223 protein-coding genes, 2 tRNA genes and 3 pseudogenes (1 of these 228 cut by a window edge) are annotated in these 230,686 nt (G+C 45.2%); 122 read left to right on the forward strand and 106 right to left on the reverse strand.

The features are described 5' to 3' along the window. A partial coding sequence (locus KHS38_RS13350; RefSeq protein WP_213489085.1) for a DUF7149 domain-containing protein occupies nt 1–3,624 on the reverse strand: 3,624 nt, incomplete at its 3' end. 828 nt (nt 3,625–4,452) lie between these two features. Here KHS38_RS13350 and KHS38_RS13355 point away from each other — a divergent pair. Next, nucleotides 4,453–7,440: an HsdM family class I SAM-dependent methyltransferase gene (locus KHS38_RS13355; protein ID WP_213489086.1), complete on the forward strand. Its 2,988-nt coding sequence runs from the start codon at nt 4,453–4,455 to the stop codon at nt 7,438–7,440. Nucleotides 7,441–7,511: 71 nt separating this feature from the next. Beyond that, complete coding sequence (locus tag KHS38_RS13360; protein ID WP_213489087.1) at nt 7,512–8,144, forward strand: hypothetical protein; 633 nt, start codon at nt 7,512–7,514, stop codon at nt 8,142–8,144. On the opposite strand, the gene KHS38_RS13365 is transcribed toward KHS38_RS13360, so the two are convergent. Continuing rightward, complete coding sequence (locus KHS38_RS13365; RefSeq protein ID WP_213489088.1) at nt 8,141–8,947, reverse strand: nucleotidyltransferase family protein; 807 nt, start codon at nt 8,945–8,947, stop codon at nt 8,141–8,143. The genes KHS38_RS13360 and KHS38_RS13365 overlap by 4 nt on opposite strands. Next, the gene (gene dgt, locus KHS38_RS13370; RefSeq protein ID WP_213489089.1) at nt 8,947–10,335 is read right to left on the reverse strand and encodes a dGTP triphosphohydrolase; all 1,389 of its coding nucleotides are present in this window, start codon (nt 10,333–10,335) and stop codon (nt 8,947–8,949) included. The genes KHS38_RS13365 and dgt overlap by 1 nt, the downstream gene beginning before the upstream one ends. A 515-nt stretch (nt 10,336–10,850) precedes the next feature. Here dgt and KHS38_RS13375 point away from each other — a divergent pair. Next, nucleotides 10,851–12,503 carry an RNA-directed DNA polymerase gene (locus tag KHS38_RS13375; protein WP_213489090.1) on the forward strand — a complete coding sequence of 551 codons (1,653 nt, stop codon included), beginning with the start codon at nt 10,851–10,853 and terminating at the stop codon, nt 12,501–12,503. A gap of 269 nt (nt 12,504–12,772) precedes the next feature. Here KHS38_RS13375 and KHS38_RS13380 read toward each other — a convergent pair. Beyond that, nucleotides 12,773–12,845 (reverse strand) — tRNA-Met (locus KHS38_RS13380). A 79-nt stretch (nt 12,846–12,924) separates the two neighbouring features. On the opposite strand from KHS38_RS13380, the gene era reads away from it, so the two are divergent. The 5 genes from era (at nt 12,925) to KHS38_RS13405 (ending at nt 18,470) form a co-directional block, all read left to right on the forward strand. Then, nucleotides 12,925–13,803 carry a GTPase Era gene (era, locus tag KHS38_RS13385; RefSeq protein ID WP_213489092.1) on the forward strand — a complete coding sequence of 293 codons (879 nt, stop codon included), beginning with the start codon at nt 12,925–12,927 and terminating at the stop codon, nt 13,801–13,803. Nucleotides 13,804–13,887: 84 nt separating this feature from the next. Next, nucleotides 13,888–15,189, forward strand: coding sequence for a ribosome biogenesis GTPase Der (der, locus tag KHS38_RS13390; RefSeq protein ID WP_213489093.1), 1,302 nt, complete (start codon nt 13,888–13,890; stop codon nt 15,187–15,189). Between the two features lie 284 nt (nt 15,190–15,473). After that, a complete protein-coding gene (locus KHS38_RS13395) occupies nt 15,474–16,745 on the forward strand; it encodes a protoporphyrinogen/coproporphyrinogen oxidase (protein ID WP_213489094.1) in 1,272 nt (423 codons plus the stop codon). 4 nt (nt 16,746–16,749) lie between these two features. Next, entirely contained in the window at nt 16,750–17,688 is a 939-nt protein-coding gene (locus KHS38_RS13400) for a hypothetical protein (protein WP_213489095.1), read from the forward strand. Nucleotides 17,689–17,894: 206 nt separating this feature from the next. After that, nucleotides 17,895–18,470, forward strand: coding sequence for a 5-formyltetrahydrofolate cyclo-ligase (locus KHS38_RS13405; RefSeq protein ID WP_213489097.1), 576 nt, complete (start codon nt 17,895–17,897; stop codon nt 18,468–18,470). A 56-nt stretch (nt 18,471–18,526) separates the two neighbouring features. On the opposite strand, the gene KHS38_RS13410 is transcribed toward KHS38_RS13405, so the two are convergent. Genes KHS38_RS13410 through KHS38_RS13425 form a run of 4 tightly spaced genes read right to left on the reverse strand, consistent with a single transcriptional unit; the run spans nt 18,527 to nt 20,841 of the window. Continuing rightward, the gene (locus KHS38_RS13410) at nt 18,527–19,297 is read right to left on the reverse strand and encodes an exodeoxyribonuclease III (RefSeq protein WP_213489098.1); all 771 of its coding nucleotides are present in this window, start codon (nt 19,295–19,297) and stop codon (nt 18,527–18,529) included. Between the two features lie 5 nt (nt 19,298–19,302). After that, the gene (locus KHS38_RS13415; RefSeq protein WP_213489099.1) at nt 19,303–19,794 is read right to left on the reverse strand and encodes a GNAT family N-acetyltransferase; all 492 of its coding nucleotides are present in this window, start codon (nt 19,792–19,794) and stop codon (nt 19,303–19,305) included. Then, complete coding sequence (locus KHS38_RS13420) at nt 19,794–20,495, reverse strand: peptidylprolyl isomerase (RefSeq protein ID WP_349627932.1); 702 nt, start codon at nt 20,493–20,495, stop codon at nt 19,794–19,796. The genes KHS38_RS13415 and KHS38_RS13420 overlap by 1 nt, the downstream gene beginning before the upstream one ends. A 1-nt stretch (nt 20,496) precedes the next feature. Continuing rightward, on the reverse strand, nt 20,497–20,841 hold the full coding sequence (locus tag KHS38_RS13425) for a hypothetical protein (RefSeq protein ID WP_213489100.1): 345 nt from the start codon (nt 20,839–20,841) through the stop codon (nt 20,497–20,499). 101 nt (nt 20,842–20,942) lie between these two features. Between KHS38_RS13425 and KHS38_RS13430 the strand changes: the two genes are divergently transcribed. The 3 genes from KHS38_RS13430 (at nt 20,943) to KHS38_RS13440 (ending at nt 25,245) form a co-directional block, all read left to right on the forward strand. Then, nucleotides 20,943–21,923, forward strand: coding sequence for an alpha/beta fold hydrolase (locus tag KHS38_RS13430; protein WP_213489101.1), 981 nt, complete (start codon nt 20,943–20,945; stop codon nt 21,921–21,923). A gap of 21 nt (nt 21,924–21,944) precedes the next feature. Beyond that, the gene (locus KHS38_RS13435) at nt 21,945–23,507 is read left to right on the forward strand and encodes a glycosyl hydrolase family 28-related protein (protein ID WP_213489102.1); all 1,563 of its coding nucleotides are present in this window, start codon (nt 21,945–21,947) and stop codon (nt 23,505–23,507) included. Between the two features lie 145 nt (nt 23,508–23,652). Further along, entirely contained in the window at nt 23,653–25,245 is a 1,593-nt protein-coding gene (locus tag KHS38_RS13440; RefSeq protein WP_213489104.1) for a right-handed parallel beta-helix repeat-containing protein, read from the forward strand. Nucleotides 25,246–25,305: 60 nt separating this feature from the next. Here KHS38_RS13440 and hisS read toward each other — a convergent pair whose 3' ends face one another. Further along, on the reverse strand, nt 25,306–26,679 hold the full coding sequence (gene hisS / locus KHS38_RS13445) for a histidine--tRNA ligase (RefSeq protein ID WP_213489105.1): 1,374 nt from the start codon (nt 26,677–26,679) through the stop codon (nt 25,306–25,308). Nucleotides 26,680–26,743: 64 nt separating this feature from the next. Between hisS and KHS38_RS13450 the strand changes: the two genes are divergently transcribed. Next, nucleotides 26,744–27,250 (forward strand): GNAT family N-acetyltransferase, encoded by a 507-nt coding sequence (locus KHS38_RS13450; RefSeq protein WP_213489106.1) that lies wholly within the window; start codon nt 26,744–26,746, stop codon nt 27,248–27,250. Here the strand turns inward: KHS38_RS13450 and KHS38_RS13455 are convergent. From KHS38_RS13455 to KHS38_RS13495, 9 genes are all read right to left on the reverse strand, one after another. Beyond that, nucleotides 27,247–27,693, reverse strand: coding sequence for a low molecular weight protein-tyrosine-phosphatase (locus KHS38_RS13455; protein ID WP_213489108.1), 447 nt, complete (start codon nt 27,691–27,693; stop codon nt 27,247–27,249). The two genes, KHS38_RS13450 and KHS38_RS13455, sit on opposite strands and share 4 nt — an antisense overlap. Nucleotides 27,694–27,810: 117 nt before the next feature. Continuing rightward, nucleotides 27,811–28,608: a S1/P1 nuclease gene (locus KHS38_RS13460; RefSeq protein WP_213489109.1), complete on the reverse strand. Its 798-nt coding sequence runs from the start codon at nt 28,606–28,608 to the stop codon at nt 27,811–27,813. A gap of 6 nt (nt 28,609–28,614) precedes the next feature. Next, nucleotides 28,615–29,139, reverse strand: coding sequence for a fumarate hydratase (locus tag KHS38_RS13465; protein WP_213489111.1), 525 nt, complete (start codon nt 29,137–29,139; stop codon nt 28,615–28,617). Between the two features lie 55 nt (nt 29,140–29,194). Continuing rightward, nucleotides 29,195–30,592 carry a class II fumarate hydratase gene (gene fumC, locus KHS38_RS13470; protein WP_213489112.1) on the reverse strand — a complete coding sequence of 466 codons (1,398 nt, stop codon included), beginning with the start codon at nt 30,590–30,592 and terminating at the stop codon, nt 29,195–29,197. Nucleotides 30,593–30,733: 141 nt separating this feature from the next. Then, nucleotides 30,734–31,432 carry a DUF6090 family protein gene (locus KHS38_RS13475; protein ID WP_213489113.1) on the reverse strand — a complete coding sequence of 233 codons (699 nt, stop codon included), beginning with the start codon at nt 31,430–31,432 and terminating at the stop codon, nt 30,734–30,736. Between the two features lie 142 nt (nt 31,433–31,574). Next, on the reverse strand, nt 31,575–33,230 hold the full coding sequence (locus KHS38_RS13480; RefSeq protein ID WP_213489114.1) for a hypothetical protein: 1,656 nt from the start codon (nt 33,228–33,230) through the stop codon (nt 31,575–31,577). Nucleotides 33,231–33,276: 46 nt separating this feature from the next. Continuing rightward, a complete protein-coding gene (locus tag KHS38_RS13485) occupies nt 33,277–33,972 on the reverse strand; it encodes a hypothetical protein (protein WP_249665416.1) in 696 nt (231 codons plus the stop codon). A gap of 220 nt (nt 33,973–34,192) precedes the next feature. Then, entirely contained in the window at nt 34,193–34,999 is an 807-nt protein-coding gene (locus KHS38_RS13490; RefSeq protein WP_213489116.1) for a polysaccharide deacetylase family protein, read from the reverse strand. A gap of 11 nt (nt 35,000–35,010) precedes the next feature. Next, complete coding sequence (locus KHS38_RS13495; protein WP_213489117.1) at nt 35,011–36,960, reverse strand: sialate O-acetylesterase; 1,950 nt, start codon at nt 36,958–36,960, stop codon at nt 35,011–35,013. 408 nt (nt 36,961–37,368) lie between these two features. Between KHS38_RS13495 and KHS38_RS13500 the strand changes: the two genes are divergently transcribed. From KHS38_RS13500 to KHS38_RS13510, 3 genes are all read left to right on the forward strand, one after another. Then, nucleotides 37,369–38,568 (forward strand): serine hydrolase domain-containing protein, encoded by a 1,200-nt coding sequence (locus KHS38_RS13500; RefSeq protein WP_213489118.1) that lies wholly within the window; start codon nt 37,369–37,371, stop codon nt 38,566–38,568. A 119-nt stretch (nt 38,569–38,687) separates the two neighbouring features. Further along, nucleotides 38,688–39,002 (forward strand): YbaB/EbfC family nucleoid-associated protein, encoded by a 315-nt coding sequence (locus KHS38_RS13505; protein WP_213489120.1) that lies wholly within the window; start codon nt 38,688–38,690, stop codon nt 39,000–39,002. Between the two features lie 142 nt (nt 39,003–39,144). Beyond that, the gene (locus tag KHS38_RS13510) at nt 39,145–39,825 is read left to right on the forward strand and encodes a metal-dependent hydrolase (protein WP_213489121.1); all 681 of its coding nucleotides are present in this window, start codon (nt 39,145–39,147) and stop codon (nt 39,823–39,825) included. 112 nt (nt 39,826–39,937) lie between these two features. Here KHS38_RS13510 and KHS38_RS13515 read toward each other — a convergent pair whose 3' ends face one another. The 10 genes from KHS38_RS13515 to trmB all read right to left on the reverse strand — a co-directional run bounded on the left by KHS38_RS13515 (nt 39,938) and on the right by trmB (nt 50,232). Beyond that, a complete protein-coding gene (locus KHS38_RS13515) occupies nt 39,938–41,200 on the reverse strand; it encodes a glucose-1-phosphate adenylyltransferase (RefSeq protein WP_213489122.1) in 1,263 nt (420 codons plus the stop codon). Beyond that, complete coding sequence (locus tag KHS38_RS13520; protein ID WP_213489123.1) at nt 41,197–42,621, reverse strand: glycogen synthase; 1,425 nt, start codon at nt 42,619–42,621, stop codon at nt 41,197–41,199. Before KHS38_RS13520 ends, KHS38_RS13515 begins: the two co-directional genes overlap by 4 nt. 157 nt (nt 42,622–42,778) lie before the next feature. Further along, nucleotides 42,779–45,589 (reverse strand): DNA polymerase I, encoded by a 2,811-nt coding sequence (gene polA / locus KHS38_RS13525; protein WP_213489124.1) that lies wholly within the window; start codon nt 45,587–45,589, stop codon nt 42,779–42,781. 170 nt (nt 45,590–45,759) lie between these two features. Next, nucleotides 45,760–46,323, reverse strand: coding sequence for a DNA-3-methyladenine glycosylase I (locus KHS38_RS13530; RefSeq protein WP_213489125.1), 564 nt, complete (start codon nt 46,321–46,323; stop codon nt 45,760–45,762). Between the two features lie 12 nt (nt 46,324–46,335). Next, nucleotides 46,336–46,968: a biopolymer transporter ExbD gene (locus KHS38_RS13535; protein WP_283770013.1), complete on the reverse strand. Its 633-nt coding sequence runs from the start codon at nt 46,966–46,968 to the stop codon at nt 46,336–46,338. Between the two features lie 98 nt (nt 46,969–47,066). Continuing rightward, complete coding sequence (locus KHS38_RS13540) at nt 47,067–47,819, reverse strand: SDR family oxidoreductase (protein ID WP_502887936.1); 753 nt, start codon at nt 47,817–47,819, stop codon at nt 47,067–47,069. 52 nt (nt 47,820–47,871) lie between these two features. Further along, a complete protein-coding gene (locus KHS38_RS13545) occupies nt 47,872–48,777 on the reverse strand; it encodes a helix-turn-helix transcriptional regulator (RefSeq protein ID WP_213489130.1) in 906 nt (301 codons plus the stop codon). A gap of 69 nt (nt 48,778–48,846) precedes the next feature. After that, nucleotides 48,847–49,197 carry a carboxymuconolactone decarboxylase family protein gene (locus tag KHS38_RS13550; RefSeq protein WP_213489131.1) on the reverse strand — a complete coding sequence of 117 codons (351 nt, stop codon included), beginning with the start codon at nt 49,195–49,197 and terminating at the stop codon, nt 48,847–48,849. Nucleotides 49,198–49,249: 52 nt separating this feature from the next. Then, nucleotides 49,250–49,579: an MGMT family protein gene (locus KHS38_RS13555; RefSeq protein ID WP_213489133.1), complete on the reverse strand. Its 330-nt coding sequence runs from the start codon at nt 49,577–49,579 to the stop codon at nt 49,250–49,252. Between the two features lie 2 nt (nt 49,580–49,581). Further along, the gene (gene trmB, locus KHS38_RS13560; RefSeq protein ID WP_213489134.1) at nt 49,582–50,232 is read right to left on the reverse strand and encodes a tRNA (guanosine(46)-N7)-methyltransferase TrmB; all 651 of its coding nucleotides are present in this window, start codon (nt 50,230–50,232) and stop codon (nt 49,582–49,584) included. A 222-nt stretch (nt 50,233–50,454) separates the two neighbouring features. On the opposite strand from trmB, the gene KHS38_RS13565 reads away from it, so the two are divergent. The 7 genes from KHS38_RS13565 (at nt 50,455) to KHS38_RS13595 (ending at nt 56,312) form a co-directional block, all read left to right on the forward strand. After that, the gene (locus tag KHS38_RS13565; RefSeq protein WP_213489135.1) at nt 50,455–51,894 is read left to right on the forward strand and encodes a sigma-54-dependent transcriptional regulator; all 1,440 of its coding nucleotides are present in this window, start codon (nt 50,455–50,457) and stop codon (nt 51,892–51,894) included. Nucleotides 51,895–51,899: 5 nt separating this feature from the next. Next, complete coding sequence (locus tag KHS38_RS13570; RefSeq protein WP_213489136.1) at nt 51,900–52,115, forward strand: hypothetical protein; 216 nt, start codon at nt 51,900–51,902, stop codon at nt 52,113–52,115. Nucleotides 52,116–52,195: 80 nt separating this feature from the next. Beyond that, on the forward strand, nt 52,196–53,242 hold the full coding sequence (locus tag KHS38_RS13575) for an AI-2E family transporter (RefSeq protein WP_213489137.1): 1,047 nt from the start codon (nt 52,196–52,198) through the stop codon (nt 53,240–53,242). 140 nt (nt 53,243–53,382) lie between these two features. After that, entirely contained in the window at nt 53,383–53,649 is a 267-nt protein-coding gene (locus KHS38_RS13580; protein ID WP_213489842.1) for a YtxH domain-containing protein, read from the forward strand. A 16-nt stretch (nt 53,650–53,665) separates the two neighbouring features. Further along, entirely contained in the window at nt 53,666–54,067 is a 402-nt protein-coding gene (locus KHS38_RS13585; RefSeq protein WP_213489138.1) for a phage holin family protein, read from the forward strand. Nucleotides 54,068–54,069: 2 nt separating this feature from the next. Continuing rightward, entirely contained in the window at nt 54,070–54,504 is a 435-nt protein-coding gene (locus tag KHS38_RS13590; RefSeq protein WP_213489140.1) for a hypothetical protein, read from the forward strand. A gap of 140 nt (nt 54,505–54,644) precedes the next feature. Next, nucleotides 54,645–56,312, forward strand: a complete 1,668-nt coding sequence (locus KHS38_RS13595) for a glutamine--tRNA ligase/YqeY domain fusion protein (protein WP_213489142.1) — start codon at nt 54,645–54,647, stop codon at nt 56,310–56,312. Between the two features lie 142 nt (nt 56,313–56,454). Here KHS38_RS13595 and efp read toward each other — a convergent pair whose 3' ends face one another. The 6 genes from efp to KHS38_RS13625 all read right to left on the reverse strand — a co-directional run bounded on the left by efp (nt 56,455) and on the right by KHS38_RS13625 (nt 62,395). After that, nucleotides 56,455–57,018 carry an elongation factor P gene (gene efp, locus KHS38_RS13600; protein ID WP_213489143.1) on the reverse strand — a complete coding sequence of 188 codons (564 nt, stop codon included), beginning with the start codon at nt 57,016–57,018 and terminating at the stop codon, nt 56,455–56,457. 107 nt (nt 57,019–57,125) lie between these two features. Then, a complete protein-coding gene (locus tag KHS38_RS13605) occupies nt 57,126–57,755 on the reverse strand; it encodes an ABC transporter ATP-binding protein (protein ID WP_213489144.1) in 630 nt (209 codons plus the stop codon). A 96-nt stretch (nt 57,756–57,851) separates the two neighbouring features. Beyond that, a complete protein-coding gene (lpxA, locus tag KHS38_RS13610; protein ID WP_213489145.1) occupies nt 57,852–58,634 on the reverse strand; it encodes an acyl-ACP--UDP-N-acetylglucosamine O-acyltransferase in 783 nt (260 codons plus the stop codon). 3 nt (nt 58,635–58,637) lie between these two features. Then, nucleotides 58,638–60,035 carry a bifunctional UDP-3-O-[3-hydroxymyristoyl] N-acetylglucosamine deacetylase/3-hydroxyacyl-ACP dehydratase gene (locus tag KHS38_RS13615; protein ID WP_213489146.1) on the reverse strand — a complete coding sequence of 466 codons (1,398 nt, stop codon included), beginning with the start codon at nt 60,033–60,035 and terminating at the stop codon, nt 58,638–58,640. A 23-nt stretch (nt 60,036–60,058) separates the two neighbouring features. Then, nucleotides 60,059–61,108, reverse strand: coding sequence for a UDP-3-O-(3-hydroxymyristoyl)glucosamine N-acyltransferase (gene lpxD / locus KHS38_RS13620; RefSeq protein WP_213489148.1), 1,050 nt, complete (start codon nt 61,106–61,108; stop codon nt 60,059–60,061). Between the two features lie 60 nt (nt 61,109–61,168). Then, on the reverse strand, nt 61,169–62,395 hold the full coding sequence (locus KHS38_RS13625) for an HD domain-containing protein (RefSeq protein WP_213489150.1): 1,227 nt from the start codon (nt 62,393–62,395) through the stop codon (nt 61,169–61,171). A 136-nt stretch (nt 62,396–62,531) separates the two neighbouring features. Here KHS38_RS13625 and porX point away from each other — a divergent pair, with 136 nt between their 5' ends. The 4 genes from porX to KHS38_RS13645 all read left to right on the forward strand — a co-directional run bounded on the left by porX (nt 62,532) and on the right by KHS38_RS13645 (nt 67,100). Then, nucleotides 62,532–64,082 (forward strand): T9SS response regulator signal transducer PorX, encoded by a 1,551-nt coding sequence (gene porX, locus KHS38_RS13630; protein ID WP_213489152.1) that lies wholly within the window; start codon nt 62,532–62,534, stop codon nt 64,080–64,082. Nucleotides 64,083–64,186: 104 nt separating this feature from the next. After that, entirely contained in the window at nt 64,187–64,615 is a 429-nt protein-coding gene (tsaE, locus tag KHS38_RS13635; RefSeq protein WP_213489154.1) for a tRNA (adenosine(37)-N6)-threonylcarbamoyltransferase complex ATPase subunit type 1 TsaE, read from the forward strand. Between the two features lie 84 nt (nt 64,616–64,699). Next, a complete protein-coding gene (locus tag KHS38_RS13640; protein ID WP_213489155.1) occupies nt 64,700–65,926 on the forward strand; it encodes an alanine dehydrogenase in 1,227 nt (408 codons plus the stop codon). Between the two features lie 184 nt (nt 65,927–66,110). Beyond that, nucleotides 66,111–67,100: a YihY/virulence factor BrkB family protein gene (locus KHS38_RS13645; protein WP_213489156.1), complete on the forward strand. Its 990-nt coding sequence runs from the start codon at nt 66,111–66,113 to the stop codon at nt 67,098–67,100. A 64-nt stretch (nt 67,101–67,164) separates the two neighbouring features. Here the strand turns inward: KHS38_RS13645 and KHS38_RS13650 are convergent, their stop codons facing one another. Next, the gene (locus tag KHS38_RS13650; protein WP_213489157.1) at nt 67,165–67,437 is read right to left on the reverse strand and encodes a hypothetical protein; all 273 of its coding nucleotides are present in this window, start codon (nt 67,435–67,437) and stop codon (nt 67,165–67,167) included. A 572-nt stretch (nt 67,438–68,009) separates the two neighbouring features. Between KHS38_RS13650 and KHS38_RS13655 the strand changes: the two genes are divergently transcribed. After that, on the forward strand, nt 68,010–71,027 hold the full coding sequence (locus tag KHS38_RS13655) for an outer membrane beta-barrel protein (RefSeq protein ID WP_213489158.1): 3,018 nt from the start codon (nt 68,010–68,012) through the stop codon (nt 71,025–71,027). A 108-nt stretch (nt 71,028–71,135) separates the two neighbouring features. Here the strand turns inward: KHS38_RS13655 and KHS38_RS13660 are convergent, their stop codons facing one another. From KHS38_RS13660 to KHS38_RS13685, 6 genes and pseudogenes are all read right to left on the reverse strand, one after another. Further along, entirely contained in the window at nt 71,136–71,513 is a 378-nt protein-coding gene (locus tag KHS38_RS13660; RefSeq protein WP_213489159.1) for a response regulator, read from the reverse strand. Nucleotides 71,514–71,563: 50 nt separating this feature from the next. After that, nucleotides 71,564–76,429 (reverse strand): chemotaxis protein CheB, encoded by a 4,866-nt coding sequence (locus KHS38_RS13665; RefSeq protein ID WP_213489160.1) that lies wholly within the window; start codon nt 76,427–76,429, stop codon nt 71,564–71,566. A 34-nt stretch (nt 76,430–76,463) separates the two neighbouring features. Further along, nucleotides 76,464–77,972: a GAF domain-containing protein gene (locus KHS38_RS13670; protein ID WP_213489161.1), complete on the reverse strand. Its 1,509-nt coding sequence runs from the start codon at nt 77,970–77,972 to the stop codon at nt 76,464–76,466. Next, nucleotides 77,962–78,531: a biliverdin-producing heme oxygenase gene (locus KHS38_RS13675; RefSeq protein ID WP_213489162.1), complete on the reverse strand. Its 570-nt coding sequence runs from the start codon at nt 78,529–78,531 to the stop codon at nt 77,962–77,964. Before KHS38_RS13675 ends, KHS38_RS13670 begins: the two co-directional genes overlap by 11 nt. Nucleotides 78,532–78,696: 165 nt before the next feature. Further along, nucleotides 78,697–79,050 carry a hypothetical protein gene (locus KHS38_RS13680; RefSeq protein ID WP_213489163.1) on the reverse strand — a complete coding sequence of 118 codons (354 nt, stop codon included), beginning with the start codon at nt 79,048–79,050 and terminating at the stop codon, nt 78,697–78,699. A gap of 140 nt (nt 79,051–79,190) precedes the next feature. Further along, nucleotides 79,191–79,688 (reverse strand): annotated as a pseudogene (locus tag KHS38_RS13685) (magnesium chelatase subunit ChlI family protein); the annotation flags it as partial. 95 nt (nt 79,689–79,783) lie between these two features. Between KHS38_RS13685 and KHS38_RS13690 the strand changes: the two are divergent. Further along, nucleotides 79,784–80,155 carry a helix-turn-helix domain-containing protein gene (locus KHS38_RS13690; protein ID WP_213489164.1) on the forward strand — a complete coding sequence of 124 codons (372 nt, stop codon included), beginning with the start codon at nt 79,784–79,786 and terminating at the stop codon, nt 80,153–80,155. Between the two features lie 142 nt (nt 80,156–80,297). Here the strand turns inward: KHS38_RS13690 and KHS38_RS13695 are convergent, their stop codons facing one another. Beyond that, nucleotides 80,298–81,179, reverse strand: coding sequence for an SDR family oxidoreductase (locus tag KHS38_RS13695; protein ID WP_213489165.1), 882 nt, complete (start codon nt 81,177–81,179; stop codon nt 80,298–80,300). Nucleotides 81,180–81,298: 119 nt separating this feature from the next. Here KHS38_RS13695 and KHS38_RS13700 point away from each other — a divergent pair, with 119 nt between their 5' ends. Further along, nucleotides 81,299–81,613 carry a winged helix-turn-helix transcriptional regulator gene (locus KHS38_RS13700; protein ID WP_213489166.1) on the forward strand — a complete coding sequence of 105 codons (315 nt, stop codon included), beginning with the start codon at nt 81,299–81,301 and terminating at the stop codon, nt 81,611–81,613. 337 nt (nt 81,614–81,950) lie between these two features. On the opposite strand, the gene KHS38_RS13705 is transcribed toward KHS38_RS13700, so the two are convergent. Further along, nucleotides 81,951–82,709, reverse strand: coding sequence for an SDR family oxidoreductase (locus KHS38_RS13705; protein ID WP_213489167.1), 759 nt, complete (start codon nt 82,707–82,709; stop codon nt 81,951–81,953). A gap of 61 nt (nt 82,710–82,770) precedes the next feature. On the opposite strand from KHS38_RS13705, the gene KHS38_RS13710 reads away from it, so the two are divergent. The 3 genes from KHS38_RS13710 to KHS38_RS13720 all read left to right on the forward strand — a co-directional run bounded on the left by KHS38_RS13710 (nt 82,771) and on the right by KHS38_RS13720 (nt 85,233). Then, complete coding sequence (locus tag KHS38_RS13710) at nt 82,771–83,130, forward strand: winged helix-turn-helix transcriptional regulator (protein WP_213489168.1); 360 nt, start codon at nt 82,771–82,773, stop codon at nt 83,128–83,130. Between the two features lie 282 nt (nt 83,131–83,412). Next, a complete protein-coding gene (locus tag KHS38_RS13715) occupies nt 83,413–84,654 on the forward strand; it encodes an MFS transporter (RefSeq protein ID WP_213489169.1) in 1,242 nt (413 codons plus the stop codon). 9 nt (nt 84,655–84,663) lie between these two features. Further along, nucleotides 84,664–85,233 (forward strand): Crp/Fnr family transcriptional regulator, encoded by a 570-nt coding sequence (locus KHS38_RS13720; RefSeq protein WP_213489170.1) that lies wholly within the window; start codon nt 84,664–84,666, stop codon nt 85,231–85,233. A gap of 254 nt (nt 85,234–85,487) precedes the next feature. Here KHS38_RS13720 and hxlA read toward each other — a convergent pair whose 3' ends face one another. Then, nucleotides 85,488–86,120 carry a 3-hexulose-6-phosphate synthase gene (gene hxlA / locus KHS38_RS13725; RefSeq protein WP_213489171.1) on the reverse strand — a complete coding sequence of 211 codons (633 nt, stop codon included), beginning with the start codon at nt 86,118–86,120 and terminating at the stop codon, nt 85,488–85,490. Nucleotides 86,121–86,162: 42 nt separating this feature from the next. Continuing rightward, on the reverse strand, nt 86,163–86,753 hold the full coding sequence (hxlB, locus tag KHS38_RS13730) for a 6-phospho-3-hexuloisomerase (RefSeq protein ID WP_213489172.1): 591 nt from the start codon (nt 86,751–86,753) through the stop codon (nt 86,163–86,165). A 202-nt stretch (nt 86,754–86,955) separates the two neighbouring features. Here hxlB and KHS38_RS13735 point away from each other — a divergent pair, with 202 nt between their 5' ends. From KHS38_RS13735 to KHS38_RS13765, 7 genes are all read left to right on the forward strand, one after another. Next, complete coding sequence (locus KHS38_RS13735; protein WP_213489173.1) at nt 86,956–87,819, forward strand: AraC family transcriptional regulator; 864 nt, start codon at nt 86,956–86,958, stop codon at nt 87,817–87,819. Nucleotides 87,820–87,830: 11 nt separating this feature from the next. After that, nucleotides 87,831–88,424 (forward strand): Crp/Fnr family transcriptional regulator, encoded by a 594-nt coding sequence (locus KHS38_RS13740; RefSeq protein ID WP_213489174.1) that lies wholly within the window; start codon nt 87,831–87,833, stop codon nt 88,422–88,424. A 92-nt stretch (nt 88,425–88,516) separates the two neighbouring features. Next, nucleotides 88,517–89,110 carry a PPC domain-containing DNA-binding protein gene (locus tag KHS38_RS13745; protein ID WP_213489175.1) on the forward strand — a complete coding sequence of 198 codons (594 nt, stop codon included), beginning with the start codon at nt 88,517–88,519 and terminating at the stop codon, nt 89,108–89,110. A gap of 28 nt (nt 89,111–89,138) precedes the next feature. Next, a complete protein-coding gene (locus KHS38_RS13750) occupies nt 89,139–90,023 on the forward strand; it encodes an alpha/beta fold hydrolase (RefSeq protein WP_213489176.1) in 885 nt (294 codons plus the stop codon). Between the two features lie 31 nt (nt 90,024–90,054). After that, the gene (locus tag KHS38_RS13755; protein WP_213489177.1) at nt 90,055–90,441 is read left to right on the forward strand and encodes a YybH family protein; all 387 of its coding nucleotides are present in this window, start codon (nt 90,055–90,057) and stop codon (nt 90,439–90,441) included. 24 nt (nt 90,442–90,465) lie between these two features. Continuing rightward, nucleotides 90,466–91,434 carry a zinc-binding alcohol dehydrogenase family protein gene (locus KHS38_RS13760; protein ID WP_213489178.1) on the forward strand — a complete coding sequence of 323 codons (969 nt, stop codon included), beginning with the start codon at nt 90,466–90,468 and terminating at the stop codon, nt 91,432–91,434. Between the two features lie 66 nt (nt 91,435–91,500). Continuing rightward, nucleotides 91,501–92,175, forward strand: a complete 675-nt coding sequence (locus tag KHS38_RS13765; RefSeq protein WP_213489179.1) for an SDR family NAD(P)-dependent oxidoreductase — start codon at nt 91,501–91,503, stop codon at nt 92,173–92,175. Between the two features lie 69 nt (nt 92,176–92,244). Here KHS38_RS13765 and KHS38_RS13770 read toward each other — a convergent pair whose 3' ends face one another. Genes KHS38_RS13770 through panB form a run of 4 tightly spaced genes read right to left on the reverse strand, consistent with a single transcriptional unit; the run spans nt 92,245 to nt 95,574 of the window. Next, complete coding sequence (locus KHS38_RS13770; RefSeq protein WP_213489180.1) at nt 92,245–93,024, reverse strand: SDR family NAD(P)-dependent oxidoreductase; 780 nt, start codon at nt 93,022–93,024, stop codon at nt 92,245–92,247. 48 nt (nt 93,025–93,072) lie between these two features. Next, nucleotides 93,073–94,377, reverse strand: a complete 1,305-nt coding sequence (locus KHS38_RS13775; protein ID WP_213489181.1) for an NAD(P)/FAD-dependent oxidoreductase — start codon at nt 94,375–94,377, stop codon at nt 93,073–93,075. A gap of 13 nt (nt 94,378–94,390) precedes the next feature. Beyond that, the gene (locus tag KHS38_RS13780) at nt 94,391–94,741 is read right to left on the reverse strand and encodes an aspartate 1-decarboxylase (protein WP_213489182.1); all 351 of its coding nucleotides are present in this window, start codon (nt 94,739–94,741) and stop codon (nt 94,391–94,393) included. 17 nt (nt 94,742–94,758) lie between these two features. After that, nucleotides 94,759–95,574, reverse strand: a complete 816-nt coding sequence (panB, locus tag KHS38_RS13785) for a 3-methyl-2-oxobutanoate hydroxymethyltransferase (protein ID WP_213489844.1) — start codon at nt 95,572–95,574, stop codon at nt 94,759–94,761. Between the two features lie 190 nt (nt 95,575–95,764). On the opposite strand from panB, the gene KHS38_RS13790 reads away from it, so the two are divergent. The 8 genes and pseudogenes from KHS38_RS13790 to KHS38_RS13820 all read left to right on the forward strand — a co-directional run bounded on the left by KHS38_RS13790 (nt 95,765) and on the right by KHS38_RS13820 (nt 103,233). Beyond that, nucleotides 95,765–96,637 (forward strand): helix-turn-helix domain-containing protein, encoded by an 873-nt coding sequence (locus KHS38_RS13790; protein ID WP_213489183.1) that lies wholly within the window; start codon nt 95,765–95,767, stop codon nt 96,635–96,637. 135 nt (nt 96,638–96,772) lie between these two features. After that, nucleotides 96,773–97,411, forward strand: a complete 639-nt coding sequence (locus KHS38_RS13795; protein WP_213489184.1) for a TetR/AcrR family transcriptional regulator — start codon at nt 96,773–96,775, stop codon at nt 97,409–97,411. Between the two features lie 82 nt (nt 97,412–97,493). Further along, nucleotides 97,494–98,765: a TolC family protein gene (locus KHS38_RS13800; RefSeq protein ID WP_213489185.1), complete on the forward strand. Its 1,272-nt coding sequence runs from the start codon at nt 97,494–97,496 to the stop codon at nt 98,763–98,765. A gap of 13 nt (nt 98,766–98,778) precedes the next feature. After that, the gene (locus KHS38_RS13805; protein WP_213489186.1) at nt 98,779–99,663 is read left to right on the forward strand and encodes an HlyD family secretion protein; all 885 of its coding nucleotides are present in this window, start codon (nt 98,779–98,781) and stop codon (nt 99,661–99,663) included. Between the two features lie 33 nt (nt 99,664–99,696). Then, a pseudogene (locus KHS38_RS22535) lies at nt 99,697–99,825 on the forward strand (HlyD family secretion protein); the annotation flags it as partial. Continuing rightward, nucleotides 99,822–101,426, forward strand: a complete 1,605-nt coding sequence (locus KHS38_RS13810) for an MFS transporter (protein ID WP_213489187.1) — start codon at nt 99,822–99,824, stop codon at nt 101,424–101,426. The pseudogene KHS38_RS22535 and the gene KHS38_RS13810, both read left to right, overlap by 4 nt. A gap of 63 nt (nt 101,427–101,489) precedes the next feature. Then, nucleotides 101,490–102,602 (forward strand): NAD(P)-dependent alcohol dehydrogenase, encoded by a 1,113-nt coding sequence (locus KHS38_RS13815; protein ID WP_213489188.1) that lies wholly within the window; start codon nt 101,490–101,492, stop codon nt 102,600–102,602. 67 nt (nt 102,603–102,669) lie between these two features. Then, on the forward strand, nt 102,670–103,233 hold the full coding sequence (locus tag KHS38_RS13820) for an NADPH-dependent FMN reductase (protein ID WP_213489189.1): 564 nt from the start codon (nt 102,670–102,672) through the stop codon (nt 103,231–103,233). Between the two features lie 79 nt (nt 103,234–103,312). Here KHS38_RS13820 and KHS38_RS13825 read toward each other — a convergent pair whose 3' ends face one another. The 12 genes from KHS38_RS13825 to KHS38_RS13875 form a co-directional block, all read right to left on the reverse strand. Continuing rightward, nucleotides 103,313–103,891, reverse strand: a complete 579-nt coding sequence (locus tag KHS38_RS13825; RefSeq protein WP_213489190.1) for a Crp/Fnr family transcriptional regulator — start codon at nt 103,889–103,891, stop codon at nt 103,313–103,315. A 21-nt stretch (nt 103,892–103,912) separates the two neighbouring features. Then, a complete protein-coding gene (locus KHS38_RS13830; protein ID WP_213489191.1) occupies nt 103,913–104,593 on the reverse strand; it encodes an alpha/beta hydrolase in 681 nt (226 codons plus the stop codon). Nucleotides 104,594–104,613: 20 nt separating this feature from the next. Further along, entirely contained in the window at nt 104,614–105,465 is an 852-nt protein-coding gene (gene ygiD / locus KHS38_RS13835; RefSeq protein ID WP_213489192.1) for a 4,5-DOPA-extradiol-dioxygenase, read from the reverse strand. A 27-nt stretch (nt 105,466–105,492) separates the two neighbouring features. After that, nucleotides 105,493–106,056, reverse strand: a complete 564-nt coding sequence (locus KHS38_RS13840) for an ester cyclase (RefSeq protein ID WP_213489193.1) — start codon at nt 106,054–106,056, stop codon at nt 105,493–105,495. Between the two features lie 321 nt (nt 106,057–106,377). Then, the gene (locus KHS38_RS13845; RefSeq protein WP_213489194.1) at nt 106,378–108,411 is read right to left on the reverse strand and encodes a heavy metal translocating P-type ATPase; all 2,034 of its coding nucleotides are present in this window, start codon (nt 108,409–108,411) and stop codon (nt 106,378–106,380) included. Nucleotides 108,412–108,459: 48 nt separating this feature from the next. Continuing rightward, a complete protein-coding gene (rseP, locus tag KHS38_RS13850; RefSeq protein ID WP_213489195.1) occupies nt 108,460–109,773 on the reverse strand; it encodes an RIP metalloprotease RseP in 1,314 nt (437 codons plus the stop codon). Nucleotides 109,774–109,789: 16 nt separating this feature from the next. Further along, nucleotides 109,790–110,212, reverse strand: a complete 423-nt coding sequence (locus KHS38_RS13855; RefSeq protein ID WP_213489196.1) for an RNA polymerase sigma factor — start codon at nt 110,210–110,212, stop codon at nt 109,790–109,792. Between the two features lie 53 nt (nt 110,213–110,265). Beyond that, nucleotides 110,266–111,516, reverse strand: coding sequence for an efflux RND transporter periplasmic adaptor subunit (locus KHS38_RS13860; RefSeq protein ID WP_213489197.1), 1,251 nt, complete (start codon nt 111,514–111,516; stop codon nt 110,266–110,268). After that, nucleotides 111,513–115,910 carry a CusA/CzcA family heavy metal efflux RND transporter gene (locus KHS38_RS13865; RefSeq protein WP_213489198.1) on the reverse strand — a complete coding sequence of 1,466 codons (4,398 nt, stop codon included), beginning with the start codon at nt 115,908–115,910 and terminating at the stop codon, nt 111,513–111,515. Before KHS38_RS13865 ends, KHS38_RS13860 begins: the two co-directional genes overlap by 4 nt. A gap of 84 nt (nt 115,911–115,994) precedes the next feature. Then, nucleotides 115,995–116,315, reverse strand: coding sequence for a DUF6660 family protein (locus KHS38_RS22540; protein ID WP_502887934.1), 321 nt, complete (start codon nt 116,313–116,315; stop codon nt 115,995–115,997). Nucleotides 116,316–116,695: 380 nt separating this feature from the next. Then, nucleotides 116,696–117,175, reverse strand: a complete 480-nt coding sequence (locus tag KHS38_RS13870) for a hypothetical protein (RefSeq protein WP_213489199.1) — start codon at nt 117,173–117,175, stop codon at nt 116,696–116,698. Between the two features lie 11 nt (nt 117,176–117,186). Then, the gene (locus tag KHS38_RS13875) at nt 117,187–117,360 is read right to left on the reverse strand and encodes a hypothetical protein (RefSeq protein WP_213489200.1); all 174 of its coding nucleotides are present in this window, start codon (nt 117,358–117,360) and stop codon (nt 117,187–117,189) included. A 280-nt stretch (nt 117,361–117,640) separates the two neighbouring features. Between KHS38_RS13875 and KHS38_RS13880 the strand changes: the two genes are divergently transcribed. The 12 genes from KHS38_RS13880 (at nt 117,641) to KHS38_RS13935 (ending at nt 124,835) form a co-directional block, all read left to right on the forward strand. Then, nucleotides 117,641–118,036, forward strand: a complete 396-nt coding sequence (locus KHS38_RS13880; RefSeq protein ID WP_213489201.1) for a single-stranded DNA-binding protein — start codon at nt 117,641–117,643, stop codon at nt 118,034–118,036. Between the two features lie 41 nt (nt 118,037–118,077). After that, a complete protein-coding gene (locus KHS38_RS13885; RefSeq protein WP_213489202.1) occupies nt 118,078–119,142 on the forward strand; it encodes a DUF932 domain-containing protein in 1,065 nt (354 codons plus the stop codon). Nucleotides 119,143–119,185: 43 nt separating this feature from the next. Then, complete coding sequence (locus tag KHS38_RS13890; protein ID WP_213489203.1) at nt 119,186–119,713, forward strand: hypothetical protein; 528 nt, start codon at nt 119,186–119,188, stop codon at nt 119,711–119,713. A 24-nt stretch (nt 119,714–119,737) separates the two neighbouring features. After that, nucleotides 119,738–120,328: a hypothetical protein gene (locus tag KHS38_RS13895; protein ID WP_213489204.1), complete on the forward strand. Its 591-nt coding sequence runs from the start codon at nt 119,738–119,740 to the stop codon at nt 120,326–120,328. An 11-nt stretch (nt 120,329–120,339) separates the two neighbouring features. Further along, a complete protein-coding gene (locus KHS38_RS13900) occupies nt 120,340–120,558 on the forward strand; it encodes a PRTRC system protein C (RefSeq protein ID WP_213489205.1) in 219 nt (72 codons plus the stop codon). Nucleotides 120,559–120,560: 2 nt separating this feature from the next. Then, complete coding sequence (locus KHS38_RS13905; protein WP_213489206.1) at nt 120,561–120,734, forward strand: hypothetical protein; 174 nt, start codon at nt 120,561–120,563, stop codon at nt 120,732–120,734. 17 nt (nt 120,735–120,751) lie between these two features. Beyond that, entirely contained in the window at nt 120,752–121,711 is a 960-nt protein-coding gene (locus KHS38_RS13910; protein ID WP_213489207.1) for a hypothetical protein, read from the forward strand. Beyond that, nucleotides 121,708–122,427 (forward strand): PRTRC system protein B, encoded by a 720-nt coding sequence (locus KHS38_RS13915; RefSeq protein WP_213489208.1) that lies wholly within the window; start codon nt 121,708–121,710, stop codon nt 122,425–122,427. The genes KHS38_RS13910 and KHS38_RS13915 overlap by 4 nt, the downstream gene beginning before the upstream one ends. Next, a complete protein-coding gene (locus KHS38_RS13920) occupies nt 122,424–123,230 on the forward strand; it encodes a PRTRC system ThiF family protein (protein ID WP_213489209.1) in 807 nt (268 codons plus the stop codon). The genes KHS38_RS13915 and KHS38_RS13920 overlap by 4 nt, the downstream gene beginning before the upstream one ends. Before the next feature lie 10 nt (nt 123,231–123,240). Then, on the forward strand, nt 123,241–123,420 hold the full coding sequence (locus KHS38_RS13925) for a hypothetical protein (RefSeq protein WP_213489210.1): 180 nt from the start codon (nt 123,241–123,243) through the stop codon (nt 123,418–123,420). 237 nt (nt 123,421–123,657) lie between these two features. Beyond that, a complete protein-coding gene (locus tag KHS38_RS13930; protein WP_213489211.1) occupies nt 123,658–123,960 on the forward strand; it encodes a hypothetical protein in 303 nt (100 codons plus the stop codon). Continuing rightward, a complete protein-coding gene (locus tag KHS38_RS13935) occupies nt 123,909–124,835 on the forward strand; it encodes an SOS response-associated peptidase (RefSeq protein WP_213489212.1) in 927 nt (308 codons plus the stop codon). The genes KHS38_RS13930 and KHS38_RS13935 overlap by 52 nt, the downstream gene beginning before the upstream one ends. On the opposite strand, the gene KHS38_RS13940 is transcribed toward KHS38_RS13935, so the two are convergent. From KHS38_RS13940 to KHS38_RS13955, 4 genes are all read right to left on the reverse strand, one after another. Next, complete coding sequence (locus KHS38_RS13940; RefSeq protein ID WP_213489213.1) at nt 124,828–125,334, reverse strand: DinB family protein; 507 nt, start codon at nt 125,332–125,334, stop codon at nt 124,828–124,830. The genes KHS38_RS13935 and KHS38_RS13940 overlap by 8 nt on opposite strands. A gap of 11 nt (nt 125,335–125,345) precedes the next feature. Then, nucleotides 125,346–125,765 carry an ester cyclase gene (locus tag KHS38_RS13945; RefSeq protein WP_213489214.1) on the reverse strand — a complete coding sequence of 140 codons (420 nt, stop codon included), beginning with the start codon at nt 125,763–125,765 and terminating at the stop codon, nt 125,346–125,348. A gap of 71 nt (nt 125,766–125,836) precedes the next feature. Then, nucleotides 125,837–126,709 carry a helix-turn-helix domain-containing protein gene (locus KHS38_RS13950; protein ID WP_213489215.1) on the reverse strand — a complete coding sequence of 291 codons (873 nt, stop codon included), beginning with the start codon at nt 126,707–126,709 and terminating at the stop codon, nt 125,837–125,839. Beyond that, a complete protein-coding gene (locus KHS38_RS13955; RefSeq protein WP_213489216.1) occupies nt 126,706–127,089 on the reverse strand; it encodes a winged helix-turn-helix transcriptional regulator in 384 nt (127 codons plus the stop codon). The genes KHS38_RS13950 and KHS38_RS13955 overlap by 4 nt, the downstream gene beginning before the upstream one ends. Before the next feature lie 168 nt (nt 127,090–127,257). On the opposite strand from KHS38_RS13955, the gene KHS38_RS13960 reads away from it, so the two are divergent. After that, nucleotides 127,258–128,022 carry an SDR family NAD(P)-dependent oxidoreductase gene (locus KHS38_RS13960; RefSeq protein ID WP_213489217.1) on the forward strand — a complete coding sequence of 255 codons (765 nt, stop codon included), beginning with the start codon at nt 127,258–127,260 and terminating at the stop codon, nt 128,020–128,022. 295 nt (nt 128,023–128,317) lie between these two features. Here the strand turns inward: KHS38_RS13960 and KHS38_RS13965 are convergent, their stop codons facing one another. From KHS38_RS13965 to KHS38_RS13980, 4 genes are read right to left on the reverse strand one after another with little or no spacing between them, the layout of a single operon-like run. Then, nucleotides 128,318–131,524: an error-prone DNA polymerase gene (locus KHS38_RS13965; RefSeq protein WP_213489218.1), complete on the reverse strand. Its 3,207-nt coding sequence runs from the start codon at nt 131,522–131,524 to the stop codon at nt 128,318–128,320. After that, a complete protein-coding gene (locus tag KHS38_RS13970) occupies nt 131,521–133,020 on the reverse strand; it encodes a Y-family DNA polymerase (protein ID WP_213489219.1) in 1,500 nt (499 codons plus the stop codon). The genes KHS38_RS13965 and KHS38_RS13970 overlap by 4 nt, the downstream gene beginning before the upstream one ends. After that, nucleotides 133,013–133,738, reverse strand: a complete 726-nt coding sequence (locus KHS38_RS13975; RefSeq protein WP_213489220.1) for an ImuA family protein — start codon at nt 133,736–133,738, stop codon at nt 133,013–133,015. The genes KHS38_RS13970 and KHS38_RS13975 overlap by 8 nt, the downstream gene beginning before the upstream one ends. Nucleotides 133,739–133,747: 9 nt before the next feature. Further along, the gene (locus KHS38_RS13980; RefSeq protein WP_213489221.1) at nt 133,748–134,044 is read right to left on the reverse strand and encodes a hypothetical protein; all 297 of its coding nucleotides are present in this window, start codon (nt 134,042–134,044) and stop codon (nt 133,748–133,750) included. Between the two features lie 90 nt (nt 134,045–134,134). Here KHS38_RS13980 and KHS38_RS13985 point away from each other — a divergent pair, with 90 nt between their 5' ends. Genes KHS38_RS13985 through KHS38_RS14005 form a run of 5 tightly spaced genes read left to right on the forward strand, consistent with a single transcriptional unit; the run spans nt 134,135 to nt 136,889 of the window. Next, nucleotides 134,135–134,410, forward strand: coding sequence for a hypothetical protein (locus tag KHS38_RS13985; RefSeq protein WP_213489222.1), 276 nt, complete (start codon nt 134,135–134,137; stop codon nt 134,408–134,410). Next, nucleotides 134,394–134,888 carry a helix-hairpin-helix domain-containing protein gene (locus tag KHS38_RS13990; protein ID WP_213489223.1) on the forward strand — a complete coding sequence of 165 codons (495 nt, stop codon included), beginning with the start codon at nt 134,394–134,396 and terminating at the stop codon, nt 134,886–134,888. The genes KHS38_RS13985 and KHS38_RS13990 overlap by 17 nt, the downstream gene beginning before the upstream one ends. 4 nt (nt 134,889–134,892) lie before the next feature. Next, a complete protein-coding gene (locus tag KHS38_RS13995) occupies nt 134,893–135,480 on the forward strand; it encodes an alpha-ketoglutarate-dependent dioxygenase AlkB family protein (protein WP_213489224.1) in 588 nt (195 codons plus the stop codon). Between the two features lie 51 nt (nt 135,481–135,531). After that, entirely contained in the window at nt 135,532–135,768 is a 237-nt protein-coding gene (locus KHS38_RS14000; protein WP_213489225.1) for a hypothetical protein, read from the forward strand. Beyond that, the gene (locus KHS38_RS14005; protein WP_213489226.1) at nt 135,765–136,889 is read left to right on the forward strand and encodes a S1/P1 nuclease; all 1,125 of its coding nucleotides are present in this window, start codon (nt 135,765–135,767) and stop codon (nt 136,887–136,889) included. The genes KHS38_RS14000 and KHS38_RS14005 overlap by 4 nt, the downstream gene beginning before the upstream one ends. A 160-nt stretch (nt 136,890–137,049) precedes the next feature. On the opposite strand, the gene KHS38_RS14010 is transcribed toward KHS38_RS14005, so the two are convergent. The 6 genes from KHS38_RS14010 to KHS38_RS14035 form a co-directional block, all read right to left on the reverse strand. Then, a complete protein-coding gene (locus KHS38_RS14010; RefSeq protein WP_213489227.1) occupies nt 137,050–138,072 on the reverse strand; it encodes an LLM class flavin-dependent oxidoreductase in 1,023 nt (340 codons plus the stop codon). Between the two features lie 92 nt (nt 138,073–138,164). Beyond that, nucleotides 138,165–141,092: a hypothetical protein gene (locus KHS38_RS14015; RefSeq protein WP_213489228.1), complete on the reverse strand. Its 2,928-nt coding sequence runs from the start codon at nt 141,090–141,092 to the stop codon at nt 138,165–138,167. Between the two features lie 338 nt (nt 141,093–141,430). Then, nucleotides 141,431–142,519, reverse strand: coding sequence for a hypothetical protein (locus KHS38_RS14020; protein ID WP_213489229.1), 1,089 nt, complete (start codon nt 142,517–142,519; stop codon nt 141,431–141,433). 114 nt (nt 142,520–142,633) lie between these two features. Continuing rightward, the gene (locus KHS38_RS14025; protein ID WP_213489230.1) at nt 142,634–144,274 is read right to left on the reverse strand and encodes a hypothetical protein; all 1,641 of its coding nucleotides are present in this window, start codon (nt 144,272–144,274) and stop codon (nt 142,634–142,636) included. Between the two features lie 418 nt (nt 144,275–144,692). Next, entirely contained in the window at nt 144,693–145,583 is an 891-nt protein-coding gene (locus KHS38_RS14030; protein WP_213489231.1) for a hypothetical protein, read from the reverse strand. 160 nt (nt 145,584–145,743) lie between these two features. Then, complete coding sequence (locus tag KHS38_RS14035) at nt 145,744–145,923, reverse strand: hypothetical protein (RefSeq protein ID WP_213489232.1); 180 nt, start codon at nt 145,921–145,923, stop codon at nt 145,744–145,746. 87 nt (nt 145,924–146,010) lie between these two features. Here KHS38_RS14035 and KHS38_RS14040 point away from each other — a divergent pair, with 87 nt between their 5' ends. Continuing rightward, a complete protein-coding gene (locus KHS38_RS14040) occupies nt 146,011–147,183 on the forward strand; it encodes a hypothetical protein (RefSeq protein ID WP_213489233.1) in 1,173 nt (390 codons plus the stop codon). Between the two features lie 9 nt (nt 147,184–147,192). Here the strand turns inward: KHS38_RS14040 and KHS38_RS14045 are convergent, their stop codons facing one another. From KHS38_RS14045 to KHS38_RS14065, 5 genes are all read right to left on the reverse strand, one after another. Next, on the reverse strand, nt 147,193–147,750 hold the full coding sequence (locus KHS38_RS14045) for a hypothetical protein (RefSeq protein ID WP_213489234.1): 558 nt from the start codon (nt 147,748–147,750) through the stop codon (nt 147,193–147,195). Nucleotides 147,751–147,777: 27 nt separating this feature from the next. Then, nucleotides 147,778–149,766, reverse strand: a complete 1,989-nt coding sequence (locus KHS38_RS14050) for a hypothetical protein (protein WP_213489235.1) — start codon at nt 149,764–149,766, stop codon at nt 147,778–147,780. A 62-nt stretch (nt 149,767–149,828) separates the two neighbouring features. Beyond that, entirely contained in the window at nt 149,829–150,683 is an 855-nt protein-coding gene (locus KHS38_RS14055) for a DUF6615 family protein (protein WP_213489236.1), read from the reverse strand. Nucleotides 150,684–150,713: 30 nt separating this feature from the next. Next, nucleotides 150,714–152,279 (reverse strand): hypothetical protein, encoded by a 1,566-nt coding sequence (locus KHS38_RS14060; protein WP_213489237.1) that lies wholly within the window; start codon nt 152,277–152,279, stop codon nt 150,714–150,716. 94 nt (nt 152,280–152,373) lie between these two features. Next, the gene (locus KHS38_RS14065) at nt 152,374–153,078 is read right to left on the reverse strand and encodes a hypothetical protein (protein WP_213489238.1); all 705 of its coding nucleotides are present in this window, start codon (nt 153,076–153,078) and stop codon (nt 152,374–152,376) included. Between the two features lie 326 nt (nt 153,079–153,404). Between KHS38_RS14065 and KHS38_RS14070 the strand changes: the two genes are divergently transcribed. After that, nucleotides 153,405–154,193: a hypothetical protein gene (locus KHS38_RS14070; RefSeq protein WP_213489239.1), complete on the forward strand. Its 789-nt coding sequence runs from the start codon at nt 153,405–153,407 to the stop codon at nt 154,191–154,193. 102 nt (nt 154,194–154,295) lie between these two features. Here the strand turns inward: KHS38_RS14070 and KHS38_RS14075 are convergent, their stop codons facing one another. Beyond that, complete coding sequence (locus tag KHS38_RS14075) at nt 154,296–156,212, reverse strand: hypothetical protein (RefSeq protein WP_213489240.1); 1,917 nt, start codon at nt 156,210–156,212, stop codon at nt 154,296–154,298. Between the two features lie 611 nt (nt 156,213–156,823). Between KHS38_RS14075 and KHS38_RS14080 the strand changes: the two genes are divergently transcribed. Beyond that, nucleotides 156,824–157,936 (forward strand): DUF8808 domain-containing protein, encoded by a 1,113-nt coding sequence (locus KHS38_RS14080; RefSeq protein ID WP_213489241.1) that lies wholly within the window; start codon nt 156,824–156,826, stop codon nt 157,934–157,936. Nucleotides 157,937–158,074: 138 nt separating this feature from the next. On the opposite strand, the gene KHS38_RS14085 is transcribed toward KHS38_RS14080, so the two are convergent. Together KHS38_RS14085 and KHS38_RS14090 are read right to left on the reverse strand one after the other, a co-directional pair. Beyond that, on the reverse strand, nt 158,075–158,299 hold the full coding sequence (locus KHS38_RS14085; protein WP_213489242.1) for a helix-turn-helix domain-containing protein: 225 nt from the start codon (nt 158,297–158,299) through the stop codon (nt 158,075–158,077). Between the two features lie 371 nt (nt 158,300–158,670). Next, a complete protein-coding gene (locus KHS38_RS14090) occupies nt 158,671–158,901 on the reverse strand; it encodes a helix-turn-helix domain-containing protein (protein WP_213489243.1) in 231 nt (76 codons plus the stop codon). A gap of 350 nt (nt 158,902–159,251) precedes the next feature. Between KHS38_RS14090 and KHS38_RS14095 the strand changes: the two genes are divergently transcribed. The 4 genes from KHS38_RS14095 to KHS38_RS14110 all read left to right on the forward strand — a co-directional run bounded on the left by KHS38_RS14095 (nt 159,252) and on the right by KHS38_RS14110 (nt 165,407). After that, nucleotides 159,252–159,527: a hypothetical protein gene (locus KHS38_RS14095; protein WP_213489244.1), complete on the forward strand. Its 276-nt coding sequence runs from the start codon at nt 159,252–159,254 to the stop codon at nt 159,525–159,527. 100 nt (nt 159,528–159,627) lie between these two features. Further along, nucleotides 159,628–160,911, forward strand: a complete 1,284-nt coding sequence (locus tag KHS38_RS14100; protein WP_213489245.1) for a TlpA family protein disulfide reductase — start codon at nt 159,628–159,630, stop codon at nt 160,909–160,911. A gap of 33 nt (nt 160,912–160,944) precedes the next feature. After that, entirely contained in the window at nt 160,945–164,028 is a 3,084-nt protein-coding gene (locus KHS38_RS14105) for a SusC/RagA family TonB-linked outer membrane protein (RefSeq protein ID WP_213489246.1), read from the forward strand. Between the two features lie 8 nt (nt 164,029–164,036). Beyond that, nucleotides 164,037–165,407 carry a RagB/SusD family nutrient uptake outer membrane protein gene (locus KHS38_RS14110; protein ID WP_213489247.1) on the forward strand — a complete coding sequence of 457 codons (1,371 nt, stop codon included), beginning with the start codon at nt 164,037–164,039 and terminating at the stop codon, nt 165,405–165,407. A gap of 42 nt (nt 165,408–165,449) precedes the next feature. Here the strand turns inward: KHS38_RS14110 and KHS38_RS14115 are convergent, their stop codons facing one another. The 4 genes from KHS38_RS14115 to KHS38_RS14130 form a co-directional block, all read right to left on the reverse strand. Further along, the gene (locus tag KHS38_RS14115) at nt 165,450–165,734 is read right to left on the reverse strand and encodes a hypothetical protein (RefSeq protein WP_213489248.1); all 285 of its coding nucleotides are present in this window, start codon (nt 165,732–165,734) and stop codon (nt 165,450–165,452) included. A 182-nt stretch (nt 165,735–165,916) separates the two neighbouring features. After that, nucleotides 165,917–166,348, reverse strand: a complete 432-nt coding sequence (locus tag KHS38_RS14120; RefSeq protein WP_213489249.1) for a MauE/DoxX family redox-associated membrane protein — start codon at nt 166,346–166,348, stop codon at nt 165,917–165,919. 46 nt (nt 166,349–166,394) lie between these two features. Then, nucleotides 166,395–166,601, reverse strand: a complete 207-nt coding sequence (locus KHS38_RS14125) for a helix-turn-helix domain-containing protein (protein ID WP_213489250.1) — start codon at nt 166,599–166,601, stop codon at nt 166,395–166,397. Nucleotides 166,602–166,685: 84 nt separating this feature from the next. Continuing rightward, entirely contained in the window at nt 166,686–167,030 is a 345-nt protein-coding gene (locus KHS38_RS14130; RefSeq protein ID WP_213489251.1) for a helix-turn-helix domain-containing protein, read from the reverse strand. Nucleotides 167,031–167,160: 130 nt separating this feature from the next. Between KHS38_RS14130 and KHS38_RS14135 the strand changes: the two genes are divergently transcribed. After that, complete coding sequence (locus KHS38_RS14135) at nt 167,161–167,325, forward strand: hypothetical protein (RefSeq protein WP_213489252.1); 165 nt, start codon at nt 167,161–167,163, stop codon at nt 167,323–167,325. A gap of 28 nt (nt 167,326–167,353) precedes the next feature. Here KHS38_RS14135 and KHS38_RS14140 read toward each other — a convergent pair whose 3' ends face one another. Then, the gene (locus KHS38_RS14140) at nt 167,354–167,977 is read right to left on the reverse strand and encodes a rhomboid family intramembrane serine protease (protein WP_213489253.1); all 624 of its coding nucleotides are present in this window, start codon (nt 167,975–167,977) and stop codon (nt 167,354–167,356) included. A 105-nt stretch (nt 167,978–168,082) separates the two neighbouring features. Between KHS38_RS14140 and KHS38_RS14145 the strand changes: the two genes are divergently transcribed. The 36 genes from KHS38_RS14145 (at nt 168,083) to KHS38_RS14320 (ending at nt 201,545) form a co-directional block, all read left to right on the forward strand. Continuing rightward, a complete protein-coding gene (locus KHS38_RS14145; protein ID WP_213489254.1) occupies nt 168,083–168,724 on the forward strand; it encodes a hypothetical protein in 642 nt (213 codons plus the stop codon). 24 nt (nt 168,725–168,748) lie between these two features. Further along, nucleotides 168,749–170,164, forward strand: a complete 1,416-nt coding sequence (locus tag KHS38_RS14150; RefSeq protein WP_213489255.1) for a cysteine peptidase family C39 domain-containing protein — start codon at nt 168,749–168,751, stop codon at nt 170,162–170,164. Nucleotides 170,165–170,262: 98 nt separating this feature from the next. Beyond that, entirely contained in the window at nt 170,263–171,099 is an 837-nt protein-coding gene (locus KHS38_RS14155; protein ID WP_213489256.1) for an RteC domain-containing protein, read from the forward strand. A gap of 702 nt (nt 171,100–171,801) precedes the next feature. Further along, nucleotides 171,802–172,749: a DUF8464 domain-containing protein gene (locus KHS38_RS14160; protein WP_213489257.1), complete on the forward strand. Its 948-nt coding sequence runs from the start codon at nt 171,802–171,804 to the stop codon at nt 172,747–172,749. 170 nt (nt 172,750–172,919) lie between these two features. Further along, nucleotides 172,920–173,330, forward strand: coding sequence for a plasmid mobilization protein (locus tag KHS38_RS14165; RefSeq protein ID WP_213489258.1), 411 nt, complete (start codon nt 172,920–172,922; stop codon nt 173,328–173,330). 66 nt (nt 173,331–173,396) lie between these two features. Beyond that, nucleotides 173,397–173,792, forward strand: a complete 396-nt coding sequence (locus KHS38_RS14170; protein WP_213489259.1) for a hypothetical protein — start codon at nt 173,397–173,399, stop codon at nt 173,790–173,792. A gap of 487 nt (nt 173,793–174,279) precedes the next feature. Further along, nucleotides 174,280–175,269, forward strand: a complete 990-nt coding sequence (locus KHS38_RS14175; protein ID WP_213489260.1) for a relaxase/mobilization nuclease domain-containing protein — start codon at nt 174,280–174,282, stop codon at nt 175,267–175,269. Nucleotides 175,270–175,289: 20 nt separating this feature from the next. Further along, on the forward strand, nt 175,290–175,913 hold the full coding sequence (locus tag KHS38_RS14180) for a ParA family protein (RefSeq protein ID WP_213489261.1): 624 nt from the start codon (nt 175,290–175,292) through the stop codon (nt 175,911–175,913). Further along, on the forward strand, nt 175,901–176,260 hold the full coding sequence (locus KHS38_RS14185; RefSeq protein WP_213489262.1) for a hypothetical protein: 360 nt from the start codon (nt 175,901–175,903) through the stop codon (nt 176,258–176,260). The genes KHS38_RS14180 and KHS38_RS14185 overlap by 13 nt, the downstream gene beginning before the upstream one ends. Next, complete coding sequence (locus KHS38_RS14190; protein ID WP_213489263.1) at nt 176,257–176,541, forward strand: hypothetical protein; 285 nt, start codon at nt 176,257–176,259, stop codon at nt 176,539–176,541. Before KHS38_RS14185 ends, KHS38_RS14190 begins: the two co-directional genes overlap by 4 nt. Nucleotide 176,542: 1 nt before the next feature. Further along, nucleotides 176,543–176,833, forward strand: a complete 291-nt coding sequence (locus KHS38_RS14195) for a DUF4134 family protein (RefSeq protein WP_213489264.1) — start codon at nt 176,543–176,545, stop codon at nt 176,831–176,833. A 219-nt stretch (nt 176,834–177,052) separates the two neighbouring features. Then, nucleotides 177,053–177,358, forward strand: a complete 306-nt coding sequence (locus KHS38_RS14200) for a DUF4134 domain-containing protein (protein WP_213489265.1) — start codon at nt 177,053–177,055, stop codon at nt 177,356–177,358. Beyond that, nucleotides 177,358–177,645 carry a plasmid transfer protein gene (locus KHS38_RS14205; protein WP_249665418.1) on the forward strand — a complete coding sequence of 96 codons (288 nt, stop codon included), beginning with the start codon at nt 177,358–177,360 and terminating at the stop codon, nt 177,643–177,645. The genes KHS38_RS14200 and KHS38_RS14205 overlap by 1 nt, the downstream gene beginning before the upstream one ends. Further along, the gene (locus KHS38_RS14210) at nt 177,623–180,040 is read left to right on the forward strand and encodes a TraG family conjugative transposon ATPase (protein WP_213489266.1); all 2,418 of its coding nucleotides are present in this window, start codon (nt 177,623–177,625) and stop codon (nt 180,038–180,040) included. The genes KHS38_RS14205 and KHS38_RS14210 overlap by 23 nt, the downstream gene beginning before the upstream one ends. After that, complete coding sequence (locus KHS38_RS14215; protein WP_213489267.1) at nt 180,037–180,711, forward strand: hypothetical protein; 675 nt, start codon at nt 180,037–180,039, stop codon at nt 180,709–180,711. The genes KHS38_RS14210 and KHS38_RS14215 overlap by 4 nt, the downstream gene beginning before the upstream one ends. Continuing rightward, nucleotides 180,708–181,376 (forward strand): hypothetical protein, encoded by a 669-nt coding sequence (locus KHS38_RS14220; protein WP_213489268.1) that lies wholly within the window; start codon nt 180,708–180,710, stop codon nt 181,374–181,376. Before KHS38_RS14215 ends, KHS38_RS14220 begins: the two co-directional genes overlap by 4 nt. After that, nucleotides 181,373–182,038 carry a hypothetical protein gene (locus KHS38_RS14225; RefSeq protein WP_213489269.1) on the forward strand — a complete coding sequence of 222 codons (666 nt, stop codon included), beginning with the start codon at nt 181,373–181,375 and terminating at the stop codon, nt 182,036–182,038. Before KHS38_RS14220 ends, KHS38_RS14225 begins: the two co-directional genes overlap by 4 nt. Beyond that, nucleotides 182,035–182,814 carry a hypothetical protein gene (locus tag KHS38_RS14230; RefSeq protein WP_213489270.1) on the forward strand — a complete coding sequence of 260 codons (780 nt, stop codon included), beginning with the start codon at nt 182,035–182,037 and terminating at the stop codon, nt 182,812–182,814. Before KHS38_RS14225 ends, KHS38_RS14230 begins: the two co-directional genes overlap by 4 nt. Beyond that, nucleotides 182,811–183,971 (forward strand): TraJ family protein, encoded by a 1,161-nt coding sequence (locus KHS38_RS14235; RefSeq protein ID WP_213489271.1) that lies wholly within the window; start codon nt 182,811–182,813, stop codon nt 183,969–183,971. The genes KHS38_RS14230 and KHS38_RS14235 overlap by 4 nt, the downstream gene beginning before the upstream one ends. Before the next feature lie 76 nt (nt 183,972–184,047). Beyond that, a complete protein-coding gene (gene traK, locus KHS38_RS14240) occupies nt 184,048–184,662 on the forward strand; it encodes a conjugative transposon protein TraK (protein WP_213489272.1) in 615 nt (204 codons plus the stop codon). Then, nucleotides 184,640–185,053 (forward strand): hypothetical protein, encoded by a 414-nt coding sequence (locus KHS38_RS14245; protein WP_213489273.1) that lies wholly within the window; start codon nt 184,640–184,642, stop codon nt 185,051–185,053. The genes traK and KHS38_RS14245 overlap by 23 nt, the downstream gene beginning before the upstream one ends. A 6-nt stretch (nt 185,054–185,059) precedes the next feature. After that, the gene (traM, locus tag KHS38_RS14250; RefSeq protein ID WP_213489274.1) at nt 185,060–186,229 is read left to right on the forward strand and encodes a conjugative transposon protein TraM; all 1,170 of its coding nucleotides are present in this window, start codon (nt 185,060–185,062) and stop codon (nt 186,227–186,229) included. A gap of 1 nt (nt 186,230) precedes the next feature. After that, nucleotides 186,231–187,025 carry a DUF4138 domain-containing protein gene (locus KHS38_RS14255; protein ID WP_213489275.1) on the forward strand — a complete coding sequence of 265 codons (795 nt, stop codon included), beginning with the start codon at nt 186,231–186,233 and terminating at the stop codon, nt 187,023–187,025. A gap of 10 nt (nt 187,026–187,035) precedes the next feature. Beyond that, nucleotides 187,036–187,251, forward strand: coding sequence for a hypothetical protein (locus KHS38_RS14260; protein WP_213489276.1), 216 nt, complete (start codon nt 187,036–187,038; stop codon nt 187,249–187,251). Further along, nucleotides 187,252–192,714 carry a helicase-like domain-containing protein gene (locus KHS38_RS14265; protein WP_213489277.1) on the forward strand — a complete coding sequence of 1,821 codons (5,463 nt, stop codon included), beginning with the start codon at nt 187,252–187,254 and terminating at the stop codon, nt 192,712–192,714. Nucleotides 192,715–192,840: 126 nt separating this feature from the next. Then, nucleotides 192,841–194,841 carry a type IV secretion system DNA-binding domain-containing protein gene (locus tag KHS38_RS14270; RefSeq protein ID WP_213489278.1) on the forward strand — a complete coding sequence of 667 codons (2,001 nt, stop codon included), beginning with the start codon at nt 192,841–192,843 and terminating at the stop codon, nt 194,839–194,841. Beyond that, entirely contained in the window at nt 194,838–195,251 is a 414-nt protein-coding gene (locus tag KHS38_RS14275) for a hypothetical protein (protein ID WP_213489279.1), read from the forward strand. Before KHS38_RS14270 ends, KHS38_RS14275 begins: the two co-directional genes overlap by 4 nt. A 69-nt stretch (nt 195,252–195,320) precedes the next feature. Beyond that, nucleotides 195,321–195,728 (forward strand): hypothetical protein, encoded by a 408-nt coding sequence (locus KHS38_RS14280; RefSeq protein WP_213489280.1) that lies wholly within the window; start codon nt 195,321–195,323, stop codon nt 195,726–195,728. Then, nucleotides 195,725–196,207, forward strand: coding sequence for a M23 family metallopeptidase (locus tag KHS38_RS14285; protein ID WP_213489281.1), 483 nt, complete (start codon nt 195,725–195,727; stop codon nt 196,205–196,207). Before KHS38_RS14280 ends, KHS38_RS14285 begins: the two co-directional genes overlap by 4 nt. Then, nucleotides 196,146–197,315: an ArdC family protein gene (locus KHS38_RS14290; RefSeq protein ID WP_213489282.1), complete on the forward strand. Its 1,170-nt coding sequence runs from the start codon at nt 196,146–196,148 to the stop codon at nt 197,313–197,315. Before KHS38_RS14285 ends, KHS38_RS14290 begins: the two co-directional genes overlap by 62 nt. 1 nt (nt 197,316) lies before the next feature. Next, the gene (locus KHS38_RS14295) at nt 197,317–198,093 is read left to right on the forward strand and encodes a DUF4099 domain-containing protein (RefSeq protein WP_213489283.1); all 777 of its coding nucleotides are present in this window, start codon (nt 197,317–197,319) and stop codon (nt 198,091–198,093) included. Continuing rightward, nucleotides 198,093–198,686, forward strand: a complete 594-nt coding sequence (locus KHS38_RS14300) for a hypothetical protein (protein WP_213489284.1) — start codon at nt 198,093–198,095, stop codon at nt 198,684–198,686. The genes KHS38_RS14295 and KHS38_RS14300 overlap by 1 nt, the downstream gene beginning before the upstream one ends. Next, nucleotides 198,670–199,128 carry a PH domain-containing protein gene (locus KHS38_RS14305; RefSeq protein ID WP_213489285.1) on the forward strand — a complete coding sequence of 153 codons (459 nt, stop codon included), beginning with the start codon at nt 198,670–198,672 and terminating at the stop codon, nt 199,126–199,128. The genes KHS38_RS14300 and KHS38_RS14305 overlap by 17 nt, the downstream gene beginning before the upstream one ends. Before the next feature lie 54 nt (nt 199,129–199,182). Next, a complete protein-coding gene (locus tag KHS38_RS14310) occupies nt 199,183–199,482 on the forward strand; it encodes a hypothetical protein (protein ID WP_213489286.1) in 300 nt (99 codons plus the stop codon). Then, nucleotides 199,412–199,918, forward strand: a complete 507-nt coding sequence (locus KHS38_RS14315) for a hypothetical protein (protein WP_213489287.1) — start codon at nt 199,412–199,414, stop codon at nt 199,916–199,918. Before KHS38_RS14310 ends, KHS38_RS14315 begins: the two co-directional genes overlap by 71 nt. A gap of 136 nt (nt 199,919–200,054) precedes the next feature. After that, nucleotides 200,055–201,545: a recombinase family protein gene (locus KHS38_RS14320; protein ID WP_213489288.1), complete on the forward strand. Its 1,491-nt coding sequence runs from the start codon at nt 200,055–200,057 to the stop codon at nt 201,543–201,545. Here KHS38_RS14320 and KHS38_RS14325 read toward each other — a convergent pair. From KHS38_RS14325 to KHS38_RS14335, 3 genes and pseudogenes are all read right to left on the reverse strand, one after another. Next, nucleotides 201,520–202,572: pseudogene (locus tag KHS38_RS14325) on the reverse strand (YifB family Mg chelatase-like AAA ATPase); the annotation flags it as partial. The gene KHS38_RS14320 and the pseudogene KHS38_RS14325 overlap by 26 nt on opposite strands. 460 nt (nt 202,573–203,032) lie before the next feature. Then, nucleotides 203,033–203,449 (reverse strand): organic hydroperoxide resistance protein, encoded by a 417-nt coding sequence (locus KHS38_RS14330; RefSeq protein ID WP_213489289.1) that lies wholly within the window; start codon nt 203,447–203,449, stop codon nt 203,033–203,035. Between the two features lie 41 nt (nt 203,450–203,490). After that, entirely contained in the window at nt 203,491–203,913 is a 423-nt protein-coding gene (locus tag KHS38_RS14335) for a MarR family winged helix-turn-helix transcriptional regulator (protein WP_213489290.1), read from the reverse strand. Between the two features lie 196 nt (nt 203,914–204,109). Between KHS38_RS14335 and msrA the strand changes: the two genes are divergently transcribed. Next, nucleotides 204,110–204,700: a peptide-methionine (S)-S-oxide reductase MsrA gene (msrA, locus tag KHS38_RS14340; RefSeq protein ID WP_213489291.1), complete on the forward strand. Its 591-nt coding sequence runs from the start codon at nt 204,110–204,112 to the stop codon at nt 204,698–204,700. Further along, on the forward strand, nt 204,697–205,212 hold the full coding sequence (gene msrB, locus KHS38_RS14345; protein WP_213489292.1) for a peptide-methionine (R)-S-oxide reductase MsrB: 516 nt from the start codon (nt 204,697–204,699) through the stop codon (nt 205,210–205,212). Before msrA ends, msrB begins: the two co-directional genes overlap by 4 nt. Before the next feature lie 126 nt (nt 205,213–205,338). Here the strand turns inward: msrB and KHS38_RS14350 are convergent, their stop codons facing one another. Then, nucleotides 205,339–206,238, reverse strand: coding sequence for a hypothetical protein (locus KHS38_RS14350; RefSeq protein ID WP_213489293.1), 900 nt, complete (start codon nt 206,236–206,238; stop codon nt 205,339–205,341). 604 nt (nt 206,239–206,842) lie between these two features. Between KHS38_RS14350 and KHS38_RS14355 the strand changes: the two genes are divergently transcribed. Beyond that, nucleotides 206,843–207,778, forward strand: coding sequence for an AbiTii domain-containing protein (locus KHS38_RS14355; RefSeq protein ID WP_213489294.1), 936 nt, complete (start codon nt 206,843–206,845; stop codon nt 207,776–207,778). Nucleotides 207,779–207,950: 172 nt separating this feature from the next. Here the strand turns inward: KHS38_RS14355 and ffh are convergent, their stop codons facing one another. The 5 genes from ffh to KHS38_RS14380 form a co-directional block, all read right to left on the reverse strand. Further along, nucleotides 207,951–209,279 (reverse strand): signal recognition particle protein, encoded by a 1,329-nt coding sequence (gene ffh / locus KHS38_RS14360; protein ID WP_213489295.1) that lies wholly within the window; start codon nt 209,277–209,279, stop codon nt 207,951–207,953. A 114-nt stretch (nt 209,280–209,393) separates the two neighbouring features. Beyond that, a complete protein-coding gene (locus KHS38_RS14365; RefSeq protein ID WP_213489296.1) occupies nt 209,394–210,530 on the reverse strand; it encodes a DUF3078 domain-containing protein in 1,137 nt (378 codons plus the stop codon). 71 nt (nt 210,531–210,601) lie between these two features. Beyond that, a complete protein-coding gene (locus KHS38_RS14370; RefSeq protein WP_213489297.1) occupies nt 210,602–210,922 on the reverse strand; it encodes a hypothetical protein in 321 nt (106 codons plus the stop codon). Continuing rightward, nucleotides 210,919–211,671 (reverse strand): peptidase associated/transthyretin-like domain-containing protein, encoded by a 753-nt coding sequence (locus KHS38_RS14375; RefSeq protein ID WP_213489298.1) that lies wholly within the window; start codon nt 211,669–211,671, stop codon nt 210,919–210,921. Before KHS38_RS14375 ends, KHS38_RS14370 begins: the two co-directional genes overlap by 4 nt. Before the next feature lie 63 nt (nt 211,672–211,734). Beyond that, nucleotides 211,735–212,577 (reverse strand): glucosaminidase domain-containing protein, encoded by an 843-nt coding sequence (locus tag KHS38_RS14380; protein WP_213489299.1) that lies wholly within the window; start codon nt 212,575–212,577, stop codon nt 211,735–211,737. A gap of 179 nt (nt 212,578–212,756) precedes the next feature. On the opposite strand from KHS38_RS14380, the gene KHS38_RS14385 reads away from it, so the two are divergent. The 3 genes from KHS38_RS14385 (at nt 212,757) to KHS38_RS14395 (ending at nt 215,420) form a co-directional block, all read left to right on the forward strand. Next, on the forward strand, nt 212,757–213,014 hold the full coding sequence (locus tag KHS38_RS14385) for a hypothetical protein (RefSeq protein WP_213489300.1): 258 nt from the start codon (nt 212,757–212,759) through the stop codon (nt 213,012–213,014). Between the two features lie 137 nt (nt 213,015–213,151). Beyond that, complete coding sequence (gene rmuC / locus KHS38_RS14390; RefSeq protein ID WP_213489301.1) at nt 213,152–214,558, forward strand: DNA recombination protein RmuC; 1,407 nt, start codon at nt 213,152–213,154, stop codon at nt 214,556–214,558. 46 nt (nt 214,559–214,604) lie between these two features. Beyond that, nucleotides 214,605–215,420, forward strand: coding sequence for a hypothetical protein (locus KHS38_RS14395; protein WP_213489302.1), 816 nt, complete (start codon nt 214,605–214,607; stop codon nt 215,418–215,420). A gap of 52 nt (nt 215,421–215,472) precedes the next feature. Here KHS38_RS14395 and thiL read toward each other — a convergent pair whose 3' ends face one another. Continuing rightward, nucleotides 215,473–216,522 (reverse strand): thiamine-phosphate kinase, encoded by a 1,050-nt coding sequence (gene thiL, locus KHS38_RS14400; protein WP_213489303.1) that lies wholly within the window; start codon nt 216,520–216,522, stop codon nt 215,473–215,475. A 258-nt stretch (nt 216,523–216,780) separates the two neighbouring features. On the opposite strand from thiL, the gene KHS38_RS14405 reads away from it, so the two are divergent. Further along, nucleotides 216,781–218,310, forward strand: coding sequence for a DNA/RNA non-specific endonuclease (locus tag KHS38_RS14405; RefSeq protein ID WP_213489304.1), 1,530 nt, complete (start codon nt 216,781–216,783; stop codon nt 218,308–218,310). Nucleotides 218,311–218,388: 78 nt separating this feature from the next. Here the strand turns inward: KHS38_RS14405 and ruvX are convergent, their stop codons facing one another. Continuing rightward, complete coding sequence (gene ruvX, locus KHS38_RS14410; protein ID WP_213489305.1) at nt 218,389–218,808, reverse strand: Holliday junction resolvase RuvX; 420 nt, start codon at nt 218,806–218,808, stop codon at nt 218,389–218,391. 136 nt (nt 218,809–218,944) lie between these two features. Here ruvX and KHS38_RS14415 point away from each other — a divergent pair, with 136 nt between their 5' ends. Genes KHS38_RS14415 through KHS38_RS14425 form a run of 3 tightly spaced genes read left to right on the forward strand, consistent with a single transcriptional unit; the run spans nt 218,945 to nt 222,054 of the window. Beyond that, on the forward strand, nt 218,945–220,084 hold the full coding sequence (locus KHS38_RS14415) for a DNA polymerase III subunit (RefSeq protein ID WP_213489306.1): 1,140 nt from the start codon (nt 218,945–218,947) through the stop codon (nt 220,082–220,084). 6 nt (nt 220,085–220,090) lie between these two features. After that, a complete protein-coding gene (locus KHS38_RS14420; RefSeq protein WP_213489307.1) occupies nt 220,091–221,581 on the forward strand; it encodes a PSP1 domain-containing protein in 1,491 nt (496 codons plus the stop codon). Further along, nucleotides 221,578–222,054, forward strand: a complete 477-nt coding sequence (locus KHS38_RS14425) for a gliding motility lipoprotein GldH (protein WP_213489308.1) — start codon at nt 221,578–221,580, stop codon at nt 222,052–222,054. Before KHS38_RS14420 ends, KHS38_RS14425 begins: the two co-directional genes overlap by 4 nt. A 282-nt stretch (nt 222,055–222,336) precedes the next feature. On the opposite strand, the gene KHS38_RS14430 is transcribed toward KHS38_RS14425, so the two are convergent. The 5 genes from KHS38_RS14430 to nadA form a co-directional block, all read right to left on the reverse strand. After that, complete coding sequence (locus tag KHS38_RS14430; RefSeq protein ID WP_213489309.1) at nt 222,337–222,864, reverse strand: glucosaminidase domain-containing protein; 528 nt, start codon at nt 222,862–222,864, stop codon at nt 222,337–222,339. A 3-nt stretch (nt 222,865–222,867) separates the two neighbouring features. Continuing rightward, nucleotides 222,868–223,524 (reverse strand): O-methyltransferase, encoded by a 657-nt coding sequence (locus KHS38_RS14435; protein ID WP_349627933.1) that lies wholly within the window; start codon nt 223,522–223,524, stop codon nt 222,868–222,870. A gap of 67 nt (nt 223,525–223,591) precedes the next feature. Continuing rightward, a complete protein-coding gene (locus KHS38_RS14440) occupies nt 223,592–224,395 on the reverse strand; it encodes a helix-turn-helix domain-containing protein (RefSeq protein ID WP_213489310.1) in 804 nt (267 codons plus the stop codon). Between the two features lie 74 nt (nt 224,396–224,469). Beyond that, nucleotides 224,470–225,360 carry an oxidoreductase gene (locus KHS38_RS14445; RefSeq protein WP_213489311.1) on the reverse strand — a complete coding sequence of 297 codons (891 nt, stop codon included), beginning with the start codon at nt 225,358–225,360 and terminating at the stop codon, nt 224,470–224,472. A 165-nt stretch (nt 225,361–225,525) separates the two neighbouring features. Next, nucleotides 225,526–226,518 (reverse strand): quinolinate synthase NadA, encoded by a 993-nt coding sequence (gene nadA, locus KHS38_RS14450; protein ID WP_213489312.1) that lies wholly within the window; start codon nt 226,516–226,518, stop codon nt 225,526–225,528. A 409-nt stretch (nt 226,519–226,927) separates the two neighbouring features. Here nadA and nadB point away from each other — a divergent pair, with 409 nt between their 5' ends. Both nadB and ybiA read left to right on the forward strand, forming a co-directional pair. Beyond that, nucleotides 226,928–228,520 (forward strand): L-aspartate oxidase, encoded by a 1,593-nt coding sequence (nadB, locus tag KHS38_RS14455; RefSeq protein ID WP_213489313.1) that lies wholly within the window; start codon nt 226,928–226,930, stop codon nt 228,518–228,520. A gap of 4 nt (nt 228,521–228,524) precedes the next feature. Further along, nucleotides 228,525–229,283 (forward strand): riboflavin biosynthesis intermediates N-glycosidase, encoded by a 759-nt coding sequence (ybiA, locus tag KHS38_RS14460; RefSeq protein ID WP_213489314.1) that lies wholly within the window; start codon nt 228,525–228,527, stop codon nt 229,281–229,283. A 7-nt stretch (nt 229,284–229,290) separates the two neighbouring features. Here the strand turns inward: ybiA and KHS38_RS14465 are convergent. After that, nucleotides 229,291–229,363 (reverse strand) — tRNA-Gly (locus tag KHS38_RS14465). 67 nt (nt 229,364–229,430) lie between these two features. On the opposite strand from KHS38_RS14465, the gene KHS38_RS14470 reads away from it, so the two are divergent. Further along, nucleotides 229,431–229,943, forward strand: coding sequence for a gamma carbonic anhydrase family protein (locus tag KHS38_RS14470; RefSeq protein ID WP_213489315.1), 513 nt, complete (start codon nt 229,431–229,433; stop codon nt 229,941–229,943). Here the strand turns inward: KHS38_RS14470 and KHS38_RS14475 are convergent. Further along, nucleotides 229,933–230,686 carry the end of an Ig-like domain-containing protein gene (locus KHS38_RS14475; protein WP_213489316.1) on the reverse strand. Its footprint extends 797 nt past the window's final position, so only the last 754 of its 1,551 coding nucleotides appear in the window; the start codon falls outside the window, past its right edge; its stop codon occupies nt 229,933–229,935. The genes KHS38_RS14470 and KHS38_RS14475 overlap by 11 nt on opposite strands.

Raw genomic sequence — 230,686 nt, forward strand, 5'->3', positions numbered from 1 at the left:
AATCAATGAATCGCCTGTCAAAATGAACGCCGTAGCCTCTACCACAAACTCGCCGTTCAAATCGATACAAAATTTGGTTCGATCAGATATCTCACCCCACACGATTTTCTGCCTATTAAAATCGTCCCAATAGCTTATGCTATCTTGAGTTTCAAACCATGTGTTATTAGTACCCTTCCGAGCTCTTTCATTTTTAGGGATATTAATTTTCTTACCATCAATCACAATATCTTCGCCAGTTTGTTGTAATCGCTTGTAGCACCATTCTTCAAGATAAGCTTCTGCAACCCAACCATATCCGGCTTCAAGGAGAAGTGCTTTCCCAAATGTTAATAGGTAGCTTCTTATAGCGGGATATTTTTCAATGTCATAGTTTTTTGCCGGAAATAAAGCAATTATCCATTGGTCGGCATAATCATATCCATAACGCTTTATATCACGCCCCCTTAAAATGGGTCGTATTATTTCGGCTGATTTTGGATCTATGGCCACCAATTTCTCTTTTGTTTCACTATCAATGATAAATGCATCATTGAAGCCAGTTTTAACACCATAATTTATTCTAATATTCCAGTCTTTGAGTGGCATTCCAATGCGTTCAATTTTCTCTTTTAGTTGCTTTTCGACTGGATTTAACACCACCCAGCTATGAGCGTCAGAGAAATTTGATACACTTAAGCTCTGTCTAATAAAACCGCTCATTTTTTCTAGGCTACCTAAGTTCTTATCAAACAAGCAAGTTGCTGTTGCATTATTATAGGTCCCTTTTTGTGAAATAAGTATGTTCGTTTCGACAATTGCTGAATCAAATACCTGGTATCCATTGAAATCGATCAGCAATGATGGATTTGTTTTATCTAAGAAAAACTTGCGTATCGCTGCACCATAATTGGCCCGCATCCACTTGTTAGAGGTAATAAAACCAAAGAAATAATTAGGCTTCAACAAACGTATAGCTTGTTCATAGAATAAGCAGTAGATGTCACCGGTACGCTCAAAGGTTTGATAATTACCTTTCTGCAAGGCATCCGCATCTGCGCCCATTTTTTGGAGCTGTATGTACGGTGGATTGCCAATGATCACTTCAAATCCTTCAAAGTCGCCGTTTTCATTTAGTACTTCTGGGAACTCAAAACGCCATTCAAACGCATTCCGATAAATTACATTTTCTTCAACTTCTTTAATCTCCTGTTCAAGTTTTTCAATGCTCTGATTTATACGACGTACTTCAAGTTGCATTTCTTTCTCACTACGTTTTTTGCCAAACAAATCCATATTGCTTTGTGCCAAAATGGATTGTCCCCGTAGTTCAGATAATCGCTTTCGCTTGGGATCACGTCGACTGACTGTTTCATGGAACTGACTTTTGATATCTTTTATGAAGCGTTGCTGCTCAGCTTTTGCCTCTTTATTTGGTGCGTCCTTATAGTTTTTTACTGCGGAGCGATAATCTTTGACGCCGAATTTCTGTTTCTTAAAAACCTCGGTTAAATCCTCAGTAAGCGAGTATTTGCTGAGTAAGGAGTTGCCTGGCTTGATATTAATATCAATGTTTGGCAGTGTTTCTAATTGTGTATAGTTCTCCTCTGCACGATAAAACGCATACTTTAATAATTCTATCCATAGGCGCAGTTGGCAGATTTTAACTGAATTCGGATTAATGTCTACACCAAATAAGCAGCCTTCAATTATTTTCCTCTTCTCATTAAAAAGCGTTTGCTGTATACGTTGTACCTCCGGTGCAATCACATGACTTCCTGATACAGTGGTATTAACGGTATATTCAAAGAAAGTTTGGGTTCGGTGATACATTACAACCAACTCGTCATTGGCAATGCTGACATCAATATCATTTAACCGTTTTCCTTCAGCATCAGCCAATATGCCCAATTCAGCTTTTATAGCAATCAATTCGTTCAAGCTCGATACCAGAAAATGCCCTGACCCTACTGCTGGATCAACTATTCGGATAGATTCAATAACGCTATTAAATTCAATTATATCCTTCCGGGTCTTTCGGTCAGCCGTGTAATTAGTGACATCTGCAATGGACTCACATTGCCAGCCATAAACTTCATTAAATTTTTGTACAACGGCTCTTCGAATTGTCTCATTGCACATGTACATCGTAATTGCTCCTGGTGTATAGAAAGACCCATCACGATACCCATTAATCTTTTCGAAAACCAACCCGAGTACGGCTGCATTGATGATGGTTTTATTTTCCTCCTGCACCTCTTCCTTACCCATTGAAGCAAAATCGTAAGCTTCTAAAAAGTCAAGAATATAGTGCAAGGTGTTCATAGCAATCGCCTCCTTACTTTTTTTCTTTTTCCGCTTGAGCACTGAATCCGCGTAAAGCTCGATGTCTAAACTACTGTCTAATTCGCCTATTTTGATACTGACATCTTCCTGTGGCGAATGCTCAAATAAAGAGCTGTTCAGGTAAGGAATGTGGCTATACTTTTGCTGGACGTGTGAAGAGCGCCTGTCCACAGGCTGGGCCAAGACCTGAAAAAATAGCCGGTTGAGTTCCCCGAAATCTTTAATGGATTGAACATTTAAGAATTTAAACTGTGGATTGCCATTATGGTACTTAATGAGCTGGCCTTCCAACAACTTCAAGAACAATACGCGGTTTATCCAGGTGATACAAAGCTCCAAGGCTAAATTAAAAAGCTGCTCTTCTGAGGATTTACCTGTTAGTAGTCTGTTGTCTACCTTGTAAAGTACCCCATCGTATTCCAGTACGTTGATGGCATTTTCGATAAGGGAGCCAGGATTGCGCTTTGCCACAGACAAACGCTGAATAACTTTCTTGCCACTGGCTTTAACTTCTTCTAATCCAATAATGTGTAATAGTTCCTTGAAAAAGCCTTTATCCAATGCATTACTGTCATTAACAAATGGCAGCTTGAGTAAGTTAACCGGAGTAAAAAACTTGTATAACGGTATGAGCTTATTATCATTATTTTCCTTGTCAGCCTTCAGGTATTTTGTATAGTCTCTTATGTCAACATAGGTGAAAGTAAATTCATTGTCTAAAGCCTCCAGAAATGGCTTTACAATCTCTTTATAAAACAAGTCCGTTTTAGTACTTACCTTTTGCCCCGCTTCCCACTCTCGATACGCTTTTTGTAACTGACTATTCTGAGCAAATACACGTTCAAACAAAGAAGCATCAAATACATACCATTCATAAATGTTAGTGATGACGAGATGTGTAAGGGATATATTTTTGTGGTTGACGCGTTCACGCAAAAAGTACAGGATCAGTTCATGCATCGCTTTTGCATTTAGGTTATCCTTAGTAACCATGTCCGCCTTATTGGTTGGCTTCTTTACTTCAAATAATACACCGACCGGAGATTTGGCGTCTTTTTCAAGATGTATAACCAAATCAGCTCTTTCCTTAGTTGCAATCAATTGATTGTCGCCATAATAAGTCGATCTTAGAAAATCAGCTAAATGCCCTTTAACATTTTCCTCTGTCTCTCGTTCGTCTATACGACTCAGCAGCTTATTGAAGTTAACCTTGAAAATATCAAGGTCTTCGCGGCGAGGTTTAATCAGACGATAAGCTTTGTTAAGGCTTTGAATTAATGTGATAAAGGAAATAGTCATTTAGAACTTGGGCTATAAAAGTTCGATCAAATTAGCAATATTTTTTGTCTAACAAAATTTGTATTGCGATAGACCAAAAGACAGTAATAACATTCTAAATCTGCTAATAATATCTTTTTGTTTAATATCAAAACGCGTGAAGCAGTGATTTGATGCCGGAAATCGGCCTTGGCAAAGACGGTGCTAGATATTTTCTGTCGAAAAGTTGTAGATATATTGAAAACTTGGGAGAGTTTTCAATATATCTACAGGCACAACAACGATAGTTATATTTTTGAATCAATTAGTCTATAAGATACCAGTCCGAACTAAGGGAGGGTTACAATATAGTGTAATTGCGGAGTTTTTCTCGGATAAAGATATGTTTGAGGCCAAAGCTAGGTTGGAGTGGTGGCTGACATGTACACGACCAACAAAGGGCAGCATAGCAAAGAACAACAACGAAAGCTACTACAAAGTCTAACAAAATGATGAAGATGCTGGAAATCGTCTACATCATCGTATAGATACGTTTGCTTAGGCAGATTGATTCGACTTTTCCAATGTAAATTATCAAAGCAAGCATTGCCTTTTAAATAACTTAAAAAAAGCTTTAAATATAACAGATGTTTTTAAATAACATTTTTAAATCCACTTGTTGAATAATAGATCAATTTCGGAAAAAGTAGTTTCAGCTAATTGGCGACTATACTAAATCACGAGGCTTTTTATATAATTCACATGTTTAGAGGGAGCTATAAAGAATTATTGTTTTTAATTGTCGAAATAATGATTTTTATCATAGTTTTGCTATTTGTTTTTACTAATTTTATTAGTATTATTTAATCAATGCACGACCTCCTTAAATATGGCTTAGAGAAGTTTGAGATGCTAAATCTCGACGGCATTGACACAGGATTAATGAAAGTTCTACAGCCGGATTTAATAGACCATAGTTCCGTATCAATAGAAGAAATAATTGCTATTGAAGAGGCATACAAATACAAAGCAGATTATGTTTATTTCAGGCGGTTTACAGATAAGCCATCCGTTCCCCAAGTATATATTTATGATTTCACAGATGAACTTCTTGAAAACATAAATTTAATTAGGCTACATCAACGGCTGTATTGTTCCGGACGAGTGCCAATGTTCTTTGTTTTTACTAATAAAGATGTCATAATATTTAACTGCTTTGATAAACCCGCGAAAGGCAACCAACTAGTTTACAAACCGTTAACTACTATCGCGTTAGCAGCAAAGTTTACTACATTATTTCAAGAAGATCAGGCAACTCAAGACGCCAAGTTTAAAGCATTTTCAGGTAAGTCATTTGATAATGGCTCTTTTTGGGAGAATTCTCCATTTAGCAGCTCGTTTAAATTCAAAAATAGTGCTTATGAAAATTTATTATCTGAATTAAAGCAGTCGTTAAAGCACATCATTGAGCAGCAAATCTTGCCTGCAAAGATTGCAAGGAAAATGATGGTTATTTCAATCCTCATTAAATACTTAGAGGAACGTACTGACGAAAACAATAACTCTGTATTTCCCAAAGCTAATCAAGAAAGGATAATTTTTTACGAAGGCGTTAGAAAGCAGATAAAATTTGAAAACAGTTTTTTTAGTAGATTTTCGAAAGATGCAAAAGGGTTTACGGATGTTTTAAGTGAGACAGGAGCCGCTTTAAAATTAATAGATTATCTAGCAAAGCATTTTAATGGCGGTGTATTTGAACTTTCACAAGATGAAAGGGTCATTTTGTCGAAATCTGACCTTAAATATTTCGCTTTATTCTTAGAAGGCAAATTGCAAGGAAATCAATTTGTATTCTGGAGATTATACTCTTTCAACGACTTACCTGTCGAATTAATAAGCAATATATATGAAGAGTTTCTTGAAAAAAGACCTGGGGTTGTATATACCCCCCCTTACCTAGTTAACTTTTTACTAGATGAGGCATTGCCTTTAAAAGGGAAAGACATAGACTCAAGAATACTAGATCCTTCCTGTGGTTCTGGCGTATTCTTAGTTGGTGCATATAGAAGGTTAATTTATAGATGGCGACAGCAAAACAACTGGAAACGGCCCTCTTTGGATGTACTAAAAGCACTTTTAAAGAATAACATTTTTGGTTGTGATATAGATCCTGACGCGGTTAATCTATCTATTTTCAGTTTAAGTTTAGCACTTTGTGACGAACTCACCCCATTACAAATATGGGAGGATTTACAATTTGATAATTTGCTAAATAAAAATATTTATCCTAGTGACTTTTTTAAGTTGATTAATGAGAGGGTGTTTCCAAACGGGTTCTTTGATTTAATTATTGGCAACCCACCATTTGAGGCAAAAATCACTGAAAACGCCGCTATAGTCGAGGCAAATCAACTTTTTGATCGAACAATTAACAGCGCCGATGTTGAGTTAAAGTCTGTCAAGATAAAGCTACCAGATAATCAAATATCACTTCTATTTTTAGAACAATCTATTAAACTATGTAAAGCTGATAAAACAATTTGTTTAATACAGCCTTCTGGGCCATTTTTATACAATAACAACTCCACATTATTTAGAAAGTATTTATTTGATACCTACCGAATTGATCAGATTATAGACTTCACTTTACTAAGAAGTGTTTTATTTGGGAATGCTACAATAGCTACTTGCGCTGTCTTTTTTAAAAACACTCCTGCTACTATATCTGAAGGCACTTACCACATCATTGTTAACAGAACCAAGTCAAGCACTGAAAAGCAGTTTTTCGAGATCGATGGACATGACTTTTATTACATACCTCACAATTTGCTTTCATCCAGTATAAACGTTTGGAAAGCAAATCTTACTGGGTTAGGTAAAAGAGTTAATTTGCTTTTGGATAAGTTATCCGAATATAACAAGTTATCTGATTGCCTCATAAATAAGCTTGAGGCTGGATGGTTCTATGGTGAGGGATTTATGAGGGGTGGGGAAGATGACTATGTTGCCCCTTATTTAACTAATCAACCGGGATTACTAAGCAAGAATTTTTCTTCACGCAACGCATTGATTGAACCGATTACGGATGAATATTTTGTAAGGCCTAGAAAAGAACGCTTGTACAAAGGGCCTCTCTGCTTAATTAAGGAGGTTATTGAATCTGAAAGCGGAGAATTACCTGTATTTTGGTCAGATGAAGACTTAGCTTTCGACTCTAGAATACTAGGTATCAGTGCTCCGAAGAACGACCAAGAGGATTTATTTAGAATATATAAATATCTCAATAAGTATAAGAAATTAATTAGCTTCCATATTTCACTATCAAGTAGTCAATCATTAATAAATTATTCAAGCGCAATAAGAGCAGATGATATTTATAATTTGCCATACGATCATGAGTTGGAGATTGATGATATTGATGAAATTATAATAAACGATTTTTCTGATTATGTTCTCGACTTTCTCAAGAATGGCGAAAGCGCAGTGATGGCCCGTACAAACGCAGATGAGCAACAGTTGGAAATGTACAGCCAGATTTTCTGTGAAACATTAAACTTGATCTACAAGAATCTTAATCGTTTTAAATCATTCGAAACAGAGTCTTACTATTGCTTACCATTCTATTTTGGAAAGGAACCAACAATTGACTTTGATGATACACAAACAGCGGAGCATAACCTCTCAATACTTGTAAAGAAGTCTATTGGAACAAACCAACGGATTACAAGAACACTTCGTATTTACGAAGGCAATGTAATCTTCATAATCAAACCGAAAAAGTTAAGATATTGGTTAAAATCGATGGCTTTACGAGATGCAGATGAGACATTTTCAGATCTTAGGAGGCAGGGCTTTTAATGTTGTCTAATATTAAGCGAGAAGTTACCGGTTCTATAAGTTTCGGGCTCGAAAAGGAAACATCCTCGAAAGTGGTACTAGATTTCTTAAGTGCCTCATTTAAGAGTTTTGTCTCCGAATCTAAGAATATAGGCGTCTCCAATGAAAAAGGAATCAGTCATTTACTATGTATATTCTTAAATCGTAAAGCCAAAAAATATCCATTTTTCTTTCATTCTGAATATGTTGAAGACGTCAACTCTGGAATGAGCCCCCAAGTTGATATTGCTATGATCGCAGAAGCTAATGTAATCGACATTTTTGATAAGTCACATGGCGAAAACGACAGTTTTTTTTCGATTGAGGCTAAGAGACTTCCTACACCTGGCCAAAACCGACGTAAAGAATATGTAGTAGGCATAACAGCTCCGTGTGGAGGTATCGAAAGGTTTAAAAAAGGGATTCATGGTGCAGGTTTGAGATACGCTGCTATAGTAGCATATGTGCAAGAAAACGATAATGATTACTGGTTTAATGAAATCAATAAATGGATTAAAGAACTGGCCGATGAAACGCTTTGGTTTGAAGATGATCAATTAAAATGGTTAGATGAAGATGAAAAAGAAACATGTGGGCATTTGATATCAAGCCACGCACGCCAAATCAAGGGGAAGCAAGTTGAAAACATAAATTTATATCATTACTGGCTTAATTTACCAGCTTAAAATATTTGCCTGCCTAATATTGCGCCCTTTTCTTTTGAATAATGATTTAACTCTTCCTTTATATCATCTATCATTGAGTTATAATCTTTATCTGAAAATACGCTGGCATACTTCGGATATTTGGCCTTGAAGGCCAATAGTCTTTGCTCCGGATTTCCGTAAAGTATTTCAAATGTGTTAATATGATTTAAAATGTATAGCTTAAGCTGCAAGGAAAGGCTTAAATCATACTTTTTAGATAAATATAAAAACCTTAAAATATTGGCCTCTTTTGTTGGATTATACATCACATAACGAGAATTTCTTCTAACTACATCCAACTTGCGTTCTAGTATGCACTTGTTATAATTCTTGACATTAATTTTTAACGTGTGAACATTTAAAACTAATGAATCAAAGTTCAGGAATGTGCCATTTGCTATATTTTCAATCGAAGGAGAATTACTTTTTAGCAATCTTTTTTTGAAAGCCCAGTTGCTATCAAAGCTCCAGCAGTCCAAGTCAAAATTTTCAAAAACTATTTTATATCCATTGAAACGATTCTTATAATATTTCAATGATAAATTGTTTATTAATGATTGTATTTCCTCATCTGGTAAACCTAAGAGTATATCTAAATCGCGTGGCTGGGTATTATTAGCAATATCTCTTAAAAATCCACCAACTACATAAGCTTGTTTAAATTCTGTCGCGTTTAACACAAATTGGTTGAAAAGTGGATTTGCCTTTTTTAAGCTATCAAAAACAGCTAAAAAAGAATCCCTAAAATGATTTAGATTCTCGATGGCATTCAATTCACCCATTACAAAGAAATACCTGTAATTTTTTGATACAACGATAGAGCGTATGTATCTGTCATCCCGCTAATGAAATCAGTTACTAATTGAAATTTATTATAGAGCTTGTTATCTCTAGCAGGAGCATACGTCTCATAAATATACCTATAGTTGCTCGAAATTAAATTGTAAAGCCGGTTTGCTTTCTTATTGCCGTTGCTATTGAAGTCGTCTGTACATGCAGCCTCAATAAACTCTTTTAACAAGCCTTGAATTACTTTCCATCCCGCTAATTCTGTTTCAAGGATATTTTTGTGATTAAAGACAATAATAGCCAGCTTTCTAAAAGCCTGTCGTATTCTCTTGGCACTACATTCTTCTAACATTTCGTACTTGTAGTCACCTTTAATTATAGAATCATATTTGGCTAAAAACTCGTCGATTATTCCTTTTATCATTTCCCTTTGAGTAGAAATACGAAATTGTTGAACTGTTAAATCAAGCCTGTTTTTAGGAATCGTTTTACATTTCTCATATAAATTATCAAGTTCTTTCAATAAAGACTTTTCTGATTCAACAGATACATCCAAATGGCTAGTAAATACGTGTTTTATGGTATCAAAGTCAAGAACGCCTAATTTTACACCATCTTCGATATCTGCCGCCGAGTATGCAATATCATCTGCAGCCTCTAATAGATACACAATAGGATGTCGTTTGCCATTCATCCCTAACGTTCTATCAATTTCTAAAAAATCCTGCTCTTCAGAAGCAAAATAGCCAAACTTTTTATCGGCTACATCACGATCTGCGGTCTTAACTTTTTTGTTGCCGTCCTTAGATGAACGTGGATATTTAACTATACTCGCTAAGGTGGGGAAAGTTAAATTGTAACTGAATTCATCTTTAAAGTAATGCAACTTTCTTAAAATTCTAAACGTTTGAACATTTCCATCAAAATTCGTAAAATCTTTAATTTCTTGTTCAGTCCACCCTAACTGACGCTTTTTTTTCTTGAAGTATTTTTGGAAGAACATCTGAATAGCTTCCTCTCCGAAATGTCCGAATGGCGGATTTCCTAGATCATGAACTAGGCCTGCTGTTGCCAACAGTGAGCTCATGTGCCCTTTCAACTTGAGGTCGTATAACCCTCGTTTTTCTAATTCTGTTTCAATGCTTTTACCAATAGATCTAGCAATAGATGAAACCTCAAGTGAATGAGTGAGCCTAGTCCTTATAAAATCACTTTCTTCTAAAGGAAAAACTTGCGTTTTATCCTGTAATCTCCTGATTGGGGAGCTGAATATTAATCTTGCATAATCATTTTCAAATGGATCTCTTCCATCAAAATCTTGTTGCGGAGTTCTATTTCTGAATGTAACTGGCTGTAATAACCTAATCCAATCGTTTTCCATATTGTACAAAGATACGAGTAAATAATGCCTTAAATCAATACAAACAATACAATTACGCAAGGTTAATTATTGAATCTTTATGAACTCGATTGAAAATAATATTTCCAATAATAGTATTAAAAATAGATTCGCATATATTTATAAGAAGTTCTCAAAACTTATCATATTAGGTGTAACCATACATTGTTATTTGGTGGAAGCGGGCTTTATTAAGTAATAACTTAAGGCGCTGAACTAATTTATACAATACTAGAATCGTGCTCTATCGAAGTTGAGGTCTCACTCAACAGAGGTGGTAAGTTGTTAGACACCACTTCCCAAATAACGACAAAGAAGCAGTCAAGATGACCACTCAAATGTGTAGAACATCTGATTACAATACTAATGTTAATAAGAACTACATGAAAATAATATGCATTATAATATTAAAATATTATTTTTACTGGTAAGCTATTCTAAGAACTTAGCTTTATTGTTAAATCAATTCATTACCTTAACCTGACCATACAGAATTAGTGGATAAACGAGATTTAGTAAAAAAAGGATATTTACCGGAGGAACTAATACCAGCATTTAACAGCGATGATATGGCTAACGTTCTTTCAAGCATTGTCGCTCAAATAGATACATATGATCCGATTGATGTTAGCCCTGGAGATCGAAATAAAGGTAAAATAACTAAGTCTATTCCATACTCTATTCCCAAAAGTATGACTTATAGAAGAGTTGTTAGCGTTGTTAATCCTTTAAGCTTTATTAGGTTAGCGAATACCATATCAACATTTTGGCCATCGATCAAAGCTATTACAGACCAGTCTAAAATTTCCTTATCGAAACTTAAAACGTCTTCTACATCGCTGCGTGCTGTTCTGGCACCATCTTTTGACGAAGTAACTAGGGAACGGATTTTAAGATCAACAGGGCGGCGATTTGCTTTAAAGATTGATGTGCAACGATTTTACGGCAGTATTTACACGCATAGTATTCCTTGGGCCCTAAATGGGAAAACGGTTGCTAAAACTAAGAGAAAACGCTACGAAATTGCCGGCAATGCTCTTGATGAAGATGTTAGGAAAATGATGGATGGACAGACGATGGGAATACGTGTTGGTCCTGACACAAGTAGGATAATTTCTGAACTGATAGCTTCCTATATCGATATCCAGCTTCAAAGTAAAATAGAAGACCTTAAGGGAATCAGAGTTGTTGACGATTACCTTCTTTATTTCAAAAACAAAAGTGAACTTGACATGGCTAGAGCTACCATTGTTGAGGCGCTAAGAGGATTAGAACTGGACTTGAATTCGAGTAAAGAAAAAATTATAGAGTTACCAGAACAAATTGAAAGCGATTGGTACAATGTATTAAGAGATTTTAAATTTAGAAATGAGCCCGACCACCAAATCAAAGACATTATAGCTTATTTTGATAAATCTTTCCATTTTGCTGGTATAAGTGCAGATGATTCTGTATTAAGTTACAGTATATCAAAAATTAGTGCCACAATATTCACGGAGAAAGGGTGGGAAATTTTAGAAGCATTTTTACTTCAGGCTTTGTTAAAAGATTCTAGAGTGCTACCTTTTGTAACCCGTTTAATCATTAGTCATGAAGACGAGGGGTATGACCTTGATTTTGATTTAATATCAGATACTTTACATGAATTCATAGACTATCATTTTGTTCTTGACAATCACCATGAGGTTTCATGGGCAATGTGGCTAGTTAAACAATTAAAAATAACCGTATCAAAGAGTTTGGCGGAAAAACTCAGTACTACTACTAATAGTATAGTTTGTTTATCAGTCCTAGATGTACATGCAAGCGGCTTTATTCCAAAAGGCATCAGCAAAGCAATTTGGTCAGGTCTTCTGAAAAAGGAAAATTTATATAATGAATATTGGCTCATTGCATATGAAGCAGTGATTAAAGGCTGGTTGAACCCCACAAAAGACTACATCGCTGAAGATCCCTTTTTTAATGTTTTAAGACTTAACAACGTACAATTTTATGATGTAAATCGCAAAATTGATTTAACGAAAATTAAGGTAACATCCGTGGAGACTTCGTTACTTAAATATAAATCTAGTACTTCAAGCGATGATGAGAGTGTTACGGATTCATACCCATTAGAGCCGGATGAGTACGACTATGATATCGATGATTAAGGAAAATGAGTTCAGACTTGTAAGATTCTATAACTACAACAAGTTTGTTAAAGCTGCACCCTTTTTAAGGCAGTAAAAGACAGTGATAAGTAGGGAATAGTAATTTAGAATAAAATTAACACACAAATCAGGGCTAATTGGTTTAAAATGACCTTATTTAATAGGACAAGGTTATTTATAAGGCTGAATTTTGCACCGCAATCAGCACCTTTATAAAATAAAAAACCCTTGCAATTTGCTGTAAGTCAGCGTATTACAAGGGTTTTAGGTAGCGGGAGCAGGACTCGAACCTACGACCTTCGGGTTATGAGCCCGACGAGCTACCAACTGCTCCATCCCGCACTGTGTTTTGTTTTTGTTTGGTCTGCAAAGATATAATTCGTTTCTTTGTACTCCAAATTTTATTTTAAATTATTTTCATATGAGTCACCGGGCCGGATTTGTGAGCATTATTGGTAAACCTAACGCGGGTAAATCAACCCTGATGAATGCATTGGTGGGCGAAAGAATGTCAATTATTACGCCTAAGGCGCAAACCACCCGCCATCGCATACTTGGTATTGTTAACGCTGATGATTACCAAATTGTTTTTTCGGATACGCCCGGCGTTATCAAACCGCACTACGCCCTGCAGGAAAGCATGATGCACCAGGTGACGGGTTCTATTGTAGATGCCGACCTGATTTTGCTGGTAACCGACATTAATGAGAAATATGACGAAGGCGATGTGCTCGAAAAGCTGGAAAACTCGCTGGCACCAATTGCCGTGCTGATTAACAAGATCGACAAATCAGACGAAGAAACCGTTAAACAAAAAATAGAGTTTTGGCAGCAAAAGCTGAACCCCAAAGCCATATTTGCGGTATCTGCTTTACATGAGCATAACATCCGCTCGGTAATGGATTTCATTTTAGAGAACTTGCCCGAACACCCGGCCTATTATGAAAAGGATTTCCTGACCGACCGTAACGACCGCTTTTTCGCGTCCGAAATGATTCGTGAGCAAGTGTTTAAACAGTATAAAAAGGAAATACCTTACAGTACCGAAGTAATTATCACCGAGTTTAAAGAGAGTGATGATTTATACCGCATCAGTGCAGAAATTATCGTTGAACGCGATTCGCAAAAGAACATCCTTATCGGTAAAAATGGCGAAATGCTCAAAATTGTAGGTACCTACGCCCGTAAAAGCATGGAAGAATTTTTTCAGCGCAAAATATTTTTGCAAATGTTTGTTAAGGTAATTAGCGACTGGCGCAGCAAAAAGAATTATTTAAAGAAATTCGGATACGAAGATTAATCTGTTGTAGGTTGCGAGTTATTGGTTGTCTGTATTTTTACCTGACACTCACAACTCACAACAGACAACTCACAACTAAAAGATATGAGTAACATAGTAGCCATAGTGGGCCGGCCCAACGTAGGCAAATCAACTTTATATAATCGCTTAACAGAAACCCGCAAAGCCATTGTAGATGACTTTAGCGGCGTTACGCGCGATCGCCATTACGGTATTGCAGAGTGGGTGGGTCGTTCCTTTACAGTAATTGACACCGGCGGTTACGTAGCCAATTCAGACGATGTTTTTGAAGCCGCTATCCGTGAGCAGGTAGTGATTGCCATTGAAGAAGCTACCGTAATTTTATTCATGGTAGATGTAACCACGGGCATCACCGATCTGGATGATGAAATTGCCTCGCTGTTACGCAAAGGCAAAAAACCTGTTCATGTGGTGGTAAACAAGGTTGATAACCATGCCCTGCAATCTGATGCCACAATGTTTTACAGCTTAGGTCTTGGCGAGATATACAATATATCATCCATGACCGGTTCTGGTACAGGTGAATTGCTGGACGAGGTAATTAAAAGCTTTGACGACGAGCCGACCGAAGAGAGCACCTTGCCTAAATATGCCATTGTTGGTCGCCCTAACGTAGGTAAATCATCCATCATCAATGCCTTGATAGGTGAAGAGCGTAATATTGTAACGCCTATTGCCGGTACCACGCGCGATTCTATCCATATTCACTACAACAAGTATGGCCATGAGTTTATGCTGATTGATACGGCCGGACTGCGCAAAAAAACCAAGGTTAAAGAAAACATTGAGTTTTATTCGGTAATGCGTACCATCAAAGCCTTAGAAGAGGCCGACATTGTAATTTTGATGATTGATGCTGTTGAAGGACTGGAATCACAAGACATTAACATTTTTCACCTGGCCGAAAAAAATAAAAAAGGCGTTGTTATTGTTGTAAACAAGTGGGACCTGATTGAGAAGAATAACAAAACTCTGAAGGTTTTCGAGGAACAGATACAGGAAAAAATTGCACCGTTTACAGATGTGCCTATCGTATTCACATCCGTACTCGAAAAACAGCGTTTGCTGAAAGTAATTGAAACCGCAGAGCAGGTTTACGAAAACCGCAGCAAAAAAATTCCGACCTCGCGCCTGAATGATATCATGCTGCCGATTATAGAAAGCTATCCACCGCCATCAATTAAGGGCAAGCACGTAAAAATCAAGTACGCAACGCAAATCAGCGGCACATCGCCAATGTTCGCCTTTTTCTGTAACCTGCCGCAATATATCAAGGAACCGTACAAGCGCTTTGTTGAAAACAAGCTGCGTGAAAACTTTAATTTCTCGGGTGTGCCTATACAAATCTTTTTCAGACAGAAATAAGTCTGGGATAACAGTTATAAAAGCGTAAGCAAAAATCTGCTTACGCTTTTTTTATATCTGGTTTTTGCTAACTGATTCTTGAAAAGACCATTAATCTTACTAATTTTAGCCACCCTAATATTAATTATTGCTAATCGGAGGCAGCAACAATTAAGACGATTGTTCTGGTGAGCTAACTAAATTCTGCAAGCAGCTTTGCTCATTTTATCTTAAATAACTTTTAAACAATATACTCTTTCTGAAAATCAGAAAGAAAAATCAACCCCAATACACCTACCAAATCAATGAAGATTGCAATTGTTGGAACCGGCATCTCAGGCCTGAGCATAGCTAATTTGTTAAAAGAAAACCATGATGTTAAACTGTTCGAAAAAGGCCAGCAGCCTGGCGGTTTAATTAAATGCGAAAGAGTAAAAGACTGTCTTTTTCATAAAGTAGGCGGACACGTTTTCAACTCAAGGAATAAAGATGTGGTAGATTGGTTCTGGAGCCATTTTGATCAGGAAAATGAGTTTGTAAAAGCGAAACGTAATGCCAAAGTTTTTTTCAATAACCAGGTAATTGGCTACCCTATTGAGAACTATATCTATTTACTTGAGCCGGCTTTAATCAAAAAGATTATTGCTGAGTTACTGGAGCTTTCTAAAAACGAACCAAAATCGCCTTTTGAGTACGATAACTTTGAAGAGTTTTTACAAAACAACTTTGGGCAAACGCTATATGAGGTTTACTTTAAACCCTACAATCAAAAAATATGGCAAATTGATTTAAGTACAGTTGCTATGCAATGGCTTGAAGGAAAGCTGCCTATGCCTAACTTTCTGGAAATTTTGCAAAGCAATATTCTTCGGGAAGAGGAGGGAGATATGGTACACTCCACCTTCTTTTACCCTAAAGAAGGTGGATCGCAGTTTATTGCCGATAGATTGAAAGCCGGACTTGATATTGAAACCGGCATCGACGTTACTGATATACAGGAGGCAAACGGACGTTTAGTCATCAATCAGGAATCATTTGATAAAGTAATTTATTGCGGTGATGTAAGGAAGTTACCTGCTTACTGCCAGGAACTGCTTGCTACCAACGGCGTAGATGTAGCTTATCTGAGCCAGCTACGCTCAAACGGAACCTCCAATCTATTCTGTGAAACCGACGATAACAATATCTCGTGGTTATATATACCTGAAGGTTTTACCAAAGCGCACCGCATTATTTATACCGGAAACTTTAGCGAAACCAACAACAGGGGGTCAGACCGAAAAACATGTGTGGTAGAGTTTTCTGGCAAGGTTGATTATGAAGTAATGCTGGAGGAAATTAAAAGGCTGCCGGGCAATTTAAGTCCTATTTCTTACAATTACGAGCCAAACTCTTACGTTGTGCAGGATAAAAGAACGCGATTAGAGATAGGTAAGGCTAAAACTATTTTGGAGCAACATGGAATTTACCTTTTAGGCCGTTTTGCAGAATGGGAATATTATAATATGGATAAAGCTATGGAAGCTGCATTCAAGCTTAGAGATACAATCAACACTTCCTTAACCTTAACCGTTTAACAAAATGCCTTTAAATACCAACTCGGTAGCACTGATTATAATTTTTAACCACAGGTATGATAAAAACATTGCCATACTTGAAGAATTGTACAAAGACAGGTTTCCGGATATTTATCACTTAGTGCCTTTTTACGATGGTGACAAAGAAAATGTAATACCTGTTTATGAAAACTCCTTTTACTTTCAGGGATATATAGCACAGGGACTTAAAAGCTTTTATAGAAGCCATTATACTCACTATTTTTTCATTGCAGATGATATGATTTTAAACCCTCAGATTAATGCTGAGAACTTAACTTCAATATTGAATCTGAGCGAAAGCAGCTGCTTTATTCCGCGTTTGGCTACCATGCCCGAAGTGCCGGCTCATTGGCCGCATAACCGAAATGCAGTTAATTTCGATCCGTACAAAAAAGGGGTAGAAATAGCCGGTCAGATACCATCAGCTAACGAGGCCGAGCAAAAGATCAAGTCTTGGAACATCACCAATGGCTCATTTTCTTATGAACAGGTTTATGGTAAAAACTCGTTTAAGAGCTTAACAGATATCAAAAAAAGCCTCCTTAATTACCTTACCTACCTTTCGGACAAATACATTAATGGCTCTGCTTTAAATAAAACGAAGTACCCGTTGGTGAGATCTTATTCAGACATTTGCATTGTTTCAAAAGATACGATTAAAAAATTCTGTCATTATTGCGGCGCATTTGCCGCAACCGACCTGTTTGTAGAGCTGGCTCTCCCTACGGCACTTGCGCTGTCAAGTAGCGACATCCGTACAGAGAAAGACCTGCCCTTAAAGGGCAGAGCGCTATGGAATAAAGAAGATTATATGATTTTAGACAAGTATGCCAATAATTTGAATTTATTGCTGGCCGATTTTCCTAAGGAGTATCTTTATTTACATCCTATCAAGCTATCGAAATGGAGCTATTCTAAATAGCAAAAAACCTGTAAATACTTTTTAAACGCCTGTTACCAAACAGGCGTTTTCTGTTTAGTTCAGGAACATGGCTTGCTCTACCTTGCTTTGCTCGTAAAATTGCCGGTAGCTATGAAACTAAAATAGTGGATAACACGAATTGCTGAATCCGTTCTTTAAGCACTATAGAATTATCGGTATCATTGTATACATCCAATTTTTTATTTGTGATTAAGCAGGAACTACGTAAATTATATATCGATAAACGCAAACAGCTTTCACAAGCTGATTATGAAGACCTGAACCACAGGTTACTGCTACAGTTTCAGCAACTCAACCTATCGGCTGTAAAATACATTCACCTGTTTTTGCCTATACATAAACGCAAAGAACCCGATACTTTTTTACTACGCCAATGGTTGCATGAAAATCATCCAGATATTCAGCTGGTTTTTCCGAAAGCTGATTTTGCCACTTATACCATGCAAAGCTTTCTGGACGATGCCGACCTGAAGCTGGCCACCAACGCCTATGGCATACCCGAGCCGGTTACGGGTAACCTGATAATGCCCCATGAAATAGATATGGTTTTGGTGCCTCTACTTGCTTTTGATGAGCGGGGCTACCGCGTGGGTTATGGCAAGGGCTTTTACGACCGCTTTTTGGCACAATGCCGGCCGGATGCATTATTTATAGGCTTATCATTTTTTGAGCCGGTACACAGCATTGAAGATGCCGATGAACTTGATACAAGGCTCCATTTATGCATCACCCCGGATGAGATCTACTATTTTAATAAGTAGTATAGGATAGCATAGCATAAAAAGTAAAATCCCGCTTAGCTAAGGAATTTTACTTTTTATAATGACAGCTCCAGCAAAACCGGACAATGATCTGAATGCTTTGCTTCGGGCAGTATAGTGGCACGTTTAATATGGGGTTCCAGTTCAGCTGTTACCATGTTATAATCAATACGCCAGCCTAAATTCTTAGCCCTGGCATTAGCCCTGAAACTCCACCAGGTGTAGTTATGCGGCTCCTTGTTTACATGCCTGAAACTATCTACAAAACCGGATGCTACAAACTCATCCATCCATTCACGCTCTTCAGGCAAAAAACCGGAGGAGTTGGCGTTTGATTTAGGGTTGTGAATATCAATCGGCTTGTGGCAAATGTTATAATCGCCAGATACCACCAGCTTGGGATAGGCCCATTTCAATTGATTCAGATAATCACCAAACTCTTCTAAAAAACGAAATTTAAAGCCCTGCCGCTCATCACCACTTGAGCCGGATGGAAAATAAACACTCATCACCGATATATCTTCAAAGTCAACCCGCAGGTTACGTCCCTCGCGGTCAAAATCGGCAATACCGCAGCCATATTCAATATGTTTGGGTGTTTGCTTGGTAAATATGGCCGTTCCGCTATAGCCTTTTTTTTCGGCAGGGTACCAGTAATGCTGATATCCCATCTGGCCAACCAGCAGCAGGTACTCGGTCAGCACATCGGGCGTAGCTTTAATTTCCTGCAGGCAAATCACATCGGCATCGGTAGCCTGTAGCCAGGATAGCCAGCCTTTGGTCATTGCCGATCGTATGCCGTTTACATTGTAAGTAATGATCTTCATATATATTATGTGGCCTGATTTGTTGTGAGCTCCAACCTCTTAGCCATTTTGTAGTTAGTCAAATCAACGCCCTTTACATTTACGCTTTGCTGGGCAACCTCTGCAAACCCACGACTTTCAAAAAAAGAACGGGCAGTAATACTGGCATCTGTGGTGATGAGTACATTGCCCTGTTGGCGAGCCTTGCTTTCCAGCTCCCTTAACAGCACCGATGCAATACCTTTACCCTGCCATGCATAATGCACATACATCAAATCAAGGTAACCCTCGGGTGTTAATGATGCCATTCCAACCAAGTTATTATCTTGCTCAGCGATGATGAAGTACTGCGTATGCAACCGGTTTTGCCATCGTTCGGTATCATCCCGGTTTGATGACCAGACAGCCACTTGCTCGCTGTTATAATCTTTAATATTTACCCGGTTTATGGTATCATAATACAGTTGTTGAGCGTTGCCCAAATCTTGCAGCTGTATGGGCCTTAAAATAATATCCATTAACGGTTATCCGGTTTAAGAATCTTATCCAGCTGTGCACATTCCTTTTTGCTTAGCAGCTCTACGGTCATAGGCACATCCTGTAAGGGCCGGTCCCGCTCATCTTTTTTAACGGCGGCAACCAAGTCAACCATATCCAGGCCGGTTACCACCTCGCCATACGCAGTATAATTCTGATCCAGGTGTGGCACACCACCTACAGTTTTGTACCATTCGCGTTGCCATGCAGGTATTTTACGTCCCTTTAAGCGGGTTTGCTCCAAGGTATCCAGCTTACCGTCGGTAAAGCGGCGGCCTTCTACAATATAAAACTGGCAACCGCTCGATGCTTTGGCCGGATTGTCATCACGTGCCGCAGCCAGCACGCCCCGTTTATGAAATAAGCTGTCGTTAAACTCCGCCGGAACGGTATAGCCCACATCGCCATTACCTAACTCTATCCCCGGCTTGGCCGACTTGGAATCGGGGTCGCCGCCCTGAATCATAAAATTTTGGATGACGCGATGAAACAGCGTACCATTATAAAAGCCCTGTTTGGTAAGCTTTATAAAGTTATCACGGTGCTTGGGGGTTTGATTATACAGCCTGATGATACACTGCCCGTAACTGGTTTTCAGGCGCACATATTGGTTTTTAGGCGGCTTAGCCCAGGCAGCGGTAACCACTATTAAAAGCAATAAGGTAAAAGCTCTTTTCATCATATTAAGCCTCCATTTCGTCAAAGTAAGTAATGATCAGGGATTTCATGAGCATTTCCTGTTCCAGCAGCGTGTAGTTTGGAATTGGTTTAATGAGTTTCCAGTGCGGCCAGCCATCCTGATCAAGCCCTTCCAGCTTATAAAAGCCCAGCTGACTGAACAACTTGCAGTTGGCAATATGCATCAGTTCTTCCTTTTGCCGCTTGCTAAACTTTTTTGGTCCTTGCCCCAATTCTTGCACGCCTATTAAAAACAGCATTACTTTAACGTCTGGCTTTTCGGTATCAAAGTCTTCAGCAATGCGTTGCTGCAACTGGCCCCAGCGGGCGTTAATTTCTGCAGGTGTCATACCTGCAAAGATACGCAGAATAGCGTCAAGAGTGCACAATCAGGATCATAGATATACATTTGTTGGCCTAAACAAATTAACCATCTCCCTGTAATATCAATATGTACAAAAAATCGATCTGGATAATTATACTGCTTGTATCATCCCTTAAACTGATGGCGCAGCCCGATACGTTGTCTATCACGCTCGAGAATGTAAAATACCCTTACCCAGTTAAGTTTTTGTCGGTGCAAACCGAAGGTCAGGATTTACGCATGGCCTATATGGACATAAAACCTGCCACCGCTAACGGTAAAACAGTTATGCTGTTTCATGGCAAAAACTTTGGCGGTTATTACTGGACCAACGTTATACAGGCGCTCACAGCAAAGGGCTACCGCGTAATTGTGCCCGATCAGATTGGTTTCGGCAAATCGTCAAAAGCCTTTATTCATTACAGCTTTCATAAACTGGCCCGCTTCAACAAAAACTTATTAGATAGTTTGGGCATATCCAAAATAACCCTGATGGGGCACTCCATGGGTGGCATGCTGGCTACACGCTTTACCCTGATGTACCCTAATGTGGTTGAAAAGTTATTACTGGAAGATCCTATCGGATTAGAAGATTACCGCACTTTTGTGCCTTACCAATCGGCCGAGCAGGATTACACCGCAGAGCTTAAAACCAGCTTTGAGAGTGTAAAGAAGTACTACCAAACCTCCTACTTTACTGAATGGAAACCGGAATATGATTACCTGGTAAAAATTGGTGCGGGCGTAAGCAAAAGTGCCGACTTTCCGCGCTATGCCAAAGTAGCAGCGCTTACTTTCGAGATGATCTACGAACAGCCGGTTTGTTATGAGTTCGGTCTTATCTCGGTACCAACCGTACTTTTTATAGGTAAAGAAGACAAAACCATCGTAGGCAAAGCCTTACTGAGCGATGCCGAGAAGGCCCGCCACGGTCAGTACAAAATATTAGGCCCCGCTACCGCCAAAAAGATACCAGGCAGTAAGCTGGTGGAGTTTGACAGTTGCGGCCATATACCGCATATTGAGGTGCCCGAGAAGTTTTTAAAAGCCTTAACGGCGAATTTGTAATTCTTAAATAACGTACACCGAATGATCAGCAAAAAGGTTAGCTTACGTATACTTTTGGCAGGCGTGGTATTGATAATGAGCTTACCGGGTCAGCTCATTGCCAAGGTTGGCTACTTTGGGCACTTACCTATGGTGCAAGCTACAGGCACTAATGTGAGCACATTGGGCATTCGTGGCGATGGGCAAACCGATGTTAGTACTAAAATACAACAGGCTTTAGCCAGCCACAAATCGCTCTACTTTCCTAAAGGAACATATGTGATAGGCAAGTCTGTAGAGCTGCCAGCGGGCACTACGCTTACGGGTAGTGTTGGTGCTGTCTTCCTAACCGCAGCAAGCTTCGGCGATGAAGGCATGTTCACTGCAACGAATAAGACTAACATTACGCTGAACAAAATTAGCTGCCAAAATCAAATAGCATCTAAGCCGGTGTATGCGCTGTTACTTAATGGTGCTTGCAGTAATATTGCCATTAAACAGGTTTCGGTACAAAAATGCGGTATCTTACATAGCCGTCCCGGTAATGCAAATTACCAGCAGCTTGCCGCCGGGCAACAGCAGGGTAGTTCCGCCATTACCGTTAGCGGGTGTAAGGGTACGGGCAGCGCTGGCATGATGGGTATTTACCTCGAATATGCCAGCAACTGGAACATAAGCAATACAACACTCAGCGGTTACCACCACGGTGTGGAATGGTGGGGCGGCGACAGCAATCCGCAACGCGACGGTGCCCTTAACAACCCGCGCCTTGTACAGCACGGCCGCATTACCAATGTAAGCGTACGCAATGTTACCGAGGGCGGTATATGGGGTAGCATGGGTGAGGATATTACCATAAGCCAATGCCGGATAGCTAATTGCGGCGATGTAGGCATTGACTTTGAAGGCTGTTTTAACAGCCGTGCAACCGGCAATACTGTAAGCAACTGCAAAAACGGCGCATTAGCAACGTTTCATTATAACAAAGCCATTGTATTTTCGGGCAACATAGTAAGCCAAAGCAATGCAGCATACCCTCTGGCCCGTATTTACAATGCAGCGCAAACGGCAAACAACCGCGATATTACCTTTACCGGTAATACTTTTACGGCAATTACAGGCGTAGGTATAATTAACCAAAACGGCCCGGCACAAACTATTACTTTCAGCAACAACAAGCTTAGCAACGTAGTGCTTAATCTGGCTTTTAACAACAACCAGATAGTGCAAATTGAGCGTAATACGTTTACGCTAACCCGAAGCGCGGCAGCTTACAACTTTATCATCAAAGCCGGCAGCACCAATAACAATGGCAAGGTTACCATAGCCCACAATACCATTAATAACCAGCTCACCAGCAACGCCGGCGTAAACGGTATTTATGTTACCCAGTTTGATTATAACTCTACGCCTGTAAACCAGATCAGCAACAACACGTTTACCGGCCTTAGCAAACCTTACAAAGTGGAATGGAACGGGCAAAACTCGGGCGTTATCAGCAAAACTTATATTAACAGCGCTCAAAAACTTTCCCCGCAGGCTATTGAAAAAGCCGGTAAGGCCAACAGCTCTTCGGAGATATACATTAACGGCATCAAACAGTGAGAGTATTAAGCGTAAAAGTGGCTTACAATAAGCATTTTACAATTCAATAATTTCTTGTACCTTTCTTTGCCGAATTGATGAGCCCCTAATCATCAATTTGGCGCATTTAACCCTTTTTTTTAAACTATTGAACTAAACCCTCACAGTGAAACAACGTTATGTTGTATTCATTGCCTTGGCTATGGCCTTAACCGGCTGCCGTGGTAATGATTACATAGAAAAACCCGCTACGCCCAATCCAACCATTCCCGAAAAAGCGATAACAGAAGCAACAGCCACTGCCGTAAACGTAAACACCTTAGGTATTTACGGTGATGGCAAAACAGATTTTAGCAGCCGGATACAAGAGGCACTGAACACCTATCCGTCGCTGTACTTTCCGGAAGGCAATTATCTGATCAGTAAAACACTATCGCTCAATTTTAAACAAAACATTACAGGCACCGACAATACCGTATTCAGTACCAGCGGAAACGGCTTTCCTAAAAATGCTGAATCCTGCTTTTTTAGTGCTGCTGCTACAGACCATATACAACTTACCCGGCTTAGTTTTACCGGCATTAATGATAAAAGCAGGGCCATATACGCCCTATTGGTTAATGGTGGCTGCAATGATGTAAAATTGAACAAGCTAAGTGCACAGTATTGCGGATTGATACGATCCAAATTAAATGACCTGCCTTATAACACCATTGCAAGCGGGGACTATAACCTAAACACCAACCTAAGCATTGACAGTTGCACCGCTACGGGAACCAGCGGCAGCGGCATGGGTATTTATTTAGCGTACGTTAAGAACTGGAAGATCAGTCATTGTGCGTTGGCCAATTACCGCCATGGCATTGAATGGTGGGGTGGCGACAGTAACCCTGCACGTGACGGCAGCTTAACCAAGCCACGGCTGGCATCTAACGGGGTAATTGACGGCGTAACCGTAAACCATATAACCGAAGGCGGTATATGGGGTAGTATGGGCAATGGCATTGTGGTGCAAAACTGTAAGGTAAATGATTGCGGCGATGTAGGTATTGATTTTGAGGGCTGCTTTAACAGCCGTGCAACCGGCAATACCGTAAGCAACTGCCGTAACGGTGCGCTGGCTACTTTCTTTTACAACAAGAACATCACCTTCTCTGGAAATACAGTTACCCAGGATGACCCAGCAGCAACCTTAGCTTGCATTTATAATGCTACCCAATTGCCAGACAATAAGGATATAGCTTTTACCAATAATAATTTTAGGGCAACCAAAGGAGTAGGGGTTATAAAGCAGTTGGGACCGGCAGATACAATTCTATTTGCCAACAACAGCTTAGTGAATGTGGTGCTCAACCTTACTTTCAACAATAACCGCAGAGTACGTATAACCGGCAACCAGTTTAAAATAACTGAACCGACTGACAGGTATGACTTTGTGATTAAGGCTGGCGAAACCAACTCTAAAGGCATTGTAACTATTGATAGAAATACCATTACCTGTTCTGCCTCCGGTAGCAGGAGCGTGTACGGAATCTATACTACGCAATCTGATTACAACTCTCAGCCCGTAAATTATCTCACCGAAAACTCAATTACTGGCGTTAAAACACGTTACAGAATGGAGTGGAATGGTAAAAATGCCGGCGTTAATTGCAAAACTTACCTGCAAACAACCCAGGCCGTATTGCCCGATGATATTTTGAAGGTAGACAACGGCAACAGTATATCCGAGTTGTATGTAAACAACAAGCGGCACTAAATTTATAAATAGAGAAGGGGCTGTATGTTTTGCATACAGCCCCTTCTCTATTTAGGATCATTAAGCTTTCAATCTTTCCATTATCGCCGAACTATCCAGCTTTTGCTGGTCGCCGGTTTGCATATCTTTGAAGGTAAGCTGCCCGGTTTGCACTTCGTCGCTGCCAATCACAATTACATACGGGATGTTTTTGTTGTTGGCATAATCAAACTGCTTTTTGATTTTGGCACCTGCCGGATACAGCTCGGCATTGATGTTATTATTGCGTAGTTGCTGTAATAGGGGTAGGGCAAAGGTTTCGCCCTCTTTATCGAACGTACAGATAAGCGCCTTTGTGGTTTGATTGCTGGCCTGCGGAAACAGCTGCAGCTCTTCCATCACATCATAAATACGGTCGGCACCGAAGGATATACCGGCACCCGTTAAGCCTTTGAGGCCGAACATGCTGGTCAGGTCGTCATAACGGCCACCACCGCCAATGCTGCCCATAGCTACCTCATTGGTTTTTACTTCGAAAATAGCGCCGGTATAATAGTTAAGCCCGCGGGCCAGGGTAATATCCAGTTCGAGCGTTGCTTTTTGCAGGGTAAAGCTTTGCAGGTAAGCAAAAATGGTTTCCAGCTCCTCGATACCTTTTAAGCCGATAGGTGATGCAGCCAGCACGTCTTTCAGCTTTTCTATCTTTTCGGCATTACTGCCTTCCAGCAAGATAACCGGTTCCAGGCGATCAATGTCCTGCTGGGTAAAGCCTTTGGTTAACAGCTCGGCCACTACACCATCCATGCCTATTTTATCCAGCTTATCAATGGCTACGGTCATGTCTACAATCAATTCAGGCTTGCCTATAATTTCGGCAATGCCTGATAGAATTTTTCTATTATTGATTTTAATGCTAAAATCTTTCAATCCTAACAGGCTCAAAGCTTCGTCATAAATCAGCACGAACTCAGCCTCATTAAGTAACGAATCTGAACCCACCACATCGGCATCACATTGGTAAAACTCGCGGTAGCGACCTTTTTGCGGCCTGTCGGCACGCCAAACTGGTTGTACCTGGAAACGCTTGAATGGAAAAATTATCTCATTCTGGTGCTGCACCACGTAGCGTGCAAAGGGTACGGTTAGATCATAGCGCAGGGCTTTTTCAGAAATTCCGGCAGTTGCCTTTTGCGAATTACGGTCGGCCAGCGCCTGGGCGTCTGCTTTTGCCAAATAGTCGCCACTGTTCAGTACTTTAAAAATCAGCTTATCACCTTCATCGCCATACTTACCCATTAAGGTAGTCAGGTTTTCCATTGTAGGCGTTTCTATTTGCTGATAGCCGTATTTACGGAAAACAGATTTAATGGTGTCGAATATATAGTTGCGTTTTACCATTTCGGCTGGCGAAAAATCGCGCATGCCTTTCGGTACAGAAGGTTTAACTGATGCCATGCCGCAAAGGTAAAAAAATGGTAAATTAATCGTACAAATGCTTTAATATAGCGGCACCCAACGCATGAAAACCATTTTAACCACGCCCAGGATACAGGTACGCCAGTTTGCCCCCAACGAGGCGCACCTGCTACAGGAACTGAACGATGATGAACGTACCACCCGCTACACCACGCCGCGCAGTCCAGAACAGTTGCAGGAGCTGTTTGCACAAATACAATTGAGCTATAACGACGATACACCGTTTGGCCGCTGGGGTATGTTTAACCCGGCCGATAACGATTTTATGGGCACCTGCATGCTCACCGCCGCAAGGCCCGGCATGCGTGGCATGGAAACAGGCTATAGCCTGCATGTAAAATATTGGGGCCAGGGTTTAGCTACCGAAGTTGTACAAGCGCTGGTGGCTTATGGCTTTGCGCACGGCCTTACCGAAATTTGCGCCATTACCGACCCGGAAAACAAAGCCTCTCAGCGTGTATTGGTTAAAGCCGGCTTTACGGATGAAGATACGGTGTTTCTGTTTGCCAAAAACCTGCCACTATTTAAAATAAGAAAGGGCGATGGTTAGTCGCCCTTTGGTGTGTAGGTTTTAATGATATCTTTACAACCACCTTCTATCAGTTTAAATACGGGTTCAAACTGGGTATCGTCATAATAGGGGTCGGGTACTTCTTTATCATTTAGCAGCAGGCGCACTTTGGCGGCATCCTGTTCGCTACGGGCTTGGGCCAGTACATCGCTCAGGTTGTTTTTATCCATAACCAATATCAGGTCAAATGCGTCAAAATCGCTTACCTTAAACTGACGGCATACCTGCTTGCTGATATCAACACCAAACTTTTGCGCAGCACGTACGGAGCGACGGTCGGGACCCTGGCCTATATGCCAGTTGCCGGTACCCGCCGAGTCGATTTCCCAATCGAACCCGTTTTGTTGCGCCTGGTACTGCATAATACCCTCCGCCAGCGGCGAGCGGCAGATGTTGCCGAGGCAAACCATTAATATTTTCATATTGGAATTAAAAGCCCCTCCTAAATCCTCCCCGGTAGGGAGGACTTATAGAAGCATATTGTAATTAACTCATATAACCCCCTCCCTACCGGGGAGGGCAGGGGTGGGGCTATTGGGTTATCCAAAAATCTGATTCAATACACCGGCTAAGTGTACACCTGCTTTCAACAGCTGGCGATTAACTGTTTCGATATATTTAAAGTTATACTTATAATTTAAAGTATCTCCGGCTTTGGTACCGGCGTATATCTTTTCGGCCAGTTGCTGGCTTTCGTACAGCCACTGGCTCATGGGTTCTTTTTGCCATGCCGCGCGCTGTGCGGGGGTAGTATGGTTAATCCAGTTAGTATACTCGGTATAGCTCAGGTTTTGGAACTCAATCAGCTTACTATCCCAAACCGAGTGCATGTTCGATTCTTCTTTAAACCACATTACTTTCAAATCATTACCGCCTTTATCATCGGTGTGGGCGGTATGCATAGGCTGATGAATATCCTCCACCACGTGAATAACCATGCGCAGATACAACAGCTTTTTATCTTTTGACAGATTCGGCTTCTTTAATTCGGTAATCATCATCTGCAGCTTAGTGTAAGCATCTACCGAGGTATCCTGCTTTAAAAAGGCCTGCATTTCGGGAAGGCTGGCAAACGGCTTGTCAAAATCAATAAAATGCCAGTTAAAAAGGTAATTATAATTAGGGTCCGATTTAATGAAATCGGCCCAGGTACTGCTCATGGCAACCGACTCGTTACCTAAAATAGCCTGTACAGCTTTGCGGGCTTTGGGGGTTAAGTAGCTATCGGCAATCTGGCCGCAAATGCGGTGACCTTTATCGCCCCAGGCCATGCTTTGCAATGGTGCGTACAAAATGGCGGCACCCAGCAATAGTTTTTTAAAGAAATTAGCTTTCATAAAATTTTATAGGGGTTTGGGATTACAAGTAATCCTTTTAAGTAAATGCAAATTCACGGGCAGTACATCGGCCGTATTGTTCAGTTGTATGGTGCTATCGGTATGCCCGGCTACTTTAAACAGCTGTTCATACACACCCGAACGGAAACAGCCGCCTTCGGTTCTGATCTTGAATTTGGAATCGCAGAAAAAGCCTTTTACCATCAGCGTATCATGCTGCTGCTCATAGCGGCCTTTGGCATACTCCGTCCAGTGGCCTCTGTTCATACAGGTATCGGCACCGTAATTTACCTTGCTGAAGGATTGCAGGGTAACATAAAAAGAATCGCAGGTGAATTTGTAATGGTAAAGCGTGTAGTTAATGAGCTTACTATGCACAGCTTCGGGCCGCTGCTCCCACTCACCCTGTAAGTAATCCTGTCCCTTGCCCTGTATGTTTGAGTTGGGGCTACAGCTTGAGAGAGCCAAAAAGCAAGAGCCAAGAGCCAGGAGAACGGTAAGAGGGAAGAGCTTAAAAATGGGAAGTTTCATCTGCATATAAACAAAAAAGTCCTCCCCTTTACAGGGGAGGATTTAGGAGGGCTCTTTATTTTAAGCTGCCAATCATATCTTCAGGGCGTACCCACTGGTCAAACTGCTCGTTAGTTAACAGTTCCAGTTTCAGTGCAGCCTCACGTAACGACAAACCTTCTTTCAAAGCTGTTTTAGCAATTTTAGCCGCATTTTCATAACCGATGTGCGGGTTCAGGGCGGTTACCAGCATCAGGGAGTTTTCCAGGTGCTTTTTGATGCCTTCATAGTTCGGCTCAATACCGTCTGAACAATGGTCGGTAAAGGATACGCAGGCATCGCCAATTAAACGGGCCGATTGCAGGAAGTTAGCCGCCATTACCGGTTTAAATACGTTCAATTCATAATGACCGTTTGAACCACCGATAGAAATAGCCACATCATTACCCATTACCTGAGCAGCCACCATAGTAACGGCTTCGTTTTGGGTTGGGTTAACTTTACCCGGCATAATTGACGAGCCCGGCTCGTTATCCGGAATATGGATCTCGCCGATACCTGAACGCGGACCAGAAGCCAGCATACGGATATCGTTAGCAATTTTCATTAGTGATACGGCAATTTGTTTCAGGGCGCCGTGGCTCTCCACAATAGCATCATGCGCAGCTAAAGCCTCAAACTTGTTTTCGGCAGTAATAAACGGCAGGCCGGTAAATTGTGCAATGTACCCAGCTACTTTTACATCATAACCTTTAGGGGTATTGATACCGGTACCTACGGCGGTACCGCCCAAAGCCAGCTCTGATAAGTGCGCCAAAGTATTACGCAAAGCACGCAGGCCATGATCCAGCTGTGATACGTAGCCCGAAAACTCCTGACCTAAGGTTAACGGCGTAGCATCCATTAAGTGGGTACGGCCAATTTTCACCACATCCTTAAACGCTTCTGATTTGCGTTTCAGCGAGTCGCGCAGCTTTTCCACACCGGGGATGGTTACATCCATCAGTATTTTATAAGCCGCAATGTGCATGGCGGTTGGGTAAGTATCGTTTGATGATTGTGATTTGTTCACGTCATCGTTCGGGTGAATGAAGGTTTTGCCTTCGCCCAAGGTGTTGCCTTGCAATACGTGTGCACGGTTGGCCACCACCTCATTTACGTTCATGTTAGATTGAGTACCCGAACCGGTTTGCCAGATTACCAGCGGAAATTCGCTATCCAGCTGGCCGGCCAAAATTTCGTCGCACACCTGTGCAATCAGGTCGCGTTTCTCGGCAGGCAATACGCCCAGATCGGTATTGGTATAGGCAGCCGCTTTTTTCAGGTAAGCAAAAGCCGCAATAATTTCCTTCGGCATAGATGCTTCCGGACCAATTCTGAAATTGTTGCGTGAGCGCTCTGTTTGTGCGCCCCAGTATTTATCGGCCGGTACCTGTACCGCGCCCATGGTGTCATATTCAGTTCTGAAACTCATAAGTTTACTGTATTTTTTGCAGCGGCAAAGTTAGGCATTAGCTACAATAAACAAGAGTTAAGAAGAAAGAGATTTTAGGCGTGTGTGGAAATAGTTACAGAGGGAATGAGAACACTTGACTTTTAAAATAAAAAGCAGATGTTACTCCGCCTTTTCTATCTGTTCAATAATTTTTTTAGAGTTTTCAATAGCTTCGTCATATCGCTGTATAACAAAGCTTGCCTGACTTAGAGAGGCACATAAATTCTGTGCCTGAGGCATAAGCAAAACCTGCTCGTGATGATTACTCCCAATCATATGCTCTAAGATAAAATTTTGTAGCCGCTCTGACATTTTTCCATATGAATTAGTTGAAGAAATCAGAGCCGGAATATTTTCCTGATAAAGATCAAGAATATTATTCTGCAAAGCAGTATCCTCAATATTAGTAATCTTACCGCTGGATTTAAATCCTTCATAACGTCCGTTGTTAGGAACAAGTCCTGTTGTACTCATTGTAGCGTTCCAATACTTTTTAATGCTATCCGGATTAAAATGCCCATTTACCGGATTTGAAAAGTATTTAAACCCGCGTTCATAATACCTATAACGGCGCCTGTCAGACTCCATTTCTTTTACATCATTCTCCAAGTCAGCTCGTAGCCCTGTTAAAAAAGTGTGTACCTCGTGCTGCTCGTGAGCATGCTCAGAACGGCCTTCAATGTAAGCGGCAAGTAATACTGCAAACACGATGATTGCTATTTCAACAAAAATTTCTTTCAGTTTGTGAGGTAGGCTTTGGTTAGTATTCTTCACTATTCTATATATTTTTCGGGTGTGTCCCATTATTTCGTGTTCCATAGCAAATATTAGAGTTTCTAAAAATAGCAGATTACTAATGGACGACAAAACAGAAAGTAAGGTAAATGTAAATTGCCATTCAACAAAAAAAGCCGGACAACAAAGCCCGGCTTTTACATTTATAAAAACTAATCAACCCTTATTAATTGCAATCGGTAAGCATAAAGGTGGCATCCACATCAATGGTGTTGGTGGCGCTGCTATAGCTGGTTGTACCACTCAGGCCATCAACTTCGGGGATGGTTACGCCCGATGACTTGTCGAGCTTAAAGGCCGCCGAGTTATAGGTTTTACCCGAGTAAACGGTATTAATGCTGTAGCTATGGCCATCTATCAGGTTAGATGAAGCCAAACCGTCTGCCATGTATACACTGGTTGTGGTACCGGTGGTTACATCTTTAATGGTTAACCAGGCGCTTGGGTAAGCTACCACCTGTTTGTTGGTGCAACGCGCTGTAATTTTAATGTTGGTTTTGATGTAGCTGGGCACGCTCACTATGTTCAGCGTTACATTAACCGAACCTTGTTCGCAGGCGCTGAATGCTGCTGTTTCGCCAATTTCTTTCAACTCGCCGTTACTGCGCGAGTAAACAATCACTTTCAGATCGCCCATACCAGCCGGCACACCGGTAACCGTAGTGGTGTAGCCGTCTTTAACCTCATTAAGATTCAGGGTGTTTACAGGCTGGTTATTCGCTGTAACCAGGGCTATCTGATAATCGCCGGTAACCGGTTGCGAAATATTAGGTATACGCAGGTTAATAGTTAAAGGCGACGAACAAACGCTGCCGTACCAGTTGGCGCTCCAGGCCGAAAGATGCGTAATCTGGAAAGTGGTAACCAGTTTGCCGCCCTCGTCCTGCGCTACGGCAGAGGTACCCTCGTACGTCCACTGACCGGTTTTTTCGTTCAGGCTCCAGATCGGGATAATATCGCCTGTTTTTACTTTTTGATGCGTTTGCGGGTTTACCAGGTTTTGGTTGATCTGCATCCTTACCGTAACCGGTTTTGAAAAATGCTTTACCTCGGTATTGCCTGCAACCATGTTGATGGACATTAAACCCGCCGTTACAAACGATCCACCTGCTGTAAGTTTTTGTCCATTGGGCCCGATGGCATTGGTTGCATCAAAGCCACCCGGAAAAGCGCTGTAAGCATTGGTATTGGTGGTACCAAAATACACCACACTGGTTTTTAACTGGCTGCTGCTGATTACCGCACCATTGGCATCCTGTAACTCTGTACCTGCCGGTATGCTGATGCTACTGGCCTCGGTAGTGCTGCCGCTTGCTGTGGTGTTTACATTTATTGCAGACGTAGTGCCCGCACTTATGGCGTTGGTTTTAACCGTAGCGGCTGTACCATCAACCGGATGCGCATATTCAACCAAAGGCAACACCACAGTTGATACATCATTGCTGGTAAGCGTAATGGTTTTGGATGTTGGCGCAAAACCGTTTACGGCTACATATAGCGTAAAAGTAACCGGGTTACCGGGGCTTACATTGGCCGATTTGGTAAGGCTAAGTGGCAGTATACCGTTAGAGGCCGTAAAATTAGTACCGCCGCCATCAACCTGTACCAAACCCGCTCCCGGGCCGCTGATGCTTACAGCGACATTGTTGGGGATACTGGTGGTGCTTGATGCATTGGCATTGACTAACCTAACCAACACCGGTGATTTAGCCAGCGCACTCGTATTTACTATCAGATCTAAATTATCGGTCGGTGTTTTGCAGGCATGCATACCCAGCATTAAAACAGCGCACAGTAAAGCAGCGGCAAGTATTCTTGACAAGTATTTCATTGTATAGTTTATTAACAGGGGGAAAGGGAGTTTTTTATTACTGAATTTTGAAAGCGAAGTTGAGTTGCAGCACCGGCAGCCAGCGGTAACCTTTAATGTTGCTGTTAAGCTGCGGCTCCAGTTTATAATTATCTGACAGCAGATTGGTACCTACAATTTGAGATTGCGGTTGCGACAGGTAATAAGTACCCATATCCAGGTTTACATTGAACAGGCTGCTGGGCACGCTTTTAAACAAGCCGATACCCAGGTAGGGAGCAATGCCTTTCCAGCTTACATTCATATTCAGCTGGCCCAAGTCTTCGCCGGCAATGTTGTAATTGCCAACTTTGTAATTACCTGAAGGGAACAGTGAAATACCGCCATTGGCCTGATACAGGTATCCGGCACCGCCAACCAGCCGGAAACCGCGTGCATTTTCAAACGGAACAAAATCGGCCAGCAGGTGTACGTTCGAAAATTTAACCGAAGCACTGGTAGTACCCTCAAAGCCCGAGAAGGCAAATAGGTTATTGGCTTTGATTGGTATAAAGCTGGCACCACCACGAACAGAAATGCGGTTATCAAATGCATAGCGCAAATCGCCGCCTATGCCCTGCGTACCCATCTGCAGCTGCATGGTAACATGGCTATCGGTATCATAAAAAGGGTAGCGATACTGCGCAAAGGTTTGTGTTTTGGCCAAAACGCACAGCAGTACCATGCTGAAGAGTTTAATCAGGGAAAATCTCATATCAGGGTCGTATCAATAGTTTATTAATTAGGGGGATAAACTTTCAATATGCCCTATTACGTAGGCTATCAGGCGTTTGTTTCCGTCACTTTCAGTTTTTTGAATACATTTTAACCTTAAAGAAAACAGCAGCCTTTATTAGGATATTTTATTAAACCAAAAGCTCCCTGCTACGGTATCAGCCGTTTGCAGGGAGCTTTGTTGCACGTTAAGCAGCGTATTACTTGCCTTGCTGCCGCTTAATATATTCGGCCACATCAACCATCGGTGCAATCCATATCTCCTTTTCATGCTGTTTTAAAAAGTGCAGCAGCTGGCTGTGTTCTTGCAGCCCCTCGTTAATAGCATGACCGCCACCCACGCCATGAAACAGGAATACAAGCAAAGTGCGGCTTTGTATGGCTTTCTTTACCAAATCAATCATATAACCAGCCGGCTGGTCCTGGATGTAATAGCAATCAATATTATCCAGATCTACCTGTTTGGCCGTTTGCAGCCCGGCACCAACGCCGCGAGCCCCGGCAAAATCATTGCGCAGTTGGGTATAAAAATAATCCTGCCCAATCTTTTGTTCGCCGCATGGGTAAGCGAAAGTACGCCGATCTTTGCCATCAATAGCTTTAAGCAATACGTTGTTCATGCGTATTTCATCAACTGCGCGCCCAACGGTATACTTGCTCAGGTCATGATCGGGCGATACAAAACTGCGGCCGGGCAAACTGCCATCGCACGGATGGAACAAGGCGTGGTTGCCCAGCTCATGCCCCCGTTTGGCAGCCAGTCGCCACTCATGCATCCGCTTGTTTACCACCGGCGACGAGCCGATGATGTAAAAAGTTCCTTTCAGTTTTAATGAATCCAGTGCCGGTATCACATTGTCCAAATCGGCATCAATGGCATCATCATAGGTAAGCACAACGGCACATTGCTTGTTGTTCCACAACTTAGCGCTTTGCGCATGTGCACTCAGCGCAAGCAAACCGGCCAGAGCTGTTGTAAGTATATATTTTAAGTTTTTGTTCAACATAAATTTAGTAATTAAGGATTGGTATCTGTCCGGAAAGGTGATGCCGGCAGGCCTTCACGGTTATACAGGTTGGCGCTATCCGAGTTTTCGGCCCAGGCATATCTTACGTACAGCGGTTGTTTAATTGCCTCATGCCAAACCACTACCTTATTACCCTCAATAGTGGCTTGCGCCCAAACAAACTTTTTATCGGCACCGGCAATAGCAAAGTATTTCAATTCACCATCGCCACGTGCAACTAAACCACTGCCTGTGTGGCTAAAGGTAATTACTATTTTATTGCCCTGCACATTGGCCGACTGGTATATCGGCCCCGACCATTCTATCTTATTATCACCGTAAGCCACATGCTGTGCGGCCAAGGCCAAACGCTCACCCACTGGCTTTTTACCCAGCGGATGTATATCGTTCCACTCGCCGCAATCAATTGCCACAGCCATAGCCGTATTCGGTACCTGCAAGGCTTTTAGCTGGCTTTCCCTGAACTCGGCCCATTTACTTTCGCCTGGCAGGTACTCCACTTCATTGTAATTAGGCAGTTGTACGTATAAAAAAGGTAATGTCCCTTGTTTAAAATGGCTGCGCCAGTCGGCAATTAAGTTGGGTAATAGTTTGGCATACTGCTGCGGCTGCTGGCTGTTGCTTTCGCCCTGGTACCATATCATGCCTTTAAGCGTATAATTAACAAGCGGCGCTATCATGGCATTGTATAATACCGTAGGCTGGTTTTGTAAGGAAAAGCCTTTGCCGGCATCGGCATCCGGCTCAAAAGCCTGGCCTACCTTATATTGCCATTCACCTTTCAAATCTATTTTTTGATTTCCTGCCAGCAGGTAGTACGGTTTATCGGGCACAAAGCCACCTTTACCCGCGGTATTGGTAACACGTACCACAATAACGTTTTTGCCGGCCTTAAGCCTGCCTGCAGGTAACGCATAGCGGCGTGGCGGGTATTGGTAACCCGTACTGCCCGACAATACGCCGTTCACATAAATTTCGTCAGCATCTACAATACGGCCCAGATAAAGTTTAGCAGGCTGCCCGGCAAATGATGCAGGCAAGACGATCTCTTTACGATACCATACCACACCATTCAGGTTTTTAATACCCTGATCGGCCCAGTAGCCGGGAACCATCATCGTTTTCCAATCAGCGGCCCGGTAAGCTGTATCATACCAGGGCAGGGAGCCATTCAAGCCTTTATCCAACTTGCGCGAAGTACGTTGTTCTGCACGTGCAGCTATCTGGCGGTTGCTGGTATTCATCCGGTTCAAAAAGCTGGTATCTTTTAACTGTGCTACAGTTTGCAGTACTTCTGGAAAGCTTTTAAATCCCTGTTCGCTGGTCCAGGCTTCAATAGGCGTACCGCCAACGGCGGCGTTGATAATGCCAATCGGCACGTGATATTTTTGATAAAGCGCTTTGGCAAAAAAGTAGGCTACCGCACTAAAAGCAGGTACATTGCCGGGCGTTACCGGTTGCCACTTAACAGGCGGCAGGTCATCCCGCTGCCGGGCCGGGTCGGTAAGCGTTGGTACCAGAAACTGACGGATCTCAAGATTACTGGCGTTAGGTATCTCATCCGGGTACTTTTCGCTTACCCGCTCCATGGTTGTTTGCATGTTCGACTGGCCGGAGCACAGCCATACGTCGCCCAGCAAAATATCCCTTACTATAAGCTTATTGCTGGCGCTGATATACATGGTATATGGCCCGCCTGCTTTCATGGCTGCCAGTGCTACTTGCCATTTACCGTCGGTACCCGTTCGGGTGCGATAGGTTTTGCCGTTGAAATGGATAGCCACTTTTTCGCCGGGCGAGGCCCAGCCCCATATTTTTGTTTTTGCATTGCGCTGCAAAACCATACCATCACTTACTACCTTAGGCAAGCGCACCTGCGCCAAAGACGGAACGGTGAATGCAAGGAGAAGTAGCCCATGCAAAGCAATACGATTTATCATGTTGATTATTGCAAATTATAATTGGTGTATGCATTGAGTTATCAAGCAATGCATAGGCTAAAATACAATTAATCACACTTAATGCAATCGATTGTTAATTTAATTAAATCAATACTTATCCTTGCTTAAGTTCCAAACTTGTTAATGATAATCACATCTTTTTTACACGCCATGCGTACCAGGAAATTGCAATTGAATTTGAAGCTTTTTAAATATTTAAGCCTGCTTGTTAGTAGATATTACCTGCAAAAATTAACAGGCTTAAAAACAAGAGGTAAGGTTTTAGGTTTTTCATGGGCAAAATGATAGGTATTGTGTTTTAATTGTTGCAAAAATAATTTTCACTTTACTTTCAGGCTGTTTTATAATTTCTGATTTTCGCGCACGTTTTAGTGCAAGTATCAATTTATGAGGTTAGTGTATAGATTTTTAGGATGGGCGTTGATTGCGGGTATGTTTGTATCCTGCTCGCACGCAAAAAAGAACAAAGTTGAGATTTCTGACAAGCCGTTTGAGCCGCAAAAGCTCTTAAAATACGATCCTAAAGACGCTGACAAGAAAATTGATGCGTTTATGAAGAACCTGCACAAAAAAAGCGCCTTTAACGGCAATGTGCTGGTTGCTAAAAAAGGTAAAATATTATACGAAGGCTCATTTGGCTGGGCTAATTACCTAACCCGAGATAGCCTGAAACTGGATTCGAGGTTTGAGCTGGCTTCCGTATCCAAAACCATGACGGGCACTGCCATTATGCAGCTATGGGAGCAGGGCAAAATTAAGCTGGATCAAGATGTGCGCGACTTTTATCCCAACTTCCCATATCAGGGTGTTACTATTCGCCTGCTGCTTACCCACCGCTCGGGTATGATGAACTACGTATATTTTGTGGATGATCTGTACCGCAAGCAGCACCTGGACCAACGCAAAGGCATTACCAATGCGCAGGTGATGGACTTGATTGCACAATACAAACCCGCCCCCTTCAACAAACCTAACGCCCGCTTTTTATACAACAACTCCAACTTTATGGTATTGGGTGCCATTATTGAAAAGGTAAGCGGTATGCCGTATGCACAGTACATGAAAGAAAACATTTTTAAACCGGCAGGCATGATGCATACCGATGTATACTCTAAAGCGGTATACGAAAAAATTCCGGTTGATGTGGTGGGTCATGATCGTAACAGCTGGCGCTATTCGGTTGCCCAAAACTTTTTAGATGGCCCTGTTGGCGATAAAGGCGTTTACAGCACCATCAGTGATTTGTACCTGTTTGACCAGGCGCTTAAATCCGGCCGGCTGATTAAAGCATCTACCCAGGATTCTGCCTACACGGCGCATGTGCCGCTTATGCGCGGGCACTTTAGCTATGGTTACGGCTGGCGCATATTTGAAGGTAAAAACGATAAAGTTGTATACCATACCGGCTGGTGGCATGGTTTCCGTCACATATTTTTACGCGACATGAAAAACGATGTGACCATTGTTTTGTTAGGTAACTTAGTGAACGGCAGCTTATTGCACTTGGATGAATTATACAAGATGACCGGGATGCCCATCGTACGGAAAGGGGCCTATAATGGTACCGGCGAAACGGCAGAAGATTAATTCACATCAAATCAGTGTTTGAATTTTATGCTTAACGCCTGACAGCAGGTTAAGCAGCTTTATAAAATAAGCATCAATCACTTTAGCTATAATTGATAACCTATTAACAGATAACAACCATGTTTGATAAACTATTTGAAGCCCAGCAAAAAGCCGGTGAAATGAAAAAACGCCTAGATGCTATTACCGTAACCGGTACTGCCGAAGGTGGTAAAATTACCGTAACAGCCAATGGTAACAAAGTGCTGCAAACCGTAGCCATCGACGAGGAATTTTACAAAGAAGCGGATAAAGAAGAACTGGAAGAATTGCTGGTAGTAGCTGTAAACAAAGCCATGCAACAGGCCGACAATATTAACCAAACTGAAATGGCCGCCATGACCAAAGACATGTTTGGCGATTTGGGTGGTTTAGGCGGCATGTTCGGCAAATAGCACAAACTTACCACTTAGAAATGATGTCATTTCAGATCATTGTAAAAGCTTTTAAACCTAAAGCTTAGATGTGGTTTGAAATGACATTGTTTTTAAAACCGCTTCATACCTTCGCTTTTAAACATTAAACTATAACAAACTTATGAAACTTACCTATTACGGACACTCAACCGTTGAGATACAAACCAATGGTAAAACCCTGCTGTTCGATCCATTTATTACACCAAACGAACTGGCCAGGCATATTGATGTAAACGCACTGAAACCGGATTATATCCTGATTTCGCACGGGCACGGCGACCATATTGCCGATTTGCTGCCTATCCAGAAAAACAGTGGCGCAAAGGTAATCTGCATTGCCGAAATTGCCGGCTGGCTGGGTAACCAAGGCGTTGCTGATGCGCATGGTATGAACATTGGCGGTAGCTATACATTTGATTTTGGTAAAGTAAAAATGGTTTACGCCCTGCACTCCAGCTCTATGCCCGATGGCAGCTACGGTGGTGTACCGGCAGGTTTTGTAATTTATGCAGAAGGCAAAAAAGTATACTTTGCCGGCGATACCGCTTTAACTTATGATATGAAACTACTGGCCGAAGAAGACCTGAGCTGGGCTATCCTCCCAATTGGCGATAACTACACCATGGGTATTGATGACGCCATTAAAGCTGCTTCATTTATCAACTGTAAAGATATCGTAGGCGTGCATTACGATACCTTCCCGGTTATTAAAATTGATAAAGAAGAAGCTGAAGAGAAGTTCATTAAAGCTGGCCTGAACTTAAAATTGCCTGCTATTGGCGAAACTATTGATTTGCTGTAAGCCGCACTTGTTCAATAACGGAAATATAAAAGAAAAGCCCCTTACTGGTAAGGGGCTTTTCTTATGCTTTAAGCGCTGCTAAAACATGATTCTGGCTTATTCATTAAGCTTATTAAATTACTGTACCATCAGGTATTACGGCGCGCTTTTTAATTACCACAACGCCATCCTGAACGGTATAGGCGCCATAATCGCCGTCATCCAGCTTTTTACCGCAGTTAATTCTCACATCGTTGCCAATGTAGCAGTTCTTATCCAGAATGGAATTTTTGATGCAACAACGATCTCCGATACCCATAATAGGTGTGTTAGCCACCTTAGCTTCATCTATCTGCTCCAGCGTTTGGTACGTATCGCCTCCCATTACATAGCAGTTTTCAATCTCTGTATCAAAACCGATGCGGGTACGGATACCGATAACCGACCGGGTAATTTTGCTGGCATTGATAATACAACCGTCTGATATGATGGCATGCTCCAGCAACGTACCTGATATTTTTGATGGCGGCAGCATACGGGCACGGGTGTAAATGTGGTGCTTACCGAACAGGTTAAACTGCGGAATATCATCCGTTAAACCAATATTGGCTTCAAAGAATGATGGTATGGTACCGATATCGGTCCAGTAACCTTCATACTGATAGCTTAAAACCTTATGCGTTCTGATAGACTGCGGGATGATCTCTTTACCAAAATCGGGATGATCATTACCCTGCAACAGTTCATAAAGGGTTTGACGGTTAAAGATATAGATACCCATTGAAGCCAGGTAAACGCGGCCCTGAGTGGCCATATCCTCGCTTACTTCTGATGCCCAGCTTTCAAAATCGCTTTTCGGCTTTTCTATAAAGTCGGTAATGGTGCTTTCTTCATTGGTTTTCAGAATACCGAAGCTGGGTACATCATTAGCATGCACCGGAATGGTAGCAATAGAGATGTCGGCCTGCTTATCAATATGCTCCTGGATCATTTCCTGGAAATCCATCTGGTACAGCTGGTCTCCCGAAAGGATCAGTACGTACTCAAAATCGTGCACAGACAGGTGGTGCAGGCTTTGTCTTACCGCATCGGCCGTGCCTTGGAACCAGCCCACGTTTGATGGCGTTTGCTCAGCAGCCAATATGTCCACAAAAGCGTCGCTGAAACTGCTGAAGTGGTAGGTGTTTTTGATGTGTTTGTTTAACGATGCCGAGTTGAACTGCGTAAGTACAAATATACGCTCAATACCGGCGTGTAAACAGTTTGAAATTGGAATATCTACTAACCGATACTTACCGGCAATAGGTACTGCCGGTTTGGAGCGGGTTGCTGTAAGCGGAAACAACCTTGTTCCCTGCCCGCCGCCAAGTACGATGCTAATTACTTTAGAGGTCATATGTTAGGTTTTAAGCTTTTATATAGGTTTATATACTGTTGAGCTGACTGGTTCCATGAAAAATCAAGAGCCATCATTCGTTTACGTAACAATTGTAAATGCTCCTGGTTCTCATAAAGTTCAAGTGCCCGGTCGGTAGCGTGTTCAATGTCGGCAGTGCTGCTTTGCCTGAAGCAAATACCGTAGCCGCCTTCATCGCCAAAGTCCACAACGGTGTCAATGAGTCCGCCTGTACGGCGCACCATAGGCACGGTACCATAACGCAACGCATACAGCTGGTTAAGGCCGCATGGCTCCACGCGCGATGGCATCAGCAAAAAGTCGCTGCCGGCATAAATTTGATGCGCAAGCGCTTCGTTGTAGCCAATAAAAGTTTTGTAATTAACCGGATATTTCTCTTTCAGCGCCTCTAAAGCAGCTTCGGTTTCTTTATCGCCAGCGCCAAGCATTATAATGTTCAGCTTGCCGGCATGCTTATCTAAGCTGTTTTGGAAAGCCTGTGGCAGCAAATCAGCTCCTTTTTCGGTTACCAGCCTACCTATAAATGAAATCAGTGGCAAATCGGGCGATAAGCCGAAATGCTCACATAAGGCAGCTTTGTTTTTTTGTTTCCCTTCGTCGGGCGTACCAGCCTGAATAGGAGCGGCAATCATAGGGTCGCCGGCCGGATCCCAAACCTCGGTATCAATACCGTTAATAATGCCCTGCCCTCTGGCTTTCTCCAGCCAAAACAGGTACTCCAGGCCGTTCGACTGGTACTCCAGCTCATTTAAATAGCTGGGTGATACAGCAGTATACTTATAGCAACATTTAATAGCGCTGGCCAGTGGGTTAATGGCGCCGTTCCAGTCCAACAAACCGGCATGGTTCATGTCCACCTCGGGCAGGTATTTAAACTTATCATACCCAAAGGCACCATGATACTGGCCATTATGAATAGTAAACACGGTTGGCGTGTTTGCCAATCGCTTATACAGTGCAGAATATTTGAGCAGAAATGGAATAAGCCCCACATGATGATCGTGGCAGTGAATTATATCAGGCTTTTGTTGCGACCAGTTAATCCAATCCAGGAAAGCCAGTTGGAAGGCAATGAATTGCTCGCGCTCATCAGGATAGCAGTAAACTTCCTCACGATCAAGCAAGCCCGGCATGTAGATCAAAAACAGCTCGAAACCCAGCTTATTGGTGCGCTCCTTCCATATCTGGAACTCATAACGCTTGGTGCCCAGCAGGTTCGAGGCTTCGAACACCACATCAAATTCGCTCTCCTGAACAAACTTACGGTTGTAATAAGGTAAAACCACGGCAGCTTGCAAGCCCTCCTGGTTCTGGTACTTAGGTAATGCGCCTACCACATCGGCCAGCCCGCCCACTTTGGCAACGGGATAGCACTCGGCAGCAAGATGAAAAACTCTCATTTAATAACAGGTAATGTGGGGTCAAGGTAAGCAAAACTTTACTCACTACCCCCACAACTACGGTCAATAAAATGTGTTTTCAAAAAGTGATAATTATTGCGCAGAAAGCTTTAAAATGTAACATTTTTACAGCCTGCGCAATAAAATTCACCTACTGTTAATGCGCCTCCAGCCAGTTGGCGCCGGTACCAATTTCAACTATAATGGGCACCTCTGTTTTGATAGCGCTTTTCATGTGATGCTCAATGATGGGTTTTACCTGCTCCACCTCGTGTTTAGGTGCATCAAACACCAACTCGTCATGCACCTGCATGGTCATGCGGGTATCCAGCTTTTGGGCTTTCAGCTCACGGTGAATGTTAATCATGGCAATCTTAATCATGTCCGCAGCCGAACCTTGTATAGGTGCATTAATGGCATTTCGCTCAGCAAAACCACGTACGGTGGCATTGGCCGAGTTGATATCGCGCAGGTAGCGGCGGCGACCCTTAAGCGTTTGCACGTAGCCGTTTTCGCGGGCAAAATTCATGGTATCGTTCATGTAATTTTGAATGCCTGCATATTTGATAAAATACTGCTCAATAATTTCAGAAGCCTCTTTACGCGGTATACCCAAACTTTGCGATAAACCAAAGGCCGATTGCCCGTAAATGATACCAAAGTTTACGGCCTTGGCATTACGGCGCTGCTCGCTGGTTACTTCCTCAAGCGCAATGCCATATACGTTGGCAGCCGTAGCGGTGTGGATATCCAGGTTTTTAGCAAATGCATCCAGCATGCTGGCATCCTTACTGATCTCAGCTATAATGCGCAACTCAATCTGCGAATAGTCGGCCGATATCAGGATATGGTTTTCATCGCGCGGAATAAAGGCCTTACGTACCTCACGGCCACGCTCGGTACGAATAGGAATATTTTGCAGGTTAGGATTGTTGGAACTTAACCGGCCGGTTGCAGCAATTGCCTGGTTGTACGAGGTATGTATACGGCCGGTTTTGGGGTTGATCATGAGCGGCAGCGCATCTACATAAGTAGATTTTAGCTTCAGCATCTGACGAAAATCCAGAATATCGCGCACGATATCGCTTTTTGAAGCTAAAGCCAGCAGCACATCCTCGCCGGTTTGGTATTGACCGGTTTTGGTTTTTTTTGCTTTAGGATCGAGCATTAATTTTTCGAACAATACCTCACCCAGTTGCTTAGGGGAGGAGATGTTGAACTTAACGCCCGCTTTTTCATATACGGTTTGCTCCAGCTTACTCAGGTCGGTTTCCAGTTGGGATGAAAAATCGCGCAGGGTGGCTTCATCCAGTTTTACGCCTTCAAATTCTACATCGGCCAGTACATAAATAAGCGGGTGCTCAATTTCATTTACCAGCGCTTCGGCACCTACGGCTTGCAGCTTGGGTTCAAACACTTGCTTGAGTTGCAGGGTAACGTCGGCATCCTCACCGGCATAGTCTTTCACCCTATCCACCGGCACATCGCGCATGGTGATCTGCTTTTTACCTTTGGGGCCAATCAATTCGGTAATAGAAACAGGCTTGTAGCCCAGATAATTTTCGGACAGGATATCCATATTATGACGCGTATCCGGGTCAAGCACGTAGTGGGCCAGCATGGTATCAAACAAAGTGCCCTGCACCTCAATACCATACCATTTAAGCACCAGTATGTCGTATTTAATATTTTGTCCTACTTTGCTGATCGCCGGGTTTTCCAGAATGGCCTTAAACTCATCAGCAATGGCTTTAGCACCTTCAAAATTATCCGGAACCGGTATATACCAAGCCTCGCCGGGTTTAATGGCGAATGACAGGCCTACCAACTCGCAATTATTAGCATCAATACCGGTGGTTTCGGTATCAAAAGTAATTTGGGTTTGCTGTTGCAGCAAGGCCAGCAACGCGGCACGTTGTTCGGGGGTATCGGTCAGGTGGTACTCATGGGGTACGTTGCTGATGTTTTTAGACGCAACCTGAACTTCCGGCTCTGCTATATCTTTAATATCAACGCTCAGGGTGTGCGGCGCACCAGCTACCGGATTACCAAACAGATCAGTTTGCGTTGATGTGGCCCGCATTTCGGTAATACTAAAATCATCACCAAACACGCGGCGGCCCAGCGTGCGGAACTCCAATTCAGCAAAAAGCGGCTCCAGCAAATCACGGCTCGGGGCACATATTTCCAGCCCTTCCTCGTCCAGCTCAACCGGGGCATCCAGTAATATAGTAGCCAGTTTTTTGGATAGCAGGCCTTGTGCGGCGTATGTTTCCACGTTTTCACGAAGCTTGCCTTTCAGCTCATGGCTATGGGCTATAATGTTTTCGACCGAGCCATACTGTTTAATTAACTGCTTGGCCGTTTTTTCGCCAATGCCCGGTATGCCGGGTATGTTATCTACAGCATCGCCCCACAGGCCCAGTATATCAATCACCTGACACACATCGCTTATTTCCCACTTTTCACATACCTCTTTTACACCCATAATCTCCACATCATTGCCCATGCGCGATGGCTTGTAAACAAAAATGTTTTCAGATACAAGCTGTGCAAAATCCTTATCAGGCGTCATGCAATATACCTGGTAGCCGCGTTGTTCGGCTTTTTTGGCCAGGGTGCCTATAATATCATCAGCCTCGTAACCATCCGAGGTAATAACCGGGATGTTAAAGCCTAAAATAAGCTTGATAACGTAAGGCATGGCTTTAGACAAATCTTCGGGCATGGCCTCGCGGTGGGCTTTGTAGCCGGTAAAATCGGTATGGCGTTCGGTTGGCGCATCGGTATCAAACACCACCGCCATGTGCGTTGGCCTTTCTTTTTTCAGTATATCCAGCAGGGTATTGGTAAAGCCCATTACGGCCGATGTATTTAAGCCGCCCGATGTGAAACGAGGGTTTTTGCTTAAAGCAAAATGTGCCCGGTACATCAGGGCCATACCATCTAACAGAAATAATTTCTTCATATCGTCTTCAACCGGAATTTTAGGAATTCATGATGCGCCAAATGGCTATCAGAAATCAACACCGGTCAATAATTACAAAAATAGGATTAATGCCCACAAACTCTCACATATCTGAGAGAGTAATTAGCATTCCGTTATTCCCTTAAATGTTTAGGAAACTCTGATTTTGATTACCTGAAACTGCAATTCAATGCATGATCGTTTACCATGCCGGTGGCCTGCATGTAGGCATAGCAAATGGTGGTACCGAAAAACTTAAAGCCACGCTTTTTCATGTCCTTACTGATGGCATCAGATATTTCAGTACGCACAGGTGTACTGCCGGTTTGATTAACGTAAGGCTGATTGCCCGGCATAAAGCTGTACAAGTATTGATTAAAAGAACCAAACTCCTGCTGCACCTCAATAAATTGGCGGGCATTGGTAATAGCCGACTTTATTTTGAGCCTGTTGCGAATAATGCCGGCATCCTGCATCAGGCGCTCTACATCATCAGGCGTCATCGCAGCTACTTGCTTTACATCAAAATCACAGAACGCCTTACGATAGTTTTCACGACGGCGCAGAATGGTGATCCAGCTCAAACCAGCCTGCGCCGATTCGAGTATTAAGAATTCAAACAAAACACTATCGTCGTGTACCTCTCGGCCCCATTCTTCATCATGATATTTCATGTACAGCGGGTCGGTGCCGCACCAGGTGCAGCGGGTTTGGCTAGTTGATGAAGTGGTCATGAAATAAAAGTATTAATCAGCGTATACGGGTGCTCGTTCCCGCTGTAAGGTGAGAGAAAATTTATTAATCTGTTGATATTGCAGATTTTCAATTACCAATTTCATTATGGGGTAAGTTTGGTTTGCATCAGCCACAATACTTATCCGCAAGTCATGTCCATGTTTCTGCTTAAAAATACTACGTGTTTCTCTGAGCCAATTGGAGAACTCGTTATTTCGCGTGTAATCAATAGGAACACCTTCTGTCACAATGCCATTTGGATATGGCTTGTAGTGGCGAACCGCTGCGCCTAACTGGTGCATTGGAGAGCCAAAGTTGCCTATATTCATAAACTTATGTAATTCCTGATTTGTAAGCCTTACATTATATTGTTGTGCTATATTTTGCAGGGTTTGCCTTTTTACTTCAGCATCTGTAATATCTAAATAAACCTTATTGTTTTTAACATATATCAGCATGCCTGATGGTTCATTTATATCGCACGCACCATCATGATTATGAGATACCGGCGGCTCTACCGTTACTGAATCTTCAGGTCGGAAGCGTGCACAAAACAAAAAAAAGAAAAGCAGTAAAAAAGCCACATCGGCCATAGCTGTCATGTCAATGGATAAGGCACTATGCCGTTGATGTTTTAGCAGCATAACAATAAGTTTCAGGCAATATAAGCATGTTATACTTGTAAAAACAAAAAAGGCAATTCCAAAAGAATTGCCTTTTTCTATTTCTGCTTTCTGCTATCTTACCAAGGGCTCTCGTTTCCTTCAGACTGACGATCGTGACTGAAAAATTTACCGGTCGGGCCGTCTGCACCAATAACGGCATATTGCGCTACAAAAGCAGCGGAATCTTCCACCTTTTGGTGCCCGCTGTGGCCGTTAAAGTCGGTAGCGGTATAGCCAGGGTCAACTGCATTGACACGGATGGGCGTATCGCGCAGTTCAAAAGCTAAAACAACGGTGTATGCATTCAGCGCTGTTTTGGATGTGCCGTAAGCTGCTGTTTTATAGCTATAGTACGGCCATGACGGATCGCTGTGCAAGGTAAGCGAACCCAGGCCCGAAGTTACGTTTACAATAACGCCAGCATCCGATTTCCGGATCAGCGGCAAAAAGGCCTGCGTTACTTCAATCACCCCAAAAAAGTTGGTATCGTACACCTCGCGGATAACCGCTACATCAACCGATTCGGCACTTTGCGGCGAGCTGCCAAGCACACCGGCATTGTTAACCAATACATCCAGTTTGCCGTCTTTTTGACTGATGGCTTGTTGTGCTGCGTTGATGGATGCTTTATCGGTTACGTCAATTTGTATGGCCCCTATTGCTGTTAAACCGTCGGCTTTTAGCTGTTCAACCGCCTGCTGCCCTTTGGCGATGTCGCGGCTGCCGATGTAAACAAAGTATCCTTGTTTGGCTAATATTCTGGCCGTTTCAAAACCAATGCTTTTGTTAGCCCCTGTAATCAATGCTGTTTTCATGTGGATTGAATTAATATACTACAAAGGTAAAGGCAGTAACTCAATTCACACTGCACTCTTATCGGCATCAATGGTACATTTCGCGGATTGTATTACGATAGCTGATCGGCGTATGCTGTGTAAGCCGTTTAAAGAAGCGGTTAAAGTAAGAAGCATCTTCAAAACCCAGTTGAAAAGCAATTTCTTTGATAGAATGCTCAGTATGAAAAAGCAGTCGCTTGGCTTCTACTATCAAGCGTTCATGGATATGTGCAATAGCCGGTTTGCCGCTTTGTTCTTTTACCAGTTCGCTCAAGTGCCCGGCCGAAAGGTTGAGCATGCTGGCATAAGCCGTTACTTCGTGCAATTGCCGGTGCCATTCATCCACTTTAGACAGGAAGCTTTTTAACACTTGCTTTCCGGGCGTTGGGTTAGCAGCTGGGCCAAATTGCTGTTTATACAATCGGCTCAGGTAAATAAGCAGCACCTTCATGTAAGCCAGCAGCATACTTTGCTGCCAGGTGTTTTTAGCTTCGTATTCGGCCAGTAATTTGCCGAGTATATCTTCTATAAATACCTGGTCTTGTTCGTTCAATATCAGTTCATGGCCGCTATCCCGGGCCTGGATTATGGGCAGCTGCTTGAGTGTGCCGCTGTCATCCATAGCCAAAAACTCTTCGGTAAAGGTCAAGGTAAGACCCGTAAACGGGGTGCTTTCTTCTTTTAAATGTACCTGCTGCGGATTGGTAAAGTAAAATGCATTGGGTTTGACGCGGTAAGGTGTCATATCAATCCAGTGCCTGCTGTTCCCTTCCTTCACAAAAACCATAAAATAATAGTTTCTGCGATGGGGCACCAAAAATTCATGTTTCTTGTATTCCATCACACACGTGTTCTGGTTGATATGAAACATCGGGTTTCCAGTGAATTGATCCGGCTCAAATGGATAAGCCGGAATAACCGCATCTACAGGATAGTTCAGCAACTGATCCATTAGCTTATTCGAGTTTGGGGTGATGTATTGATTACAAATTGAGCAACAAGAGCGCTAAAAAGCCTCCAGTTACTGCGCAGCTTCATTCAACTCATCCCAATATTCCACCGCACGGCGGTAATGCGGGATAACAATGGAACCGCCTACCAGGTTGGCAATCATAAACACTTCGTTCATTTCGGCTGAGTTTACGCCTGCTTCATGGCATTTGCCCAGGTGGTACTTGATGCAATCATCGCAACGGAGCACCATACTGGCTACCAGGCCAAGCATTTCTTTGGTTTTTACATCCAGTGCACCATCGGCATAGGTAGTGGTATCCAAAGCAAAAAAACGTTTGATATTGGTATTGGCCGATTCCATAATCCTATCGTTCATTTTGGTACGATAGCCATTGAAATCATCTATAAGTTTTCCCATGAGATATATTAAATTTTTAGAATTAGCAGATTAATGAATTACAGAACAGCGCTTAATAGTTCAACTCTTGCGACGGATCCCAGAATACTTCTTTAAAATTCTGCACCTTGTTACCTATCACAGTTACGCCCTCGGCTGCCAGCAGTTCTTTGCGCCGCTCAATGCCGTCGGTACCGCCGGTGAGCAGGCCCTGGCTGTTCACCACACGTTGATAAGGCACGGGCGGCTTAACGCCATCCAGCATACCCATAGCATGCCCCACCTTGCGCGACCAGTTACCTACGCCCAAAAACCTGGCAATGGCACCATAGGATGTTACCCGCCCGGCAGGCACCTGCCGGGCCACCTCAAACACGTGGTCGTAAAAGTGGGCGTCTTTCATTATTACTCGAACGAAAATTTAAGGTAATTAATGTTCTTATTATCCTGTAAATATTTCTTTTCGTAATACGTTTTGATGCTCAGCACCTCGTCTGCATAAGGCGATTTATACAAGTCTTCGGTCCTGATATGCAGTTTCAAACCCAGCTCTTCAATTTTCTCGGCGGTATAGGCATGTATGCCATCGTTGTCGGTTTTCAGGTTTACAAAGCCGCCTGGCTTAAGCAGCTGCTTGTATTTTTCCAGAAAGCGTGGTGCGGTTAAACGCTTTTTCTCCCGGCTGATCTGTGGTTGCGGATCGGGGAAGGTGATCCAGATCTCATCCACCTCGCCATCGGCAAAGTAATCGAGCAGGCTTTCAATCTGTATGCGCAAAAAGCCCACGTTGGTTACACCATCTTCAATCGCGGTTTTGGCGCCGCGCCAAATGCGGTTGCCCTTGTAATCGATACCTATAAAGTTCTTTTCCGGAAACATGCGTGCCAGGTTTACGGTGTATTCACCTTTACCACAGGCCAGTTCCAGCACTACCGGGTGGTTATTTTTAAAAAATTCAGAAGCCCACTGGCCTTTATAAGGCTGCCCGGCCTCAAGTTGCACTACATTACTAAAAGTTGCTATTTCGGCAAAACGCTTTAACTTGTCTTTTCCCACGTTTAAAAATTAAACCGCAAAAATAGCTTTTCGCCGCATGCTAATTGGCAAGCAGTTATAAAATTCTCTGACCATTAAGCAAACCGTATTCAACGACTGCTGTGCAACTGAAGAATATGTGTAAAAAATTACACAAAAATTCACAATTTTGTAAAACAGGTAAACCTATTACTCTTCATCTACCGTATAAGTTGGGATAAACCGTTAAGTGAAACTGCATATATGAAAAAAATACTCATCATTGATGATGAAGTGAACACCGCACTTCTGCTGTCAAAATTTCTTACCCGCAATGGGTTTGATGTGGCAACAGCGTCAAGCGGTGCCAATGCTACGGAGCAACTGAAGAATAACGAGTTTAACCTGGTACTGTGTGATTACCGCCTGGAAGATACCGACGGGCGCGAAATGCTGAAAAGTATTAAAGCACAGTATCCTAACACCGGTGTAATTATTATTACCGGTTATTCGGATATTAAGATGGCTGTTGAGCTTATTAAAATGGGGGCTTATGATTACATAACCAAGCCGCTGTATCCGGATGAGATTTTGACCACCATTAACAAAGCCATTGAAACGCAAAGCGCTTTACTGGAAGCGGCAGGACAAGAGGAAATTGCGCCGATAGCTGCAGCCCCATCAAAAGCAAGCAGTAAAGATGGCCGCAAGCAAATCCTATCCAACGAATTTGTAGCCGGCACCAGTAAAGCATCCAAAGAGTTGCTGCGCCAGATTGAACTGGTTGCACCAACCACTTATAGCGTTATTATTTTAGGAGAAAGCGGTACAGGTAAAGAATCGGTAGCCAAAAGCATTCACTTAAACAGCCCGCGCCGCGATCAGCCGTTTATTGCGATGGACTGTGGTTCGCTTACCAAAGAATTAGCACAAAGCGAATTTTTTGGTCATGAAAAAGGCTCGTTCACCGGTGCTTTATATACCAAAATAGGTCACTTTGAAATGGCCAATGGCGGTACCTTGTTTTTGGATGAGGTAGGAAACCTGTCATACGACATACAAGCCGCTTTACTGCGTACCGTGCAGGAGCGCAAGGTAAAACGCATAGGCAGCACCAAAGAGATAGATCTTGATGTGCGCATTATTGTGGCTACCAATGAAAACCTGCAAGACGGCATACAAAAAGGCCGTTTCCGCGAAGATTTGTACCACCGTTTCAACGAGTTCAGCATTTATATGCCGCCACTGCGCGAGCGTGGCTACGATATTATTTTGCTGGCTCAGCACTTTTTAAAAATGGCCAACGAGGAGTTGGGCCGCAACGTGAAAGACTTTTCGCAGGAAGCAGTTGATTGCTTTATGGCTTACCGCTGGCAAGGCAATATCCGCGAGCTTAAAAATGTAGTTAGGCGGGCAACCCTGCTTACTGAGGGCGATGTAATACAGATGAAAGCCCTGCCGCTTGAAATGCTGGCTTACAGCAGACCATCAGCCCATGAAACGCAGACGGCCGATGCCCAGGCACCACAGCCGGTTAAAGAAGTAAAGCACGACTTGAAAAATGCAGCCCTCGAAGCCGAATATGAAACGATATTAAAAGTGCTGCGTGAAGTAAACTTTAACAAAACTAAAGCTGCCGAAATATTAAAAATTGACCGTAAAACGTTATACAATAAAATGAAGGCGATTAATTTGAGCAAGTAGTATATATGGAGGGCTCTCAGAAAAACCAGGCAGCCACAGGTGAGCAGGCATTGCGCAGGCTGAAACATGATGTAAAGAACCAGCTTTCCAACATACATCTGGCGGTTGAACAGCTGCGGTATGAATTGCCTGATCCATCTTCCGATACTATTTTTTATATGGATACCATAGCTACAAGCTGTGCTAAAATTAATGATTTGCTAAAAGGGTTAGATCAATAAATAACTATAAAGAACATTATATTTAAAGCGCCGAACTTTTTGGCGCTTTTTTGTTTAATAGGTGTAAGCAGCCATCCATCATGTCTATCTTCAATTATCAGCAGCGTAATAATATTATTCTGGTCATCATCATTGTGCTTGGCTGTTTCCTGGTTTATGCACTGAGCGAAATTTTCAGCGCCATACTGGGAGCCATCGTTTTGTACGTGATCTTCAGGCCCATGTTTTTGTACCTCACCGAAAAGCGGGGGTGGAACAAATCATTTTCGGCGCTGCTTATCATTTTCCTCTCGCTTGTGGTGATTGTAATTCCGTTTTTGCTGCTCAGCTTTATGATGATTGATAAGATCATCAGCATCAAAAACAACACCTCCAACATTAACATGTGGGTGGATAAGATAGATACCTTTACCGGCCGCAACCTGAGCCAGCCGCACTTTGCCGAGGAAACCATGCAAAAGCTGGGCACCTATACTGCCGACCTGTTTCCGTCTTTACTGGGCAGTGCAGCCAACATCATCCTTACGTTGCTGGTGCTCTATTTTATACTATACTTTATGTATGCGCAGCTGCGCGAATTTGAAGCCGGCCTGTTAAAATATGCACCTTTCAGCGAGCAGCATGCTTTAAAGTTTGCTGTGGCGCTGCGTAATGCTACTTACTCCAACGTATTAGGGCAGGGCATTATATCACTTACGCAAGGCGTACTGCTGGCCAATGGCTTTTGGATAGTGGGCATACCCGATGCTATTTTTTGGGGCGTTATAGCAACTTTCATATCCTTTTTACCCGTAGTAGGAGCGCCGACCCTATCCATACCGGCAGGCCTATACCTGATGCTGCTGGGCGATACGTGGGAAGGTATAGGTATTATGATATACGGTTTGTTATTTATCGGCAACCTGGACCATGTACTGCGTTTAGTAATCAATAAGCGTATAGCCAATACGCATCCTATTATATCCATCATCGGTGTATTCATCGGTATACCGCTGTTTGGCATTCTGGGGCTGGTTTTCGGGCCGGTGCTGCTATCATACTTCATATTACTGGTACAGATTTATGAAACCAACCGCAAAGCTGCCGACCGTATTGAACGCATTAGAACCACTACGGATAACAGTTAATTTTTACTGCTTATAAACAAAGCACTACCTTAGCCGTTAAAATAATATCTGAATACAACAACATAAATTTGATCATCATGAAAACCAAGGATTTTTCAAACTTAGTCAAACAAATACCCGGTTTAAAAAGTAATAACTCGATGAGTGACGGTTCAAAAATCGTGTTAGCCTTACTGGCTGGCGTTGCTGCCGGAGCTGCTTTGGGTATTTTGTTTGCTCCTGATAAAGGTACCGATACCCGCGATAAACTGTCAGACTCATTAAATAACCTGGCTGATAGCATCAAAGAAACTGCTGCCAATGAGCTGGATAAGCTATCGGGCTTAAAGCATAAGGTGGTTGACAGCATCAAAACCAAAATTAATGGTGAAGAAGCTGAATACCAGGATGATTTAGAACACGCGTAATTAACAACCAGCCCGGATGAGGACACTTGTCCGGGTAAATACAGTAAAGTTTCAAATGGAAGAGAAAAAAGAAGGAACACAGCAAGAGCAACCACCACAAAGGCCTATTCTGGAAGAGTTGAAAGAATATGCCGAAACACGGTTTACGCTGTCAAAATACAAAGCCATTGAAAAAGGCTCTTCGGTTGCAGCAAGTCTGGTTACCGATGTGATTGTTGCGGTATGCGGTGTACTGTTTTTTTTATTCGCAACCTTTACGCTGGCCCTGGGCTTAGGTTCGGCCATGGGTGCCGCCTGGAAAGGCTTTGGCGTTGTGGCTTTACTATACCTGGTTATTGTTCTGATATTTGTATTTGCCAAGACCAGCATCCGTAAATTTATTGTTAACCTGCTGATCAGCAAAATGTTTAATAAATAGCCATGGACATATCCGTTAAAAACGTATTCGACCTGCAATCAGAAATCATCCGTCTGGAGAAATTGAAGCAAACGCAGGAAATTGAATTAAAAAAACGCTTCAATAGTCCGTCGGCTATATTTGCATCCGTGATGACGGTATTTCCAAAATCGCCTTCGGCTGATGGTGCAAAGGTAAGTCATACCTTGTTTTCACAAGATGTGATCGGCCTGATATCACGTGTGCTGTTACCGTTAACGCTTAACAAAACGCTGTTTAAGCGCTCCAACTTTATCGTAAAAACGCTGGTGGGCATCCTTTCACAAAAAGCATCCAACTACATCAGCGAAGATTCGGTTACTACCGTTTGGGGCCGTGTAAAATCAATTTTTACCAAAAAGCCAGGCACCGCAGTTAAGCAGGCTACCGTTACACCGGCATCGCAAAAGCTACCCTAACCGATAAAAATTAAGCGGCTTAATATCGCTTAATTCAATAAAAACATGCATTAACCGCCTGTTCACACACAGGAACTCAATAAGCCGCTAACTAAGCGGCTATTTTTTTTGCTATTTTTGCCCAACTGAGAGCTATTGTCATGAGCGAAGAAAAATCATTAAACTTTATAGAAGAAATTGTAGAAGAGGACATACGTGCCGGTAAACACAACGGCCGCGTACATACCCGTTTCCCACCCGAGCCTAACGGTTACCTGCATATAGGTCATGCTAAATCTATTTGCCTGAACTTTGGCCTGGCGAAGCGCTACAACGGCAAAACCAACCTGCGTTTTGACGATACCAACCCCGTTACCGAAGATACCGAATATGTTGAAAGTATTAAGGACGATGTATGCTGGCTGGGCTTTGAATGGGCCAACGAGCTGTATGCGTCCGACTATTTTGACATTATATACGGCTTTGCCATGAGCCTGATTAAGCAAGGGCTGGCTTATGTTGATGACAGTACTGCCGAAGAGATAGCCGCTCAAAAAGGTACGCCAACCGAGCCGGGTACAGCCAACCAATACCGCAGCCGCAGCATTGAAGAAAACGTGCAGCTGTTTGAGGAAATGAAAGCCGGTAAATATCCGGACGGCGCTAAAGTGTTACGTGCCAAAGTAGATATGGCATCGCCTAACATGCACATGCGCGATCCGATTATGTACCGCATTAAGCATGCGCATCATCACCGTACCGGCGATAAGTGGTGCATTTACCCCATGTACGATTTTGCGCACGGTCAATCGGACGCGATTGAGGAAATTACGCATTCCATCTGTACGCTGGAGTTTATTCCGCACCGCGCGCTTTACGAGTGGTTTATCGAAAAGCTGGAGATATTCCCGTCACGCCAGTATGAAATGGCTCGTTTGAACCTTACTTATACCGTAATGAGCAAACGCAAACTGCTGCAACTGGTTAACGAAGGCCATGTGGATGGCTGGGACGATCCTCGTATGCCTACCATTAGCGGTTTACGCCGCCGAGGTTATACCTCGGCCTCTATCCGCGAGTTTTGTGACCGTATAGGTGTTGCGAAACGGGAGAACCTGATCGACGTAGGCTTGCTTGAATTCTGTATCCGCGAGGATTTAAATAAAACAGCATGGCGCCGCATGGCCGTTCTGGATCCGGTAAAGCTGGTGATTACCAACTACCCGGAAGGACAGGACGACATTTTGCACGGCGAAAACAACCCCGAGGTGGAAGGTGGCGAAGGCGGCCGCGATATTCCATTTAGCCGCGAGCTGTACATAGAGCGCGAGGACTTTATGGAAGTTCCACCTAAAAAGTTCTTCCGTTTAGGCCCTGGCCTGATGGTTCGTCTTAAACATGCATACATCATTAAATGTGAAGACTTTGTGAAGGACGCCGACGGTAACATTACCGAAATACATTGCTCTTACATTCCGGAATCCAAATCTGGTCAGGATACCAGCGGTATCCATGTAAAGGGCACTATACATTGGGTAAGTGTACCACATGCTAAAACTGCCGAAGTGAGGCTGTATGACCGTTTATTTAAGTCAGAAGATCCATCGGCCGAGGAAGGCGATTTCAAAGACGACCTGAACCCGAACAGCCTGCAGGTAATCAATGCATTTGTAGAGCCGGATTTAGCGACAGCGCTTCCGGGCAAAGGTTACCAGTTTTTACGCAAAGGCTACTTTACGCTGGATAAATACTCAACAGCCGAAAAGCTTGTATTTAACCGCACAGTTACCTTGAAAGATGCCTGGGCCAAAGAGGTAAAGAAAGGATAAGAAAAGCCCTGCAAGCCTTTAAATACAAGCAAAAAGCCTTGCTACATCAGGTAGCAAGGCTTTTTGCTTTAGTAAATCTCCTTACAATAAAAAAGGCGCCTTTATAAAGCGCCTTTTTTATTATAGTTGATGATGATATCAATTAGCCTTTTACACGCTCCATGTAAGCACCGGTAGCTGTGTCTACCTTTACTTTATCACCTTGGTTGATGAATAAAGGCACACGGATTTCGGCGCCGGTTTCAACAGTAGCAGCTTTTAATGCGTTGGTTGAAGTATCACCTTTAACGGCTGGTTCTGAGTAAGTAATTTCCAGCTCAACAGATGCCGGGGCCTGTGCCATAATCGGCTCATCGCTTTCAAAAGCGATAATAACGTTCACGCCTTCTTTCAGGAACTTAACTGCATTACCAAATAAGAATTTAGGAATGTTAAATTGCTCATAAGTGGTGTTGTCCATTACTACCAGGTCATTACCATCTTCATAAAGATATTGGTAATCGTTGGTTTCTACACGTGCAATGCTTACCTCTTCATCTGTACGGAAACGGTACTCAACCAGTTTACCGGTTTTTACGTTACGCATACGGGCCTGATAAAAAGCACGTAAGTTGCCTGGGGTACGGTGTATAAATTCTTCTACCTGCACTAACTCGCCGTTAAAGCGAAGTATATTCCCATTTTTTATTTCTGATGCTTTAGCCATAACAAATTTTTCGTGGCGCAAACTTACCCACTTATCCGCAAACAATCAAGCAGTTATTGTGCAGGCGGCATAAAACAGCGCAACAATAGAATAGGGCGCCCGGCTGTTTATTGTTTGTAATCTGTTATTTGCAATTGCTGCTGGCAAAAGCTGTACTCATGCTCCTGGTTAGAGCATACAATAGTGAGGCGCTGCTGCGCATATTGCTGTACCAGGCTAAGATACCATTCCACTCCTTGCGTATCCAGATTGGAAGTAGGCTCATCCAGCATCAGCACCGCCGTGGCAGAAGTAAACGCCAAAGCCAGCTTAACCCGCTGTTTCATACCGGATGAAAAGTATTTAACCAGCTTATTGCGGTGGACCTGCATATTCAACAGATCAATAAGCTGCTTCTTGTCCAGGCCGGGCAGGTAGTTCTTAAATTTGAAGTGGAAATCAATCACTTCATTGAGCGTAAAATCTTCAATGAGTTCCAGGTAGGGGGCAGCCAGGCTGATGTGCCTGTAAACGACATCCGCATCCAGCGGCTGATGGTTATAGGTAAAGCTTACCGTGCCGCTTGAGGGCGATAAACTACCGTTTAATAACTGCAATATGGTTGATTTGCCCGAACCATTAGGCCCCAGCACAGCATAGCTGTTGCCCGATGTAAACGTATAGCTCACATCGCGAAATATCCAGTCGCGGTTAAAACGGCGGCCAGCATTCTGGAGGATGATGGAGAATTCGTTCATTGATTCAGGAGCTCATCAGTTCATTAGTATATGGTTATTAAATGTTTATGCTAACAGTTAACCGATAAACTAATGAACCCATGAACTTATTCGATATTAAGCGTTACCGAAACCTTTCATAATACCGCGTTGCGAGCTTTGAATAAAGTTCAGAATCTCATCGCGTTCTTCGGTTGGTTTAAAATCAGCTTCGATAATGGCCATGGCCTTGCTCACATTGCTGTTCTTAACAAAAAGGGTACGGTAAATATCTTGTATCTCGTTAATCTTGTCGTCACTGAAACCACGGCGGCGCAAACCGACCGAGTTGATACCCGCATATGACAGCGGCTCGCGGGCTGCTTTGATATAAGGCGGCACATCCTTACGAACCAGTGAACCACCTGTAACAAAAGCATGTGAACCTACATTGCAAAACTGGTGAATGGCCACCATACCGGCTAATACAACGTAGTCGCCAATGGTTACGTGCCCTGCAATGGTCGTGTTGTTCGAAAAAATACAGTTGTCGCCAATTATGCAATCATGTGCCACGTGGCAGTAAGCCATAAGCAGGCAGTTGCTGCCCACTTCGGTTTTCCAATGATCTTTGGTACCACGGTTAATAGTTACGCACTCGCGGATGGTGGTATTATCGCCAATACAAACCTGGGTATTTTCGCCCCTGAACTTTAGGTCCTGCGGGATGGCAGAAATTACCGCGCCCGGAAATATACGGCAGTTTTTACCAATGCGTGCACCATCCATAATGGTTACGTTTGATCCGATCCAGGTGCCTTCGCCAATTTCCACATCTTTATGGATGGTTACAAAAGGCTCAATTACCACATTATCGGCTATTTTAGCCTGAGGGTGTATATATGCTAATGGCTGGATCATTTCTTATTTATACTTTACAATTTGCGCCATTAGTTCGGCTTCTACAACAACTTTTTCACCAACCATGCCAATACCTTTCATCTGCGCAATGCCGCGGCGTATCGGTGCAACCAGGTCGCATCTGAATATTAACGTATCGCCGGGCAATACCTTATCTTTAAAGCGTGCATTTTCTATTTTCAGGAACAGCGTTAGCCAGTTTTCAGGATCGGGCACAGTATTAAGCACCAGGATACCGCCGGTTTGTGCCATCGCCTCAATTTGCAATACGCCCGGCATTACCGGTGCACCAGGGAAGTGGCCTACAAAAAACGGCTCATTCATGGTAACACCTTTTACACCAACCACGTGCGTTTTGGTCAGCTCCAGAATTTTATCTACCAGCAGCATCGGCGGGCGGTGCGGCAGGATGTTCATAATTTGAACAGTATCGTAAACCGGCTTGGCATTGGGGTTATAAACCTTGATATGCTTGCGGCTGCGCTCTTTTTTAATTAAAGCTTTGATTTTTTTGGCAAAAGCAACGTTAGCTGCATGACCTGGGCGGGCCGCCATAATGTGGCCGCGTAACGGAACACCTACCAGTGCTAAATCGCCAATCATATCCAGCAGCTTGTGGCGTGCCGGCTCGTTTTGATGGCGAAGTTCAATATTATTCAGAATGCCTTGTGGCGCTACATCAATGTCTTTACGGTTAAACAGCGTTGCCAGGTGGGCCAGCTCTTCTTTATCTACCAGCTTATCTACCACCACGATGGCATTATTGATATCACCGCCTTTAATCAGGTTATGCTTAAGCAGCATTTCCAGCTCATGCAAAAAGCAAAAAGTGCGGCTGCTGGCCACTTCTTTCTTAAACTCGTTGATAGAGGATATAGTAGCGTGCTGCGTACCCAATACCGGCGAGTTATAATCAACCATGCAGGTAAAACGGTAATCATCATCCAAAGGCATAGCCACCATCTCCACTTTACGGTCGGGTTCGGTATAGTGAATATTGTAAGGAATGTGATAGTACTCGCGATCAGCTTCCTGTTCTTCGGTACCGGCTTCCAGTAAAGCTTCAACAAACGGCATGGAGCTACCATCCATAATCGGTGTTTCGGGGCCATCCAAATCAATCAGCACATTATCTACTTCCAGGCCTACCAAGGCTGCCAGTACGTGCTCAACCGTACTTACGCTGGCACCGTTCTGGGTAATGGTAGTACCCCTTGAGGTATCGGTTACGTTGTCCACATCGGCATCAATAACCGGAGCACCCTCTATATCAACACGTCTGAATTTAAACCCGTGGTTTTCAGGCGCGGGGTTAAACGTCATGGTTACTCGCTCACCTGTGTGCAGGCCTGTACCCGATACGGCAACCGGCACTTTAATCGTTCTTTGCTTTACGTTCATCTTAGTTTATCAACTGCATTGGTTTAGCTTACATGCTGCTTATCACGCAGTTCAGCAATGGTTTTTTCTAATTCTTCTATTCGTTTTTTCAACGCAGGTAAATGTGTAAACACTACATACGAGCGCAAAAACTGATGGTACGGCTGTATGGGTGATCCCCACCATTTTTTACCTTCTTCGGTTATGGTATGGTTAACACCCGATTGCGCCTGCACCTGCGTACCTTTAGCCAAACTAATATGGCCTACAATACCTACCTGCCCGCCTATTGTGGCCTGCTCACCCACTTTGGTACTACCCGAAATGCCGGTTTGTGCTGCAATTACCGTATTAGCGCCAATTTCAACATTATGGGCTATCTGTATCAAATTATCCAGTTTAGCACCTTTACGTACAATGGTTGATCCCATGGTAGCACGGTCTATCGTGGTGTTTGAACCTACTTCTACATCATCTTCCAATATCACATTGCCAATCTGGGCTATTTTATTGTAAGAGCCATCAGCATTTGGCGCAAAGCCAAAACCATCGCTACCCACAACAGCGCCTGAATGTACAGTTACGTTATTGCCCAGCACACAGTCAAAGTACACTTTTACCCCGGCAAATAAAGTTACATTATCACCCAGGGTTACATTATCGCCTATATACGTGTTGGGATATATTTTACAATTGCTGCCCATTTTAACACCGGCACCAATGTAAGCAAAAGCGCCGACGTAAGCATTAGCGCCTACATGCGCAGTTTCGTGTATAAAGCAAGGCTGCTCAATGCCCGATTTATTGAGCTTGAGCGTATTGTATTTTTCTAACAACACAGAAAATGCGCTATAGGCATTCTCCACCCTGATTAATGTAGGCTTGACAGCCTCGTTTAACACCAGGCTGTTATTTACAATTACCACTGATGCCTGTGTGTTATACAGGTGTTGTTCGTACTTAGGATTAGCCAAAAAAGATAATGCACCATCGGTAGCCTCCTCTATTTTGGCCAGCCTACTGATAGCTACCTGCGGGTCGCCCTCTATCGTTCCGTTAAGCATTAAGCTTATTTCCTGCGCAGTAAATTGCATCCGGCAAATTTAAAGGTTAAAAATTAAGCAGCAAATTATTAATATCCATGCTCACTGGTTTTAAATCAGGTCTTTAGTATAGCAAAATATATATTTTTCTACGGTTTTAGCCAAAGCCTCCAGGTTAGAGTTATCGCTGGCCGTAGTGATATCGCTTATACTACCGTCTTTCATGAGTATTTTGATATTTGCATCGTTCACTTTATATGCATTATTGCTGATGGTATCCGTGAATACGAAGTAAGATGCATCTTCGATACTGACGTTGTATTTTTTAGCTGCTTTTTTTGTGAGCTCTTCAACCCGTGCAGCATCAGGCGGCGTGTTGGTAATATCTACATGGTATAAGCGCCGTTGTATAAAATTCTGGCAAAGCTGCGCCAATACCTTATCCGGGTAACCAATCCAAACTTTTACAGAGGCCATAATATCGGTATCATCCAAACAGGTAAATGTTTCGATGTGATGGTCCTCATTAATAAACTGCTCTTTAGTAATGGTTCTGGACAGGAAATGGCTCAGTGCCGGGGTAGAAAAAAGCTGATGCCCTTCCAAAGCCAGCTTACGGGCACGGTTCAGTATTTTACCTAACAGTTGTTCGCCGGCAGTTACCGTTTTGTGCAGGTACACCTGCCAGTACATCAGGCGGCGTGCTACTAAAAACTTTTCGATGGAATAAATACCCTTTTCTTCTACCACAATGGCATCATCTTTTACATTGAGCATTTTGATAATGCGCTCTGAACTGATCACACCTTCGGATACGCCGGTGTAAAAACTGTCACGGTTCAGGTAATCGAGCCTGTCCATATCCAGTTGGCTGGATACCAGCTGATGCAGGAACTTTTTAGGGTAAGTGTCATTAAATATTTCGATGGCTGTATCTAAAAAGCCGCCGAAACGCTCATTTAGCTTGTTCATGAGCAGGGTGGAAATGTCCTCATGGTCAATGCCCTGCACAATATGCTTTTCAAGCGCGTGCGAGAACGGCCCGTGGCCAATATCGTGCAGCAAAATGGCTACCATTACGGCCTCTTGCTCATCCGTCGTAATATCATGTCCCTTATCGCACAGCGTTTGCATAGCCAGGCTCATGAGGTGCATAGCCCCTAAAGCATGGTGAAAACGGGTATGCAGCGCCCCCGGATATACCAAATGCGTCATGCCCAACTGCTTAATATAACGCAGCCGCTGAAAGTAAGGATGCTCCATCAGATCAAAAACCAGATCTGTGGGTATGGTTATAAATCCGTAAACCGGATCATTAATTATCTTCTTCTTGTTCAAGCGTTCAGTAAAACTTTACAAATGTGTTAAATTAACGTAAGGTGCGAAGCATATTTTTGTTAATATTTGTTAATATTCTTTCAACTAACAACAAAACACCCGTATAAAAGTTATATCGGGATAAACTAAGATATATATGCAGGAAACCACGATACTTTGGGCCGATGACGAAATCGACTTACTAAAGCCACATATTCTGTTTTTGAACGAAAAGGGTTATAAAGTTAAAACGGTAACCAACGGCACTGATGCCGTTGACGCTTTTAAAAGCGACTATTATGACCTGGTTTTTCTGGACGAGAATATGCCCGGCTTAACCGGACTGGAAACCCTGTCTGAAATTAAAAGTATCAATAACGACGTTCCTATTGTACTGATCACCAAAAACGAGGAAGAGCCGATGATGGAAGACGCCATCGGATCGCGCATTGATGATTACCTGATAAAACCGGTAAACCCGAAACAGATACTGCTTACCATTAAAAAGCTGACGGAAAACAAACGCTTGGTAACCGAAAAAACCACCATGGCCTACCAGCAGGATTTCCGCAGCCTGGGCATGACCCTGAACGATAACCTGAGCTACCAGGAGTGGGTTGACGTTTATAAAAAACTGATTTACTGGGAACTGGAACTGGAGCGACTGGAAGATGCCGGCATGCACGAAATTTTAACGCTGCAAAAGGCCGAAGCCAACGTACAGTTCTGCAAGTTTATTGAAAAAAACTATATTGACTGGCTTAAAAACCCGGACACAGCCCCACTGCTTTCGCATCAATTATTTAAAAAGAAGGTATTCCCTAAACTGGATACTACACCGGTTTTCTTTATCCTGATCGATAACCTGCGCTATGATCAGTTCCGCATTATTAACCCCATCATTTCCGAATACTTCAGGTTAGAGGAGGAGGATACTTATTATAGTATTTTACCTACAGCCACGCAGTATGCCCGTAACGCCATTTTTGCCGGCCTGATGCCACTGGATATGGAAAAACGCTTTCCGGGTATGTGGCAAAACGATGAGGACGAGGGTGGCAAAAACCTGCACGAAGAAGCCTTTTTAGGCGATAACATCAAACGTATGCTTCGCCGCGACTGCAAGTTCTCTTACCATAAAATTTTGAACATTGACGAGGGCCGTTCACTCAACGAGTCGGTAAACAACCTCATGAACAATGAGCTGAATGTGGTGGTTTACAACTTTGTGGACATGCTGTCGCACGCACGTACCGATATGCAGATGATACGTGAACTGGCCAGTGATGATGCAGCTTACCGCTCGCTTACTTTATCGTGGTTTGAACACTCGCCGCTGCTGGATCTGTTAAAATTCCTGTCGCAAAAGCAAGTGAAGGTGATCATTACTACCGACCACGGTACCATCCGGGTAAAAAATCCGAGCAAAATTATTGGCGACCGTAATACCAATACCAACCTGCGTTACAAACAGGGCAAAAACCTTAATTTTAACGCTAAAGAGGTATTCCACATCCGTAATCCGCATGATGCCATGCTACCCAAGCTGCACGTAAGTTCCAGCTTTGCATTCGCTAAAGAGGATAGCTACTTTGTGTACCCCAACAACTACAACCACTTTGTAAACTTCTATAATGAAACCTTCCAGCACGGGGGTATATCGTTAGAAGAGATGATTATACCGGTGGTTACGTATGGCGTAAAATAAAAGCTATTTTACATCTTTGCTTTTATTAAGATGATAAGCAACCCGCCATTGCATGGAAAACATTCTGTGCAGTGGCGGTTTTACAATTTGAGGCCATCAGCATCATGAATCCACAACTTGCACAAACCGTTAATTTGCCGGTTGAACTATCCGACACCGCACAGAACTTGCTTGATTTTGCAGGCGATCAGAAAATATTTTTGTTTTATGGCGAAATGGGCGCGGGTAAAACCACTTTTATAAAAGCGCTATGTGAGCGCCTGGGCGTGCAGGATGAGGTAAGCAGCCCAACATTTGCTATTGTAAATGAGTATGCCGGTAAGGATAACAATATTTATCATTTTGATTTTTACCGGTTAAAAAATCAGGAAGAAGCGCTGGATATGGGCTATGAGGAATACTTTTATTCCGGCCACTATTGCTTTATTGAATGGCCCGAAAAAACTCCGGATTTATTGCCTCAGCATTATACCAAGGTAAGCATACAAGTACACAATGCCTCGAGCAGGCGCTTTGTGTTCGAAAACATTTAAAGGCATATATATTTTATATTTGTGTATCTTCAACAAACGCATATTGCAATAACGCAGATTTGATCTGCAACTACGATTTATACTATGAGTTCAGGGCTATATAGCGGGTTTTCGGACGTGGCCAAGCAGGCCATGATGCAGCCGCAGGAATCGATGCTGGAAGTTAGAAGCAAAAAGAACAAGCTTTATATAGGCATCCCGAAAGAAATCTCATTCCAGGAAAACCGTATTGCATTAACTCCATTTTCGGTAGCGCTGCTGGTTAACAATGGCCATGATGTATTGCTGGAAAGCAATGCCGGTAAAGCAGCCAACTTTCTGGACAATCATTACAGTGAGCAAGGTGCCCAGATTATATACGATACCAAAAAGGTTTACGAAGCTGATATCATTATCAAAGTAGCACCCCCCATGCTGCATGAGATAGAATTGATGAAACCCGGCCAGATCCTGATCTCCACCCTGCAAATGTCGACGCTGAAAGCTGAATGCCTGCAGGCCATGCTTAACAAGCGTATCACGGCACTATCATTTGAGCACCTGCGCGATGAAGGTAATGTATTGAGTGTAGTAAGAGCCATGAGCGAAATTGTAGGCGCTACCTCCATCTCTATTGCGGCCGAATACCTGAGCAATGTATTTGGTGGCAAAGGCCTGATGCTGGGCGGCATTACGGGCGTACCGCCAACCGAAATTGTGATATTAGGCGCTGGCACAGTAGGCGAGTATGCAGCACGCACAGCTATATCTTTAGGCGCTGAGGTAAAAGTTTTCGACCCGTCTATCTATAAGCTGCGCCGTTTGCAGAATAATATTGGTGCGCGGGTATTTACCTCGGTTTTACAGCCCATCGTACTCGAAAAAGCCATTACCACCTGCGATGTGGTGATAGGCGCATTGCGTGCCGAAGATGGCCGCAGCCCCTGCATTGTGAGCGAGGAAACCGTTAGCCGCATGAAACCAAACTCGGTAATTATTGATGTGAGTATCGATCAGGGCGGTTGCTTTGAAACATCCGAGGTAACTAATCATACGCATCCGGTATTCCGCAAATATGAGGTAATACACTACTGCGTACCTAATATCGCCTCGCGCGTGGCACGTACCGCAACTTATGCCTTAACCAACATTTTTACCCCTATACTGCTTGATATTGGCGAAAAGGGCGGCATTAACAACGTAATATGGCAAAAAGCCGGTGTACGTAATGCCGTCTATATTTACAACGGGCAGCTTACCAACAAGCATATAGGCGAGCGTTTTAATATCCCGTGTAAAGATCTGGATCTGTTGATCGTATCCAACCGGTAATCGTTTACAACATACTACCATACAAAAAGGCTGTTCTTTAATTAGAACAGCCTTTTTTGGCCTTAGCGCTCCCTAAATTCCTACTTATAATAAAAATGCTGCGTATTCCTGAAGGTGGTTAAACAACTACGCTTAAAACAATTAAGCGTTAAACGCATTAATAAAAACTAAACAGCCTTTACTTATGAAGATCTTTAGCAAAGACTATCTTAAACGATTGTGGAAAGTATTATTAGCCACTTTCAGCAGCTTTTCGAACGATAACGGATTGAAATTAAGCGCCTCTCTGGCGTATTACACTATATTCTCTATTGCCCCCCTGCTTATCCTGGTGTTATCATTGGTGGGTATTTTTTGGGGGCAGGATGCAGCTTCCATGCGGTTGTACCGCCAGATAGATGAGTATGTAGGGCCCGAGGCAGCCAAGCAGATTCAAGACGTAGTCAGGAACCTGCAGTTTTCGGGTAAAAGCGGTATCGCATTGATATCAGGTATCGTGACGCTGTTATTGGGTGCCAGCAGTTTGTTTCTGGAAATTCAGGACTCATTGAACATGATATGGCGGGTAAAGGCTAAGCCTAAAAAAGGATGGCTTAAAATGCTGCAAAACCGTTTCCTATCCTTCTCCCTGATTATAAGTCTGGGCTTTTTACTGTTAGCTACCTTACTGGTTAATGTGATTGTGAATGCTATAAGCGACAAATTGACCCATTTTTTACCTGCTATTACCGAGCGGTTGATTGAGCTGGTTAATCTGGGCATATCATTCATTGTGATATCTATCTTGTTCGGCATTGTGTTCAAATTTTTGCCTGATGTGAAGATCAAATTCAAAGATGTGCGTTCGGGTGCCTTTTTTACCGCCGTACTGTTTATGATAGGCCAGTTCCTGATCGGGTTATACCTGCGCTATTCGGCCCAGGGTTCGGCTTACGGCGCGGCAGGATCCCTTATCGTTCTGCTGGTGTGGATTTATTATACGGCAGCTATTTTATATATAGGTGCTGAGTTTACACAGGTATACGCCGAGGCTAACTGCAGCCACATTGAACCGGCCGACTATGCTGTGCACATTCAGCAAACAGAAACGGAAAGAGAAGTGGATAAACTCCCACCACAAAATCCCGAAATAAAAGGTCACTTAAAAACTGACGACGAGGATAAAACCAGCTAATGAATTTAAAAAAGAAAGAGCGCCATTATAATGGCGCTCTTTCTTTTTGTGTATATATTTATAATTACTTAAGCTGACTGATATTATCGTAAAATGCCTCTTGCAAATCCAGCAGTGATTTCACTTTTAGTTGTTCGCCATAGGGGTCAAAACACAAAAACTTTGTTTTTCCTGGCTCATCTGCTTTTGCCTTTTCCCAAAAATTGAAGGTCTCAAAAAAATAGTGATTAATTGTTTCCTTCTTCTTTTCATTCGTTTCAGACGAGTTTAATCTAAAACCCATCGTATCCATCCAATTGTGCACTTTTGAATGCAAGTTTGCTCTTAAGTTGTTCATAGGTTGTACTGATGTTTAACGAAGCCCCCCTGAGGCATTAACTACTCCTAATTCATTTATCAATATTTAACTATCCCGAAAACCACACAAGCAAACAGGTACTTTTATGCGGCTTATTATGGGCGCACATATCGTGCCAGTTAAAAGATGTAATCCTATATTATTATTTGATTATCAGCATAATGCTTTGGCCCCTATCAAAAACTCATCTTTAAAAGCGTTGCAGATGCAACTCACAAAAAGTTGGCATATACGTATACTAACTGCCTACTACCAGCTACATAGTACTGATAATGAGACAAAAAAGGCTTTTAGTATAAGAGATAATTAAATCAAGCAACAACACCTCAATATTAACCAATAGTAAACACCGTGTACCTATATTATATATGCTCAGTTTAATTATTGCCTGATAGTTTATGTCAAAAAAGCAGCATAATGCCCTTTATTACAGATATATATGTAACAATGCTATGATGATTGCTTTTTTGGTTAAACAAATTGAACTTTTGCAGTCTGTTAATGTATAAGTTATACTAATTTATAGGCATTCAGACACGACCTACAATTTTATGAAGCGATTTTTACTCTTTTTAACCGTATTTATTACCGCAGTCACGTGCAGTTACGCACAAACAGCACGTTCTGTTACCGGTATTGTTATTGATTCTACCAAGCAAACGCTGGTAGGCAGCACCGTTAAACTGTCAACAGAACAGAATGAAACAGCCAATACCATAGCTGATGCGAATGGCCGCTTTACCTTCCAAAACATTAAGGGTAATAATGTTACGTTAACCATTACTTCTATTGGTTATCAGGGCATAATTAAACATTATACCTTAGCTGCTGACGGCAAACCGGCCAATGTTGGTGTAATTGTTTTAAAGACAGAAGCTACGCAGTTAAATGCGGTAACCATTGTTGGTGCACCAAATCCTGTTTCCATAAAAGAGGATACGGTACAATATAATGTGGCGGCATTAAATCTGCGCGCCAATTCAACACTGGAAGATGCTTTGAAGAAATCGCCTGGTATTGATGTGGACCCCAGTACCGGTGCGGTTACTGCTCAAGGGCAACAGGTAACCAAGGTACGTATTAACGGTAAAGACTATATGGGTGGCGATGTAACTTCGTTAACCCGCAACCTGCCGGCCGATTTAGCCGAAAACATACAAATTGTTGACGACTATGGCGATCAGGCAAATTTAACCGGTATTAAAACAGGGGAGCCGCAAAAAGTACTGAACATTACCATCCGTAAGGATAAAAACTATGGCTACTCCCTCCAAACCACCGGCGGTGGCGGGTCCGATTTACTGCCCAAAAACCAGGATAACAATTCCAGCTTCTTACAGCCGCAGAAAGACCAGGGCCGCTATTTCGGATCGCTGAACCTGTTTAAATTCAAAGGTGATCAGCAAATATCTGTTATGGGTAACCTCAACAATACCAACCTTAACACCTTTGCTTTTGGTGGCGGCGGTGGTGCTGGCGGTAACTTTGGCGGTGGTGGTGGCGGCGGTGGCCGGGGCAACGCAGCACGTTCTGCAGGCGGTACAACCAGTAACCAGAACGGTATTACCAATGCCCGCTCCATAGGCGGTAACTATCGCGATCAGTGGGGTAAGAATTTATCTGCTTACGGTAGCTACAGCTTTGCGGATAACAATACGTATACGACAAGTAATATCATTCAAAACAACTTTAGCCTGAACAACAACACTACCCAGAACAGTGTACAGAATGATAATAACATCAATCACCGCTTCAACTTTAATCTGGAATACAAGCCGGATACTTTAAATTATTTGAAAGTTACGCCAACTTTTACTTATAATAAATCGCTTACCACATCAAACGAGGATGTATCCCAAATATTTAGCAGAGACTCCTCCCGTAACCAGGCGTATACCAGCAGAACATATGCTAATTCATCATCGCCTACGGCTGGCTTAACCGCTTTGTATAACCACCGCTTTAACGGCCGTGGCCGTAACCTGAGTGTTAATGTAACAGCCAACACCAGCAAAAACGACCAGTCGCAGAACCCGGTTTATGTATTTACCCAAGGCACGCCCAATGTACCGTTAAATCAACAGATCAATATCAACAGTAAAACCAACTCTATAGGTTCTACTTTTTCTTATATCGAGCCTTTAAGCCGGGTTACTTTCCTGGAGCTGAACTATGCTTACAACCGTAGCTACACCTCAAGCAATAAAGTAACCGATAGCATACCCAATGGCTCCAGCAATTACGTATTTTCCCCTGAGCTGAGCAATAACTTTGACTTTACTTTTACCACACACCGTGCAGGCTTAAGTGTGCGTGTAGTAAAGCCTAAGTACAATTATACCTTGGGTGTAGGTGTGCAGCCGGCCATATTAAATGGCCATAACGGAAACATCAGGCCTACACCTATCATTATTAATAATACAACCATAACGCCTACCGATACACGGCAATCAACCGTTAACTTTGCACCAACGGCCCGGTTTGTTTACAACTTTTCGCGCAGCCAAACTTTTTCGGCCAACTATAACGGTAATAACAACCAACCATCTTTTAGCCAGTTGCAGCCCGTGCTTGACCGGTCGAACGCGTTTTATCCAACTGTGGGTAACCCGTTCCTGAAACCGGAGTTTCAAAACAACTTCTCTATCCGCTATAATAAATTCAGCTTCCAGACCGGCGATCTGATTTTTACCAACCTGTCGTTTACCCAAACCAATAATAAAATTGTAACCAAACTGGTTGATGTTCCTAAAGGCGGAAATCTTAAAACTAATCCTTTTTACAGCCAGATACAGGGAAGTAACTTAGCTACCTATCAGAATGCCGATGGTTATTACAGCGGCAGCGGTATGGTTACCTATGCTAAACCTTGGAAAAACCGTCGCTACACGCTATACCTAAGGGGCATGGTTAACTATACCAACAACATAGGTTATTTAGGAGCGGTTGACTCGATCACTGCCATTGAAACAGTGCAGAAAAACATTGCTAAGAACTGGCAGTTTACACCCGAAATACGTTTCAGAACAGATATAACCGATATTATTGATGCACAGGCAGGCGTTAGCTATGCGGTTAACAGAACCAATAATTCATTGCAGGATAATCGGGCGCAGGCAAATTCCAACTTCCGTACCCTGGCCTTAACCTTTACCGGTAAGAACTATTTATGGAAAAACTGGACCATAAGCTATGATTACTACCGCAATGTGTTCTATGGTTATGATGTTGATGTAACCAACCCTAATATTTTAAACGGCTATGTGGAGCGCCGCTTCCTGAAAAACAATGCGGCTACCATTCGTGCTGCTGTGTTTGATGTGTTTAACGAAAACAGAGGTTATACCGTTACTAACTCAGGTACCTCAACAACCCAAAGCAGTGTAAACCGCTTAGGCCGTTATTTCCTGCTGACGTTTACCTTCAGGCTACAAAAGTTTGCCGGCCGTGCACCTATGCAACAAGGTGAAGGAGAAGGTGGAGGCAGACGTTTCAGAAACGGTGGCGGCCAGGGCGGACCTGGCGGCGGCGGTCCCGGTGCAGGACCAAGCGGCCCCGGCATAATGTAATGCCAATACTCCTAAAAGAAAAGCCCCGGTTGCGTTATGCAGCCGGGGCTTTTTATAATTGGTTAGTAGGGCTAATTTGGGTTTATAATGATGATTAATAAAAGCCGTTTATGCTTTTTCAAGCACTTCGTTAATTACTTTTTCCAGCTCATCCAGGTCAAAAGGTTTGGCCAGATAAGTCTCAGCACCGGCATGATCTGCCAGTAACTGAATATCACTGTTTGCCGAAAAATACACTACCGGGATAGTTTTAAGCTCTTCGTTTTGTTTAAGGGTTTGTGTAGCTACGATACCACCAGCATCAGGAATCCAGTTATCCATCAGGATAACGCTTGGACGGATGGATGATACTTTTTCAACGATATTATTGCAATCGGTAAAAGTATGTACTTCCCATCCCTGTTCTTCTAATATGTATGCGCAGATTGATAAGATGTCCTCGTCATCATCAAAAATGACGATCCTTTTTTCAACATTATTACTCATAGGTGCGTAGTGGTAGTTACAAACTTACAACTTTATTCGGGAATAAATATTTAATTACTTATAAAATTATTATCTTTTTTCTCGTGTACAGGTATGTAAAACCAAAATGTAGAGCCTTTGTTTTCTGCGCTTTCCACACCAATCACACCTTCGTGCCTTCTGATGATTTCGGACGTGATATACAAGCCTAAACCTAAGCCTGAAAATTTGTGCGACGACTCCTGAACGCGGAAAAACCGGTCAAAAACAAAGTCTTTTTTATCAGCCGGAATACCAATACCAAAGTCCTGTACGGATACCTTCAGCATGCCATCCTTTACCTCGTTGGTAAATATTACCTGGTCTGCATCGGGCGAGTATTTGATGGCGTTGGTTATCAGATTAGTTATTACCTGTTCCAACCGGTGCTTATCAGCATGTATATGTGCCTCGGCATCGCCTTTTATAATGATTTTGTGCGTAGGTATGTGTGATTGAGTATCCTCAATACATTCCCTGAACACCTCGCCTGCATTGAACCAGCTATAGTTAAACATCATTTTACCGGCATGTATGCGGGTAACATCCAACAGGTCATCAACCAAAGCGGTTAAACGGCCGGTTTGTTTGCCGGCTTTTTCAATAAAAGGATAAATGCTTTGCATATTACCGTCTTTAGCAACCAAACGGGTAGCAATTTGCAGTGAACCTTTCAGGCTGGTAATAGGCGTTTTAAGTTCATGGCTGGCAATGCTCATAAACTCGTCTTTACGCTGCATTAATTGCTTAGTAGCTTGCTGTGCTTTAATCAGGTCGGTTACATCAAACCCAAAAAATGCCAAGCCGTCTATTTTACCATCTACGGCGTATACCGGCGTATAGATAAAATCAAACCAGTTATCAATCAACTGCTGGCTTACCTGGTCGGTACGGCGGGTATGAAAAGCCTTGCCTACATACGGCTCGCCGCTTTTCATTACCTGCATGGCAATATCGTGCAACTTGGAATTGGCAAAATCAGGGTAAACGTTGGCAGCGGTTTTACCTAAATAGTCTTGCTGTCCGTAAAAGTTCTGGAAAGCTTTATTTACAAATTCATAGGTAAGGTTTTCGCTGCGGCAAATGGTAATCAGGGCCGGAGCGTTCATAAACACGCTATAAAACTCTTCCTGCTGCTTGTTTACCAATGATTGCAGTTGCTGTTCTTTTTGTTCCGCATCTTTTTGGTGGGTTACATCAATAATGTAAGCAACCACATCGGCCGTGCTGTCGTCGTCCAAACGGGCAGCGCCCATCAGTACTGACACCCGGCTGCCATCTTTTTTGATGTACTGCTTTTCAAACGGCGGGCATACGCCATTTTCGCGCAGCTGCTCAACCGACCAGTTGGTCACATCCATAAATTCCGGCGGCGTAATGATTTTCCAGTTGAGTTTGCCATTCATCAAATCGGCACGTTTGTAACCCAGCATTTTCAGGAAAGCATCGTTAGCATCGATAATTGCACCTTCAAGGCTCGAGAATAGCATACCGATCATGTTTGATTCAAACACCTTGCGGAAACGCAGCTCGCTGTTGCTTAAGCGCCTTTCGGCCTCAACCAAGCGGGTAATATCCACAATTGAACCTACCATGCGGTAAGGCGTACCAAAATCGTCCTGCAAAATACTGCCGCGGTCCAAAATGATGGCATAGCGGTTATCCGCTTTCAGGAACCGGTATTCGGCCGACCATTGCTTTTTGCCCAGGTTAATCGATTCGTACACGCTCTGTTCCACCCGAGAGCGGTCATCAGGATGTATTTTATCAAACCAGTAAGTAATGCTTTGCGTATCTTCGTTACGGTGATAACCAAACATAGCGGTAAAGTTTTCGCTTCGCCACATGGTATTGTTCACCAGGTTCCAATCCCAAATAGTATCATTGGTAGCTTTGGATACCAGCGTAAAGCGCTCTTCGCTCTCAGATAACAGGCGGGTACGTTCCCTTACTTTATCTTCCAGCTCGTTGTTCAGCTTTTTAAGATTTTCGCGCGTGCTGATGAGCTCATTATAATTTTTGCGCAGCTTTTGCTCCGCATTTCTGCGCTCGGTTATGTTGGTATAGGTAACGGCAAATCCATCGGCCATTTTAACAGCAAATATCAGGTACCAGCCTTTTTCAAAAGATACTTCTTCTTGCAGTGTTTGCCCGGTTTCTACCACCTTTACAAACTTATCGAAGAAATTATGCTCCGTTAAAACCTGTAGCTGCCGGGTTAGCAGGCTTTCGGTAAGCTGCGTTTCTTTGGTATTTAAAAACTCAACCGCGGCATTGTTAGCTGCAATGCATTTAAAATCACGGATATGACTGTCATTATCGCGCACGGCCGTGAATGCCAGTACCGCACTTATGCTTGCGTTGAATACACCGTTTACAATGTTGTTCAGCTCGGTGATAGCCGATATATCTACAAAAGTGATTACAATACCATCGTGCTGCTTATCTCTGCGTACAAACGGCATAATGCGCATTAAACTGCGTTTGCCGTCTTTTAGGTGCACTTCTTTTTCAACCACATTGCCGTTTACCAGCACAGCCGATATATCCTGTATAAATGTATCGTGCTTAATGTTGTGCGATATATGGCTGATAGGCCTGCTAATATCGGCCTCAATAAGGTTAACCATGCTAACCGCAGCGGGGTTAAACTTGCGGATATGCAGGTTGGCATCCAGAAATATCTGGCCAATTTCAGTACTCTTAAAGTAGTTGTTCAGGTCGTCGTTCAGCTCAATCAGTTCTTTGATTTTAAGCTGATGCTCGGTGTTGAGTGTATGCAGTTCCTCATTAAGCGATTGCAACTCCTCATTACCCGATTGCAGTTCCTCGTTGGCCGACAGCAACTCCTCATTGCTCGATTGCAACTCCTCGTTGGTGGTCTCCATCTCTTCGATGGCCAGTTGCAGGTTGTGCCGCGTTTCGTTCAGTTCGCTTTCCAGCTCAATTACATAGTCAGTCTGCTGCCCGTCGGTTGCAGGCGGTAGCACCACGCTGTCCTTATCGTGCTCAACGGTATCCACCACATTCTCCCGGAAGGTAATGAGCGTATAGCCATTGGATGACTTTGCGCCGGGCGGCTTAATAGATATGCCGACGTTGTTTTCGTCAACGCCGTTTTGCTTATAGCGTATATGGTTTAAGCGAACGGTTTTACCTTCTTTCCAGGCGCGGCGTATAGCGTTGTTCAGGTTGAAGGAAAGTTCCCTGGGCACCATTTTAAGCAGGTTCAGGTCCAGTTTCTTTTCGGGTAACGACAGGTACCTGTTAAAGTTACCCACCGTTTCTTTCACCTCATAGTTACTGTTGATGAAGATGCCAACAATGCCCAGGTCATCGGTTACAAAATCTCTGAATTCATCTTCGAGCGATTTGGCACCCAAACCGTTTTTGTTATAAGTAAGCTGCCGGCTGCTTGCTGGCGCTATTGAAGGACTATTAAAGTGCGTATGGTTGGCCGAGTAGCTAATGTTACCGCTTTTTTGGTAAACCTTCCACTTGGCATTGATCTCGATAAGACCATCTTTTAAAACCGATGCACTTTCACTTGACCCCAGGAAAAGGTAACCTTCCTGGTTTAATGAAAAATGCAGCGTGGATAATACCTTTTGCTGCAACAGGTTATTCATGTAAATAAGCATGTTGCGGCAGGTAATCAGATCGTTTTTGATAAAAGGCGGTGCCTTAATCACGTTGTGCTTGGCAAAAACGATCTGTTTACGTATGGTGCTGAGTACGGAGTAATAACGCCCTTCTTTTACAAAGTATTTATCTAACCGCTGCTCATCTATATCCTGCTCAATACTGAGCGGATATAAGTTACGTGAGGCAACCTCCAAACTGGTTTCATCGATATCCGATGCAAATATTTTTACTTCAAGGTTTTTACCTTTTTCTTCCAGGCACTCATTAATGAGTATGGCTATAGAGTAAGCTTCCTCGCCGGTGCTGCAGGCGCAAACCCACACTTTTAATATATCACCATCGGCCTTGCTGTCAACAATGGCCGGAATTACTTTTTCAGATAATATCTGAAATGCCGCCTTATCCCTGAAAAACTTGGTTACACCTATTAAAAACTCTTTCCCCAAGGTTTTAACCTCTTCGTGATGCGTATGCAGATAGCTTACATAATCGTCCAGCACTTTGATGTTAAGCTGGTTCATGCGCCTGCCTATACGGCGTATAATGGTTGGCGTTTTATAAAAATTAAAATCATGACCGCTCTGCTGATGCACGAGGCCAAACAGCTCATTCAGCAAGTTTTCATTTATCTTACCGCCTTCCAGCAGCTGCATAGGCTCTTGTTGTATATAATTGTACAACTCCTGATGCATTTTTTTGGTAGGCAAAATAAAATCAGCATTACCTGAGGTGATGGCACTGTTAGGCATGCCATCAAATTTAGCTGTAGCCGGTTCCTGAACCATTACCAGGCCGCCATAATCTTTAATAGCTTCAATACCTTTGGTACCATCAGTACCGGTACCCGACAGGATGATGGCTATCGCTTTATCTTTCTTATCCTGAGCCAGTGTATACAAGAACGTATCAATAGCCGTATTCGGCATTTTATCGTGTATCTTATCCTCCAGCTTTAAGCGGCCATTGCGTATGGTCATGAGCTTATTGTTGGGAATAATATATACGCAATCCTGCTGCACCAGCATGTTATCACCGGCCTCAAAAACCTTCATGTGGGTATGCTTGGATACCAACTCTACCAAAAGGCTTTTATAATCGGATGATAGGTGCTGAATGACAATAAAGGCAAAACTGGAGTTGGCCGGCATGTTGTCAAAAAACTCATGGATTGCCTCAAGCCCACCAGCTGATGCGCCGATAGCTACAACATAATTTTGCTTTACGCCTGTTGCAACTGTTTTTGCCTGACTCATATAATTATGTACCGGTTAACAAGCAAGAATGCCGTTAAGCTAACTGCCTGGTTTTAAATTCAAAAATAAAGCTTCGCAGGGTTTCCGCAACATTCAGCTCCTGTTCGTGCCAGGGCAGTGAGGTGTTTTTTACCGTTTCCTGCCACAGTTGGAATGATTTGCGCGGGTGATAATTGCGCCCGTCCTGCTCAAAGTTGATGGCCTCGTTAGGATTACCGCCCCAGCTGATAGTATGCAGCCTTTCGGGCCTGAAACAGATAATGTAATCGCCTAAGGCAGCATCCACAGGAATTACCAGCATACCACTGGCAGTATCACTGTAGGCAGCTGCTTCATCATACACATCAGTTAAATGGTCAGTTGCATAGATTTTATTTATGCCTTTTCCCTGCAGCCATAACAACATATTTTCCAGGTATTCGGTTTCAGGAACATCACCTATAGTTTCGGTTTTTCCACCCAAAGTAGCCACAGCACCCGAGGCTTTAAACAGGTTCAGTATACTTTCATCACCCGAACTGAATAGCCCCTTAATGATATCATTCTGGGCATAGATATGTTCGGTCAATACAGCGCGCTGGTTTTGCAGGGTATTTACAAAATCGTATTCTTCTTTGTTGGTGATGGATGTGATTTTATTGGAAATAACGCCCGACAAAAGCTCAAACATCGAACACAACTCAAAATTAAGGTGGTGTGCTGTTTTATGATGGCAGGAAATGAGCCCCCACAAGCGCTCATTACAAATTACCCTGATTGACATGGATGCAACAATGCCCATGCTTTGCATATACTCCAAATGCACGGCTGCTACGCTACGCAAATTACAGTCAGACAAATCGGTAAAAGAATGGCTAAGCGGATTGATAACCGGGAAGAGCCTTACCGGGGTATAAGCACGGTCGGGTATAAGCCGGTACGGGTTTTTCAGATATAGCTGACGGGCCTGCTTAGGCACATCAGATGCCGGAAAAGTTAAGCCCAGATAACGCTCCAAACCCTCTTCCTTTTCTTCGGCAATAACGGTACCGTTCCAGTTCTCATCAAACTTGTACATCATAATCCCGTCAAAACCCGAGATCTTTTTCAGTTCATGAATGGCGGTGTTACAGGCCTCCTGCACCGAAGATGCCGCATCAATAGCCGACATGCTGTATTTCACTTCCTGAAACACATCTACAAATGAGCGTTCAAAGTTTTGTTCGGCTTTTTCGAGCTCAAGTATAATGTAACTGCTTTTGGTGTGCACCAGCACCAATACCCGCTGGCCATTCAACGTAAGCGTTAACGGAACTTTATCTTCGGCTATAAATTTACTCTGCAAATGCTTAAGTTCGGCTTCGCTGAGGTAGCTGCTCAATGGTGTATTGATCACCTCCGTCGCATTTTTGCCCAGCAGTTCCTGAACATTTTCACTTACCTGAATAATGCTTAGTGTATCGTGGTTTAAAACCAGCATATAACCGTGCGGCTGTATCATGTTTACATGATGCAACGGCAGGCTGCCGCAAAATTCAGAGTCGTAGTTTTGTTTATTCGCCATGTTGTTCTGCCCAGTTTTTAAATTTGGTAAATGTCTGGTTTGCAGTATTTATAACGTCGTCTTGTACGGTTTTGGTGCCTGCCTGGTTATTTAACGCCTGTTTAAAGGTAGTCCACATGCGGTCGGTATCCTCTCCGTAGCCGTTAAAAAACGATAAGCCAAGGCCATCGGAAATGTCCAGCTGGCGTGCCATCATCTGGCTGATGATCTTGCCGCCCAGTGTAGAGCCTTCAATTACATACAGCGCGGCAAAAGCCTGCGCAGCATTGGTTATTTCGGGTAAATCTGTACCGGTTGCTTTTGCTGCGGGCGTACCGCCCAGCGCACTTATATCAGCAGCCAGCGCAGCCGATTTGCGGCGCTGCGCATAGTCGGGCAATTCGTTTATTCCTATGTATGGATTGATTTTTTCTTCGAGACCACCAAAGTAGCCGTAAAAAAGTTGTAGTAGTTCAACGTATTCTAACTTGGAGCGTATGCCTTTCATACGTGATACCAGCATTTTTTCCAATTGCTGGTGGTTAACCAGAGTATCTGTTTTTAGTTTTTCAGCAAGCATTCATTTTTCTATAGGTGTTGGCAGACTATAGAAATGCTAAGGTAGGAGATTTTAAATAAAACAGATAATTTATCCCTATTAGGAGTATAAATAATTGCATGTAAAGCAATTTTTACACAGTACTTTACATGCAAAATTATTACCGGAAAGGTAAGTGTTTACCAGTTAATCTAAAACGTCGGGGTAATAAATTTTAAGGTCTTCTATCACTTTTGCTTTTTGGGGACGCAAAGAAATCAGGATAAGCAGTAGTACTACAGCCACACCCATATTCAGGTACGAACCGCTAAGCAAAACCACCACGATATTCAACAATGTAGATCCTTCCACAAGAGCCGCCCTTACTATAAAGGCCGAAACATAATTAGCAAACTTTGATTTAACCGGCGATGAAAGATCGATTCGCGAAAGCATGGTTTTGAACAGGAACTGACTTAACAGTACCATCAACACAGCAAAACCGATAGCCGTATAACTCAATACCGAATTATCGCCGGCACTGGTTTCAGTAGATTGCATATTGCTCCTTAAGAATAATGCAACAGCAAAAAACAAGGTGGCCCCTGTACATAATGCGATATGTACAATTTGAAGCGTTTTGAAGGATAAACTTTGTGTTTGTCGATACATGATATAGGTGATAAAGTTGTTGGTGCTGATTATCCTGCCCAGCCCTCGCGGTCCAAACTACGGAAATGAATGGCCTCTGCCAGATGCTCCAGTTGTATTTCTTCACAACCTGCCAGGTCGGCAATGGTGCGGGCCACTTTCAGTATACGGTCATAAGCCCGGGCCGAAAGGCCCAGCTTTTCCATAGCTTTTTTCAATAGGTTTTGACCGGCAGCATTGATTTTACATACCTCCCGTACCATTTGGGCACTCATTTGTGCATTGGCATGCAAATCGGGCTTGTTACCAAAACGGGCCGACTGTATCTCACGGGCTTTCATAACCCGCTCCCGTATATTCTCGCTCGTTTCGGCAATACGGTCAGAAGCCAGCGCATCGAAATTTACCGGCGTTACCTCTACATGCAGGTCAATACGATCAAGCAACGGGCCCGATACCTTGCTTAGATATTTCTGCACAGCGCCGGGCGGGCAGCTGCAATCTTTTTCGGGATGGTTATAATAACCGCAGGGGCATACATGCATTGCCTTGTTTGCGTTTTGCAAGCCAAACCGCAAGATCAATGCCTGTTGCTTACCCTGCAAACCCAGGTACGATTGGGGAACACATGAAGAGGAAACGGATGGACTCAAAGCTGTTACAAAAAGATATAGCAAAGATATTAGGCGTCACTGAAGATTGCATCACTAACTGGGAAAAAAACAGAAGTATTCCGCAGATACAATTCATGCCACTTATCATTCAGTTTTTAGGTTACCTGCCGTTTAGCTTTGATCAAACAACATTATCAGGCAAACTGAAGGCCTACAGGCACCTGAAAGGAATGAGTCAAAAAAGGTTGGGCACGATACTTAATGTGGATGGTGCTACCATTAGCAGTTGGGAACAAAGCGAAAGTCAGCCTTACAAGCGCACACTAGACAAGATCAACAAAATTTTGAATGAAGTTCCGGAGATTTCATTTAGCATTGATGATTCAGATTTGATAGCTTAATTAGCGGAATAAAAAAAATTAGAGCCGAGGTATGGATACGCCTAGTTCTACCGATATGCAGATCAACGATCCTCATTAGTCTTTTTGAGAGTTCTTTGATAACATCCGGCCCGGTGAGTTCCCAGCCCGGATGTTAATTCTATTAGGTAAGCTTCTTAGAATCGTATATGCTTCTTAAAAAATCTTTTAAAGATTTCGGACTTCTGCCTAGTAATTGTTTGACATCACTTCTATTGGTGTCGAACTCTCCTCTGGCAATCGCCTCAGCGAACCTTGCCAGATATGCTGCATCATCTTCGGGAAACCCGTCCTGTACAAGCTGCGCAACATATGAACCTACCTCAGGCTGGTAATAGGCGATCGTTTTTCCTGTAATGTCTGATAGTAGGTCAGCAATATCCGCGAAGGAGAAAGCGGTTTCTGCAGCGATGACATATTCTTTGTTTTCATGACCCGAAGAAGTCAGTACGACAGCGTTCGCTTCAGCCATTTCTGTTATTGGCAAAAAGGGAGTCTTGCCGTCTCCGCCAGGAATGGAAATCCCATTAATTAGTATATCCTTTCCAGAAAGGAAGGGAATCATGTCAGCATACATGGTATTATCCATGAGAGTATAAGGAATGGCTATTTGTTTTAGATAATCAGCCGTGTCTGCATGATATCGAACCTCTTCACCCATTATACTTTGTTGTAAATTTTTCATGTCAAAGCTCGTATAGATTATATGACTAACACCAGTTTCCCTGGCAGCATTAATTACGTTTTTATGCTGCTCAAACCTATAGGAAATTTCCGATGAAGACGATATCAGCAGTAGCTTGTCCACATCCTGGAACGCACTCTTTAACGACTCAAAATTCTGATAGTCGCCAATCCGGACCTGTATGCCTTTTGATTTCAATTCTGCCGATTTGGATTCATCCCTGACCAATGCTGCAATATGGTTTGCGGGTATGCCTTTAGTCAATAAAGAATTAATGGTGGCCTTGCCTAAATTACCGGTTGCACCAGTTACTAAAATCATAGTTTTTGTTTTAAGATAATTTATCAATTACTTTTGTTAGGCAAAGAAACTGAAATCGATACTGTAAAATACCTTATCCCGCTTTCAACAAAATAAATAGTGGTAACCTAAAAGTGACTATGAAGAATAACACAGACTATGCTGACTGTCCTGTTACGGAAGTTATCGCTTTGTTTGGAGGACGGTGGAAATTAACGATATTACTTGTGCTTTCTAAGCATGTCAGGCGATTTGGAGAAATCAGTGTTCGGATACCTGGAATTTCAAAAAAAGTCTTAACTGACCAATTGAAAGAACTTGAAGCTGATGGCTTAATTAGCAGGAAACAGTTCGAGGGGTTTCCCCCTCGCGTAGAGTATGCGTTAACAGCATATGGAGAAAGCCTTTGCCCATTGTTAGCTCATATAGCAGCATGGAAAAAAGAAAAAGTTTAAGGTGATTGACTCAAAACATTATTATAGTCTCCGATTAATGCACATTTAGAGTTATGTAAACATTTTGAACGCTTTCTTCCATTAATATCACTTGGAAATTAAGTCTCGTTCTGAAAAGAGTCCGGACTGCTTGGTGCTACTTTTTTTATCCATTAGCTTCAAGAACAAGCTGCTAATTAACCGACCTTGTTATCAACAGGAAACCACTTTTGGACGTAGTCATCAAGACTATCAGCCATGGGTAGTTCGGCCTGGTTCTGCGTCTGAAGGTGTCTCTCAGAAAAGCCACATCCTGTTAGCTTCCCTATTACCTGAATTGGTATTGAACAAATGATCATTATACAAGGAGGCTACCACCATCGACCACGATAATCTGACCGGTTGTAAAGCTACCGCACATCAAGTATAAATAAGCCTCGGCAAGATCTTTTGGATCGCCTACTTTCCCCGTCAACAACTTGCTTCCAACCTGGCTAAAGAAAACCTCTCTGTCAGCCTCAAGCATGCTTGATAAAAGGTTGGTCCTTACCGTTCCGGAACATACCGCATTAACTCTTACAGGTGCAAGTTCAACAGCTAGTGCGCGGGTCAAACCATCAATAGCACTTGCCATCGCTGCAATTACTACCGTACCTTTTCTCGGCTTTTGTCCGAGTGCGCCGGTTGTTAAAGTGATTGAACCACCCGTCCTAATGACCCGTGCGGCATGCTTTGCCGCCATAACTGCTCCCCAAAAACGCAAGTTAATGGATTGTTTTGCCTCTTCGATATTCAAACCCGGCAAGTCGCTAAACTTTAAGGAATCACCTGCTGTAAAAACAAGATGATCAAGTTCTCCTATCTCTTCAAAAAGCTGAGCAATCTGCCTTTCACTTCCAAGGTCAGTTGCAAAACCTTTACTGCCCTCCGGCAATATGGTCAAAGCTTCATCCACCTTCTGCTGATTGCTAGAAACAACGGTGACCAATGCGCCTGCTTTCGCCGCTGCTTCTGCTGCAGCTAAGCCAAGACCTGATGTACCACCCAAAACAACGACTATTTTACCAGCCAGAATATTTTCTCTGTTATTTCCCATATCGATGATGATTTTTAACAATATTATCTATCTAATACTATACTTTTACTATTCGTTACCTTTAGGATAGTGACTATCGATTATGGAAATACTGAAGGGTAGGACAAAACCGACCATTGAAAGGCAATTGGCGCTAAAAGACGCGATCGAGTTATTGAGCGGCAAATGGAAAATCGTAATTCTTAAAAGTTTATACCTGCATGGAACCATGCGGTTTAAAGATGTAATGGAAACTTCAGCTGGCATAACCCCAAAAGTTCTTTCAAAAGAATTGCAGCAGTTGGAGGAAAATCTGCTGATTACCCGAACCGTCAACAATACAAAGCCTGTTTCCGTATCTTATGCGCTTACCGATCATGCCGGCAAAACTTTGCCCGTTATCAACGCTTTAATTGAGTTTGGACTGATACATAGAAAGAAGATCAAGTCCCAATTACCCTGAAAGCTTTTGTACTGCATATCCATTGCTGTCAATGGTGCAATGGCCTGAACAGCTTAATTGTTAAATGAACTTTGCTAAGCCGTAGTGGCGGGACTTGCTTAATTTCTTTTCATCCAGGAAAATAAGATAGACTTCGCGAAACGGCAATCGATTAAATGGAAGTTAATGGATACGGTTCGTCAGGTAAAACGATAACTAAAAAGATGTGGGCAATACCGATTTTGATGTATATCAATGTGCGTGATTGAGCATGGAGTTATCTTTGCGGCATATTAATTATTCATGTCAGCAACTTTCAACGATAATGATTCCGGCCTTGAAAACGGCAATGCAGAATCCAACCTGATGAATACCCTGTTAACGGTATTCAGTATTATTTTTCTTGAATTTTTAGTGATGGGCATATCACTTGGTATTATTCCAGTCTATGTCCATGACACCCTAAAATTCAGCAACTTTGTTGTTGGATTAGTGATTGGTCTGCAATACGCTGCGACTTTATTAACCCGTCATTTTGCCGGAAAAAGAGCGGACACCAAAGGTGGTAAAAGCGCAGTAATTACCGGCATTTTCTTATCTGCGTTATCTGGCTTATTCTGTCTTTTTTCCTTTTGGTTGCAAAACAGTCCGCTGATCAGCCTAAGTTCATTGCTTGTTGGAAGGATTTTACTGGGCGTGGGCGAAAGCTATCTTGTCATCGGCATCTTTGCCTGGGGCTTCGCGTTGGTTGGTTCTAAGAACATAGGCAAAGTCATGGTTTGGAACGGCATGGGTATGTACGGCGGAATGGCTTGCGGCGCACCATTGGCTATCTGGCTTACATCGGCATTTTCGATCTCGGTTGCTTTTGCGGGAATTGTAGTGTTTCCGGCACTCAGCTATCTGGGTATGTTAATGTTGAAGTCAGTACCTGCACCAGCAAATGTGCCAAGGCTTCCATTTTATAAAGCGGTCCATTTGGTTTGGCAATCCGGTGCCGGTCTCGCGTTCGCCAGTATTGGTTTCGGAGGAATTGCCTCTTTTATTACTTTGTTTTTTATCCAGCACACGTGGAGCGGCGCGTCCTTAGCATTGACTGCATTTGGTGCAGGTTATATTGTTATGCGCATTTTCTTTGCGCATTATCCCGATAAATTCGGGGGCGCTAAGGTCGCTATGGTGTCTCTGTTCATAGAAATCGTAGGGCAGGTACTGATATGGAAAGCGCCTAATGCCTTTGCTGGGATAGCAGGTGCCGGTCTTACAGGAATCGGCATGTCTTTGGTTTTTCCCTCATTCGGGATCATTGCGGCCAAGAAGGTATCTGCAGAAAACCGGGGCATGGCCATGGCCGCGTATAATGCTTTCTTTGATCTCGGTATGGGACTTACCGCGCCCGTTGCAGGCCTGGTGGCAGGTGCTGGAAATTACAGCAATATTTATATACTCGGAGCAACCGCTGCGGCGGTTAGCGCCTCGCTTGCATTTGCTGAATATCGCAAAGGAAAAATAAAAGAAAACGAAACCACACCGCAACTTGTTTAAATTTGAAATATGTTAAAAAAGGCACTTGCCGATTACATTTGTGATATTGTGGTTCTTACCGAGGAACAGCTTGCACTCGCCTTGTCCTATTTCAAGCCCTCGTTCCATGCGAAATTTGATTTCTTAGTCAATGAAGGCAAGGTCGGCGAGCATATGAATTTTGTGGTGAGTGGATGTTTGCGTATTTTCTTCATACGTGAAGATGGACAGGAAGCTACGCGTCACCTGGCATTCGAGAACCAGTTTGCTACCGGTCTCGCCAGTTTTATAACGGGACTGCCTTCTATAGAGAACATTCAGGTGATGGAGGATAGCGAACTATTACGCATCAGTAGAAAGGATTTTTACTATTTGCTGAATATTATACCCGCCTGGGAAAAATTTTACAGATTTTACCTGGAAAATGCCTACATCAATAATCTACAGATATTTCACCGGGAAATTACGAAGGACGCAGAATTTCGTTATAAGGAATTACTGGATCGTAACCCGGAAGTCGTTAGGCGCTTATCTAACAAGATCGTTGCTTCTTATCTGAATATGTCTCCGGAAACACTGAGCCGGATGAAATCTAAGTAACTTCTTTTTTTGCAAAAAGTATCCTGAAATGCGACTAAAAAAAGTTCGTCGCAGCTACTATCAATTCGTCAAGAAGGACATCACAAGAGCCATGTTATGAAAAGCCCCGCATGACTGCGGGGCGTAAATAATATCAGCCCTGGCGACAGAGTGAACTTTCAAATCTCACTCTCCAAGTATTTAATTAAGATTTGACTTAGATACCGGTGTTCCATGCTCAAACAAATTTATTTCCGGTTCGTTGGCGGAAATACTTAAGCCACATCTATTGCTTCGCGTAATGCTTTGGCTGCTGCCGCAGGATCTTCAGCGCCATAAATGGCAGCACCTGCAACCGCTACCTGGGCTCCGGCTTTAATGACATCTGCAATGTTGCTCAGGTTTACACCCCCTGCGATAGAAACAGGAACACCTGCTCTTGCGGCTTCGTCGATCAGTACCTGGATAGAATAGCCTGCTGTCCATTGTTCGTCTAATCCGGCGTGCAGTTCCACAAATTCAACACCTAATTCAGTTACTTCCCGGGCACGTTTCACGCGGTCAGGATAACCAATGGTGTCTACCACTACCCCTTTACCATGTGCCTTGGCTGCTTTAACTGCGCCAATGATCGTTGCGTTACCGGCAGCGCCCATAACGGTAACCAGATCTGCACCTGCTTTAAAGGCGATGTCAGCTTCCAGTTCTCCGGCATCAGCCGTTTTCAAATCAGCAAAAACCAGTTTATCCGGATGCGCCTTTTTCATTGCGGTAATTACGGTAGATCCCATGTTCTTGATCAGCGGGGTACCCAGTTCGATAATGTCTACGTAAGGTGCAACTTTTGCGGCAAGCACTAATGCCTCCTCAGTTGTCAGTAAGTCTATTGCTACTTGCAATTTTGCCATTGTTTTATTTATTAATTTGAATGGTATGATTGATGAATTTAATTATTCCATGTTCGCATGACGTTTCCAAAGCTCCTCGGCAGGTGTCCCGTCAATCTTCCATAACGCCATAAATACGGCGTCGCCAATTAATAGAACTGCCTGTTCAAAGAGGCTACCGGCATATTGCGTTGATTTGGCCCCGTTATGGTCTTCTTTTTCTGCTGCCGGTATCAGGATGTGTACATCCGCTAATTCAGCCAGTCTAGAGGACGTGTTAGTTGTCATTGTCATGACACGGGCACCCACCTGCTTAGCTTTTTCGGCAGCTTTTACGATGGAACTTGTTGTTCCCGATCCTGAGGCGGCCCACAACAGATCATCTTTTTGTATCGCCGGGGTGGTCGTTTCCCCAACAAAATATACTTTTAGCCCCAGGTGCATCAGTCGCATCGCTATTGAACGCATCGAAAAGCCGGAACGGCCGGAAGCAAACATGAAGATGGCCGATGCGTGGTTTAAATTGCTGATCAGTTCTCCAAAATAGCTATAGTCGATTGTCTCTGCCAGGATAGTGTTTTCGTGTAACACCTGCATCAGGTTCACCTTTATGGTTGTAGCGGTTTCTTTATTATATTGGTCTGTTAATTCCATTTCCAAGCGTTTATTCTTCTGCAAAAGTATCTACTCTGTCAAGGGGAAGGGTTATACAAACAGCCCCAATGGGTGGACTATTTGGAAATGACATCAGTTAAAAGTCATAAATACTAAAGCTCTTAATCCATTATTTCAGAATAGTCCACCATAATTGGCTGATAGTCCACCAAGTTGAATATGTTGTGACTATCTTTACGCAATGACCATTGATACGAAGGACAATCGCCTGGAAAGCGTGATGATCTACATCAGGAATTTGACTAACTGCCCGCCCAGTTATTTGAATGATCCGGGGAGAAAGGATTTTTTTGAAATCGTATGGTTGAAAAATGAAGATCCTTTACATGCCTTAAAAACAAATGATTTTGAAGTTAAAGGAGACTGGATTTATCTGATTCCGCCTTACCGTGTACACCAGTTAAATAAAGCAGGGAAAAACGGGGAATTGATATCTTTTAAAAGAGAGATACTGGAGGAAGAAGACAAAGATTTTTTACTTGATATCTTCAAAATATTTAATGTGCAGGGCGAGTTCTCCTGTCTCCGTTTAGATAAGGCTGCAGCTGATGATTTGGGTGGCGTTTACAATTTATTGATCGGTGAATATCAGAAGTCGTCCGGGGATCTGATGATTTTGAAAACTTTGCTGAAGGTGTTTTTGTTAAAACTGATCAAAGTTAAGGAAGAGGAATTTACCGCACATGACATTCACCAGAAAAGGGTGTACGAGTTTTTGATGCTGCTGGAAGGAAACTACCTGCAGGTTCGGAATATTGACTATTACGCCGCTAAATTGGATATCAGTTCCAAACGTTTAAACCAAATTCTCAAAGATAAATTAGGTAAAACAGGTACGCAGATCATCCATGACCGGATCATACTGGAAGCCAAACGACTGATCATACACAGCGAGCACACCATTAAAGAGATAGCCTTTGCGCTTGGATTTTCTGACCGCCCTTACTTCAGCCGCTTCTTTAAAAAACAGACAGACCAAACGCCGGACGAATTTCAAAAACAAGCTCAAAATCATTTGAGATTAAAAGCCAATACTTTAATCTAACTATGCTGAATATGGAAGATGTATCGATCGCAGCGTTACTGAAGTTCTTTGAACAGTACTTCCCGCTTAACCTGGCAGAACGAAAGGAAGTAGCAGCTAGGTTTACTGAACGCAGCGTCAAACGACGTGGTTATATCTTACAGCAAGGAGATGTTGCCAAATATTTCACCTTTGTGGTTTCCGGTTGTTTCCGGCAATACGTAGTTGATGAGACGGGCAAAGAATTTAACTTACAATTTGCCATCGAGAATGATTGGATCACTGATCTATGCAGTTTTTATTCAGAAACGGCAAGCAACACCTATGTAGAGGCACTAGAACCATCAGTTATATTGCAAATTAAACATGATGATTTGTTATATCTGTACACCCATTACCATAAGTTCGACCGAAATTTTCGAATTATCGTTGAAAAAAAATACATCGATCTCCAAAACCGGGTGATGCAAAACATAAGTATAACGGCGGATAACAGATATTCGAACTTTATGACCCGTTATCCAAATCTGGCAAACCGCTTACCTAATGTCCATATTGCATCGTACCTGGGAATAACCCCCGAATTCCTGAGCAAAGTCCGGAAGAAAATGGTGCGGCCGGCCTGATTCTTAAACTTGTTTAAGAATTTTTCTTAACTAAGTTTATTGGCCCGCTAACGTTTGTCTGCTCACCTTTGTATCGTTAAATAAAGAAAACGATGAGAGGATCAGATAAAATAACAGTTCCCGTTAAATTCAGAAAATTGGCTTTTACAGCCATTTTAATCTTATGCGGCGTTGTTGCTGCCAAGGCCCAGGAATATGTGTCATTAACCAACCCTGCTAAACTTGGCAGAGCTCCAGGTGCAAAGGTGAAGCTGTTAAGTACCAACGGGAAAACCAAAACCTACCTCTTGGTGCTGGCAACCGGCGATGAAGTAACCTCAGGCATTGCCGAATTTGCCCAAAAGTACCAGGTAAAAAATGCGCATTATACCGCTTTCGGCGATGCCACCTCGGCCAAATTTGGCTGGTATGATAAAGATCGCAAAATGTTCAAGCTAACGGATATTAACGAACCATCCGAAGTAACCGGATTGGTAGGCGATATTTCACTTTATAACGGCAAACCTTTTGCCCATACCCATGGCAGTGTTGCAACAAGTGACGGCATCTGCCACGGTGGACACTTGCTCGAACTGATCGTCGGTCCTACCTTCGAATTCTATATAACTGTAGAGCCGACCGCAGTTTATAAAAAGATCAGCCCGGAATTTAACGCCCTGGTTGTAGATCCTGATCTGGAGAAATAATTATTAGCATTCCAAACAACAAATTAAAATGAAGTTATTTAATAAAAGACCAGCCTTTTTGCTGGTTGTCCTGTCACTGATATTTTCATTGGGCGTCGATGCCCAGGACCTGAAGCACCTGAGGAGCTTTATGCAGGCTGCTCCGACACCGCCTGATGCTACTCCTTACGGCAATAATCCCAAAGCAGGTCATTATCTGAATACCGGCAACGCAAAAATTTATTATGAGGTGTATGGTAAAGGCAAACCTTTCGTGATTTTACATGGCGGGGTTTTTGGGTCGACCTATGAAATGGGAAGGTTCATTGACAGCCTTTCCAAAAGTTACCAAGTGATTGCAATCTCCACCCGCGGTCATGGAAAATCAGAAATGGGATCCTCAGAACCTACCTATGAGCAAAAGGCCAATGATGTGAATGCCATCCTAAACACCGTAACAAAAGACAGTGCTATTGCTTTAGGCTTTAGCGACGGGGGTTACACCGGCTATTATTTTGCAGGTATATATCCCAATAAAGTGAGAAAGCTGATCACCATAGGCGCAGGCGAATGGTTAAAAGGATCGCGATCATTTAACATTACACGCAAAGATGCTTTTGGGCTGGATAGTTTGTACTGGAAACAACAGATGGCCTTAAATCCGCACCCGGAAAAATTTGACGACTGGCTGGTGTCAATCAATCAATATTACAATAATGTAAATATCAGCAAAGAGGTATTTGGCAAAGTTCATTGTCCGGTTTTATTGATGGCCGGTGAACTTGATCAGAATGCCACGCTGAAAACGGTGATCGCAGCATATTACATGTTTCCTAAAGTTGAACTGGCTATCATCCCAAATGCCCCCCATCCTGCATTTCAGGTGAATTTTCCGGCAGTATGGGCTGACATTGTTCCTTTTCTGCAGCAATAATTGAATGAAGCAATATTTAATTTAAATAGATATGAGCACAACAAATGAAAAATTGGCCGCTGAGCAAGTGTTACATGCCTATGCGGAAGTGTTGAACAAGGCGGACATCGCGTTAATTTCATCCTTTTACGCTTTTGATGGTTTATTTATGGCACAGGGTTTCAAGACCCTGGCAAAAAAGGATCTGGATGCAGCAGGGAGCAAATTTCTGAAGGTCGGAAACTTTAAGATCAACTACGCTATACAAAATGTTACCGTAGAAAATGAATTTGCATTCATTGATGCCACCGCCCGTACGACAATCACCCGCCGCGGCGGTGAAGAGATCAGCGATAACAGCAGGGACTTTTTTGTGTTAAGGAAAGATGGTACCGACTGGAAAATCTACCGGTACCTGTTCAACAAAATACGAAATTAATATTTCTTTATCAGCCACAATCCTATGAAAGCAGCGTTAATTTACCAGCCAGGCGGTCCCGAAAAATTCGTTTTAGCTGATATTCCTTTGCCTGAGCCGAATGAGGGCTGGGTATTGGTTAAGGTCAAAGCTTTTGGACTTAATCGCTCAGAACTGATGACCCGGAAAGGTTATTCACCTGACGTCGTTTTTCCGCGGGTGCTGGGTATCGAATGCGTTGGCGAAGTGGCAGACGATCCATCAGAAGAATTTAAACCGGGACAAAAGGTAGCCGCCTTTATGGGCGGTATGGGCAGGGGTTTCAACGGTAGTTATGCAGAATATGCCTTATTACCCAAGTCCCTGCTCTGTGCCTTTGAAAGCAAGCTTTCCTGGGACCAGTTAGGTGCGATGCCCGAAATGTTCCAGACGGTATACGGATCATTGCACCTGTCCCTGAAGATTCAGCCGGGAGAAACCATTTTAATCCGCGGCGGTACTTCTTCCATTGGTATGCTGGCTACGCAACTTGCGAAAAATAGCGGGCTGACGGTAATAGCAACAACGAGGAATCCGGACAAAAAAGAGATGCTGCTGAAAAACCGTGTAGATCAGGTACTGATAGAAGACGGCAATTTGGCAGCGCAAATAAAAGCCATATTTCCTGTTGGCGTGAACAAAGTATTAGAATTGGTAGGCACATCCACACTGAAAGATTCCCTCAGCTGCGCTGCTCCGGGTGGTATCGTTTGTATGACGGGCATGCTGGCCGAGCAATGGTCGTTTCAAGAATTCACGCCTATGGATTATATCCCGGCTACCGTTTGCCTGACCGTTTATGATAGCGGGCAGATCAGGGTCGATGCGCAAAGTTTTCAGCAATTCGTCAATGATGTGGAAGCAGGAAAAGTCAACCTCGCGATAGGCCAAACATTTCAACTCTCTGAGATAGCAGACGCTCACCGTTTAATGGATAGCAACACTGCAGGCGGAAAGATTGTCGTGGTTATCTGAAAATTAATATAACATCAAACAGCTGCTTAAATAGTTAAGCAGCTCATATTTATATAAAATCATCAAATGAATAATTCAATTAAAAAAGTACTGGTTACCGGGGCAAGCAACGGGATCGGCTTTGATCTGACCAAAAAATTACTGGCTGAAGGCATTGAAGTAATTGCAGTAACCCGTTCAGGTAAAGTTGGCGATTACACACATGCTAATCTTACTGTTTTCCAGGGAGACATCAGCCATACAGAAAGCATCAATACAGTTGCCCAACAGCTCGAAGAAGCAGGCATTAAATTAGATGTTTTAATTAATAATGCAGGCGTAGGCCTTGATCTTGGGGATGAAATACCAACAGCCGATTTACTGAATGCCACTTTTGCCACCAATACGACAGGAACGGTGTTGTTTACAGAGGCACTATTAAACAGCTTGAATGATGGCGGACAAGTAGTATTTTTATCTACCGCAATGGCTCTGCTGCGTAATGCTGCGCCGAATGCGCCGGCTTACCGGATGTCAAAAGCGGCGATTAACATGTATGCGGTCATGTTGGGCCAAAGGCTTGCCGAAAGAAAAATCAGGGTAACTCCATTGCACCCGGGATGGGTTCAAACCAGGATGGGCGGCGACACAGCACCGGTTACTGTTGAAAAATCAGTGAACGGGATTTTTAAAGCAATCACCGAAAATACCGAAAGCGGTAAATTCTGGAATATTGAATTAGGCGGGCTGGAAGAGTATTAATCACAAATAAACAAGTCAAAAAATAGGCGGGCAACAAATGTCCGCCTATTTTTTTAAGCTCCAAAATTATTACATGGTAATTCCGCCGTCTACCGCGATTGCCTGACCGGTAATCCTCGGCGATTTCGAAATAAAGACGACCGCTTCGGCGATATCTTCAGGCGTTTGGTCAACGCCTTGTGGAATGATCGCTTTTTTATTCCTTTCCCAGGATTGTTCTTCGGTTTCACCTTCCAGTTTCCAACGATCAGCTACACCGCCTTCACCGCGCCACATGCCTGTGCCAACGATGCCCGGACATATCGCATTAACAGTAATGCCATCCAATGCAACTTCTTTAGCAATACTGTTGGTAAAACCAATGACCGCAAATTTCGAGGCTACATAATGGGAAAGATGAGCCATACCCATTTTTCCGGCGATGGATGCTGTATTGATAATGGCACCCGATTTCTTGCGCTTTAAAATTTCCAGTTCTGCTTTGGTACAGACGAAGATACCTTTAGCGTTAACCCCTAAGACACGATCCCACTCATCCGGAGTTATTTCTTCTATACTGCCAATTCCAACGACCCCTGCATTGTTGACCGCGATATCCAGTGTCCCAAAAGTTTCGACGACCTCCTGTAAGGCTGCTTTTACCGAGTCGTAATTGGTAACATCCACAGTTACGCCCAATACGTCGGCACCTTGATCCTCCAGCGCCTTGACTGTACTCGCAACGAAATCCTTTTTGATATCACCAACAACTACCTTTGCACCTTCTTTAGCGAAAGCAAAGGCGATTGCTTTTCCTATTCCGCCACCAGCCCCGGTGATAAAAATTACTTTCTCTTTTAAGTCATTCATAATAATTAATATTTAAGATGTAAAAAATGAATTTGTAATTGGTAAGGTTCATTTGATGACGGGGTTCGAAAGACCGCCTTCTTTCGTAGCAGGACGAACGATCATTCGCAAGTATTGATCCTTTGAGATATATGCCGCACTCCAACTAAACAGCGTTTTGAGTTTGTTTCTGAAGTTGACCAGCGACAGCAGGTGGACGAACAGCCACATTAACCAGGCAAAGAACCCCTGGAAATGCAGCGCTGGCTTAGGCAGATCCGTTACAGCTTTATTCCTGCCGATGATGGCCATGGATCCTTTATCATGATAACGGAATGGCTTTAAGGGGTGGCCGGTCTGTTCTGCATGGATATTATAAGCCAGGTTTTTACCCTGCTGGATGGCGACCTGTGCCAGTTGCGGATGGCCGTTCGGAAAACCCTTATCCAGCGTTTGCAGACAACTGTCTCCAATTGCAAAAATATTGGTCGTTCCTTTTACTTTATTACAAGCATCAACCAGCAACCGTTTACCGCGTCCGTAATACTCTGCCGGTAAGCCTGCAAAGGTCTGCCCGGTCACCCCGGCGGTCCAGATCAGGTTTTTGGTTTCGATCCGTGATCCGTCACCAAGCAGCACACTTTCGCCGTCATAGTCTTTCACCAACTGATTTAAATTGATGATCGCACCCATGGATTCAAGCGATTTTAACGCATAATCCTGTGATTTCTTTGTCATTGGTGCCAGCAGCGTTGGTAAGCCGTCCAGTACATAAATATCGAACGGCAGGGCTGCCAGTTCAGGATAATCCTTTTTGAAAACGTTCTGTTTCAGTTCGGATAGCATCCCTGCTATCTCCACGCCTGTAGGTCCGCCACCTGCAATGACGACATTGGTGAGTTTTTTTTGCTCAGCCGGGTTTTTGGATAGTGTAGCTTCCTCCAGCCTGGTCAGAAGTGTATTTTTTAGCAAAAGCGCATCCGCAACCGTTTTCATAGGAAGGGCGTATTTCCGGACATTTTCGTTTCCGAAAAAATTGCTTTCCGTACCGGTTGCGAGGATCAATCTGGAATACCGCAGTTCCCCTGAAGAAAGTAGAATGAGGTTATCTTCAGGTTTGATCTCCAACAACTCACCCATCCGGAAGGTGAAGTTGGGATGATCTCTAAACAGCTTTCTGTACGGGTAGCTGATGTTGGATACATCTAAAAAGCCTGTCGCTACCTGATAAAGCAGAGGAGGGAAAAAATTATAATTATTCCGGTCTACTAACGTAATATGTAGGTTCTTTTCCTTCTTTAATAAATTTTGGGCGACATTAATGCCGGCAAATCCGCCGCCAACAATGACGATATTATTTCCATATGGTGTCATGATGTTTATAAATTTAATGCTGTTTCTTAGCTGATTCTTTACATTTAGCCAGGATGACCGGGTAACCGGCGGGAATTTGACCTGTAAGCCATCTGGCATAAGTTGTAATACTGATAGGATCCCCGAAGTGAACAAGTCTTGCCGCCGGACCGCAGATAAAACACGCCTGACTATTTTTGCCCGCCTTAAGCACGTAGGTTTCAAACCTTGCGCCGTTCGCATGATTACATATCAGTACCTTTTCGTTCTCCTGAATTTTTGCCGCCTTTAAAATGGCTTCGTCGAGCAGCAGATAATCTTCGCCATCGGGATACACCCTTTTAACCAGGATATGCTGTATTTCGGATTTGAGGACTAATGTCATGTAACCGATATTAAAATTTAGTACTGTTCTTTATCACTCGGAAATTTGCGCGACTTGACGTCTGATACATAGGCATTCGTAGCGTTTGCGATTTGACTGTACAGATCTAAATATCTGCGCAGGAAACGTGGAGCGAAATCCTTTGATATACCTAACAGATCGTGCATGACCAGCACCTGTCCGTCAACATGTTTGCCTGCACCAATACCTATGATGGGTATGGTTAAAGATTCAGCTACCTTTTTTCCTACAGTTGCAGGGATTTTTTCCAACACGATACTAAAGCAACCGGCATCCTGTAAAACCTGTGCGTTGCGTATTAAAGTCTTTGCCTCATTCTCTTCCTTCGCACGAACCGTGTAACTACCAAATTTATAGATAGACTGCGGGGTGAGCCCGAGGTGACCCATCACTGGAATACCCGCCTGAATGAGCCGGGTGACTGATTCAATGATCTCTTCACCGCCCTCGACCTTGAGCGCATGAGCCCCGGCTTCTTTCATCAGTCGTATTCCGGAACTGAGCGCTTGTTTACTGTCGCCCTGATAAGAACCGAAAGGAAGGTCAGTGACGATCATGGCTCTTTTAACCGCTCTGGCTACGCTCTGCGTATGGTAGATCATGTGTTCAAGCGTTATCGGCAACGTAGTGTCATAACCTGCCATCACATTAGCAGCAGAATCACCGACCAGGAGCACATCGACACCTGCTTCATCAAATATCCTGGCCATTGAAAAATCATAGGCGGTCAGCATGCTGATCTTTTCGCCTGAATTCTTCATATCCTGCAAAACTTTGCTGGTAATTTTGGGGAATGCTGTTTTTACTTCCATTGCCATGAACTGCTAATTCCAGTCAATACTTAACCGGTATAATTGTCCATGCAATAGTAGTGGTCAATTTAAATCGATTTTCGTCGAAATAGCTTCATAGTTCGTTCAAATGGAGCAAATGGCCATGAATTTGGCATTGAAACTGGCGAAAAAGAATTTTCAGTGGAATTAAAGTATTAACTTCACGTCGATGGAGGAGATCAAAACCTTTTCACTTTCCAGGCATAGCCGCCTTTTTGCCGTTGCGGATACCAGCAGGGAATATTTATTCATCGCTGCGAATGGGCATCCCTATCCGGAAGAACCTTACCGCGCGGAAAGTTACGCTATTGCTTATCTTAATGAAGGCAGTATATACTTACAGGCAGGTCTTAATAGTTATGAAATTGAGGCACCATCCCTCATTTCTATTGCACCATCGGTGATCCGCAGCTTTCGTAAACGAAGTGACCGATTGAAAATGGACATCATTTTTTTTAAGGACACGTATTTACTTGAAAATTCTGCTGACCTGCTGTTTTTAAATAAATATGATTTTTTCGAGAACAGTGATCTGCATGTATTGTCCATCAAGGAAACTTATCAGCTTAAATTCAGCAAGATATTTGAGATCATTAAAATAACGCAGGCGGCGGCAAACTACCATCAGGCCGAAATCATCCGAAATTATATTTTGGCTTTGATCTATGAAATTGACGCATATCATAAGCAGTACACAGAAGGCGTTCAGTCTCCGCTAACCGGCTATACACTTTTTGCGAAGTTTAAACAATTACTCAACCGTAATTACATGCATGAGCGTAAACTGGAGTTCTATGCCAATCATTTGCATGTCATGCCCAAATCGCTTTCTGCGGCTGTAAAAAAACAGACCGGGAAATCTGCCGGGAAGTGGATTGACGAAACCATCGCACTCGAAGCCAAAGTACTCTTGCAGAATAAATCCTTAACAGTCTCCCAAATCAGCGGTATGCTTAATTTCTCGGATCAATCGGTATTCGGAAAATTTTTCAGGGCCAACTCCGGGCTTTCTCCGGTAGCTTACCGTAAAATGTTCCTTTAATCAATTGCTATTCATCAGGTGAAAAGCCTAATTATTTATCCGAATAAGCCATTTCGACGAACAATGAGGTAATATAGCCGAGTTATGCCGCTGTTTTAGACGGAAATTTGTCCTATCAAAGAAGATAGACAGGACATGGCCGGACAAGCAAATCATTCATCGCAAGATAGCAAGCAACTTTTATTAAAGGGTGCTGAAGAGCTATTTGCCAGGCATGGCTTCGACGGGACTTCCATACGGCTCATTGCAAAAGAACTGAACATTAATTCGGGTATGATCAGTTACTATTTTGGCTCGAAAGAAGCCCTTTATCTCGAAATATTCAAGAATAGACTGATCGAAATTACGGCCGAGATCAACGGGTTTGATCAGTTGGACCTTGATGCCGAACAAAAACTGAGAGGTTATTTACAGCTCTATATCAACAGGATCTCTTCCAACAAAAATTTTCACCGCCTGCTGTATAACCAATTGGCTACCCGTCGCCATCCGGCCGTGATTGCCATGGTAACCGAAGCCCGCGTTCAAATCTACCAGTTCTTGCTGAAGATCATTCAAAGTGGCATCGATACCAGGCATTTCAAAGCTATCGATGCCGAAATATTAGCCCTCAACATCCTGTCATTCATCCCCTCGGTCTTTACAGGTAACCTTTCTTCGTTGATGCATTTGAATGGGCCGGTCAGGGATGACCTTACCTCGCGGATGATCGATCACATACTCCTCATGGTCATTCCCGATAAACTACAATTAAAACTTTCCTGCAATGTGTAATTCTCGTTCCTGTTATCATAATACCTGCCTTGCTGTTGCTGCGTTAATGGTCTTGCTTTTATCAGGCCACACCAATCGTGCAATGGCACAGGTAACGGATCATCCGGGGTTTAACGTATCGCTATCTGAAGCCATTCAGTTTGCCAAAAGCCAAAATAAATCAGTTCAGGCGGTAAGGATCGAGGAAAGTGCATCTGGCGAAGACCGGAAGGACGCTTACCGGGCAGCGCTGCCAACCGTTAATGTGAGCGCGTCTTACCAGCGTTTTTCCGATCTGACCTTATTTACGGAAGGCCTGAGTCATTCCGCAACCGGTCCTCGAAAACCAACCCCAAATGCTGCTGCCCTGGGCGTCGATGCCTTATTCAATATTTACAGTGGCGGACGTCAGCGGGCTTTCCAAAAAGAACAGACCTCAAGGCTGGATCTGGCTAAAGTAAATGCCGAGGATCAATCAGGCAATATCGCCCTGCAGACTGCCGGTCAGTATCTCGATCTGGTTCGGCTGGCCGATCTTAAAAAATATATTCTGGATCAGTTAAAAAGGGCGCAAACCCGTTTGAAGAATATCAACACCCTTTATAAAAACCAAAAAGTTACCAAAAGCGATGTGTTGCGTGCGGAGGTGATGCTTTCTAACGTGGAACTTTCTTTAGCGCAAACCGAAAACGATATCAGTATTGCGAATCAAAGGCTGGATGTACTGATGAATGTGCCGGACAGCGTACGTCTGAATCCTACCGATTCCGCCGCCATGCCAAAGCCAGGGCCTGATTCCCTTCTCCAACTGATTGAACGGGCAGGCATATCTTCTTTCAGCATCCGTAATGCCGCGGAAAATGTGGAAATACAGCGTGCGCGGGTCAATGGCATCCAAAGCGCCAACATGCCATCTCTGGCTTTTTATACGGCGTACGGTTTAAACTACCCAAATTACCTGTTTTTCCCCTCCGTAAACCAAGCGTACGCAGTTGGTTTTGTAGGCCTGAAAGCGCAATACAGCATCTCCTCTCTATACCAAAATAAAAGCAAAGTAGCTGCCGGTAAATTGCGGGTGAAAGAATTAGAACTGCAACAGCAGGCCATCAGTGATAATATCGTTACTGATGTTAAATCTTACTACATCAAATACATAGAGGCGCTGAACCGTATTTCGGTTAATCAGCGCTCCGTGGAACAATCGCAGGTCAATTACCGCATCGTCACCACCAAATATTTCAACCAACTGGCTTTGCTCACAGATCTGCTGGATGCCGACAATCTGCTTCAGGAATCGAGGTTCAACCTGATCAAAGCCCAAACGGACGCACTCACCATTTACTATCACCTCTTATACACCAGCGGCAATTTGTAAAAACGCCTTTGACATGAAAAAAGAAAATCAAAAAATTCATCCCGGAAATATCGTGATCACGATCATTGCTATTATTGTTGTTCTTACCGGCATATTTTACTTTGTTCAGTACTGGGGTTTTAGCCAGCATTACGAGGAGACTAATGATGCCCAGGTGGATTCTTATATCAATCCTGTTTCTGCACGGGCAGGTGGCTACATTGAACAGGTTAAGTTCGAGGAGCATCAACTGGTTAAACGCGGAGATACCCTGGTTATTTTGGATAACAGGGAATACAAAGCGCAACTCGAAGCAGCGGAAGCAGCCATGGAAGATGCACAAGCCCAGCTTACCGTGCTGTCAGCAGGAATTCATTCATCCCAGTTAGGCACTGATGTCAATAAGGATCAGATTAAAGGCGCTCAGGCCAGGTATATCCAGCAGCAGCAGGATATCAGGCGTTATAAAAATCTCGTCAAAGAAGAAGCCGCCACGGGTTCCGATCTGGAACAGGTACAGGCACGTTACGATGTGGCAGCGAGTGACTACAGCGCCGCGCAAAACAGTTTAAAAACAAATCAGGCGCGCGTGGGGGAGTTAAAAACACATTTCGCCCTGCTGAAAGCGGATATCAAACGCAAACAAGCCGCTTTGGAACTTGCCAGGCTAAATTTGTCTTATACGGTCATCAGGGCACCTTACTCCGGGCGATTAGGCCGGAAAAATATACTGGAAGGACAGCAGATACAACCTGGCCAGCCTTTGGTCAGCATCATTAATGAAAATCAAAAGTGGATCACGGCAAACTTTAAAGAAACGCAGGTAGAGGGTATGTATGTCGGCCAGCCCGTCGAAATCAGGGTTGATGCTATCAGTGGAAAGGTATTTAAAGGCAGGATCGAAGCGATAGCCGGCTAGACCGGTTCCCGGTTTTCCCTTTTACCCGCGGATAATTCTACCGGCAACTTTGTCAAGATCATTCAACGGGTTCCCGTAAAAATTGTCTTTGATGCTAAGGACACCAATCAGTTCATACCCGGAATGAATGTGACCGTATCTGTTAAAAAGAAAGCGTCATGAGCAAGCCTGTCTATTTTAAGGATTGGATCAATGACTGGCAATGGGGCGTTCGAATCGCCTTGTTCCTCATCCTGCTCGTGTCGCTGATGCAGTTCGGTATGTTTTCACTAACCCAAAATTACATGGTCGCCTACCTCGGGGCACAGCCTGAAGATATTTCGTTTGCGCTGTTATTGTGCTATGCCGGTATTATCTCGATACTGCCTGTTCAGTTTAGATTTCTGAAATATTTTGAAATAAGAAGCTACCTGATCACCAATATTGTGCTGGCTGTATTGCTGAACTGCTTATGCCTGAACTGCCAGGACATTCATATCTTTTTCATTCTCCGGTTTTTACAAGGCATCTTAGTCGGCAATACTGCTGCCTGTGCGCTTATTCTCATATTCACCCGACTAGAAAGCGAACGTGCGCAAGCCATAGGTTCGGCAGTCTTTTATGGTACTATCCTGGCCAATACCGTATTGATAGGATTGGTAGCAGCAGTTGTGGTGGTTTCGGCAGATTGGAAAGTTACCTACTATTATCTAATCGGCTTTCAAATATTCACGCTCCTGATCTGTTTGCTGGCGCTACGGCGAAAATCGGGTCATAAACCCTATCCTTTGTACCAGATCGACTGGGCCGGATTTGCGATATTTTCGTGCGCTGCTGTAGCCTTTGTCTATACCATCGTCTACGGTTCAAAATACTATTGGTTAGCAGACCCGCGAATCTGCAGGAGTACGATACTGACGGTTTGTGGCGTAGTACTCTTTTTTTACAGGCAGTCGATCATCAAAAGACCATTGATCCATATCAAAGCCTTTACCTACCCCAATTTTTTGATCGGGTTATGCCTGCTGGCCATCTATTACGGCAGCAAAGACAGCATTAACCTGGTTTACAATTATGCCGGAGGAGTGCTCAAATGGAGCACCTTACAGGTCCTGACTTTAGGCTTGTGTAATGTAGCTGCGATAGTAGTCTCACTTGTCGTGTCAACCCAGCTCACCCTGGGCAAACGCCATTCCACCAAGGGCTTTTTAGTAACCGGTTTCCTGCTGATGGTTGGTTATAATCTCTGGATGTGTTTTGTGATGACACCTGATCTGTCTTTTGCAGACCTGCTCTTTCCTGTCATATTACAGGGAACAGCATCGGGATTTTTGTTTGTGCCCATCATCATTTTCACGGTTTCCTCATTACCTCCGGAAACTGGTACTACTGGTCTTGTAGTGGCAGCCTATGCCCGGTTCACGGCATCTTCTAACTCAGTTGCCGGATATTATAATCTCCAGTTATATTTCAATCAGCATTTTAAGGAAGGCTTTTTAGGGTACCTGACCGCAGATAATATAATTACTGCCGACAAGATCAGGGAATTTAAAGCCTTATATACCGCTAAAGGATTTTCAGCAGATCAGGCATCGGCCCTGGCTAATGCAGCGCTTGGTCAAAGTGTTACCCAGCAAACACAGCTACTCACTAACCGGGCGGTATTCCTGACCATTGCCATACTGCTTTTTAGCGTGGCCATGCTCATCCTGATGATACCGGCAATCAACAAGACTTTTTTACACTGGAACCGGCGCATGGTGGTGCCGACAGGAAACCTTTAGCGTATTTAAAAAATATTACAGCAATATCAATTAATCACATTATTCAAATTTAATTTAATCAATATGGAAATCACAGCAGCTGTTGTAAAAGCACAAGGCAGCGAATTTGAACTGGCAAAAGTAATTTTAGATCAACCCAAGTCCGATGAGGTATTGGTCAGGATCGTCGCAACCGGTATTTGCCATACCGATATGGTGGCGCGCGATTTTGTGATGGGCTCACCCAATTTTCCGGTGATCCTGGGTCATGAAGGATCAGGTGTAATCGAAAGCATTGGTGAAGATGTTCATCACCTGAACGTTGGCGACCATGTGGTACTGACCTATGGCTATTGCGGAGAGTGCGAGATCTGCCGCTCAGGTACGCCTGCTTATTGCTACGAGTTTTTTCCACGGAACTTCTCGGGAGCACGGGTAGACGGCACGCATAACCACCATTACCCTGATGGCAAGGTGATCAATGATAATTTCTTTTCACAATCCTCCTTTGCGACTTATGCTGTTGCCCATAAGAACAACGTAATTGCGGTACCTAAAGATGCCCCGTTGGAAATATTGGGCCCTCTGGGCTGCGGTATCCAGACAGGTGCAGGAGCTGTAATCAATTCGTTGAAAGTTAAAGTAGGCAGCACTATTGTCATTACCGGTACCGGCGCTGTCGGCTTAGCCGCATTAATGGCAGCAAAGGCTTCTTCAGCCACTGTAATCATTGCCGTTGACATCAACGAAGAGCGCCTGAACTTCTCTAAAGAACTGGGTGCAACGCATACCATCAACAGTTTGACCGAAGATGTGCAAAAACGCATCCGGGAGATCTTACCGAATGGCGTACAATATGGTATCGATACCACCGGCAGAAACGAAGTGATCAACAATGTATTGGCAAGCCTGGCACCGGTAGGTGAGATGGTTTGCATAGGCGTGGCCCGTAAACCATTAGAGCTTGAAACGAATATCTTTTTGACCAAAGGATATAAGATCAGGTGGATCAACCAGGGGGACAGCGTTCCGCAGGAATTCATTCCTAAACTGATCCACATGTATCAGTTAGGCCAGTTTCCTTTTGACAAACTGATCAAAAAATACGCGTTTCAGGATATTAATGAAGCTGTTGAAGATTCGGAAAAAGGGAAGACGATCAAATCAGTATTATTGATCGGCGAATACAAACAATAGGCTCATTAACCGTTACTTACATACCCGGTGTCACCGGGTATGTAAGTATAATTTAAAAATAGAAATCATGAGTAAAATAATAGGTATCCTCGCAGGGAGTCTGCGCAAAGAGTCTTTTTCAAAAAAATTAGCGAAGGCCGTGCTTGGTATGGCACCAGAAGGCTATGCGTTTAAAATCATTTCATTAGCCGACCTTCCGATCTATAATCAGGATTTCGATGACCACAATGACATTCCCCAGGCCATCACGGATTTCAGGAACGAGATGGAGACCGTTGACGGCGTTATTTTCATTACACCTGAATATAACAGGTCAGTGCCGGCCGTTTTGAAAAATGCTCTGGATGTAGGCTCAAGGCCGTATGGCAAAAGTGTATGGGATGCAAAGCCGGCAGCGGTATTCAGCAATTCACCTGGGAATCTTTCTGCTTTTGGCGCCAATCACCATTTAAGGCAAAGCCTGGTGTTTTTAAACGTTCCGACCATGCAACAGCCGGAAGTTTACCTTCCGAACGTTAGTGAGTTGTTTGATGAAAACGGGGTTTTGAAGGAAGGAAGTACGAAGGACTTTTTGCAGAAAGCAGTGAATGCTTATATCATTTGGTTCTCGAAAAATACTGAAAAGATTTAGTACCAGGTTATTTATAAATCAATCCCTGCGTAATTAACTCACGGTTATTGCAATGAAAGCAGCTCACTGCATAGCTTATTTAGTGAAGGAGTTGCTTTCTGATTCTGCTTAAGCTTTCCGGGGTAATTCCTAAGTACGAGGCAATGTAAATTAATGGTATACGGGCCGCGATTTGTGGAAAATCGCTGACCAAGAGCCGGTAACGTTCCTCTGCATTTTGGCTGACCGTGGAACTAAGGCGTTGCTGAAGGCTCACATACGCGCGCTGGAACAACTGTCGAAAATATCTTTCCAGCGCGGGTACTTGTACATAAAGGAGCTCAAGTTCATGGTGCGGCAAAAGTAATATCTCGCTATCTTCAATAGCTTCAATACTGACATTTCCATGCGCCTGCGTAATGAAGCTGGAAAGATCTCCTATCCAATGATCTTCAAGACCAAGCTGAATAATATGTTCCACTCCATCTTTATCGACCGTAAAGGACCGGAGTGCACCCTTTTCGATAAAATAAATGTACCGGCTTATATCGCCCTCGGTCAGTAAACTTCTTCGTTTTTTAACAAATCTTTTAGCCAATACTTTTTCGATCAGTTCAAAATCAGTATCCGTTATCCGGGCATATTTGTTAAAATTGTCGAAAAGGAGCGTAGAGAGCATAGTGATGAATTACACCGCAATTTATAGACTTTTGGCTGATATCCAATCAACCAGGTCAGCCAGCTCTTTTTCACCTACAGTGTGCACCATATCGTATTCTTTGTAGGTAATATTATCGGTCAGCGGCTGTAAGTAAGCAAGCGCATCATGAGCATAGGTTAATGGAAGAACAGGGTCCTGTTTCCCGTGGGCAATAAAGATCGGTAAGCTCTGCAATTCTTCTTTTGATTTGATCAATGGCTTCACCTCGGGTAATAACCTGCTGCTTAAGATAAATATACCTGCTAATTTCTTAGGAAAAGTAAGGCCTACACTATAGGACATGATACCGCCCTGGCTGAAACCTCCCAAAAATACTTTATGGGAATCGAGGTCATATTTATCAATTAACTGGCTGATGAAGGCATTGATCACCAACCGGCTTTTTTCAGCTTGTTCAGCGTTAACTACCCGCACTCCGTTACTGAAGCCTAATTCAAACCAGGTATATTTTCCGGGCGAGATCGTGTATGGCGCTCTGGCCGAAACAATAACAAAACCAGTTGGAAATTTAATGGCCAATCTGAAAAGGTCTTCTTCATTACTTCCAATACCATGCAACAGCAGAATCAAACCCGGCTTTCTTTCTGAAGTAACGGGTTGATGTACTTTATATACGAGCATCAGCTCTTCACCCTTGAGGGCATTTGTTTTATGTTCCATTATGTAATTTTCTAAATAAGTTATCCGGCCTGAAAGCAGCGCATACTTAAACTGCCGAACTGGTAGCCTTCATAAATGTGTTTAATCTCTTCGTTCCTGCTGATCAGGCCCAGCGCATACATCAGCGGCAGGTAATGGTCATTGGTCGGAATAGACAGGCGTGCAGCCGATCCAGCTTTTTCATAATTGATCAAAGATTCGAAATTGCGGTTCTCCAACTGATCCTTAACGAACTGGTCGAACTCTACATTCCAATCGTATGGTTTGGCATCGATATCCCGCCAGTCGATCATGCGTAGGTTATGCACGATGTTTCCGCTGCATAGGATCAATACGCCTTTACGGCGCAGTTCTTTCAGTTGTTCGCCTAATTGATAATGGAAGGCCGCCGGTCTGGAATAGTTCATGCTCATTTCAAAAACCGGCACATCGGCATCCGGCCAGATAAACTTCAATACGGTCCAGGCTCCATGGTCAAGACCCATGTCGTGGTCTTCTATGACATCGGTAACGGAAACCATTGATTTTAATTCACGTGCCAGTTCCGGATGGCCCTTTGGTTCATATTTCACTTCAAACAGTTCCCTGTCGAAACCGCCAAAGTCATAGATTGTACGCGGAAAGGGGTTTACGCTGACATAGGTGCCGATCGTTTCCCAGTGTGCTGAGATCACCAATACTGCGCTCGGCTTATCGATAGTTTTGCCCAGCTTGGTCAGCATTTGCGTAAAATCGTTATGCCACAAAGCATTCATGGGGTGGCCGTGTCCAATAAACAGCATCGGCATCGTTTTTTCCCTAAGCGGAAAATTTCCGGCGATGTTCGCCAGTTCCTGCAGTTTCATTTTTGATCCTTTCAGCAGGCATACCATTGAAGTATGCCTGCGTTTTTTATTGATTTATTTACCTAAACCGATTTGGTCCATAAAGGTCTTATTATCCCAGAATAAGTGTTCTTCGATCATCACACCATCTTTCCAGATACCAATAGTCGCCATTGGAAAATCGAATTTTTTACCGGTTGGCTGGATGAACTTGCCATTACCAATAGGCATCGGTTTGGTGAAAGTACCCTGAAACACACCGGTTACGGCTGTAAAATTACCTGATCCGAAACGGATAGGGTGCTGTTTGATTCGGGTATCAGGCGCATATATAAATAAGGCCTTCATGTCTTCAATATGTTTGGCCAGACCTACGGTAATGTGACCATCCGGCCAGTATACTTTAATGTCCTTACCATGGCTCTCATGAAAACGTGCCCATTGCTGGCCGCTAAATACCGTAAAATCTAAGGTGTCAAAAGTTTTCAGGTGTTTTTGTACCAACGCATCGGCTGCTGTCAGCTGTTTAAGCTGCTGCTGCATTTTAGCGATTTCTTGTTTGGTTTGTGCTTTTACAGATAAAGTGCCTGTACCAATCATGACCAAGAGTACGATGGTCAATTTTGTGAAGTTTTTCATTTTTTTAAGTGTTTATTAACACCACAAAGTTGCCGTTTGATGAATAATAAACACTTGACGTGGGGTAAGAAATAGACTTAACCTTTGTTAAGATGATCACACATTTACTTTAGATTTAATTTTTATGGAAAGCTATATACCATTCGCAATCCATTGCGGTAATACTACCGCTTGACATTTTTTTAATGAACTCCATTGGTTTCATGCCGGTATAACGTCAACATACGCTGCTGAATGCGGAAAAGCTTCCCTGTGATACACTTCTTTCACAGTATTTACTGCTTTTCTTATACCATTTACGGTTACGGAGGTTGTAGACCATTAATCAAGCTTCATTTTCTGTATGCGTACCGCATTTAAAATAGCAAGCAATGCCACCCCCACGTCCGCAATCACCGCTTCCCAAAGATTGGCTACCCCGCCTGCACCCAGTACCAGCACAATCACTTTGACGATCATGGCAATGGCGATATTCTGCCACACGACTCGGCTGGTGATCTTGCCTACCTGAATAGCAGTAGTAATTTTAGAAGGCTGATCGTTCTGGATGACAATATCAGCTGTTTCAATGGTCGCGTCACTACCTAAACCGCCCATTGCAATACCCGCATCAGCCAGGGCAACTACCGGCGCATCATTCACCCCATCGCCCACAAAGGCGATCCGGCTACCCGCATCTTTAAACCCTTGCACCTTCTGAACTTTCCCATCCGGCAGCAAATCACCAAAGGCTTTATCAATGCCCAAGGTTTTGGCAACCTTATCGACTACCGCCTGCTTGTCACCTGATAACATGACTGTTTGCAGCTTTAAGTTGTGCATCCGCTCAATGGCTTCTTTTGCATCTTCTTTGATTTCGTCAGCAATGGTAATATACCCTGCATACCGGTTATCTACCGCCAGTACCACCACTGTATCTACCAAACTATCAACCGCAGAAGGATAGGCCACATCGAACTTCTCCAGCAACTTGGCATTCCCTGCCAGTACGGTTTTCTCGTTAACCGTTCCTTTCAAGCCATGTCCCGAAATTTCCTCGACGTTTTCCGCTTTTAGGTCGCTCGCCCCGTTGCCTGCATATTCGACTACCGCTTTGGCAATCGGGTGGGTAGAGTTCGCTTCGATCGCGGCGGCGGTTCTTACTAGTTCATTTTTATCAAAGTTATCCGTCACTACTTCCTGCAATTTGAACACCCCTTTGGTAAGTGTCCCGGTTTTATCCATGATGACGGTATTGATCTTAGTCATCACGTCCAAAAAGTTAGAACCTTTAAACAGGATGCCGTTCCGTGAGGCAAGCCCGATACCGCCAAAGTAGCCCAGTGGAATGGATACCACCAGCGCACAAGGGCAGCTGATGACCAGGAACACCAAAGCCCGATAAAACCACTGGTGAAAGTTATAGGCGTCCACAAAGAAGTAAGGCGCAAAGCAAACCAGTACGGCCAGGGCAAAAACGATAGGCGTATAGATTTTCGCAAACCGGCTGATAAAAAGTTGTGTTTGTGATTTCCGCGCGGTGGCATCCTGCACCATTTCCAGTATCTGGCTCAGCTTACTGTCTTTAAACAGTGCTTTGACCTGCACCTCGCTCACTTTATCCAGGTTAATCATCCCGGCCAGCGCCTTTTCGCCTTTGCGTTTGGTATCGGGCTTGCTCTCACCGGTCAGGGCTGCGGTATTGAACGTGGCTGCATCCGAATACAGCTCACCATCCAGCGCAACCTTTTCACCCGCTTTCACTTGTATGATCTCGTCTACCTGAACGGTTTTCGGGTCTACGTCCGTAGCTTTTCCATCACGCATCACCGTTACCTTGTCCGGCCTGATATCCAACAATGCCTTGATGCTTTTCTTCGCGCGGTTAACGGCTGCATCCTGGAACCACTCGCCAATCGAATAAAATACCATCACGGCCACGCCCTCGCTATATGAACCGATGCTGAAAGCCCCGACGGTGGCCACGCTCATCAGGAAAAACTCATTAAAGAAATCAAAGTGCTTGGCCTTGCGCCAGGCCATGGCCAAGACGTTATACCCCGAAAGCCCGAAAGCAATCAAAAAGATAATCAGGTTGATGGGAAATGGAGGCTGAAACTTAAAACCGTATTCCAGCGTTAGCATCACCGCCAGTATCAAAAGCGCAGTGAGCAGCGGCCAGTGTCTCAGCCAGCTTTCCGCTTCCTCGGGTGCTGCGGTCAGATTCAGCGTTTCATCTTCCTCATCATGGTCATGGCCGCCTGCTGCATGCTGGTCGGCCTCGTGTGCCCGCTCATTATTCACGGCAGTAGGGCTTTCTTCGGAAGGCTTCCCGGTAAGCTTTTTATCTTCTGCCTGATGTTGGGTGTTTTCCATTATTTTGTTTTAAGTAGTTGTGGGTGTAATTTGTTTCGTATCCTGCAATCAGATGAGGCTGCGGATGTCATTATATAATACAAAAGCGACAATGCCCATCAGCAGGCAAAAGCCTGTGACCTGGATGAGTTGCAGCGTTTCGGGTTTAATCGGCTTACCTCGTACCCCTTCGATGGCTACCAAAAAAATCTGTCCGCCATCCAGAGAAGGTATGGGTAACACATTAATAAAGCCAATGCCGATCGACAGCAGGGCAATCAGGCTCCAAAACCGTTTCCATTCCAGATGCTCACCAAACATGGTGGCGATCTTGACCGGCCCGTTCAGCGCTTCTTGCATCTTGACCTCACCCGAAAGCATCTGTCCGAAACCTTTTACGTTATCAGATATGGAGTTTAAGGTACGCTCCGTACCGGTAGCAATAGAACTGCCAACCGTTACTGGTACCGGCCGGTAAGCTGGCTTTTTGCTGCGTAAACTAAAGCCGATATGACCATCCTTGTCCCAGTGTGCCCTGAGCCGCATGGCCTGACCATCATGAATAACGGTGACATATAATTCACGTGCTTTGTTTTCCTGCAGCTTGACCTGGAACTCTTCAAAGGAATGTATGGAATCCCCATTTAGGGTGAATATGCCGGTCTGCTTGAATTCCTTGGTACCATACAAATTCAGATTGCTTAAAACCGAATCGGCTTTATAGTCGGCATTGACCGAAAAGAAATCCGTCATGCCCTGATCAGCAATGGTCTGCATCACTTGTGGTGGTACGGCAATATGCAGGTGCACGCGTTCTTTTCCTTTCGACCGCACAACAGATAAAACTGTCTTACCCCTTATCAGGCGGCTGCTGGTAAGTTCTTCTTCGTCCACCATCGGTTCGTCGTCAACCGCGATGAGCTGATCGCCCGCCTCGAGGCCAGCGAGCTTACCCAGTTTGCCTGGGTCAATACGGTATTCCTGTCCCAATGAAGCAACATAACCTTTTCCATACCTGAGCGTCAGACCAGTAAACAGGATGATGGCCAGTAAGACGTTCATCAGAATGCCGCTCAGCATGACAATAATCCGTTGCCATACCGGTTTGTTATGGTATCTGCGGTGGGCAAAGGTACCCTCACTGGCTTCTTCATCCTCGTGGTTGGAGAGCATACCCGCCATTTTTACATACCCCCCCAGCGGCAGCCAGCCTATGCCGTATTCCGTTCCTTTATAATGGAACTTGAATAACCGCAAACCCCACGCATCAAAAAACAGGTAAAACTTCCTGACCCGTATACCGAATGCCTTCGCCGCCACAAAGTGCCCGAACTCGTGTACCAATACCAGCAGTGACATTCCGGCCACAAATTGTAATATCATGATGAGTAACCGCATATTATTTCTGACTTTGGCTTAAATTGGACTGATAGGCCGCTTTCACTTCATTCACCGCTATATTGAGCATCCCTGCAAACTCGCGAAAACTAAAAGATTGCGGTTTGAGCAGTAAGATCAAACGAGGCAGCCAGGCGCTTTTCGGCTGCGCCTTAAAATGCTGCTGAATGCTTTCCGCGGCCAGGCCGTAAACGACCTGTTCCAAATCGTCTGTATCATTCAAGCCGCCCATATGTCGGTAGAATCTGACAAACACATCCTGTACAAGTTCATCAGTATCCTCATGGTCTAAGCCCTGATGACGGATAAAAAAGTAGATGCGCTGCTGATATCGGGCCAGCAGCTGACTGAATGCCTGCTGGCGTGTTTCGGCTTTTAACAAGCCTTCGAGTATGATTTGATTATTGATGATTATCGTTTCCATGATCTTTTTTCTCCTTTGCAGGCACTGAGGCCCTGCACTTACCATTTTATTGGCTATTCGTCCTCGTCACCTGTGGCGTTTTCCGATGACAGAATGTAAAACGCTCCTTTGGTGACAATCTTCATATCTTTCGGCAAACCCTTGACCAATTTGATTTCGGTATACCCCAGATCGCTGACACCGGTTACGACCTCGGCTTTTTCAAATACATAAGCTTTGCCGGATGAATTATCTTCATCTTTTTCGCCTTTGGCTTTAGAAGCAGCTTGGTCAGCCACGCGAGTCAGGTAGTAGATATATTCTTTGCCACCTGATTTGACGATGGCTTCAGTAGGAACCGCTGTGGCCTCCTGCCTGCCCACATCAATTAACGCGGATACATACATGCCCTGAATGAGGTTGTTCTTCGTCGCCTGCTCAATCACAGCATGGGCAATAATGGCTTTGCTTTCATTTTCAAAAGATTGGTTCACCCCATAAATTTTACCGGTGATCTCGCGGTTATTCTGGTTGGTTAGGATAAAGCTTACCTGCTGGCCTGCTTTCACCTTGAACAGATCTTTTTCATAGACCACCAGATCACAATGCACCTTGGAGTTATCGATAATGTTCATCAGCGCCCTTGCCGGTTCTGCATAGGAGCCGGTCTGAATTACAATCTTGCCGATGGTGCCGCTGATCGGGGCATATACCGGAATCTGCGTGATAAACCTGCCATGCGCTGCACTTTCCGGGCTAACGCCTACCTGCCGCAGCTGGCGGCTCAGGGCAGATACTTTAGCCTGCTCGCTGCGTAATGCCGTTTGCGACTGCTCATAGATTTTGCCCGTACCGGCATTGGCCTCGTTCAGTTCCCGCTGGCGTTCGTATTCTTTGGTGGCATAGGCCAGATTGGATAAAGCCGACATATAATCCTGCTGCAACTGAATGAGCTGGTTATTTTCAATGGTGGCTAGTTTTTGCCCTTTAGCCACGTGCTGACCCTCCAGTACGAATACCTGATTAACTACGCCGCCCATGAGCAGGGTTACTTCGGCCTTATTCTGTGGTGGTACTTCGAGCTGGCCGCTGGCCTTGACCACCGATTTCAGGTTTTTTTGTTCAACGCTGCCCATACGAATACCTACCGCGTCTAGCTGGTTTTGACTCAGCGTAACCCCTTCATTCGGGGCTTTCGGCTTTTCCGTTTGGGCTTCTTCTTTTTCCCCAGTTTTGGGGTGCGGCGAGCAGGATGCCAGTAGTACCGATGCGGCCCATAAGCAGGCAAAAGCTGTTTTATATAAATTTAAATGGAATCGTTTCATTTTTGGTTTCCTGGTGCGGTTAAGTAATGAAGTTGAATAACGGTTTGGTTGTAGTCGCGCAGGGCAGCCAGGTAACTCAGGCGAATATTCATTGCTTGGGTCATGTTCTGAATGAACTCCACATAACCGATCTCGCCTTTGCTGTAGGCAAACTGGGCAATCCGGGTCTGTTCATCTGCTTGCTTTAATCCGGCTTCCCCATAGTAGCGGAGCGCCTCATCATATTTGGCTAATTCCTGCAAGCCCTGGTTATATTGCTTACTGAGTAATCGGGCTGCATTCTGCTGCTCTGCCTGAGCGATCTGCTGGCCGACTTGCGCTGCTTTCACCCTGCTTTTCTGCGCCCCAAAGAACAGGGGAACGGCCAGACCAACTTCAATACCGCCAATTCGGGTGCCCGGATAATAATTTCGGTTAATGTTAGCCGGGTTGAATGCTGCGACCAAGAGCTGCTGCCGGTAACCCAAAGTAAGGTCAGGCAGATACCTGTTTTTCTCGGCTTTCAGTTGTGCACCGGCCAGGGCACTTCGCTGCTCATAATAAGCCACCTGCGGATGCCTGCTGATCGCTGCACTGTCCTCTACCGAAAAGGTTAATTTCTCCAAAGGAGCTTCGAATATAGAAGGCAGATAATCTACGCTTAAAAGCTGCTGTAATTCCTGCCTGGCGATCAGTACATCGGCTTCGGCCTGCTTTTTCGTTACCCCGATTTCCCGGTAGGCATTTACGGCGGACAGTTGTTCAAGGTAAGAAGTCTCCCCGGTTTTGTAGCGCAAGGCAGCCCGCTCGGAAAAGCGCTTATATAAGCTGTCCTGGCTGCTGAGCTGCCGGAGCTTGTTTTGGGCATACAGCAGCTGGTAATAAGCGGCTTTCACCTCTTTGACCAGTTCGTTTTCGGTAATGGCTCTTGCGCTTTCGCTCAATGCGGTTTGTGCTTTGAGCACTTTACCTTGCGCACGATAGACGGTTGGAAAAGCAAAGCTTTGGGTAATGCCCAGACTATTGTCGATGTTACCGCCCGATGTCGGATCCTGTGTCAGCGTGATATCGGTTTTGGCAGGGTCAAAGGCCGTTCCCTGCAAGGCTTTGTTCTGGCTCACTTCGAGCGCTGACTTTCTCAGATTCGGATTATTACGGATAGCCGTTTGGATGCTTTCCGCTATAGTAAGCGGCCCGGTATCCTGTGCCTTTAAGGTCTGGCTAGCAAATATACCGCAAGTCAGCAGCAATAAGATGGTTACTACTTTGGGTGATAATGGCATCGCCTTATCGGGTTTAGGGGGATGATTTTTAGTGAATAGAATATAGAGTACTGGGAGTACGAGTAAGGTCAGCAGCGTAGCAGAGATGAGCCCGCCAATGACTACCGTTGCCAGCGGCCTTTGCACTTCGGCACCCGCGGTGGTGGATATCGCCATGGGTAAAAAGCCCAGTGAGGCGACCGATGCGGTCATCATGACCGGCCTTAAGCGGACGTGCGTTCCTTTTTTGACACGCTCCACGATATCCCAGATGCCTTCGGCCTGAAGCTGGTTAAAGTACCCGATCAGTACGATGCCATTGAGTACGGCAACGCCAAAGAGCGCAATGAAGCCTACACCTGCACTGATACTGAACGGCATGCCTCGCAGATACAAAGCCGCTACACCGCCTATGGCAGATAAAGGCACTGCGGAGAAAATCAGCAGCGTCTCTCTTACGGAACGAAAAGTAAAAAACAGCAGTACCAAAATCAGCAGCAGGGCAACCGGTACGGCAACCTCCAAACGGCCTTTGGCTTCCTGCAGGTTCTGGAACTGGCCGCCATAGGTGGTATAATATCCGGCAGGCATTTTAAGCCTTTGGTTTAACAGTTGTTGAATATCCTTCACGGTACTTTCTACGTCACGGCCTCTCACGTTAAAGCCAACGTAAATCCTACGCTTGCCGTCCTCCCGGCTGATCTGTGATGGTGCGTCCTCAATTTTGATGGAAGCCACCTGGCTCAGCGGCACCTTACTGCCGCTCGGCAATGGGATATACAGGTTTTCAATGTTCACGATGTCGGAACGGAGTTCCCGGCTTAAGCGCAGAACGATTTCAAACCGCTTTTCGCCCTCGAACACCACGCCAGCCACTCTGCCGGCAAAGGCGGTGCTTAAAGCGGTATTCACATCTTCAATGTTCAGCCCGTACTGGGCAATTTTATGACGGTCGTAGGTAACGGCCACCTGCGGCAGGCCGCTGACCTTTTCTACGATAGGTTCGCTTACACCCTTCACACCGGCAATCAGTTTGGCTGTCTTTTCTGCCTGCGCGGAAAGCACGTCCAGGTCGTCGCCAAAAATCTTGATGGCAACATCCTGACGAATACCGGTCATTAGCTCGTTGAAGCGCATCTGCATGGGCTGGGTAACCTCCACGTTAATCCCGGGAATATTTTTTAGCGTCTGCTCAATCTTTTCCATCATTTCCGCGCGGTCACTGGCCGACGTCCACTCGTCTTTCGGCTTCATGGAAAGCATCATATCGCCCCGCTCAAAGGGCATGGGGTCGGTCGGTACTTCCGCGCTGCCGATGCGGGTTACGGCCTGTTTGATCTCCGGGAACTTCTGCTTTAAAAGCTTTTCTGCTTTGCCGAAGGTTTCCACCACCTGGCTGAGCGAAGTGCCCTGCATCATGGCGATCTCGACCGTCAGATCGCCTTCTTCCAGCGTAGGGATAAACTCACCGCCCATTTTAGAAAATGCCCAGATGGCAATGGCTAATAATACGGCAGAAAGAAAAACGGTCAGCTTCTTGAATTTCAGAACGGCGTTCAAAACAGGCGTGTACATGCGGTGTAAACCGTCTATGATACGGTCGGATATATTGCGCTTATGGTGTGTTTTCTTGCTCAGGAACAAGGCGCTCGCCATCGGCACATAAGTCAGCGAAAGGATAAAAGCACCCAGGATAGCAAAAGCTACCGTTTCTGCCATTGGCCGGAACATCTTGCCCTCAATGCCCACCAGGGCAAACAGCGGCAGGTAGACGATCAGGATGATGATTTCGCCAAAAGCCGCGCTGTGCCGGATTTGGGATGCGGCATTATAGACTTCTTTATCCATTTCCGCCTGGTTCAAGACTTCCTTATCCGCAAAGCGGTTTGATTCGGTAATGCGGTGAATCATCGCTTCGACGATGATCACGGCACCGTCGACAATCAAGCCAAAGTCAATCGCGCCCAGGCTCATCAGGTTGCCGGATACGCCAAACAGGTACATGAGCGTTACGGCAAAGAGCATCGCCAGCGGGATAACGGAAGCCACAACCAAACCAGCTCGCCAGTTGCCCAGCAGCAAAACCAGTACAAACACGACAATCAGGCCGCCCTCAATCAGGTTGCGTTCGACGGTGCCGATAGCTCTGCCCACCAGTTCGGTACGGTCAATAAACGGTTCAATGACGACACCTTCCGGCAAAGATTTTTGCACCTGTGCCATGCGCTCTTTTACGCGCTTGATGACCTCGTTGAAGTTTTCACCTTTGAGCATCAGGGCAACGCCCGCCACGACTTCGCCCTGGCCGTTACGGGTAACGGCACCATAACGATTCGCACTACCATACTGAACTTTGGCAATATCCCCGATCACAACGGGTGCATCCTCCCGGTTCTTAACCACAATATGTTCCAGATCGTCCAGCGTTTGAACCTGCCCCAATCCCCTGATAAAATAAGCATTGCTGCGCTGCTCGATATAAGAGCCGCCCGTATTCTGGTTGTTCTTTTCCAGGGCGGTATAGATGTCGCTGATCGTAATGTTCAGGCTGTTCAGCCTTTCGTTGTCGATCGCAATCTCGTATTGCTTGACGTAGCCGCCCCAGCCACTGATCTCGGCAATGCCTGGCGTTCCGGCCAGCTGCCTGCGGACAATCCAGTCCTGCATGGTGCGCAGGTCGGTAGCACTGTACTTATGCGCATAACCTGGCTTGGTATGAATGACATACTGATAAATCTCACCCAAACCGGTCGTGATGGGTGCCAACGTGGGTTCCCCGGTATCTTTAGGTATCTGCGCCTCGGCTTCTTTCAGCCCTTCGCTGATCTGCTGACGCGCCCAGTAAATATCGGCATCATCTTCAAAAACAACGGTGATGACCGAAAGCCCGGAACGGGAAATGGACCGCTTTTCAATAACTTTCGGCACGTTGGCAATGGCCAGCTCGATAGGCGCGGTAATATACTGCTCCACTTCCTGGGCACCCAAGGTAGGTGCCTGGGTAATGATCTGCACCTGGTTATTGGTGATATCGGGCTGGGCATCGATGGGTAGCCGCGCAAGGGAATAAATACCTCCGGCTACCAGTAGGCATATAAATGCGCCTACCAACAGCTTATTGCTGATGGAGAACGCAATGATCTTATCAAACATGAAATAGTAAGATGAATACAGAATACTTCATTGCAGAAAAGACATAACTACCTTAAGCAATGATTGAATTAAAAAGTAAGTGTATTAACCGAGCCGGGGCGGTTGCCAGATGGATATGCTCTGTTCCCTTAAAGCCGGCACAAGGGCCTCGCCATAGATTCGGGATACAGGCTTAATGAATATAGTCGTTGTGGAAAGCAGCGGGGTGAGGGTTCTCACTGTGGAGCAGCAGGCACATGTGCAAAAGGGCGTACAGGTTTCCTGTCCTGCCTTTTCATTTGCGGTGTGGCTATTTTGAATAGAAGTATAAGACCTTGCCACATCCGCAAAATCATCCTTGTCCCTGCATGGCAGCACCGCCAGTAGGGTCATATAGACGCTGAATATGAACACTAAATACTTCATTCAGTAGCAAAAGTATGGTTTTAACGAGTGAATGCAATAAATGTTATAGATTATGACCAAAAGCTTGCAGTCATCACGTTATAGTTCCAAGCCAAAAGTAGAATTGCCCCATTTTACATCTAGCACTTTATTGGACTGATTTGAGTGACGGAATAATTGCTCAAATTACGGTAACTACTACATAATTAAAATATATAGAAAGATACCGATCTGCCTTGATAGAATGATGTGCTTTACATCTTCCATTAATTGGTTTCGAGTCTTGATGGGGCTTTTAAAAGCTGTAAGACGCTTGAGCCGGCAAGGTCAGTTACAGCCAGGCATGATAAATGTCGTCGTACGGTCCAGCTTAAACCGGCACTTTTATTCTTCCGTCGACTTTAAAGACGGTCGATCATATCCTGATCCTCATCCTTGAATTTTACGTGCTTGGCCAGATTCTTGACCATCTTTCTTGCGAAGACCGCACCCTCTCCATTACTCGTCATCACATCATCGTCCCCCAGATCAACGTCTTTACCATAGATGGCCTGTTTTAATTCCCGTCGTTGGTTCAATTCATCCATTTTATCCCGCACCCGTTCTATCATCTTAAAATCCGGCTTACCGTTCTGCAGCAGGTCGGCGAAATTCCTATAAGGGGCCAGGTTGACCTTTACTGCCTGCTGCATGACCTCGCCCCACTGCAGCATTTCGGTTACGGAATAAGCCTTGTTGTTCCGCGATTGCAGCTCCATGACCATGGCCAGGAACATTTCCGGTGTCCCGTTGAAGCCGGGTTTGAACTTAAAAAGTTTGAGCACAAGTCGAAGTAATCCCATGACTTTGAATGAAGTAAAACCTTCCTGTAAATATAGCATTTGCAGCGTGGTTATTCATGCTCCATGGCATCTCCTCCGGTCCGGCTTTCCGCTTTATCTTCTGCCGAAGGATGCCGCTGCAATCCGTGATGCGGAAAAGTGGATGGCCGTTGTTTTTGAAGACTGAATTTAATGGATATCTGTTGCCTGCCATGTCCAGCCTTTTGAACCTGCTGATCGCCCATGGCTCCAATGGCATTTTTTTAATCCTATGAATATTTTTAGGCGAAACGGGTAAAAAGGGCAGCCAATATCCTGCCGGAGCTGCTGTTGGGTTTGCAAAAGATGTCCGGCATAAACGGCTGCCTCCCCAAAGGGTCCCCTCCAATTATTCCATTTCCTTTTGCCTGCTTTCCGGCACTTCTTATTGCTTTCTTTTTTCCCTTTTTCTTTTAAAAATAATCAATTGAGGCATCGGGGCGAGAGAAGAGCAACCAACAAATTATTCATTAAAAAATCAAAAGCATGTTATTCACAGGAAGATTGACCGGAAAAGCAGAAGTTAAAACGGTTAAAGACAAATCTCTTATCAATTTCACCGTAGCCATTAACGAGAAATGGAAGAACAAAGCGGGCGAAAAAAAGGAAAAAACCGTATTCGTGGATTGCACCTACTGGCGCAATACAGGCCTTGCCGAATACCTCAGCAAAGGTGCAGTAGTCGAGATTTTAGGATGGGTAGAAGCGCAGGCCTACCAAAGCCCAACCAAGGGTTTGCAGTCAAGGCTGATTTGTACCTGCGACACCATTAAGCTGTTTAGCCCGATGGCTAAAAGCGCAGAGCCTGCCAACAGTAAGGAAATGCAGGCAGTAACCGCAGGAACAAGTACAAATGCAGACGATGACGATCTGCCATTTTAAACTAATCCATTCATTTTTTAACGAAAGCAAAGCTTAAAATCATGGCACACCATTTAAATTTCAACGAAGCCCGTCAGGAATACAGCTTTTTCAGCGTCAAAGAACGGGCATGGCACGGCTTGGGCAAAATCGTAGAACACTACCCTACCAGCGCAGAGGCGATCAAATTCGCCGGACTGGACTACACCGTAGAAAAGCGCCCTTTATTTACCATCGACAGCAACACGCATTGCTGGAACAACGAAGAAGCCGTTCCAGATATAGCCGTTCCGAATTATTTTGCGACCATCCGCAGCGATACCGAGCAGGTTTTAGGGGTAGTCGGTAAAGATTATGAAGTTGTACAGAATGTAAACGCATTCGAGTTTTTCGATGCGATTGTCGGCGGTGGCGATGGTGTCCTGTATGAAACCGCAGGCGCATTAGGTAAAGGCGAACGCATATTCATTACCGCTAAACTGCCTGGCTATATCCGTGTCGGCAAAGACGATTTCATCGAAAAGTACCTGTTCCTGACCACCTCTCACGATGGTTTCGGCAGCATTACCGCAGCCTTTACCCCGGTAAGAATTGTCTGTAACAATACGCTTAACGCGGCCATGCGTAACCACACAAATGCCGTTAAAATCCGCCATACCGCATCGGCTGGCGACCGGCTGAAGCAGGCGCATACCCTGATGGGTATCAGTAACACAATGGCTGATGAAATGCAGGACATCTTTAACCATTGGTCTACCATCCGCATTACGGATAAGGAGGTGAAGAAATTGATACAGGTGGCGATGGTGCCCAATAAAGAGGTGCTCAATAACCTGATGGCCGGAAAAACCGATGAATTGTCAACGACCTACACCAATATGGTTGACAAGGTTTATGAGTATGCCATGAGCAGTCCCACGCAGCAAATGGAAACGACTGCGGGAACCTTATTCGGGGCTTATAATTCGGTCACCGGATATTTCCAGAATGTACGGAACTACAAGGACGGTGAAGCCAAATTCAAATCAATTACGGAGGGAACAGCCAAACAAAGAGCGCAAACCGCCTTTGACCTTTGCCTGAATTTCTCCAAACAGGTAAACGATAATTTCCTGCAATTTAATTAAACCTACCAAAGGGGGAGTAATCCCCCTTTCTTAAAAAAGCAACATGACACGTTCAAATCTTCATATCACTTTAAGCAACGGCGAGCCTATTCGATGTGTTGCCGACAGCAGCAGCGCACCCGAACAGGGCTACATTGTGGAGCAGCTTTTATTACCGTTACTATCCCTTAAAAATGCGGAAAAGGAACTAACGCTCCTTCAGGAACATTGCACCATGCAGGAACAGCGGAGCAACGCCACCTATCGTTATGAAATTAATTTACCCGCACAAAACATTACCCTTTACGAGGAAAATTATATTTCCGCTAAGGGCGCATTCAAAAGGGGCTTAGACCTGACCGGGCGCTACCTGTCTTATCTCAAGAAGATAGAAAGCGAAGCCGAAAGAAATACCAAACGGAAATTTAAGCACCTGACCAATCAAGAACTTATTGCACGGGCAAACAGCCTGCCTTACTTCAAACAGGAAGAAGAAAGTACGGAACTTACCCGCAGGAGCCTGCTATCCAATGGTGCATTCCTCTACCACAGGAAAGGCAATACCCTCCTAATCCTAAAAGACGAACAGTAATTATCCACCTTAAGAACCTTCAAAATGACAACGAACTTTTTTCAAAACATAGCCAGCCTGAACCTGAAAGGGGTTTGGAAACTGGCCATTACCACCGACGACAAAGGCCATTTTATCGTATCTCAATTATTTCATACCACCTGCGGAGATAAGGCCGTCAACCTTATTGTACCCCTGACCCTTTCCGGTACTGCCAAAGATTTGGACGAGGGCTTTTTTGACAAGGTAACTGAACCGACCCTCAAAAGCGCAGGCTTACAGGTCAATATGGAAGCCCATTTAAAAAGCGTTGAACAGGCTAAAGCCGCCTCCAAACTGGAGCAGGATAAAAAGAACCGGGAAAAGGCGCAAGCAACTGCAACCGCTGCCAAAAATATGGATGATGTGGAATTGCCTGAACCCAAAATCAGCAAAGAGGAAAAGAAGAAAATCTATGAGGAAGCGATGGAGCGGGTTACGGAACTGATTAAAAAGTTGAAATTTTCTGAGGCCCTGACCAAACTGCCAAGTATCGAGGAACACCCCAACAAGGAAAATGAACTGAAAAAGAAACGGCAATTTCTGGAACAGCAGGCCAACCTCTACGAAAAAGCACTATTAAACTTTAAAGCTTAATCCTTACCACTATGATACAGACAAAATTATTACCCCGGGTTTTTATCCATACGGAGAACGGGCAAAAAATACGCCTCACCGACCCGAACGAGGACTTCAGCCCCGAAGCGGTTTGCAATCATTACGCCAACCTCTATGCCATCCTGACCACCGCCAAAATTGTCGGGCCCGAGTTCAAAGACGATTTCAGGGAATACGAATTTGTATCGACCATCGGCACGAAAGGTTAACCATGAAAAAGCAAAACGAAGACAGACTCATACAGAAACGAAACCCACCGCAATGGAAACTACATCAGCAAATCGCACACTTTACCAAAGACCTCGACAGGCTGCCCGATGCGCAGGAAGTCCGGCAAAATCCGCCACGCTCCGCGCCCCGGCACCTGCTGCCGATGGTTTTTTAAGGCATAGCTTTACACCGATGTACGCTCCTGCGCCTGAGTTGCCCAGTCGTTCGGCCACAGAACGGGATTTTTTTAAATCCCGTTCTTACCTCGGGAACCATTACGGGTTGGAACTGACTGATTTCCGTTCCTTGCCGTATCCCTATAATGTGCTGATGGCTGAAAGGGAATTGCATTGCAAACTGCGGGTGAAAGACAAGTACCGCCACCTGACCATTACAGCGCAGGAGAACGGTGAAGTATGCCTGACCATCGCAGAAACATTCGACGAGGATTTTTGCCTGTACTATATTCCTGTCATGCCCATTTACCAGTTATGGCAAAATGAAGCGCATGTACCCTGCGCCGAACTGCTGACCGCCGTTTGCGCTTACCTCTATGCCGGGGCGGGTATCAGCTATTACCGGGACGAAGACACGTATATGTATTCCAATTACGAGGTCATGGAAGATTGGATAAACGATGATTGGAACGATGGCGAGGAAGATGAATACGCCCTTGAAAAGGCAGACCTTGAAAATGCGAAGCTACAGGGTGATTTTATGCAAGCTAAAATGATGGAGCCCCGTTTTCGCCAAAGTTTGGACTGCCTGATAACCCATTTCAACGCTGTAAGTGAATTTGAAAAGGATTGCCTTGCCGTTGCGCACACTTGTCTGCAATTAGGAAAGGATTTCCCTGACGCTAACCTGTTTCAGCATGCCAGTTTGCAGGATTACGAGGTGGAGGATTATCAAGACAATTACGTAGGCATGCAGGAATATATCTCCTTTATCGGTAGCGTGAACGACCACTTGAGTGAACGTTTGAAAAGTATGGTCAACGATGATTTTAATGAGCGCGCCCGTTATCAGGAACCCGAAACAATTACCTGTTTTAACAGAGTCCAGTCCGCCTATACCGATGAATTAGCCTATGAGCAGCGGGCGTTCGGACTGATAGACGATTTATGTACCCTTTTATACCGTAAGCCATGAAAGAATTAACCGGCACGTTTGGCAATCTATACGAACCTGTAAAAGCTTTAATTATCCTGCGCAAGACAGAAGAACAACACCCATCCGATTACTACATCGAAAGTTACGACATGGACGACAAAGGCTGCCCCATCAACGGGCATCCCTTATCCGTCAGGGAAAGCAACAGCTTAGCGAAAGCCTTGCAGTCGGGTGAAAAGAAAGCACAGGGATTTTTAACCCCTAAAGGCTTAATGCCGGCCAACGTTTTGCACCTCAACAGCGGTGCGGAGGGTTACGTGGTATGGTATACGCCGCCGCAACCCGTTAAATTATTGTTTACCGAAAATTTAGGCATTCCCCCGGGAATGGCCCATATCCCCGCATTGGTTTGGAAAGCCGGGAAAGGCTGCTTGCAGGTATTCGCAGTAACCGTATCAAAATTCAAGGAAACCACACCGCTGTATTATGCGCCTTTTTTCAACCTGTATAAGGACGGCAGGGTATGCATGGGTAACGTGCGCATCCGCATCCCGGACGATTGTGGTCTTGAACAATTTATGAAACTGTGGCAGGCGTACTTTTTTAACAGCTATTTCAGCCACCTGATCGGAGGCCATGAACCTGTTAAAGGCAATATCGTGCAGTTATGGCAACAACTGACGGCCACCGCAGAACCGTTCCCGACCGAAGTACTGAATCCGACCCCATACCAACTCAAAAACTTAATCCGATGAATACTTTAACCGCCGTACATTTCACCGATAGTTATTTAGTCAGCCCTACCAATCCGATTACTGTTAATCTCATCGGCGCAGGGGGAACGGGAAGTCAAATGCTGACGAGTCTTGCCCGGATGAACCAGGCCATGCTTGCATTGGATTATCCCGGCCTGATGGTTACCGTTTATGACGATGATACCGTCAGCCCTGCCAACCTCGGCAGGCAACTTTTTGCGGAGGCAGAAATAGGCTTACCTAAAAGTGTCGCCCTTGTTAACCGCATCAACCGTTTTTTCGGAACGAACTGGAAAGCGGTCGCCAAACGGTACGATACTGAAATCCTTCGCTACCTGCCCGACTACGGCAAGGCCAACCTGTATATTACCTGTGTGGATCATGCCGCCGCGCGATTTGAGATTGCTGAAATGTTAGGGCAATACCGGTCAGGTTATCGCTATGACCGTAACAGGCCGCTTTACTGGATGGATTTTGGCAACAGTAAGGATACGGGGCAGGTGGTACTATCCACTATCGGAGAACTGAAACAACCCGCCTCCGAAAAGTTCGCTCCGGTGGGTAACCTGCCTTTTGTGACGGAGACTTTTAAAGAATTACTGGCAACCGCGGACGCCACCGACGATACCCCAAGCTGTTCTTTAGCGGAAGCCCTGACCAAACAGGACTTGTTTATCAATTCCACCTTAGCCAATATGGGCGCTTCGCTCTTGTGGCAATTGTTCCGGGAAGGGATTTTAATGAACCGGGGGTTCTTTCTGAACCTGCACGATTTCAGGACACAGCCTATCAAATTAACTTAACGAAATCGCTATGGAAATTACAGATTTGAAAGGTCAGCGCATTAACGTGCCGGATTTGGAATTGGCGATTTTACAGGCCGACGATTACCGGCATTACCGTCATGCCGATCCGGCTTATGCCGCTTCCGATCAAAAATTACAGGCCTATTGGGAAGACATGTACCAAAAGCTGCTGGCGCTGCGGGCGTGAAAAAAAGTGCGCCACCCTGCCACTTGCTGCTTTCATCCGCAACAGGCAGGGCGGCGGATGGTGCACCTGACTTCCCCAAAATCAATTCTCAGCGATGCCTCTCCCTGACTTCCGGGAATACAGGCGCTATTGCTATTGAGTGCAGGATGAATTTCCCATCGAGCAGACAGGGTTTACCGCTACCGGCATAGAGCCATTTCGTTTGATAAATTGCTAAATAGATTAGTATATTTGAGGATGGAAGATCCGAAAGTATTTGATGTGGAGCTGAATGGACAGTCCGTCCGGGTGAGCGAGCATACCATCAAGTTTGCTCGTGTTTTTCATTTGGTCTATCCCGGCAGTCCTCCTCCTTTAAATATTACGATAGCAGAAAATACGGACGGGGTGAAATTCTGGACGTCCATACCCGAAGGGCGGCAGGAAGAAGCGGAACTTGCAGGCAAGGTAATTGCTGCGTATATTCGTGAATACAGGAGAAATCAGTTATGTGCTACTACAACGGACAAAAAGTTACCCGCGCCGAATCTATTCGGTTGAAAGGCATTGAAAAAGCGATCCGGAATTACAAGTTCCTGAATGTTGGGGTACATAACGGGTTCAATTATGCACCCTGCGCCATCCTGATCCCTTCTGCAAACGGTAAAGACTTCGACATCGTACAGGCGGAATGGGGCTATGTACCGGGCTTTGTGAAAACCCGGACAGAAGCCAATATCTTCCGGGCGAAATACACGACGCTGAACTTTAAATCGGAAAACCTATTTGTGAAAGAAAATGGCGAGCGCTCCATGTGGGCAGACGCCGCCAAGAACCGCCGATGCCTGGTTTTATCGACGGGTATCGTCGAATCCCGCCATGTGCCGAAAATCGGCAAAAAGGGCCAGGAACTGAAGGAAACCATCAAGTATCCGTATCAGGTAAGCTTAAAGGGCCAGGAGTATTTCTTTCTGCCGGGGCTGTACAACGAGTGGCTGGATCCGGAAATCAGCCAGTTCGTAAACACCGTCGCTTTTGCGATCACCGAGGCTAATGCGGTCATGTCGCAGATCCACAATTCCAAGAAAAGAATGCCGTCCATATTGACAGAAGAACTGGCATGGGAGTGGCTGATGGAAAAGCCAGGTGAAGAGCGTCTCTCCCAAATTGCCCGTACCCAGATCCCATCCAGATTGCTGGATTTTTGTACGGTCGACCGGAATTATCGCAGGACGCTGGAAGCTACACCATTGGAATACCCGGAACTTGCACGTATCGATACGAGTTTTGTGGACACGGAAGAATTGCAGTTCAATCATTGGCCGGCAGCATCCGAAGCAGCCGCACAGGAGACAGAAGAATTGGTAACGGTTGAAGATGCTGAAAGAACAGCTTATAACCGTGAAATAGGTCGCCAGGGTGATCTGTTCAGCTAATCACTGATTGCTGAATGTAGTAAGTAGCCAGGTCAATAGATGAAAATTTATTGTATCCGGCCTGCCGCAACAAAGTCACCAGTTGACCGCGATGATACGTGGAATGGTTAATACTATGCGCAAAGGTGTGATCGTACTGCATCCTGCCTGTTCTGCCGTTTGGGTAAGTGAAACTGACTAATTCCGTAAGCCTGTCCTCAGGATGGCTTTTAACAAATTCTGCCAGGCTGCCAGATGCTTCTTTCCAAATCAATAATAACTCCTCATTGGTCCCCGTAAATTCCGCGGAAAGGTATACAGGATCATTTGCCTTCATCCAAAAGTCCACCCAAATCTTTTCGGCACTGGCGATGTGCAGGGCGGTTTGTCTAAGGCTGGGAAAGCTGCTGACATTAGCCCGTTTCCATTGTTCCTCGTCAACCCGGCTTAGCCAGTCAATGACCTTCTGATCTGCCCAGCAATTGTAAGCTGCCAGGTCAGTAAAATATTGCTTCAACATAACTGGTTTTATTACGCCCGCGCTAAAGTGGCAAGAAGTTCAGGCAGTGTGGTGATTCCCCAGTGCTCCATATATTTGCCGTCTTTAACCAGTACAATATCGATCACATCGATGCTGATTGCTTTGCCGGTCGCCGGGACACCTAACAATGCTCCTGTTTGCGTGCCGCTGATACTTTTACGGGTAGTGACCAGGTCACCTTCTGCGACCTGCTGGTGAATCGTTACTTTCACATCGGGCATGGCCGGGCGTAAGATCTCATTGAAGAAGTAGATCATTCCCTGTGGCCCGTTGTCCATACCGGCCGGAGCCGACCGGTTCACAAAACTTTCATCCATGAGTGCGTTAAAGCTGTCCACATTTCCCTGTTCGATCACTTCCTGGTTAAAGCGACACACTACCGCTTTGTTGTCTTCGATCATTGTTTCCATTATATAGCTGTTTTGATGATACAAAGGTACCGGCTAACAGGGGGTGCCTAATAGGGCCGGACGTTCAGGTATTACGGCGCAACGTTCAATTGTTGCTCCTGATAATCGCTCGGCGTATGACCGAAATGGTTACGGAAAGCCTCGGAAAAGCTGGAATGATTTTGATAGCCCACTTTCAGGTACACGCCGGACGGGCTTTCTTCCGCAGATCTTAGCAGTTCGGCAGCCCTTTCCAGTTTCCGGATGAGCAGCCATCTTTGAGGAGTGGTCTGATAGATTTCACTGAATCTTCTTTTGAAAGTTGAGGTACTCATGTGGCAAAGGAACGCCAGCTCATCTACGGTAATTGCCTGACCGACGTGACTTTCCACCACCTTTTTGATCTGCAGTTGCTCCCTGTCCTTCGTTATGATCTGAATAGCCCGAAACCGCTCGGGGTCAAAATGTAAAAGATACAAGAGCAACTCTTCGATTTTGAGCAATCTGATAGCGGCTGGTAGCTCCCTTTCCGTACTTACCAACGCTTGCATTGACGCAATGAACTGTTTAATGAAAATATCCTGCTTAAAAATGAGGAATGGCTGTTTGCCGTTTAAAGGTGTAATGTTTTGCAGTAAATGATCATACTTGATCAGAAACCGGTTAAATACCTCATTACTGAAATAAAACAGGATGCTGCTGAACTGCTGTCCGCCTGTTAAAAGCTCGGAGGTGAGCACATTTCCGGTGGAAAGCACCACCAGTTCACCTGCATTCACCACCGCCGTAGCATCCGGGTAAACAACGGTCTTTGTGCCGCTGACCAGCAGGTTGATCATATTCTGATTTAAAACGATCCTGTTCTTGATCGAATCCTGATGAGAGGTATAGCAGCGGATCACCACTTCATCTGTGTTAGCAGGAGAGCCGTTTAATATATCATCTGGTAGATAATAGGTATTCATAATGCCACCGCCTTTTCATAGCGTTCGCGGGAAGCTTTGATAGTGGGCATGTTAGTGTTAGCCCAATCGTACAGGTGCATTAGCGGGGTCACGAGACTTTCACCAAGCGGGGTCAGGGCATATTCCACTTTTGGCGGGATCTGTGCATACATCTTCCGTGTCAACAGCCCGTCCGCTTCCAGCATTTTTAGGGTGACCGTCAGCATTTTTTGTGAGATACCGTCAATCAGCTGGTGTAGTTCGTTGAAACGCAGCGTACCGTGGTCGGACAACATAATGACGGTCAGCATGGACCATTTATCGCCAACGCGGTTCAAAACATCTTTTACCGGGCAGTTGTCACGGTCAGTTTCACATTTTCTTAAAATTTCTTTTTTCATATCTGCCTCATTTTCAATAATGGTTACTTACAAGTAAGTGTCTGACTTTCAGGCGCCTTCTTGCTTTACTGTCATGCACGACTTAGTTTTGACTTACGAAAAGTAAGTTAATCAACAAAAGTAATAAAAGAGATTATGGATTTACAATTGCAAGGAAAAAGAGCGCTCGTGACCGGTTCCAGCGCGGGTTTGGGGGAAGCGATCGCACGCTTACTGGCTGCTGAGGGCGCGGAAGTGATCGTTCATGGCCGTAACGAAGAACGTGCGGCAGCGGTAGTGAAAAGCATTAATGATACCGGTGGGCGTGCCATTTATGTCTTGGGTGATTTGTCAACCGATGAAGGCGCGGATGCCTTAGCCAACGATGCTTTAGCAGACGGCCCGGTAGATATCCTGGTGAATAATGCCGGTGCCTATCAGCCCCGGCCCTGGCTGCAGGTGAGCGTGGATAACTGGCAGGAAAGCTACAACGTTAACGTGCTCGCGTATGTGCGCATGATACACCGCTTGCTGCCTGCCATGAAAACCCTGGGCTGGGGACGTATGGTACAGATTGGTTCATCAGGCGGCATCGAGCCATTTGCTTTGCAGCCGGATTACTTAGCGGCTACAGCTGCCCGTCACAACCTGACCGTATCGCTGGCCCGTGAACTGAAAGGCACTGGGATCACCTCCAACACGGTCGCGCCCGGACCGATGCTGGTAGAGAATACCCGGAATATGCTGATGAACATGGCCGGGCAGTTGGGCTGGGGCGACAAGTGGGCTGACATTGAGCGGAATGCCGTGGAACAATTCGTGCAGAACGATGTGGGCCGTTTTGGTAAACCTGAAGAAGTAGCTGCCGCGGTGGCCTACTTATCCGGCCCCATGGCCGATCATGTGACCGGTGCGTTGCTGCGTGTCGACGGCGGTCATACCAGATCCGTTTAAAGCTTTGAAGCGTCATGTCAGTTCTGAGAAGGCGGATCTTCAGGTGTAATTTACCCTTGGGCTTTATCATCCTGTGCTCAGAAAAGCACAGGATGATAGTTGACAGCTCCGTTTTATCTGGCTGTGCGTCTTAGCGCCCGAACGCTATGGTCTATCTCACCGGCCGTAGCCTGTCTACCTTTAACAAGTTGCGGTTTATCTGGAAGTCGGCTTGGAAGGCCTGTTTACTTTTCGTTTTCTTTTAAGAAGAAATATGGCGTATCGCCTGTTCAACTGACTTCGGCAGATGTAATAATTATTTAAAGTTCCGGCCTTTATGGAAACTGTCCTCCGGCTGCTGCTGGGTCTTTAACGGCTTATCCATCGGGATAAACGGCGAGGCCTTCCCATCGGCCCGGGATAACGTAAGTACCAGCTGCTGCTCGTTCGGGGTAACCGTCAGGTTGCCTAACAATTTAGTGATGTCAAATATCCGTCTGACAATGACATGGGTCACTTCAGTTTGTTCAACCACGCCTTCTACCATGAGCAAACGGGCGTGCAGGATCTCTTTGCGGTACTTGTCAAAGAGCTTGGGAAACACAACCAGGTTAGTCGTGCCGGTTTCGTCTTGCAGCGTAATAAAACAAACGCCTTTGGCCGTACCCGGACGCTGACGGATCAGGATAAGTCCGGCGGTTTTAATGGCGGTTTTGTTTTCCGTTACATGAACTTCCTTTGCCGTTTTGATATGAAGCAGTTCGAGCGTATGCCGGATAAAGCTGAGCGGGTGACCTTTGAGGGAAAGGCCGGTGGTCGCATAATCCTGCACGACATGTTCTGACAAGCGCATACTTGGCAGATCGATCTCCGGTTCATAATCGCTTTCGGAGGGCTGGCCCTGCATCAGTTGCACCGGACGGTCATGCAGTGCAGATACTTCCCAAAGTGCCTGGCGGCGGTCAAGCTCCATAGAGCGAAACGCATCCGCATTGGCCAGCTTCTCCATCGTAGCGACACTCACCCCTGCGTCGCAGATCTGGTGGGGTGCGGTGTAAGGTTTAAGCCGGCCTGCTACCAATCTGGCGATTTCGTCTTCTCTGATGCCGCTAATTTCGCGAAAGCCTAAACGTACCGCAAAGTATTGGCCTTGCTTGGCCTCCAGGGTATAATCCCATTGTGAGCGGTTCACGTCAATAGGCAACATTTTGACACCATGTTCCCGTGCATTACGGACGATCTCTGCAGGCTGATAAAAACCCATGGGCTGGCTGTTGAGTAACGCCGTGGCAAACACTTCGGGATAATAATACTTCAACCAGCAGGACACATAAACCAGCAGGGCAAAACTGGCTGCATGACTTTCCGGGAATCCATAACTGCCGAAACCTTCCAGCTGTTTAAAGATACGTCGGGCGTATTCCTCACTATAGCCGCGGGCGGTCATCCCACTGATCAGCTTATGCTCAAACTTGCTCACCATCCCGTTGAACTTAAAAGTGGCCATCGTCCGGCGGAGCAGATCTGCCTCGCCGGGCGTAAAGCCGGCCGCCACGATGGCCAGCTCCATGGCCTGTTCCTGGAATAACGGCACACCAAGCGTTCGCTCCAGGATAGACCGTATTTCCTCAGACGGATAATCAACATCCTCCTCGCCATTCCGACGGCGGATGTAAGGATGCACCATATCCCCTTGAATGGGCCCGGGCCGGACGATGGCCACTTCAATCACCAGGTCATAGAAACAGGTGGGCTTCATCCGCGGCAGCATGGACATCTGCGCGCGGCTCTCGATCTGGAATACGCCGAGCGTATCTGCCGCCGTAATCATTTCATAAACTTTGGGGTCATCTTGGGGAATGTTGGCCAGGGTGAGCGTTTTTCCATAATGACTTTGCACTAAATCAAAAGCCTTGCGGATACAGGTGAGCATCCCTAAAGCCAGGATATCCACTTTCATAAAGCCGAGCGCGTCGATGTCATCCTTGTTCCATTCAATGTTCGTGCGGTTTTCCATCCGGGCATGGAAGATCGGGCACAGGTCGCTCAGCTTACTGTCCGTAATGACAAAGCCACCCGTATGCTGGCCGAGCTGCCGCGGGAACCCGATGAGCTGGGCGGTGAGTTCTATGACCTTCAGCAAATGCGGATCCTGGTGATTCAGTCCTAACGCATCCAGTTGCTCAGCTGTAATTTCCTCATCGGTCAGATTACCGTAAGCGTCCGACAATTGTTTGACCACATCGACGGAGAGCCCCATGGCACGGCCGACATCGTTGACCGCGCCTTTGTAATGCAGCATGAAAACGGTGGGCAGGATCGCCGCCCGGTCACGGCCAAAGCGATTGTACACATACTGGATCACTTCCTCCCGCCGCTCGTGCTCGAAGTCTACATCAATATCCGGCGGCTCGTTGCGTTCTTTGGAAAGAAAACGGGCGAAAAGCAGATTCGATTTGTCCGGTGCCACCGAGGTAATCCCCAGCACGAAGCAAACCGCCGAATTGGCTGCGGAGCCGCGGCCCTGGCAAAGGATGTGCTGGCGCCGCGCCCAGCTGACGTAATCTTCCACCGTCAGAAAATAGTCGGGAACATCCAGCTCCGCAATGATTTCCAGTTCGTCTTCTAAGGCTTTTTTGACTTTCGGCGGGATGTTATTATCGTAAAATTTCTTCGCGCCTTTCCAGGTCAGGTATTCCAGTTGCTGCATGGGCGTGCGGCCGTCTGTAGTCAGTTCACTGGGGTATTTGTATTTGAGCGATTTCAAATCAAACTGGCAGGCATCCGCGATCACCCGGGCGTTATGGATCGCTTCGGGATGATTCCGGAACAGGCGCTCGATCTCCGCCTTTTCTTTCAGGTGCCGCTCCGCGTTCTGATGCAATTTATAGCCGGCATTGAAGATGGTGCATTTTTCCCGCACGCAAGTCAGGATGTCCTGCAGTTCCCGCCGGGATACCTGATGATAATGTACGTCATTGGTGGCTACCAAAGGGATTCCTAATTCACTTAGCAGGAACAGGCGCTTGGCATCGTCACCGGTATAGTACTTCGTCGCCGCCAGGTACAGGTTAGGCAGATTTTCCTGGTAATCGCGGACATGACTTTGAAAGACAAACTCAAATTCGAAATCCTGCGTCAGTTTATCAGGCGGTATGATGATGAAGTAACTGCCTTCGGCATGCTGGTAAACATCCCTTTTGGAGAGGTGACATTTCTCCTTTTCCGCACGCAGATTGCCGAGCGTGAGTAGCGCAGAAAGGCGGGCGTAGGCTTCCTTATCTGTTGGATAGGCCAGCAAACTAGGACCGTCAAGCAGGTCGAGACGCACACCGGGGATCAGCCTGATGTGACGGTCTTTGGCGACCTGGTAAGCGCGTACCACCCCGGCAAACGTATTCCGGTCGGTTATACCAATGGCATCATAGCCTAGGTCGGCCGCCCGGTCAACGAGTTCTTCCGGGTGGCTGCCGCCGCGCCGGAAGCTGAAATTGCTGGTGACCTGTAACTCGACGTAGCTCATGCGAAAAAGCCATGTAAATACCAGTGCTGATTGTTTTCTGCGTTATAGTGCCCGGAACGGAAAAGCCAGTAGCGGCGCCCCGCTTCGTCTTCCGCGATATAGTAGTCCCGGTGTTCTCCCGGTTCGAGCCACCATTCCCGTTCGATGCGCTCCGGGCCGTCGGCGCCCACAATGATATGCTGCTCACCTTTCCAGATGAATAGCTTTGGCGGGTAATCCGGTGTCAGGGCCATCGCTTCGATGGGTTCCGGCTGATCCAGGATCTGCATCGGGCGGGGCTTATCGGTGCGCCATTCGCTTTCCGGTGCTTTCCTGAGTTCAGCGGGCCTGGGCGTACGTTCCGGCCAGTAATGTTCGCCCGGCAGGTACCGGTGAATAGTCGCCGTGCCGATCCGTCCCGCCACACGGTCCAGCAGCTCGGCCACGTCGTCACTTTCGGCACCGCCTTTTGCAGACCAGAGTTCGTTTTGCTTATCGCTGACCGGTTCCGTTTGGCGTGCCTCTAAAATAAACAGTTCAATGCCCATTCCCGGCGCAACCGTATCCAGCTTTATGAAAAACAGTTTGAACAAATGCGGAACGCGGTTGCTCGCATGGTTGGTACCGATGGTGATGCTGCCATTTTTTCCATCGATCCGGTACCAGGTCAGCATGGCCGAACGAACGCCTAAACCTTCGCCATACAGTCTTTTACATAATCTTTCCAGCAAATCGTTCAACCCGATCTCGATAGCTGTTCTGGTGGTGACCGGTTCCAGGCAATCCAGCCGCTCTGTATAGGGAACAGGTTCTTTCATTGGAAATAAGTATTCCACTTCCTGACCCAGCGCTTGCTGCAAACGCAGAACCATGTTCTTGCCAAAGCGTCGCCGCAGGACGGAATCAGGCATATAGATGAAACTGCTGATCTGGTGAAGACCCAGGTTACGCAGTTTGAGCAGCGCATCGGCTGGCAGGCGCAACGCAGCAGGCGGCAGGGGCATGAGGGCATTGCGGTGCATGCCTTCCGGTACGATGAGCCCGGCCGCTGCGCAGCGCGCAACGCCCCAGGCAGCGCCGATCGTATCGGCAATCGCCGGACGAATGTCATAGCCGATCGCTTTTAAGCGGGAAACGATCTCCTGCAAAAATGCTTTTTCACCACCCTTTAAATGCGTACATCCGGTCACGTCCAGTAATAAACCGTCCGGCGGATCGAGCTGCACTAGCGGCGTGTAACGCAGGCACCATTCTGCCAGGCCGGTCAACAACTTCAGATTCCGGCCGGGTTTACCGTCGAACACCAAGAGCTCAGGCGCGATGATCCGCGCATCGGCGACCGTCATGCCTTCCACCACGCCGTATTTTCGGGCTTCTGCGGTCAGGGCGGTAATCAGCAGGCGTCCATGGTCCGGTTCTGCAAAGACATAAGGCTTCCCTTTCAGGTCAGGCTGGCGGATCGCTTTCTGGTCTGTGAGTAAATACCGGAACCATATGGCTGCAAAACGCTTAGGCATACTGGCGGGCGGGTTCGGCGATCTGCGGCAGGATGACCGGTTGAAAATTTTGTTTTTTCCATTCTATGGTCCAGTTGCCGGGCCTGCCGTTCCGGACCTTTAGTAGCTCCACCTGCCAGCGCGGATAGCCGACCCCAGGCATGCCGGAACGGAGCTGACTTCGCACCGGACGGATCTGCCACCGGGTCACACAGGCCGTCGTGTTGGCTTTTTTGACATCTTTCCGGAGAATGAATCCAGTCACCCGGCTTTTCTCCACCGCTAACTGTAGCCTTTGGGATTCCATGAAGCTGAACGCTTTCGTTTCACAGATCACCGCCGCGACGCCCTCACATTTCAACGCTTCTTCGGTTACCCAAAGCACATCTTTTTGCAGGGGAACATCCACGAAGATCACGCGGTCGGGGTCAACCCCGAACAGTTTCAGCGCCGGCGGGTAGATGCGGCGGGTATAGCTGATCCACAAACAGGCACCACCATTGCGTAATAGCTTTTGCACCAGCCCGGCGATGAAGCCGCCGCTGGCAGCGGTGTCTTCCGGACTGCTGCTGATGAATTCATGGATGGCTCCGGTGGGAAATACCCCACCCGGAAAGGCCGCCGCAACAGGGCCGAGGCCCAGGTCATGATGTACGCCCGGCTGCGGCGGACGAAAACCCTCCCAGCGGATCATATCCTGGCGTAGCTTGCTGATGATTTCTTCTTTGGTCTGCGGCATGGTACGGTATTAAAAGTCAAAGGTTAGTTGATCAAAGGTCAGCCTGCGTCCGCTGTTATACTGCCTGATGGCTGCTGCAATCACGCCGATCTCCTCTAAGGTGAAAACTTCGCCTTCGCTGAAGCCGATAATGTCCTCGGGGAGTAGCTGCTCGGCTTCGATGTTCACCAGGATCACCGAGCGTTGTTCTGCGGTCCGGATCTGGTAGCGCATATAGCCCACAGCATCAGCCAGTTGATCCAGCTGTTCGACGGAAATGTTCAGCAAATGTCCGTGGAGTTCGACTTGTAAATTGTAAGGTACCATCGTGTATCGGTGTTGAAGCCTATAAAGTTATGCTAATATTTTTAGCATTATTACCATCTTTTTTACATTTTTTTATTCACATTTGTTTTCATGAAAAGTAAGTTGTTCGAAGAAAGACCGAAAACGGCCCGAATAAGTGACGAAAAATGGGTGCGCGTAATGCCGGATTCCGGCGAGGGTTATCAGCTTTATGATGCTTTACAGGAACGAAATATCGGACGCATTCTATTCGATGCCGATGATAATTGGATCTACGATGGTACAGCACTGAACATTGAGGAGCAGGAAGAGGTGGCCGGTTTTATCAGCGGCAACCAAAAAGAAATGAATGATCTGATCAGAGACCTATATGAAAAAGAACATTGACCTGGAGCTGACCGTGGTTGAAAAACAACAATTGCGGGAACAAAAGATAAGCCTGAAAGCACTGCGCGACTATGCACCGGATGAGATCGCGGCGATGTTGAACGCGTCACCCGAGCGGACCAAAGAATTGACGGCACTGGCTGAATTTCAAAGTATTCCCTCACTTGGAATCGGATTTGCCAAAGAGCTGATCGCCCAAGGGTATTATTCATTGGCGCAATTAAAAGGCAAGAGCGCGGTTGAATTATTTGATGCTTATGAAAAGCATTCCGGTTGCTGGGCCGATCCTTGTGTAGAAGATTCATACCGTTTGCTGGTTCACTACCTGGAGCACCGGGACGAAAGCAAGCGCTGGTGGGATTTCACGAAAGAACGTAAAGCTTACCGTGCCGAGTTCGGCTTTCCGGCGGATCGTCCGGTAGTCGCCTGGTACGAGACAGATCAATACCCGAAGGCCCAAGCGCATAGGAAAGGATAAGCAAATGGAGCAATTAAGTTTTTTTCCCGAGGCAGGACAAAGTAAAGGCCTGCCAACTGACTTCCTAGAGTATGTTCCCGGATTATTCAGCGTCGAAGAGGGAAACCGTTTTTTGCAAAAGTTTATGGCAGAAGCACCCTGGAAGCAAACCACCCAAAAGCTTTGGGACAAGGAGTACCTGACCCCGCGCATGACCTGCTGGTACGGCGAAACGGACAAGATCGCCGGCACCTTACCCTGGACACCAGAACTGCAGGCGATCCGCGAAATGGTAGAACCATTGGCGGGCATCCAATTCAATAGTGTGCTGCTCAACTATTATCGGGACGGTAACGATTCTGTCGCCTGGCACAGTGACAAAGAAAGCATTATGGGCAGCCAGCCGGTCATCGCGTCCGTTAGCTTCGGCGAAGTCCGGACTTTCGATATTCGCAGCAAAGCCGATCATCGCGAAAAATATTCCGTGCGTTTGGAACACAGCTCTTTTCTGCTCATGAAGTCCGGCCTGCAGGAACAATGGGAACACCGCATAGCCAAATCTGCGAAAATCGTGAAGCCCCGCGTAAACCTGACCTTCAGACTGGTCATTTGAACGGCGTGGAATTAACATTTTATTGATAGACGATTCATATTTTTGCCTGTGATGACCGTATATGAATTTAATGCCCTTGATCAGCAGGAAAAGGCTGAGGCCGTCTGGCGTGGTACTTTCCTGGCAGAGCGCATAGCAGCTGGGTTGCATGTACAGCTTTATTCCCTGCCCGGTTGTTATGTAGAGGTTTTCTATGATCAGGCGGCTAATCAGATCACCGGTTTTGAAGCATTTACTAATAAACAATTACTCGCGCCCTATCTGGCGCAGACCAACTTTCCGAGATGATAAAAAAGAGTTTTTTTGCTGCGCTAGCTTTAAGCGGCGCTTTTAGTTTGATTTCCTGGGGCTTTAAAGGACACCGCGCCATTGCCACCATTGCCCAAAAACACCTGACCAGCAATACGGCCTACGTGGTTTCCGGTTACTTAAAAGGGGATGGGATGGCAGAGGTGGCCACCTGGGCGGATGAAAACCGTAACCCGACAACCGCGCCATGGCATTTTCTGAACCTGCCACTGGGTTTGACGCATGCACAATTTGTCAAACAGGTGAGCGAGAGCGACAACAATGTATATAGCGCTATCCTGAAGACGGAGGCCACCTTAAAAGATAAAAGTCTGACCGCCGATCAGAAGAACGAAGCCCTGAAATACCTGATCCACCTGGTCGGTGACGCCCATCAGCCTATGCATATCAGCCGCAAGGAAGACAAGGGCGGCAACACCATACAGATACGCTTTGACGACAAAGGTAGTAATCTGCACAGTCTCTGGGACAGCAAGCTGATCGACCATGAGGGTTCGAGCGAGGCGGATATCGCCCGGACCTATGATGTGGCCACCGCGGCACAGATCAGACAGTGGCAGTCGGACAGCCCGATGGAATGGATCTGGGAGAGTTACCAGATCAGCAGTGAACTGTATGCCCAGGCTAAACCCGGCCAGTCCATAGATGAGGCTTACTACCAGAAATATATCAGCGTTATTCATCAGCGTATCGATCAGGCCGGTATCCGCCTGGCAGGTGAACTCAATAAATTGTTCCAGAACGAGCAGGCGAAGGTAACCGGTGTAACAGCTGCACCGGACTTATCCAAAACACTTCAGAACAATGCCACCAAAGGCATCGTCATCGGCAATGTTGACCTGAAAAATATCGGAAACTTTATCGGCAAAACCGTTTCGACGACCGGTAAGGTTTACAGTTCCAAGGACATCGGCAGTATGATCCTGGTGAATTTAGGAGCTGCCTATCCTAACCAGTTACTGACGGTGGCGCTCAAAGGCAAAGCCAGGGAACTGGGCGCTCAACTGAGCGATAAGGTGATCACCGTGGAAGGTGAAGTGATTGACTACAAAGGCAAACCGGAGATTATCATTACGGACCCATCGAAATTGAAATTCTAATGGGATGAATGGACCTTTTACCAACTTGGTGTTGCCTTAAGAAATGACACAAGCGTTTAATGCGGTGGGGTTATACCCACCGCATTGCTGTTATAAAAAGCATCATCCCCCTTTAAAAGACGACAAGTAATTACAGAGAAGTTATTCAGCTGGATTGTTACTAACGCCAGCCGAGTCCGGGCGCCACATGTTCCAGGATGGCAGATAATACATGGATGTTGTAGTCCACACCCAAAGTATTGGGGATGGTTAGTAGCAGGGTATCTGCTTCCTGTATCGCTTCGTCAGCAGCCAGCTGCTTGATGAGCTCATCCGGTTCGGCCGCGTAACTTCTACCGAAGACCGCCCGTTTATCCGCTTCGATATACCCGAAACTATCGCCGCCTTTGGCCTGCTGTCCGAAATAATACCGGTCCTGGTCATTCACCAGTGCAAAAATAGACCGGCTCACAGAAACCCTTGGTTCGCGCTCGTGCCCAGCTGCTCTCCAGGCTTCTTTGTATAACCGGATCTGTTCAGCCTGCTGGATGTGAAAGGGCTTGCCGCTTTCATCGAACTTTAAGGTGGAACTTTGCAGGTGCATGCCGTTCTCCGCTGCCCAAACGGCGGTAGCATTGGAGGCAGCGCCCCACCAGATGCGTTCCCGCAACCCTTCCGAATGGGGCTCCAGGCGTAATAGCCCGGGCGGATTGGGAAACATGGGATAAGGATTGGGTTCGGCGAATCCAACGCCTTTCAGTTTATCCAAAAATGCCAACGCCTTATTGCGTCCCATGTCTGCATCAGTTTCGCCTTCAGCCGGTTCGTAACCAAAATAACGCCAGCCCTCGATCACCTGCTCGGGCGAACCGCGGCTGATGCCTAACTGCAACCGTCCCCCGGAGATCAGATCAGCGGCACCGGCGTCTTCCACCATATACAAGGGGTTTTCATACCGCATGTCGATCACGCCGGTACCGATCTCTATGGTGCTGGTTTTTGCACCGATAGCGGAAAGCAAGGGAAACGGAGACGCCAGTTGGGCAGCAAAATGATGTACCCGGAAATAAGCGCCGTCCAGTCCTATTTGCTCGGCCGCCACCGCCAGATCAATGGACTGGAGCAAAGTATCGCCCGCTGTACGGGTTTTGTAGGCCGGATGGTCAGACCAGTGCCCAAACGATAAAAATCCTATTTTTTTCATTCCAGGCAAATGTAATGATAATTAGGTGTTTGAACCGGTATGTTTATGGTATCAAGCAAATGGCACTACACCTGCGTTTATTGCAATCATAATTAGAAAATGATGATCTCCTTACCATCTTCAAGATATCGGAATCGATAACTTAGTAGTTTCACGATGGCTTCCCCATTTGGTGTCTTGGACCTAGATTGTAATCCAAAGGAAGGCAAAAGGGTGGCAGGTAAAATTGTGGACAATTCCATCGATAACCTTTCTTCTTGTAAAATATCTTCGCTGATCTCCACGTACCACTCTTTTTCGTCTCTGCGAAAATCTTGTTGCATCTGTATTAATTGCTCCCGTGATTTAGCTTGACTATATAACGGCTGGGCTTTGAAATTAATGGCCATTGTCCCGATGGCATGTAGGATTTGCCAGTCCAGCCACCCTTTCGACCTTAGCGACTGTATTTTAAGCATAAAGCTTTCGGATGTTTTTAATAGAGGCAGGGTCACCGATAACATCTTCTTAACAGCTTCGATGCGATTACTGATAGCCGTCATTGCTGCAAGCTCATTGTAACCAGGAGCTAAGGAATCTTTCCATGGCAGTTGATCATTGAGCCTGACTGAAATAGGTTGGTCAACAGCCTCATGATCAAATGCCCGCTGGTGCCAGGAATCGAAACTTTCCTTTTGAATAAAATACCTGAATAACTCCGCATAGGGTCTTCCGAAGGTCACTTTACCGATCAGGTTTTCTTCTTTTAATTTTTTGTTCAGTAACTTTTCGAACGCAGCATCATTGAGCAGGGATATTTCACTAATGATCGATTGTGCAGCTATCAGGTAACTGTATTCATGATCGTTCAGGCTTTTCGGACTTTGCTCCACATATTCTGCCAGTTCTAGTAACCATTCACTGCTTTCATTAGATGGTTGCTTTATGAAATTTGTTTGGTCATCTGTCTTGATAATCTTTACCCGTACATCTCCCGGAATAAGGTACGTTTCGTCTTCAATCAGATCAGCCAAAAGGATCTGAAGCATAGCGATAAATTCTTCGGCGAGGCTGGTCGTCACATGGTCATTGAGAAATTCGAAGGACCAATTACAGCCGTAGGCATTAAAGGTAATCACCCTTATTTGTCCGATATCATTAAAAGCTTGTCCGAACAATTGTTCGGACATTTTTTCTTTTAGTACCTCCGGTTGCATCTTTTGTTTGATCTCTTCCGTGTTGCCTGCTATTTCTTCACTCAGAAACCCCCAGTTTTTTAAATGGTCTGAAATAATTGATTCGATTTTGGGGATAAAACTTTTAGCGTAGTAGTTAATCAATGCCGGATAATAAAGGATGCGGTACCTGTCCTCATGCTGGTAAACATCAAAATCTTTGGTCATCTGGAAGTGGGTAATCGTAAGAAATTCCAGTAATTCAAGATAATTGAACCAGGTACCAGTCAGGTAATCACAGTCACATGCTGCGGAGATACCGGCCAGAAACTTTTCAAAGTATTCGACTTTTTCGTCTTTGAAAGCCAAATAAGCGGCGATAAAGCCGTAATATTTGCTGGCATATAGCAGATTGATTTCCTTGTAGGATTTTGCCAGTAAGAGACAAGAATCTATGCTTTGCTCCAAAGATTCACTGTTAAACCATTTGATTTTTATCTCATGGAGACAACCAATCGCCTTAAAATACAGTCTGTGTTTGAGATAGGCAACGGCCTGTTTTTGTAACTTGCGTGCAACCAAATCACGACCACCCCATTTTTCCAGATAAGGATTGAGTTTTGCAGTAACTTTTTCCAGTTCCGTAGTGTCCACTCCGACGGTCAATAGTAAATCCATGAAATCCTCAATCCTTTCGGAAAGTTCTTGTACAGAAAAAAAATGAGTCTTTGGAAGTAAGGCAACCACTCCATTCATCCGCTGTATATATTTTTCAATACGGCTCTCGAAAGGGAGATTTTTACGTGGATCGTTTAATGCGAAGCTGGCATTGGTTTGCATTAATGCCGCTTTTGTATCCGGATTATGTGAAGCATTCAACTTTCCATACAAAGTTTTTTCAAAGCGCTTACACACCTTATGGAGGTAATCCATTTCCAACGTGTGCCGGCTTTTTAATTTGGCCGTTATACAAAATGATAAGAGAATCTGGGTATCTTCTATCTCCTGAGGGGAGTCGCAGGTTTCCAGATCCGAAAAGAAGTTGATCACATTAGCTTCCTGCCCGGTAATTTCATCAAGTCCCATAAGAGACGCGACAAATTTTTCATAGATTGCTTTACGGACCAAGTTTCTAGCTATGGACATACTTGCTATAAAGCTATCAAGCTTCGGCAGCCAGAAAAGCAGATCTTTTTTCAGATCCATGTCTTTATAGATGTGCCTAAGAGCTGCTTTAATCTCAGTAAATTCTTCGTATGTAGTCCTTGGAGTTTCCCTTTCTCTGTGTTCTTCCAGTAATCGTTGGTACCAACCCGTAGCGATAGCCGGATAAGCTTCGGAAGCTATCTTAAGATATTGCACTGCGATCCAAAATAAGTCACCATCTGTTAAAAGCAAGGACAATGCCTGAGCATCCATGATCTCCACTTCAACATTAAGGGTATTTTTAATGTGTTCGATGCATTTATGGCGGTGCCCCACCGGAATGTCTTCCCCACTAAAAAAATATACCCTTTCCACTACAGTACCAGAAGCTTTGATGGTTTTTACATCTTGAAATATTTTACCCGACTTTGCAGTTGGGTCCTTTTCCAAGGAACAGGCGAATGCCACCGGGACTTTCGATGCTCCTGCAATAAATTTAGAAGCGGCGTCAGGTAAATGCGATAAATACGTATGGAAAGTTTCGAAATCTCTCCCCTGATCTCCTCCGGCCTGAACGGGTCCGGTTGCCGGCAATACATTGTCATGGAGGCGCTTACGAGCGATATAAAAGCATATTTTTTCAAAGTCGGCAGCACCGTTCCGGGAAGATAGCTGCGCGATGCTGAACCTAATTTGCTGTTGTAATTCGTCTGTTTTCATAAATGTTGCTTCGCTTTGTTTGGTATTGAATTCCTGGCTGTGAAGCATAAAATGATAAACATCGTTCAATCGGAGGTCAGGTCACTCAAAACGTTACGTAGGTCTTGGTGTACAAGATAGTGAGAATTATTTTCAGGTAGGCTCTCAATGGAATTTGACACCCCCATCAGATCAAATTGCAAATTATTCGGTATTTTGCTTTCATTTCGTCAAAGATCATATAGAAGGCAGCGAAAAAAATGCCTTATATGATTGGGGCGGAAAACTCTTATTTATAGGCATGCTTATATTTCAAATGGAGGTAACTTACCACTTCTCTAATAGCCCGCTCAAAGGAATTAGTCGATACCCCTTATCAATTCCAATATTTCCTGATAGTCGGCAGCAATTGTCATACGAAAATTCTGATCCAGTTTAAGCGATTTTAAAAGGGTAGAAAAGCTTTTTTCTGCAAAAAAATAATCACATGTTCCAACGGCCAGGCTGGAATGTGAAATATCGTAATAATCGTTAGGCTTTGTTGTCCTATTCTTATCTCGCCCTAACGAGGCATAAATTAAAGTATAGATATAGGTCACAGGGGCAACCCCTCTTATTTCCTTTAAAGCCATTTTAGAGAGTTGATTTGCAATATCGATAGTATTCCTTGAAATATGCATACCATCTGCCGCATGAGTAAAAGTGCTAAACAATTCCTCACGATGTAACGCTTCCAGACTGACATTCCTCATATTGTTGGCCTTAGCGTAGTTGAGCATGCCTGCGTGCCAGATGGCTGATTCATTGCTTTCCTGATACTGGTCATTAAAAGCGGTCACTTCCTGAAAAGTTTGCTGAAAATAGTAATCCAAATAAGCTTTCTGTAATAAAAGCGATTGCTGTTCAATACCTTGGTCGCCTTTGACATTGAAACTAATATCACCGAGAACACTTAATGCTTTGGTCCAAATATAATCTGTTTGATAGGTCTGTCTCCCGGAGGCAGTGGAAATAAAATTATATGTTTCGCAACCTATAATATAGTATAAAGGACTTATCGAATAGTTGCAGGTCAGGATATCTGCAATTTGGGCAGTCCTTTTTCTCCGCGTCAAATCTCCCTGCTTTAAAAACTCATCAAACAAAGCTGTAGAAAACGGGCAAATAATTTTATGGTCAGCAATCTTTTCTTTTAGACTTAAAAATATCTCCTTGACTATGGCTTTCTCTTTTCCTGATTTGTAAATTACATCTCTTATTTCGATCCAAAATTTAGTGTCTAAATAAATTTTTTTTATCGGGTTTACGGTTTGGGCAATTTCTTTTAATTTTTGCTTTTTATAGGCGGCAAAAGACACGTCCGGATGATTTTGGTGATAATCTATCCGGTCTTTAAGACCCAGCTTGTTGAAATTTCTTATGAAAAGATTGAAGAAGTCATCGGCCATAACCGAAGATAGCAAATGCAGCGAAGGAATTGCCCAACAGCAAATTTAAGTGTTGCTCTTAAAACATTTTAGTTAGCGATCTATCCACTACCTAAGTCGATATGCATTGACACATCAAATTGCTTCTTGTCGAGCGATCTGTTTCAAGCTATCGATAAATGGCCACATTATTCGTCGACTCGGGTTAACTCTCGGCCACATGATATACCGGTCAAAAAAATCTTGTCCCTGGAGTAATTGGTTAAATCTATGATAAGTATATATCTTAAATTCTCCATTCAGCATATATATGGTCGGCGTATTGATAATGAAAATTCCCTGAATGGAATAATCCCGAATATCGAGGTCAGGAATTTTTAGGGCAATCCTTAAATGGCTTTCAAGCAAAGAAGAGTTTTTTTGCAGGAAAGCTATTTTCTCTTCCATTTTCTTGTTATAGCCATGATTTGCGAATTTGCTGATATCCTGAAACCAACCGTGCATTTCATATCGCTTCGTAAGATTTTTACAGTCAGCTATAAATATTTTTTTACCCAGTAAAAAAATAAAGTCAATTTCACCCGGCTTCAAATTAATAGAAACGTGTTGGTGATCCTGCTTAAATAGCACTTTAACATTTCTATCATACGGAACAGCAAAAGTTTTAAGCAACTTCTCAACAGGATCTTCCAGAATGTCTTTATGCTTTTGTTTGAATTCTTTAACCAGTTCCTCCATAAAAGGAAGAGCTTTCCAATCCTCTGGAAATTTACCAAGCGTGATGTTATTTTGAAAAAATGTATTCATCGCTTCCTCAAAGGAATAAGGATAAACCAATATGCATTCGTCGCCATCAATGTTCAGGGTGAGTAGGGGCCGGTGAATGATCCTTTTACCCAAATAAGGTTTCTCTACTGCATTCCTAATACTGGCCACATTATCTTTATTAAGGATTAAACCCTTGATAAAAGGTGTGACCAGATCATTGGAAGCTTGCTGAACCAGCACTTTAAGCAATTCGTCAAGCAATACGAAACGGGGCGGATTCATATTATGCAATTTTTCATTGAGTGTACCCATTACAGACCGAATATCAGAGAGATCTAAACCTATCTCAGACTTCAGTTTTTTATTGAAATGAACTTCAAGTCCTTCTTCAATCAGTGACTCCCTTCCGTCTTCCGCAAAGCCTGAAAGTAACGCCGGTAAAAAATCTTTCCATGCTGTTGAGTTTTGAAAAGTCAACAAACCGCTATCCAATGATATTTCAATAGATCCGTCAGTGATTTTTTGCTCTGATATCGCATCCACCATCATAATTAAAAAATCGCCCAGATAAATGAGTTTTTCAATCACAGAAACGTGTTTGTCCATCCAAAGTTTATCAGGTGCTGGGGAAGAAATCGCATTGATCATGCATGACTCCTGAAGGATCAGTTTAAGAATCCTGCGATACAAGTTGAAGTAACTTCTGTCAATCGGGAATTCTGCGGTATTTTGAGTTAAATAAGAAATTTCAGCGCTGTCCTCGTGCAATAGATATACAAAGACAAAGAAATTAACATCTTTAATTTCCCTGATTGCGATTTCAAGTTCTTCTGCATAAAAATTAAAACAATCCAATAGTGCTTGGAGCGTTTGGTCTGATTCCACTTTCGCACCGAACTTTGTCCTGATCAATGCAGTCAAGCGCCGACGATATGCCGGTTCATGAGCCTTATTAGGCATGATGATCTGAAATTCTTTATCGTCAAATTGAAGGAACTGCAACGGCATAAATAAATATTAATAAAGTTTACTTATAGGTAATGCCAGTCTATTTCATTGCTGATTATCTAGCCCAACCATTTCATTCAGATTCGGTTCAGAGAACCAATTCCATTCATTGATATCGGTACAACTAATAGTTCCAAGTTCCTTGCCTTTTTGGAAATGTAAAAACTGCAAAAATTATCGCCGCTAAACCAATGCGGAACAATATACAGTTCAGTCTCGTGCCTGTTGATTTTCAGCGTGACTAAAAATGGTGGAGATTCAGCTAATATGGCTTCAACGTCAAACAATATCAAATGGATTAAAAGTTTTCGGCCTTTGAATTAACATTTTCAGTTGAAAAAATATTGATCGGGCTTGACCGTAATTTACGGAATTACCGCATAATTACAAATATCTTACAGATCAATATATTGTACTATTACGCATTCAGCATCATCTCCTTTATCTTGTTGATCCTTTCAATAGAGTAACGGCTCTCATCGCTTACGCTTTCACCAAAAATTATTTCATTAACGAATGCCTCCAATAAGGCGACGGGAGGAAATTTATTATAACGGTCCATATAAGCGTTGATAAAAATGCGGCGGTAAAACGCTCGTTCCTGCTCTGCTTTTTTATCGCTATATGCCTTCCATAATTTTACCTTAGTTTCATGGTCAATCACCCTAAATTTAAATTGTTTTTCCTGATAGTTTGTAAAGTAGGCAAACGTTTTAGGGTCGTTAAATCCAAGGAAGTCAACATATTTCACCTTCTCTATACTATCAAAAGCCTGTATAATAAAGTCATTGAATATGATGAGGCTATTATCGTCCCAGGAAGCAATTCCAACGGTATTTCTGGTGTACTCGAAGTCATCGCCAACTGTATTCAGATAAATTACGTTCAGTGGAATTGAAGCAAGTTGGTCAAGATCTGGCTTAGTGCTATAAATCAACTTCCGTAGTTTTTCCTGAAAATCATTGGAGATTTTAAAACCGGGGTCACAAATTGATGTTCGGTAAACCTGTAGCAAAAAGAACCTTCGGATAATAATCGACTCGTCAAAATTTAATTCCGGCGTGCCTAAGAAATCATGCCCCCTCAGTTTGGGTAAAACTTGTTTTAAAAAATCTTGCTCAATAGCTGTAAAAATATCTTCGCAGCCGGTGCAGAATACATAGTCTACTGAATATGGAATCACCTTTGCCTGTTTTATTTCTTCTTCAGTAGGTGCCCTTCCAAAAGTTCCTTCAACTACAGCAGCTGAGGTGCTACGCTGAAATTTGGCTTGGATGCCATTTCTATTGTTGGAAATATCGAACATCATACCTGTTTCCCGGATGTTACCTCCGTTATGGTTCAGGCAGCTACGGATAATCGCATCAGTAAGGTAATGGGTGTTTTTCCTATCAGCTTCTTTTTCCTTGCACAATTTGCATATCGGCATAACTGTTATTCTTTTAAGGTTACTTAAGATAATCGCTTAATCATCGTTGAGGAATTTCAGGCACGTCATAAGGATGTTCAATGGCATTCATGATTTGAACCAACCGGTGTCTCGGGTGGCCATCTTTATCATTTCGCTTCAACATTTCTAAATTTCTTTTTACCGCCTCTTTTACCTCATATTGGGTAGAAGCCCTGTACAACCTTAATATAGATGGCATGTTGCTGTTTCAAAATATGCTATCAGTTCCTGATCTGTCATCCTGTAAAAATAGTAATTTACTACCTTTACCTACCGGCATAATCACATGAGCACACCACTGAAAGTATATATTGATACCAACATCCTGAACGATGTTGCCCCCAAAGACAAACCCTGGGCCACAACAAAATGGGGCGAATACCTGTCGGAGCTAAGTAAAAACGGAACAATTGAAGTTTGGGCAAGTCCCGGCAATTGTCTTGAAATTGCTTTGAATCCAGACCTCGACCACCGGAACAATATGGCATTGGCTCTGAATACCCTTATCAGGGGGCAACGAATGATGCCGGTTTATGAGACATTTGTTATTGAAAAATTTCTGATGAATGTTGGACAGGTCTGGCCAGAAGCGGTTTTTTATCAGCCACTTCAAAAAATAAAAAAACTTTCACAGCAGATATATATCGCTCTTATTGGTCAATTAGCAGCATTAAAAGATTATGACTGTAAAGCAGGATTTCCTGGAATAATTAAACCCAAAATCATTACTCAAATTATCCACGCTGATTTATTCGAAGACCCTAAAGCAAAACTGGTTACTCGTTTGGAGCAACTAAAACATAATCAATATTTGCAGGAAAATTATTTTGGTAAATACGAGCAAATGTCCATCGAAGAATTGCAGAATTTGGAGCAATCGTTGAAGGATAAAAAGTATAAAGTTGATAAATCTGCTGTGACCTTTTTGAAAAACAATAAGCAGGCATTTATTCAGGGTTATTCCAAAGAGGAACTACAATTTGCTGTAAATCAGGTTTTCGAGTATTTCGATGATGCTTTATTTTCAATTCAATTTATAAATATTAGTAAAAATTGGAATCCTCTTAATGATAGCAGCGTAAAACCACTTCATCCGGAGCTTATCGCAAAATTCGCTGATGTACCTGATCGAAACGACATTGCTATATTGTTACAGGCCTTACAAGAACGATTTTACCAAAAATTGGGTGTGCCACAAATGTACTATGAGATCATAATCAATGAATTGGAAAAAGCCTTGAATACCGGCAAAATACCCACAGGAGGTTTGATACTTGATGGGCACCACGCAAGTGCTGCGATGAATGTAGATTTTTTCTTGTGCCGGGATAGCCGCCTATTATCGACCGTGAAATCTATGTATAAACGAGTAAACGAGATTGATGGAGGTGCCAGGGAAGCAATGGATAGCATGGGCGAATTTGAACGTAAAATTAAAACGGCGCTCAATAAAAAATAAGCCTGTTTTTCAGTTGAGTATATCCCGTTCTATCCAATCCGGTACTTTAAATTTTGTTTTGTCATAGTACCATTGAATGGCCTGCTGCGTAATTTTCCTGGCCTCTCTCGCATTGGCAATGGTTTGGATTTCATGCGCTACTACTGCCAGTTCGTGTATTTTGTAATGTGTCAACTGATTACGCCAGCCCTTTAATTTAAGCAGGTTTTTATACGGTACCTCATTTTGCAAATTCGGTTTGGTTTTCTCCATAAAGTCCGCTACCCAGGTTGACCATTTTTCATCAAAAGAGGTTTTGATAATCATTGTTTCCAAATCCCTTTTTTGAATCGGCTTCAAATTCTGAATGCCATCTGCAAAATTCATCTGGTCGAAATATTCTCCATTTATAAAAGCTTCCAAAAACAGGAATGCTGATAATATACTGTGCCTGATATATCTTTTAGGAAAAATAGGGGCATCGCTTTCCACCCGCCATTTTTCAACCTTTTCAGCTTCCGCTAAAAAGTATTCCATGTCGTCCCAATATTCTGTGATCAGGTTATGGGGTTTTCTAATTGCGTTCATCTTAAACGAAGATAAGGATAAGGCCCGCTAAACTTGCGCATCCTGGAAAGCGGCCATCTGTAAATATACCTGCACAGGAAATTCGTTAACGGTCATTTTTTGATCATGTATTTTGACTTTCGACTCGTGCATTTTTAGCAGGCGATTGTTACGCAGGTAATCATCAAGGTTGGCACAAAACTCTGCTTCTGTATTATATAGGACATTCGCCCCTTCCCGTTCATTTACAATCTGTTTGTTTTCGGAATAACTGGTAAAATGAATGATCCGGTTGTAAAGCATGTACCCTTCAAACAGGTAAAAATCCATTACTGGTACATCATCAATGATGCAACCCGTGAAAATTGGGTAATTGGTAATTACCGCACGTACAATCTTTTTGCCGCTGATATCGCCGGTTATGGGCTTCAATTCTTCCGTATGGGCTATAAGGAAATCCGTTTTTTTATTCACCTGTGCAGCTCCCTCGCTTAACCGGTTATAACTGAAATGATAATCAAATGGTTCCATCGGGTACCTGATGCACTTAATTTCTGCAATCACTACAATATCTTTCAGCACCAATAGCAGATCGATCTCTTCATAAGCTCCGGAGGGAATTCTAAACCTGTTTGCCGTTGGGATATGAAAGGAATATCCTTTTTTGGTTAAATGCTTGCCGATATTGGCCTTTACATGGTTTTCTAAGGCTTTGCCCCGTTTTTCCAACTTGTATCCGCCCGATTCTAACCAGTAATCAATCAGGTAGTAGGTCACCGGTGCCACAGTCGTTAAAAAGGGAACTAACAAATCTTCGTCAGATGGCAAGAAAGGCCGCTGCCAAAAATTCACGCGGTCTTCAGGCCCATTGCTCAATAAATTGACAAAGCTTTCTACCTCTGCCTGGGTATAGGTTGTTCTGGCGAGCAGATAATCTACCAGGCTTTTTCGGGCTATCCGGAAAGGAATATGCTGCACTTCTGCTAAGGTAAAACAATCCCCTTGTTCAACCGATATGTCGGCAACCTTATTAAATAAATGTTGCACCATGCTGAAAAGGCATAGTACATCCCATAAGCGCAGCGGTTGAAGACGGGGAAGCGCTGCATTTTCCAAAAAGCCATAAAATGCCTGTATCGATCCAAAAAAAGAAAGCTCGTCACCGCGCTCAGTCTGATCAATTCCTACTGACAGCACATATTCAATATATCCGGTGGCGGTGTAAGAAACGGCTTCAATCCGAATATTTTCAACCTTTCTTTGAACCCACGCTTTAGGGTAATAAGGGCTATCCGGATGCTTGCTTAAATGTTCACTTAACTGCAGGTAGTAAGAAAGGCTTTCTTGTTGTAACCTGAACCTACCGATCTCTTCCAGCACTAACCTCCTTTGATCTTTGAACCAAATAGCATATTGGTTTTTTCCGGTCACACGATAAAATCCATCGTTGCAAACCATGGAGTCATAGGATGTTTTAAAACCGAAATAAACATTGGAGATCAGATCGAGTTGGTTCAAATAAAATATAGAAAGGGAGTCCGATTGACCGCTAACGGTTTTCATCTGCTTCTTAAAATAACCAGCGCTCCCCATCAACGCATTCATCACATCTATAGTAGCGACCAAACCACTGGATGTATTAATGTTGCCAATACTTGGATCGGTAGAGCTTGAACGGTGGGCAAACAATTCAGTCAATTCTATATGTGCCTGTCCATTTTGTCCCTTCCTATACATTTTTAGCATATCTGTATAAGTGCCGTTATGTTGTGCTACCAGGCATTCCGATACTTCCTTATAGGAAAGGCCAGATTTAATCAGGTTGCTCTCGATCTGTTCTAAAATGTTTTTGAATATTGCACTGAGTAACGTAATTACCCGGCAGGTATTAATCATTGGCATCAGGTCATCCTTTTCTTCGGACGGCAGCGCTTCACCCCATGCCTTTAGAGCATTCTGTAAGGCGGTAACATTAAATGCCTGGTTAAAGGGATTGAAATTCTTATTAGTTAGCAGTTGTTGTCGAAGGTCTGGCATTTGGATATTAGGGTTTAGACGTTACAAGTTAGCTCACCCTTGCTGAAGGAACAATATAAAATTCAGGAAAGTACGTATAAACCTCCTGCAGCACGTTCCCTGGTGAGTACAATCCGGTATTTTGGCTTGAATCCTTGCTGTAGATCATACGTTGGCGCGGCAAAAATTTCCTTTGCCGGTATTCCACTGATCTTACCTCTTGGTTCAATCTCATTCCAGCCATGCGCTTCATCAATGTCTTCCCTCGAATAATAAACAATCGGGAGCTTAACCATTTCTGCCAGTTCCTCAAAAATCTCCATTGCCGGCGCATCAGTAAGTATCCTGAGCATTTCTGATAAAGGGAAAGCATGCAAGGGATGCAGATCTTCAAAAGCAGGTATCTTCACCTTCGTTTTTCCAGGCTTCGCAGCCTTGAAAAATTTCAGCTTAACCAATTCGGCATTACAGGCGGTAAGCCCAAACTGCCGGTAACGATACTTTCCCGACTCTTCCAACCTGTCATGGTATCCGCCATCATCAAAATAATTGTAAAAAAGGTAGCAGGCCTGGCCGCCTTTCCTTTTCGCATAATCGATCAGCAGGTCTATCTGGTAGGAACCATCAACTTTGTGGCTGATATTGGGGTATTTTCCTTTTTTGCTAAGGATCTTTGCCTGCAATGCGATCAGCAGGTAGCCTTTTCTCGTTTCTATAAAAACTTCGAGGTCATTCCCATTTTGTTGCTCTGCTTTTGCCTCATAGATTTCTATAGGCAAGCGGTCTGCTTTTGCCTGATACCAAAAGTCAAAGATCAGGTTTTCTGTTACGGTCGTTTCACTGACCCTTTGGTTTCTGACTCTGGCGAAGCGCATTCGCTCCCAGATACGGCTGCCGTATTGGTAGAAAAAATTCAATGCATCTTCTGAATTAGCCATGAGAAATTAAAGTAATCAGTATTAGTTTAATCAGGTATGGTTTAAATAATCAAAGTTCTGGTATTCAAAATCTAAACCTATGGTTTGCTGAATATGGGCAATAAACTTTTGATCTCTTGCGCTGGGCTTCTCCGGCCCAACAATAATAATTTTTAAATCCGGGTGCTTTTTGAAACGGTGTACATAATCCAGTAATTGTCCGATGCCCTCCCTGATACAGCGGTATGGGCTTTCAAAAGGCTTGATTTCATACATCCATTCAGATTTACCAGATTCCCTGTACACATCGACACGGTTTTCATATTCCCGCTCCACGCGATGCCCCTTATGTTTTTCCTTTAAGTAACGGATAAACCGGTTCTGCATCATGTTATGTATCTGCCTGACCACCACCTGCGATTTATTTCCCCTGGTATAATCATTTTCGTCTCTGTCCTTGTCGTCCTCATCTCCCTCTGTTTCTTCTTCAGTCAACTCCGGCGCTTTTGATCCTTTTGCAAATAGCGCATAAGGCCCGAAGATTTTCTTCAACTCTGGTTTTCCAACCTTTATTTCATGTATCGTCTCCGCATAGGTCAGGCCCGTACTCCGCTTAAATCCCCAATCCATAAACTCCACATGAATATGGTGCCCCAGCTTATTTGGCTGGTAACTATAAACAGTTCCATTCCTTTTAACTACCGTTGCATAGGCTATTATGGTTAGCTTGTTATGCGTTCCCTGTGATTTCACCGCGATAATATCACCCTCGCGGATTTGCAGCAAAAGGCGGAAATACCGCTTCATCTTTGAAATCTCCGGTTTTTTCTCCTTGTAGTTGTTCGTTACAATCTGGTCTATTTCTGCCGGGTTGGCAAGCGCATAAGGACTGAAGTTATAATAATCCATAAAACCAATTGCCAGATCACTTGCTTTCAGCATATCGGGAAATACATCGACCGTATCACCGCCATGCTCATCACTGTATTTACTACCGAAAACATAGAATCTTCTGTCTTTTAACCGGTACAGCTTATAAACACGCGCAACAAAGTCCTCAACAGGTTCTTCGGGAGGCTTTTGTTCCAGGATATAGGTCTGCATTTCGTAAACCGTAGTGGAACTGTTAAAATTTCCGCTTAGTCCCTTGGCGATCTGAAGTAGCGCAGGTTTACTGTAAACGGGCAAGAGCTGTTTATGGGAGTATAAAAAGGCGATTTTCCATTTGACGATAGAATGGGTTTTGATATCCTCGATCAATGCAAATTGATTCGCCTGGGCTAATCTGACAATCTCTTTAATCCGGTTATGGATGGTGGTGAATGCTTCTTCAGCAGTTTTACCGAGTGTGGCATACCACGCATAGGTACCGTCATACTCAAACATTTTAGCAAAATGTTTATCCTCTTCTTTTGGTATCCAGATACCAAATTTATTTAGTGAGTTATTTCCAATAGCGCCCAGTTCCGCGCTTCCATATTCCAGCCAATAACAAAAAGATGTCGGGTCATTCAGGTTAGCATACCTTTCCAGGGTCATGTTCCGTATGGCGGCTAATGTCCATTCGGCATGAAAATCGGCAAGTTTATCGTCAAAAACTGAAGGATCTAATTCCATAAGTGATAAAGTTAGTAAAGCAATAATACACTTATCCGTTTATAATTCTATACCGCTGCCTTCGGCAAGCGCTTAGCTACCTGATTTTATCCTTTTACCTCTTTATTCTTTTCGCCTGCTGCTCAAAATCATAAACCGCATCATCCAGTTTTAAGCCACGGTATAATTCCAGCTTATCAATATACCTATCCAATTCCCTCGTTAGTTTAGATTTCCCTAACTTCATTTCTACCTCTGCCTTAATCTGCCATAAGTTACCTATAACCACATTCATTTTTTCCCTTTGCTTCACCATCTGCTCGTAACTAATTCCCACAAATCTTTCCCTCAGCATTGTCTTTTTATACTTGAAAAGTTTCTGGCTGCATACTATTTTATCTCCCTTTTCACCAACCATTTTAAAGCCCGCCAGGTTTGCTGTTTTTAAAGACGCCTCAAAATTATCATCCCCAATGTCACTCCTGTTAATGGTTATGATTTGCTCTTTTCTGATTTTGGATAGGTGGGGCAATATAAACTGTATTAATGCATTAGTTAAAAAGCCTTTTTTACGGGCTGCCGGAACAATGTACCAATGCAGATCCATGTTCATATCGAGGACCGCCCCAATACATTTTCCTTTTTTGTTTTTAATAAAATAGAACCGGTACGGCGATACGTCCCCCAACTTATTGAAGTCAATATCTTTCCATACTACACCATATTCAACATTTTCCCCTATAGGATGTGCAGCAATATATGCCTGGGAATTTTTTCGGTTAAAGTGATCTATGATCTCCTGAATTGCTTTGTCTGTCATACTTATATATTATGTTCAGCATTTGAATTACCGAAACAAAGGGATGAAGATAGCCAATACTTGTGTCGCTAAAAATTTACCTAATCAATGTTTTTTAACGCCCTAATCGCCAACTATCTTTTAGCTAATGAAATAATTAATTTGCTATTGACTTTCAGAAAAAATCAATTTACTTTTGGATGTGCTTGTTGGTAAGCCTGCTCGTCCGTGCAAAGATTTCATCGTCCATCGGTTAGATAATATAAACTTATACCAGGCTTATTATCGAACAACAGATTACGGACGCAAATTTCAGATAATCGGCTTGGTTAACATAAGGATATATTATGAACCACATCGATTTTTTCAAACTTCAAGCGAAAAATCTCCATCGAGATTACAAGACCCAAAAAACTATTTTAGAGGAGGACGGCAATTCATATTTGGAATATGATCCAAAGTTCTTCGACGTTGATGCCATTTTCGAGGACTACGAAATCGACGATAAAGGTTTCACACTAATGAGTGCCCAGCACCTCGTAGCAAAAATGCTTAGGTTTAATAAATGGCCGGATTTAATAAACGCAACTAAGCCTGAGTTGGAATTAGCAAAGCTGAAATTTATCAATCAAAATAAAATTCCATTAGTGGAATGGGACTTTCAGGTTGCGGGTGTCGAGCGCGAACATGATATGGTTTTCGACCCTGATGATGAATTGGATTACTACAAGCATTGCCTTAGTCACTATGATGGCTCTGTCATATTTTCTCCCACTTATCTTTTAGAAAAGAGTTTAGCCGAAATGGCTGATAATGAAAGCGCCGAACCGCCGAAAGTCCAAGACCCTAAAACAAGCGTAAAAATTACATCACTTCCATTAAGCTATGAGGATCGTGCCGAATTTATTGTGGAAGCCAATAGCGAATTTGACCGCATAGTAGAGCGTATGGAGCCGCAAAATTCGAAACAAACCCTTGAACTCTGGAATGCCGAAAGTTATGTAGATGATTTGTTTAACGAGATAACTTTACCGATTGACCGCGACTATGCATTATCATTGATCAGTGCTTTCCTGGTCGGTCACGTTGCTAACTTAGCTGCACAAGCAGATGAAATGATTAACGAGATAAATTAGCATTAGCAATTTCGCAGTTTTCCTGATTAGAATGAGATCAAAATAAAGTTTCATGGTTCATTAATAATAAGCATGCCGATCACCTGCACAGACTAAACAAATTTATGACCGTTGGAATTTTTGCCACAATACCACATCGTCACAAAGTTTGATTAAGATAACAATAAATGTACGCAGGAAATATAGGTAATCCATTTCCTGCTGCTTTATATCACGGCCATGGGAGCCATGCAGGTATTTATTCCGCAGGTCCAGCCCGTTACTGAACTCCTTCGCATTCAGGTAAAAATTCAAGTAGCTGGTCTCTTCCTTGGTTAGCAGCCTGTCCGAAACCTCAAGCAGCCCTTCCTCTGTCATCCGGTCGATTGCTACCCTTAGTTCCGATGAGTAATGCCAGTAACTGATATGTCCAGTTTCATATAGACGGCCTGCAATAAATATCATAACCGGATCCACCATTTCTAGAACGCCTTCCTCATTGATAGTCAGATAGCCTTCACTAATAAAACGTTCAATATAGGCTCGTTGGTAATCCTCAAAATCGGTTTTTAGCATTGGCTTGGTGGCTAGGGCATGAAAAACTGTCTCGTCGTTGCCTTCCTCGCCACGCCGGGCCAGCATACTGTTTGGATTAAAAAAGATCGCCTGCAATTCAAGAATAGTGCTGTGTGTGCTGAACAGGTATTTTTTAGCGAGCAGGCTCGGCAGATCGCTGAAGTTAAGCGGTGTTGAATCCATCTGCAACAGCTCATGTTCGATGTCACCGTCGTTGACAAAAGCTTTGTATTGTTTAAGCAGGTATTCCATATCGGGAGCCAAAAGACGGATTTTTTCAAAAGCCGATAAGTCCGCCTGGGGCATTTTGAAGATCAGGTTAGCCATACCCCAAATTTCTTTGAAGAAATCATTGATAAAACCATCGATGACGGCTTCGATGGGGCGACCACGTTCCTTGAGATAGTGGCCGAAGATACCAAGCTGCGCCATAGACAACATATTCTTTTTGGCGAAAACCATTCCAGTCATATATTCGCTTCTTGACTGTGTGAACAGTTTCTCCAGCTGATCCATCTCTGAAAGATGGCTGACCAGCGTGATCAGCCCCTCTTTGTCCGAATACAAGAAAAGGTTACTGAACACAAGAAACAATTCAAGGTCGCTGCGGAGCGAATCGAAGTATTTGCCGCCGTAAATCGCCATCGTACCGTCAGCATCGGTCTCGAAAGCCACCGCATCATCCTGGTCTTTATTCAGAGTAGCCCCCATGGTAAACCGGGTCGCATTCGGACTGTTCAAGATGGGCTCCTTGATTTTTCCGGCAACCTGTTTTGCTTTCAAACGGGTACGGGGAGAGAGCTTCAGCTGCCTTGCATGCCTAACCAGTTCGACAAAATTGAGGTTCGGTTCCTCCGAATCGAGGTAAACATTGATGATCTCTTCTTTATCATTATCCGTCAGGGCTTTGGGGAAATACCATGCTGGTGACTCGCCAATATGTTTCTGTTCATAATAACCAAGCAATATCTCCGCGCTTTCTTCAGCGCTCAATAAAAACGCACGCACCTCTGCACTGTAAAACTGGACCAGTTTTTCCAAGGACAGGATATAGCGGATATGCCGGGGATGATCATTTAACAATTCTGCAAAGAGGGGCTTATCCACCCGCTTAAAAATTTCAAAATACCGGAACAACTGCCAAAAATTAGAACGGTTGCTGAACTCCAGTTGCCCGATCACCCGGCTGAAATCCGCTGGGGCAAGGTTGAATAGAAAAACTTTGATCGCCTGAATCGCTTCCTTCACTTTTGCTTCATAACCTAATTTGACCGCTTCAGACCATCGGACCAGGTAAAAACCGCCTTCAAAATGCTTGTGCACATGATGAAATTCTAACAGATCGTTCAGGTTCATCACTGAAAAATCGAGATCATGTTCCAGCAATCTTTCCGCCTTTTCCAGCATATGTGGGATCATCATGTCATGTTTCGAGAAAAATTCTACGCGGTCAGACCTACTCATTACTAACGTTGTTTAATATAAATGAGGATAAAATTAAACATTGCCACACCGCTGACCAATTTGCAAACAATCTAAATTTTCCACAATGACCATGGCGAGGCGGCTTAAACGAATCAGGTCAACTGATCAACTAGGTTAAAAACTTCGCAAAGCTGATTACATTGTCACCTAAAAGAGCCTTAAAGATTCCGTCATCGCTAATCGGTTTTCTTCCTCCAAAACTTTTTAGATAAAGCAAATGCTTTAAATTTGAAAAATCGTTCTTAGCCGGAAGGCCATAATTACCAACCTTAATAATACTGGTGTTATTAACGACCGACAATAGATAACTATTTATTACCAATAATAATTTTAACAAATTGGAAGCTAGCTATTAATTTGATAGATGTCAAATCCTTTTATCTGACTAAAGTTGTCAAAGGATCAAACCAAACAATTTAAACCGCTATCCTTCCCGATCTTCTGTGAAATAGTTCACGAAATGTTCCGCGTGGCTTCCGACTTGTAATCAGCCAATAACAGGATGGAATGGTTAGCAAAGGTATTATAGGAATAAACTTTATGAAGACGATCGGAAGTTTTACTAATTACTGCTTATATTAACCGCTACAATGGATGCCCAGACTTTCATAAACATTAATAAAATTCTTGAACGGGACAGTAAATCCACTACTTACAAGTTCGCACTACTTAGAGGTACCATCGACCTTATAGAAGACAATTCACCATACTTGTATTTCAAGGAAAATAGAGCAAACCTTCCGATGGGATTACTAATAGAAAAATGGCTGCTATATTATTATCCAATTGTCGAATCAGAGGTACTAATCCCTCAAATCAATGGCTCAGCCAATCTTGTCTTCGGGGCGAAGTTAAAGCAACTTACTAAATACTATAAAGGCATTGGTGGATTCTCCGCATTTTACAATGATCTTAAAAGTAAAGGCATTCCAAGGCCTATAACCGAGGCTTTCCTTGATCTTGTTGTAAATTTAAATAGAACTATTACTACCATGCCCATGAAGTATTTGGGCAGATCCATTTCTCAGAATTTCTATAGCATCTATCAGTACGAAAATGCAGGCAGCAGAAAAAAGGCGGAAAGTATTGATACCGAGTACTTAATTAAGTCTTTTGGCTATTTTTCTATTCCGCTGGAATATTATGAGGCGTTTAAGCTACTTGGTAGCTTCATCATTGGACAAGATGCAATTCTGTTTAAGTGGGCTGAGTTCTCTGTTGCTGCGTCTGGTAAAATCCTTTCTGTGAACCATGTAATCAACGAAGTGCTCAAGAGCCCCATAACTGCTCGGGAAATTGCTGCATCCAAAACCTTTTACAAAGAGCTACTGCAAAGTGAAGGAACAGTATATTGTGTTTGGAGCGGTAATAAAATTAGCCAGTATGATATTGATCATATCATTCCCTTCTCCATTTGGAAAAACAATGATCTTTGGAACTTACTGCCAGCGCAAGCCAAGCTAAATAATCAAAAGCGGGATAAGATACCGGCAGAAAGCTTGATTGATAAGCGTAAGGATCTTATTACTTATTATTGGCATCTGCTTCATAAGGCAAAGGAAAAGCGCTTTCAAAAAGAACTGCGTATCGCTCTCTTGGGGCAGAATGAGCAAGACGGCTGGCCTAATGTGGCTCTAGATAAGCTTAAAGACAGTTGCCGTTACTTAATTTCAACTCGAGGGTTCGAAGAATGGATCATCTGATGCAAATATAAATGTGATTAAAATTGACTAGCCACCCTTTTATATTTAAAAAGTGAGGCTGAACATCTGTATACTTAGCATCTAAATTAAAAAATTAAGGCAGTTGACAATTGCAAGGTCTCATTTAGATGAGCAATACTAAAAATCCATTAGGTCTTTCAATGGGACAGCTAATCCTTTCGACAGTTCAATAAGTGAGGAAAACGTCATGTTAATTTCTCCTTTCTCGTACCTCCTGATGTCAGCGAAATCAACATCACATATTTGGGCGAGCTTACGATAGGAGATCTTTCGTTCTTTGCGTAGCGATGCTAGGTGTTCACCAAAGCGCTTTAAATATTCCTTATGAGTTTCGCTAGCCATCCAATTGAGTACGGTAGCTAAAATCTTTCTTTTAATAATGAAAAGTGTAGGGTTATAACCCTACATTCGCTTACTTTGTATTAGTTTATTAGTAGCATAGTATTCAGGTAATTGGTAATTTGCACCACCAATTATAAGCAAACCGCTTCACCATGAAGAAAATGAAAGGAGAGAATGCCGAGTCGCATTCTTTCAGCAACTCGCCGAGGCGAAAGCAATTGTATTATGCAATTGGCTTAATATTAATATGGGTAGTCATATACTTAGCAATACATTTTAAATTGATAAAATACTGAAGGGCAAGTAAAATCATTATTTGTCCTTTGAAGCAGATGAAATTTTGTCAAAGCGTACTATATAACGTTCAACAGCTATAACTTGAAGTCAAGTAGCTCCTTGGCATCTATGTTTAATCCTTTCGCAAGTTCAAAAATTTTAGAAAGTTGAATATTGAACTTTCCATTTTCAATTTTCGCGATGTTACTTTTGTCCACATCACAGTTTACCGCCATTTGAGCAAGGCTTAAACCTTTTTCCTCTCTTATTCTTCTTAAATTTTTACCGAAATCGACTTGGATTTGACTGTTTACCTTTTTTACCATCACATCTTTAAAGCGAATGGAAAATTTGTCTTAAAAAACATATAAATCGTGGTAATAAATTACCACGATCAATTTTATTTTGTATATTTACCTTCATGAAATAAAACCTATGTGATTAGGAAATTATATTTTCGCAAATCTTCAAAAATTTAGAAGCATTTGCTTAAAGTCTTGTCTTAGAAACGTGAGAAATTTCAAATGACACAAGGCGATAAGTGAATTGCCCAGGCATTGTGCGTGGGCTCACTTACTCGTGTCAGGGCAATTCTCACGGCCTCTAAGACGGTAAGCTGGGTACCACGCGCAATGTTTTCATAGCTATACCAGCAGCTTGCCACTTTTTCAAGAGTATGGAAGCGGTACACATAAACAACAATTCATTTAATCCTCCTTTAAAAAAGGTCATCACTACCTTTTTTAACAGGAACTCTCCGGAGTCCGTCCAGCTTATGTTCTGGCGGCTATTCCAGTGCTGGGTGACCAAGGACTGCACGCTGCGTGGCGAAGTATCTGATCAAGAGGTCGCCCTCGTATTCGACCAACTGAATGACCTGGTCGCCGCGGCCTACATGGAACATCAAACCGGCAGCAGTTCTGGTGATCAGGAGGAGCGTCCCCATGCGTAAACACTCCGTTTTTACCTGGCTGCACCTCATCTCTCCCCCGGAGTAAATACCGTCCGTTTCCTTTTTTCTTCACGTATTTTTTATTCTTTAACCATTCAAAATGAAGCTCAAAATTTGCTTACTGGGACTGCTATGCCTTTTTTTAAGGGCGCATGCACAAAAAACCATAGAAGACCGGGGCCTGCCGATCGGTGCGACGGTGCCCGATCTGACCATTACCGATATCACCGGTTACGATTCGCCGTCCTTACCACTTCATACGCTTTCGGATAAGCTCATTATCCTGGATTTCTGGGCCACCTGGTGTTCAGCCTGCATCTCTCATTTCCCTGACCTGTACGCGCTTCAGCGCAGGCATCCGAAAGACCTGCAGATCATCTTAGTCAATTCCAAAAAGGTGCGCGACCGGCCGGAGAACGCCATAGCCTTTCTCGAAAAGCGCCGGAAGTATTACCAGTTCCCTTGTGTCCTGAACGACACCGTGCTCAATAACCTGTTCCCGCACAAGGAAATCCCGCACCTGGTCTGGATCAAAGACAACAAGGTGCAGGCGATCACCACCGCCGAAAGCGTAACCGAGGCTAATATCCGTAAAATGCTAAACGGAGATTCTTTACGGCTGGCGAAAAAAGGGGAGATCGCCTACGATTTCCAGAAGCCGCTCTTTGTCGCCGGGAATGGTGGCAATGCGCCTGGGTTTATCTACCACTCTTTCCTGACGCCCTATGTGGAAGGACTCAGCGGGGGATTCTTTTTCCATCAGGATGACAACGGGCTCATTTCCCGGATCACGCTGCCCAACTGCATGAAAATAACAGCGTACCGGGTAGCCAATCCCGCGTTTGCCGGTTTCCCGGACACCCGAACCTTATACCGGGTCAAGAATCCCGCGGAGTATTCGCCTGACAGCACCAGTTCCAAAAACTGGCGTGCCCGCAATGAATTTTGTTACGAGGCCAGCTTTGCGCCGCGCAGCAAAGCGGCTGCCCTGCAACTGATGCGAAATGATCTGGACCATTATTTCAGTCTCCGTTTTGATACGTCGCGCATCGATACGCTGTGCTTTGTGCTCCGGCGTTCGCCAGACGGGCATCTGCCGGTCAGTTCAGCCGGGACGAAACACGAGACGAATATGAATGATGGCACGCGGGTGCCGGTCTACTTCCATCACTATTCGCTTGGCTCCATCTTACAGGAGCTGGAGGTCCGGTATAAAATGCCTTTTATCGATGAAACCGGTTTTGAACCCAATGTTGACCTGACCTTGCCCTACCTAATATCCAATAAGGAGGCACTGGCCAGAAGCTTTGCCAAACAGGGGTTTTCCCTCACGCTTGAAAAAAGGCCCGTTACCTTCCTCGTCCTCTCAGAAAGAACAGATTGATCCACTTCCTTTAGATTTCCTAACCTGATTGATATGAAACTCACCTACATTATCTTCTGCTTTTTATTGCTTCATCTATCCCAACTGTGCTTCTCCCAAACGATTACCGGCACGGTGGTGAATACCAGAAACGAACCGCTGGACGGGATCACCATCGCCGTTAAAGGTGGTAAAACCGTTGGCGTCACCGACGAGAAAGGCTACTTCAAACTCCGAATTAATGACGCTAGTACTGTCCTGCGGTTTACCGCCGCTTTTGCGGAACCCTTAGAGATTACGGTGGGCCCGCAACAAACCCTTCGTGTCGTGCTCCAAACGAAAACCACCGGCTTGGACGAGGTTCATGTGATCGCCTATGGCACCACCTCCCAGCGGAATACTGTCGGTACCATCTCCAAGATCAGTGCTGCGGAACTCAGCCAACAGGTCGTCACCAATCCACTGGCCGCGCTTCAGGGCAGAGTGCCTGGTATGGTGGTGACCTCCACCAGCGGCCTGCCCGGCGCCTCGTTTAACGTCCAAATCCGGGGGCAGAACACGCTCAACCCCAACCGGACCGCCAGCCCGTTTGCTCCCTCGGACAACCCACTGTTTATCGTTGACGGCGTCCCTTATGCCGCACAGAACACGAACATCAATCAGTTTTCATCCCTTGCCGCGCCGGGCAACGGCAACATTTACAATAATCACAGCGGCGGCCTGAGCCCGTTCAATAATCTTAACCCCAGTGATATAGAGAGCATCGAAGTCCTCCGGGATGCGGACGCGACTGCCATCTATGGTTCCCGTGGCGGCAACGGCGTTATTCTGATCACCACGAAAAAGGGGAAAATGGGAAAGACGGAGTTAGGCCTCAACCTTTCTGAAGGGCTGAGCTTCGTCGGCTCCACGATGCCCATGCTGAATACGGCGCAATACCTGGCCATGCGGAAAGAGGCATTTGCTAACAACGGACTTATACCCAGCAGCGACCCTTCCGATCAGGCATTTGCGCCAGACCTGACCGTTTTTGATGCCACCCGGAATACGAACTGGAAAAAAGAGTTCCTGGGTAATACGGCCTCCAGCCTTAACCTCAATACGGCTTTAAGCGGCGGAACGGCCAGTACGCAGTTCCGCCTGGGTGCAGGCGTCAATCGAGACACTTACATTTTCCCCGGCGATTTCGCAGATGAGCGTATCACTTTTTCCACAGGCCTTCATCATACCTCGGAGGATAAGCGCCTGAATGTCGACTTTTCGGCACTTTACGGTTACGACAGGAATAATTCGGCCAGCAATCCTTCTATTTTGTCGGCCTATACGCTGGAGCCAAACTATCCCTCGCCCCTCGACAGCAGGGGGAACCTGGTATGGAACTACCAAAATGTGCCGCTCGACGGTTCCTATGCTGCTTACAATCCCTATGCCTACCTGAAGCAACCGTATTCGGTTCAAAACACCTCTCTGAATGCCAATCTGGTTACCAGCTACCGGATTATCACCGGGCTTGTTTTCCGGACCAGCCTGGGCTATAGTACCTTTGGCAGCGATGAATACAGCGGTACGCCTGCGGGCGCACAAAACCCCGGATACAATCCCGTGGCTTCCGCGCTTTTCGGCAAAAATAACTTTGCGACCTGGATCGCGGAGCCGCAACTGGACTATAAGCGCAGTTTCGGCAAGCTCGTCTCCGACCTGCTTGTCGGCAGCACCTTTCAGAAGCAAACCAACACGGGAACCCAGGTGCAGGGCACGGGCTACATTAATGACGACCTGATCCATTCCATTTCCGGTGCGCCCACGCAGACGGCTTCGGATACCTATCTGGCTTACAAATACACGTCCCTGTTCGGCAGGCTGAACCTGCGCTGGAATAACCGGTACATCATTGACGCGGCCATTCGGCGTGACGGTTCCAGCCGCTTTGGCCCGAACCGCGAGTTCGGAACGTTTGGGTCTGCAGGAGGTGCCTGGGTGTTCAGTGAAGAAAATCTCTTTAAGAAAAGTCTATCGTTCCTTAGCTATGGAAAACTGAGAGCAACCTACGGAACCACTGGTAATGACCAGATTGCCAACTACCAGTTTCTCTCCCGGTGGGCGCCCACGCCTTACAGTTACCAGGGCAGCATCGGCTATGCCCCGCAGAACCTGTACAACCCCGATTTTGGCTGGGCGACCACGCAAAAGCTCGACATTGGCCTCGACCTGGGCTTTTTGCGGGACCGTTTGCTGTTCAGTGCCAACTGGTTCCGGAACCGCTCCGGCCATCAGCTGATCACTTATCAGCTGCCGAATCAAACTGGCTTCAGTAATGTACTGGAAAACTGGGATGCCGTGGTTCAGAATACCGGTTGGGAATTTACGCTTCAGTTATCGCCAGTGAAGACCACCCGCTTCTCGTGGTCTACTTCGTTCAATATCACCTTTCCCCAAAATAAGCTGCTGTCCTTTCCCGGTCTGGCTCAGTCCAGCTATGCTACCACCTACCTGATAGGCCAGCCGCTCAGCGTACAGAATAAATTCAGATCCGCAGGTGTGGATCCGGCCAGCGGTCTGTTTCAATTTTACGATGCGGCCGGTCAGGTGACACAGTCCCCAGTCGAAGCGAGTTCTGCGAAGCTGAATGACTTCTATAACGTAGGCAACCTCGACCCGGTGTTTTACGGTGGCTGGCAGCACAGCTTTACCTACCGGAACTTCCGGCTGGACATCCTGATGGAGTTCCGCAAACAAAAAGGGATCAACTACCTGGCGCAGGTCTATAGTTTCCTGCCCGGAACCGAGATGAATATTCCCGCTGCGCTGCTGAACCACTGGCGTACAGCCGGGGACGTTGTTCCGTTCCAGCGCCTGTCTTCGCAGTATGGAGAGGAAGCTACCTCGGCCACCTATTTTGCGGAATCGGATGCGACGATCAGCGATGCTTCTTACCTGCGCTTCAAAACGGTCTCGCTTTCGTATGCCTTCCCGGCTCCAATACTCCGCAAGATATCCGTTAAAGGTCTGCGGCTGTTCGCTTCCGCACAAAACCTGTTCACCCTGACCCGCTATAAGGGCAATGATCCTGAAACTCAGAGCTTTTATGGCATTCCTACCCTGAAGAACGTAACCTGTGGCCTTCAATTTACTTTTTAAATTTTGTTATGAAAAAAATAATCAATCCAGTGCTTCCCCTGCTCTTTGTGATCATCCTGCTAAGCGCCTGTAAAAAGTTCGTGGATGTCGGTCAGCCTAAAAATCAGCTGGTCACCGACCAGGTCTTTGCCGACAGTGCCAATGCTACAGCCGCTATCCGGGGAATTTATGTGAACATGATGCAGTCCTTTTCCCTCAATATTGCCTCCGGTGGTATGACCTTATATCCGGGTCTGTCAGCGGATGAGCTGACCATGGCGACGGTAAACGCGACCAATAATGAGTTTCTGATCAATCATATCAGCAACGTCAATACGGCCAATGCCTATCTCTGGACCTCCGCTTATAAGTACATTTACAGCGCCAATGCGGCTGTAGAAGGGGTGACCGCCAGTACAGGCATCTCGGCTACAGGCAAAAACCAACTGACGGCAGAGGCTAAATTTCTGAGAAGTTTCGTTTACTTTTATTTAGTTAACTTATACGGGGACGTTCCCCTCGTGACCACGACAGCTTACGCAGTGAACGGTGTCCTGCCTCGTTCTCCGAAAGCCGGGGTTTACCAGCTGATGGAATCCGATCTCCAGTTCGCCGAGGCGAATCTAACGAACGATGGAAGTGCCAATGACCGGGCGACCTCATTGGCGGCCTCTGGCCTGCTGGCAAAAGTATACTTGTACGAGTCGAAATATGAACTGGCTGCGCAGGAAGCGACAAAAGTTATCGGCTCCGGAACTTTTCAGCTGGAAACAGACCTTAGTAACGTTTTTACGGCATGGAGCACGGAAACGGTGATGAAGTTTGACCCGGTGTACCCGGGTAAACAGACCTGGGAAGGCTACACCTTTGTGCCATCATCCGCGAAAGTCATTCCGAAATACACCATCACTTCCTTCCTGTCTGCTGCCTTTGAGGCCGGGGATCTGCGTAAAGACAAATGGATAACGGTCAACACCGTTTCCGGGAAAACCTATCCTTATCCTTCCAAATACAAGAATCCGGGAACCCTGGCGACGCCCCAGGAAGATTATGTGGTCATTCGGCTGGCCGAGCTCTACCTCATCAGGGCCGAAGCGCTGGCGAACGCCGGGAATCTGACCGAGGCTTTGGGGGACGTTAATCTGATCCGGAAACGGGCAGGCTTGCCTGCGTTTGCCGGCAGCGATAAAACGTCATTGTTCAACGCCATCCTGCACGAGCGCCAGTGTGAGCTGTTCTGCGAGTGGGGGAACCGGTGGCTAGATCTGAAGAGGCTCGGATTGGTGGATAAGGTGCTGAGTGCGGAGAAGACGGGCTGGACAAGCCAGGCGGCGCTTTATCCCATTCCGCTCACGGAAATTACGAATAACCCTAAACTGGTGCAAAATCCGGGATATTAAAAAAAAGGGCTTGCTGAGCAAGCCCTTTTTACTTAAATCAGCTTAGTCTTTTGTTTCCGGTGTTGCCTGTGGCAGCTGGGAATTGTTGATCAACTGATTGGAAGAATTCACCTGCGAGGCGTTAAAGCCGGAAACGCACTGGTGAACAGTGGTATTCGGACAGCCCTCATCCGGTGCGGTGGTACCCTCGCCGAGATACATGGCATCCGCAGCGCGGGGTGCAGCCGTAAGGCTATAGCTGCCTGAAATAGAGAACCATTTGTAGCTCACTGAGCTGGTGGCTGCTTTAGGGGTGGTGAATGCACTTGCGCTTACCGCGATCACCATGGCCAGCAGGCCGATAACTTTATTCTTCATCGTGACGAAAGCTTTTTAGATCAAAAAACTTTCAGAAAAACTTTAAATGATCAAATGAAATTTGTTGCCTACTCTTTTTGACGGGTTTTCGGCTTCTCCTGTGTGGGCTGCCTCAGGTCTGACCCGAAGCGCCACGTGTTGCGTTACCAGATTTAAAGACTTTCTCTCCTTTCTCTGTAATTGAGATTTATCGCGATCATCGTTAACAGCAAAAAGAATACATTGAACACGAGGTGCGTTCCCCAGCCCATCGTCCGCAGGATGCCGCCGCAGGAACAGGGCACACGTTCAAAAACCCGGAAAACGGCCAGCGCCACATAAACAGAAAAAACCAATAGCAAACCTGCCGAGGCATACAGCCCTGTAAATCTGCTGCTGTCAAAAAGCAGCAGCACGGCGATGAGCGCTTCCGCGGGTGGCAACAGGTAAACCAGGGGCTTTTTCAGAAAAGGGAAAAGCACCTGTTTATTCATCTGGACTTCAAACAGCCGTAGATCCATGGCCTTGCTGGCGGCCGTATAGGTCCACAGGATCATTAAAAGGATGATGATAATATGCAGTGCTAGGTGATGGTTTCTGTTCATGCTGACCTCCGGAATAAAGTTACGGGGGCACTAAAGACAGAAAATGTCACTCTTCTTTTTTGATGAAATATTTTTTGTTTTTCCGGTCATACTCGATCTGATGACCTTTGTCGCGCAGATGAACGAGCATGCGCTTCACGGTGCGGGTGCTGACACCGAAACGGCGGGCTGCAGCGACCAGCGTGCCGAAACGGCCCTTCTGCAAAAGTTCCATGATGTACTCGAGTCTTTTCTCATAGGATCTGTAATCCATCGGACGTTCAGTTTTACAGGGTGATTCGTCCCATAAAATTGAGCATCCTGCGGGCAAGAGGCTAAAGGCTACAGTAGTAATTTATTAGTCCAGGTTTTTTGAAATGTCCCTGTAAACAATACCCATTCGTTCCGCTTCTGCCCGCTTCCCGGCCAGCCTTCGTGCGGATGCTTTTCTGAATTTGAAGAGGGTGCGCAGGTAATGCACCAGATTGATGCCCAGTCCGAACTTAGGCGGCGGCATCAGGATGAACGGCGAAATTTCGAGGACCTCGGCGATCTGGTAGATACGGTTAATGGTCAGCTCCGTTTTATCGCTTTCTATATTGGAATAGGCAGCCTGTGAAATATCAAGCATGAACGACATATAAAACTGACTGTAGTTTTTCATTAAACGTTGTATCCGGATCTTGCTGCCAATCGTCTCCATTCATAAAATTGTTTAATTATCCTATAAGCAAATATAATAAATTACAAGTTCGGCCTTTAGCTTCCGTCCGGCCATCCGCACACTTTTGGAGTAATTCCTAATACCGGGAAGAAACTAAAAAAAAGTGAACATGAAAGAGTTAAGTGATGCTCAGGCTGCCGAGCTGAAAGGCGGTGTCAATTGTGGTTATAACATTGCCGTTTCCGCAACCGTTGGCGGCTTGTTCGGTGGTGCGGGTGCCGTTGTTGGCGCTGTAGCCGCTGCGACCGGCCCTTCTTGCCTGGGCTGGTGGTAATCTGATTTCCGGGGCACCGCCCCGGAAATTAAAACAGTTGGGCGTGAAAAAGGAGCAGCGTCGCTGCCATGCCGCCCAATGCGCCGAAGAAATGCAGTTCATGGTTGATCATCGGGTTTTTACTGCGGACTTGGTACACGATGAGTCCAATGATGACGATCAGTGCGCTGAACATATTATTTACGGCGCCGAGCCCCGGCAGGAAAAAGCCAGGTTCATGGGGTTGGAGCAGCATATAGCTGAACATACATCCCACAATACTGCCTGAGGCACCAGCGCTCGAATATTCAAAATCTTTCCGGTTAATTACCGTTACCAATGCGGACCCGGTCAGCATACTGCTCAGGTAGATGACCGCATACTTCAGGCTGCCTGCATGGACGGTCGCTCGCAGGTATCTCTCCAGCGTTCCACATACGAAATAAAGCAAAAATTCATTTAAGACCAGGTGAACCACATCATTATGGACCAGGTCTGCCGTCAGCCAGCGGTAGTATTCCTGATTACGCCATACACTCACCGGGTGCAAAAACAGCTTCATAAAATAGGATGGAGCCAGCAGGCCAGTACCACTGTTCATCGAAACGGCCGCCATTATTAGCAGAGTGACGGGCATTCCGGAGACCACAGAATTCAGAATACGCGGTATCATAAGCAACTTTCTTTATATATCCTATCAGTCTGACTGATAAGTTATTCATACACGTAATTGTTCTTGTCTTTCTGTCCGGGGAAATTTACCTAAAATTTTTAGGTCATGAATTTCACAAAAAAATCTGTATTGATGAGCTCGGGAATACTGCTGGGATCATCTTTTTTCCTCATCACGATCACACGGCATCTCATATTAACACCAAACTTCTATCAGAAGAGCGGGCATGCATTGACAGCTTCGCCGGGACAGGATATTATTTTATACGCAGATCTGCAGAAATGGTTCTACCTCTATGATGCTTTATACCTCGCTCTGAAAATTGGAATGACCGCCCTCATTTTATACACGGCGCTCTACCTCGGGCACCGGACACTTGCCTTTTTGAGGGTATTGAATATCGTTTTGCGCTCCGAGCTTGTTTTCGTGGCGGGTGCGGCGGTCAAAGTACTTTACTTTCACCACGCCTACCCGCAGGGCACGTTGCTGGACTGGCACCGGGTCTATGTTTTTTCTGCCTTATCGCTTTTTCCCCAGGTACCTGCCGATTGGTATTATGCCTTACAGACAGTCAATCTTTTTGAATTCGGCTACTGGCTGCTCCTCGCGGTGGGACTGAAAATGGAGGCGAAACTCCCATTCGGTCAGTCGTTCAGGCTGGTGCTGCTGAGTTATGTCCCGGCTTTACTGCTGTGGATCTGCTGTGTATCGTTTTGTTCCATTCTGGTTTTTCCCGACCAGGCCTGATCCTTCCTTTTAACCTTCGATATCATGGAAAACGTTCGTTTGATTAAACGCTCCTTTGTCCGTCAGTCGGGTGAAGACGATTGCGGGCTGGCCTGCCTCATGATGGTGCTGCACTATGTCGGTCAGATAACTGAAGCGGCTGCGCTGAAGAATGTAGCGGTGCCGCCGGGTGGCTTTTCGCTGCTGGACCTGAAAAGACTTGCGCAGGAACACGGGCTGGACTGCCGGGTTGTGCAGGTGGAATTATCCTTTTTACGCACCCATGAGGTGCCCTGCATTTTGCATACCCAAACCGCTTTAGGCGGCGCCCACTTCGAAATTTGTTATGGCGCCCGGAAATCCGGTTCCGCCTACCGGTATTTCATAGCTGACCCTGCTTACGGCGCGGGCTGGCAGCAGGAACGGGAACTGACCGGCAAATTAAAGACGCGGGCTGCTCTTTTGTTCCCTCGCTTATCAGCCGACCTTAGTGCTTTTGCGCAACCCTCCTGGCACCTGTTGTGGTCCTATTGCCGATTTCCGTCCGGGATGCTGGCAGGTGTGCCGCTCTTGGCTGCTGCCAGTGCCTTCGCCGGCGTTGCGATGTCCTGGACACTGCAAAAGGGGATGAACGATGATGCTATTTTCCGAAGCCACGTGATCATCATCGTGCTGCTGCTTTTATTCCTGATCAGCGTTTTCAGAAGTGTTATCAGTTATCTCCGGCAATATATCCTGCTCCGCATCGAAACAACATTGCATCAGCAACTGACCCGGCAGATGATGGAAGGCTTTTTTCTGGATACGGGTTCGCATTTTCCGGTGTCGCAAAGGGAACAGCTTAGCGCTACGCTGCTGGATATGCACAAAGTGAAGCTGGCGATCATCAATCTGCTTTCTGCCCTGTTGCCGGACGGGTTGATGATCGTTTTTCTTTTGGCCGCTGTCTGGTGCTATTTGCCCCTGGCCGGGCTGATTAACCTGGTTTATCTTGCGGTGGTTATGGCGAGTTTTATATGGCGGATGCCGGTTTATTCCTTTGCGCTGGCCCATGCTTCCCATTTGGGCACTTCTGCCGAGAACCTCCTTTTAAAAGATGCGGGCCGGTTACCGGCACTGGCTATGGCAGGTCTGTTAAAGGAACGCATCACCAGTCACCTCACAAACCATATGCTTCATACGGCCTCCCGAAACCGGCTTATGCTGCAAATGATGCAGCACCTGCTGTCGCTGGAGGTACTGGGCGCCGCCAGTCTGACAGGCGTCTGGATGGCGGGTTTGTACGAATGGGGACAACTGCTGGTCAGTTACAATGTGCTGGCGGTCACCGTGGTGCTCAGTTATCTCATGACCACCCTGATTCCGAAGATCCAAACGTCTTTGCTGGTCATTGCCGATGGTGCAGCTGCGGCCGTGCAGTTCAAGGCGAGGCTTACGCCGCCCGTTCCGCGGAAGGGTTAACCCTTTCTTCAGCCGGCCATTTTCCCCGAGCGGGGGAATGATCCGGTATGCCTGAAAGTTTTTATCGTTTCTATCTACTACATCTAACGGAACATCATATGAAAACACATCTGGAACAAATTGAAAGTGAATTGAAAGAGGAACTGCTTGCCTTGCATAACCTGGATCCGCAGGAACGGTACACCCTTGCCCGCGAGCGCATTGATGATGCGATCGGCGAACTGAAGAAGTTTATGGAAGCACACGACCCCATGGAAACCGGGGAGGAGATTTATATCTTTAAGCATGTCCGGCCACAGCTCCTGTCATTCCGTATCGAGGAGGCGATGCGTTATAATCTCAGCATCAACCAGCCGATCGGAACGCGCAGGACCGTGGCCAAGTACCTGGAGGATACTTTTAAAGGGCTGCAGAGTTTTTTCCGGCTGAACACCTTCTATTACCAGTATTACAAAAACGGATTGGAGGAAATGGATCATTTGTATTTCACGGGTGAGGGGAACTCCCTCATGTTGCCGGTGCCGGAGATTACAGAAGAGGAAACCCCTTTTTCAAGGCCAATGAGTAACCTCTTTGCTAAATTTATGGCTTATGAACGCCTGCAGTTACATATTATGCAGCAACTCGAAGTGTTGAACGGTGGCCGGGAGCAAGACCGGCCTCAACTGCCAGCCCCGGACATCAAATGGACCGGAGAGGTACTCAGCCTGGTGGAACTCATCTACGGTATCTGGCTTACCGGGCAGCTGAATTCCGGAAATGCCAGTCTTAACCAGATTGTGCGATGGTTCGAACTTCATTTTCACGTTTCTATCGGTGTGGTGCAACGCAAGTTTGCGCAAATTGAACGACGTAAACGTTTCAGTGTAACCAAGCTTTTAGATCAAATGCGGGATGCGATTTTACGGAAGCTCGATCATGACCAAGGCGCCTGAGCGGAAATCAGACTCCGGTTTGCAGCCAAGCGCAGGCTTCCGGCGGGCCTTATGGTCCGCCATTTTTATTTCCGGCCATCGTGTGATGCCCATCTGCACAATTGTGGTACTACCGGCATACTACCTCATTCATGACCAGGGGCCGGGGCTGCACACCTTTCTTATTGCCCGTGATGCCCTGTCCGCTTCATTTACGGCCTGTTCTGCCGGTTTTTAAGCCTTCTTTCCCCTGTAAAATTCTTCAGATTTATTTGGGGATAGTACCAAACTACTCCTCCAAAATCCATTCCGATAACCCTCAATTTTGAATTCAACGACAGGGGGGAAAGCCCGGAAGCATTCGGGAACCGGAAAGTTAACCGGCCTTTTCTTACGCTTTGCTCCTTCGTCCGGACCTCTTTCCGCCCTTGGCGGAAAGGAGAGATCGGCTTGCTGATCTGCATGCTCTTTGACATCGGGGGACGAAGCATTATCCTGTCAGCCACAGGAAATTTTGCGAAGGTGAGATCATATCAAGAAACTGAAAACGCATTGGCAGGCCTGCGGGCCCGGCATGTAGATGCCGACGTGAGTAGTCCCGAATTTATACCGGCAGAAGTGAATTACTCGGGAGCGATACCCGCTGCCGGTACCATGCCACGAAACGAACGATGTCACTATCGCTTGTCCGGCTATCCATTTTATGCTAACAACTCATCAATTATGTCAACAATTTTAAATGCAAAAGAACTCAAGGAAAGCGCCTCGATCGTTGAACTGCTCAGGCACCTGGGTTACGTCCCCATCCCTAAGCGCGGACGTGATGCCATGTATATCAGTATGCTGCGGGACGATGACCGAACCCCCTCATTCAGTGTGAACGATGACCTCGGCGTATGGTTCGATCACGGAACCGGCAAGGGCGGGAATATCATTGACTTTGGTGTCGCTTACTGGAAAACCTTAACCTTTCATGAAGTGGTTCGCAAGATTCAGGAGGTTTTGGCCTTAGAACCGGCACGGCCGGTCAGCGCCGCACCCAAACCACCGGTAGCGGTAAAAAAGCCTCATTATGTCGTCCACCAGGTTAAAAAGCTAGGGACCCATCCGGCGATCACCAGCTACCTGAAAAGCCGTGGTGTTTTTGATATTGCGAAAAAGTTCCTCAGTGAGGTCTATTATTATATCGAAAATGAAGAAGGGGAGCGCAAACCGTACTTCGCGGCAGGCTGGCTGAACGAGGCGAATGCCTGGGAGGTGAGGAACCGTTATTTCAAGGGATGTATGGGACATAAGTCTATCACCGTCATTCCCGGTCATGCCAAAAGTGCTGTTGTCTTCGAAGGTTATCTGGATTTTTTAAGCTGGAAAACTGAGCACCCCGATGCAGATCACACCGTCATCGTGCTGAACAGTCTTTCGCTACTGCACCAGGGAATTAATAAGGCGAAGATGTTCGCCTCACTGGATGTTTTTTTTGATCTCGACCGGCCGGGACGATTGGCCACCAAAGAATTCATTAAAGCCTTACCCTATGCCACCGACAGGTCTGCGGTGTATGAGGGCTTTAATGATTATAACGATAAGCTGAAGGCGCAGTTTGGTGTCAACGTGCCGGAGCCTAATGGCAGGTCTCACCCGCAAACCAGGCTGAGGTCATCCAGGCGATAGGTCCGGTATCGGTAGTCGATCCGTTTGAGCGACGCTCATTGCACCGCTCCGCCAATCATTTTCCTTATCCCAAACGGCGTTGTTTTAGCAACGGCAAGATGTCTTTTTGTTACACCAAAAGTCTCTTGCCCCCGCCGGGGGGAGATAAAAAAATTCGCAACTCATTTTTTATGGATGATCCTAAAAAGCGGTCCGGCCGCCCCAAATTGACGGAGGGCAAGCGCTCTAGATTCATCAACGTCCGTTTTACAGAAGAAGAGTTTCAAACTGTCAGCGATTTGGAAAAAAGCTTGGGGATAACGAAAACCGAACTGATCAGAATGCGGGTTTTAACTCACGCCAAGGAAACCCTGATCAGCTCGAAAGAACTGATCAGGTACCTGGATTCCGTAGGCGCAGAACTTAGCCGTATCGGCAATAACATCAATCAGCTCGCCAGGCACGCCAATAGCTTAAAATTAAAAGGCGGACTCAACCCTTCTGTCATTGCGCAATTCAACCTGCTTTTCGAGGACTACATTCTGGTTCAGCAATCCGTCGAAACCGCACTGCGGAAAATTGTAAGAGTAACCCGCCATTGAGCGCTCTTTGAATGGTTGGCTGGATGCCTTGCGAATAACAACATGAATTTTAATTTAATAATCCATATGAAGTACAGAAACAAACATTACCTGGCGATGCGGCACCTGCCCCTGGTGCTCATCCCCGTCATTGCATTAACCATTTTAGGCACACTGTTAATTGACCAACGGGTCTCCGGCCGCTTTCCTTACAAATTTGAAGGAACCGTACCGGACTTTGACAAAGACAAGATCTCCGCCTATGGAGACCCGCCGGATATAGATGGCGAAGACTGTGAAAAGGCCATTTTTGATTTTACCGGAGATACCGTACTGATGCTGAAGGGAAGCGATCTGTTAACCAACCCACCAGGGAGAAGAAAGGTAATTTACAAAACCAAACAGGGGACTTTAGCGACCATCGAAGTTCCACAGAGCCAGCTGACGGAAATCTCCGGTGATACCAGTTCGGTAAAGGAGTAAACCGCCGCGGGCATTTTGGGTCACCTGCTGCAGTTGCCGCCAACGGATCTGATGAGCCGGCATGGAATCGGTTGTTATATCCGTATAGGAGTATGGAGATACGGTGTTAGGTGACTACCGATTGACTTCGCAGGAAAGGTATACCGATAGCAGATTACAAAGGCAGGCACCTACACGGGTATAGCGTTACATGGATAGCTGGCTGCGATGGTTGTAAGATCGCAGGGTTTACCGCTCGGGGGATCGTTCGCTATACAGTTATATGAGCGCTTTAGCCGCCAGGTACGCAGATCGCAAACTAGGTTCTTATACAGCTACAGACTTACTTCCTTATACGGGTCTCTGGTTATAGCGATAGGCAACCTTGCCGATACAACGCTCTGCTGATCTAATGCTTTATCGATCCAAGGTTAGGCTGTTACGCTGTTCAACCGTTAGTCAGGTATTGCGATATACCGTTCCAGAATATATTACCCAAACCTGCCTGATGATTGCCCACATTCTTGATAAACCTTCCAGGACATTTGCCGGCGTACAATACAACACCAACAAAGTGGACCGGAACACGGGTGAATTGATGCTCATCGCCAATTTTGGCCCCGTCCAGGCGTATGCTAATCCAAGGCCAAAAGACCTGGTCAATTACCTCGTTATGATTGCAGCCCAGAATAAGAAAGTCAGCAATACGCAGTTTCATGCGGTGTTATCCGCTCAGGGGCATCAATACAGTAAACAGGAGTTGACCAAAGCCGCCGTAGGATGGCTGAAGGAAATGGGTTACGGCGCTCAGCCTTACCTGGTCGTTTTCCATAAAGACACGGGAAATAACCATGTACATGTCGTCAGTTCCCGGATCGACCGGCAGGGTAAACACATCAACCGGGATTATGAAAAGATCCGTGCCGTACGTAACCTGGATAAAGTATTGGGATACACTCCAGCCATGGATTATCGCTTCAGTACCCGGGCACAATTCTACCTGATTTTAGAAACGACCGGTTCTCTCGGGCGTGATTATCTTAACGAAAAGAAACTGCTGGAAAAGATAGGCGCTTACCGCCCTGACCGGGAGCGTATCGCTGTGCTGAAAGATTTATTGCTGGATAACCGGTCTGACCCGGATTTTGTCCGGAAGATGAAAGCGGATGAGAACGTTGATATCGTATTTCACGCCTCAGGCGGCAAGCAGCCCTATGGTTATTCCGTCGTGGATCATGCCACCCGGCAAGTCTTTAAAGGGAGCGAAATCCTGAGCCTTAAATACCTGCTGGCGGAGAACCTTACTTATTTTCCACAGCATGCGGAATCAGTCCCGATTGATGCATGGCTTCCGGCAGATCAGCTTACCTATACCCAGGAGTACACCCCCGGGCCGGTTTACATACGCCCGGTATCCATTGCCGGCGACATTGACGATGAAGGGGTACTGGGCAGGAACAGGCGCCGCAAAAAGAAAGCAAGAACAAACACCCGATAAGGGAAAAACTATGAAAATTTATGATCTGTTTATTTGGAAACCAAAAGGGCGGTGTCGGCAAGAGCACACTCACCGTCCTGTCAGGGAATTACCTGAGCCTGGCTAAGGGATGGCCCGTGACGGTCATTGATATGGATTATCAGCAGTCCATATCCCAGAAATATGAAAAAGCGAAAGTGCTGGAAAACGAAGAGCCGTACGAAGTGCTGCCGGCTAACCTGGAGACCTTTCCGATCCTCCACCAGGTCGTCAGCGGCAAAAAAGATGCAGTGCTGATTGACCTTCCCGGGAAACTGGACGATGACGGTCTGATACCCGTCTTTCAATCCGCCGATCTGTTGATCTGTCCTTTCTCTTACGACGAATTTACCTTTGAATCCACCGTCCTGTTTACGGTCGTGCTTAAAAAAGTAAATCCAAAAGTGGAGGTTGTCTTTATTCCCAACCGGATCAAGGCGAACGTGAAATTTGAGATCATGAGCGAGGTGAATGAACAACTATCCCGGTTTGGCAGGATCACACCGGTCATCCCGGACCGCATCGATTTTCAGCGGCTGACCACCTTTCAAACCCCGCTGTCGCTTCACCCTTTGATCACACCTGTATTTGAGGAAATATTTGCAGACCGCCTATGGAAAAAATGAAATCTTTAGCTGACCAGCTCCGGGAAAAGATGGTGAAAACCGGTGAAAAACAGCTCACAGGACCGGCTGCAGAGATAGCTGATCCTCCAAAAAAGACGGGGAAAAAAGCAGAAAAAGCCATCGAATCGGATTTGCTCCAAGCGCTGTATGACTATGACAACAGCCATAACAAGAGCATGGTGCATGTTCGCTTGGAAAAGTCTACCGTGGATGTCCTGAACCGGTTCAAAATGGCTACTGGCATTGATGTGACCAAAATCGTGGCCTTTTCAGTCAAGCACCTGTTCGACACCTATCCTGAACTTAAAAACACCATTAAACAATTTATTCAAAACACAGAACTATGACCTGGATTAAATTCTTTACCTGGCTGCTGGGCTTATATACGGCCTACTATGCAGTCCTTATCCTTTGGGATCAATTGCGCCATCAGCGTTCCGACACCCGGGACGAAAAACACGAACTCACTTTTGTAGAGGACGTCGTACCCCAAAAATCCCAACCGGATGAAAATTTGCCGGACGGCAAACAATCGCCGGTAGTTTCGTCTGGTGGCGTCACCCTGAAAGAGTTTTTCAACCTCGCGCGGGAAGAGGTGGTCGAATACACCAGGGCGGTCAGCTTTTGATATGAGACGTACACTCACCGTTATCAGCGTCCTGCTTCCGGCCATTGCCCTCGCGCAACCCGGTATTGCTGAAATGCAGCAGGCAGAACAAAATATTTCATCCTCTTTCTTCCCGGCGTACGATTGTGCACTGGTCATCGCCGTTTTATTGGGTACGATGGGCGCACTGCGCATATACCACAACTGGCAGATGGGTAGAGACCGGATGGATGCCGCCGTCGCCGCCTGGTTTTTTTCCGCCCTGTTTATGACCCTCTGCGGTCCGTTTTTAAAAGCGCTGTTCGGAATCTGAACGCTTTTTATGACGTTACGCTTCGTCCCCGCGAAGCGATAAAAGATTTCCCTCTCAACTTCACCGATCGTTCTCCGGTCTAACAGCGGTAAATTTCCGCTTCAGCCTTCGGTTGATTCATATAAAGCGTCGTTCGTGATCTGGGCGCTTTTTTATCATACCCGGCCTGCGTTCTGCCGGCCCTAAAAGATCTCCCTCCATTTTCTTTTTCTACTTTTCATGTTTACCAAAACCAAAAAGCTGTGGGCTTCAGCCGTATTGCTGGCCCTGTCTGTTCCGGTATTTGCCCAGTCGGGTGTTAATGGCCTGAATACCGCCACATCTACCCTGAAGACCTATGTTGACCCGGTTACGAACATCACGCTCGTGATCGGTGGTATCGTTGGCATCGTCGGTGCCATTCGTGTTTATTCCAAATGGAACAGTGGTGACCAGGACATCAATAAAGAATTGATGGGCTGGGGCGGTTCCTGCGTCTTCCTGGTGGTTTCCGCACTGGTCATTAAATCTTTCTTCGGCTTATAATGGCCAGGAAATATCCTGTTTATAAGGGGCTTCAGCGGCCCCTTATATTTAAAGGGTTTAAAGGCAAATTCATTTACTGGGGGATTGCCTCGCTGTTGACCGGACTTGTTCTCGGTGCCCTGACCATGTCGCTGGTCAGCATGTGGCTCGGGGCGGTAATCCTCGTCGGTTCTGTCGTCGGCGGCCTGCTTTTCACAGCAGCCAAACAGAAGGACGGCCTGCATACCAAAAGCCGCACATCAAACATTTATATTCTTAATCACTATGGCCGTAAAGACATTATTTAACATTCCTTACGCAGGCGTGGATAAAGGCGCTGACTTCGATCTGCTCATTGGCCTTAACGGCGAATGTTCCGTAGTCATTCAGATGACCAACCCGGTTACCCGGTATGCTGCCTATCCCGCAGGATACGATGAATTTCACCACTTGCTGATCAATATCGTTAAAATCTTAGGCGATAATTACCTGCTGCAAAAACAGGATATCATCAGCCGATCACCTTATCAGGGCGCTCCGGCCAGTGAATATCTCCAGCAGCAATACAACGCTCATTTTAAGGACAGGGAAAGGCTGCAGGTCACGACCTACCTGACCATTACCCGGCAGGTCAAAAAGGGGACTTTCTATGTCTACGACGGCCGGTTGCTGAGGGAGTTCAGGCAGACCGTTGGTAAAGTTCTGGACCTCCTGCCTCATGCCAGGGCATTACGGGAAGCCCGCCTGAATCAATTGGTACTGCAGCTGTTAAGCATGGATTTTAGTCGGCCGAATCTGGTGCTCAACAATCTTGCACCGTCGGATACGGAGATCCGGATAGGTGAGAAAGCGGTACGCAGCATCAGTCTGGTTAACATCGACAGCATTGATCTTCCGCCGGATGTTGCCAGCCATATCGAGTTGAACGAAAAAGAAAGCATGCGTGGATTTCCGGTAGATTTTCTCTCGTTCCTTTTTAAAGTGCCCGGCGTTGATGTGATCGTGTTTAACCAGCTGATCGAAATCCCCAATCAGGCGGTTACCCTGCGAAAACTGGAACAAAAGAAAAAACGCCATGCCGGCATACCTGACCCGGCTAACCAGCTCTGCGTGGAAGACATAGACCTGCTGCTCCATGACGTTGCCCGTGAAAACCAGTTGCTGGTCAACTGCCATTTCAATATCCTGGTTGCCGCACCGGTACCGGCTATGGAGAAGGCAGTAAACTTTGTGGAAAGTTCCTTATTTCAACTGGGTATCATCCCGAGTAAAAATGCCTATAACCAGCTGGAACTTTTCCGTACCGCGCTTCCCGGAAATGGCACGGAACTTAAAGCCTATGATTGGTTTCTCACCACCTGCGATGCGGCGGTCTGTTTTTTCTTTAAAGAATCGTTACCTACCGACGAGCCCTCCGAATTCCTGCTGCGCTTTACTGACCGGCAGGGGATTCCGGTAGGTATAGACCCTGCCGATCTGCCCATGCGGACCGGACGGATCAATAACCGCAACAAATTTGTACTTGGACCCAGCGGCTCCGGAAAAAGCTTTTTTATGAACGCCCTGATCGAACAGTATATGCTGTATAATATGGATATCGTCATCGTCGATACCGGTCATTCTTATTCCGGCTTATGTTCGTATTACCGTGGCAAGTATATCACCTACACCGACAAGGCGCCCATTACCATGAACCCTTTCCGTATCACGGAAGAGGAGTACAATATCGAAAAGAAGGATTTTTTATGCACGCTGATCGGCGTAGCCTGGAAAGGTGCGGAAGGAACGTTCAGCCCGGTGGAGCGTGATGTGGTCGCCAACGTCATATCAGCTTACTACAGCCAGGCGTTCGCGGACAAGGGTGAACTCGGCTTTAATACATTTTACGAGTTTGCCCTGGTGAAAATACCGGAGATCAGACGCGAAGAAAAGATCATTTTTGACTTTGACGAGTTTCGCTACGTCCTCAAAAAGTTTTATAAGGGAGGTGAATTTTCCGTCATCTTAAACAAGGAAGCAGATCAGTCATTATTTACCGAGCGCTTTATTGTCTTCGAGATCGACTCCATCAAGGAGCACAAAATCCTGTTTCCCATCGTTACGCTGATCATCATGGATGTCTTTATCCAGAAGATGCGCTACCGGTCGGACAGGCGCAAGGCCCTGATTGTGGAAGAAGCCTGGAAAGCCATCGCCAGCCCTTTAATGGCCGGTTATCTGCTTTATCTCTACAAGACGGTCCGGAAATTCTGGGGGGAAGCCATTGTCGTGACCCAGGAACTGGGCGATATCATTGGTAACGCCGTGGTGAAAGACAGTATCATCAATAATTCAGATACCATCTGCCTGCTGGACCAGACCAAGTTCAAGGATAACTACAACGCCATAGCGGCCCTGCTGTCCATTAACGAAACGGAACGCCGGAAGATCTTTACGATCAACCAGCTGGATAATACAGAAAACCGGGGCAGGTTCAAGGAGGTCTACATTCGCCGCGGGGCCATTGGCGAAGTGTACGGCGTAGAGGTTTCCCTGCAGCAATACCTGACCTATACGACAGAAAAGCCCGAGAAATCCGCGGTAGAAAGTTATACCAGCCGTTACGGCTCTTATGCTGACGGCCTGGATGCCTTTGTGGCAGATCTTCATCAAAGCGGTAAGTCTTTGCCTGCTTTCATCGCACATGTTAATCAAAATCTATGAACAAATATTTTATTGCCCTTCTGGTGGCTTTGCTGGCTGCGGGATTCCGCCAGGCCAATGCACAGGAACTGGTTGTCGATCCGACCGTTTCTGGAGCCATCGCACTCAACTCCGGTATTATCAACGGCCAGTTAAACACGACGAACAACAAACTGGATCTCATTCAAAAAGGTCAGCTTGCCGTAAGCGGGCAGCTGGTCATCGTCAATAGCCTGCAAAGCCGGATTTACCAGGGATTGAGCCAAGTGGCCTCCGCCCTGAATAATTTGACCACCATCAAGGAAATTGCAGAATGTGGCGCCGATATCATCACAGACGTGGAATCTTCCGTTACGCTGGCCAAATCAAACCCGGTATTACTGCTGTTTGCTGAGCAGGGTGCCCGGGATTTTCAGCAGCGGGCAGTCACACTCGCCGCGGATGTGAGCGCTTTTGTACTGAAAGGAGGTAACGGGAACCTGATGGATTCCGGAGAACGCAGTAAGCTTTTGAACCATATTGCGGGTGAAATGAGGATACTGCGGGGCATTGCTTACGGCATGAACCGGGCGATGTACTGGGCAAAGATCAATGGCGTCCTGCATTCCCTCAATCCCTGGGCAGAATGGCAGAACCAGGATGTGCGGATCGCCAATGAAGTGTTGACCAATGCCAAATACCTGAAGCCATGAACAAACTCTTAATCGCTATGCTACTGGGCCTGAGCGTGTTTTCGCTGCGGGCTTTTGCGCAGCAAAGTGTCCTGGATATCCCGGCACTGCACCAGCTGGTCGATCAGTCCGAATCAGAAAATAAGCTGCAGGTGAATGCGAAAAATCAGCAGGCGCTTGCCACCGCCAATGAGCAGGCTAACCTCACTTTGCTGGACAAGATGAAAGCTGTTTACCGAACACTTCAACAGCGCTATAATACGCTGGGAACGGCTATCAACATCGCCGATATCAGTATCTATGCAACGCCCATGGTCGGCAGGATCGTCAGCAACCAGGCGCAGATCGTGCAGTTGGTCCAGAAAAATCCGGCGCTCGTCGCGGTTGGTTATGCGTCTGCACTGCAGTTCGCCGCTCAGGCCCAAAGCCTGGTCGCCTACGTGACCGGTTTATCACTTTCTATCGGGGATGTGAACCAGATGAAAGCGTCCGACCGCAAAATTTTGTTCGATTATGTGATCTCCGAATTAAGCAATATTCAGAACCTGTCCGGCAATATGCTTAGCATGATGCAGTACTCCAATCTGTCTGCTTTATTAAAGGCGGCTAATCCCTTCCAGAACTTTATCAATGCGGACATGACTATCGGACGGGATATCATTACGAATGCCAAATATTTGAAATGAAAGATTATCTGATGACCGCCTTTTTGATTTTGGCGATGGCGACCGTAAAGGCGCAGCAGGTGGTGGTCGACTATAAACACCTGGCCGCCATCTCCCAGAACGCAGCGGTCAGGAGCAGTGCCGAAAGCACGCATGACCAGTACCTGACGAAAATCAACACGAATATTAATGACCTCAATACGAACGCCGGGTCAGTAGTCCTGGCGCAAACCATGATTTATGAAGGGTTAGCCAATGTCGATGCGGCACTTAAAGATGGACTTGCGGTTAAAAATATGGCAGTCATCATTAATGATATGACGGGTTATATTAACCAGGCCCTGATGCTGGCTAAAAGCGATCCCTATCTCCTGGTGTTCGCCGGCAATATTGCAGCCGAAATGCGGACCCGTTCTCTCACCCTGGTCAGTGATGTGTCCGCCTTTGTCCTCAAAGAGGGCGACAACGTGCTGGCAGATTATAATTCCCGCGACCAGTTATTACGCAGGGTCATCCAGCAATTACAGCTGCTGGACAGCTTAGCGTACGGCGCCTGGAAAGCAATGTATTGGGCAAAGGAACGTGGCATCATCGCCTCTGCGACACCCTTTGCGGCCTGGGTCAGCCGGGATAAAGCCTTCGTCACCCAAATTATTCAACAAGCTAAATATTTAAAACCATGAAAATAATTTTGTTAGTGGCGCTTGCGCTGATCGTTTATCGTTCCGCAGGTTTTGCCCAATCTGCCGTCAAAGATGAAAGTGTCAGGTACCAGCAGGAACGCATGGTTTACCTGCAATGGGATCAGAACAAATTTACGCCCAAGGCGGGTTTTCTGAGCCTGAACCCGTACTACTGGCTGACCTGGGGGCTCTTTCACCCGAACTATCACAAAACGGACCTTCGCCCTTTAAGCAGCACCGGACCCCAGACCCAGCGCCTGGCGCTTGTTGGTGCTATGAACAGCACAGACAGCCGCTATAAACTGCAATCCGATACCATCCGGAACACCGCTCTGGCGGAGATAGCTAATCAATCCGGACTGGTAACCGATGCAGATCCTTTATGGCAGCTTTATTATGCAAAAGAACTGAAACCAGTCATCCATCATTCGGCCACCTCCATTCTTGGCGGCCTGTCACCGGCGGTGAGTGCTCAACTGGTGACCGAAGGTCTTTATGCCTGGTATAAAAATGAACTGGACATGCTTGCCGAAAGGGTCAACGCCGCCCACGCCGGTGATATAGACAGGGGTTCGCGCATCCTGGCGTACCACCGGCTCCTGCTGGAATACCGGCGCCTTGCCGGCGTATGGGCGATCCGTACCTCCTCGGCACAAACGACGATGCGGATGACCGCCCAGCAAGAAAAGCTTAAAAACAATCGGGCAGCGGTCAGCCAATGGACACCCCAGACGGATGTTCAGATTGCCAGAACTGTCTTACAACATTTACAATGAAAAAAATTACCTTATTACTGCTCTTCATGACGTTCCTGGTCACGTCGTCTTTTGCCCAGGGTGCCACCACCAGCCCCGACAGCGGCAAAACCCTGCAGTTCCTGCAAGGCGATGGTGTATACGAGTCCGGCGTCATGGTGTTCCTGAAAGGCTTGAAAGATTCCGTATGGGCACATTTTGACCTGTTTATCACGGACGCCAAAGCGCTGTCCGCAATCTTTATGATTATCTTCTTTGCCATTAAATCCTATGAGATGATGGTCGGTGATAAACAGCTGGAGATCATGCCGCTGTTAAGGCCTTTCGGCCTGGCCATGGTGATCCTGTGGTGGGGCGGCTTTGTCAAAATGATTGCCTTTCCCACTGACCTCGTCACCAGCCAGACGGAGCAGATGTTCAATAGCGAACAAACGATCGTCAATGACCTGCGGATGAACCGGACGGCACTCATGGTCGCGGTGGCCAACTCCCTGTACACATTTCAGGCACAGACCGAAGTCGCGGAGAAGGAAAGCGATACCTGGTACGGCCAGGCCTGGGATTCGGTGACCAGTACGGTGAAGGAGGGCATCAGCACGGTGGTTTCCCCGTTGCTGGAACTGAAAGCCCGCCTGCAGGTGGGCATGCAACTGCTGTTCACGCAATTACTGGAACTGCTGGGGATCTGGATATTACGTTTAGCAGTCTATATCATCTTCATGATTCAGATCATCTATTCTACCATCCTCATCATTTTGGGGCCATTCGCTGTGGCCGTGAGTATCTTGCCTGCTTTCCGGGATAGTTTCAGTACCTGGGTGGCCCGGTTTGTTTCGGTCAACCTCTATTCCGGCATCGCCTATCTGATCATGTACCTGACCGGCCTGATGCAGGAGTATGCGCTTACCTCCGAGATCAGTAAATACAAGGAACTGGTCGGGGAAAATGGCCTGGGTGCCGATCTCGAAAAAATGGCCTTGTTCGCCGGGAACGGTATCTTGTCCTTCGGCACCGTCATTATCGTTTTTATGATTGGCGCCATTTGCATGTTCACCGTGCCCAGTATCTCTACCTGGATCATTTCGACTTCAGGCATCAGTTCCGCGACGTCGACTTTCGGCCGCAGTGCCGGCACCGTCGCCAGCATGGCGCGCAAAGCAGGCGGCAGCTTCTTCTGAGCGGTCCGTTCGCTCATCATTTCACTCATTCAGCCATCTATAGCCATGGATAGCTTTTCATTTAAAGTACTTTTTTATGATCATAAAAAACATTGAAGCCAAGGTCAGGCTGGCCACCTTCATTGCGGCGGGCAGCCTCCTGACAGCCCTTTGCATCGTGGGCCTGAATGGCTTTTACGCTTACCAGATGGTATCCAATGCACAGAAGAGTATCTATATTCTGGACAATAATATACCCATCCTCGCCCGTCAGACCGATGTGCAAATGAACCGTCCCGCGGAATACCGGGCGCATGTGGATCTCTTTCATTCCCTCTTCTTTTCCCTGACCCCCGATGATAATTACATGGAATATCAGATGAAGAAAGCGATGTATCTCGTCGATGAATCCGGCATGCAGCAGTATAATAACTTAAAGGAAAATGGTTTTTTCAATTCCATTCTCTCTTCCAGTTCCGTGTTAACCCTGCAAACGGATTCGATAACCATGGATCTGCCCAAACATTATTTCCGGTTCTACGGCAAGCTGAAGATTGACCGGCGCAGCTCCACCGTTGTCCGTTCCCTGATTACCGAAGGATATCTGAAAGATATTCCGCGGAGCGACAATAATCCTCATGGGGTACTCATCACGAACTGGAAAACCCTGGAAAATAAAGATTTGCAAGATGTGGAGAAAAATTCATTCTAACCGGGATCCCAAAGACACTTTATACAGCGAGATCCGCAAAGAATTCAGTGTTTATTTCGGCTTTATAGCCGATACCGGTCAACGGCTCTTTGCAGCTTACCCCCGGATCATTTTTGGTTTGATGGTCGTGTCCATGCTGGCGTCATTCGCGCTGTCCCTAACCGTATTCCGGAACCGGGAAGGGAGTAAGAAAACGCCGGAAAAGAACATCAATACGGTGCAGGATGGCTTTTCGCAGATCATGCAGGCGACCGGGAATATCAGGGAAACCCTGCGCCTTAAAAGTCTGGTAGACAGTCTTTCCGCCAAAAAAGTGCTCGCTGTCCGCGACAGTATGCTGCTCGACAGTGCGCTTGACCGCCTTGCTGAAATTCACCGAACACTTAAATAATACACCATGAAAATAAATGTAAAGCAACCCAAATATGTGTTGCCGGTAATTCTATTGCCTTTTTTCTGCTTTTTTTTCTACACCTGGCAAACCGGCTTTGCGAAGTCGAAACCGCCGGTCAAGGAAATGGCAGGATTAAATGGCTCAGTCGGTAATGTATCGTCAGGGGTCAGAAAAAAACAACTCGCCGATAAGCTGAATGCCTACCGGAACACTTACAAGGAAGCCAACGGCGCGACCGCGGTGAACGCTATTCCGGGTGAACGCTCCAGCGATCCGGCCTATCATAATGACTATTCTGACCTGCAAAAGCAAAAGCTGGACTCGATAAGCCAGGCCATGAAAATTAGCTATGCCACGGGGCAGCTCCATCGTTCCACCGCTTATCCCGTTCGGGACAATCAGGTGGCGCAGGCTGTTAATGCCATGACCCGGCAGGTGCGTGATCAGCATTTCCAGTCGGAAAAACCGGCCAGGGAGAAAGACCCCATGGAAGTCTTTAAGCAGCAAATGGCCATTATGGACAGCATTAACAAACAGAATGATCCGGCCTATAAAGAGGAACTGAAAAAGAAAATTGCTGCTGAACAGGCGGCGAAGCTAAAGGAAACCCAGGTGATCCTGACGGTCAGTAAAGCGCCAACGGCATCAGATGCGTTTAACACGGTGTTGCCCGTTAAGCAAGCCGCTTTTATCAGCGCAGTGATCGATGAGAATATCACCGGCTATGCGGGTTCCCGGTTGCGGCTGAAACTGCTGGAGGATATCAGGGCCGGGAAGACGCTGATCAACAAAGGAACCTATGTTTTTGCGCAGATCAACGGATTCTCCGGCCAGCGGGTCAGCCTGGCGATTACGTCCATTTTGTTTGATGGTAAGATCCTGCCGGTAAAACTGCAGGTCTATGATATGGACGGTATGCCCGGCCTGTACGTACCCGCCTCCGCCTTCCGGGATTTCACGAAAGACCTGGGTGGAAATGCCGTGCAGGGCGTAACGCTGGACGGCGGATCTGGAAACAGCCAGTTTATCATGAGCTCGCTGGATAAAGTTTTCCAAAGCACCTCATCAGCCATCGCGGATCTGATCCGCAAGAACAAAGCCAAGCTAAAATACAATTCTTACCTCTATCTCATCGACACTGATGCGTTACAAAGCGCTCAAAAATCTTATTAATATGAAAAAATTATTCTGCTATCTGATGGTGCTGATCGCGCCTTCCCTTTATGCGCAGGACAAGTTGCCGGTGGCCTACCTGCCTGAAAACCTGACCCTTCATTTTATTTCCCCGGAACCGATTCAGTACGTAGACATTTCCAGCAATGACCTGATCGGCGACCTGCCCTTAAAAAATGTACTGCGCTTAAAACGGCGGGACTCCCTCAGGGTCTTTCCGGGCGCCGTGGTTACGGTTGCAGGTGAGAAGTTTATCGCACAATACCGCTTGCTGCCGGGATCCCCAGATGTACCGACCGAGGTCAATATTGTGCCGGCAGATATGAAGCCCCTGGATATAGCCGGCATCCGTTTATCCCGGAATCAATTGAAAGAGCTCTCGCTGGGTTTGATGGCCCGGGCGCCGGACAAAAGGATGGAACACGTCAGGGTATTTGGTATTACCGGTCAGCTCAACCATGTCTATACCCTCGACGATTATCTGTTTCTGGACATTTCCTATCATAACAAAACGAACCTGAAATATGACATTCAGGACTTCCGGTTCAAGATTGACGACCGGAAGGTGACCAAGGCTGCCAATAACCAATCGGTTGAGATCAAACCGGAGTATACCCTGCTGGAGCAGCCGGGATTCAGTAAAAATTACCGCAACATTTTCGTCTTCCGGAAGATGTCTTTTCCCGGCAATAAGGTTTTACATGCCGAGCTGAGTGAAAAACAATTATCGGGCAGGGTGATCACCCTGTCGGTGTCCTACCAGGATATCCTGGATGCGGACACGCTGACTTACTAATTAAGGTAATATGACTGATCCCATCGCCTACGATTACGTCAAACTCGTGCTGGAAGAGGAGTTCTGGGGCACCTACCTGCGATTTTCCAATCATGGCATCTTACACTACGAGCTTACTAATATCCTCGAACTGTGCGCGCCCCTGGTCAAGGGGCTGGATGAGGACGACCGCTTCTTAAAATATGAAGTGATCGGCACTATCGCTGCTTATTTACAGGAGGTTTAGATGGCTTTCAACCCGATCAAAAAGATGGGCGATAACATCGAAGCGATACGTATCGCGCTGAACTTTCATGGCCAGCCGCTTACTGAACCAGAATTAGCGGCTTTGAAGCGGTATGCCGGATTCGGTGGCTTAAAAGCTGTCCTGTTCCCACCGGGAGACAGGGCCGCCTGGTTAAACTTTGGCGCCTCCGACGCGGATCTGAGACTCTATCCGCAAGTCATGGAACTACATGAAATGCTTGCAGCTAAACTGACGGAGAAAGATTACAAAGCAGCGATCGACTCGGTCAAAAGCAGTTCACAAACCGCCTATTTTACGCCCGGCTATATCCCCGGAGTGATTTACGCGGCCATGTCCGAAAGCCGTATTTTTCCCAGGCGGCTCTACGAACCCAGTGCAGGTGCCGGGATCTTTATAGAAGAAGCTTTACAGGCTTTTGAAGGACTGGAGCACGTTAACGCTGTAGAGAAGGATATTCTAACCGGTAAGATCTTAACGGCACTAAGCAGCGTCCATGCCATCCCCGTGGATGTCCAGGTCAAAAAGCTTGAAGAAACGGCATCGGTTGAAAAAGGACAAGCAGATATTGTGATCAGTAATATTCCCTTTGGAAAGATCGCTGTCCATGATCCGGCCTATAACAAAAGCGGTATTTCCGCGAAGGTGCATACCTATTTCTTTGCCAAAGGCCTCGACAAGATTGCTGACGGCGGCCTGCTGGCCTACATCGTTACGGACGCATTCCTGAACAACCCGTCCAATGTCAATGCGCGGAAATACCTGTTCACCTCGGCTGATCTCCTGTCCGTTGCGGTGCTGCCCGCCAACCTGATGAAGGAGCATGCGAACGTGGAAGTCGGCATGCACCTGATTCTCGTTCAAAAGAATGACCGGAAGGAAACCCTTACGGAGGCGGAGAGCCAGCTGATCGAGACCGTAGAACGGCAGAACAATTTTGGAAAATACTTCATCAATGCCTGGCTGGCCGAGCGGAACGAACTGATTTTTGCGGATGAGATCATCGAGGGAACCAACGCACGCGGCAAAGCCTCCCGTGTCGCCTGGCAGAACGGTCCTATGGAGGATATTGTTCCATTGCTCCGGGAGCATCTCGTCACAGGTTTTGCCCGTCTTGACTATGCCAAATGGCAGGCGATTTCCTTTACAGCCAAGAATAGCCCGCTCCGGCAATTTACCTTTCTGCCAGTTCCCGAAACGGAACAAGCGGCTGCCGGGCTGCCGTTGGTGGCCGGCCAGTTAGGCCTGTTCGACGCGCCGGTTGATCCGGCAAAAACCGATCGTGCCACAGCTTACCTGGATGCTGTCGACCGGCAGACGGTGGACGCCGGAACGGCCAAACTGATCAGTGCCATTCGCACGACCACGAAACCACAGCATGACAGCATCGTCATGCTAACAGCCAGAAGTTTGTCGAACCACCGTTACGTCTATAAGTTGTACAGCAACGTGGCGGAAATATCCTTCTCCTCGAAATGGATGCCCGGTGTTCAGTTAGGTCGCGAACTGGATGCACTGGCCATCCAGCTCAAGCGATACCGCCATGACTACCGGTATGAGGGGGACAGGTCGTTTGAACCTGCCTTTCAGCTGCTGCCGGACAGGGACAAAGCATTCACGAACCTGAAGCCTTTCCATGAAAAGGACACACTGGTGCTCTTGAACGATAAATTGGGACTGATCGGAGAGCCGAAGGATGGCGAAGCAACGTTTAAACCGCTCGATGTGCAGGCGCACATCGCCTTTTACAAAGACTACCTGACGATCAGAAATCTTTACCTGGAACTGACAGCCCTTGAAACGCAGCATCGGATCCAGTATCCGGAATTAAGGACGTCCCTCAACCACCAGTACGATGCCTTTCTGACGCAGTACGGAGAACTGAATAAACCAGTCAACCGGAACCGCATACTCGTTGATCTGGCATTAGGATTCCGGATGCTGTCTTCTCTGGAAGTGCGGGAAGGCGACAAATTCATTCGGTCAGACATCTTCTACGGGCCGCTTTTTCTGCAAAAGGAAATGCTCAAAACCGATGATCCGTCCGCAGCCCTCGCACGTTGCCTTAATGATCTTGGCCGGGTGGACCTGCCGTTAATGGGCAGCATGACCGGCCTCACAGAGGAAGAACTGATCGTCCGGCTGGATAAGCAGATTCTGCTGAATCCGGCTGCGATGAATTGGGAAACGATCGATCAGTATCTTTCAGGAAATGTCGTGGAAAAAATGCTTGTTGCGGAAAAAGAGGCAGCAGCATCGCCTGAACACCTCCATATCGCCCGCAGCCTCGCTGCGATCAAACGTGTACAGCCCGAAAGAATACCGTTTGAACGGTTGGATTTTAACCTGGGGGAACGCTGGGTACCGGTAGAATATTACCAGCGTTTCGCTACTGACCTGTTCAAACTAAAGACCCAGGTGTCGTTTTTTGGCTCGATTGACACTTATAAGGTCAGTTACGCCAAGGGGGGCAATACGGTGACCAACGAGGAATTTTCTGTTACGCCCAGGGAAAGCCACAAAGTAACGGGCCGGACCTTGCTGGAATATGCCTTGCTGAACGTTAATCCAAGCTTTACCTATCCCGTTGAACGTGATGGCAAAACGGTTCGTATTCCGGATACCGAAGCGATTCAGAATGCACACCGCAAGATCGACCAGATGAGGTCGCGCTATCTCCTTTGGTTGCTGGAACTGCCGAACGAGGATAAACAATTCCTGGAAAAGCGGTACAATGACACCTATAACTGCTATACGCTGCGAAAATTTGATGGCGGGCATCTTACATTTCCTGGGCTTGATTTCAAGGCACTCAAGATCCCGGACCTGTATTCCTCGCAACGCAACGCTGCCTGGCGGGTTATCCAGAACAACGGCGGGCTGATCGACCACGAAGTCGGGCTGGGTAAAACGCTGACCATGATCGTTGCCGCCATGGAAATGAAACGGCTGGGCATCGTGCATAAGCCGATGATCATCGCGCTGAAAGCGAACGTGCAGCAGATCGCCGATACCTTCCGGCTGGCTTATCCGAAGGCTAAATTGCTGGCACCGGGTGAGAAAGATTTTGAACCGGCTAAACGCAGACGCATTTTCCACGAGATCAAAAATAATAACTGGGACTGCATCATCCTGACCCACGACCAGTTTGGCAAGATTCCGCAGGCGCCCGAAATCCAGCGCCAGATCCTCGAAACAGAACTGGATAACACGGAACTTGATCTGCTGACCATACAAAAATCCGGTGATGAGATCTCCCGTGAAATGCTGAAAGGGCTCGAAATACGCAAGGAAAACCTGGAGGCCAAATTGCAGGGCGTGATCTCCGCCATAGAGGAGCGGAAAGACACCGGGATCAATTTCCGTGAAATGAATATCGACCACCTGTTCATCGACGAGTCCCATAAGTTCAAGAACCTGACGTTTACCACCAGGCATACGAAAGTGGCCGGTCTGGGTAATATGGCCGGCAGTCAGAAGGCGCTGAACATGCTGTTCGCTATCCGTACGTTGCAGGAAAGGAATGATTCGGATCTCTGCGCGACCTTTTTATCCGGCACCCCAATATCGAACAGCCTGACCGAAATGTACCTTATCTTTAAGTATTTACGGCCCAGAGAACTTGAATGGCAGCAGATTTCCAACTTCGATGCCTGGGCGGCCGTATATGCGCGGAAAACGGTAGATTTTGAATTTAACGTCACAAACGAGATTAGGGCCAAAGAACGTTTCCGGCATTTCATTAAAGTACCGGAGCTGGCCTTATTCTATAACCAGATCACCGATTATAAAACCGCCCGGCATATCGGCCTGGACAAACCGGAGATCGATGAGGTGCTGGTTAATATCAAACCGACGCCCGACCAGCAGGCTTTCATTAAACGGCTGATGCAGTTCGCGAAAACAGGCGACGCTACCCTCATTGGCCGAAATCCATTGACGCGGGACGAAGATAAGGGCCGGATGCTGATTGCGACGAACTACGCCAAAAAAATGGCCGTGGATATGCGGCTGATCGACCCGGTAAGATTCGGCGACCATCCCGGGAACAAGGTCAATGTTTGCGCCAGGAACGTAGCAGCGATCTATCATGAAAGCACCCCGCACAGCGGGACACAGATCATTTTCAGCGATATCGGCACACCTAAAACCGGCGAGTTCAACATTTACGATGCCCTTCGTGATAAACTGGTTACCGATTTTGATGTCCCTGCCGCCCGGATTACGTTTATCCACGACTGGTCAACTGACAAACAGCGGAAGGAACTCTTTAAGAAAATGAACGCCGGAGAAATCCGCATCCTGATCGGAAGTACGGAGAAGGCAGGAACTGGTCTGAACGTTCAGCAGCGGATCGTCGCCATGCACCACCTGGATATCCCCTGGAAGCCTTCTGAGCTGGAACAACGGGATGGCAGAGGGGCCCGGCAGGGTAACTGGCTGGCGAAGATGCACTACGGGAATCAGGTCAAAAATTATATCTATGCCGTCGAGCAATCTTTAGACAACTATAAGTTTAACCTGCTTAAAAATAAGCAGACCTTCATCAGTCAGATGAAAAACAATGAGTTAGCCAAGCGTACGCTGGACGAAGGCGCGATGGATGAACAAAACGGGATGAATTTCTCTGAATACATCGCTATTTTATCGGGTGACACCTCCCTGCTGGAAAAGACCAGGATTGAAAAGAAGCTGGCCGAACTGGAGGGTTATAAAGCTGCTCATTTCAAAGAAGTCTCGCGCAGCCGCTACTTGCTGGACGATTTAAACAAAAGAAGCCGCGATACGAAAGCCACTTTGGAACTGGTCAAAGCGGACGAAACGGCTTACAAGTCCTTGCTGAAATATGATAACGATGGTGTCAAACTCAATCCGATCAGGCTGGCCGGCCTCCAGAGCGCGGATGCCGTCGCTATTGGTCAGCAATTGATTCACCTCTATACGCACTGGACACCGGAGCAGCCCAGTCAAACCGACCATCACCTGGGTGAACTATATGGTTTTGATCTTTTTATCAGGCGAAAATTGCAAACCCTGGATACGGTGTTTTCCGATAAGATCGAATTTGTGACCTCCCTATATGCCCAGAGCCGCGAGTCAGGCATCAAGTATATGCAAAACGGAGGCGCCCCGAATATTGATAACCCTAAACTGGCGGCGCGCTACTTCCTGAACGCCATCGACCGGGTGGTTGGCATGGCAGAGCGCTACGAAAAGGAACTTGCAGGTATGGAGAAACAAATACCGGAAATCACCGCTTTGACCAAACGCCCTTTTGAACAGGAAGGGGAACTCGCTGCGCTGAAAAAAGATCTGGAAAAGCTGGAATTGGAAATCAGTCAAAAAATTGCAGAGGCGGAAACCAAACCCACCCCTGAGGAACAGCTGGTTCATGACGACGGTCCGGAAGAATCAGTCGCCATAAAGTCCGCAGTCAAACGGTGAACAACCCTTTGAAGGGCCTAGCCATCCTTGCATCACCACCTGCAACAACTGGTGGTTTTAGATTGCAGTTCCTATCACTTGAAAGATTAGTGTAGCTAATCCCTTTTCACTTTAAACAAATTACATATGGAAGAAACGCGGGATCAGCAAAAACTCCACGGTTTCCTGCAATGCGGCATTTATCTGTCGCTCCTGCTGGAAGCTGCTATTTTTATTTATCATGATGCCCCTTTCTGGGGCATTTTTTTTACCCCGCTGGATAGATTATCTCATCTCTTTATTTATTCCAGCCTGGTCTATAGTAAACTGGCAACGTTTAGCCTCATCTGCCTGGTCAGCATCGGTACGCTGGCAAAAAAGAAAACAGACCTTGACCCCAAAAAGCATATCGCTTATCCGATGTTGATCGGCATGTTGCTGTTCTTCGGCAGTATCATTTATTATGGTCGTCCCTCGCCGCTCGCATTGGCTTATACGTCCTGGTTTAACCTGCTGTATATGGTATGCTCCTTTACCGGGGCACTCATGGTCAGCGTTTCGATGGATAATGTCTCCAAGTTCATCCGGTCGGGATTAGGCAAGGACAAATGGAATACGGAAGCGGAAAGCTTTATGCAGCCCGTCAAGAAGGTAGAAACGCCTTATTCCGTGAACATCCCCATGCTGTTTTACTATAAAGGGAAGGTCAGGAACGGCTGGATCAACATCTGTAATGTCTTCCGGGGTACTATGGTAATCGGCACGCCCGGAAGCGGCAAAAGCTTTTCGGTGGTCAATCCTTTTATCCGTCAGCTGGTCGCCAAGGAATTCGCCGTTTGTCTTTATGATTTCAAGTTTCCCGATCTCGGGCAGATCGCTTATTACCATTACCTGCTGGCCAAGCAGAACGGTAAGCTGAAGGGTTACGCCTTTCATGTCATCAATCTGAATGACATGGAAAAAAGCCGGCGGATCAATCCCTGGCGGGCCGATTATATCCGCTCCCTGGCTGACGCCGCAGAAACGGCAGAGGCACTGGTCGAAGCGCTGAAGAAAGGGGATCGCTCCGGTGGCAGCGATCAGTTTTTTACACAATCCGCCATTAATTTTCTGGCATCCTGTGTCTACTTCATGAGTAAGTACAAGAATGGCATCTATTCCAGCTTCCCCCATGTGCTGGCCTTGCTCAACCGGAGTTATGAAGAAATCTTCGGTGCCCTGACTTCTGAACCCGAACTCAAGCCGCTGTTGTCGCCTTTTATGACGGCCTACAACGCGAAGGCCTTTGACCAGCTGGAGGGGCAGATCGGCACCTTGAAAATCTTTATCAGCCGGCTGGCCACCAAGGAAACGTACTGGGTCTTTTCCGGCGATGATTTTAACCTGAAGATTTCCGCCAGAGATAATCCGGGCATGCTGGTGCTGGCCAATGACCCCAACACCCAAAACATCAACTCCGCCTGTTACTCCATTATTATCAACCGGCTGACCAAGCTGATCAATACCAAAGGCAATCTGCCTTCCGCCCTGATCGTCGATGAGGTGCCGACCCTGTTCGTGCATCGCGTGGAGAACCTGATCGCGACGGCCCGCTCCAATAAAGTAGCCGTGCTGATGGGCCTGCAGGAATTGCCGCAGTTTAATCAGCAGTACGGAAAGGATACGGCGGCAACCATTACAGCGGTGGTCGGCAGTGTTTTGTCGGGCTCGGTCAGAAATAAAGAGACGCTGGAATGGCTGGAACGCCTGTTCGGCAAATCGAAACAACTGGGCGAAGGCTTGTCCATTGACCGGAACAAGACGTCCACTTCCCTGAATGAAAAACTGGAGGTCCTGATCCCGGCAGGCAAGATCGCCTCGCTGAACGCCGGGGAAATGGTCGGCATGATCGCTGCCGATGCCCAGGAAAAATTCACCGGGCAGTTTGAAACTTCAGCCGTCAATTGCCGCATTAACCTGGACATGACGGAGATCAGGCGCGAGGAGAAAGGTTACCGACCGCTGCCGTCCTATTATGATTTTGATGGTAAGGCCGACGAGAAACTGCGCCAGAACTTCAACGTCATCACGCAGCAAATTCAGGAAATGGTCCTCGCCTTTACGATTCCGGCTCCGCCCGGACCGGTTAAAACGACTTTAAGAAAATGATCAACGAAGAAAATTTACGGGGTACGATCGTCATGATGCACCCGGAAATGTGGGAAGCCCATGCCGACAAACAGGGCGTGATCGGTGAGATCCTGAAAGCCGACCCCGCCAGGGACGATTTCTATGTAACCTACGGCGGCCCCCAGCCACACCTGCACGGCAGTGATGCGCTGATGGTCCTGAAGCCGGCCGATGAGATCATGGAATACCTGCAAAACCACTCGATTGACCTGACGCCCTACGACCTTCAGGATCTCAGGTCCATAGCACGCCTGGTCCACCACGGTACACCCAAACATCTGCGCAGCGCCCTGGAGCTGGTACGGGATAACGAAAACATCCGCGAACAAAGCGTGAGCAGCCTCGAAGAGGTATTGGGCCTTAAACAGGCCAAAAGCATCAAACGCTGATGCAGGCCCTCCGGAGCGCATAACCGCATCCGGCGGGGCCGGAAACAATCCATTTTAAAAATCAATGCAATGAAAAACGAAAGTTTAACCGGATCGCTGGTTTTGGTCCATCCAGATTTTAAAGACGACCCGGTCCAAAGACAGGGCCAGGTTGGCGTCATGACCTATCCGCGGGAACTCAATGAAATGTATGTTTCGTTTCCCGGCGGCGGCGAAGGCGTTTATTCCTGGGATACCCTGCTGAAGCTGAAGGACAAGCAGGATATCGTCAGGAATCTGACATCCAACGGCTCGGCCATGCCGGAAAATGATTTTAAGGCCCTTTACAAAATCATGCTGCTGATGGACCGGGGTACCAGTCTGGGAACCCTGTCCGCGCTGGAAATGGCCCGCGACAATCCCAGTGTATGGGAAAGGGCGCTGGATCCCGTCCGGCAGATCGAACGGCTGGATGCCCATAAAAGTTACGGCCGTTGAAATTCCTTTTCAGTCTCTGTATAGTCTGCCTGCCGCTTAAACACCTGCACATCAACTCCGGGTTTGGATACCGGGTACATCCCCTCAGCGGCAGATACATCCTGCATGAGGGTATCGACCTTCGGGCCCGGCATGATACCGTTTATGCAATCCTGAATGGCGTGGTCACTACCACCGGGTACCAGGAGGGGTTAGGGGTCTATATCCGGCTGACGCACGGTGAGGTGCAATCCGTCTACGGGCATCTTAGCCAGGTAATGGTTGGCGCAGGAGAAAGCGTTTCTGCCGGTGAACCGATCGGTATCACCGGCGCCACGGGCCGGGTAACCGGCGAACACCTGCACTTCAGTATCCGTTACCGGCAGCGGCCTGTCAATCCCATTCAATTTTTATATGTAATGCTAACAAAAATCGAAAATGAGCAAAAATTTCAAAGCACTTCCCGTGCTGCTTTCGGAAAAGCTGATCGGGGAAATTAAGAGCGGGAACTCGCTGTTCCAGAAACCCTTCAAAGAAAACGGCATGCCCGCTTTTGTCGCACCGGTCAACCCGACGACCGGCAAAGGGTACAGCGCGCTCAACGCGCTCGCCTTAGGGATGCAGCGCCATGATGATCCGCGCTGGATGTCTGCCGATGCCGCCCGTTATGCCAATTCATGGGTAAAGAAGGACGAAAAAGGCACGCTGATCGAGTTCCCAAAGACCAGCGACATCCAGGCCATCCGTACCGCGGACGGCAAACGCATCCAGGACGAGGCCGGGGTGACGCAAACCAAAACCGTCACCTTCGACAAACCGCAGGCCGCTAAAGCCTTCCTTTTCAATGGCAGCCAGCTCAATGACCTGCTGCCCCTGGAGGAATACCTGCAGCAACAAAACGCAGCACAGCCCTTGTCACCTCTGGAAAGGGCGGAGAAGCTAGTTGCTGACAGCAAAGCGGTCATTATCCATGGTGGACAGGAGGCTTATTACGATAAGCAGCGTGATGCGATCTTCCTGCCGGAAATGGAGCAGTTTGAAAACGAGACCAAATACTACCAGGCGGCCGTTCATCAGCTGGCACACTGGTCCGGGCACGAGAGCCGCCTCAACCGCCCGATGGAAGGCAAGCTGGGATCGCTGGAGTATGCCCGCGAGGAAATGCGCGCCGCCATTGCCGGCATCCTGATTGGCGCGGAATTAAAGATCGGGCACCACTTCGGCCAGCAGGCCGCCTACATGAACAACTTCGTAAAAATCTTACAGGACGATCCCTTTGAAATTGCGCGTGCTGCCCGGGACGCCCAAAAAGCGGCCAACCTGTTGCTGGGGGTCGGCCCGAAGCGCGAACAGAAACAGGGGCCCGCCACTAACCAGGGATTTAAGAAAGGCGATGAGATCGCTTACCTGGATACTTCCTACAAAGTGCTGGAAACCTACAAAAATAAAAGCGTCAAGGTAGAGGACGCCAGCGGTACCCGCAAAAATATCAAACCTTCGGACGGGCTTTACAACTCCTTGCTGGAAGCCAGGAATCATCCGAGGGAACCGGAAATGGCATTGGAAGAAAGCCGGGAAACAGCGCAAACTTATAAAATAGGCAGATAACATGAACCTGATCCATTATACTGAAAATGAGCTTCCGATCCAGGATCTGGAAACCATCGGGCTGGCCGCGAATGGCCAGCTCCTGCTGAATGTCGACGACCTGAGAGCCCTGCTCTCCGGGAGGAGAACAGGTATCCTGGAGTTAAACGACCTGGAGGCCGAAAACATCAAAATCAAATCGATCCACGCCAAAATTTCCCTGCAGCCGAATCAGGCAGGCCAAGTCGATTTGCTGATCCACCCGATTTATCGCAAAGCGGTTACCCCGGATTTTCTGGACGACAATGAGGCACAGCAGCTACAGAAAGGCGAAGTTGCCAGCCTTCTGAAGATTACCATTGATGACAGGGGCAATAAAAAGGAGTTGCTCGTGGAGTATGATGCCGAGACCCGAGAGTATATCGTCTCCGATACGGAAAAGATCCTGGCACCGGATATGGTCAACAATGAATTTCTGACACCTGCGCAGAAGGAAAATTACCGCAAGGGCAAAGAAGTCCAGATTGCTGATGGTACCAAACTGGCGTATTCAGGCGTTGATCATCACGGCATCCGTTCCAATAAATTGGCGCTGGTTGCTTCGATCCTGATCGATGGCGGACTTTCCTATATGGTGTATAAAGGACTGAATGCCCTGTTCAATCAAAAGCGGGACGGCAAAGCCGCTGAAAAACTAAGTCCTGGCTACTACAACGCACTGAAAGACGTCGAAAATCAGCGTCAGTTCCTGCCTAACCCATTTACCCGGTCCGCCGGACGCGGCAGTAGTTCACGCTGATGATCGCTGCGCTTGATCATTTAGGTGTGCCGCCGGAGATGCAGGCTTACTTCAACTTGAATGAATTGGTCTTCCACTATGGCACGGACACAGAAGAGTTTGGCAACGGGTTCCACAAGGTGCCGACCACCGGCAACCTCTGGTTAGCCGGGCCGGATGTTGCTTCGGAAGTTGTCATCACCAATTCCGCTATGGAAGCCATCGCTTTTCTGACGCTGCAACGGCCACGTTATCCCAAGCTGGATCACGTGGCCTTCATCGCTATTGGTAACCAGCTGCAACCCGGCCAGGTGGACTGGATCAGCCGCCACTTCCCCAAACGCAAATTTACGCTGGTATTTGGCAACGATCTCGTCGGCAACATGACGGATATTAAACTTGCCACCGGCTTGAAGGGCATGCGCTTTCGGTTGCTTCATGTCCGTCATCAAACCATGATCATGAACATTGAGAAACTGGAAATATTTGAAGACAGCAAGATTACCCTGAGCGTTTTTGAAAGAGCTTTTGGCCTCCGAACGGGTATCCGGACGCGCAAGCCGATCTTACACAGTTCCTATTTAAATCAATTACAACATGACAACAACCGATGATATTGTGCTCCGGCCTGCCGTAAGTTTTGCTTTCCTGCAGGTATTGCCGCTGATCCTGTTTAGCCTGACGTTTCTTCTACTGGCCTGGTACCTGTCACCTTATTTTATTTTTTTCAGCATTCCGGTATGTGCGGCCGCAGGATACCGAATGTGGTATATCAGGAGTATGCAATACCTGATCAGCAGGGAGTATATCCGCCTGACCAGGGGACTTTTATTCAAGCGGGTAGATCAGCTGGAAATGTACCGTATCAAAGACTTCATCATTACGCAACCTTTCAGTTTACAATTGCTTCGATTGATGAACCTTACCCTGAAGAGTACAGACACCGAAAATGCAGTGATCACTTTCCATGGCATTCCTTTTTCCGAAATTACAGATACGATCCGGGAGCGGGTACAGGAGGCCCGTCATGGCAATAATATTTACGAAATAAATTGAAAATGCACTTTAGGTTACTAATTAATTTAGTATCTTAAAATAACCGAAAGTATCATGAAAGCAATTGTTCGCAACGTCTTGTTAGCTTGTTTTATATCCACTTTTGCCTTGTTTGGCTTGTTAGGGAGGAAGAAGGAGCCTGTGCTGGCACCGGCGCATTACCAGGCAGCGCAGCCTTTGATCACCGAAGTACAAAAAGAAAACCTGACCTGCCTTGGTGTGGCCCTGCTAACCTGGGTGCTGTGTATCTGGCGGTGTGCCGTGCTCAATAAACGCATGAGTGATGAGCGCGAATACCAGCGGCGTTTTAATGACTACATGCGTGAGTCCGCTTTTAACCGTCATTTATATTGACGGCAATAAAATAATTGATAAGTTTACAGCCTTAAGCGGGTCTTCGCCCGCAATTGTGATAAGGTTTAGGTTGAAAGGTCCCGGCGGCGAGCGTACGGGACCTTTCTTTTTTGCTCAATTTTTTTGTCGCTTGCTTTATGAAGCACGAGATTTCTTGAGAAATGACGAGACCCGTACTGCGATTGCAATATGGGCATTGAAGATTTTTATTCAATGGCTACCCATGAAAGATAAGTTAGGATCCTCAACGGAGGAAAAAGATCAGAACAACCCCTCCACAAACAAAAAATCTCCCAAAATCGGCAAAGTGATAGTCCCTAAGGAGCCGGTGAAAAGATACCGCGTGACAGTACATTACTTGCCAGTCACGGAAGAGGAAGCCCGGATTAAAAAGGCTATTATCGAGAGCATTATGAAAAAGACGCCTCCTAAGTAATAGTCAATTGCGTCTATAAATTACAAGATTAACGGAAGGAGATAATTGTTAAATACTTGATAATTAGGATATTATGAAGATTTCAGCTTGATTTTCTGAAATTTAATTCTTAATTTAGGCAACAGAACATCAGATCATGGAAGAGAAAAAGCACGTTGGTATTTGGATCAGGGTTTCCACGGACATGCAGGTTAAGGATGATAGTCCGGAACATCACGAGCGCAGGGCACGGTATTACGTAGAATCTAGGGATTGGCAGGTCGTCGAAGTGTATAGATTGGAGGCTGTGTCAGGGAAAACGGTCATGAATCACCCGGAAGCGCAGCGAATGCTCAAAGACTTAAGAAGCGGGCGCATTTCCGGCCTGGTATTTTCCAAACTTGCCCGCCTTGCCCGTAGTACCAAAGAACTTCTGGAATTTGCAGAGATATTTCGAAAAGAGGGCGCAGACCTGGTTTCGTTGGCAGAACAGATCGATACTAGCACACCAGCCGGCAGGCTGTTTTTTACGATAGTCGCTGCAATGGCGGAATGGGAACGGGAGGAAATATCCAGTCGTGTTTCAGCGTCAGTTCCCATCCGCGCGAAGATGGGGAAACCGCTGGGTGGACAGGCTAGCTTTGGTTATAAATGGCAGGACAAATCAATGGTAATCGATGAGAAAGAGGCTCCGATTCGCAAACTGATGTACGAGATCTTCCTGGAATGTCAGCGCAAAAAAACAACTGCCGAAAGGTTAAATGAGCTGGGGCATCGAACCCGGAATGGTTCTCGTTTCTCCGATACCACAATTGACCGGCTATTAAGGGATACCACCGCAAAAGGTCAGCGACTCGCTAATCACACCAAGAGCATCGGAGAGGGTAGGCAATGGATTACCAAGCCACAGGAGGAATGGATTATCATTCCCTGTCCCTCTATTGTTTCAGAAGAATTATGGGAAAAGTGTAATGCTGTCCTCGATGAACAATCCACCAAACGCGCCAAGAGGGGTAGGATATCAGAATACCTGCTCGCCGGTTTGGTTAAGTGTGAATGTGGTACACCTATGTATGTGTTCAGTACAGCTAAGAAATTTACCTGCAGAAAATGCAAGAACAATGTCAGGGTGTCAGATATGGATAATTATTACCAGCAAGTCCTTAAAGGATATCTGAATGATATTCAACCTCAGATGTATGTTGAAGAACTGGAGGCGGACATACGGGTAAAAGAAGGCTTATTAAGCGCTTCCTTGAAAAAGCGTACCCAACTGCGAAAAAAAATGGACGAATTGGTCCCCTTAAGGGTAAGCGGGGATCTTGACAAAGAGCATTTTGCTGAGATCTACCAACCACTTGTCACGCAAGTGCATCAACTTGACAGATCTATACCGGAACTGCAGGCAGAGATCGATCTAAAGCGTGTGCAGGTTACCTCAGCTGACCATGTCCTTAAAGAAGCAAAAGGCTTATACAAAGCTTGGTCGAGCATGCTTTTTTCTCAAAAACGCCCTATAGTTGAGACAATCACAGAATATATTACTATTGGAAAAGAGACGATCGACGTAGGAATTCACCATGTTTCTTCATCCTCGAAACTAACAAGTCAACACGAATTCAAGGGTTCATGGAGGCCACCAGCATAAAACTGGCCGGATAATCAACCGTAAAGCGGGCGCGTGACACGGTAATGCGGCGCTCTTCCAACGGCTGGCGCATTACCTCGAGCACCGTGCGCTTAAACTCCGGCAACTCATCGAGAAACAGTACACCGTTGTGGGCCAGTGATATTTCGCCGGGTTGCGGGTTACTACCGCCGCCAACCAAAGCCACATCGCTGATGGTGTGGTGCGGCGAGCGGAACGGCCGTACGGTTACCAGCGCATCGGCTGCCTGCATTTTACCGGCTACGGAGTGTATCTTGGTTGTCTCGAGCGATTCATGAATGGTAAGCGGCGGCATAATGGATGGCATACGCCGCGCCAGCATGGTTTTACCGGCTCCCGGCGGACCAATCAGGATAACGTTGTGACCACCGGCTGCGGCAATTTCCAGCGCACGCTTAATATTTTCCTGGCCTTTTACATCGCTAAAGTCGCTATCATAATTGCACAGGCTATCATAAAACTCTTCGCGGGTGTTTACAACTTCTCTCTTTAGCTGCGTATCGCCATTAAAAAAGCCGGCAATATCTTTAATGCTTTCAACGCCGTATACTTCCAAATCATTTACAATAGCGGCCTCACGGGCGTTTTGCTTGGGCAGGATGAAACCTTTAAAACCTTCTTTACGGGCTTGTATGGCAATAGGCAGTGCACCTTTAATAGGCTGCAAACCGCCATCCAGCGACAACTCGCCCATGATAATGTATTTATCCAGATCATTAACTTCCATCTGGCCAGAGGCGGCCAGTATGGCGGTGGCAATGGTCAGATCATAAGCCGAGCCCTCTTTACGGATATCGGCCGGGGCCATGTTAACTACCAGTTGCTGGCGGGGCATTTTGTAATTGCAATTCTTGAGGGCCGATTCGATACGGAAATAGCTTTCTTTGATGGCCACATCGGGCAAACCCACAATAAAGTACTTGGTACCGGGAGCAATGTTCACTTCTACTGTAATGGTAGTAGCCTGTATACCGTAAACCGCGCTGCCAAAGGTTTTAACTAACAAGGTGATAAAGTTTTTATATTATGAAGCAATAAAGATATTAATTTATGCCTTTTGCCCCAAACCTTTGCTCAAGTGGCAAATCCGAATAATGCAGGTGTACCACTTTTAAAGTGGTACAAAGCGGAACAAACCGGTACACGCCGGAACAGGTGGTACACTTTGGTACACCTAAAACGCCGTTTGCAGCACGCAGAGGCCGTATAAAAATAGTGGTACAGTGTGGAACACCCGGAACAGTTTGGTACAGGTATTTATACTCATGACACGATCTTGTCAGTACTTTAGGTGAGTTTTTTAACTTGTATTTATGGAGGAGCTATAATGATAACGCCATCTCTGTACCAAATGATATGCGAGGGGATGGCCACATTATCACTCGACATGACAGGTGGGTGTTTGTGATATAAACAAAAAAAGCCGCCCCTGCATCAGGAACGGCTTAGCTCATAAATGTTTCTTGTTATTTTACGCTCAACGCTACTTCGATGTTGCCGCGGGTGGCGTTAGAGTAGGGGCAAACGGCATGTGCTTTTTTTACCAGTTCCAGCGCGGCTTCACGGTCAACGCCCGGAATTTCCACGTCCAGCTTTACAGCCAGGTTAAAGCCGCCATTATCCTGTTTCATGATGCTTACTTCGGCTGTTACGGCGGTGGTGCCGGTCTGCACTTTTTCCATCCGGATAATCAAGTTCAGGGCGCTGTCAAAACAGGCAGCATAGCCACCGGCAAACAAAATTTCGGGGTTAAGGTAAGTACCGCCCGGACCGCCCATTTCTTTCGGGATGCGGGTTTCGATATCCAGTGCACCATCTGCAGATTTTACCTGGCCATTGCGGCCGCCGGTAGCCGTAGCTTTGGCTGTATACAAGCTTTCCATTTCTTTTTAATTTATTATTAGGTGATATATGTATGAGCTATTTATTTGATGTGGTTTAAAATGGACCGCAGTTGCTTAACCAGTTGCTGGCCTTCTTCGGCCGGTACAGGAAACTGCTCCAGCAGGGCAAGGGGAACATCTTTTGCTTTTTCTTTCAATTCTTCGCCGTGCTTTGTAATCCGGATCTGCACTATCCTTTCATCCTGCTTATCGCGCGTGCGGGTTACCAGCTCCCTTTTTTCCATTCGTTTCAGCAAGGGGGTTAGCGTACCGCTATCCAGCATCAGCTGTTCGCCAATGGCTTTAACCGATAGCTGTCCGTGCTCCCATAACAACATCATGACCAAATACTGCGGATAAGTTAGATCCAGCTTATCCAGCAACGGCCGGTACAAATTAGTTATCTGCCTTGATAAAGCATAGATGGGAAAACATAACTGATTTTCAAGTTTCAACAAATCCATCGTTACAAATTGTATTGTGCAAAATTAAATTTTATAAAATACATTAAAACATACTTATGTCAAAATGAAGCCAAGGCTTCATTAAAGTTGGCTATACTTAATTATGAGCATTATAGCATTCGTTTTTATTTGTCATTACAGGTTCAAATAAGCGCTGATCAACATCTGCTTTTACAGGCTTAACGTTAATAGGTATATGATAAAATTACTTTTATTGATATCGCTGTTTACGCATCCTGCGGTTAAGCCTGCCCAAACAGATACAGCTACTTTTGCTACCGGTTGCTTTTGGTGTACCGAAGCCAAGTTTCAGCAATTACGGGGCGTTAAGAAAGTAGTATCGGGCTTTACGGGTGGCCGCACAGTAAAGCCTACCTATCAGCAGGTATGCACCGGCACAACAGGCCATGCCGAGGCTTGTAACATCGTTTACGACCCATCGGTGATTAGTTATGATGAACTGCTGCAGGCCTTTTTTGTAGCGCATGATCCTACCCAGCTAAACCGCCAGGGTAATGATGTGGGTACCCAGTACCGGTCAGCCATATTTTACCATGGCGCCCAGCAAAAGCAAAAAGCCGAGTATTACATAGCCAAGCTGAACGCTGCTAAAGCTTACAAAAGTAAAATTGTAACCCAGGTGGTACCATCTACCGTGTTTTACAAGGCCGAAGATTACCACCAGAACTATTATAACCAGAACGGCAGCCAGCCTTATTGCAGGTATGTAATACAACCGGAGCTGGATAAATTTAAAGCCGTATTTAAAAACAAACTGAAACCATGAGATCAGGCATTTTTCTATTATTCTTCCTGGCGCTAAGCACCGGCCTGTTTGCCCAGAACATTAAAAGCAATAAGGGGCACGAGCATAACCCGTACTATTCTAACACCGATACCCGCCCGTTAAAGGTGAGCAATGCAGAGTGGAAAAAGATATTGCCGGCCACGCTATATAAAGTGGCACGTGAAGCTGATACGGAACGCGCCTTTACCGGCAAGTACTGGAACAGTACGGCCAAAGGCACTTATTACTGCGCCGTTTGCGGCAATAAACTATTCCGCTCGGACGCGAAGTTTGCGAGCGATTGCGGCTGGCCCAGCTTTTTTGAGCCGGTACGCAAAAACAGCGTGGTGTACCTGACCGATAATTCGTACGGTATGGAGCGTACCGAGGTGCGTTGCGCCCGTTGCCAATCGCACCTGGGCCATATTTTTGACGATGGCCCGCCGCCTACCCACAAGCGTTTTTGCATGAACTCCGTTTCGCTGGATTTTCAGCCCGATCAGGGGTTTTAAATTTTAGGTAGATAGATTGAAAGCCCCTTGCCGTAGCTAACTTTGTGTTAGTTACTGCACGGGGCTTTTTGTTGTTTGTTCTTAGAAGAGTATGTGCGCGTGCACCTTGCACCTGATTGAAAAGGTTTATGGTGCGGCGGTTGTAGCAGCATTAAGAATAGGCCAGGCACCTGGGCCTACGCTTACCCCTTTGTTGCTTCCTCTTACACCGTTATCGGCGCCAAAGGTGTACAGCGGCCAGCCTTTATAGGTTAACTGTGTTTTGCCAAATATGGTGATGGTACCAAAATCATCCTGATTGAGCGTTGAGGGTACACGGCCTACGCCGGTTACTTCAAAAACAGGCCAAATGGCATTGTTGCTTAAATCGGCCTTGGTATAGTTGTTTGTTTTAGCCTTATCATTTTTAAAACGGTACAGCGTGTGGCCATAGGCATCAACCATGTATTGCGTTACTTCGGTTCCTTGCACGTATTGGCTGGTATAATTGGCACCATCGGCGCCTACCAGTTGCTTGTTTACCAGCATTACGGTATAATCAGGCTTGGCTACAAACCATGTTTTACCGCTGGCTTCGCCGTTTACATCGCCGGCTTTGCTGTCGCCCGCAAAGGTGTACAGCGGCCAGCCTTTGTAAGTAGTTTGCTTGCCGCCATCAGCACGGGTAATAGTACCAAAATCGGCAGCGTTGAGGCCGGTGCCTAACGTTGGTAAAGCATCATAAAAAGTAGGCCATGCGGTAGAGCAGCCGCCGCTGCAACCTGAGTTACCGTCGGCATCGATAGCAAAAAAGTAAAGTGTGCGCCCGTCTTTAGTGGTCAGGATGCTGCCCAATTGTGCATTGTTAGCCAGTTGTATGGTAGCCGTTCCGGTAGTGCCGGTGCCGCTACCTGTACCGGGGGTACCGGTATTATAGCCATCGGTTGAAGTGGCCGTGTTGCTTGAACTATCTTTTTTGCAGGCTGTAAAAACAGCAATAAGCGCCAGCAATGCAAACCCATAGGTTTTCCATAAATTCATTTTCATGATTGTGTGTGTTGTGTTAAGTAAAACTTGTTGTTGACATCAAATTTTTACTTGCTGGCCAGCTGTTTTAAAATTAATGTGCTTGTACACTACCTTTTTGAGCGCATGTGCCGATCCGGCAGATCAGCTTTTATCGTAAATTCTTATTTTGTTAAGATTACGCTCTATCTGATCGTATACACAATGAACACGTAGCGTTAGCTGAAATGGTTGCCTCGGCAGGAAGGAATTATTTAAATATGATTGATTGCCTCTGCTGCTGTAGAAAGTAGGTGCGATTGTATACTGCATCGTGCCGTAGCTACAATGAGCAGTACCAGCTTTGGGAACACGATAACGCTTTTGTAGATTTGTTTAGCCTGGCCTCTATCCAATAAATTTGATTACATACAACACGGTATGCACTGGGCTGGTTTACCGCCCAAAGAGTACGTGTATAGGAGTGCCAGCAATCACGCCGGCCTAAATAAAATCATTGAGGTAGGTTATTTGGATTTTAGGCCGATAGTCTGAATACTATGAGCATAGAGGTTTGAAGTCTGGAGACTTCAGGCAGCCACGAAGTACGTAAGTAACAATTTATATTTATTTTATAACTATAACAATGATGCAACTTCTTGAAACTATTATAAATGAATTAACAGATACTAATCTATCATTAACGTCTCCTTTGCTAAAAACTAAGTTATTAGCAAGCAGAATAAAAAATGAGGAACTTCTATACTGGGTAAATAATGAGCTTAATGGATATACAAAGAAAGAGGACTTACCTGAATACAGAACCACCACGGGAAATTTGATTGGTGATTACATCAATGGTAATATGCACATATCTAACCACATTCTTCCTATACCCTCTTTCGACGATGATTTTGACAACCAATTAAGACGATTTGATTTTTTTGAAGGGGTTGAACCGTTAGAGAAATTAAGTGATTCCGCAAAAGATCTCTTAGTACAGCCTTTCAATAATGGGCAAGTCAAAATTATCCAAAAACTACTATATAAGCATTCAAATCATGCTGGGAATTTTTCTTTATTAAGTGCAGGAATTTCTGTAACATCAAGTGTTTTGAAAACTACTTTGAATGCTATTAGAAATAAACTATTAGATTTCATGATTTCTCTTGAATCTGAGTTTGGAGTTGAATTAAACATAGAAACATTACAATCTAACACAAAAAAAGTTACACATATCATGCATACAACGATAAACAATACAGGTGACGGTAACGTAATAAATACAGGCTCTAATGTTAGCATAGACAATAACATCCATATTAAAAAAGACAATAAGGATACTTTAAAAGAAACTCTTAAAGAAAATAAAGTCAGCGACGACGACTTAAGTGATTTAATGCAAATAATTGACACAGAAAGACCTACTTCAGATACTAATTTTGGAGAAAATGTTAATAGATGGATACACAACATGATGGGAAAGGCATTAGACGGTACATGGAAAGTAGGACTTAGTGCAGCAGGAGGAATATTAGCAAAAGCAATTAGCCATTATTATGGAATAGGTGAAATACGTTAATCAAAAAATATCGTTATTCAGCTCCGCTATTTAAAATCTATAACTTCGGCCCCTATAGCCGTAGTCTTCAGACTACCATAAAAACAAAACCGCCATGCCGATCAAAATCAGCATGGCGGTTTTTTATATAAGCGAGTCTTGATTCCTGACTCGATATTCCCGATTCTAAAAATTACATCTTCGGCATGCGGCGCATCAGGTTGGCCATGGCGGCCGGGTTGCTTACCTGTTTCATGATTTTGCGCATGTCTTCAAACTGCTTAATCAGGCGGTTTACTTCCTGAATATCGGTGCCCGAGCCTTTGGCAATACGGTTGCGGCGGCTTGGGTTGATGCTGTCCGGATTCGATTTTTCGTGCGGGGTCATGGAATTAATGATGGCCTCGATAGATTTAAAGGCATCGTCGCCAATTTCTACGTCTTTCACCATTTTGCCTACGCCCGGTATCATGCCCATCAGATCTTTCATGTTACCCATTTTCTTGATCTGTTGTATCTGGCTGTAGAAGTCGTTAAAATCGAACTTGTTTTTACGGATCTTCTTTTGCAGCTCGGCGGCCTGCTTTTCGTCAAACTGCTGCTGGGCACGCTCCACCAGGGATACCACGTCGCCCATGCCCAGGATACGCGAAGCCATACGGTCGGGGTGGAACACGTCCAACGCTTCCATCTTTTCGCCAGTACCAATGAATTTGATCGGCTTATTTACTACCGATTTGATAGATAACGCCGCACCACCACGGGTATCACCATCCAGTTTGGTTAACACGGCGCCGGTAAAGTCCAAACGGTCGTTAAACACCTTGGCGGTGTTCACGGCGTCCTGCCCGGTCATGGAATCCACAACAAATAAGATCTCGTGCGGGTTGGTAGCCGCTTTTACGCGCTCTATTTCCTGCATCATCGGCTCGTCAACAGCCAAACGGCCGGCGGTATCGATGATAACCACATTGTTGCCGTTCTGCTTAGCCTGTGCAATACCTTCCAGCGCAATAGCCACCGGATCTTTCGACTCGCGGTTGGCATACACCGGGATGCCTATTTGCTGGCCCAGTACTTCCAGCTGATCGATCGCCGCAGGGCGGTAAACGTCATCAGCTACCAGTAAAGGCTTTTTGTTTTTCTGTGTTTTCAGGAAGCTGGCCAGCTTACCACTGAAAGTGGTTTTACCCGCACCGTTCAAACCTGCAATCAGGATGATGGTAGGCGTAGCCGGAAAGTTCAGTTCGGATGTGGTGCCACCCATCAGGTTGGTCAGCTCATCGTTCATGATCTTGGTCAGTAACTGACCCGGCGAAATGGTGGTCAACACGTTTTCGCCCAATGCCTTCTGCTTCACATCATCGGTGAAGGTTTTGGCAGTTTTATAGTTAACGTCGGCATCCAGAAGGGCTTTTCTAATTTCCTTCATGGTTTCGGCCACGTTGATCTCGGTAATGGTTCCTTGTCCTTTCAGGACCTTAAACGCCCTGTCGAGCTTATCTGAAAGATTTTCAAACATGCTTATTCCAATCTTATTTTAGGGTACAAAGGTATGATTTTAAACTAATTTTTGCGGGTGCTAAATCCATAAAAACAACTACTTACGCCGGTTTAAACGGAATGGGCACCAGCATTACGGAAACCGGTATAGTATACCGATGGCCAGGTTCTCGTTGCTTTGGATGGCTATGCCTTTTCTTTTTAAACCGCTTGAGTTTTCATAAATTTTATCGGTTGCTTCTTTATCATACAAAGCTACACCGGTTATAGTTACGCTGATGAGGCGGTTTACCTTGGCGGCAATGGTTAAATCCAAACGGTGATCAATATTTTCAAGGCCGCGGGCGTAAGGTATAAACAGAGCATAGCGGCTGGTTAGGCGCAGGTTCTGCATAATTTCCTTATCAAACAAAGCCACTACCTGGAAAGCCAGCTCATTACGGAAGGTATGGCCTCTGCCTACACCGTAGGCACTTTGCTGCCCGTTAAATACGCTTGTATCCAGCACCAAAGTTTGGCGGGCGGTACCTGTACCCAAACGCAAATCAAATATATTGTTGGGCTTGTACTCAAAACCTACAGACTCGGTAACGTAACCCGGTGCCATAAAGCGCGAAATGACCTGCGGCGGCTTGGTATTACTTGCATCATAAGCGTAGCCCAGATCAAACTGCGATTCAAAGCTTAACGAACCGAAAAAGAACCAGCTTTTAGATAACTGCGAAGCAGCTTTGTTATCCCAAAAAATACGGTCGTTGGTTTTACGGCTCAGCTGCTCGCGGTTTTTGGAGCGGCCGTATAGTAATATCAGCTCGGTAGTATAGCTCCACGGCTGCCTGTTGTATTCCAGCTTGTAATCTATATTACTATTGAGCGAAAAGGAGTTTACACCACCACCGGCCCAGTTATCGCTAAAGGCCGACTGGCTAAAGTTTAAGCCAAATATTACGCTTTTGCGCCAGTAGCTTACCTTGTAATCCATCATGGTTACGGGTATGTGCTCGGGCACAATCTGGAACGGGCGCAGGCGCTGCGGCAGGGCATTGCGGCGCGGCTCAACACGGTACCGGTTAAGTAAGTTGGTATCAATTTTTATATTGGCGCGGCGTATACTGTCGGCAACCCTTAAACTATCGGTCACTCTTCTTAAATTATCCGCAGATCGCTTTAAGCTGTCAGTTGCGCGTTGCAAACTATCCGTTTGCTGGGCACGTGCCGAAAATGAAAAGACGAACGTCAACAACAATAACAAAAGGCCGTTTCTTACCATACTGCAACAAATTAAAACAAAAAAGCGCTTTGTTTTAACGGCAAATATGATTTTTTATCGCACTGCCTGTGCTAATAAAAACGCCAGGCCCAAAAACGGCGCTTATTCAAATAAGCAGCATCGTTCTCGTTACGGTAAGCTTCGCGTTCAAAAATAATCTGGTAATAGGCTTGCCGGTGGTTGCCGTACCGATACAGGTTGTATAAATAATGCAGCAAGTACATTACGTAAAACGGAATAACCAGCAATTCTGCAGCCTGCTTGAGGTGTATGGTTTCATGCCGTATCAGCACTGGATCGTTGGCATCGGCCTTGTACTTAACCAGTATAAACGGGAACAGCGCCATGCCGCTCACATTCAAAAAGGGAACTACAATAACCGGGTAACTCATGGCGTTTGCTGGGTTTGGGCTTTTAACGGCGGCATGGTAACCAGATCGGGATACCGCTGAAACCGTTTCAGATTGGCTTTAATGGTATTGATAAAATCATAATCATTGGCCGTTGTAACCAGGTAGTAGCTTGGCCGGTACCGGGCCATAAAGTTGGTAAGCTGCGGATCCTGCAGGCCGGTAATTTGCTGTACAAAAGTTTTGTTGAAGCGGTAATCAATAATATCCTGCTGATGATCGCGGGCAATGATCTGTTGCAGATGCTCGGCATTGCGGCCCCTGCGGCTCAGCATGTTCCATAACGCATCGATGCTGATGCCTGCACCGCCCGGCCCTAAACTCAGGATATCACGATAACTGTCGCTACCATACGCCTTGCTGTATTCTTTGCGGGTTAGCGCCAGTTTACGCTGCGGGTTCATGAGCGTATCGCGAATGTTTACGTCTTTGAGCATAATACTCGACTGCCGCAAATACACCGCCAGGTCATTTCCATTCTGTACTTTAATGGTATCCGAATAATAACCCAGCTTACTGAACACCAGCAAATCGCCGGGCTGGGCATTAATTTTAAAATCGGCTTTAAGTGTGTTATAAACCGACTGGCCGTTTCGCAGGTTGCGCACGTTCACTTTGGCTATACGTTCCTTAGTGGCTTTGCTGAACACAATGCCCTCAACAGGCTTGTTTTGCGAAAAGCCCGGCAACGTAAACAAACAAAAAATGAACAGCAACAGCCCTATTCTCATGAATGAAGTAAAATTAACCCAAGCCCCGCACAACCCCTAATCATTTAACAACATTTAACAAGCTTAGCGGGCCACAATAAGCATTTGTCCGATCTGGATACTGTTGTCTGACAGGTTATTTAACGTTCTCAACTCTTCAACAGTAATGCCAAAACGTTTGGAAATAGAGTATAGTGTATCGCCGGTTGCTACGGTATACAGTTTATTGGTGGGTGCGGCACGCACAATGGAATCTTTTACGGCTTTGCCAATATTGTTGTTGATCTGCGCCAGTACGCGGTCTTCGCGCTTTATCTTTTGTATCTCGCCTTCGGGGCGGTCATATTGGTCAAGGTGATATTTTTGGATGGTATTGATGAGCAGTTGCGGATAGCTCGGGTTGGTGGCATAACCGGCTTCTTTTAAACCATAGGCCCAGCCTACATAATCGTTTTTATCCAGCTCAAACAGCCTGGCATAGCGTTTTCTTTTCAGGAACTCCGAATGATCGCGGTAAGAATCCTCAGGATTGCTGTATACCCGGAAACAATCGTTCACATTATCATCATCCTTAAAATAGCTGCGGCCGGCCCAGTCGCTGGTGCATTTGATACCAAAGTGATTATTGGCCACTTTAGCCAGTTCGCTGTTACCAAAAGCCGATTCAAAAATGCCCTGCGCCAGGGTAATACTGGCCGGAATGCCATACAAGTTCATTTCTTTTACAGCAATGCTTTTGAAGCGCTCAATATATGCAATAGCGGTGTAAGAAGGGTAACTACCTATAGCCTGCCTGTTTTCCTGCTGAATACGTTCATTATTGCGCCGGGCGGCATCATTAGGGTTACTACGCACCGTTTTTTTGCGCGACGAACAAGCACTCAGCATTACAACCAAAACCAATAAACAAGCTAATATTCTTTGCATCACCGTTTAAACATTAGAGCGGGAAATTTACGAAAAAAGTATCTCGGATGTTTCAATTAGTTTAGGTTAGACAAGTTGCTGGAAGGCAAAATACCAAATTATCCATTCTCCCTAATCTTACACCATACCTAAACTGCAAACCCTAACGGTATTTATACGTTGGTTAAAATAAACAAGTGATGATGAAAAAGCTGGCTTACACCATACTTATTACCGCAGCCGTTGCCACAACGGCCTGCAACAACTCCGGGCAAAAAACCGGCAATGACCGTGCCGACTCTGGCGCTACCAATGTAGGTAGCTCCGGCCCTTCGGATACATCGATGGCTGCGGGCTCGGGTGCGCCGGTGGGCGTATCAACCGGTGGCAGCGATACCAGCACCTCTATGCAAAAGGATGGCGTTGCCAACCCGACGGTAGATTCGGTAAAGCAGTAGTCCCTTCCAACCCTCCCCGATAGGGAGGGCTTTTAATTTGCATTTGATGAATTTTTCTTTATCTGAAAGAACTCTTTTTCAATTCCATTAGTAAAAATCAAAAAATACTGCTTTATTTTGCTAAATATTTTATCAAAATGGAAGTTGGGATTTTAGGGATTGCGGTATTGATTTTACTGATAGCTGTGTATCTGTTCATCAGCAAAGCTAAAAATACGCAGGGAAATATACCGGCCGAGGAGCTGAACCGCCTGCAGGCCGAAAACGAGAGTTTGAAATTAAAGCTGGTAGCCGCCGAAGAACGCACCAAAGGCACCTTAGCCGAAAAGGAGAGCATTACCCAACTGCTGAAAGAAGAGAACATTAAGCTGGCCGACCAGCTGCTGTTTGAACGCCAGGAACTGGCCGAAACCCGCCAAACGCTGGAAAGTACACGCTCATTCTATAAAGCCCAGCAGGAAAAGCTGCAGGAGCAAAAGCAGGAGATGGAGCAAACCCGCCAGCATTTTCAGCGTGAGTTTGAAAACGTGGCCGAAAAGCTGCTGAAAGAAAAATCGCGCGAGTTTATAGACGTGAACAAAAACAACCTCGATCATATCCTGAACCCTTTAAAAGAAAATATTAAGGCTTTTGAAGAAAAGGTAGACAAGGTATACAACATGGAGGCCGCCGACCGTAATACCCTGAAAGGCGTTATTACCCAGCTGATGGAGCTGAACAAGCAGATTAGCAGTGAGGCGCAAAACCTGACCAACGCCCTGAAAGGCGACAACAAAAAGCAGGGTAACTGGGGTGAGTTTATATTGGAAAAAGTGCTGGAACGCTCGGGCTTGATTAAAGACCGTGAATACCGCATACAGGCCAACTACCAGGCGGCTGATGGCAACCGCTACCAACCCGATGTGGTGATTGATTTACCGGATGATAAGCACCTCATCATTGACTCTAAAGTATCCTTAATTGCGTACGAGCGTTTGGTAAACTGCGATAATGAAGACGAGCGCAAGCTGCATGCCCGTGCACATGTGGAATCATTGCGCAGCCACGTGCAGGGCTTATCGGCCAAAAACTACCATGCACTGAATAAGATCAACTCGCCCGACTTTGTGCTGTTGTTTGTGCCTATCGAATCATCCTTCAGTTTTGCGGTACAGCTGGATGCCGATCTGTTTAACGATGCCTGGGACAAACGGGTGGTAATTGTAAGCCCATCAACCCTGCTGGCTACCCTGCGCACCATTGCCAGCATGTGGAAGCAGGAACGCCAAAACCGCAACGTGCTCGAAATAGCCCGCCTTAGCGGCGAGATGTATGATAAGTTTGTAGGCTTTTTAACGGATATGGACGGTATAGGCCGCAACCTGAAATCAAGCCAGGATGCCTTTGATAAAGCCATCAACAAACTCAGCGACGGCCGCGGCAACCTTACCATCACCGCCGAAAAAATCAAAAAACTGGGCGCCAAAGCCAATAAGCAAATTGAGCAGAAGTACTTGTTTGATGAACTGCCGCAGTTGGGGGATGGTGCAGAATCAGCCAATTAATTTAAATAAACATCAATATCTTTATTCACTTAAGCTTTAATCACGTATGAAACTAATTTTACCCGTATTAATTGTACTCACTTTTATTTCTTGCAAATCCAAAACCAATGACTTAAAAGCAGATGGATTAAAAGGAGATATTTCAAGTATAACTGAATCTACTTATGACGCTACTGAAAAATTCGGTGAACCACAAAAAGGTCGCCTCAAGAATACGTCTATTTATAAGTTAAATACTGATGGCAATACAGTCGAGAATATTTACACAAGTATGCCTGATACTATAATTTATGATAAAATAACAGACAATGAGGATCTATCTGACGGTAATAATTCAGCAAAAGATACTATCGTAAATAAAAAAAGTGTTTTTACAACATACTATATCTTTAACGATAAGGGACAAAAAATCGAACTTAAGGATTCAAAAAATGGCCCTGTTAAAGCAAAACTTGTATACGATGACAGAGGGAAGTGTGTAGAATTTAATACTTATGATGATAATAAAAAGCTCTCTACAAAACAGAGAAATACTTATGATAATAATAATTTAATAATAGCAAAAGTGTATGATGCTGATGGCAGTTTAAAGACACTCTACAAAAACAAGTATGATGATGCAGGTAAATTACTTCATTTTGAAGAACTTAGTAATGGCAACAAGTCAAGCAAAAAGTATGTTTATACCCGTGACGGTAATGGATTAATCATTACAGAAAAAAGATACGACGATAATGAACTAATGGAAAATTTAGCGTTTAAATACCGTGACTTTGATAGCAAAGGCAATTGGCTTAAACGTTTAGAATATCAGGATGGTAAAATAATTAAGCTCACAGAAAGAAGCATTCAATATAGATAACAGATACTATCATTTAAAATAAAGGCTGATTTTTAAAAAATCAGCCTTTATTTTATCCTTTCTTAAACGCATTCCAGCCCTGTGCCTTTAGCTCGTGTACCTGGCCGCTTTTCGAGATCAGGTTGCGGCCGGCTGCGGGCTCGGTGATGTAGCCGATGATGGTAACATCCACATCATTCTTGATCTTGTCGTAGTCAGCTTGTTTTATGGTGAACAGCAGTTCATAATCCTCGCCGCCACTTAGGGCGCAAACAGTAGGGTCGAGGTTAAACTCGCGGGCTGTTTCGTAAGTCATGGGATCAATCGGAATCTTTTCTTCATACAGCTGGCAACCTTTGTTGCTCTGGGTACAAATGTGCAGCAGTTCGGAAGCCAAACCGTCTGATACGTCGATCATTGAGGTAGGCTTCACATTCATATTTTTCAGCAGATCCACAATATCCAAACGGGCCTCTGGCTTAAGCTGGCGTTCAATGATATAATCTTTGCCTTCCAGATCGGGTTGTATTTGCGGGTTTTCCAGAAAAATCATTTTTTCACGTTCCAGCAATTGCAAACCGGTGTAAGCACCGCCCAAATCGCCCGATACACAAATCAGGTCGCCTTCCTGCGCACCGTTACGGTAGGCTATGTTTTCTTCATCAGCATAACCCAAAACCGTTACACTGATAACCAGACCCTGCTTGGACGACGTAGTATCGCCGCCAATGATATCTACCCGGTACTTATCGCACGCCAGGTAAATACCCTCATACAATTCTTCAATAGCCTCTAACGTATATTTGCTCGACATGCCTATAGAAATGGTAACCTGCGCAGGTATGGCATTCATGGCACATATATCACTCAGGTTTACCTGTACTGCCTTGTAACCCAAATGCTTTAACGGCGTGTAGGCTAAATCAAAGTGAATACCCTCCAGTAGCATATCGGTTGATACCAGCACCTTCTTGCCGGCATAATCCAGCACGGCGGCATCATCACCCACACCTTTAAGGGTGCTTTTGTGGGTTAGCTTAATATTTTTAGTGAGATGGTTAATCAAGCCAAACTCGCCCAGTTCGTTAATATGTGTTTTATCTACGTTGTCAAATAGGTCCATGTGAGCACAAATTGTTTTCAAAAGTACAAAAGCTGTACCTAATAATGTGATAGCTAAGTGTAAAGTTCAGTATTTACATTACTAAACCTACAATTAATAAATCGGTACAATACTGAAATTATTTAAACACAACTATTTATACAATGAGTAAAAAGTAATTTTTGTAACTTAAAGTGTCAAAATCTGATTACAATAGCATTCAGTTAACATTGGTTTAATATTAAAAAGGGATTTTTGGAAGCTCAAATTTTAAAGTCTATGAAAATTAAAAATTTACTCATCTATCTGTTTGTCCCGCTTATTATGGCCGGCTGCAAGAAATCCCATGACGATTCTGATCAGATACCGGATGTACCTAACATACCTGTAGAACAGGTTAAAAAACCATTCACGATAACCGAAGATTTTGAAAATGGCAGCAAGCCTACTGGTTATATTGCCGGTGATGTTGCTTTTGCAACCGGTTCATGGAGTTTGGATGGTGCATTTGTTGGTAATGCAGCTAACGATATAAAGAACGGAAAGCAAAGTATACGTTTAAGAGGCACTAAGAACGATGCAAAACAGAATGGCATATTTGGCATGAACTTCGACATTAGAAACGTGCAGTCCATTTCCATAAAATCTTCTTTAACCAACTTTGCCGATAACCAAAAGCCGGGCAGCAGTCCGCTACTAAAGGGCTACTGGGAACTACAGGTATCAAAAGACGGGGGCAAAACCTACAGTAAAATTGGTGAAACTGTAAATCCAACCAGTACTACCGAGTTAACCACTACGCTATATAACATAACCGACACTGTTGCCCAACGCTTCCGGATTGTCAATACTTCTGATTTTAATAAAGACGACCGGGTTAGGTTGAGCATTGACGATATTACCTTTACCGGCTTAGGCAATTCAGGCGTTACAGTTAACATTCCGGATACCAATCCGGGTGATAACGGAGGAGACTCAGGTTCTGGCACACCAACGCCGGCACGCGGCATTACCATTGGCGCCGATGTACCGCCAAATACCGGCGATAACAGCAACCTGCTGTTTGGTAACCCTTCCTTAGCTAACGGAGCCATGATGGATAATTATTTGATTGATCAGGGGTATTATGTGGAATCGTACAGCGCTACCCGTGGCACGCCTAACTGGGTAAGCTGGCACCTGGATGAAAGCAATACCACCAACGCTACCGGCCGTTTGGATAATTTTGCTGCTTTTAGCGGCTTACCTACAGGCTATTATCAGGTACAAAGCACCAGCTACTCTGGTTCAGGGTTTGACCGTGGTCACAACTGCCCATCGGCCGACAGAACCAGTTCTACCAATGCCAACTCGGCTACCTTCCTGATGACGAACATGATTCCGCAGGCACCAAATAATAATCAGCAGACCTGGAACAACCTGGAGGGTTATTTACGCACACAGGTTACTGCCGGTAATGAGGTTTATATCATTATGGGTAACTATGGTAAAGGTGGCGTGGGCAGCAAAAGCTCGGCTACCGTAACCACTATTGATAACGGCCATGTAATCGTACCAGCCAATGTTTGGAAAGTAGCGGTGATTATCCCGAAAGGTAATGCCGATTTATACCGTACCGGCAATATCAGCGGTGTAAGGGTATTAGCCGTAAACACGCCAAACGTGAACAGTATTGATGAAGACTGGAAAAAATATGTTACTACGGTTAGAGCTATTGAAACAGCTATGGGTAACGGTTTCAACCTGTTATCAAACCTGCCGCAGGCCGCCCAAGATGCGCTGGAAACCAAAACAGATTCGGGTATATAATTGATATCCTTCATTAAAATAAAAAGGGTGATGAGCTTGGCGCTCATCACCCTTTTTATTTTTGGTTACAATTTTGTGTTACATAAATGCTCTACGCTCCATCCAGGATTGTAAGATAATAACGGCTGATACGGTATCAACCAGGGCCTTATTTTGCCGCCCTGCTTTTTTTACCCCACCGGCCAATATAGCGGCCGATGCCATTTTAGAGGTAAAGCGCTCATCAATCCGGTCAACGGGTATCTCCGGAAAGGTTTTTTTGAGCAGGTTTACAAAGCCCGTTACATGAAAGGCCGATTGCGATGGCGTATTGTCCATTTGCTTAGGTTCGCCCACTACAAAGGTTTCCACCTGTTCGGTTTGCATATAGCGTTTTAGGTAGTCGATGATATCCTTAGGGTGTATGTTATCAAGCCCGGTGGCAATCATTTGCAGGGGGTCGGTTACAGCAATGCCTATGCGCTTGGTACCGTAATCAAAAGCCATTATTCGGGCCATACTTTGTTATGTGTTGTTGGCCTTAGGCCGGTAATCAGAACAATAATTAATTGGCTACAAAGTTAACTATTAATCATCTAACACCACGTTACATGTATCTGACAGCATACAATTAAAATTTTATTAACTTGCACCAATGCAGTTTAAAGAGATAGTAGGGCAGCAAGCTGTAAAGCAACACTTAATTCGTACCGTTCAGGAGAACAGGGTAAGCCATGCACAGTTATTTCTGGGTCCCGAGGGTTCGGGTAGCCTGGCGCTGGCGGTGGCTTATGCACAATACCTTTCGTGCGAAAATAAGCAGCCCACCGACTCCTGCGGGGAATGTGCCTCGTGCCGTAAGTATCAGAAACTGATGCACCCCGACCTGCATTTTTCATACCCGTTTTTTGCCAAGCATAAAGATGATACCGCGCTGAGCTTTATTGAAGAGTGGCGCGAAGCTTTTACGGCGCATCCGTATCTTAGCCTGGATACCTGGCGCAGCTACCTGGAGGCCGATAACAAACAGGCTAACATAAATATAGCCGAGTGTCATCAAATCATTAAAAAACTAAGTTTAAAGCCGTTTGAGTCGGTTTATAAGATATTGATTTTATGGCTGCCCGAATACCTGGATAAGGAAGGTAACACGCTGCTTAAAATTATTGAAGAGCCGCAGCCTAATACCGTGTTTTTGCTGGTAGCACAAAATCAGGATCAGATACTGAACACTATTCTATCGCGTACGCAGCTGGTTAAAATACCGGCGCTTAGCTTTGATGAAGTGCGCAATTACCTGATTGGGGAGCGGGGCGTACCACAACAAACTGCCGAAGAGGCTGCTTACCTGAGTTGCGGTAACATGACCGAGGCTTTGGCCATGCTGCACCAGGAAACCAAAAGCTATCATCAGGATTTTTTAAGCTGGCTGCGCAAATGCTACAGCAACAAAGGTCTTGAAATTATGCCCTTTGTGGATCAGATTGCAAAAGCTGGCCGCGAGAGTCAGAAAAACTTTGTGCGTTACGGTATCAGCTACATACGCGAATGTTGTTTGATATTAAGCGGCGCTGCCAACCTGGTACACCTGCCGGCTGCCGAGAAAGAAACCGCACAAAAAATGGCCGCTGTAATGACACTGCCCATGGCCAGGGCCATCAGTACAGAACTGGAAAAGGCGCATTACGCAATAGAAAGAAATGCAAACCCTAAAATTTTGTTTTTAGATGTATCTTTGCAGATTATAAGAATTTTACATTTTAAAATGCTCCCGCAAGGGACTCAATATATATAACCAATTATGGGATGTGGAAGTTGCTCAACAGGCGGTGGATGCACACCGGCGGGCTGCAAAAGTAATGGCTCTTGCCTTACTAATGGCTGCAGCAAGCTGGATGTGTACGATTGGCTGGCACACATGGATATGCCAACCAACTATAAGCCTTTCAATATAGTTGAAATTAAATTTAAAGGGTCGCGTAAAGACTTTTATGCGAACGTAGACAATATTTACCTCGAAGCCGGCGAACTGGTGGTGGTTGAAACGCCTACCGGTGGTTATGATGTGGGCCACGTATCGCTAACCGGCGAACTGGTGCGCATGCAAATGGTAAAACGCCATGTAAAAGAGGGCGATGTTACCAAGAAGATATTTCGCCGTGCTACGCCTGCCGACGTGGATAAATGGAAAGCTGCCAAGGATATGGAATGGGAAACCATGCACCGTGCCCGCAAGCTGGCGCTTGACCTGAACCTATCGATGAAGATCAGCGACGTGGATTACCAGGGCGATAAAACCAAGGCCACCTTCTTTTACACTGCCGATGGCCGTGTGGATTTCCGGGAGCTGATCAAAAAAATGGCCGAGGCTTTCCGTATCCGTATTGAGATGCGGCAGATTGGCATGCGGCAGGAAGCCAGCCGCCTGGGCGGTATCGGTTCATGCGGGCGCGAGTTGTGTTGCTCAACCTGGTTAACTGATTTTAAAACGGTATCTACTTCGGCGGCACGCTATCAAAACCTGTCGTTAAACACCCTGAAACTGGCCGGCCAGTGCGGTAAGCTGAAATGCTGCTTGAACTACGAGCTGGACAGCTACATGGATGCCCTTAAACATATACCCGATAATGTAAACATACTGCGTACCCAGCAAGGCGACGCCCGTTTACAAAAAACGGATATTTTTAAACGCATGATGTGGTTTAGCTACCCCGGTGCCGAAAACTGGATACCGCTGCATGTTAACCGCGTTAAAGAAATTCAGAAACAGAACAAGGAAGGCATAATGCCGGAGGACTTGGGCGAAATTGTGGAAGCACCTGCAGCGGTAGCCAAAGTACTGGATTATGAGAACGTAGTAGGTCAGGATAGCCTTACCCGGTTAGATGAGCGCAGCCAGCAAAACAAGAAAAAGAAGAAAAACAAAAAGCCGGGCAACGGTAACCAGCAACAAGCTGTTACAGATAAAGCGCCTCAGCAAAACAACAAACCGGCCGAAGCCAAAAAGCCACAGCAAAATAATAGCCAGCAAGGAGAGGGCAAAAAACAACAGCCCAACAACCAGCAACGCGATAAAAGGCAACAGCAAAATAATCAGCCCAAACAACAGGTAAAAGCTGTGGTTATACAGGAAACGATTGAAGTTACAACAACCGAAGTTGTGGTGATTAAAACAGAAGATGGCGAGCAGGCCAAACGTAATAATCATCGCCGCAACAGAAATCGTAACCGCAATCGTAACAATAACAACAGTAATAACAATCAGCAGCCAAAAGATAACCCACAGCCATGAGTTTAAGGCGTAAGCTTTTATCAACGTTATTTATAGCCGCTATGGCAGCAGCCGGTTGCGGCGACACTAAAGCGGTTATGGATAACAATACCGAAATCCCTAACCAAAACTGGTCGTACGGTAAAAAGATAACTTATGATGTGGCTATAGACGATCCGAACATAGCCTATAACCTGTGCTTTAACGTACGGGTTACAGCAAGCTACCGTTATTCAAACATGTTCGTCATTATTCAGGAGAGTGGCGGCCCTTTAAAAAAGAAAGGTACGCGCTACGAGTTTAAACTGGCCAGCCCAACCGGTGAATGGCTGGGTAAGGGATCGGGCAGTATGTATAGTTACCAGATGCCGTTTAAAACGCAATACCGCTTTCCGGCCAAAGGCACCTATCATTTTGAGATTGAGCAGAACATGCGCGATAATCCGCTGAAAGCGGTAAACGACGTTGGTTTGCGGATAGAAAAAGCCGAGTAGATATTAAAAGCGCCATTTCATCGGAAATGGCGCTTTTTTATTGCCTCAATCTTGTAAGCGCTAAATTAATGCTAAGGCTTCATTTAAGCACTTTTACCTATTAAACAACACACAGGGTGGTTGCTATACATTTAATCGACCAGGCAGCCTTTAAATGGGTTAAACAGAAAAGGGTAATATATAATAGCTCACCGAAATTAGCACAAAATAAAACGCCCTGTTCAATAGGGCCGGGATAGAACCACTGAACAGGGCGAAAAATTAAAAAAAGACTATTAAAAATTAATGCTTTTTAGGTTGTTCGGCTTTAACCGAATCCGGAGCTTCATCATAAGCATGCAGCTCATAGCGGTGGATAAGGCCTAAAACCTGAGCGCCCCATTTGTGGCTGCTGGCGTAACCGCTGCGCTGTATACCTTTAACCCAGCTTTTATAATCGTAATGATTAAGCCGGTCGGCCAAATGGCTAAACTGCTTACGTTCAGTCATGATACGGGCAAAATCCTGGAAAGAATCAGATGCCGAATCGTATTGTTTGTAGGATGAATGTGTAGCCTTGCGTCCAGTATAAGATACAGGACTTTTACCTTTCATACCAAAGTGGTTGTTTTGCGTACGTGCTAATTTGCTGGTACCGCTGCCCGACTCATGCATAGCTATAGCTAAAATGATACTGGCAGGCACTCCGCTCTCGTGCATAATGCGAATGGCATTATCTTTGAACTTATCAATATATGATTTTGAGGGGTTTTGTGCTGATGCAGCAAATGCAGATGTAAGAAAACATGCAATCAGTAAGATTTTCTTCATAATTTATTTTTTTCTGATGAGCAGTACGCCGTCGCGCACAGGTAAAATCAGTTTTTCAACCTGTGTATGAACAGTTATACTGTCATTTAGTTTTCTGAAAAGTTCTGTATCGGCATCTTTTGCTTCGCCGTACACTTTTCCTTTCCACAAAACATTATCAATTATTATTAAACCTCCCGGCCGTATTTTATCAATTATCAACTCGAAATAAGCCAAATTGCTCTTTTTATCCGCGTCAATAAAACAAATATCAAAAATTAAATCCGAAAATCCAAATATAACGTCCTTAGCATCACCAATATGCAGCTCAATGCGGTCGGTAAAACCCGCTAAATCAAAGTTTTTACGCAGGGTTTCTTCCTGCTCACGATTTACTTCAATGGTGTGTACTTTACCCCCTTCAGCCAGCCCTTCGGCCAGGCAAATGGTGGCATAACCGGTAAAAGCACCTATCTCGAGCACCAGTTTTGGGTTAACCAGTTTACTCAGCATACTTAGCAAACGACCCTGGTAATGTCCCGACAGCATATTAGGTTTCAGCTGTTTCAAATACGTTTCACGATTGATCTTTTTCAGCGCCTCGGGCTCGGCATCACAGTGGTTTTCCAGATAGGCCTGCAGTAGTGGATCCAGTATCTCCATGCAGGCAAAGGTAGGCATTTTGGTTTAAAGGAGCGGAGGACGAGGTGTGAGGTACGGGAGGAGAAGTGGGTTGTGGAGTTAACTTTTACACCATAGATGGGTTGGTACCATATGCTTTTTTGAAAGCGAACGAGAAATGTGACAGATCTTCAAAACCAACTTCCAGGTATACGTCTGACGGCCGACGGCCTTTTTCTTTGATGAGATGGTAGGCTTCTTTTAGCCGTTGCTGCTGTAACCAACGACTGGGTGCAGTATGGAAAATCTTTTCAAAGTCACGCTTAAAGGTAGCCAAGCTACGACCTGTGAGATAAGCAAAGCGCTGCAAACTTACATTGAATTTAAAGTTCTTAATCATAAACGCTTCCAGATCAGCTTTGCCGGGCTCAGCAAAATCAAACAGTATGTCTTTAAGCTCGGGCTTTGTTTTGAGTAAAATCAATAGTGCTTCTTTTACTTTTAAAATCAGTAAATCTTCATTACCCTGCTGCATAATCTGGTCATAAGGGTACAAAGATTGTAAAAAGCTTTGATATAGGGGCATAGGTGCAATAGTAGTTATGGCCTGATTACGATGCGTTTTAACCGATTTATAACCATACTCCTTACTGAAACTGCGCAACATTTCCTGATCAAAAAAAACGGATAACGATTTAAATTCAGAGCCATCAGCAGGTAGCTGCTTGTTGAACTTTAAAAGATGATTGCGCTGATGAAAGCGAATGTCTCCTTCCTGAAATTTAAACTCCTGTGTGCCATCCTGTACCACCAACGAACCAGCTATTTGAAAACTGAGGATATGTTCGGGCACAAACTGCTCGCCCGACCGGCTAAAAGTGTGGTAACAGGAATAAAGTATTTTAGGTAAATGAGCTGGTATTATGGCCATAATCAAATGTAAAAAAAGCACAACGCCTTTAAAACCATATTTGAACCGGTTTAAAAGACGCTGTGCAGGTTTGTTTATTCAATTCCCTTAATTTTTGAATAGGCCCGGCCAGCATCTGTTTGCAAAAAGTCGGCGGCATCATCAGCGTCGGTTGATTGGGTTACCGGTAACCATTTTTCAAATTCGGCTTTACGTTTAGCATCTATTTGCTGCAGCATAGCGCTGGCTTCGCTGCCTAGTACCAGATGTAAGGGTGGCTCCGGGTGCTCAGCCAAATTGATGAGTACTTGGGCTGCCTTATCCGGGTCGCCCATGGGTATAAATTTATCGCCTTTCAAAAATTCGGTTACAAAGCCTACGGTGCTTTCATAACCTTCTATAAGCGGCGCATAACTCATGGAAGCACCAGCCCAATCGGTACGGAAGCCACCCGGTTCAACCGAAGTTACATGAATGCCCAGCGGCAACACCTCGGGTGCCAGCGCTTCGCTAAAGCCGCTTAAGCCAAATTTGGCAGCCTGGTAGATAGTTACGCCCGGCGTACCAATGCGACCGCCAATAGAGCTTATTTGCAATATACGGCCGGCGCGCTGCCTACGCATATGGGGCAGTACGGCACGGGTAATTTCAATAGGGCCATACAAGTTTGTTTCGAGCTGGCTGCGTACCTGCTCGTCAGTAAACGCTTCGGCAGCGCCTGTAATACCAAAGCCGGCATTATTTACCAAAACATCAATGCGGCCAAAATGCTTAATGGTTTGTTCAACAGCTTGCCTAATCTGTTCTTTATCAGTTACATCTAATTGTACAGGCAGTATTTGTGTACCATACGTATCAATGAGTTGTTTTAATTGTTCAGGCTTACGTGCGGTAGCTGCTACCTGATAACTGGCTTTGAGTGCAGCCTTAGTAACACTTAGGCCAAGCCCACGGGAAGAACCTGTTATGAACCAAACTTTTGTCATATGCTTCAATTTTTATTGTATGACAAAATTACCCTGTTACCGAGGGTAACACTTTGTTGTAAAGCTCAAATATACTTTGTTAAAAAGCTCATCTGCATAAATTTTGGAAACAAAAAAAGCACATGCCTTACCTGACATGTGCTTATCAATATACATCAAAAAATTTTACAGGCCCAGCTGTGCCGAAATATCCAGCATGCGTTCAATCGGCTTCACAGCTTTCTCAATAATATCAGCCGGAAGGGTGATTTCGGGCATTTCGTTTTTAAGGCATAAATAAAGCTTCTCCAGCGTATTTCTTTTCATGTGGGGGCAATCATTGCATGCACAGGTGTTGTTAGGCGGAGCGGGGATAAAAACCTTATCTGGGTTATCCTTTTCCATCTGGTGTAATATGCCAGCTTCGGTTGCCACAATAAATTCTTTATCGGTGCTTTTGGTAGCGTAATTCAAAATACCGGTGGTAGAGCCAATATAATCGGCCAGCTGCAGTATCGTTTCTTCGCACTCGGGATGGGCAAGTATTTTAGCATCCGGGTGGCGCTCCTTCAGCTTGGTGATCTTTTCGCGTGAAAAGATTTCGTGTACCATACAGGCTCCGTTCCATAGTACCAAATCGCGACCGGTCTTTTTAGCCACGTAAGCACCCAGGTTACGGTCGGGCCCGAATATAATTTTCTGATCAGCAGGTAAGCTTTCTACTATCTGTACAGCATTGCTTGAGGTACAAACAATATCGCTCATTGCTTTAAGCTCGGCAGTGCAGTTTACATAAGTAATTACCAGGTGATCGGGATACGACTCCTTAAACTTTTTGAATAGATGCGGTGGGCAGCTATCGGCCAGTGAGCAGCCTGCTTTGATATCGGGCAGCAAAACCTTCTTGGTAGGGGAGAGGATCTTGGCTGTTTCGGCCATAAAGTGTACGCCGGCAAATACAATAATATCGGCATCCGTTTTAGCCGCCTGTTGTGACAGGCCCAGGCTGTCGCCTATGTAATCGGCTATGTCCTGTATCTCACCTTCCTGGTAGTAATGCGCAAGGATAACGGCATTCTTCTGCTTCTTTAATTTTTCTATCTCGGCATACAGGTCAAGCGTCGGGTCTACTTCTTCCTCAACAAAACCTTTTACATTAATTTCTTCTAAAACGTCCATTCTTAACAGTTCAATAAATACAATATTATTATTTATATAAATCTTCTTATTGTTTATTAGCATGTGAATTGTGTGGGTAACTCCTGCTAATTTTTTCTTGTTTTTAAGTTATCACTGTTTTATTAACAGGTTATCCACACAGGTAAAAAGGTAATAGATTGATATTGAATACATAAACGTTATTCACATACTGTTAATAACTCAAAATGTGAAATAATACCATGTTTTTAAAATGTGAATTGTTACGTGAATTTCTCTCCAAAGTTCGTGCCTTTTGCGGAAAACTTTTGTTTATACACAGAGTTATCCACAGCGCAGAAAGTTATTAGCTTTTTACTTACGCAAAATTAACATCTTTTAACGCGGTTATCCACACAAGTAGTACTTTTACACATCTTAGACGTTATTTATGACAAAAAATGTGGATTTCTTGGTGATAGGTTCTGGTATCGCCGGATTGAGTTTTGCCCTTAAGGCTGCCAAACATGGTAAGGTTCTGATAGTTACAAAGGCAAATGAAGATGAGTCGAACACTAAGTATGCCCAGGGAGGGGTTGCTGTAGTTGTGGATAACGTTGGTGATTCTTTCAAAAAGCATATTGAAGACACCCTGATTGCCGGCGATGGCCTGTGCGACGAGGAAGTGGTGCGGATTGTGGTAGAAGAAGGGCCGGAGCGCATTAAAGAAATTATAGATTACGGCACCAACTTCGATAAAAACAAAGAAGGGTATTATGACCTGGCAAAAGAAGGTGGTCACTCCGAATACCGGGTACTACATTATAAGGACATTACCGGTTTTGAAATGGAGCGCGCCCTGCTGGAGCAGATCCACAAAAATCCGAATATTGAAATTTTAACCCATCACTTTGCGGTTGATTTAATTACGCAGCACCACCTGGGTCAGTTTGTTACCCGGTCAACTCCGGATACAGCCTGCTATGGAATTTATGCATTCAATACCGAAACCCGCGAAGTAGATACCATATTATCCAAAGTAACGGTAATGGCATCGGGCGGTGCCGGTCATATTTATGCTATTACCACCAACCCGGTTATTGCCACGGGCGATGGTGTTGCCATGGTGTACCGTGCTAAAGGTAAGGTGCGCAATATGGAGTTTATACAGTTTCACCCTACTGCGCTGTACAACCCGGGCGAGTATCCGTCTTTTTTAATCTCGGAAGCAGTGCGTGGTTTTGGCGGTATACTTAAACGTACCAATGGCGAAGAGTTTATGCAGGAGTACGATCCGCGAAAATCGTTAGCCCCGCGAGATATTGTGGCCCGTGCTATTGATGCGGAAATAAAAAAATCGGGTGAGGACTACGTTTATTTAGATGTACGTCATAAAAGCAAGGCCGAAATTTTAGCCCATTTCCCTAACATCTATGCCCGTTGCCTGGACATAGGTATTGATATGACTAAAGATATGATCCCCGTATCGCCGGCTTGCCATTACATGTGCGGCGGTATTATGGTCGATCATGTAGGCCGCTCGTCTATCCAGCAGCTGTATGCCTGCGGCGAATGTTCATCAACTGGCCTGCATGGTGCTAACAGATTGGCATCCAACTCTTTATTAGAGGCGTTGGTGTTTGCACACCGTATTTATGAAGATGCCATTGCTAATTTTGACAATTACTACATACCTGAAAATATTCCGGACTGGGACGAAAAGGGCGTACAGCTCTCGAACGAGGATATTTTGGTAACGCATAATATCCGCGAAATGCAGAAACTGATGAACGATTATGTGGGTATTGTACGTTCCGATTTTCGTTTAGAAAGGGCCATGCGCCGCTTGCGTTTACTGTATGAAGAGACTGAAGAGTTTTATAAGCGTACCAAGCTTTCTGTAAAATTATGTGAGCTGCGCAATTTGATACAGGTATCGTATCTGGTAGTCAAATCGGCCATGATGCGTAAGGAGAGCCGGGGTTTGCATTATACTACGGATTACCTGAAGCATGCAGAGGTGTTGGAGGATACGGTAATTTAAAAGTATGGCTAAGTATGATATAGAGTGGCTAATTAATCAGTATGAAATCAACCCTGAAATTGACTTTCTATTCTTTTGGGGGCATAGTGCTAAATATGCAGAAACAGGTAAATCTTGTTTAAGTCAGTGGTATGAACTGCCATTTATTGTAAATGATGTTACCTATTTAACAGCCGAACACTGGATGATGGCGGCCAAGGCCATATTATTTGGTGATAGTATAGCTTATAAAAGTATTATTGATAGTAAAACCGCGGGTAAAGCTAAACACATAGGGCAGCAAATTAAAAACTTCGACTCTGATATTTGGGATGCATACAAACATGAAATTGTTGTAAATGGGAATGTGCATAAATTCAATCAGCATCCCAGATTGGCAAAATACCTTATTTCTACTGGCAACCAAATCTTAGTTGAGGCGAGTCCAATAGACACCATATGGGGAATTGGCTTAGCGGCAGATGATGAAAACAGTACTATTCCTTATTGCTGGAGAGGTACAAATTTATTAGGATTTGCATTAATGGAGGTAAGAGAATTTCTATCAGATTTTGGAAAATTTGATTATCTGAAAACTGACATACAGTTGCCGTGGGTACTACATCCATGCAAAGATTCGGCAGATATGTATTGGCGAATGGGTGAGGGCGAAAACATTATAGATACTTTTAATAAGTATTATCTGTCTTTAACTGATAGAGAAAAGACGATTTTCAGATTAATGCATCCATTACCAAGCGAATGGCAACATTTCTTATTATAATTAAATGAGCGGAAAACGGGATTCGAACCCGCGGCCTTCAGTTTGGGAAACTGATGCTCTACCAACTGAGCTATTTCCGCTTGTAAATCAAATATAAAAATTAATTGTATTTGATATAGCATAGCTATTCATTTATAAAAACAAATTATGCCGCTGATATTACCTGTAAAAGATAAAAGCCCTGTTTGGGGAACCGATTGTTTTATTGCCGATAACTGCACTATAGTAGGGGAGGTAGCCATGGGTAATAACTGCTCGGTATGGTTTAATGCGGTAATACGTGGTGACGTACATTATATACGTATAGGTAACAATACCAACATTCAGGATGGGGTAGTTATACATGCCACTTATCAAAAATCGCCTACTAACATTGGTAATTATGTATCGGTGGGGCATAATGCCATTGTGCATGGTTGTACCTTAAAAGACCATACCCTAATAGGTATGGGGGCCATTGTAATGGATAATGCCGTGGTTGAAGAATATGTAATTATCGGTGCCGGATCGGTAGTACTTGAGAATACGGTATGCGAATCAGGCTTTTTATATGCTGGTACTCCCGCTAAAAAAATAAAGCCCCTTACTGACGAGCAGAAGGAGCTTTTGAATCGCTTACCTGATAATTATATCCTTTATTCAAGCTGGTTTAAGGAGTAGCCGGCTCCTTAGGTATTTCAACCGTTTCTTCCTGGTCCCAGTTTGGTCTTAGTGTTAATTCCTTGTCACTAAACCACACATTTTCAGGGAATTGCTTTTGTTTAACACTGCCGGTGTCAAAGCGCCCATTGCGGTTAGCATCGTAAGTAACCTTAACACGGTATTTACCGGTATATAAGGCTTTATAAACCAGCGAAGTAGTTTTGGAAACCACATCTTTACGAATGATTTCTTTTTTGCTGTTCATCAGTTCAATGATGTAGCTTTTTGCGGTATCCGGTACGCTATATTTAATAGTAAGGGAACCATAGTTTTCGGGCTTATCTATCTGGAAGCGTTTGTTCAGCTCCTTATTTTTATCCCCGTAAATGCTGGTCATAGCTTCATCGCTAAATACCAGCTCATAGCGCGTATTTTGCCGCCAGCGATGCTTAAGTATAAAGCGACGAATATCTTTCGTATCTTTTAGCAAACTGATAGGGTTAACCGCAGCCGAATCTTCCAATAATCTAATCTTAGAAAGATCAAATGCTTCTATAGGCAAGCTTGCTGTAATTTCAACATCAGTACCTGGCGCTAACTTATTATCGTTATTGATATTATAACGGAAAGTTAAGTTCCGCTTAAAGGTTTCATTACGGCCCTTTTTTACAAACACCGTATCCAATGGCTTATTCTGATCTGAAATAACCACGCTCAATGAGTCGAAGTCCATATTGCGCAGGTAGATTGATGCGGTATCC

The organism is Mucilaginibacter sp. Bleaf8 (genome assembly GCF_018390515.1).
In the GTDB taxonomy this organism is placed as follows: Bacteria; Bacteroidota; Bacteroidia; order Sphingobacteriales; family Sphingobacteriaceae; genus Mucilaginibacter.

What these genes read in the sequence shown, in the direction of transcription:
- KHS38_RS13355 (WP_213489086.1), top strand. Translation starts at nt 4,453, where the DNA reads ATGCACGACCTCCTTAAATATGGCTTAGAGAAGTTTGAGATGCTAAAT.
- KHS38_RS13365 (WP_213489088.1), bottom strand. Translation starts at nt 8,947, where the DNA reads ATGGGTGAATTGAATGCCATCGAGAATCTAAATCATTTTAGGGATTCT.
- dgt (WP_213489089.1), bottom strand. Translation starts at nt 10,335, where the DNA reads ATGGAAAACGATTGGATTAGGTTATTACAGCCAGTTACATTCAGAAAT.
- era (WP_213489092.1), top strand. Translation starts at nt 12,925, where the DNA reads ATGAGTCACCGGGCCGGATTTGTGAGCATTATTGGTAAACCTAACGCG.
- der (WP_213489093.1), top strand. Translation starts at nt 13,888, where the DNA reads ATGAGTAACATAGTAGCCATAGTGGGCCGGCCCAACGTAGGCAAATCA.
- KHS38_RS13395 (WP_213489094.1), top strand. Translation starts at nt 15,474, where the DNA reads ATGAAGATTGCAATTGTTGGAACCGGCATCTCAGGCCTGAGCATAGCT.
- KHS38_RS13400 (WP_213489095.1), top strand. Translation starts at nt 16,750, where the DNA reads ATGCCTTTAAATACCAACTCGGTAGCACTGATTATAATTTTTAACCAC.
- KHS38_RS13410 (WP_213489098.1), bottom strand. Translation starts at nt 19,297, where the DNA reads ATGAAGATCATTACTTACAATGTAAACGGCATACGATCGGCAATGACC.
- KHS38_RS13415 (WP_213489099.1), bottom strand. Translation starts at nt 19,794, where the DNA reads ATGGATATTATTTTAAGGCCCATACAGCTGCAAGATTTGGGCAACGCT.
- KHS38_RS13420 (WP_349627932.1), bottom strand. Translation starts at nt 20,495, where the DNA reads ATGATGAAAAGAGCTTTTACCTTATTGCTTTTAATAGTGGTTACCGCT.
- KHS38_RS13425 (WP_213489100.1), bottom strand. Translation starts at nt 20,841, where the DNA reads ATGACACCTGCAGAAATTAACGCCCGCTGGGGCCAGTTGCAGCAACGC.
- KHS38_RS13430 (WP_213489101.1), top strand. Translation starts at nt 20,943, where the DNA reads ATGTACAAAAAATCGATCTGGATAATTATACTGCTTGTATCATCCCTT.
- KHS38_RS13435 (WP_213489102.1), top strand. Translation starts at nt 21,945, where the DNA reads ATGATCAGCAAAAAGGTTAGCTTACGTATACTTTTGGCAGGCGTGGTA.
- hisS (WP_213489105.1), bottom strand. Translation starts at nt 26,679, where the DNA reads ATGGCATCAGTTAAACCTTCTGTACCGAAAGGCATGCGCGATTTTTCG.
- KHS38_RS13450 (WP_213489106.1), top strand. Translation starts at nt 26,744, where the DNA reads ATGAAAACCATTTTAACCACGCCCAGGATACAGGTACGCCAGTTTGCC.
- KHS38_RS13455 (WP_213489108.1), bottom strand. Translation starts at nt 27,693, where the DNA reads ATGAAAATATTAATGGTTTGCCTCGGCAACATCTGCCGCTCGCCGCTG.
- KHS38_RS13460 (WP_213489109.1), bottom strand. Translation starts at nt 28,608, where the DNA reads ATGAAAGCTAATTTCTTTAAAAAACTATTGCTGGGTGCCGCCATTTTG.
- KHS38_RS13465 (WP_213489111.1), bottom strand. Translation starts at nt 29,139, where the DNA reads ATGAAACTTCCCATTTTTAAGCTCTTCCCTCTTACCGTTCTCCTGGCT.
- fumC (WP_213489112.1), bottom strand. Translation starts at nt 30,592, where the DNA reads ATGAGTTTCAGAACTGAATATGACACCATGGGCGCGGTACAGGTACCG.
- KHS38_RS13475 (WP_213489113.1), bottom strand. Translation starts at nt 31,432, where the DNA reads ATGGAACACGAAATAATGGGACACACCCGAAAAATATATAGAATAGTG.
- KHS38_RS13485 (WP_249665416.1), bottom strand. Translation starts at nt 33,972, where the DNA reads ATGAGATTTTCCCTGATTAAACTCTTCAGCATGGTACTGCTGTGCGTT.
- KHS38_RS13490 (WP_213489116.1), bottom strand. Translation starts at nt 34,999, where the DNA reads ATGTTGAACAAAAACTTAAAATATATACTTACAACAGCTCTGGCCGGT.
- KHS38_RS13495 (WP_213489117.1), bottom strand. Translation starts at nt 36,960, where the DNA reads ATGATAAATCGTATTGCTTTGCATGGGCTACTTCTCCTTGCATTCACC.
- KHS38_RS13500 (WP_213489118.1), top strand. Translation starts at nt 37,369, where the DNA reads ATGAGGTTAGTGTATAGATTTTTAGGATGGGCGTTGATTGCGGGTATG.
- KHS38_RS13505 (WP_213489120.1), top strand. Translation starts at nt 38,688, where the DNA reads ATGTTTGATAAACTATTTGAAGCCCAGCAAAAAGCCGGTGAAATGAAA.
- KHS38_RS13510 (WP_213489121.1), top strand. Translation starts at nt 39,145, where the DNA reads ATGAAACTTACCTATTACGGACACTCAACCGTTGAGATACAAACCAAT.
- KHS38_RS13515 (WP_213489122.1), bottom strand. Translation starts at nt 41,200, where the DNA reads ATGACCTCTAAAGTAATTAGCATCGTACTTGGCGGCGGGCAGGGAACA.
- KHS38_RS13520 (WP_213489123.1), bottom strand. Translation starts at nt 42,621, where the DNA reads ATGAGAGTTTTTCATCTTGCTGCCGAGTGCTATCCCGTTGCCAAAGTG.
- polA (WP_213489124.1), bottom strand. Translation starts at nt 45,589, where the DNA reads ATGAAGAAATTATTTCTGTTAGATGGTATGGCCCTGATGTACCGGGCA.
- KHS38_RS13530 (WP_213489125.1), bottom strand. Translation starts at nt 46,323, where the DNA reads ATGACCACTTCATCAACTAGCCAAACCCGCTGCACCTGGTGCGGCACC.
- KHS38_RS13535 (WP_283770013.1), bottom strand. Translation starts at nt 46,968, where the DNA reads ATGCTGCTAAAACATCAACGGCATAGTGCCTTATCCATTGACATGACA.
- KHS38_RS13545 (WP_213489130.1), bottom strand. Translation starts at nt 48,777, where the DNA reads ATGGATCAGTTGCTGAACTATCCTGTAGATGCGGTTATTCCGGCTTAT.
- KHS38_RS13550 (WP_213489131.1), bottom strand. Translation starts at nt 49,197, where the DNA reads ATGGGAAAACTTATAGATGATTTCAATGGCTATCGTACCAAAATGAAC.
- KHS38_RS13555 (WP_213489133.1), bottom strand. Translation starts at nt 49,579, where the DNA reads ATGAAAGACGCCCACTTTTACGACCACGTGTTTGAGGTGGCCCGGCAG.
- KHS38_RS13565 (WP_213489135.1), top strand. Translation starts at nt 50,455, where the DNA reads ATGAAAAAAATACTCATCATTGATGATGAAGTGAACACCGCACTTCTG.
- KHS38_RS13570 (WP_213489136.1), top strand. Translation starts at nt 51,900, where the DNA reads ATGGAGGGCTCTCAGAAAAACCAGGCAGCCACAGGTGAGCAGGCATTG.
- KHS38_RS13575 (WP_213489137.1), top strand. Translation starts at nt 52,196, where the DNA reads ATGTCTATCTTCAATTATCAGCAGCGTAATAATATTATTCTGGTCATC.
- KHS38_RS13580 (WP_213489842.1), top strand. Translation starts at nt 53,383, where the DNA reads ATGAGTGACGGTTCAAAAATCGTGTTAGCCTTACTGGCTGGCGTTGCT.
- KHS38_RS13585 (WP_213489138.1), top strand. Translation starts at nt 53,666, where the DNA reads ATGAGGACACTTGTCCGGGTAAATACAGTAAAGTTTCAAATGGAAGAG.
- KHS38_RS13590 (WP_213489140.1), top strand. Translation starts at nt 54,070, where the DNA reads ATGGACATATCCGTTAAAAACGTATTCGACCTGCAATCAGAAATCATC.
- KHS38_RS13595 (WP_213489142.1), top strand. Translation starts at nt 54,645, where the DNA reads ATGAGCGAAGAAAAATCATTAAACTTTATAGAAGAAATTGTAGAAGAG.
- efp (WP_213489143.1), bottom strand. Translation starts at nt 57,018, where the DNA reads ATGGCTAAAGCATCAGAAATAAAAAATGGGAATATACTTCGCTTTAAC.
- KHS38_RS13605 (WP_213489144.1), bottom strand. Translation starts at nt 57,755, where the DNA reads ATGAACGAATTCTCCATCATCCTCCAGAATGCTGGCCGCCGTTTTAAC.
- lpxA (WP_213489145.1), bottom strand. Translation starts at nt 58,634, where the DNA reads ATGATCCAGCCATTAGCATATATACACCCTCAGGCTAAAATAGCCGAT.
- KHS38_RS13615 (WP_213489146.1), bottom strand. Translation starts at nt 60,035, where the DNA reads ATGAACGTAAAGCAAAGAACGATTAAAGTGCCGGTTGCCGTATCGGGT.
- lpxD (WP_213489148.1), bottom strand. Translation starts at nt 61,108, where the DNA reads ATGCAATTTACTGCGCAGGAAATAAGCTTAATGCTTAACGGAACGATA.
- porX (WP_213489152.1), top strand. Translation starts at nt 62,532, where the DNA reads ATGCAGGAAACCACGATACTTTGGGCCGATGACGAAATCGACTTACTA.
- tsaE (WP_213489154.1), top strand. Translation starts at nt 64,187, where the DNA reads ATGAATCCACAACTTGCACAAACCGTTAATTTGCCGGTTGAACTATCC.
- KHS38_RS13640 (WP_213489155.1), top strand. Translation starts at nt 64,700, where the DNA reads ATGAGTTCAGGGCTATATAGCGGGTTTTCGGACGTGGCCAAGCAGGCC.
- KHS38_RS13645 (WP_213489156.1), top strand. Translation starts at nt 66,111, where the DNA reads ATGAAGATCTTTAGCAAAGACTATCTTAAACGATTGTGGAAAGTATTA.
- KHS38_RS13650 (WP_213489157.1), bottom strand. Translation starts at nt 67,437, where the DNA reads ATGAACAACTTAAGAGCAAACTTGCATTCAAAAGTGCACAATTGGATG.
- KHS38_RS13655 (WP_213489158.1), top strand. Translation starts at nt 68,010, where the DNA reads ATGAAGCGATTTTTACTCTTTTTAACCGTATTTATTACCGCAGTCACG.
- KHS38_RS13660 (WP_213489159.1), bottom strand. Translation starts at nt 71,513, where the DNA reads ATGAGTAATAATGTTGAAAAAAGGATCGTCATTTTTGATGATGACGAG.
- KHS38_RS13665 (WP_213489160.1), bottom strand. Translation starts at nt 76,429, where the DNA reads ATGAGTCAGGCAAAAACAGTTGCAACAGGCGTAAAGCAAAATTATGTT.
- KHS38_RS13670 (WP_213489161.1), bottom strand. Translation starts at nt 77,972, where the DNA reads ATGGCGAATAAACAAAACTACGACTCTGAATTTTGCGGCAGCCTGCCG.
- KHS38_RS13675 (WP_213489162.1), bottom strand. Translation starts at nt 78,531, where the DNA reads ATGCTTGCTGAAAAACTAAAAACAGATACTCTGGTTAACCACCAGCAA.
- KHS38_RS13680 (WP_213489163.1), bottom strand. Translation starts at nt 79,050, where the DNA reads ATGCAATCTACTGAAACCAGTGCCGGCGATAATTCGGTATTGAGTTAT.
- KHS38_RS13690 (WP_213489164.1), top strand. Translation starts at nt 79,784, where the DNA reads ATGGACTCAAAGCTGTTACAAAAAGATATAGCAAAGATATTAGGCGTC.
- KHS38_RS13695 (WP_213489165.1), bottom strand. Translation starts at nt 81,179, where the DNA reads ATGATTTTAGTAACTGGTGCAACCGGTAATTTAGGCAAGGCCACCATT.
- KHS38_RS13700 (WP_213489166.1), top strand. Translation starts at nt 81,299, where the DNA reads ATGAAGAATAACACAGACTATGCTGACTGTCCTGTTACGGAAGTTATC.
- KHS38_RS13710 (WP_213489168.1), top strand. Translation starts at nt 82,771, where the DNA reads ATGGAAATACTGAAGGGTAGGACAAAACCGACCATTGAAAGGCAATTG.
- KHS38_RS13715 (WP_213489169.1), top strand. Translation starts at nt 83,413, where the DNA reads ATGTCAGCAACTTTCAACGATAATGATTCCGGCCTTGAAAACGGCAAT.
- KHS38_RS13720 (WP_213489170.1), top strand. Translation starts at nt 84,664, where the DNA reads ATGTTAAAAAAGGCACTTGCCGATTACATTTGTGATATTGTGGTTCTT.
- hxlA (WP_213489171.1), bottom strand. Translation starts at nt 86,120, where the DNA reads ATGGCAAAATTGCAAGTAGCAATAGACTTACTGACAACTGAGGAGGCA.
- hxlB (WP_213489172.1), bottom strand. Translation starts at nt 86,753, where the DNA reads ATGGAATTAACAGACCAATATAATAAAGAAACCGCTACAACCATAAAG.
- KHS38_RS13735 (WP_213489173.1), top strand. Translation starts at nt 86,956, where the DNA reads ATGACCATTGATACGAAGGACAATCGCCTGGAAAGCGTGATGATCTAC.
- KHS38_RS13740 (WP_213489174.1), top strand. Translation starts at nt 87,831, where the DNA reads ATGGAAGATGTATCGATCGCAGCGTTACTGAAGTTCTTTGAACAGTAC.
- KHS38_RS13745 (WP_213489175.1), top strand. Translation starts at nt 88,517, where the DNA reads ATGAGAGGATCAGATAAAATAACAGTTCCCGTTAAATTCAGAAAATTG.
- KHS38_RS13750 (WP_213489176.1), top strand. Translation starts at nt 89,139, where the DNA reads ATGAAGTTATTTAATAAAAGACCAGCCTTTTTGCTGGTTGTCCTGTCA.
- KHS38_RS13755 (WP_213489177.1), top strand. Translation starts at nt 90,055, where the DNA reads ATGAGCACAACAAATGAAAAATTGGCCGCTGAGCAAGTGTTACATGCC.
- KHS38_RS13760 (WP_213489178.1), top strand. Translation starts at nt 90,466, where the DNA reads ATGAAAGCAGCGTTAATTTACCAGCCAGGCGGTCCCGAAAAATTCGTT.
- KHS38_RS13765 (WP_213489179.1), top strand. Translation starts at nt 91,501, where the DNA reads ATGAATAATTCAATTAAAAAAGTACTGGTTACCGGGGCAAGCAACGGG.
- KHS38_RS13770 (WP_213489180.1), bottom strand. Translation starts at nt 93,024, where the DNA reads ATGAATGACTTAAAAGAGAAAGTAATTTTTATCACCGGGGCTGGTGGC.
- KHS38_RS13775 (WP_213489181.1), bottom strand. Translation starts at nt 94,377, where the DNA reads ATGACACCATATGGAAATAATATCGTCATTGTTGGCGGCGGATTTGCC.
- KHS38_RS13780 (WP_213489182.1), bottom strand. Translation starts at nt 94,741, where the DNA reads ATGACATTAGTCCTCAAATCCGAAATACAGCATATCCTGGTTAAAAGG.
- panB (WP_213489844.1), bottom strand. Translation starts at nt 95,574, where the DNA reads ATGGAAGTAAAAACAGCATTCCCCAAAATTACCAGCAAAGTTTTGCAG.
- KHS38_RS13790 (WP_213489183.1), top strand. Translation starts at nt 95,765, where the DNA reads ATGGAGGAGATCAAAACCTTTTCACTTTCCAGGCATAGCCGCCTTTTT.
- KHS38_RS13795 (WP_213489184.1), top strand. Translation starts at nt 96,773, where the DNA reads ATGGCCGGACAAGCAAATCATTCATCGCAAGATAGCAAGCAACTTTTA.
- KHS38_RS13800 (WP_213489185.1), top strand. Translation starts at nt 97,494, where the DNA reads ATGGCACAGGTAACGGATCATCCGGGGTTTAACGTATCGCTATCTGAA.
- KHS38_RS13805 (WP_213489186.1), top strand. Translation starts at nt 98,779, where the DNA reads ATGAAAAAAGAAAATCAAAAAATTCATCCCGGAAATATCGTGATCACG.
- KHS38_RS13810 (WP_213489187.1), top strand. Translation starts at nt 99,822, where the DNA reads ATGAGCAAGCCTGTCTATTTTAAGGATTGGATCAATGACTGGCAATGG.
- KHS38_RS13815 (WP_213489188.1), top strand. Translation starts at nt 101,490, where the DNA reads ATGGAAATCACAGCAGCTGTTGTAAAAGCACAAGGCAGCGAATTTGAA.
- KHS38_RS13820 (WP_213489189.1), top strand. Translation starts at nt 102,670, where the DNA reads ATGAGTAAAATAATAGGTATCCTCGCAGGGAGTCTGCGCAAAGAGTCT.
- KHS38_RS13825 (WP_213489190.1), bottom strand. Translation starts at nt 103,891, where the DNA reads ATGCTCTCTACGCTCCTTTTCGACAATTTTAACAAATATGCCCGGATA.
- KHS38_RS13830 (WP_213489191.1), bottom strand. Translation starts at nt 104,593, where the DNA reads ATGGAACATAAAACAAATGCCCTCAAGGGTGAAGAGCTGATGCTCGTA.
- ygiD (WP_213489192.1), bottom strand. Translation starts at nt 105,465, where the DNA reads ATGGTATGCCTGCTGAAAGGATCAAAAATGAAACTGCAGGAACTGGCG.
- KHS38_RS13840 (WP_213489193.1), bottom strand. Translation starts at nt 106,056, where the DNA reads ATGAAAAACTTCACAAAATTGACCATCGTACTCTTGGTCATGATTGGT.
- KHS38_RS13845 (WP_213489194.1), bottom strand. Translation starts at nt 108,411, where the DNA reads ATGGAAAACACCCAACATCAGGCAGAAGATAAAAAGCTTACCGGGAAG.
- rseP (WP_213489195.1), bottom strand. Translation starts at nt 109,773, where the DNA reads ATGATATTACAATTTGTGGCCGGAATGTCACTGCTGGTATTGGTACAC.
- KHS38_RS13855 (WP_213489196.1), bottom strand. Translation starts at nt 110,212, where the DNA reads ATGGAAACGATAATCATCAATAATCAAATCATACTCGAAGGCTTGTTA.
- KHS38_RS13860 (WP_213489197.1), bottom strand. Translation starts at nt 111,516, where the DNA reads ATGAAACGATTCCATTTAAATTTATATAAAACAGCTTTTGCCTGCTTA.
- KHS38_RS13865 (WP_213489198.1), bottom strand. Translation starts at nt 115,910, where the DNA reads ATGTTTGATAAGATCATTGCGTTCTCCATCAGCAATAAGCTGTTGGTA.
- KHS38_RS22540 (WP_502887934.1), bottom strand. Translation starts at nt 116,315, where the DNA reads ATGAAGTATTTAGTGTTCATATTCAGCGTCTATATGACCCTACTGGCG.
- KHS38_RS13870 (WP_213489199.1), bottom strand. Translation starts at nt 117,175, where the DNA reads ATGCTATATTTACAGGAAGGTTTTACTTCATTCAAAGTCATGGGATTA.
- KHS38_RS13875 (WP_213489200.1), bottom strand. Translation starts at nt 117,360, where the DNA reads ATGGGCGATCAGCAGGTTCAAAAGGCTGGACATGGCAGGCAACAGATA.
- KHS38_RS13880 (WP_213489201.1), top strand. Translation starts at nt 117,641, where the DNA reads ATGTTATTCACAGGAAGATTGACCGGAAAAGCAGAAGTTAAAACGGTT.
- KHS38_RS13885 (WP_213489202.1), top strand. Translation starts at nt 118,078, where the DNA reads ATGGCACACCATTTAAATTTCAACGAAGCCCGTCAGGAATACAGCTTT.
- KHS38_RS13890 (WP_213489203.1), top strand. Translation starts at nt 119,186, where the DNA reads ATGACACGTTCAAATCTTCATATCACTTTAAGCAACGGCGAGCCTATT.
- KHS38_RS13895 (WP_213489204.1), top strand. Translation starts at nt 119,738, where the DNA reads ATGACAACGAACTTTTTTCAAAACATAGCCAGCCTGAACCTGAAAGGG.
- KHS38_RS13900 (WP_213489205.1), top strand. Translation starts at nt 120,340, where the DNA reads ATGATACAGACAAAATTATTACCCCGGGTTTTTATCCATACGGAGAAC.
- KHS38_RS13905 (WP_213489206.1), top strand. Translation starts at nt 120,561, where the DNA reads ATGAAAAAGCAAAACGAAGACAGACTCATACAGAAACGAAACCCACCG.
- KHS38_RS13910 (WP_213489207.1), top strand. Translation starts at nt 120,752, where the DNA reads ATGTACGCTCCTGCGCCTGAGTTGCCCAGTCGTTCGGCCACAGAACGG.
- KHS38_RS13915 (WP_213489208.1), top strand. Translation starts at nt 121,708, where the DNA reads ATGAAAGAATTAACCGGCACGTTTGGCAATCTATACGAACCTGTAAAA.
- KHS38_RS13920 (WP_213489209.1), top strand. Translation starts at nt 122,424, where the DNA reads ATGAATACTTTAACCGCCGTACATTTCACCGATAGTTATTTAGTCAGC.
- KHS38_RS13925 (WP_213489210.1), top strand. Translation starts at nt 123,241, where the DNA reads ATGGAAATTACAGATTTGAAAGGTCAGCGCATTAACGTGCCGGATTTG.
- KHS38_RS13930 (WP_213489211.1), top strand. Translation starts at nt 123,658, where the DNA reads ATGGAAGATCCGAAAGTATTTGATGTGGAGCTGAATGGACAGTCCGTC.
- KHS38_RS13935 (WP_213489212.1), top strand. Translation starts at nt 123,909, where the DNA reads ATGTGCTACTACAACGGACAAAAAGTTACCCGCGCCGAATCTATTCGG.
- KHS38_RS13940 (WP_213489213.1), bottom strand. Translation starts at nt 125,334, where the DNA reads ATGTTGAAGCAATATTTTACTGACCTGGCAGCTTACAATTGCTGGGCA.
- KHS38_RS13945 (WP_213489214.1), bottom strand. Translation starts at nt 125,765, where the DNA reads ATGGAAACAATGATCGAAGACAACAAAGCGGTAGTGTGTCGCTTTAAC.
- KHS38_RS13950 (WP_213489215.1), bottom strand. Translation starts at nt 126,709, where the DNA reads ATGAATACCTATTATCTACCAGATGATATATTAAACGGCTCTCCTGCT.
- KHS38_RS13955 (WP_213489216.1), bottom strand. Translation starts at nt 127,089, where the DNA reads ATGAAAAAAGAAATTTTAAGAAAATGTGAAACTGACCGTGACAACTGC.
- KHS38_RS13965 (WP_213489218.1), bottom strand. Translation starts at nt 131,524, where the DNA reads ATGAGCTACGTCGAGTTACAGGTCACCAGCAATTTCAGCTTCCGGCGC.
- KHS38_RS13970 (WP_213489219.1), bottom strand. Translation starts at nt 133,020, where the DNA reads ATGCCTAAGCGTTTTGCAGCCATATGGTTCCGGTATTTACTCACAGAC.
- KHS38_RS13975 (WP_213489220.1), bottom strand. Translation starts at nt 133,738, where the DNA reads ATGCCGCAGACCAAAGAAGAAATCATCAGCAAGCTACGCCAGGATATG.
- KHS38_RS13980 (WP_213489221.1), bottom strand. Translation starts at nt 134,044, where the DNA reads ATGGTACCTTACAATTTACAAGTCGAACTCCACGGACATTTGCTGAAC.
- KHS38_RS13985 (WP_213489222.1), top strand. Translation starts at nt 134,135, where the DNA reads ATGAAAAGTAAGTTGTTCGAAGAAAGACCGAAAACGGCCCGAATAAGT.
- KHS38_RS13990 (WP_213489223.1), top strand. Translation starts at nt 134,394, where the DNA reads ATGAAAAAGAACATTGACCTGGAGCTGACCGTGGTTGAAAAACAACAA.
- KHS38_RS13995 (WP_213489224.1), top strand. Translation starts at nt 134,893, where the DNA reads ATGGAGCAATTAAGTTTTTTTCCCGAGGCAGGACAAAGTAAAGGCCTG.
- KHS38_RS14000 (WP_213489225.1), top strand. Translation starts at nt 135,532, where the DNA reads ATGACCGTATATGAATTTAATGCCCTTGATCAGCAGGAAAAGGCTGAG.
- KHS38_RS14005 (WP_213489226.1), top strand. Translation starts at nt 135,765, where the DNA reads ATGATAAAAAAGAGTTTTTTTGCTGCGCTAGCTTTAAGCGGCGCTTTT.
- KHS38_RS14010 (WP_213489227.1), bottom strand. Translation starts at nt 138,072, where the DNA reads ATGAAAAAAATAGGATTTTTATCGTTTGGGCACTGGTCTGACCATCCG.
- KHS38_RS14015 (WP_213489228.1), bottom strand. Translation starts at nt 141,092, where the DNA reads ATGAAAACAGACGAATTACAACAGCAAATTAGGTTCAGCATCGCGCAG.
- KHS38_RS14020 (WP_213489229.1), bottom strand. Translation starts at nt 142,519, where the DNA reads ATGGCCGATGACTTCTTCAATCTTTTCATAAGAAATTTCAACAAGCTG.
- KHS38_RS14025 (WP_213489230.1), bottom strand. Translation starts at nt 144,274, where the DNA reads ATGCCGTTGCAGTTCCTTCAATTTGACGATAAAGAATTTCAGATCATC.
- KHS38_RS14030 (WP_213489231.1), bottom strand. Translation starts at nt 145,583, where the DNA reads ATGATGTTCGATATTTCCAACAATAGAAATGGCATCCAAGCCAAATTT.
- KHS38_RS14035 (WP_213489232.1), bottom strand. Translation starts at nt 145,923, where the DNA reads ATGCCATCTATATTAAGGTTGTACAGGGCTTCTACCCAATATGAGGTA.
- KHS38_RS14040 (WP_213489233.1), top strand. Translation starts at nt 146,011, where the DNA reads ATGAGCACACCACTGAAAGTATATATTGATACCAACATCCTGAACGAT.
- KHS38_RS14045 (WP_213489234.1), bottom strand. Translation starts at nt 147,750, where the DNA reads ATGAACGCAATTAGAAAACCCCATAACCTGATCACAGAATATTGGGAC.
- KHS38_RS14050 (WP_213489235.1), bottom strand. Translation starts at nt 149,766, where the DNA reads ATGCCAGACCTTCGACAACAACTGCTAACTAATAAGAATTTCAATCCC.
- KHS38_RS14055 (WP_213489236.1), bottom strand. Translation starts at nt 150,683, where the DNA reads ATGGCTAATTCAGAAGATGCATTGAATTTTTTCTACCAATACGGCAGC.
- KHS38_RS14060 (WP_213489237.1), bottom strand. Translation starts at nt 152,279, where the DNA reads ATGGAATTAGATCCTTCAGTTTTTGACGATAAACTTGCCGATTTTCAT.
- KHS38_RS14065 (WP_213489238.1), bottom strand. Translation starts at nt 153,078, where the DNA reads ATGACAGACAAAGCAATTCAGGAGATCATAGATCACTTTAACCGAAAA.
- KHS38_RS14070 (WP_213489239.1), top strand. Translation starts at nt 153,405, where the DNA reads ATGAACCACATCGATTTTTTCAAACTTCAAGCGAAAAATCTCCATCGA.
- KHS38_RS14075 (WP_213489240.1), bottom strand. Translation starts at nt 156,212, where the DNA reads ATGAGTAGGTCTGACCGCGTAGAATTTTTCTCGAAACATGACATGATG.
- KHS38_RS14080 (WP_213489241.1), top strand. Translation starts at nt 156,824, where the DNA reads ATGGATGCCCAGACTTTCATAAACATTAATAAAATTCTTGAACGGGAC.
- KHS38_RS14085 (WP_213489242.1), bottom strand. Translation starts at nt 158,299, where the DNA reads ATGGCTAGCGAAACTCATAAGGAATATTTAAAGCGCTTTGGTGAACAC.
- KHS38_RS14090 (WP_213489243.1), bottom strand. Translation starts at nt 158,901, where the DNA reads ATGGTAAAAAAGGTAAACAGTCAAATCCAAGTCGATTTCGGTAAAAAT.
- KHS38_RS14095 (WP_213489244.1), top strand. Translation starts at nt 159,252, where the DNA reads ATGGAAGCGGTACACATAAACAACAATTCATTTAATCCTCCTTTAAAA.
- KHS38_RS14100 (WP_213489245.1), top strand. Translation starts at nt 159,628, where the DNA reads ATGAAGCTCAAAATTTGCTTACTGGGACTGCTATGCCTTTTTTTAAGG.
- KHS38_RS14105 (WP_213489246.1), top strand. Translation starts at nt 160,945, where the DNA reads ATGAAACTCACCTACATTATCTTCTGCTTTTTATTGCTTCATCTATCC.
- KHS38_RS14110 (WP_213489247.1), top strand. Translation starts at nt 164,037, where the DNA reads ATGAAAAAAATAATCAATCCAGTGCTTCCCCTGCTCTTTGTGATCATC.
- KHS38_RS14115 (WP_213489248.1), bottom strand. Translation starts at nt 165,734, where the DNA reads ATGGTGATCGCGGTAAGCGCAAGTGCATTCACCACCCCTAAAGCAGCC.
- KHS38_RS14120 (WP_213489249.1), bottom strand. Translation starts at nt 166,348, where the DNA reads ATGAACAGAAACCATCACCTAGCACTGCATATTATCATCATCCTTTTA.
- KHS38_RS14125 (WP_213489250.1), bottom strand. Translation starts at nt 166,601, where the DNA reads ATGGATTACAGATCCTATGAGAAAAGACTCGAGTACATCATGGAACTT.
- KHS38_RS14130 (WP_213489251.1), bottom strand. Translation starts at nt 167,030, where the DNA reads ATGGAGACGATTGGCAGCAAGATCCGGATACAACGTTTAATGAAAAAC.
- KHS38_RS14135 (WP_213489252.1), top strand. Translation starts at nt 167,161, where the DNA reads ATGAAAGAGTTAAGTGATGCTCAGGCTGCCGAGCTGAAAGGCGGTGTC.
- KHS38_RS14140 (WP_213489253.1), bottom strand. Translation starts at nt 167,977, where the DNA reads ATGATACCGCGTATTCTGAATTCTGTGGTCTCCGGAATGCCCGTCACT.
- KHS38_RS14145 (WP_213489254.1), top strand. Translation starts at nt 168,083, where the DNA reads ATGAATTTCACAAAAAAATCTGTATTGATGAGCTCGGGAATACTGCTG.
- KHS38_RS14150 (WP_213489255.1), top strand. Translation starts at nt 168,749, where the DNA reads ATGGAAAACGTTCGTTTGATTAAACGCTCCTTTGTCCGTCAGTCGGGT.
- KHS38_RS14155 (WP_213489256.1), top strand. Translation starts at nt 170,263, where the DNA reads ATGAAAACACATCTGGAACAAATTGAAAGTGAATTGAAAGAGGAACTG.
- KHS38_RS14160 (WP_213489257.1), top strand. Translation starts at nt 171,802, where the DNA reads ATGTCAACAATTTTAAATGCAAAAGAACTCAAGGAAAGCGCCTCGATC.
- KHS38_RS14165 (WP_213489258.1), top strand. Translation starts at nt 172,920, where the DNA reads ATGGATGATCCTAAAAAGCGGTCCGGCCGCCCCAAATTGACGGAGGGC.
- KHS38_RS14170 (WP_213489259.1), top strand. Translation starts at nt 173,397, where the DNA reads ATGAAGTACAGAAACAAACATTACCTGGCGATGCGGCACCTGCCCCTG.
- KHS38_RS14175 (WP_213489260.1), top strand. Translation starts at nt 174,280, where the DNA reads ATGATTGCCCACATTCTTGATAAACCTTCCAGGACATTTGCCGGCGTA.
- KHS38_RS14180 (WP_213489261.1), top strand. Translation starts at nt 175,290, where the DNA reads ATGATCTGTTTATTTGGAAACCAAAAGGGCGGTGTCGGCAAGAGCACA.
- KHS38_RS14185 (WP_213489262.1), top strand. Translation starts at nt 175,901, where the DNA reads ATGGAAAAAATGAAATCTTTAGCTGACCAGCTCCGGGAAAAGATGGTG.
- KHS38_RS14190 (WP_213489263.1), top strand. Translation starts at nt 176,257, where the DNA reads ATGACCTGGATTAAATTCTTTACCTGGCTGCTGGGCTTATATACGGCC.
- KHS38_RS14195 (WP_213489264.1), top strand. Translation starts at nt 176,543, where the DNA reads ATGAGACGTACACTCACCGTTATCAGCGTCCTGCTTCCGGCCATTGCC.
- KHS38_RS14200 (WP_213489265.1), top strand. Translation starts at nt 177,053, where the DNA reads ATGTTTACCAAAACCAAAAAGCTGTGGGCTTCAGCCGTATTGCTGGCC.
- KHS38_RS14205 (WP_249665418.1), top strand. Translation starts at nt 177,358, where the DNA reads ATGGCCAGGAAATATCCTGTTTATAAGGGGCTTCAGCGGCCCCTTATA.
- KHS38_RS14210 (WP_213489266.1), top strand. Translation starts at nt 177,623, where the DNA reads ATGGCCGTAAAGACATTATTTAACATTCCTTACGCAGGCGTGGATAAA.
- KHS38_RS14215 (WP_213489267.1), top strand. Translation starts at nt 180,037, where the DNA reads ATGAACAAATATTTTATTGCCCTTCTGGTGGCTTTGCTGGCTGCGGGA.
- KHS38_RS14220 (WP_213489268.1), top strand. Translation starts at nt 180,708, where the DNA reads ATGAACAAACTCTTAATCGCTATGCTACTGGGCCTGAGCGTGTTTTCG.
- KHS38_RS14225 (WP_213489269.1), top strand. Translation starts at nt 181,373, where the DNA reads ATGAAAGATTATCTGATGACCGCCTTTTTGATTTTGGCGATGGCGACC.
- KHS38_RS14230 (WP_213489270.1), top strand. Translation starts at nt 182,035, where the DNA reads ATGAAAATAATTTTGTTAGTGGCGCTTGCGCTGATCGTTTATCGTTCC.
- KHS38_RS14235 (WP_213489271.1), top strand. Translation starts at nt 182,811, where the DNA reads ATGAAAAAAATTACCTTATTACTGCTCTTCATGACGTTCCTGGTCACG.
- traK (WP_213489272.1), top strand. Translation starts at nt 184,048, where the DNA reads ATGATCATAAAAAACATTGAAGCCAAGGTCAGGCTGGCCACCTTCATT.
- KHS38_RS14245 (WP_213489273.1), top strand. Translation starts at nt 184,640, where the DNA reads ATGTGGAGAAAAATTCATTCTAACCGGGATCCCAAAGACACTTTATAC.
- traM (WP_213489274.1), top strand. Translation starts at nt 185,060, where the DNA reads ATGAAAATAAATGTAAAGCAACCCAAATATGTGTTGCCGGTAATTCTA.
- KHS38_RS14255 (WP_213489275.1), top strand. Translation starts at nt 186,231, where the DNA reads ATGAAAAAATTATTCTGCTATCTGATGGTGCTGATCGCGCCTTCCCTT.
- KHS38_RS14260 (WP_213489276.1), top strand. Translation starts at nt 187,036, where the DNA reads ATGACTGATCCCATCGCCTACGATTACGTCAAACTCGTGCTGGAAGAG.
- KHS38_RS14265 (WP_213489277.1), top strand. Translation starts at nt 187,252, where the DNA reads ATGGCTTTCAACCCGATCAAAAAGATGGGCGATAACATCGAAGCGATA.
- KHS38_RS14270 (WP_213489278.1), top strand. Translation starts at nt 192,841, where the DNA reads ATGGAAGAAACGCGGGATCAGCAAAAACTCCACGGTTTCCTGCAATGC.
- KHS38_RS14275 (WP_213489279.1), top strand. Translation starts at nt 194,838, where the DNA reads ATGATCAACGAAGAAAATTTACGGGGTACGATCGTCATGATGCACCCG.
- KHS38_RS14280 (WP_213489280.1), top strand. Translation starts at nt 195,321, where the DNA reads ATGAAAAACGAAAGTTTAACCGGATCGCTGGTTTTGGTCCATCCAGAT.
- KHS38_RS14290 (WP_213489282.1), top strand. Translation starts at nt 196,146, where the DNA reads ATGAGCAAAAATTTCAAAGCACTTCCCGTGCTGCTTTCGGAAAAGCTG.
- KHS38_RS14295 (WP_213489283.1), top strand. Translation starts at nt 197,317, where the DNA reads ATGAACCTGATCCATTATACTGAAAATGAGCTTCCGATCCAGGATCTG.
- KHS38_RS14300 (WP_213489284.1), top strand. Translation starts at nt 198,093, where the DNA reads ATGATCGCTGCGCTTGATCATTTAGGTGTGCCGCCGGAGATGCAGGCT.
- KHS38_RS14305 (WP_213489285.1), top strand. Translation starts at nt 198,670, where the DNA reads ATGACAACAACCGATGATATTGTGCTCCGGCCTGCCGTAAGTTTTGCT.
- KHS38_RS14310 (WP_213489286.1), top strand. Translation starts at nt 199,183, where the DNA reads ATGAAAGCAATTGTTCGCAACGTCTTGTTAGCTTGTTTTATATCCACT.
- KHS38_RS14315 (WP_213489287.1), top strand. Translation starts at nt 199,412, where the DNA reads ATGAGCGCGAATACCAGCGGCGTTTTAATGACTACATGCGTGAGTCCG.
- KHS38_RS14320 (WP_213489288.1), top strand. Translation starts at nt 200,055, where the DNA reads ATGGAAGAGAAAAAGCACGTTGGTATTTGGATCAGGGTTTCCACGGAC.
- KHS38_RS14330 (WP_213489289.1), bottom strand. Translation starts at nt 203,449, where the DNA reads ATGGAAAGCTTGTATACAGCCAAAGCTACGGCTACCGGCGGCCGCAAT.
- KHS38_RS14335 (WP_213489290.1), bottom strand. Translation starts at nt 203,913, where the DNA reads ATGGATTTGTTGAAACTTGAAAATCAGTTATGTTTTCCCATCTATGCT.
- msrA (WP_213489291.1), top strand. Translation starts at nt 204,110, where the DNA reads ATGATAAAATTACTTTTATTGATATCGCTGTTTACGCATCCTGCGGTT.
- msrB (WP_213489292.1), top strand. Translation starts at nt 204,697, where the DNA reads ATGAGATCAGGCATTTTTCTATTATTCTTCCTGGCGCTAAGCACCGGC.
- KHS38_RS14350 (WP_213489293.1), bottom strand. Translation starts at nt 206,238, where the DNA reads ATGAAAATGAATTTATGGAAAACCTATGGGTTTGCATTGCTGGCGCTT.
- KHS38_RS14355 (WP_213489294.1), top strand. Translation starts at nt 206,843, where the DNA reads ATGATGCAACTTCTTGAAACTATTATAAATGAATTAACAGATACTAAT.
- ffh (WP_213489295.1), bottom strand. Translation starts at nt 209,279, where the DNA reads ATGTTTGAAAATCTTTCAGATAAGCTCGACAGGGCGTTTAAGGTCCTG.
- KHS38_RS14365 (WP_213489296.1), bottom strand. Translation starts at nt 210,530, where the DNA reads ATGGTAAGAAACGGCCTTTTGTTATTGTTGTTGACGTTCGTCTTTTCA.
- KHS38_RS14370 (WP_213489297.1), bottom strand. Translation starts at nt 210,922, where the DNA reads ATGAGTTACCCGGTTATTGTAGTTCCCTTTTTGAATGTGAGCGGCATG.
- KHS38_RS14375 (WP_213489298.1), bottom strand. Translation starts at nt 211,671, where the DNA reads ATGAGAATAGGGCTGTTGCTGTTCATTTTTTGTTTGTTTACGTTGCCG.
- KHS38_RS14380 (WP_213489299.1), bottom strand. Translation starts at nt 212,577, where the DNA reads ATGCAAAGAATATTAGCTTGTTTATTGGTTTTGGTTGTAATGCTGAGT.
- KHS38_RS14385 (WP_213489300.1), top strand. Translation starts at nt 212,757, where the DNA reads ATGATGAAAAAGCTGGCTTACACCATACTTATTACCGCAGCCGTTGCC.
- rmuC (WP_213489301.1), top strand. Translation starts at nt 213,152, where the DNA reads ATGGAAGTTGGGATTTTAGGGATTGCGGTATTGATTTTACTGATAGCT.
- KHS38_RS14395 (WP_213489302.1), top strand. Translation starts at nt 214,605, where the DNA reads ATGAAACTAATTTTACCCGTATTAATTGTACTCACTTTTATTTCTTGC.
- thiL (WP_213489303.1), bottom strand. Translation starts at nt 216,522, where the DNA reads ATGGACCTATTTGACAACGTAGATAAAACACATATTAACGAACTGGGC.
- KHS38_RS14405 (WP_213489304.1), top strand. Translation starts at nt 216,781, where the DNA reads ATGAAAATTAAAAATTTACTCATCTATCTGTTTGTCCCGCTTATTATG.
- ruvX (WP_213489305.1), bottom strand. Translation starts at nt 218,808, where the DNA reads ATGGCCCGAATAATGGCTTTTGATTACGGTACCAAGCGCATAGGCATT.
- KHS38_RS14415 (WP_213489306.1), top strand. Translation starts at nt 218,945, where the DNA reads ATGCAGTTTAAAGAGATAGTAGGGCAGCAAGCTGTAAAGCAACACTTA.
- KHS38_RS14420 (WP_213489307.1), top strand. Translation starts at nt 220,091, where the DNA reads ATGGGATGTGGAAGTTGCTCAACAGGCGGTGGATGCACACCGGCGGGC.
- KHS38_RS14425 (WP_213489308.1), top strand. Translation starts at nt 221,578, where the DNA reads ATGAGTTTAAGGCGTAAGCTTTTATCAACGTTATTTATAGCCGCTATG.
- KHS38_RS14430 (WP_213489309.1), bottom strand. Translation starts at nt 222,864, where the DNA reads ATGAAGAAAATCTTACTGATTGCATGTTTTCTTACATCTGCATTTGCT.
- KHS38_RS14435 (WP_349627933.1), bottom strand. Translation starts at nt 223,524, where the DNA reads ATGCCTACCTTTGCCTGCATGGAGATACTGGATCCACTACTGCAGGCC.
- KHS38_RS14440 (WP_213489310.1), bottom strand. Translation starts at nt 224,395, where the DNA reads ATGGCCATAATACCAGCTCATTTACCTAAAATACTTTATTCCTGTTAC.
- KHS38_RS14445 (WP_213489311.1), bottom strand. Translation starts at nt 225,360, where the DNA reads ATGACAAAAGTTTGGTTCATAACAGGTTCTTCCCGTGGGCTTGGCCTA.
- nadA (WP_213489312.1), bottom strand. Translation starts at nt 226,518, where the DNA reads ATGGACGTTTTAGAAGAAATTAATGTAAAAGGTTTTGTTGAGGAAGAA.
- nadB (WP_213489313.1), top strand. Translation starts at nt 226,928, where the DNA reads ATGACAAAAAATGTGGATTTCTTGGTGATAGGTTCTGGTATCGCCGGA.
- ybiA (WP_213489314.1), top strand. Translation starts at nt 228,525, where the DNA reads ATGGCTAAGTATGATATAGAGTGGCTAATTAATCAGTATGAAATCAAC.
- KHS38_RS14470 (WP_213489315.1), top strand. Translation starts at nt 229,431, where the DNA reads ATGCCGCTGATATTACCTGTAAAAGATAAAAGCCCTGTTTGGGGAACC.